219 protein-coding genes, 3 tRNA genes and 1 riboswitch (1 of these 223 only partly in view) are annotated in these 223,362 nt (G+C 68.6%); of the genes, 149 read left to right on the top strand and 73 right to left on the bottom strand.

All coding sequences use genetic code 11. From position 1 onward, the window contains the following. A protein-coding gene (locus tag ASF80_RS14690; protein ID WP_056312515.1) for an AAA family ATPase crosses the window boundary here: on the top strand, positions 1–1,109 show its 3' portion. Its footprint begins 2,611 nt before the window's first position; 1,109 of the gene's 3,720 nt are visible here — the last part of the coding sequence; its start codon lies off the left edge, out of view; the stop codon is at positions 1,107–1,109. 269 nt (positions 1,110–1,378) lie between these two features. Here ASF80_RS14690 and mscL read toward each other — a convergent pair whose 3' ends face one another. Genes mscL through ASF80_RS14670 form a run of 3 tightly spaced genes read right to left on the bottom strand, consistent with a single transcriptional unit; the run spans position 1,379 to position 2,714 of the window. Then, positions 1,379–1,801 carry a large conductance mechanosensitive channel protein MscL gene (gene mscL / locus ASF80_RS14680; protein ID WP_056312512.1) on the bottom strand — a complete coding sequence of 141 codons (423 nt, stop codon included), beginning with the start codon at positions 1,799–1,801 and terminating at the stop codon, positions 1,379–1,381. Positions 1,802–1,827: 26 nt separating this feature from the next. Continuing rightward, positions 1,828–2,100 (bottom strand): FmdB family zinc ribbon protein, encoded by a 273-nt coding sequence (locus tag ASF80_RS14675; RefSeq protein ID WP_056312510.1) that lies wholly within the window; start codon positions 2,098–2,100, stop codon positions 1,828–1,830. A gap of 17 nt (positions 2,101–2,117) precedes the next feature. Continuing rightward, a complete protein-coding gene (locus ASF80_RS14670) occupies positions 2,118–2,714 on the bottom strand; it encodes a 5-formyltetrahydrofolate cyclo-ligase (protein ID WP_056312508.1) in 597 nt (198 codons plus the stop codon). 40 nt (positions 2,715–2,754) lie between these two features. On the opposite strand from ASF80_RS14670, the gene galU reads away from it, so the two are divergent. The 4 genes from galU to ASF80_RS14650 all read left to right on the top strand — a co-directional run bounded on the left by galU (position 2,755) and on the right by ASF80_RS14650 (position 5,344). Beyond that, on the top strand, positions 2,755–3,642 hold the full coding sequence (gene galU, locus ASF80_RS14665) for a UTP--glucose-1-phosphate uridylyltransferase GalU (RefSeq protein WP_056312507.1): 888 nt from the start codon (positions 2,755–2,757) through the stop codon (positions 3,640–3,642). 42 nt (positions 3,643–3,684) lie between these two features. After that, the gene (locus tag ASF80_RS14660; protein WP_056312505.1) at positions 3,685–4,296 is read left to right on the top strand and encodes a GNAT family N-acetyltransferase; all 612 of its coding nucleotides are present in this window, start codon (positions 3,685–3,687) and stop codon (positions 4,294–4,296) included. A gap of 80 nt (positions 4,297–4,376) precedes the next feature. After that, complete coding sequence (locus tag ASF80_RS14655) at positions 4,377–5,222, top strand: hypothetical protein (RefSeq protein ID WP_056312502.1); 846 nt, start codon at positions 4,377–4,379, stop codon at positions 5,220–5,222. A 49-nt stretch (positions 5,223–5,271) separates the two neighbouring features. Continuing rightward, positions 5,272–5,344: transfer RNA gene (locus ASF80_RS14650), tRNA-Ala, on the top strand. A gap of 174 nt (positions 5,345–5,518) precedes the next feature. Here ASF80_RS14650 and pgi read toward each other — a convergent pair. Then, a complete protein-coding gene (gene pgi / locus ASF80_RS14645) occupies positions 5,519–7,198 on the bottom strand; it encodes a glucose-6-phosphate isomerase (RefSeq protein WP_056312501.1) in 1,680 nt (559 codons plus the stop codon). 72 nt (positions 7,199–7,270) lie between these two features. Between pgi and ASF80_RS14640 the strand changes: the two genes are divergently transcribed. Together ASF80_RS14640 and ASF80_RS14635 are read left to right on the top strand one after the other, a co-directional pair. Next, positions 7,271–8,296 carry a hypothetical protein gene (locus ASF80_RS14640; RefSeq protein ID WP_056312499.1) on the top strand — a complete coding sequence of 342 codons (1,026 nt, stop codon included), beginning with the start codon at positions 7,271–7,273 and terminating at the stop codon, positions 8,294–8,296. Positions 8,297–8,345: 49 nt separating this feature from the next. Beyond that, positions 8,346–8,678 (top strand): hypothetical protein, encoded by a 333-nt coding sequence (locus ASF80_RS14635; RefSeq protein WP_056312498.1) that lies wholly within the window; start codon positions 8,346–8,348, stop codon positions 8,676–8,678. Between the two features lies 1 nt (position 8,679). Here the strand turns inward: ASF80_RS14635 and ASF80_RS14630 are convergent, their stop codons facing one another. Further along, entirely contained in the window at positions 8,680–9,291 is a 612-nt protein-coding gene (locus tag ASF80_RS14630) for a flavodoxin family protein (RefSeq protein WP_056312496.1), read from the bottom strand. A gap of 78 nt (positions 9,292–9,369) precedes the next feature. Here ASF80_RS14630 and ASF80_RS14625 point away from each other — a divergent pair, with 78 nt between their 5' ends. Next, on the top strand, positions 9,370–9,600 hold the full coding sequence (locus tag ASF80_RS14625) for a hypothetical protein (RefSeq protein WP_235560012.1): 231 nt from the start codon (positions 9,370–9,372) through the stop codon (positions 9,598–9,600). 22 nt (positions 9,601–9,622) lie between these two features. On the opposite strand, the gene ASF80_RS14620 is transcribed toward ASF80_RS14625, so the two are convergent. Genes ASF80_RS14620 through ASF80_RS14610 form a run of 3 tightly spaced genes read right to left on the bottom strand, consistent with a single transcriptional unit; the run spans position 9,623 to position 11,102 of the window. Beyond that, positions 9,623–10,225, bottom strand: coding sequence for a GNAT family N-acetyltransferase (locus ASF80_RS14620; protein WP_056312492.1), 603 nt, complete (start codon positions 10,223–10,225; stop codon positions 9,623–9,625). A 35-nt stretch (positions 10,226–10,260) separates the two neighbouring features. Beyond that, entirely contained in the window at positions 10,261–10,701 is a 441-nt protein-coding gene (locus ASF80_RS14615) for an ImmA/IrrE family metallo-endopeptidase (RefSeq protein WP_056312491.1), read from the bottom strand. Positions 10,702–10,724: 23 nt separating this feature from the next. Next, on the bottom strand, positions 10,725–11,102 hold the full coding sequence (locus ASF80_RS14610) for a helix-turn-helix domain-containing protein (RefSeq protein ID WP_235560011.1): 378 nt from the start codon (positions 11,100–11,102) through the stop codon (positions 10,725–10,727). 94 nt (positions 11,103–11,196) lie between these two features. Here ASF80_RS14610 and ASF80_RS14605 point away from each other — a divergent pair, with 94 nt between their 5' ends. The 3 genes from ASF80_RS14605 to ASF80_RS14595 are packed head-to-tail and all read left to right on the top strand — an operon-like array spanning position 11,197 to position 12,838. Continuing rightward, positions 11,197–11,421, top strand: a complete 225-nt coding sequence (locus ASF80_RS14605; protein WP_145985674.1) for an XRE family transcriptional regulator — start codon at positions 11,197–11,199, stop codon at positions 11,419–11,421. A gap of 50 nt (positions 11,422–11,471) precedes the next feature. Further along, a complete protein-coding gene (locus ASF80_RS14600; protein WP_056312485.1) occupies positions 11,472–12,401 on the top strand; it encodes an aldo/keto reductase in 930 nt (309 codons plus the stop codon). A gap of 38 nt (positions 12,402–12,439) precedes the next feature. Next, entirely contained in the window at positions 12,440–12,838 is a 399-nt protein-coding gene (locus ASF80_RS14595; RefSeq protein WP_056312483.1) for a PLDc N-terminal domain-containing protein, read from the top strand. Here ASF80_RS14595 and ASF80_RS14590 read toward each other — a convergent pair. The 3 genes from ASF80_RS14590 to ASF80_RS14580 are packed head-to-tail and all read right to left on the bottom strand — an operon-like array spanning position 12,835 to position 15,098. Then, the gene (locus ASF80_RS14590) at positions 12,835–13,821 is read right to left on the bottom strand and encodes an epimerase (RefSeq protein WP_056312481.1); all 987 of its coding nucleotides are present in this window, start codon (positions 13,819–13,821) and stop codon (positions 12,835–12,837) included. The genes ASF80_RS14595 and ASF80_RS14590 overlap by 4 nt on opposite strands. After that, positions 13,818–14,447: a DUF4166 domain-containing protein gene (locus ASF80_RS14585; protein ID WP_056312479.1), complete on the bottom strand. Its 630-nt coding sequence runs from the start codon at positions 14,445–14,447 to the stop codon at positions 13,818–13,820. The genes ASF80_RS14590 and ASF80_RS14585 overlap by 4 nt, the downstream gene beginning before the upstream one ends. A 9-nt stretch (positions 14,448–14,456) precedes the next feature. Beyond that, entirely contained in the window at positions 14,457–15,098 is a 642-nt protein-coding gene (locus ASF80_RS14580; RefSeq protein ID WP_056312477.1) for a TetR/AcrR family transcriptional regulator, read from the bottom strand. 110 nt (positions 15,099–15,208) lie between these two features. Between ASF80_RS14580 and ASF80_RS14575 the strand changes: the two genes are divergently transcribed. Both ASF80_RS14575 and ASF80_RS14570 read left to right on the top strand, forming a co-directional pair. Beyond that, a complete protein-coding gene (locus tag ASF80_RS14575) occupies positions 15,209–16,015 on the top strand; it encodes a sugar phosphate isomerase/epimerase family protein (RefSeq protein WP_056312475.1) in 807 nt (268 codons plus the stop codon). Next, a complete protein-coding gene (locus tag ASF80_RS14570) occupies positions 16,015–17,154 on the top strand; it encodes a Gfo/Idh/MocA family protein (RefSeq protein ID WP_056312473.1) in 1,140 nt (379 codons plus the stop codon). Before ASF80_RS14575 ends, ASF80_RS14570 begins: the two co-directional genes overlap by 1 nt. A gap of 28 nt (positions 17,155–17,182) precedes the next feature. Here the strand turns inward: ASF80_RS14570 and ASF80_RS14565 are convergent, their stop codons facing one another. Then, positions 17,183–18,379: an ROK family transcriptional regulator gene (locus ASF80_RS14565; protein ID WP_056312471.1), complete on the bottom strand. Its 1,197-nt coding sequence runs from the start codon at positions 18,377–18,379 to the stop codon at positions 17,183–17,185. A gap of 114 nt (positions 18,380–18,493) precedes the next feature. Here ASF80_RS14565 and ASF80_RS14560 point away from each other — a divergent pair, with 114 nt between their 5' ends. From ASF80_RS14560 to ASF80_RS14525, 8 genes are all read left to right on the top strand, one after another. Then, the gene (locus tag ASF80_RS14560; protein ID WP_056312468.1) at positions 18,494–19,603 is read left to right on the top strand and encodes a Gfo/Idh/MocA family protein; all 1,110 of its coding nucleotides are present in this window, start codon (positions 18,494–18,496) and stop codon (positions 19,601–19,603) included. Next, positions 19,600–21,129, top strand: a complete 1,530-nt coding sequence (locus tag ASF80_RS14555; protein ID WP_056312466.1) for a sugar ABC transporter ATP-binding protein — start codon at positions 19,600–19,602, stop codon at positions 21,127–21,129. The genes ASF80_RS14560 and ASF80_RS14555 overlap by 4 nt, the downstream gene beginning before the upstream one ends. Further along, entirely contained in the window at positions 21,126–22,208 is a 1,083-nt protein-coding gene (locus tag ASF80_RS14550; protein WP_056312464.1) for an ABC transporter permease, read from the top strand. Before ASF80_RS14555 ends, ASF80_RS14550 begins: the two co-directional genes overlap by 4 nt. After that, positions 22,205–23,272 (top strand): ABC transporter permease, encoded by a 1,068-nt coding sequence (locus ASF80_RS14545; protein ID WP_056312462.1) that lies wholly within the window; start codon positions 22,205–22,207, stop codon positions 23,270–23,272. Before ASF80_RS14550 ends, ASF80_RS14545 begins: the two co-directional genes overlap by 4 nt. Before the next feature lie 2 nt (positions 23,273–23,274). Further along, a complete protein-coding gene (locus ASF80_RS14540) occupies positions 23,275–24,483 on the top strand; it encodes a substrate-binding domain-containing protein (protein WP_056312460.1) in 1,209 nt (402 codons plus the stop codon). 83 nt (positions 24,484–24,566) lie between these two features. Then, complete coding sequence (locus tag ASF80_RS14535; protein ID WP_056312458.1) at positions 24,567–25,418, top strand: sugar phosphate isomerase/epimerase family protein; 852 nt, start codon at positions 24,567–24,569, stop codon at positions 25,416–25,418. 28 nt (positions 25,419–25,446) lie between these two features. Beyond that, entirely contained in the window at positions 25,447–26,472 is a 1,026-nt protein-coding gene (locus tag ASF80_RS14530; protein ID WP_056312456.1) for a sugar phosphate isomerase/epimerase family protein, read from the top strand. Continuing rightward, a complete protein-coding gene (locus ASF80_RS14525; RefSeq protein WP_056312454.1) occupies positions 26,469–26,762 on the top strand; it encodes a Dabb family protein in 294 nt (97 codons plus the stop codon). Before ASF80_RS14530 ends, ASF80_RS14525 begins: the two co-directional genes overlap by 4 nt. Positions 26,763–26,784: 22 nt before the next feature. Here ASF80_RS14525 and ASF80_RS14520 read toward each other — a convergent pair whose 3' ends face one another. From ASF80_RS14520 to ASF80_RS14500, 5 genes are read right to left on the bottom strand one after another with little or no spacing between them, the layout of a single operon-like run. Next, on the bottom strand, positions 26,785–27,762 hold the full coding sequence (locus ASF80_RS14520) for an NYN domain-containing protein (protein WP_056312452.1): 978 nt from the start codon (positions 27,760–27,762) through the stop codon (positions 26,785–26,787). Continuing rightward, the gene (locus ASF80_RS14515; RefSeq protein ID WP_056312449.1) at positions 27,755–28,750 is read right to left on the bottom strand and encodes a Gfo/Idh/MocA family protein; all 996 of its coding nucleotides are present in this window, start codon (positions 28,748–28,750) and stop codon (positions 27,755–27,757) included. The genes ASF80_RS14520 and ASF80_RS14515 overlap by 8 nt, the downstream gene beginning before the upstream one ends. Positions 28,751–28,788: 38 nt before the next feature. After that, complete coding sequence (locus ASF80_RS14510) at positions 28,789–29,844, bottom strand: LLM class flavin-dependent oxidoreductase (RefSeq protein WP_056312447.1); 1,056 nt, start codon at positions 29,842–29,844, stop codon at positions 28,789–28,791. Positions 29,845–29,858: 14 nt separating this feature from the next. Further along, entirely contained in the window at positions 29,859–31,151 is a 1,293-nt protein-coding gene (locus ASF80_RS14505; protein WP_056312444.1) for an O-acetylhomoserine aminocarboxypropyltransferase/cysteine synthase family protein, read from the bottom strand. Further along, complete coding sequence (locus tag ASF80_RS14500; RefSeq protein WP_056312442.1) at positions 31,148–31,840, bottom strand: alpha/beta hydrolase; 693 nt, start codon at positions 31,838–31,840, stop codon at positions 31,148–31,150. The genes ASF80_RS14505 and ASF80_RS14500 overlap by 4 nt, the downstream gene beginning before the upstream one ends. Positions 31,841–31,959: 119 nt before the next feature. On the opposite strand from ASF80_RS14500, the gene ASF80_RS14495 reads away from it, so the two are divergent. The 13 genes from ASF80_RS14495 (at position 31,960) to ASF80_RS14435 (ending at position 43,851) form a co-directional block, all read left to right on the top strand. Next, the gene (locus ASF80_RS14495; RefSeq protein WP_056312440.1) at positions 31,960–33,372 is read left to right on the top strand and encodes an NtaA/DmoA family FMN-dependent monooxygenase; all 1,413 of its coding nucleotides are present in this window, start codon (positions 31,960–31,962) and stop codon (positions 33,370–33,372) included. Between the two features lie 166 nt (positions 33,373–33,538). Further along, the gene (locus ASF80_RS14490) at positions 33,539–35,173 is read left to right on the top strand and encodes a TIGR04028 family ABC transporter substrate-binding protein (RefSeq protein WP_056312438.1); all 1,635 of its coding nucleotides are present in this window, start codon (positions 33,539–33,541) and stop codon (positions 35,171–35,173) included. A 22-nt stretch (positions 35,174–35,195) separates the two neighbouring features. Further along, positions 35,196–36,143 (top strand): ABC transporter permease, encoded by a 948-nt coding sequence (locus ASF80_RS14485; RefSeq protein ID WP_056312436.1) that lies wholly within the window; start codon positions 35,196–35,198, stop codon positions 36,141–36,143. Further along, a complete protein-coding gene (locus ASF80_RS14480; protein WP_082488400.1) occupies positions 36,140–37,033 on the top strand; it encodes an ABC transporter permease in 894 nt (297 codons plus the stop codon). The genes ASF80_RS14485 and ASF80_RS14480 overlap by 4 nt, the downstream gene beginning before the upstream one ends. Then, positions 37,030–38,658: a dipeptide ABC transporter ATP-binding protein gene (locus ASF80_RS14475; RefSeq protein WP_056312434.1), complete on the top strand. Its 1,629-nt coding sequence runs from the start codon at positions 37,030–37,032 to the stop codon at positions 38,656–38,658. The genes ASF80_RS14480 and ASF80_RS14475 overlap by 4 nt, the downstream gene beginning before the upstream one ends. After that, positions 38,655–39,674, top strand: a complete 1,020-nt coding sequence (locus ASF80_RS14470) for a putative FMN-dependent luciferase-like monooxygenase (RefSeq protein WP_056312432.1) — start codon at positions 38,655–38,657, stop codon at positions 39,672–39,674. Before ASF80_RS14475 ends, ASF80_RS14470 begins: the two co-directional genes overlap by 4 nt. Then, positions 39,671–40,291, top strand: coding sequence for a CMD domain protein (locus ASF80_RS14465; RefSeq protein ID WP_056312431.1), 621 nt, complete (start codon positions 39,671–39,673; stop codon positions 40,289–40,291). The genes ASF80_RS14470 and ASF80_RS14465 overlap by 4 nt, the downstream gene beginning before the upstream one ends. Next, a complete protein-coding gene (locus ASF80_RS14460) occupies positions 40,288–40,884 on the top strand; it encodes an alkylhydroperoxidase domain protein (protein WP_056312429.1) in 597 nt (198 codons plus the stop codon). The genes ASF80_RS14465 and ASF80_RS14460 overlap by 4 nt, the downstream gene beginning before the upstream one ends. A gap of 130 nt (positions 40,885–41,014) precedes the next feature. Further along, the gene (locus ASF80_RS14455) at positions 41,015–41,317 is read left to right on the top strand and encodes a hypothetical protein (protein WP_145985673.1); all 303 of its coding nucleotides are present in this window, start codon (positions 41,015–41,017) and stop codon (positions 41,315–41,317) included. Continuing rightward, positions 41,317–42,606: a putative T7SS-secreted protein gene (locus ASF80_RS14450; protein WP_056312425.1), complete on the top strand. Its 1,290-nt coding sequence runs from the start codon at positions 41,317–41,319 to the stop codon at positions 42,604–42,606. Before ASF80_RS14455 ends, ASF80_RS14450 begins: the two co-directional genes overlap by 1 nt. Then, on the top strand, positions 42,603–43,088 hold the full coding sequence (locus ASF80_RS14445) for a hypothetical protein (RefSeq protein ID WP_056312423.1): 486 nt from the start codon (positions 42,603–42,605) through the stop codon (positions 43,086–43,088). Before ASF80_RS14450 ends, ASF80_RS14445 begins: the two co-directional genes overlap by 4 nt. Further along, the gene (locus ASF80_RS14440) at positions 43,085–43,570 is read left to right on the top strand and encodes a hypothetical protein (protein ID WP_056312421.1); all 486 of its coding nucleotides are present in this window, start codon (positions 43,085–43,087) and stop codon (positions 43,568–43,570) included. Before ASF80_RS14445 ends, ASF80_RS14440 begins: the two co-directional genes overlap by 4 nt. Next, complete coding sequence (locus tag ASF80_RS14435; protein ID WP_056312419.1) at positions 43,567–43,851, top strand: WXG100 family type VII secretion target; 285 nt, start codon at positions 43,567–43,569, stop codon at positions 43,849–43,851. Before ASF80_RS14440 ends, ASF80_RS14435 begins: the two co-directional genes overlap by 4 nt. A gap of 4 nt (positions 43,852–43,855) precedes the next feature. Here the strand turns inward: ASF80_RS14435 and ASF80_RS14430 are convergent, their stop codons facing one another. Continuing rightward, positions 43,856–44,800, bottom strand: coding sequence for an NADP-dependent oxidoreductase (locus ASF80_RS14430; RefSeq protein WP_056312417.1), 945 nt, complete (start codon positions 44,798–44,800; stop codon positions 43,856–43,858). Between the two features lie 9 nt (positions 44,801–44,809). Further along, the gene (gene hrpA, locus ASF80_RS14425) at positions 44,810–48,712 is read right to left on the bottom strand and encodes an ATP-dependent RNA helicase HrpA (protein WP_056312415.1); all 3,903 of its coding nucleotides are present in this window, start codon (positions 48,710–48,712) and stop codon (positions 44,810–44,812) included. Between the two features lie 25 nt (positions 48,713–48,737). Between hrpA and ASF80_RS14420 the strand changes: the two genes are divergently transcribed. The 4 genes from ASF80_RS14420 to ASF80_RS14405 all read left to right on the top strand — a co-directional run bounded on the left by ASF80_RS14420 (position 48,738) and on the right by ASF80_RS14405 (position 53,238). After that, positions 48,738–49,925 carry a heparan-alpha-glucosaminide N-acetyltransferase domain-containing protein gene (locus ASF80_RS14420; protein ID WP_235560010.1) on the top strand — a complete coding sequence of 396 codons (1,188 nt, stop codon included), beginning with the start codon at positions 48,738–48,740 and terminating at the stop codon, positions 49,923–49,925. 9 nt (positions 49,926–49,934) lie between these two features. Continuing rightward, entirely contained in the window at positions 49,935–50,771 is an 837-nt protein-coding gene (locus tag ASF80_RS14415; RefSeq protein WP_056312413.1) for an aldo/keto reductase, read from the top strand. Between the two features lie 76 nt (positions 50,772–50,847). Next, positions 50,848–51,420, top strand: coding sequence for an FMN reductase (gene msuE, locus ASF80_RS14410; protein ID WP_056313590.1), 573 nt, complete (start codon positions 50,848–50,850; stop codon positions 51,418–51,420). 18 nt (positions 51,421–51,438) lie between these two features. After that, on the top strand, positions 51,439–53,238 hold the full coding sequence (locus tag ASF80_RS14405) for a thioredoxin domain-containing protein (RefSeq protein ID WP_056312411.1): 1,800 nt from the start codon (positions 51,439–51,441) through the stop codon (positions 53,236–53,238). Between the two features lie 4 nt (positions 53,239–53,242). On the opposite strand, the gene ASF80_RS14400 is transcribed toward ASF80_RS14405, so the two are convergent. Then, a complete protein-coding gene (locus ASF80_RS14400) occupies positions 53,243–53,461 on the bottom strand; it encodes a hypothetical protein (RefSeq protein ID WP_056312410.1) in 219 nt (72 codons plus the stop codon). A gap of 200 nt (positions 53,462–53,661) precedes the next feature. On the opposite strand from ASF80_RS14400, the gene ASF80_RS14395 reads away from it, so the two are divergent. Genes ASF80_RS14395 through ASF80_RS14385 form a run of 3 tightly spaced genes read left to right on the top strand, consistent with a single transcriptional unit; the run spans position 53,662 to position 56,623 of the window. Continuing rightward, positions 53,662–54,735 carry a histidinol-phosphate transaminase gene (locus ASF80_RS14395; RefSeq protein ID WP_056312408.1) on the top strand — a complete coding sequence of 358 codons (1,074 nt, stop codon included), beginning with the start codon at positions 53,662–53,664 and terminating at the stop codon, positions 54,733–54,735. Further along, positions 54,732–56,141: an amino acid permease gene (locus tag ASF80_RS14390; RefSeq protein WP_056312407.1), complete on the top strand. Its 1,410-nt coding sequence runs from the start codon at positions 54,732–54,734 to the stop codon at positions 56,139–56,141. Before ASF80_RS14395 ends, ASF80_RS14390 begins: the two co-directional genes overlap by 4 nt. A gap of 2 nt (positions 56,142–56,143) precedes the next feature. Further along, entirely contained in the window at positions 56,144–56,623 is a 480-nt protein-coding gene (locus tag ASF80_RS14385) for an Lrp/AsnC family transcriptional regulator (RefSeq protein ID WP_056312405.1), read from the top strand. A gap of 14 nt (positions 56,624–56,637) precedes the next feature. On the opposite strand, the gene ASF80_RS14380 is transcribed toward ASF80_RS14385, so the two are convergent. Then, positions 56,638–58,191: a dolichyl-phosphate-mannose--protein mannosyltransferase gene (locus tag ASF80_RS14380; protein WP_056312403.1), complete on the bottom strand. Its 1,554-nt coding sequence runs from the start codon at positions 58,189–58,191 to the stop codon at positions 56,638–56,640. A 48-nt stretch (positions 58,192–58,239) separates the two neighbouring features. On the opposite strand from ASF80_RS14380, the gene rsmI reads away from it, so the two are divergent. From rsmI to ASF80_RS14365, 3 genes are read left to right on the top strand one after another with little or no spacing between them, the layout of a single operon-like run. Continuing rightward, a complete protein-coding gene (gene rsmI, locus ASF80_RS14375) occupies positions 58,240–59,058 on the top strand; it encodes a 16S rRNA (cytidine(1402)-2'-O)-methyltransferase (RefSeq protein ID WP_056312400.1) in 819 nt (272 codons plus the stop codon). After that, a complete protein-coding gene (locus ASF80_RS14370) occupies positions 59,058–59,720 on the top strand; it encodes a class I SAM-dependent methyltransferase (protein ID WP_056312399.1) in 663 nt (220 codons plus the stop codon). Before rsmI ends, ASF80_RS14370 begins: the two co-directional genes overlap by 1 nt. Continuing rightward, the gene (locus ASF80_RS14365) at positions 59,717–60,820 is read left to right on the top strand and encodes a LacI family DNA-binding transcriptional regulator (RefSeq protein WP_056312398.1); all 1,104 of its coding nucleotides are present in this window, start codon (positions 59,717–59,719) and stop codon (positions 60,818–60,820) included. Before ASF80_RS14370 ends, ASF80_RS14365 begins: the two co-directional genes overlap by 4 nt. Before the next feature lie 34 nt (positions 60,821–60,854). Here ASF80_RS14365 and ASF80_RS14360 read toward each other — a convergent pair whose 3' ends face one another. Further along, positions 60,855–61,223 carry a VOC family protein gene (locus ASF80_RS14360; RefSeq protein WP_056312396.1) on the bottom strand — a complete coding sequence of 123 codons (369 nt, stop codon included), beginning with the start codon at positions 61,221–61,223 and terminating at the stop codon, positions 60,855–60,857. A gap of 64 nt (positions 61,224–61,287) precedes the next feature. On the opposite strand from ASF80_RS14360, the gene ASF80_RS14355 reads away from it, so the two are divergent. From ASF80_RS14355 to ASF80_RS14315, 9 genes are all read left to right on the top strand, one after another. After that, complete coding sequence (locus tag ASF80_RS14355; protein WP_056312394.1) at positions 61,288–61,740, top strand: MarR family winged helix-turn-helix transcriptional regulator; 453 nt, start codon at positions 61,288–61,290, stop codon at positions 61,738–61,740. Positions 61,741–61,918: 178 nt separating this feature from the next. Beyond that, the gene (locus ASF80_RS14350; protein ID WP_235560009.1) at positions 61,919–63,583 is read left to right on the top strand and encodes an ABC transporter substrate-binding protein; all 1,665 of its coding nucleotides are present in this window, start codon (positions 61,919–61,921) and stop codon (positions 63,581–63,583) included. After that, positions 63,580–64,560, top strand: a complete 981-nt coding sequence (locus tag ASF80_RS14345) for an ABC transporter permease (protein WP_056312392.1) — start codon at positions 63,580–63,582, stop codon at positions 64,558–64,560. The genes ASF80_RS14350 and ASF80_RS14345 overlap by 4 nt, the downstream gene beginning before the upstream one ends. Continuing rightward, entirely contained in the window at positions 64,557–65,471 is a 915-nt protein-coding gene (locus ASF80_RS14340) for an ABC transporter permease (protein WP_056312391.1), read from the top strand. The genes ASF80_RS14345 and ASF80_RS14340 overlap by 4 nt, the downstream gene beginning before the upstream one ends. After that, positions 65,468–67,192: an ABC transporter ATP-binding protein gene (locus tag ASF80_RS14335; RefSeq protein WP_056312389.1), complete on the top strand. Its 1,725-nt coding sequence runs from the start codon at positions 65,468–65,470 to the stop codon at positions 67,190–67,192. Before ASF80_RS14340 ends, ASF80_RS14335 begins: the two co-directional genes overlap by 4 nt. A gap of 32 nt (positions 67,193–67,224) precedes the next feature. Then, the gene (locus ASF80_RS14330; protein ID WP_056312387.1) at positions 67,225–68,394 is read left to right on the top strand and encodes a glycoside hydrolase family 1 protein; all 1,170 of its coding nucleotides are present in this window, start codon (positions 67,225–67,227) and stop codon (positions 68,392–68,394) included. Between the two features lie 43 nt (positions 68,395–68,437). Beyond that, the gene (locus tag ASF80_RS14325) at positions 68,438–69,979 is read left to right on the top strand and encodes a molybdopterin-dependent oxidoreductase (RefSeq protein ID WP_056312384.1); all 1,542 of its coding nucleotides are present in this window, start codon (positions 68,438–68,440) and stop codon (positions 69,977–69,979) included. 37 nt (positions 69,980–70,016) lie between these two features. After that, entirely contained in the window at positions 70,017–71,594 is a 1,578-nt protein-coding gene (metG, locus tag ASF80_RS14320; RefSeq protein WP_056312382.1) for a methionine--tRNA ligase, read from the top strand. A 2-nt stretch (positions 71,595–71,596) separates the two neighbouring features. Next, entirely contained in the window at positions 71,597–72,481 is an 885-nt protein-coding gene (locus ASF80_RS14315; protein ID WP_056312381.1) for a TatD family hydrolase, read from the top strand. On the opposite strand, the gene ASF80_RS14310 is transcribed toward ASF80_RS14315, so the two are convergent. Further along, the gene (locus tag ASF80_RS14310; protein WP_056312379.1) at positions 72,463–73,740 is read right to left on the bottom strand and encodes an MFS transporter; all 1,278 of its coding nucleotides are present in this window, start codon (positions 73,738–73,740) and stop codon (positions 72,463–72,465) included. The two genes, ASF80_RS14315 and ASF80_RS14310, sit on opposite strands and share 19 nt — an antisense overlap. Positions 73,741–73,795: 55 nt before the next feature. Between ASF80_RS14310 and rsmA the strand changes: the two genes are divergently transcribed. The 7 genes from rsmA (at position 73,796) to ASF80_RS14275 (ending at position 82,042) form a co-directional block, all read left to right on the top strand. Continuing rightward, entirely contained in the window at positions 73,796–74,665 is an 870-nt protein-coding gene (gene rsmA / locus ASF80_RS14305; RefSeq protein WP_056312378.1) for a 16S rRNA (adenine(1518)-N(6)/adenine(1519)-N(6))-dimethyltransferase RsmA, read from the top strand. Positions 74,666–74,674: 9 nt separating this feature from the next. Then, entirely contained in the window at positions 74,675–75,742 is a 1,068-nt protein-coding gene (mgrA, locus tag ASF80_RS14300; protein WP_056312376.1) for an L-glyceraldehyde 3-phosphate reductase, read from the top strand. 13 nt (positions 75,743–75,755) lie between these two features. Continuing rightward, the gene (locus ASF80_RS14295; RefSeq protein ID WP_056312374.1) at positions 75,756–76,688 is read left to right on the top strand and encodes a 4-(cytidine 5'-diphospho)-2-C-methyl-D-erythritol kinase; all 933 of its coding nucleotides are present in this window, start codon (positions 75,756–75,758) and stop codon (positions 76,686–76,688) included. 151 nt (positions 76,689–76,839) lie between these two features. Continuing rightward, on the top strand, positions 76,840–77,826 hold the full coding sequence (locus ASF80_RS14290) for a LacI family DNA-binding transcriptional regulator (RefSeq protein WP_235560008.1): 987 nt from the start codon (positions 76,840–76,842) through the stop codon (positions 77,824–77,826). Positions 77,827–77,981: 155 nt separating this feature from the next. Beyond that, entirely contained in the window at positions 77,982–79,502 is a 1,521-nt protein-coding gene (gene mmsA / locus ASF80_RS14285; RefSeq protein ID WP_056313585.1) for a multiple monosaccharide ABC transporter ATP-binding protein, read from the top strand. Further along, a complete protein-coding gene (mmsB, locus tag ASF80_RS14280; protein ID WP_056312370.1) occupies positions 79,499–80,857 on the top strand; it encodes a multiple monosaccharide ABC transporter permease in 1,359 nt (452 codons plus the stop codon). The genes mmsA and mmsB overlap by 4 nt, the downstream gene beginning before the upstream one ends. Before the next feature lie 63 nt (positions 80,858–80,920). Next, complete coding sequence (locus tag ASF80_RS14275) at positions 80,921–82,042, top strand: sugar-binding protein (protein ID WP_056312368.1); 1,122 nt, start codon at positions 80,921–80,923, stop codon at positions 82,040–82,042. 88 nt (positions 82,043–82,130) lie between these two features. Here ASF80_RS14275 and ASF80_RS14270 read toward each other — a convergent pair whose 3' ends face one another. From ASF80_RS14270 to ASF80_RS14255, 4 genes are all read right to left on the bottom strand, one after another. Further along, positions 82,131–82,961 carry a hypothetical protein gene (locus ASF80_RS14270; RefSeq protein ID WP_157521100.1) on the bottom strand — a complete coding sequence of 277 codons (831 nt, stop codon included), beginning with the start codon at positions 82,959–82,961 and terminating at the stop codon, positions 82,131–82,133. A gap of 253 nt (positions 82,962–83,214) precedes the next feature. Then, positions 83,215–83,976, bottom strand: coding sequence for a hypothetical protein (locus tag ASF80_RS14265; RefSeq protein WP_157521099.1), 762 nt, complete (start codon positions 83,974–83,976; stop codon positions 83,215–83,217). A gap of 68 nt (positions 83,977–84,044) precedes the next feature. Then, the gene (locus ASF80_RS14260; protein ID WP_157521098.1) at positions 84,045–84,611 is read right to left on the bottom strand and encodes a hypothetical protein; all 567 of its coding nucleotides are present in this window, start codon (positions 84,609–84,611) and stop codon (positions 84,045–84,047) included. Positions 84,612–84,896: 285 nt separating this feature from the next. Then, positions 84,897–86,252 (bottom strand): HNH endonuclease signature motif containing protein, encoded by a 1,356-nt coding sequence (locus tag ASF80_RS14255; RefSeq protein ID WP_056312362.1) that lies wholly within the window; start codon positions 86,250–86,252, stop codon positions 84,897–84,899. 132 nt (positions 86,253–86,384) lie between these two features. Here ASF80_RS14255 and ASF80_RS14250 point away from each other — a divergent pair, with 132 nt between their 5' ends. The 6 genes from ASF80_RS14250 (at position 86,385) to ASF80_RS14225 (ending at position 93,791) form a co-directional block, all read left to right on the top strand. After that, positions 86,385–87,182: a phosphotransferase gene (locus ASF80_RS14250; RefSeq protein ID WP_056312360.1), complete on the top strand. Its 798-nt coding sequence runs from the start codon at positions 86,385–86,387 to the stop codon at positions 87,180–87,182. A gap of 39 nt (positions 87,183–87,221) precedes the next feature. Next, positions 87,222–89,033, top strand: coding sequence for an ABC-F family ATP-binding cassette domain-containing protein (locus tag ASF80_RS14245; protein WP_056312357.1), 1,812 nt, complete (start codon positions 87,222–87,224; stop codon positions 89,031–89,033). Positions 89,034–89,156: 123 nt separating this feature from the next. Further along, a complete protein-coding gene (locus ASF80_RS14240; protein WP_056312355.1) occupies positions 89,157–90,977 on the top strand; it encodes a Na+/H+ antiporter in 1,821 nt (606 codons plus the stop codon). A gap of 91 nt (positions 90,978–91,068) precedes the next feature. Further along, complete coding sequence (locus ASF80_RS14235; protein ID WP_056312353.1) at positions 91,069–91,989, top strand: MetQ/NlpA family ABC transporter substrate-binding protein; 921 nt, start codon at positions 91,069–91,071, stop codon at positions 91,987–91,989. Positions 91,990–92,088: 99 nt separating this feature from the next. Then, positions 92,089–93,132 carry a methionine ABC transporter ATP-binding protein gene (locus ASF80_RS14230; RefSeq protein WP_056312352.1) on the top strand — a complete coding sequence of 348 codons (1,044 nt, stop codon included), beginning with the start codon at positions 92,089–92,091 and terminating at the stop codon, positions 93,130–93,132. Beyond that, positions 93,132–93,791 carry a methionine ABC transporter permease gene (locus ASF80_RS14225; protein WP_056312350.1) on the top strand — a complete coding sequence of 220 codons (660 nt, stop codon included), beginning with the start codon at positions 93,132–93,134 and terminating at the stop codon, positions 93,789–93,791. The genes ASF80_RS14230 and ASF80_RS14225 overlap by 1 nt, the downstream gene beginning before the upstream one ends. On the opposite strand, the gene ASF80_RS14220 is transcribed toward ASF80_RS14225, so the two are convergent. Further along, the gene (locus ASF80_RS14220; RefSeq protein ID WP_200934829.1) at positions 93,778–94,701 is read right to left on the bottom strand and encodes a pseudouridine synthase; all 924 of its coding nucleotides are present in this window, start codon (positions 94,699–94,701) and stop codon (positions 93,778–93,780) included. The two genes, ASF80_RS14225 and ASF80_RS14220, sit on opposite strands and share 14 nt — an antisense overlap. 18 nt (positions 94,702–94,719) lie before the next feature. After that, on the bottom strand, positions 94,720–95,214 hold the full coding sequence (locus ASF80_RS14215) for a MarR family winged helix-turn-helix transcriptional regulator (protein WP_042537429.1): 495 nt from the start codon (positions 95,212–95,214) through the stop codon (positions 94,720–94,722). Between the two features lie 71 nt (positions 95,215–95,285). Here ASF80_RS14215 and ASF80_RS14210 point away from each other — a divergent pair. The 6 genes from ASF80_RS14210 (at position 95,286) to ASF80_RS14185 (ending at position 100,862) form a co-directional block, all read left to right on the top strand. Next, positions 95,286–95,357 (top strand) — tRNA-Gln (locus ASF80_RS14210). 1 nt (position 95,358) lies between these two features. Beyond that, positions 95,359–96,789 carry a bifunctional UDP-N-acetylglucosamine diphosphorylase/glucosamine-1-phosphate N-acetyltransferase GlmU gene (gene glmU / locus ASF80_RS14205; protein ID WP_056312345.1) on the top strand — a complete coding sequence of 477 codons (1,431 nt, stop codon included), beginning with the start codon at positions 95,359–95,361 and terminating at the stop codon, positions 96,787–96,789. A gap of 9 nt (positions 96,790–96,798) precedes the next feature. After that, the gene (locus tag ASF80_RS14200) at positions 96,799–97,833 is read left to right on the top strand and encodes a ribose-phosphate diphosphokinase (protein WP_056312343.1); all 1,035 of its coding nucleotides are present in this window, start codon (positions 96,799–96,801) and stop codon (positions 97,831–97,833) included. Between the two features lie 85 nt (positions 97,834–97,918). Further along, on the top strand, positions 97,919–98,386 hold the full coding sequence (locus tag ASF80_RS14195; protein ID WP_056312341.1) for an FMN-binding protein: 468 nt from the start codon (positions 97,919–97,921) through the stop codon (positions 98,384–98,386). 16 nt (positions 98,387–98,402) lie between these two features. After that, on the top strand, positions 98,403–99,260 hold the full coding sequence (locus tag ASF80_RS14190) for an FAD:protein FMN transferase (protein ID WP_056312339.1): 858 nt from the start codon (positions 98,403–98,405) through the stop codon (positions 99,258–99,260). A gap of 27 nt (positions 99,261–99,287) precedes the next feature. Beyond that, on the top strand, positions 99,288–100,862 hold the full coding sequence (locus ASF80_RS14185; RefSeq protein ID WP_056312338.1) for a flavodoxin reductase: 1,575 nt from the start codon (positions 99,288–99,290) through the stop codon (positions 100,860–100,862). A gap of 363 nt (positions 100,863–101,225) precedes the next feature. On the opposite strand, the gene ASF80_RS14180 is transcribed toward ASF80_RS14185, so the two are convergent. Beyond that, positions 101,226–102,698: a sensor histidine kinase gene (locus ASF80_RS14180; protein WP_056312336.1), complete on the bottom strand. Its 1,473-nt coding sequence runs from the start codon at positions 102,696–102,698 to the stop codon at positions 101,226–101,228. Positions 102,699–102,724: 26 nt separating this feature from the next. Continuing rightward, positions 102,725–103,453, bottom strand: coding sequence for a response regulator transcription factor (locus ASF80_RS14175; protein WP_056312334.1), 729 nt, complete (start codon positions 103,451–103,453; stop codon positions 102,725–102,727). Positions 103,454–103,617: 164 nt separating this feature from the next. Between ASF80_RS14175 and ASF80_RS14170 the strand changes: the two genes are divergently transcribed. Together ASF80_RS14170 and ASF80_RS14165 are read left to right on the top strand one after the other, a co-directional pair. After that, entirely contained in the window at positions 103,618–105,090 is a 1,473-nt protein-coding gene (locus tag ASF80_RS14170; RefSeq protein WP_056312332.1) for an ABC transporter permease, read from the top strand. A 40-nt stretch (positions 105,091–105,130) separates the two neighbouring features. After that, positions 105,131–105,856: an ABC transporter ATP-binding protein gene (locus ASF80_RS14165; protein ID WP_200934818.1), complete on the top strand. Its 726-nt coding sequence runs from the start codon at positions 105,131–105,133 to the stop codon at positions 105,854–105,856. Positions 105,857–105,912: 56 nt separating this feature from the next. Here ASF80_RS14165 and gndA read toward each other — a convergent pair whose 3' ends face one another. Then, positions 105,913–107,361, bottom strand: a complete 1,449-nt coding sequence (gene gndA / locus ASF80_RS14160) for an NADP-dependent phosphogluconate dehydrogenase (RefSeq protein ID WP_056312331.1) — start codon at positions 107,359–107,361, stop codon at positions 105,913–105,915. A gap of 124 nt (positions 107,362–107,485) precedes the next feature. Then, positions 107,486–107,611, bottom strand: coding sequence for a hypothetical protein (locus ASF80_RS19525; protein ID WP_256381367.1), 126 nt, complete (start codon positions 107,609–107,611; stop codon positions 107,486–107,488). Between the two features lie 222 nt (positions 107,612–107,833). Between ASF80_RS19525 and ASF80_RS14155 the strand changes: the two genes are divergently transcribed. Both ASF80_RS14155 and pth read left to right on the top strand, forming a co-directional pair. Beyond that, the gene (locus tag ASF80_RS14155; protein WP_056312328.1) at positions 107,834–108,442 is read left to right on the top strand and encodes a 50S ribosomal protein L25/general stress protein Ctc; all 609 of its coding nucleotides are present in this window, start codon (positions 107,834–107,836) and stop codon (positions 108,440–108,442) included. A gap of 120 nt (positions 108,443–108,562) precedes the next feature. Next, complete coding sequence (pth, locus tag ASF80_RS14150; RefSeq protein ID WP_056312327.1) at positions 108,563–109,144, top strand: aminoacyl-tRNA hydrolase; 582 nt, start codon at positions 108,563–108,565, stop codon at positions 109,142–109,144. A 42-nt stretch (positions 109,145–109,186) separates the two neighbouring features. Here the strand turns inward: pth and ASF80_RS19445 are convergent, their stop codons facing one another. Together ASF80_RS19445 and trpS are read right to left on the bottom strand one after the other, a co-directional pair. Next, entirely contained in the window at positions 109,187–109,951 is a 765-nt protein-coding gene (locus ASF80_RS19445) for a hypothetical protein (RefSeq protein ID WP_235560007.1), read from the bottom strand. Between the two features lie 24 nt (positions 109,952–109,975). After that, a complete protein-coding gene (gene trpS, locus ASF80_RS14140) occupies positions 109,976–110,980 on the bottom strand; it encodes a tryptophan--tRNA ligase (RefSeq protein WP_082488396.1) in 1,005 nt (334 codons plus the stop codon). A 57-nt stretch (positions 110,981–111,037) separates the two neighbouring features. On the opposite strand from trpS, the gene ASF80_RS14135 reads away from it, so the two are divergent. After that, a complete protein-coding gene (locus ASF80_RS14135; RefSeq protein ID WP_157521097.1) occupies positions 111,038–111,370 on the top strand; it encodes a hypothetical protein in 333 nt (110 codons plus the stop codon). A 46-nt stretch (positions 111,371–111,416) separates the two neighbouring features. Here the strand turns inward: ASF80_RS14135 and ASF80_RS14130 are convergent, their stop codons facing one another. The 6 genes from ASF80_RS14130 to sdhC all read right to left on the bottom strand — a co-directional run bounded on the left by ASF80_RS14130 (position 111,417) and on the right by sdhC (position 117,047). Further along, positions 111,417–112,259 (bottom strand): exodeoxyribonuclease III, encoded by an 843-nt coding sequence (locus tag ASF80_RS14130; protein WP_200934817.1) that lies wholly within the window; start codon positions 112,257–112,259, stop codon positions 111,417–111,419. Between the two features lie 10 nt (positions 112,260–112,269). Continuing rightward, positions 112,270–113,475 carry a YihY/virulence factor BrkB family protein gene (locus ASF80_RS14125; protein ID WP_056312316.1) on the bottom strand — a complete coding sequence of 402 codons (1,206 nt, stop codon included), beginning with the start codon at positions 113,473–113,475 and terminating at the stop codon, positions 112,270–112,272. A gap of 78 nt (positions 113,476–113,553) precedes the next feature. Continuing rightward, positions 113,554–114,321 (bottom strand): succinate dehydrogenase iron-sulfur subunit, encoded by a 768-nt coding sequence (locus ASF80_RS14120; protein ID WP_056312315.1) that lies wholly within the window; start codon positions 114,319–114,321, stop codon positions 113,554–113,556. A gap of 2 nt (positions 114,322–114,323) precedes the next feature. Further along, on the bottom strand, positions 114,324–116,150 hold the full coding sequence (sdhA, locus tag ASF80_RS14115; RefSeq protein WP_056312313.1) for a succinate dehydrogenase flavoprotein subunit: 1,827 nt from the start codon (positions 116,148–116,150) through the stop codon (positions 114,324–114,326). A 19-nt stretch (positions 116,151–116,169) separates the two neighbouring features. Continuing rightward, positions 116,170–116,613: a succinate dehydrogenase hydrophobic membrane anchor subunit gene (locus ASF80_RS14110; RefSeq protein ID WP_056312310.1), complete on the bottom strand. Its 444-nt coding sequence runs from the start codon at positions 116,611–116,613 to the stop codon at positions 116,170–116,172. Next, on the bottom strand, positions 116,613–117,047 hold the full coding sequence (gene sdhC, locus ASF80_RS14105; RefSeq protein ID WP_082478061.1) for a succinate dehydrogenase, cytochrome b556 subunit: 435 nt from the start codon (positions 117,045–117,047) through the stop codon (positions 116,613–116,615). Before sdhC ends, ASF80_RS14110 begins: the two co-directional genes overlap by 1 nt. 176 nt (positions 117,048–117,223) lie before the next feature. Between sdhC and ASF80_RS14100 the strand changes: the two genes are divergently transcribed. From ASF80_RS14100 to ASF80_RS14055, 10 genes are all read left to right on the top strand, one after another. After that, positions 117,224–118,339: a mannose-1-phosphate guanylyltransferase gene (locus tag ASF80_RS14100; RefSeq protein ID WP_056312307.1), complete on the top strand. Its 1,116-nt coding sequence runs from the start codon at positions 117,224–117,226 to the stop codon at positions 118,337–118,339. Positions 118,340–118,487: 148 nt separating this feature from the next. Further along, positions 118,488–119,600 (top strand): BMP family lipoprotein, encoded by a 1,113-nt coding sequence (locus ASF80_RS14095; RefSeq protein ID WP_056312305.1) that lies wholly within the window; start codon positions 118,488–118,490, stop codon positions 119,598–119,600. Between the two features lie 161 nt (positions 119,601–119,761). After that, on the top strand, positions 119,762–121,276 hold the full coding sequence (locus tag ASF80_RS14090) for an ABC transporter ATP-binding protein (RefSeq protein WP_056312303.1): 1,515 nt from the start codon (positions 119,762–119,764) through the stop codon (positions 121,274–121,276). After that, a complete protein-coding gene (locus ASF80_RS14085) occupies positions 121,273–122,592 on the top strand; it encodes an ABC transporter permease (RefSeq protein ID WP_056312301.1) in 1,320 nt (439 codons plus the stop codon). The genes ASF80_RS14090 and ASF80_RS14085 overlap by 4 nt, the downstream gene beginning before the upstream one ends. Beyond that, complete coding sequence (locus ASF80_RS14080; RefSeq protein WP_056312299.1) at positions 122,589–123,875, top strand: ABC transporter permease; 1,287 nt, start codon at positions 122,589–122,591, stop codon at positions 123,873–123,875. The genes ASF80_RS14085 and ASF80_RS14080 overlap by 4 nt, the downstream gene beginning before the upstream one ends. A gap of 7 nt (positions 123,876–123,882) precedes the next feature. Then, on the top strand, positions 123,883–124,281 hold the full coding sequence (locus ASF80_RS14075; protein ID WP_042536471.1) for a cytidine deaminase: 399 nt from the start codon (positions 123,883–123,885) through the stop codon (positions 124,279–124,281). Beyond that, positions 124,278–125,570 carry a thymidine phosphorylase gene (locus tag ASF80_RS14070; RefSeq protein WP_056312297.1) on the top strand — a complete coding sequence of 431 codons (1,293 nt, stop codon included), beginning with the start codon at positions 124,278–124,280 and terminating at the stop codon, positions 125,568–125,570. Before ASF80_RS14075 ends, ASF80_RS14070 begins: the two co-directional genes overlap by 4 nt. A 51-nt stretch (positions 125,571–125,621) precedes the next feature. Beyond that, positions 125,622–126,737 (top strand): adenosine deaminase, encoded by a 1,116-nt coding sequence (locus ASF80_RS14065; RefSeq protein WP_056312295.1) that lies wholly within the window; start codon positions 125,622–125,624, stop codon positions 126,735–126,737. Between the two features lie 18 nt (positions 126,738–126,755). Beyond that, on the top strand, positions 126,756–127,859 hold the full coding sequence (locus ASF80_RS14060) for a polysaccharide deacetylase family protein (protein ID WP_056312293.1): 1,104 nt from the start codon (positions 126,756–126,758) through the stop codon (positions 127,857–127,859). Positions 127,860–127,890: 31 nt separating this feature from the next. Next, complete coding sequence (locus ASF80_RS14055; RefSeq protein WP_056312291.1) at positions 127,891–128,742, top strand: carbohydrate kinase family protein; 852 nt, start codon at positions 127,891–127,893, stop codon at positions 128,740–128,742. Positions 128,743–128,767: 25 nt separating this feature from the next. Here the strand turns inward: ASF80_RS14055 and ASF80_RS14050 are convergent, their stop codons facing one another. The 8 genes from ASF80_RS14050 to ASF80_RS14015 form a co-directional block, all read right to left on the bottom strand. Next, the gene (locus ASF80_RS14050; protein WP_056312289.1) at positions 128,768–129,517 is read right to left on the bottom strand and encodes an alpha/beta hydrolase; all 750 of its coding nucleotides are present in this window, start codon (positions 129,515–129,517) and stop codon (positions 128,768–128,770) included. 48 nt (positions 129,518–129,565) lie between these two features. Beyond that, on the bottom strand, positions 129,566–130,873 hold the full coding sequence (locus ASF80_RS14045; RefSeq protein WP_056312288.1) for a flavin-containing monooxygenase: 1,308 nt from the start codon (positions 130,871–130,873) through the stop codon (positions 129,566–129,568). A gap of 105 nt (positions 130,874–130,978) precedes the next feature. Continuing rightward, positions 130,979–132,136 (bottom strand): mannitol-1-phosphate 5-dehydrogenase, encoded by a 1,158-nt coding sequence (locus ASF80_RS14040; RefSeq protein WP_056312286.1) that lies wholly within the window; start codon positions 132,134–132,136, stop codon positions 130,979–130,981. After that, complete coding sequence (locus ASF80_RS14035) at positions 132,136–132,567, bottom strand: PTS sugar transporter subunit IIA (protein ID WP_056312285.1); 432 nt, start codon at positions 132,565–132,567, stop codon at positions 132,136–132,138. Before ASF80_RS14035 ends, ASF80_RS14040 begins: the two co-directional genes overlap by 1 nt. A 67-nt stretch (positions 132,568–132,634) precedes the next feature. Beyond that, entirely contained in the window at positions 132,635–134,266 is a 1,632-nt protein-coding gene (locus tag ASF80_RS14030; protein ID WP_056312283.1) for a PTS mannitol transporter subunit IICB, read from the bottom strand. Continuing rightward, complete coding sequence (ptsP, locus tag ASF80_RS14025) at positions 134,263–135,888, bottom strand: phosphoenolpyruvate--protein phosphotransferase (protein ID WP_056313579.1); 1,626 nt, start codon at positions 135,886–135,888, stop codon at positions 134,263–134,265. The genes ASF80_RS14030 and ptsP overlap by 4 nt, the downstream gene beginning before the upstream one ends. Positions 135,889–135,944: 56 nt before the next feature. After that, positions 135,945–136,226, bottom strand: coding sequence for an HPr family phosphocarrier protein (locus ASF80_RS14020; RefSeq protein WP_056312281.1), 282 nt, complete (start codon positions 136,224–136,226; stop codon positions 135,945–135,947). Then, positions 136,223–136,540 carry a PTS sugar transporter subunit IIB gene (locus ASF80_RS14015; RefSeq protein ID WP_056312279.1) on the bottom strand — a complete coding sequence of 106 codons (318 nt, stop codon included), beginning with the start codon at positions 136,538–136,540 and terminating at the stop codon, positions 136,223–136,225. Before ASF80_RS14015 ends, ASF80_RS14020 begins: the two co-directional genes overlap by 4 nt. Positions 136,541–136,709: 169 nt before the next feature. Between ASF80_RS14015 and ASF80_RS14010 the strand changes: the two genes are divergently transcribed. Continuing rightward, positions 136,710–138,632, top strand: coding sequence for a BglG family transcription antiterminator (locus tag ASF80_RS14010; RefSeq protein WP_056312275.1), 1,923 nt, complete (start codon positions 136,710–136,712; stop codon positions 138,630–138,632). 27 nt (positions 138,633–138,659) lie between these two features. On the opposite strand, the gene ASF80_RS14005 is transcribed toward ASF80_RS14010, so the two are convergent. Genes ASF80_RS14005 through ASF80_RS13995 form a run of 3 tightly spaced genes read right to left on the bottom strand, consistent with a single transcriptional unit; the run spans position 138,660 to position 141,429 of the window. Continuing rightward, positions 138,660–138,923 carry an HPr family phosphocarrier protein gene (locus tag ASF80_RS14005; protein ID WP_056312273.1) on the bottom strand — a complete coding sequence of 88 codons (264 nt, stop codon included), beginning with the start codon at positions 138,921–138,923 and terminating at the stop codon, positions 138,660–138,662. Positions 138,924–138,928: 5 nt separating this feature from the next. Further along, positions 138,929–140,599 (bottom strand): phospho-sugar mutase, encoded by a 1,671-nt coding sequence (locus ASF80_RS14000; RefSeq protein WP_056312271.1) that lies wholly within the window; start codon positions 140,597–140,599, stop codon positions 138,929–138,931. Continuing rightward, on the bottom strand, positions 140,596–141,429 hold the full coding sequence (locus tag ASF80_RS13995; protein ID WP_056312269.1) for a purine-nucleoside phosphorylase: 834 nt from the start codon (positions 141,427–141,429) through the stop codon (positions 140,596–140,598). The genes ASF80_RS14000 and ASF80_RS13995 overlap by 4 nt, the downstream gene beginning before the upstream one ends. 48 nt (positions 141,430–141,477) lie before the next feature. On the opposite strand from ASF80_RS13995, the gene ASF80_RS13990 reads away from it, so the two are divergent. Together ASF80_RS13990 and ASF80_RS13985 are read left to right on the top strand one after the other, a co-directional pair. Then, entirely contained in the window at positions 141,478–142,932 is a 1,455-nt protein-coding gene (locus tag ASF80_RS13990) for an NAD(P)H-quinone dehydrogenase (RefSeq protein WP_200934011.1), read from the top strand. A 68-nt stretch (positions 142,933–143,000) separates the two neighbouring features. Beyond that, a complete protein-coding gene (locus ASF80_RS13985; RefSeq protein ID WP_157521096.1) occupies positions 143,001–143,882 on the top strand; it encodes a hypothetical protein in 882 nt (293 codons plus the stop codon). A 56-nt stretch (positions 143,883–143,938) separates the two neighbouring features. Here ASF80_RS13985 and ASF80_RS13980 read toward each other — a convergent pair whose 3' ends face one another. Further along, on the bottom strand, positions 143,939–145,705 hold the full coding sequence (locus tag ASF80_RS13980) for a biotin carboxylase N-terminal domain-containing protein (RefSeq protein WP_056312264.1): 1,767 nt from the start codon (positions 145,703–145,705) through the stop codon (positions 143,939–143,941). A 78-nt stretch (positions 145,706–145,783) separates the two neighbouring features. Beyond that, a complete protein-coding gene (locus ASF80_RS13975) occupies positions 145,784–146,422 on the bottom strand; it encodes a Maf family protein (RefSeq protein WP_056312262.1) in 639 nt (212 codons plus the stop codon). 23 nt (positions 146,423–146,445) lie between these two features. Here ASF80_RS13975 and ASF80_RS13970 point away from each other — a divergent pair, with 23 nt between their 5' ends. From ASF80_RS13970 to ASF80_RS13950, 5 genes are all read left to right on the top strand, one after another. Further along, positions 146,446–147,675, top strand: coding sequence for a class I SAM-dependent RNA methyltransferase (locus tag ASF80_RS13970; protein WP_056312260.1), 1,230 nt, complete (start codon positions 146,446–146,448; stop codon positions 147,673–147,675). Positions 147,676–147,713: 38 nt separating this feature from the next. Beyond that, positions 147,714–148,376 carry a response regulator transcription factor gene (locus tag ASF80_RS13965; RefSeq protein WP_056312258.1) on the top strand — a complete coding sequence of 221 codons (663 nt, stop codon included), beginning with the start codon at positions 147,714–147,716 and terminating at the stop codon, positions 148,374–148,376. Next, positions 148,366–149,598, top strand: coding sequence for an ATP-binding protein (locus ASF80_RS13960; protein ID WP_056312256.1), 1,233 nt, complete (start codon positions 148,366–148,368; stop codon positions 149,596–149,598). The genes ASF80_RS13965 and ASF80_RS13960 overlap by 11 nt, the downstream gene beginning before the upstream one ends. Then, the gene (locus ASF80_RS13955) at positions 149,595–150,605 is read left to right on the top strand and encodes a hypothetical protein (protein WP_056312254.1); all 1,011 of its coding nucleotides are present in this window, start codon (positions 149,595–149,597) and stop codon (positions 150,603–150,605) included. The genes ASF80_RS13960 and ASF80_RS13955 overlap by 4 nt, the downstream gene beginning before the upstream one ends. A 302-nt stretch (positions 150,606–150,907) precedes the next feature. Further along, on the top strand, positions 150,908–152,107 hold the full coding sequence (locus ASF80_RS13950; protein ID WP_056312252.1) for an ROK family transcriptional regulator: 1,200 nt from the start codon (positions 150,908–150,910) through the stop codon (positions 152,105–152,107). 211 nt (positions 152,108–152,318) lie between these two features. Here ASF80_RS13950 and ASF80_RS13945 read toward each other — a convergent pair whose 3' ends face one another. From ASF80_RS13945 to ASF80_RS13925, 5 genes are all read right to left on the bottom strand, one after another. After that, positions 152,319–152,564: an acyl-CoA carboxylase subunit epsilon gene (locus ASF80_RS13945; RefSeq protein WP_056312250.1), complete on the bottom strand. Its 246-nt coding sequence runs from the start codon at positions 152,562–152,564 to the stop codon at positions 152,319–152,321. Beyond that, positions 152,561–154,150 (bottom strand): acyl-CoA carboxylase subunit beta, encoded by a 1,590-nt coding sequence (locus ASF80_RS13940; RefSeq protein ID WP_396653427.1) that lies wholly within the window; start codon positions 154,148–154,150, stop codon positions 152,561–152,563. Before ASF80_RS13940 ends, ASF80_RS13945 begins: the two co-directional genes overlap by 4 nt. 103 nt (positions 154,151–154,253) lie before the next feature. Next, positions 154,254–155,255 carry a hypothetical protein gene (locus ASF80_RS13935; protein ID WP_235560006.1) on the bottom strand — a complete coding sequence of 334 codons (1,002 nt, stop codon included), beginning with the start codon at positions 155,253–155,255 and terminating at the stop codon, positions 154,254–154,256. A gap of 80 nt (positions 155,256–155,335) precedes the next feature. Beyond that, the gene (locus tag ASF80_RS13930; protein WP_056312247.1) at positions 155,336–156,028 is read right to left on the bottom strand and encodes an NTP transferase domain-containing protein; all 693 of its coding nucleotides are present in this window, start codon (positions 156,026–156,028) and stop codon (positions 155,336–155,338) included. 280 nt (positions 156,029–156,308) lie between these two features. Next, positions 156,309–156,788, bottom strand: a complete 480-nt coding sequence (locus tag ASF80_RS13925; RefSeq protein ID WP_056312245.1) for a hypothetical protein — start codon at positions 156,786–156,788, stop codon at positions 156,309–156,311. 40 nt (positions 156,789–156,828) lie between these two features. Here ASF80_RS13925 and ASF80_RS13920 point away from each other — a divergent pair, with 40 nt between their 5' ends. Genes ASF80_RS13920 through ASF80_RS13910 form a run of 3 tightly spaced genes read left to right on the top strand, consistent with a single transcriptional unit; the run spans position 156,829 to position 159,948 of the window. Beyond that, positions 156,829–158,100: an ABC transporter ATP-binding protein gene (locus tag ASF80_RS13920; RefSeq protein WP_082488393.1), complete on the top strand. Its 1,272-nt coding sequence runs from the start codon at positions 156,829–156,831 to the stop codon at positions 158,098–158,100. Continuing rightward, the gene (locus ASF80_RS13915) at positions 158,076–159,641 is read left to right on the top strand and encodes a hypothetical protein (protein ID WP_056312243.1); all 1,566 of its coding nucleotides are present in this window, start codon (positions 158,076–158,078) and stop codon (positions 159,639–159,641) included. Before ASF80_RS13920 ends, ASF80_RS13915 begins: the two co-directional genes overlap by 25 nt. Positions 159,642–159,681: 40 nt before the next feature. After that, positions 159,682–159,948 (top strand): DUF3039 domain-containing protein, encoded by a 267-nt coding sequence (locus tag ASF80_RS13910; protein WP_046013003.1) that lies wholly within the window; start codon positions 159,682–159,684, stop codon positions 159,946–159,948. A gap of 22 nt (positions 159,949–159,970) precedes the next feature. Here the strand turns inward: ASF80_RS13910 and ASF80_RS13905 are convergent, their stop codons facing one another. Next, positions 159,971–161,296, bottom strand: coding sequence for a nicotinate phosphoribosyltransferase (locus tag ASF80_RS13905; RefSeq protein WP_056312241.1), 1,326 nt, complete (start codon positions 161,294–161,296; stop codon positions 159,971–159,973). Positions 161,297–161,371: 75 nt separating this feature from the next. Between ASF80_RS13905 and murI the strand changes: the two genes are divergently transcribed. The 5 genes from murI (at position 161,372) to ASF80_RS13880 (ending at position 165,223) form a co-directional block, all read left to right on the top strand. Further along, positions 161,372–162,205, top strand: coding sequence for a glutamate racemase (gene murI / locus ASF80_RS13900; RefSeq protein ID WP_056312239.1), 834 nt, complete (start codon positions 161,372–161,374; stop codon positions 162,203–162,205). A 49-nt stretch (positions 162,206–162,254) separates the two neighbouring features. Continuing rightward, entirely contained in the window at positions 162,255–162,989 is a 735-nt protein-coding gene (rph, locus tag ASF80_RS13895) for a ribonuclease PH (protein ID WP_056312237.1), read from the top strand. Further along, positions 162,989–163,582 (top strand): RdgB/HAM1 family non-canonical purine NTP pyrophosphatase, encoded by a 594-nt coding sequence (rdgB, locus tag ASF80_RS13890; protein WP_056312235.1) that lies wholly within the window; start codon positions 162,989–162,991, stop codon positions 163,580–163,582. Before rph ends, rdgB begins: the two co-directional genes overlap by 1 nt. Before the next feature lie 61 nt (positions 163,583–163,643). Next, positions 163,644–164,219: a dihydrofolate reductase family protein gene (locus tag ASF80_RS13885; RefSeq protein WP_056313573.1), complete on the top strand. Its 576-nt coding sequence runs from the start codon at positions 163,644–163,646 to the stop codon at positions 164,217–164,219. An 83-nt stretch (positions 164,220–164,302) separates the two neighbouring features. Continuing rightward, a complete protein-coding gene (locus tag ASF80_RS13880) occupies positions 164,303–165,223 on the top strand; it encodes a cation diffusion facilitator family transporter (protein WP_056312233.1) in 921 nt (306 codons plus the stop codon). A gap of 4 nt (positions 165,224–165,227) precedes the next feature. On the opposite strand, the gene ligD is transcribed toward ASF80_RS13880, so the two are convergent. Then, positions 165,228–167,210, bottom strand: a complete 1,983-nt coding sequence (gene ligD, locus ASF80_RS13875) for a non-homologous end-joining DNA ligase (RefSeq protein WP_056312231.1) — start codon at positions 167,208–167,210, stop codon at positions 165,228–165,230. A gap of 58 nt (positions 167,211–167,268) precedes the next feature. On the opposite strand from ligD, the gene ASF80_RS13870 reads away from it, so the two are divergent. After that, positions 167,269–168,123, top strand: coding sequence for a Ku protein (locus ASF80_RS13870; protein WP_056312229.1), 855 nt, complete (start codon positions 167,269–167,271; stop codon positions 168,121–168,123). 33 nt (positions 168,124–168,156) lie between these two features. On the opposite strand, the gene ASF80_RS13865 is transcribed toward ASF80_RS13870, so the two are convergent. Then, positions 168,157–168,927, bottom strand: a complete 771-nt coding sequence (locus ASF80_RS13865) for a DedA family protein (RefSeq protein ID WP_056312227.1) — start codon at positions 168,925–168,927, stop codon at positions 168,157–168,159. Between the two features lie 66 nt (positions 168,928–168,993). Then, positions 168,994–169,075, bottom strand: a tRNA-Leu gene (locus ASF80_RS13860). A 120-nt stretch (positions 169,076–169,195) separates the two neighbouring features. Here ASF80_RS13860 and ASF80_RS13855 point away from each other — a divergent pair. The 7 genes from ASF80_RS13855 to ASF80_RS13825 are packed head-to-tail and all read left to right on the top strand — an operon-like array spanning position 169,196 to position 173,641. Then, the gene (locus tag ASF80_RS13855; RefSeq protein WP_056312225.1) at positions 169,196–170,383 is read left to right on the top strand and encodes a CpaF family protein; all 1,188 of its coding nucleotides are present in this window, start codon (positions 169,196–169,198) and stop codon (positions 170,381–170,383) included. Next, positions 170,380–171,237, top strand: a complete 858-nt coding sequence (locus ASF80_RS13850) for a type II secretion system F family protein (protein WP_056312224.1) — start codon at positions 170,380–170,382, stop codon at positions 171,235–171,237. The genes ASF80_RS13855 and ASF80_RS13850 overlap by 4 nt, the downstream gene beginning before the upstream one ends. Next, positions 171,234–172,172, top strand: coding sequence for a type II secretion system F family protein (locus tag ASF80_RS13845; RefSeq protein ID WP_056312222.1), 939 nt, complete (start codon positions 171,234–171,236; stop codon positions 172,170–172,172). Before ASF80_RS13850 ends, ASF80_RS13845 begins: the two co-directional genes overlap by 4 nt. Positions 172,173–172,192: 20 nt before the next feature. Continuing rightward, positions 172,193–172,390, top strand: a complete 198-nt coding sequence (locus ASF80_RS13840) for a hypothetical protein (RefSeq protein WP_056312220.1) — start codon at positions 172,193–172,195, stop codon at positions 172,388–172,390. A 15-nt stretch (positions 172,391–172,405) separates the two neighbouring features. After that, positions 172,406–172,816, top strand: a complete 411-nt coding sequence (locus ASF80_RS13835; protein ID WP_056312219.1) for a TadE/TadG family type IV pilus assembly protein — start codon at positions 172,406–172,408, stop codon at positions 172,814–172,816. Then, positions 172,809–173,240 (top strand): TadE family protein, encoded by a 432-nt coding sequence (locus tag ASF80_RS13830; RefSeq protein ID WP_235560005.1) that lies wholly within the window; start codon positions 172,809–172,811, stop codon positions 173,238–173,240. The genes ASF80_RS13835 and ASF80_RS13830 overlap by 8 nt, the downstream gene beginning before the upstream one ends. Continuing rightward, positions 173,237–173,641 (top strand): hypothetical protein, encoded by a 405-nt coding sequence (locus tag ASF80_RS13825; protein ID WP_056313572.1) that lies wholly within the window; start codon positions 173,237–173,239, stop codon positions 173,639–173,641. Before ASF80_RS13830 ends, ASF80_RS13825 begins: the two co-directional genes overlap by 4 nt. Before the next feature lie 28 nt (positions 173,642–173,669). Here the strand turns inward: ASF80_RS13825 and ASF80_RS13820 are convergent, their stop codons facing one another. Next, positions 173,670–174,224 carry an NUDIX hydrolase gene (locus tag ASF80_RS13820; protein ID WP_162239138.1) on the bottom strand — a complete coding sequence of 185 codons (555 nt, stop codon included), beginning with the start codon at positions 174,222–174,224 and terminating at the stop codon, positions 173,670–173,672. Continuing rightward, positions 174,221–175,453, bottom strand: a complete 1,233-nt coding sequence (locus ASF80_RS13815) for an MFS transporter (protein ID WP_056312215.1) — start codon at positions 175,451–175,453, stop codon at positions 174,221–174,223. Before ASF80_RS13815 ends, ASF80_RS13820 begins: the two co-directional genes overlap by 4 nt. Before the next feature lie 107 nt (positions 175,454–175,560). Here ASF80_RS13815 and prfB point away from each other — a divergent pair, with 107 nt between their 5' ends. Further along, positions 175,561–176,670, top strand: a complete 1,110-nt coding sequence (gene prfB, locus ASF80_RS13810; RefSeq protein ID WP_056312213.1) for a peptide chain release factor 2 — start codon at positions 175,561–175,563, stop codon at positions 176,668–176,670. A 7-nt stretch (positions 176,671–176,677) separates the two neighbouring features. On the opposite strand, the gene ASF80_RS13805 is transcribed toward prfB, so the two are convergent. Then, positions 176,678–177,886, bottom strand: coding sequence for a DUF2510 domain-containing protein (locus ASF80_RS13805; RefSeq protein WP_056312211.1), 1,209 nt, complete (start codon positions 177,884–177,886; stop codon positions 176,678–176,680). Between the two features lie 23 nt (positions 177,887–177,909). Continuing rightward, the gene (locus ASF80_RS19195) at positions 177,910–179,376 is read right to left on the bottom strand and encodes a DUF2510 domain-containing protein (RefSeq protein WP_056312208.1); all 1,467 of its coding nucleotides are present in this window, start codon (positions 179,374–179,376) and stop codon (positions 177,910–177,912) included. A gap of 137 nt (positions 179,377–179,513) precedes the next feature. Between ASF80_RS19195 and ftsE the strand changes: the two genes are divergently transcribed. From ftsE to smpB, 3 genes are all read left to right on the top strand, one after another. Then, a complete protein-coding gene (gene ftsE / locus ASF80_RS13795) occupies positions 179,514–180,575 on the top strand; it encodes a cell division ATP-binding protein FtsE (RefSeq protein ID WP_056312206.1) in 1,062 nt (353 codons plus the stop codon). Beyond that, positions 180,572–181,486: a permease-like cell division protein FtsX gene (gene ftsX, locus ASF80_RS13790; protein WP_056312204.1), complete on the top strand. Its 915-nt coding sequence runs from the start codon at positions 180,572–180,574 to the stop codon at positions 181,484–181,486. The genes ftsE and ftsX overlap by 4 nt, the downstream gene beginning before the upstream one ends. 101 nt (positions 181,487–181,587) lie before the next feature. Beyond that, positions 181,588–182,064, top strand: a complete 477-nt coding sequence (smpB, locus tag ASF80_RS13785; protein ID WP_056312202.1) for an SsrA-binding protein SmpB — start codon at positions 181,588–181,590, stop codon at positions 182,062–182,064. Here the strand turns inward: smpB and ASF80_RS13780 are convergent, their stop codons facing one another. Continuing rightward, the gene (locus tag ASF80_RS13780) at positions 182,065–183,924 is read right to left on the bottom strand and encodes a prolyl oligopeptidase family serine peptidase (RefSeq protein WP_056312199.1); all 1,860 of its coding nucleotides are present in this window, start codon (positions 183,922–183,924) and stop codon (positions 182,065–182,067) included. A gap of 45 nt (positions 183,925–183,969) precedes the next feature. Further along, positions 183,970–184,656 (bottom strand): transcriptional repressor LexA, encoded by a 687-nt coding sequence (lexA, locus tag ASF80_RS13775; RefSeq protein WP_056312197.1) that lies wholly within the window; start codon positions 184,654–184,656, stop codon positions 183,970–183,972. A 282-nt stretch (positions 184,657–184,938) separates the two neighbouring features. Here lexA and ASF80_RS13770 point away from each other — a divergent pair, with 282 nt between their 5' ends. From ASF80_RS13770 to hisH, 4 genes are all read left to right on the top strand, one after another. Continuing rightward, a complete protein-coding gene (locus tag ASF80_RS13770) occupies positions 184,939–185,301 on the top strand; it encodes a LysM peptidoglycan-binding domain-containing protein (RefSeq protein ID WP_056312195.1) in 363 nt (120 codons plus the stop codon). Positions 185,302–185,374: 73 nt separating this feature from the next. Next, a complete protein-coding gene (locus ASF80_RS13765; protein WP_200934816.1) occupies positions 185,375–186,469 on the top strand; it encodes a histidinol-phosphate transaminase in 1,095 nt (364 codons plus the stop codon). Beyond that, positions 186,466–187,083, top strand: a complete 618-nt coding sequence (hisB, locus tag ASF80_RS13760; protein WP_056312192.1) for an imidazoleglycerol-phosphate dehydratase HisB — start codon at positions 186,466–186,468, stop codon at positions 187,081–187,083. The genes ASF80_RS13765 and hisB overlap by 4 nt, the downstream gene beginning before the upstream one ends. Beyond that, entirely contained in the window at positions 187,080–187,721 is a 642-nt protein-coding gene (gene hisH / locus ASF80_RS13755) for an imidazole glycerol phosphate synthase subunit HisH (protein ID WP_056312190.1), read from the top strand. The genes hisB and hisH overlap by 4 nt, the downstream gene beginning before the upstream one ends. A 24-nt stretch (positions 187,722–187,745) precedes the next feature. On the opposite strand, the gene ASF80_RS18960 is transcribed toward hisH, so the two are convergent. Next, positions 187,746–188,714 (bottom strand): MinD/ParA family protein, encoded by a 969-nt coding sequence (locus ASF80_RS18960; RefSeq protein ID WP_162239137.1) that lies wholly within the window; start codon positions 188,712–188,714, stop codon positions 187,746–187,748. Between the two features lie 1,106 nt (positions 188,715–189,820). Between ASF80_RS18960 and priA the strand changes: the two genes are divergently transcribed. From priA to ASF80_RS13735, 3 genes are read left to right on the top strand one after another with little or no spacing between them, the layout of a single operon-like run. Beyond that, positions 189,821–190,567: a bifunctional 1-(5-phosphoribosyl)-5-((5-phosphoribosylamino)methylideneamino)imidazole-4-carboxamide isomerase/phosphoribosylanthranilate isomerase PriA gene (gene priA / locus ASF80_RS13745; protein ID WP_056312186.1), complete on the top strand. Its 747-nt coding sequence runs from the start codon at positions 189,821–189,823 to the stop codon at positions 190,565–190,567. Continuing rightward, a complete protein-coding gene (locus tag ASF80_RS13740; protein ID WP_056312184.1) occupies positions 190,551–191,375 on the top strand; it encodes an SseB family protein in 825 nt (274 codons plus the stop codon). The genes priA and ASF80_RS13740 overlap by 17 nt, the downstream gene beginning before the upstream one ends. 39 nt (positions 191,376–191,414) lie before the next feature. Next, the gene (locus tag ASF80_RS13735) at positions 191,415–191,807 is read left to right on the top strand and encodes a hypothetical protein (RefSeq protein ID WP_056312182.1); all 393 of its coding nucleotides are present in this window, start codon (positions 191,415–191,417) and stop codon (positions 191,805–191,807) included. Positions 191,808–191,978: 171 nt separating this feature from the next. Here ASF80_RS13735 and ASF80_RS13730 read toward each other — a convergent pair whose 3' ends face one another. Further along, the gene (locus ASF80_RS13730; protein ID WP_056312181.1) at positions 191,979–192,377 is read right to left on the bottom strand and encodes a DUF1844 domain-containing protein; all 399 of its coding nucleotides are present in this window, start codon (positions 192,375–192,377) and stop codon (positions 191,979–191,981) included. A 232-nt stretch (positions 192,378–192,609) separates the two neighbouring features. Between ASF80_RS13730 and infC the strand changes: the two genes are divergently transcribed. The 23 genes from infC to argH all read left to right on the top strand — a co-directional run bounded on the left by infC (position 192,610) and on the right by argH (position 217,199). Then, positions 192,610–193,260: a translation initiation factor IF-3 gene (gene infC / locus ASF80_RS13725; RefSeq protein WP_082488390.1), complete on the top strand. Its 651-nt coding sequence runs from the start codon at positions 192,610–192,612 to the stop codon at positions 193,258–193,260. 72 nt (positions 193,261–193,332) lie between these two features. Further along, positions 193,333–193,527 (top strand): 50S ribosomal protein L35, encoded by a 195-nt coding sequence (rpmI, locus tag ASF80_RS13720; RefSeq protein WP_017828564.1) that lies wholly within the window; start codon positions 193,333–193,335, stop codon positions 193,525–193,527. A 32-nt stretch (positions 193,528–193,559) separates the two neighbouring features. Then, positions 193,560–193,946 (top strand): 50S ribosomal protein L20, encoded by a 387-nt coding sequence (gene rplT / locus ASF80_RS13715; protein ID WP_045252681.1) that lies wholly within the window; start codon positions 193,560–193,562, stop codon positions 193,944–193,946. Between the two features lie 102 nt (positions 193,947–194,048). Beyond that, positions 194,049–194,861: a TrmH family RNA methyltransferase gene (locus ASF80_RS13710; RefSeq protein WP_056313568.1), complete on the top strand. Its 813-nt coding sequence runs from the start codon at positions 194,049–194,051 to the stop codon at positions 194,859–194,861. Positions 194,862–194,935: 74 nt separating this feature from the next. After that, a complete protein-coding gene (locus ASF80_RS13705) occupies positions 194,936–195,604 on the top strand; it encodes a response regulator transcription factor (RefSeq protein ID WP_056312177.1) in 669 nt (222 codons plus the stop codon). Positions 195,605–195,610: 6 nt separating this feature from the next. Continuing rightward, a complete protein-coding gene (locus ASF80_RS13700) occupies positions 195,611–196,987 on the top strand; it encodes a sensor histidine kinase (protein WP_056312175.1) in 1,377 nt (458 codons plus the stop codon). Then, on the top strand, positions 196,984–197,964 hold the full coding sequence (locus tag ASF80_RS13695; protein ID WP_056312173.1) for a TAXI family TRAP transporter solute-binding subunit: 981 nt from the start codon (positions 196,984–196,986) through the stop codon (positions 197,962–197,964). The genes ASF80_RS13700 and ASF80_RS13695 overlap by 4 nt, the downstream gene beginning before the upstream one ends. A gap of 353 nt (positions 197,965–198,317) precedes the next feature. Continuing rightward, a complete protein-coding gene (locus ASF80_RS13690) occupies positions 198,318–199,067 on the top strand; it encodes an amino acid ABC transporter ATP-binding protein (protein WP_414845721.1) in 750 nt (249 codons plus the stop codon). Positions 199,068–199,127: 60 nt separating this feature from the next. Beyond that, positions 199,128–200,036, top strand: a complete 909-nt coding sequence (locus tag ASF80_RS13685) for a glutamate ABC transporter substrate-binding protein (protein ID WP_056312171.1) — start codon at positions 199,128–199,130, stop codon at positions 200,034–200,036. A gap of 60 nt (positions 200,037–200,096) precedes the next feature. Further along, positions 200,097–200,753: an amino acid ABC transporter permease gene (locus tag ASF80_RS13680; protein WP_056312169.1), complete on the top strand. Its 657-nt coding sequence runs from the start codon at positions 200,097–200,099 to the stop codon at positions 200,751–200,753. Beyond that, a complete protein-coding gene (locus ASF80_RS13675) occupies positions 200,750–201,691 on the top strand; it encodes an amino acid ABC transporter permease (RefSeq protein WP_056313564.1) in 942 nt (313 codons plus the stop codon). Before ASF80_RS13680 ends, ASF80_RS13675 begins: the two co-directional genes overlap by 4 nt. A gap of 48 nt (positions 201,692–201,739) precedes the next feature. Beyond that, on the top strand, positions 201,740–202,780 hold the full coding sequence (gene pheS, locus ASF80_RS13670; protein WP_056312167.1) for a phenylalanine--tRNA ligase subunit alpha: 1,041 nt from the start codon (positions 201,740–201,742) through the stop codon (positions 202,778–202,780). Then, on the top strand, positions 202,780–205,284 hold the full coding sequence (gene pheT / locus ASF80_RS13665) for a phenylalanine--tRNA ligase subunit beta (RefSeq protein ID WP_056312165.1): 2,505 nt from the start codon (positions 202,780–202,782) through the stop codon (positions 205,282–205,284). The genes pheS and pheT overlap by 1 nt, the downstream gene beginning before the upstream one ends. A gap of 136 nt (positions 205,285–205,420) precedes the next feature. After that, positions 205,421–206,137, top strand: a complete 717-nt coding sequence (locus ASF80_RS13660; RefSeq protein ID WP_056312163.1) for a DUF402 domain-containing protein — start codon at positions 205,421–205,423, stop codon at positions 206,135–206,137. 64 nt (positions 206,138–206,201) lie between these two features. After that, the gene (locus ASF80_RS13655; protein ID WP_056312160.1) at positions 206,202–207,167 is read left to right on the top strand and encodes an NAD-dependent epimerase/dehydratase family protein; all 966 of its coding nucleotides are present in this window, start codon (positions 206,202–206,204) and stop codon (positions 207,165–207,167) included. A 23-nt stretch (positions 207,168–207,190) separates the two neighbouring features. Beyond that, a riboswitch (TPP riboswitch) is annotated at positions 207,191–207,284 on the top strand. Beyond that, positions 207,275–208,123, top strand: coding sequence for a hydroxyethylthiazole kinase (gene thiM / locus ASF80_RS13650; protein WP_056312159.1), 849 nt, complete (start codon positions 207,275–207,277; stop codon positions 208,121–208,123). It overlaps the preceding riboswitch by 10 nt. Further along, complete coding sequence (gene thiD / locus ASF80_RS13645; protein WP_056312157.1) at positions 208,120–210,270, top strand: bifunctional hydroxymethylpyrimidine kinase/phosphomethylpyrimidine kinase; 2,151 nt, start codon at positions 208,120–208,122, stop codon at positions 210,268–210,270. Before thiM ends, thiD begins: the two co-directional genes overlap by 4 nt. A 244-nt stretch (positions 210,271–210,514) precedes the next feature. Continuing rightward, positions 210,515–211,567 carry an N-acetyl-gamma-glutamyl-phosphate reductase gene (argC, locus tag ASF80_RS13640; RefSeq protein WP_056312155.1) on the top strand — a complete coding sequence of 351 codons (1,053 nt, stop codon included), beginning with the start codon at positions 210,515–210,517 and terminating at the stop codon, positions 211,565–211,567. Next, positions 211,564–212,721, top strand: a complete 1,158-nt coding sequence (gene argJ, locus ASF80_RS13635) for a bifunctional glutamate N-acetyltransferase/amino-acid acetyltransferase ArgJ (RefSeq protein ID WP_056312153.1) — start codon at positions 211,564–211,566, stop codon at positions 212,719–212,721. The genes argC and argJ overlap by 4 nt, the downstream gene beginning before the upstream one ends. Continuing rightward, the gene (gene argB, locus ASF80_RS13630; protein ID WP_056312151.1) at positions 212,718–213,635 is read left to right on the top strand and encodes an acetylglutamate kinase; all 918 of its coding nucleotides are present in this window, start codon (positions 212,718–212,720) and stop codon (positions 213,633–213,635) included. The genes argJ and argB overlap by 4 nt, the downstream gene beginning before the upstream one ends. Beyond that, the gene (locus ASF80_RS13625) at positions 213,632–214,843 is read left to right on the top strand and encodes an acetylornithine transaminase (RefSeq protein WP_056312149.1); all 1,212 of its coding nucleotides are present in this window, start codon (positions 213,632–213,634) and stop codon (positions 214,841–214,843) included. The genes argB and ASF80_RS13625 overlap by 4 nt, the downstream gene beginning before the upstream one ends. Next, positions 214,840–215,769 (top strand): ornithine carbamoyltransferase, encoded by a 930-nt coding sequence (gene argF, locus ASF80_RS13620; RefSeq protein ID WP_056312147.1) that lies wholly within the window; start codon positions 214,840–214,842, stop codon positions 215,767–215,769. The genes ASF80_RS13625 and argF overlap by 4 nt, the downstream gene beginning before the upstream one ends. Further along, positions 215,769–217,199 carry an argininosuccinate lyase gene (gene argH / locus ASF80_RS13615; protein WP_056312145.1) on the top strand — a complete coding sequence of 477 codons (1,431 nt, stop codon included), beginning with the start codon at positions 215,769–215,771 and terminating at the stop codon, positions 217,197–217,199. Before argF ends, argH begins: the two co-directional genes overlap by 1 nt. 109 nt (positions 217,200–217,308) lie before the next feature. Here argH and ASF80_RS13610 read toward each other — a convergent pair whose 3' ends face one another. Beyond that, on the bottom strand, positions 217,309–217,758 hold the full coding sequence (locus ASF80_RS13610) for a DUF1349 domain-containing protein (RefSeq protein ID WP_414845957.1): 450 nt from the start codon (positions 217,756–217,758) through the stop codon (positions 217,309–217,311). A gap of 145 nt (positions 217,759–217,903) precedes the next feature. On the opposite strand from ASF80_RS13610, the gene ASF80_RS13605 reads away from it, so the two are divergent. The 4 genes from ASF80_RS13605 (at position 217,904) to ASF80_RS13590 (ending at position 221,653) form a co-directional block, all read left to right on the top strand. Beyond that, complete coding sequence (locus tag ASF80_RS13605; RefSeq protein WP_056312141.1) at positions 217,904–218,548, top strand: SatD family protein; 645 nt, start codon at positions 217,904–217,906, stop codon at positions 218,546–218,548. After that, a complete protein-coding gene (locus ASF80_RS13600; RefSeq protein ID WP_056312138.1) occupies positions 218,545–219,396 on the top strand; it encodes a hypothetical protein in 852 nt (283 codons plus the stop codon). The genes ASF80_RS13605 and ASF80_RS13600 overlap by 4 nt, the downstream gene beginning before the upstream one ends. A gap of 62 nt (positions 219,397–219,458) precedes the next feature. Beyond that, on the top strand, positions 219,459–220,760 hold the full coding sequence (gene tyrS / locus ASF80_RS13595; RefSeq protein ID WP_200934815.1) for a tyrosine--tRNA ligase: 1,302 nt from the start codon (positions 219,459–219,461) through the stop codon (positions 220,758–220,760). 95 nt (positions 220,761–220,855) lie between these two features. Continuing rightward, on the top strand, positions 220,856–221,653 hold the full coding sequence (locus ASF80_RS13590) for a DUF4184 family protein (protein WP_056312137.1): 798 nt from the start codon (positions 220,856–220,858) through the stop codon (positions 221,651–221,653). Here the strand turns inward: ASF80_RS13590 and ASF80_RS13585 are convergent. Beyond that, positions 221,638–222,963: a CoA transferase gene (locus ASF80_RS13585; RefSeq protein ID WP_235560004.1), complete on the bottom strand. Its 1,326-nt coding sequence runs from the start codon at positions 222,961–222,963 to the stop codon at positions 221,638–221,640. The two genes, ASF80_RS13590 and ASF80_RS13585, sit on opposite strands and share 16 nt — an antisense overlap. Positions 222,964–223,362: the final 399 nt, after the last annotated feature.

The following is a 223,362-nucleotide window of genomic DNA, read 5'->3' as shown; positions in this document are numbered from 1 at the left end:
TCGACCCCGGCGCCGAGTGGGAGCACGAGGTTCCTTTCGACACGGTCTCGGTGTTCGAGCGGCTGTCGGAGCTGCTCCCGGTGATGACGCTCACGCGCAGCTACAGGGCCGGCGGCGAGGATCTCGCCGAGCTCATCAACGACGCGTTCTACGGCGGCGAGATCGTCTCCCTGCCGTGGGCAGGATCGTATCTGGGCCGCGGCAGCCTCACCGTCGACTACGTCGAAGGCGGTACCGGAGCCCCGGACCCCGTCTCAGGAGCGGTGGAGAGTCCGGATGCGGAGGTCGCCCGTGTCGTCACCCTGGTCGTCGAGCACGCCGTGCACCGCCCGGACGAGTCGCTCATGGTCGTCACCGCCAGCAGGCGCCACGCCGAGCGTGTGCGCGCCGCCGTCACATCGGCGTTCGCCGGACGTTCCGACGTCGCAGACTTCGTCGGACGCGACACCGCCGAGCCCTTCGCGGTGCTGACGCTCGAAGAGTCCGTCGCCGAGAGTCGTGACCGCGTGATCTTCTCTCTCGGATTCGGTCTCACCAAGCACGGCCGCGTCCTCAGCGACTTCGGCGATCTGTCGACGCCTGACGGCGAGCGGCTGCTCACGGTCGGCATGACCAGGGCGCGCCGCTCGATGGTCATCGTCTCGTCGATCAGGCCGTCCTCGTTCGACGACGGCCGCCTCGAGTTCGGTGCAGCCACGCTGATGTCGATCCTCGGCGGCCTGGCCTCCCGGGGGCGCGAGGCACGCCTCGAGGATCTCGCCGATCCGCTCACCCTCGCGCTCGCGCGCGAGCTGCGCCGCCTGGGCGCGGCCGTGGACGTCGACTACCGCGGTCTCCTGCCGCTCGTCGCCCAGCACAAGGGCAAGGCCGTCGTGATCGAGTCCGACCCCGAGTCGCGAGGTGAGTCTCTGCGCGAGACGCTGCGCCTGCGCCCGCACGTGCTGCGCCGACTCGGCTGGCACTACGTCCGCGTGCACGCCTTCGACCTCTACAGCGATCCCGTGACTGCGGCTGCCCGCATCGCCGAGGTCCTCGGCATCTCGGCGTCCGCCGTCCGCGCCGAGAACGACACGCAGCCGATCGATCTCATCGATCCGCAGAATGACTGATCAGCCCGACCCGAGTGGCCCGCGGCAGAAGGTCGTGCGGGTTCCGGGATCTCGCCGCGCGCGGCTGACCCCCGTCCCCGGCACGGACACCGACCCGGAGACGGCAGCGACTCAGAAGCCGATCACTGCGCCCCCTCGCGCGCCGAAGGGACCGAAGGGGCCCAACGACGACCGGCTGATGCAGGACGTCCCGCCCCACTACTGAGGCGGATACGACGAAGCGCACGGCCCCGACGGGACCGTGCGCTTCGTGTGGAGTGCGAGGAGCGTCAGCTGCGGGCGTTTTGTGCGAGCAGGTCGCGGATCTCGACGAGCAGCTCGGCCTCGGTCGCGGCGGCCGGCTCTTCGGCGGGCTCTTCTGCGGCGGTGCCCTTGCGAGCCTCGACATGGGCCTTGAACGTGTTCATCGGCAGGACGAAGACGAAGTACACGACCAGAGCGACCGAGAGGAAGCTGATGATCGCCGAGATCAGGTCGCCGATCGGGAACGTGACCTGATCCCCGTAGAGGCTCGTCAGCTGCGGTCCGAAGTTGCCGGCCGCGTCGGCCTTGAAGAACAGGGAGACGAGCGGGGTGATGATGCTGTTGACCACGGCGGTGACGATGGCCGTGAACGCGGTGCCGATGACGACCGCGACAGCCAGGTCGATGACATTGCCGCGGAGGATGAAGTCCTTGAAACCTTTGAGCATGGGAACCTCCGGAGGTCCGTAGTGTGTCAGGAAGTGGTGGTGCTCGACGCGGGTGCCGGGGTGGCGCTCTTCGTCGGCTCCGACTTCGATGATGCCGGGGTGGATGCCGAAGAGCCAGCACCCGACCGCGAGTCGGTGCGATAGAAGCCGGATCCGTTGAACGTCACGCCGATGGATCCGTACTGCTTACGCAGCTCGCCGCCGCACTCGGGGCAGACGGTCAGGGCGTCGTCGGAGAAGCTCTGCACGGCGTCGAAGGAGTGGCCGCAGGAACGGCAGGCATAGGCATAGGTGGGCATTGCGGTCCTCGCGGGGGTCAGCGTCGCGACTGCGACAGGAGAAGGGTCTGCGTGGGGGTCACGACGCCGGTGACCGGCTGGTCGTGGACCTCCCGCGGAAGGAAGTCGAGTACCTCGGAATCATAGATGACCGCGTAGACGGGCGGGCACTTCTCCATCGATCCGATGGTCTTGTCGAAATAGCCGCGGCCCCAGCCCATGCGCATCCCGGTGCGGTCGACGGCCGCGGCGGGGATCACCATCAGGTCGACGTCGTTGACGGCGATCGGACCCAGCACCTCGCCGGTCGGCTCGGGCAGTCCGAACAGACCCTCGGCGACGTCGTCACCGTCGGTCGCGACGGCCCAGTCGAGCAGGCCGTCAGCGCGCGTGACGGGGAGCAGGACACGGATGCCGCGGCGCACCGCGGCGGTCACGAACTCGCGGGTGCCCGGTTCTGTCGTCGTGGAGAGGAAGCACGAGATCGACTGTGCTCCGAGCGACTCGACGAGGTCGTCCAGACGCTGCGTGATGGCGGCTGCGGCGTTCTCGCGCTGCGAGTCGCTGAGCAGCTGGCGGCGTTCGCGGAGCTCTGCGCGCAGCGCGCGCTTCTCGTGCTCGATGTCGTGGGACATGCCTCCGAGTCTACGGCGGCATCCCGGCTAGGCTGTGAGGATGGGTTCCAAGAAGATGAAGGCCGTCATTCCCGCCGCAGGACTGGGGACGCGATTCCTGCCCGCGACGAAGGCGATGCCGAAGGAGATGCTGCCGGTCGTCGACAAGCCGGCCATCCAGTATGTGGTCGAAGAGGCCGCGAGCGCCGGGATCGAGGACATCCTCGTCATCATCGGCCGCAACAAGAACGCGATCTCGAACCACTTCGATTCGGTGCCCGAGCTCGAGGTCAAGCTCATGGAGAAGGGTGACACCGGCCGTCTCGAGCGCGTCATCCATTCGAGCGATCTCGCCGACATCCACTTCGTCCGCCAGGGCGAGCCCAAGGGTCTCGGCCACGCCGTACTGCGGGCACGCACTCACGTCGGCGACAGCTCGTTCGCCGTGCTCCTCGGCGACGACCTCATCGACGAGCGCGACCCGCTGCTCACCGAGATGATCGCAGAGCACGAGCGCAGCGGCGCCGCGGTGATCGCCCTCATGGAGGTCGACCCGGCGAACATCCACATGTACGGCGCCGCCGCCGTCGAGGAGATCGACGGTTCCGACTCCGTGCGCGTGACGGGCCTCGTCGAGAAGCCCGCGCAGGAGGACGCACCCTCGAACCTCGCGATCATCGGGCGCTATGTCCTGCCCGCGTCGATCTTCGATGTGCTCGAGCACACCCAGCCCGGCAAGGGCGGCGAGATCCAGCTCACGGATGCCCTGCAGGAGCTGGCGACCCGACCCGAGGGTCCTGGCGTCGTCGGCGTGATCTTCCGCGGTCGACGGTACGACACCGGCGACCGCGTCGACTACATCAAGGCGATCGTCCAGCTCGCCTCCGACCGTGACGACCTCGGCCCCGAGCTGCGGCCGTGGCTCAAGGAGTTCGCGGAACGCCTCTAGGCGTCTTCGCGTGGGAGCGCTCGGATGGATCAGGCGACGGGGATGAGGCATGGTCCGATCGAGCTGCGTCTCGTGCGGTCTCGTGATGCCAGGCCGCTGCAGCACGAGCTGCTGAGCAACCGCTCATGGCTGCAGCCGTGGGAGGCCACCGTCCCGTACGGATCGGTCTCGTTCGACATGCGGCTCAGCATCCGCCGTCTGCTCCAGCAATACCGCGACGGCCAGGGCTATCCGTTCGTCATGGAGTACGACGGAGAGGTCGCCGGCCAACTCAACGTGTGGGGAGTGGCCAGAGGATCGCTCTGCTCGGCGACGATCGGCTACTGGGTGAGCGAGCGATTCGCCGGCAAGGGCATCACGCCGACGGCGGTCGCACTCGCGACGGACGCGTGCTTCACCGAGTACGCGCTGCATCGGATGGAGATCTGTATCCGCCCGGAGAATGCGGCGAGTCTGCGCGTGGTGCAGAAGCTCGGCTTCCGGTACGAGGGCCTTCGTCGGCGCTACATCCACATCGACGGGGACTGGCGCGACCACTATGCGTTCGCGCTCACGCGGGAGGACGTTCCCCAGGGCGTGCTTGCGCGATGGCTCAACGGTCAGGTCCCCCCGGATGCCGCGACGATCCCTCCGTCGGACCGACTCGCGATCTGAGGGCGCGACACGCCGAACTCGTCGCGACACACGCCCGGACTGAGCCGCGTGAACAGCGATGTTCCCGTACCGTTGTCGACATGGACGGGCCGGTGCTGAGCGGAGGAGTGATAGTCCTCGTCGCCGTGCTCCTGTGGATGCTCTATCTGCTGCCCTCGTGGCGCGGTCGTTTTCAGTACGACGCCGCCGAGCGCAACGCCGTCCGTCTGAACCAGGCTCTGCGTGTGCTGGCTGAGACCAGCGAGACGCCCGGCGAGGTGCGCCTCGAACTGAACGCTCGAACGGCTCTGGCCCAGCAGAAGCTCGCGAAGCGGGTGCAGTCCGAGAAAGAGGCCGCCGAGCTCACGCTTCTCCGCGAAGAACTCGCGGCCGCCAGGGCCGATCCGGTCGTCCGCCAGGCGCGTGCGCGCCGTCGGGTGCGCATCGTCGCGACCTCTGCGCTTCTCCTCGGGCTCGCTCTCACGGGACTCGGCGTGTGGCAGGTCATCGCGACCCAGGCCCAGCTTCTGCTCTGGATCGGTGGCGCAACTGTGGTGGCTGCCGGATTCGCTCTTCAGCGCATGGCTTCGGTCGCTGCGCGTGCCGCTCGCAGACTGGTCGCTCCCATCGAGCAGCCGGTCGCGCGCGTCGAACCGAAGCTGCACGATCAGGGCCGTGCCACCTGGACGCCGCGTCCGCTTCCTGAGCCGTTGGTCTCGGTCGCGGGTTCGCGCGCGCAGGTCGCTCGGGCCGAGATGGATGCGCAGGAGGAGCGTCGTACCGCCGCTCGCCTCGCGGCGTTGCGCGAACGCGCCGAGCGGATGGCACCGGCGACGCCCGTGCAGATCCCGGCAGCCGCATCGCCCTTCTCGAAGATGGGTTATGTCGACGACGCCGAGATCGAGGCGCACGTCCGCGACCTGCTCGCGAAGCGCGCGGCCGGCTGATCTCCGCGGCACGGGCACCTCTTCCGGCGTGATAGCGTAGAAGACGTCAGGGCCTATGGCGCAGTTGGTAGCGCGCCTCGTTCGCATCGAGGAGGTCAGGGGTTCGAATCCCCTTAGGTCCACAGACGAAGAAGCCCCTCCGAGCGCAAGCACGGAGGGGCTTTCTTCGTCTGAACGGCTGAGTGATTCGGGGAGCCACCGCAGCGAAGCGAGGATGGCGGAGTCCCCTGAGGTCCACAGACGAAGGAGCCCCTCCGAGCGCAAGCACGGAGGGGCTTTCTCTGTCTGCGGCTCGCCTACTTGCGGTTCGCCCGGTAGTACGCGAGGAGGGCCTTGGTCGAGGCGTCCTGCGCGTCGACGGCCGACTCGTCGCCGCCGATCGCGGGGGCGATCTGCATCGCGAGCTGCTTGCCGAGCTCGACACCCCACTGGTCGAACGAGTTGATGCCCCAGATCGTGCCCTGGGTGAACGTGATGTGCTCGTAGAGGGCGATGAGCTGACCGAGCACCTGCGGCGTCAGGGCGGGCGCGAAGATCGAGGTCGTCGGGCGGTTGCCGGCGAACGTGCGGGCCGCGACGAGAGCACCCGTGGTGCCCTCGGCCTCGACCTCCTCGGCGGTCTTGCCGAACGCGAGCGCCTTCGTCTGGGCGAGGAAGTTCGCGAGGAAGAGCTCGTGCACGTCCTGGCCGCCGTCGCTGAGCGGATACGCCGGGTTCACGAAGGCGATGAAGTCAGCGGGGATGAGCCGGGTGCCCTGGTGGATGAGCTGGTAGAAAGCGTGCTGGCCGTTGGTGCCGGGCTCGCCCCAGAAGACCTCGCCCGTGTCTGTCGTGACGGGCGTGCCGTCCCAGCGGACGGACTTGCCGTTCGACTCCATCGTGAGCTGCTGCAGGTACGCGGGGAACCGGCTCAGCTGCTGCGCGTAGGGCAGCACGGCGTGCGACTGTGCACCGTGGAAGTTCACGTACCAGACGTTGAGCAGGCCCATCAGCACGGGCACGTTGCGCTCGAGCGGCGTGGTGCGCACATGCTCGTCTACGGCGTGGAACCCGGCCAGGAGGTCGCGGAAGGTGTCGGGGCCGAGAGCGATCGCGAGCGACAGTCCGATCGCGGAGTCGACCGAATATCGACCGCCCACCCAGTCCCAGAACCCGAACGCATTGGCGGGGTCGATGCCGAACGCGGCGACCTTGTCGAGCGCGGTCGACACGGCCACGAAGTGGTGCGCGACGGCGTCCGTGCGGGCGTCGTCATCGTCGGAGATGGCACCGGATGCTGCGAGGCCAGCCCACAGCCAGTCGCGCGCCAGACGGGCGTTGGTGAGCGTCTCGAGAGTGGTGAAGGTCTTCGACGCGACGATGAAGAGTGTGGTCTCGGGGTCGAGGTCCGCGGTCTTCTGGGCGAGGTCGGTGGGGTCGATGTTCGACACGAACCGTGCCTCGATGCCGGCGTCCGCATAGGGCTTCAGCGCCTCGTAGACCATCACAGGACCGAGGTCGGAGCCGCCGATCCCGATGTTGACGACGTGCGTGACCTTCTTGCCGGTGATCCCGAGCCACTCGCCCGCGCGGACCCTCGTCGCGAACGCGCTCAGTGCGTCGAGCACCGACTGCACGTCGGCATCCACGTTCTGGCCGTCGACGACCAGCGCGGGGGAGGCCCCTGCCGGGCGACGGAGCGCCGTGTGCAGCACGGCGCGGTCCTCGGACGTGTTGAGGTGGGCGCCCTCGACCATCGCCGTGTAGCGCTCGGCCACGCCGGTCTGCTCCGCGAGGTGCAGCAGTGCTGCGAGCACGTCGTCGGTGACGAGGTTCTTCGACAGGTCGACATGGAGATCGGCGAGCGGGAACGAGAATCGCTCTGCGCGGTCGGCGTCGGCGGCGAACCACCCGCGCAGGTCGGCGCCGATCGACTCGCGCAGCGCGGCGAGCTCAGACCAGGCGGGAGTGTGTGTCGGATCAACAGGAGCGGTCATGGATCCACGGTACTGCGGTGGGCGACCCGATGAGCCCGCGATGACGCGCGGGGCCGCTCTAGGATTGCTGCGATGACCGACACGGCCCCCGAGACCACCGCAGACCGGCGGATCAGGGCGTCCGTCACCCGCCGATTCGTGCGGGATCCGCTGATCGTCGGGCTCGTCCTGCTGGCCGCCGCGATCGTCTGGACGCTTGCGGGCGATGACCTGGGCTTCTTCTCGTTCCTCCTGATGCTGATCGGGGGGTGGAGCCTCGCCTTCTCCTTCGTGAACGCCACGATGGAGATGCGCCCCGTGCGCAACGGCGTCGTGCTGGAACTCGGCGTGGCGGTGGTGCTGACCGCGCTCATGCTCTTCATGATCGAGTTCGGCGGCGAGGACCTGCTCGACGGCCTTCCCGAGGGCGCGCGAGCGGTGATCGTGGTGCTGCAGATCGCGGCGGCTCCGGCCACCGGATGGATATGGCTCGGGCTGCTCTCACGGATCACCGATCTGTTCCGTCGTCGGGAGAGGGCGATGCGGCCGACGCCCGCACCACCCGAATGGCAGCGGGAGGACGGCGGCGACGGATCACGGGTCGAGTTCCCGGCCCTCGACCTGCGGATGCGCTCGCTCACCGTCGGGATCATCGGAATCGTCCTGGTCGTCGGCCTTGCGGGAACCGCGCTGCTCATCGCATTCGACGATGCGGTGATGAATATGGGCCCCCGAGTCGTGATCCTCGTGATGGGCGTGGTCGTCGGGCTTCCGGTGTACCTCCTGCTCAGGGCGGGCCTGCGTCGCCGGACGCTCCGGTGCTCGCTCGCGTTCGGTGACGACGAGCTGCGGATCCGCGCCGGCTCGTCGAGTCATCGCATCCCGTTCTCGGAACTGCAGACCCTCGTCTGGCGGATGCGCAGCGACTACGCCCGGGTGGAGGTGCGAGGTGCCGGTGTCGACCTCTCGCTCATCGTCGGCCTCGCGAAGCCTCCGGCAGGCCGTATGGCAGAGCTCCCCCCGCTGCCCCGACGCGTGTTCCGCCGCCTCGAGCTCGCGGGACTCACCGTGGAGCGCTCTCGTCGTGACGAGGTCGTGACGTTCCGCCGCGCCGTGTGATCGCAGGCGCGTGCACGCGGGAGCGCGCGCACGAGGTACGGTTTCCTTCATGGGAAGACTGCGGTATGACGGCACATCGGAGCCGATACTGATCGACGACGGGACGCTCGCACACCTCAAGGTCATCGTGGGAACGAAGCTGCGCCGCCAGGAGAGCTTCATGATGACCTGGCACCCGCGGGAGGGCGGCGACACCGGTCGGCTGACCGTGTGGATCCACCCGGCGATCCCGCTGCAGTTCCTCTTCACGTCGGCGGAGTCGCTGCCCGTCGAGAAGCAGCGCATCGAGGACATGATGCGCTCCCTCAACGCGACCGGTGAGCTCGTGATCGACGACTACGTCGAACCGACCGCTGCAGACGGAGACAAGCCGCGCGCCTGACCTACTCGGCCGGATACCCCTCGGCCTTGAGCAGACGGGCGAGCTGCGCCGCGTTGCGGGCGGCCGTGGCCGTGGCCTGTGCGACCTTCTCGGGTGTCTCGTCGAGATCCTTGTAGTCCACGGTCTGCATCGCCTCGCCGTTCCAGTACACCGACCCCTGCGCGGGCACCGAGTAGCCGATGTCGTTCAGCGACTGGAACAGGATCGCGGCGATGTGGTGCGCGCCGTCCTCGTTGCCGACGATCCCGGCGATCGCGACCTTGTCGAACAGGATCGGCCTGCCCGCGTCATCGGTCTCGCTCAGCTCGGCGTCGAGCCGTTCGAGCACGCGCTGAGCGACGCTCGAGTGCTGCCCCATCCAGGTCGGGGTGAGGAACACGAGGATGTCGGCGGCATGCACCTTCTCGCGCAGCGTCGGCCACTGGTCGTCGCCGCCCATGTCGGCCTCGACGCCGGGGCTGATCACGTGATCGACGGCTCGTACGGTCTCTCCCGAGATTCCGTGCTCGCCGAGGGCTGCGAGGATCTGCGACCCGAGCAGGTCGGTGCTCGAGTCCGAGGGGGAGGGCTTCAGGGTGCAGGAGATGGCAAGGGCGGTCAGCTGTGCGGTCATGTCTGCACGAAACCACCATCGACGCGGATACCCCAGGGGGTTCCGTCACCGGGGCGACTGCGCTAGACGGTATCCTGGATGACGGCCGTTACGACAGGAGACACCGTGATCCTCAGCTTCATCTTCTTCATGATCCTCTTCCTCGGAGGCATCTGGCTCATGGGGTTCGCTCAGTCGCTGGAGGACTTCCAGGCGATCGTCTTCGTCGCAGGGCTCCTCATCACCAGCCTGTCGCTGGCTTTCATGATGCGTCAGCGCGGATCGGCCACCCGCCGCAAGGACAACTGGTCGGGCAACCCCACCGAGTAGTCGGCATCGCCCGCCAGGGCATTCAGACCCGTTTGGCGAGTCTCATCTCGAGATTCGCCTTCACCGCGGGCCATTCGGGCTCGATGATCGAGAACTCGACGCTGTCGCGCAGCGCGCCGTTGCGGTAGCGGCTCATCGCGCGCATGACGCCGTCCTGCTTCGCGCCCAGTCGTTCGATCGCGGCGCGCGACTGGAAGTTCACCCACTGCGTGGTCAGCCCCACTCGGAACACCCCGAGGTCCTCGAACGCGTGGCGGAGCAGCAGCAGCTTCGACTCCGCATTCGTCCCGGTGCCGTGCGCGGAGGGGCGATTCCAGGTGTACCCGATGTGCAGCCGCGGAGAGTCCTCGTCGATGTCGTAGTACGAGGTCAGGCCGAGGATGCGGCCGGACGAGTCGAACGCGGTGAAGGGGATCATCCCTCCGCTGTCGACGAGGCCGATCCGGCGATCGATCTCGGCGGCGAGTCCCTCGGGCGAGGGGACGGACGTGTACCAGGCGTTCCTCCACAGGTCGCCTTCGAGAAGGGCGTCGAGGAGCCCGTCGTGGTGGGAGACCTCGAGCGGGCGGAGCTCGACGAGGCGTCCGGTGAGGGTGATCGGGGCCGGAGCGGTGCGGAACGTCATGCTGCCATTCAACCAGCGGCGAGACCGGGGGAGTGTCAGGGGCTCGGCAGACGATGCTCCCACTGGCCTGCGCCCATCCTCGCCCCGACGTAGGTGGTCTCTCCCACCCGTCGGAGCAGCCGCTGATAGGCGAGCACGATCTCGATCGTCACGCCCAGGTCGAAGGCGAGGCTCGCGGGGTGCGGCCCTCTGGCCTGCTCTGCCGCGGCATAGGCTGCGGGGGTGATCAGCAGCCGCGCGGCCCATTCGTCGGCGCGGCGCTCCTGGCGTTCGCGTGCGGCGGCATCCGCCGTCGGGGTATGTCCGAGCATCGCGTGCGCGATCTCATGCGCCAGCACGCTGCAGGTCGTCCGCGCGCTCAGTCCGGGAGCCACTCGGATCGTGGCGGTGCGAGGCTCGTAGCCGCCGAACGTGCGTCCGGAGCGCTCGACGAGGTGCAGACCGTTGTCTTCGAGCAGGCGGAGGAGGCGCTCCATGGGGCCTCCTCGTCGCGTGGGCGTCAGTCGTAGAGATCGTCGGTGTCGTCGTCGTGCGCGAGGGGCGACTCGAACGCCACCTCGGCTTCATCTTCGCGTCGGCCGCGGACATCGGTGCGGGGGCGCAGAGGAGTGACCGTCGCGGTGTGCAGACCGCCCTCGGCGCGCAGTCGTTCCTCGGCGCGGCCGAGAACGAGGTGCGGCTCGAGATCGAGCGACGCGCTGACGGCGTAGAGGACCGGGATCGGGATGGCGCGTTTGCCGGTGACGTAGTTGTCGAGGGCGCTGCGCGCGACGCCGATCTCGCGCGCCATCGCCGCGATGCTGCTGCCTGCGGCGCCGATCTCGCCGCGGAGCTGGCGCCCGACGGCCGCGTTGAACTGCTCGCCAGGTGTCTTCACGTGAGTCACGATAGCACCGGGATGAAGCCAGGATGCCGTCATATTGGAGCGTGAGCACCTTGCCGCACATCATGTGTGGCGATACTGTCTACGGGTGACGACAGATCTGCGACGAGCGGTGGCACTGACGGTGAGATCCGAACTCGTGGGTGCGGGCCGAACCGTCTCGTGGCTCGCCGAACAGACGGGGATCGCCCCGCACGTGCTGCAGAAGCAGCTGGCGATGCAGCTCGACTTCACGGTCACGGACCTGGCCGAGATCGCGGGTGCCCTGTCGATCGACGTCGCGCGGCTCGTGCCTCGCTCTGCGGATCGGTGACCGGCCGCGCGCACCTCGCACCTCGAGGGCGGTCGCACTAGCGTGGGGGTATGAAGACCGTCCCGTTCGGATCCGCCACCGCCCCCGCCGTCGTCGCCGGAATGATGCGCATCGACGACAAGGATGCCGCGCAGATCCGCGAGCTCTACGACACAGCCCGCACCGCGGGCATCGACTTCTTCGACCACGCCGACATCTACGGCGGGAGCATGCACTTCTGCGAGGCGCGCTTCGCCGACGCGCTCGAGCTGAGTGCGGCCGAGCGCGACGAGATCGTGCTGCAGACCAAGTGCGGCATCAACCCCGCGGAGGGCTCGTTCGATTTCTCGTACGAGCACATCGTCCGCCAGGTCGAGGGCTCCCTGAAGGCGCTGCGCACCGATCACATCGACGTCCTGCTGCTGCACCGTCCTGATGCCCTCGTCGAGCCGGAGGAGGTCGCGAGGGCCTTCGACGAGCTCGAAGCCGCGGGCAAGGTGCGCGCGTTCGGCGTCTCGAACCACACCCCTCGCCAGATCGATCTGCTCCGCACGGCCGTGACGCAGCCGCTGATCGCCAATCAGCTGCAGCTGTCGATCACCCACGCGCCGATCATCGCCCAGCCCGTCGCCGCGAACATGGTGGGTGAGGATCAGAGCATCGTCCGCGACGGCGGCGGCATCGTCGAGTACTGCCGCATCAACGGCATCACGATCCAGGCCTGGTCGCCGTTCCAGGGCGGATTCTTCACCGGCGTCTTCCTCGGCAACCCCGAGTATGCCGAGCTCAACGCGGTGCTCGACCGTCTCGCCGCGTCGTACGGGGTCACGCCGATCGCGATCGCGACGGCCTGGATCACGCGGCACCCCGCCAAGATGCAGGTCGTGCTCGGAACGACGACGCCCGAGCGGGTGCGGGATGCCGCGGCGGGAGCCGAGATCGAACTCACGCGGGCCGAGTGGTACGAGCTGTTCCGGGCGGCAGGGCACCTGCTCCCGTAGTCCGGGCGCGATGAGCGCTCGTCGTCTACCCTGAACTCATGCCGTTCCTGTTCTCGATCCTCGTCATCGCGCTGATGGTCGGCGCGCTCGTGGACATCATCAAGCGCGACGACGCGCAGGTGAGGTTCCTGCCGAAGATGGTGTGGATCATCATCGTCATCCTGCTGCCGCTGATCGGCAGCCTGCTGTGGTTCGCGATCGGCCGGGAGTACTCCGAGGCGGGCCTGCGCATCCCGCGCATGCGTCCTGCCGCCCGACCCGCGAGGCGTCAGCCTGACCCGCGGCCCGCTGCGGCGCCGGTCGACACTCGGAGCACCGAGCAGCAGATCGCCGACCTCGACCGCGAGATCGAGGAATGGCGTCTGCGGCAGGAGATCGAGAAGCGCCGTCGCGAGGGCGGAGAGTCGCCCGCGGGGTCGGAGCCTGCTGCGGGCTAGGCGGCCGCCGCGACGTCGAAGGACTCCCGGATGGCATCCTCGAGCTTCGGGTAGGCGAACTCGAAGCCGGCGAGTGTGAGCTTCTCGGGGATCACCCACCGGCTCTTCAGAATCAGCTCGGTCTCGGTGCGGATGCCGATGGCGCCGAGTTCGAGCATCCAGCGGGGCATCGGCGGTCCGAAGCCGACGCCGAGCACTCGGCGCACGGTGGCCATGAACTCCGCGTTGTCGGACGGGTTCGGAGAGGCGGCATTGACCGGCCCCTCGAGGGACGGGGTCGCCTCGAGGAAGTCGATGATTCGAGCCACGTCCTCGACGTGCACCCAGCTGAACCGCTGCGCTCCCCGCCGTGCTCCGGGGAGGTGCCCCGTGCCGGCGGCCCGACGCGCACGACTCACAGGCCACGGGCCGTCGTGCTGGGCGCCGCCGAGGCCGAGGCGGGCCAGGTTCTTCAGGGGGCCGAGCACGCCTCCGTGTCCGAGCACGATGGCGCTGCGCAGTGCGACCCGTCGGGTTCGAGGCAGGTCGTCGGCGAACAGCGCGCGTTCCCAGGCCTTCGCCACCTCGACGGAGAAACCGGTGCCGAGGTCGCCCGACGACTCGGTCATCGGACGGTCCTCTGCATGGCGGTAGATCGTCGCGGTCGACGAGTTCACCCACAGGGGCGGCGGGGTGTGCGCCTTCGCGATCGCGGAGCTCAGCGACGACGTGGTGTCGAGTCGCGAGCGGAAGATGGCCGCGCGATTGTCGGGCGTGTACCGGCAGTTCACGCTCTTGCCGGCGAGGCCGATCACGAGTGAAGAGCCGTCCACGGCGCGGTCGATCGCATGCTGGTCGCCCCACGCGATGTCAGCGCCCGATCGCGAGATCGTGATCACCTCGCGCCCTGCCGCGCGTAGGCGAGGGATGAGGTACTGGCCCATGAACCCGGTGGATCCGCCGATCACGACGGGGCCGTCGGGGGAGGGGGTGGCATCCGTCACGGGGTCTCGCTCTCGATCGCGTACTCGAAGAATCCGGTGTACTCGTACACGCGACCGAGCAGGGGAGCATCGATCGTCATGTTCACGTGGTGCCGCTCGCGGCCTTCGTCCCAGCGCTCGACGAGCCCGATGCGAGGACGCAGGAACCCCGGGGCGGCGATGCGCAGACGTCCGAACCGCATCCCGACCCGACGGATGGCGAGCACGACCGCTCCGTCGCGGACGTCGATGTCGAAGGTCGTCACGACCGTGCGGTGGGGGCCTATCTCGTTGCGCAGGATCCGGTTCGCACCGAGGGAGACGATGTCGGGCATCACCCACGTGCGTCCGGGGAGCTCGAAGTGCCGGACGGCCACGGCCGTCCCGTCGATCGTGCGGTTCTCGATGCGGAACGGGACGTCCTGCTCCCACCCGGCGAACGCCACGCCGAGCGCCTCCGCGATGCGGAACACGGGCCACAGCCATCGATGCCGCGAACCCGCAGTCGTGAACACGCCGGTGCCGACCCCGACGTGGCCGTCGGGGATGGTGCGGAAGTACCAGGCCGTCTTCGGATGGAGTTCGGAGATGCGCTCGCCGAGAGCCCGCTCGTAGGGCGACCCCTGTGCGGTGTCCGCTGCTGTCACCCCTTCACCCTACCGAGCGGCGGGGCGCAGCAGCCGGTCGAGCAGCGCCAGCGCCTCCTGCTGGGGCGCCGAATCGTCGAGCAGCCACTGCGTCTGCAGGCCGTCGGACGCCGCGACGATGAGTGCGGCGACGGCATCGGCATCCATGTCGTCACGCATGAGCCCGCCCTCCTGCTGACGGCGGATGACGTCGGCCATGTCCGTGCGCAGACGGGCGAAGCGGGTCGTGGCGAATTCTCGCGCGGCGGGGTGCCCCTCTTCGAGTGCGGCGGCGACCAGCGTCGAGTAGAGCTGCACGAGGCCCGGGATCTCGCGGTTGGTACGAGCGGACTCGAGCATGCGCGAGGTGGGGGTGGCGTCATCGGGGAGCGTGTCCGGCTGCTGTCGCTCGGGGGCCGTGCTCTCTTGGTAGACCGCCACCAGCAGCTCCTCGAGGGAGCCGAAGTAGTGGGTGAGGGCGGAGTGCGTGACGCCGACGGCGCTCGCGATCGCGCGCAGGCTCGTGCGGTCGGCACCGCGTGCGGCGAAGACCTCGATCGCCCGGTCCAGGATCTCCTGACGGCGCGCGATCCCCTTCGCGTACGCGCCGCGCGGACGGGGGCGGTCCTCGTCGGCGGCGGCGTCGGCTGCGGCGGGGAGGTCGTCGGTCATGGGACGAGTGTAGCGAAATGAAAACTTCCGCGCGGAGGTATTTGGTGATAACGTGCTCGGACAGACGGGCCGTCGAGCCCGCGCGTCGCCGAAGACTGAAGGAGAGACCAGTGACGATCCAGACTTCCATCCAGCTGTTCACGATCAAGGACCAGCTGGAGGCCGACCTCGAAGGCTCCCTGAAAGAGGTCGCCGCCCGCGGATTCACCGCCGTCGAGCCCTATGACTTCGTGCGCCGGGCGAAGCCGATGGCCGATGCGCTCACGGCAGCCGGTCTCACCGCGCCCTCGGGCCACGCATTTCTCGCCTCGCAGTCGTTCGTGAACCCCGACGGCAGTGGCACCACACTTCCGGTCCCGTCTCCGGCCGAGGTGTTCGCCGCGGCGAAGGTGCTCGGCATGGGCACGGTCATCGATCCGTACACCGAGCCCGCCCGCTGGGAGTCGATCGAGCAGATCGAAGAGACGGCCCGCCTGCTCAACGAGGCTGCCGCCGTCGGCGCCAGCGTCGGCGTGCGCGTCGGCTACCACAACCACGCGCACGAGCTCGAGGCCGTGTTCGACGGCGTGACCGGACTCGAAGTGCTCGCCGGCCTGCTCGACGAGCGCGTCGTGCTCGAGGTCGACCTGTACTGGGTCGCCCGCGGAGGCGTCGACCCTGTCGCACTGCTGCAGCGTCTCGGCGACCGCGTGATCGCGGTGCACGCCAAGGACGGAACACTCGACCCGGCTCTTCTCGCCGCCTACCCGCCGGCCGACCAGGTGCCTGCGGGGGAGGGCACTGTCCCGCTCGTCGAGGCCATCGCCGCGGCTCCGGCCCTCGAGCTCGCGATCGTCGAGTTCGACCACTTCGAGGGCGACCTGTGGGCCGCCGTCGAGCGCAGCCGCGTCTACCTCGACGAGAAGGTGGCCGGCTGATGTCCATCGGCAACGGACCCGTCGGCGTCGGCATCATCGGCGCGGGCAACATCAGCGACCAGTACCTGTCGAACCTCACGACGTTCCCCGATGTGCGGGTGCTCGCCATCGGCGACCTGCTCGTGGATCGTGCGAAGGCGCAGGCCGAGAAGTACGGCGTCCCGCGTGCGGGTGGCGTCGATGCGGTGCTGAACGACCCCGAGATCGACATCGTCGTGAACCTGACGATCCCGGCCGTCCACGTCGAGGTGTCCGAGGCGATCATCGCCGCGGGCAAGAACGTCTGGACTGAGAAGCCGATCGGTGTGAGCCGTGACGAGTCGCTGCGTCTGCTGCAGACGGCGGATGCCGCGGGGCTCCGCGTCGGCGTCGCGCCCGACACGGTCCTCGGACCCGGCGTGCAGACCGCGAAGCGTGCGATCGCGCGCGGCGACATCGGTCGGCCGCTCTTCGCCCAGACCACCTTCCAGTGGCAGGGGCCGGAGATCTTCCACCCGAACCCCGCGTTCCTCTACGCCAAGGGCGCAGGGCCGCTGCTCGATATGGGGCCGTACTACGTGTCGGCGCTCGTGCACGTGTTCGGTCCCGTCGCGGCCGTCGCCGCCCTCGGGCTGCAGGGCACGCCGACGCGTACGGTGCAGGTCGGCGAGCTCGCAGGTCAGGAGTTCCCCGTCGAGATCCCGTCGACGCTGAGCGTGCTCATGGACTTCGAGCAGGGCGGACAGGCGCAGAGCCTGTACAGCACCGATTCGCCCCTGCTGCGCCAGGGCATCGTCGAGATCACCGGCACCGAGGGCACGATCGTGATCCCCGACCCGAACACGTTCGGCGGGCCCATCACGATCACGCGTCCGCTGTCGCGGGTCTTCGTGCCGCCGGAGCCGACCGTGCAGGACGTCGTCGACGTCGAGCAGGAGGGTGTGCTCTCGGGTCGCGGCGTCGGACTGCTCGACATGGCGCGTTCGATCGCTGCGGGCCGCCCGCACGTCGCCACCGGGGAGTTCGGGTACCACGTGCTCGACACCCTGCTGTCGATCGAGGAGGCGGCGGAGTCCCGCAGCTTCGTGAAGGTCGAGAGCACTCTCGACGAGGTCGGTGCGATCGACGCCGGCTTCGACCCGTTCGAGTCGACTCTCTGAGATACGTCGGTGGCGGTGAGGAGCGCGGTCAGCGCGTCCTCGCCGCCACATGACGGTCGACATTCGCGGGCGAGAGAACCTCGCGGGCGACCATGATCGCTGCACCGAGAACGGCTGCGCGATCACCGGCCTGCGACTGCACGATCGCGAGATGCTGCGTGGCGAGGGGGATCGAGCGTCGGTAGACGACCTCTCGCACCCCGGCGAGAAGGTGCTCACCGGCCCGGGCGATGCTGCCGCCCAGCACGATGATCGACGGGTTGAGCAGGTTGACGACCGTGGCGAGGACCTCGCCCACATCGCGACCCGCCTGTCGCGTCGCCTCGATGGCCGCGGCATTGCCGGCGCGGACGAGGTCGACGACGTCGGCAGGACTGCTCGCCTCGTGCCCACCCGTACGCAGAGCCGTCGCCAGCGCGGCGCCGCTGGCGAGGGCCTCGAGGTCACGCTCGTCGCCGGGTTCCCTGGCCGAGCCGGATCCGCTCGGAACCTGTACGTGCCCCATGTCTCCCGCCGAGCCCTGGGCGCCGCGCTGCAACTGGCCGCCCGCGATGATCCCCGCGCCGATGCCGGTCGACACCTTGACGAAGATCAGGTCGTCGACGTGCGGCCAGGTCGTGGCGTGCTCGCCGAGCGCGAGGATGTTGACGTCGTTGTCGACGAGGACCGGTACGTCGAAGGTGCGCTGTACGTAGCCGGGGACGTCGAAGCGGTCCCACCCGGGCATGATCGGCGGATTGGTCGGCCGCCCCGTCGAGTGCTCGACCGGGCCCGGAACCCCGATCCCGATGCCGAGCAGCGAGATCCCGGCGGAAGCGGGGGTGTCGAGAAGGGCCGCGCCGTCGGCGAGGATCACATCGAGGAGGCTCTCGGGTCCGTCGCCGATGTCGATCGTGCGTGTGCGCGAATCGAGGATCACCCCGGCGAGATCGGCGACCGCGATCGTCGCGTGCGTGGCGCCGAGGTCGACGGCCAGCACCACGCCGGCGCGGGAGTTGAAGGCCAGGCGGGCGGGCGGGCGTCCGCCGGTCGAGACCGCCTCTCCTGCCGGACGCAGCAGGCCGGCGGCCAGCAGTGCGTCCACTCGCAGCGCCACCGTCGAGCGTGCGAGGCCGGTGAGGGCTGCGAGCTCGGCCTTGGTGCGGGCGGTGCCGTCGCGGAGGATCTGGAAGATCTCTCCGGCCCCGGGATTCGCCGCCGCGGCGGGGCGAAGTGCGTCAACCATTGCGTCAGTAAACCACAGCACTTACGTGCGCCCTCGATTGACTTCCGATTCGTTACGAAGAACTTTTGACAGAGGTCTAGCAAAAGTCCTCGACGCTGTGTCAGACTCACCGGCATGACAACGGATGTCACAGACACCGGTCTCGGAACGATCCGAGCCGGCATCCTCGGCGGAGGATTCATGGCACGCGTGCATCGCACCGCGGCTCGCGACGCGGGAGGCGAGCTCCGCGCCGTCGCCACACGCTCCGCATCGGGAAGCAGACAGGCGGCCGACGAGCTCGGAGCCGGTCGCGCCGAGACCGATGTGGCCGCGCTTCTGGATGCCGATGACATCGATGTCGTGCACATCTGCACCCCCAACGCCACCCACGCCGACCTCGCCCTCCGTGCGCTCGACGCCGGCAAGCACGTCATCTGCGAGAAGCCGCTGGCGACGAGCGCCGACGACGCGAAGCGGCTCGTCGACCTCGCGGCGGAGCGCGGTCGGGTCGCCGCCGTGCCGTTCGTCTACCGGTATCACCCGATGGTGCGCGAGGCGCGGGCCCGCGTCGCCCGGGGCGACATCGGAGAACTCCTCACGCTGGACTGCTCGTACCTGCAGGACTGGATGCTGCTCCCGACCGACGACGACTGGCGGGTGCGCTCGGCGACGGGCGGTGCCTCCAGGGCGTTCGCCGACATCGGTTCGCACCTGTGCGACCTGATCGAGTTCGTGATCGGCGAGCGCATCCGCTCACTGAGCGCCCGGACCCGCCGCGTGTTCGACGAGCGCGCAGGGCGGACGGTCGACACCGAGGACATCGTCGCGATCCTCGTCGAGACGGAATCGGGTGCGCTCGGCACGCTGCTGATCTCGCAGATGGCCGCAGGGCGCAAGAACGCGTTGACGCTCGAGCTGCACGGATCGCTGCAGAGCCTGCGTTTCGAGCAGGAGCGCCCGGAAGAACTGTGGATCGGCATGCGACAGGAATCGCGCGTGCTGCTGCGCGATCCCGCCACGGCGGCGCCCGATTCGGCCCGTCTGCAACGGGTCCCCTCCGGGCACGCGATGGGCTATCAGGACGCGTTCAACGGATTCATCGCCGACGTGTACGCGGCGATCGGCGGCGTGCACCCGACGGGTCTGCCGACGTTCGAAGACGGATATCGGTCCGCCGTGCTGACCGAGGCCGTCCTCGCCTCCGCAGCCACGGACGGTCGCTGGACGGAGGTGGCGGCATGACCGCAGCAGTCGACACACAGGCGGTGCTCGAGGTCTCGGGCATCCGCAAGTCGTTCTTCGGAGTGGAGGTGCTGAAGGGCATCGACTTCGATGTGCGTCCCGGTGAGGTGCATGGTCTGGTCGGTGAGAACGGAGCGGGGAAGTCCACGCTCATGAAGATCATCGCGGGAGTGCAGCCCGCTGACGAGGGCGCCGTGCGGTATCGCGGCGACGAGGTGCATCACACGCACCCTCGGCAGGCGATGGACGACGGGATCGTGACCGTCTTCCAGGAGTTCACGCTGCTTCCCGAGCGCACGGTCGCGCAGAACGTGTACCTCGGACGCGAGCCCCGCCGTGGCGGTTTCGTCGACCGCAGGGCCATGGTCACCCGGACGGCGGAGCTCCTCGCGGACCTCGGCGTCTCCTTCATCGATCCGCAGGCGCGCGTCGGCTCGCTGACGGTCGCCGAGCAGCAGATCGTCGAGATCGTGAAGGCGCTGTCGTTCGATGCGCAGGTCATCTCGATGGACGAGCCGACAGCGGCGCTCAGCGACCGCGAGGTCGAGCTGCTGTACGCGATCATCCGTCGGCTCACCTCTCGCGGTGTCGCGGTGATCTACGTCTCGCACCGGTTGAAGGAGATCTTCGACCTGTGCGACCGCATCACGATCCTCAAGGACGGTGCACTCGTGTCGACCGATGCGACGGCGGACCTCACCACCGACGAGCTCGTGCGCCGCATGGTGGGGCGCTCGATCCAGTCGTACTTCCCGGATGCCGTCGACGGCACGGTCGTCGGCGAGCCGCGGCTCGAACTCGAGGGCTGCGGCAATGCCTTCGTCGACGAGGTCTCGCTCTCGCTCCGCGCGGGGGAGATCGTCGGGATCGCCGGTCTGCAGGGATCCGGACGCACCGAGCTCGTCGAGGGCATCTTCGGGATCGACCCGTTCGTCCGGGGGAGCATGCGCGTCGACGGCGCATCCACGCGCATCACGAGTGCGCGAGCAGCGGTGCGGGCAGGACTCGCACTCGTCTCGGAAGACCGCAAGGCACAGGGTCTGGCGCTGGGCCAGTCGGTGCTCGACAACTCGCTGCTCGTCATCCGGAGCGTGTTCTCCGCCCGCACCTCGTCATCCCGCCGAGAGGTGCCGGGAGTGCTCAGCTCGCTCGAGATCAGCTCGCGCGGGCTCGACCAGGAGGTGCGCTTCCTCTCGGGCGGCAACCAGCAGAAGGTCGTGCTCGCGAAGTGGCTGCTCACTCAGCCGCAGATCGTGCTCTTCGACGAACCGACCCGCGGCATCGACGTCGGCGCGAAGTACGCCGTCTACCAGCTCATGCGAGATCTCGCGGCGCAGGGCAAGGCGGTGCTGATGGTCTCGAGCGAACTCCCCGAGGTGATCGGCATGAGCGACCGGATCCTGGTCATGCACGACGGCGAGCTCGTCGCAGAGCTGCCGGCGGGCTCCGCCGAGCACGAGATACTCGGGGCCGCGACCGGAGCGATCCACCCGCACGATGAGGCCACAGACGGAGGTGCACGATGAAGCGGATACGGATCGACTCGACGGTCATCGTCCTCGGCATCCTCATCCTCGCCCTGATCATCGGCGCGATCCTCGTCGCGACCGTCGGGCGCAACTTCTTCAGCGCGGGCAACGTCCGCGACATCCTCACCGGGATGAGCGTGCTCGGACTCGTCGCGATCGGTCAGACGCTCGTGGTGCTCGGCGCCTCGCTCGATCTCTCGGTCACGTACGTGATCAGCCTCTCGAGCCTGTTGGCCGCCACGATCATGAACGGGAGCCCTGGCAACATCCCCGCCGCTGTCGCGGTCACCCTGCTCGTCTGCGCCGGGATCGGCCTCGTCAACGGACTGATCGTCACGGTGTTGAAGGTGAACGGCTTCATCGCCACCCTCGGCGTCGGGCTGATCCTGCAGGGCATCCTCAACACCAACTTCGAGGGCTCGTCAGGCAACGTGCCGTGGGAGTTCCAGTTGATCGGCGCCACGGGCGTCGGTCCGATCCCCGTCTCGACCATCATCATGATCGCGCTCGCCGCTGTCGTGTGGTTCCTGCTGAACCGCACCCGCACCGGCGCCCACCTGTACGCGGTGGGCGGGGATCCCGAGATCGCCCGACTGTCGGGGGTGCGCACCCGCCCGCCGCTGATCGCGGCTCATGTGCTGTGCTCCGTCTTCGCGGGACTCGCAGGATTGCTGCTCGCCAGCAGGCTCGGTGTCGGCAGCCCGACCGTCGGCCAGCAGGGCGGCTACGCGCTCCTGTCGATCGCGGCCGTCGTGCTCGGCGGCACACTGCTGCTGGGCGGCAGAGGGTCGATCTGGGGTGCGATCGGCGGCGTCGCGATCCTCGCGGTGGTCGACAGCGTGATGAGCGTCATGCAGGTGAACCCGTTCCTGAAGGACGTGGTGCGCGGCGTCGTGATCGTCGCAGCCGTGGCGGTCTACAGCCGGCGAGCGATCGTCCGTCGCCGCCCGCGCTTCGGCCCAGGGGGCACGCGGACCGGGGGAGATGATGCCGCCAAGGCGGCCGAGCCCGAGATGGCGGCCGCCGCCTCAGAACTCGCCGATACGAGCTCCGCTGCGGAAGGAGGACGCTCATGAACGCGCTGCGCACACTCGTGAGCCCCCGGGGCGCGGTGTTCCTGCTGCTCGTGATCCTGCTCGTCGCCGTGACGATCCTCAACCCGAGCTTCGCGGAGCCCGGGCAGTTCATGCGGTTCATCCAGCGGGTGGCTCCGATCGCGATCGTCGCGATCGGTCAGTACTTCGTCATCATCGCCGGAGAGTTCGACCTCTCGCAGGGATCGCTGATCACCGCGCAGGTGATCATCGCGGGCAACCTCGTCGGGCAGGACGACTCGCGCACCATCCCCGTGCTGCTGCTCATGGTCGTCTTCGGTGCGATCGTCGGACTCGTCAACGGCGTGATCACGACGGTGCTCAAGGTGCCGTCCTTCATCGTCACGCTCGGCATGATGCTCGCCCTCCTCGGCGGCGTCATGTGGTGGACGGGGGGAGCTGCCACCGGCAACCCCGCCGACAGCTTCCGCGAGATCGGCCGCGGCGGCATCCGCGACGTGCCCCTGCTCGAGTTCATCCCCTGGGCGGTGTTCATCCTGATCGGCTGGCTCGCCCTCGGCATCTGGATCACGAAGCGGCCGCTCGGCAAGCTGCTCATCGCGGTCGGTGACAACGCCACGGCGGTCGACTTCGCCGGCGCCCGCAGCGCCTGGGTCACGACCCGCGCGTTCATGATCTCGTCGCTGTCCGCCACGCTCTCGGCGGTGCTGCTGGTCGGCTATGCCGGGGTGCACCCGTCGGTCGGTCGCGGCTACGAGTTCGTCGCCATCACGGCCGTCGTCCTCGGAGGCGTCGTGCTCGGCGGTGGCCGGGGCTGGATCGTCGCCGCCGCTGCGGGAGCCTTCGCGCTCGAAGCCCTGTTCATGCTGCTGAACATCGCCGGGGTCCCCTCGACGCTGCGCGACGCCGTGCAGGGAGTCATCATCATCGCCGCCGTCGCCTACTCCGCCGTCGCGTTCCGCGCCCGGCGCAGGCGAGGGCCGCAGACCTCTCCCGACCTCAGCGCCTCGGAGACCGCAGGACCCGCAGAACCCGTATCCACCGCAACAACCCGCACCATCCACACAGAAACCAGAGGAGATTAGCAATGCGACGATCAATGAGGATCGCCACCGCAGGGGTGGCTCTCTTCGGCCTCATCGCGCTCGCCGGGTGTACGACAGACCCGTCCGTGGCGCCGGCCGAATCCGACAGTCCCGACGAATCCGCCGAGACCACCGAGTGGTTCGACCAGGAGCTCTTCGACAAGCAGATGGAAGAACGTGGCGTCGAGCCGCAGGGCCCGGCAGACGAGCCGTACCTCCAGCACATCAACGCCGAGATGGTCGACACGTCCGCGTTCACGAGCGAGGGAGCCAAGAAGGCCTGCTTCGCGAACGCGTCGATCTCGAACCCGTGGCGCCAGACCGGCTGGATCACGATGAACGAGCAGCTCAAGTCGCTGCAGGAGGCCGGAGCGATCAGCGAGATGGAGACGCGTGACGCGCAGGACTCCGATGACACGCAGATCGCCGACATCGACTACTTCATCGCCGAGGGCGGCTGCGACGTCTTCCTCATCTCGCCGAACAGCACGGCGGCGATGACTCCGGCGGTCGAGCGCGCGTGCGAGACCGGCAAGCCGGTCATCGTGTTCGACCGCGGCGTGAACACCGACTGCCCCGTCACGTTCATCCACCCCATCGGCGGATTCGCGTGGGGCATCGACACCGCCGAGTTCCTCATCGACAACCTCGAAGAGGGTGACAAGGTCGTGGCCCTGCGCATCCTTCCGGGTGTCGACGTGCTCGAGCACCGGTGGGCCGCCGCCGAGAAGCTCTTCGACGAGGCGGGCATCGAGGCCGTGGACTACTTCACGGGTGCCGACCCCGCCGAGATCAAGAGCATCATCAGCGACGAGCTCGCCAAGGGCGACGTGCAGGGCATCTGGATGGATGCCGGTGACGGCGCGGTCGCGGCGATCGAGGCATTCGAGGATGCCGGTGCCGACTACCCGGTCATGACCGGCGAGGACGAGATGAGCTTCCTGCGCAAGTGGAAGGAGACGGGTCTCACGGGTCTCGCGCCGGTGTACTCGAACTTCCAGTGGCGCACGCCGCTGCTCGCCGCGCAGATGGTCTTCGCAGGTGAAGAGGTGCCGAAGGAGTGGGTGCTGCCGCAGAAGCCGATCACCGAGGCGGAGCTCGACGACTACCTCGAGGCGAATGACGGAATGCCCGACGGGCACTACGCCAAGTTCGGCGGGGAGAACCTTCCCGGCTACCCGACGGTGTGGCAGGAACGTCAGATCCCGTAACCCGCAGTGACGCTCCCGCCCTTCCCTCCGCACGTCCGCGGATGGGAGGGTGGGAGCACACGCGTCATCCCCGAAGGAGCAGGATGCCTCGCACGATCGCCGTCAACACGTGGGTGTGGACCTCTCCACTCACCGATGCGACGCTCGAGCCCCTCGCGCGGAAGGCCGCCGGGATGGGCTACCAGGCGCTGGAGCTGCCGCTCGAGAACGTCGGCGACTGGAATCCTGGGCGCACCCGCGAGGTGCTGGACGGACTCGGCCTCGGAGCGATCGTCGTCGGGGCCATGGGCCCCGGCAGGTCTCTGCTCGCGAGAGCGGGAGACGTGGCCGGGACGCAGGACTACCTGCGATCGTGCATCGACGCGGCTGTCACGCTCGGGTCGGATGTCGTCGCCGGCCCCTTCTACGCACCGACCGGAGTGACCTGGCGGATGACGCCCGACGAGCGCACGGAGGTCGTGCGCGAGTTGCGCGAGAATCTCCACCCCGTGGCCGAGGAGGCCGCATCCAGGGGCATCGCGCTGGCGATCGAGCCGCTCAATCGGTACGAGACCAGCGTGCTGAACACGGTCGAGCAGAGCCTGGATGCGCTCGAACCGCTGCTCGGCGCCGGCGTCGGGCTCGCGCTCGACACCTACCACCTCAACATCGAGGAGAAGAGGCCCGCCGACGCCGTCCGGGCCGCGGGCTCGTCGATCGCTCACGTGCAGGTGTGCGGCAGCGATCGGGGAGCGGTCGGCGATGACCACACCGACTGGCCGGAGATGCTGAGGGCTCTCGACCATGCCGGCTACCGCGGACCGCTCGGCCTCGAGAGCTTCACCGGCGAGAACGCGACGATCGCGGTCGCCGCATCCGTCTGGCGTCCTCTCGCACCGAGTCAGGACGAGCTCGCCCGCCGCAGCATCCATGCGCTCAGGACGCTCGGCGCCTGACACCGTCACGCGATACGAAGGAGTGTCCATGACCACCCATCCCGTCACGCTGTTCACCGGGCAGTGGGCCGACCTGCCGTTCGAGGAGGTGGCTCGGCTCGCGGCCGACTGGGGGTACGACGGCCTCGAGGTGGCGGCCTCGGGCGATCACCTCGATCTGCGGCGGGCCGACGAGGACGACGCCTACGTCGCGTCACGACTCGAGATCCTCGATCGACACGGGCTGAAGATCTTCGCGATCTCGAACCACCTCGCCGGTCAAGCCGTCTGCGATGCGCCGATCGACTTCCGTCATCAGGCGATCCTGCGCGAGTACGTGTGGGGAGACGGCGATGCCGAGGGTGTGCGCACGCGTGCAGCGGACGACATGAAACGGGCGGCGCGGGTGGCGCGCAAGCTCGGCGTCGACACGGTCGTCGGGTTCACCGGTTCGTCGATCTGGCCGTATCTGGCGATGTTCCCGCCGGTGCCCGCATCGGTGATCGAGGGCGGATTCGAGGACTTCGCCGCGCGCTGGAACCCGATCCTCGACGTGTTCGACGGCGAGGGCGTGCGCTTCGCCCACGAGGTGCACCCTGGCGAGATCGCCTACGACTACTGGTCGTCGGTGCGCGCGCTCGAGGCGATCGAACACCGTGGGGCGTTCGGCTTCAACTGGGACCCGTCGCACATGATGTGGCAGAACATCGATCCGGTCGGGTTCATCGTCGACTTCGCCGACCGCATCTACCACGTGGACTGCAAGGACACCCGGATGCGCCCGCACAACGGTCGCGCCGGGGTGCTCGGCTCGCATCTGCCGTGGGGCGACCCGCGCCGCGGCTGGGACTTCGTCTCGACGGGTCACGGCGATGTGCCGTGGGAGGACGCGTTCCGCGCGCTCGAGGCGATCGGCTACGCCGGACCCATCTCGATCGAGTGGGAGGATGCCGGTATGGATCGGCTGCACGGCGCACCCGAAGCCCTCCACTACGTGCGGTCGCTGCTGTGGCCCGCGCCCACGGCATCCTTCGATGCCGCCTTCAGCAACCAGGAGACCGGAGCCACCCCATGACCATCCAGCACACCGTCGTCTTCCGCCTGGTCCACGAGGCCGGTTCGGCAGAGGAACGCGAGTTCCTGGCCACCGGCCGCGCGGTGCTCACCTCGATCCCCGGGGTCGAGGACTTCGCGATCCGCAGGCAGGTGAGTCCGAAGAGCGACCTGGAGCACCAGTTCTCGATGGTGTTCCAGGACGTCGGTGCCTACCGGGCGTACAACGAGCACCCCGCGCACTCCGCGTTCGTGTCGGAGCGGTGGGTGCCGGAAGTCGCGGCATTCCAGGAGTACGACTTCGAGGAGTGAGCGGTGCGAGCCGTGACCTCGGTCAGGAGGCCGAGTCGCGCAGCTTCACCAGGCGTTCGTGCCCGGTCTCCTCGAGCTCGGCGATGTTCTCACGCGACTTCAGGAAGTCCGAGAACGAACGGTAGCCGAGGGCCTTCTCGCTGAACGACGGATCCATACGTCGCATGTGGGTCTTCACGGCCGAGCTGTGCAGCCACTCGTCGGCGTCGGTCTTGTCGTGGCCCAGTCGCAGGGCGCGCTGCAGCAGTTCGGTCGCCTCGCCCTGCTCGGTGCCGTCGCCCTGCTCGTCGACCTTCGACGGCGCCGCGGCAGCGGCCTTCGCCTTGGCGGTCTTGGCCGGCTGCCTGGACTTGGCCTTCACGGCGGGCTCGGGCTCGGCGACCGGCTCGGGGACCTCCACGGCCGCGGGGGCGGGGGCTGTGGCCTTGGTCGGTCGCACGACGCCCGGAAGCGAGTCGTAGGCCTCGAACTCGTCGCACGCGGCGGCCAGCGACTTGGCGGTGGAACCGGCGACGCCGACGCCGATGACGTAGCGACCCAGACGCTTGCAGCGCTGCGCGAGCGGCACGTAGTCGCTGTCTCCGGCGACGATCACGACGTGCGTGAGGTCGGGCAGACGGAACATGTCCTCGACGGCATCGACGGCCAGACGGATGTCTGCGCCGTTCTTCGCATAGGCCGCAGCGGGGAACAGCTGCACGAGGTCGACCGCACGCGCGACGAGCTGCGAGCGGTACACCGCGTTCACCGGTGACGACCAGTCGGCGTAGGCGCGGGTGAGCACGAGCGTGCCGAACGAGGCGGCATAGTCGATGATCGCGCCGACCTCGATCATCGCGCGGGAGAGCCGCTCGGTGACCTCGGGGTCGGACGGATTCTCGGTGATGCGCTGGCGGTCCTTGCCGTAGGCGTTGCGCCCGTGCACCCGGTCGTACCAGGAGATGACGATGTTGTCGAAGTCGAGATAGACGGCGACGCGCGCGTCGTGTGCCTCAGCCATTGTGTGCTCCTTCGCCCGGGTACCGCACACCGATCTGGGCGCGGATCTCGTCGAGGGTGCCCATGATGGCGACGCTCTCGGCGATCGGCAGGATGTCGCCCTCGAGCAGCCCCTCGCTCACGAGTCGCTCGGCGGCATGCGCCTGGTACTCCATGCCTCGGCCCGCGACGTCGGAGGAGTACTCCTCGGCGACGGTTCCGTCGGGAAGGACCACGCGGAACGTCGTCGGGGCGTACCAGACCTGATCGATGTCGATGCGCGCCTTCGTGCCGATGATGCTCGCGGCGTTCGGTCCGGCCGCCCGCGACGACGACAGAGTGGTCGAGATGGCGCCTCCCTCGTGAGTCATGATCGTCGCGACCTCGGCATCAGCGCCGGTCTCGATCAGGCGGGCGACCGACTGGATGCCGGTCGGGGCGCCGAGGATGTCCCATACGAACGAGATCGGGTAGATCCCCAGGTCGAGCAGCGCGCCGCCGCCGAGCTCGAGCGCGTTCAGCCGATGCGCGGGGTCGGTGGGCAGGAGCTGCGTGTGGTCGGCGCTCACGGCACGGATCTCGCCGAGCGTGCCGGCGGCGATGATCTCGCGGATGCGGACCATGTGCGGCAGATACCGCGTCCACATCGCCTCCATCGCGAGGAGTCCTCGCTCGGCGGCCAGACGCTGCAGGTCTTCCGCCTCGCCCCTGTTGAGGGTGAAGGCCTTCTCGACGAGCACGTGCTTGCCGGCCTCGAGCGCCAGGCGCGCACCCTCGTGGTGCATCGGGTGCGGCGTGGAGACGTAGATGATGTCGACGTCGGGGTCGGCGACGAGAGCGTCGTACGAGGGGTGCGCGTGCGCGATGTCGAAGCGGGCCGCGAAGGCGTCGGCCGAGTCCTGCGAGCGAGAGCCGACGGCGACGAGATCGAGCCCGGCGGTGCGCAGATCGGATGCGAACGCGCCGGCGATGCCGCCGGTCGCGAGGATTCCCCAACGAAGACCAGTCATGGTCTCAGCGTAGAGGGTGCGGCCGACAGCCGGGACGATCAGGCGAGAGCCGCGAGCGTGCGCTGCGGCACGAGAGGGAAGACCTGCTCGGCGATCCGCTCGAGCTCCTCATCGAGCGGCGACGCCTGGATCAGCAGCAGCGTGATCCCGGCATCCGCGTACTCCTGGATGCGCTCCGCGACCTGCTCGGCCGTGCCGACGAGGTTCGGGCGGAGACCCCTGGTGCCGACCGAGTACTCACGACGGGTGAGCTCGAGAGACAGTTTCGAGTTGCGCTGGAACTCCTCGAACGACGCGTAGCCGGGGGAGTCGGGGTCGACGGTCGTGATGCGGTCGAGCTCGCGCCGCGCCTCGGCCTCGGTGTCTCGGACGATCACGTACGCCGGCATGCCGAACTCGGCGATCGGGCGGCCGTGCAGCCGCTCGGAGCGCGCGTTCATGTCGGTCACGTTGGCGCGGACCTCGTCGAGGGTGCCGCCGTGCATGACGTAGGCATCGGCGAATCCGGCGATCGACTCGCGTCCCGCCTCGCTCTCGCCGCCGGCGAAGATCACGGGGTGACTCGACGGCTTCGGTTCGACGATCGTCCCGTCGAGGGCGTAGTGAGAGCCCTGGAACGAGTACGGCGTCTGCTCCCACAGGCCGTTCAGCACCGTCACGAACTCCTCGGCCTGCACGTAGCGTTCGTCATGGGTCGTGAACTGCCCGCCGAACTGTCGGGCCTCCTCGGCCCACCACGCGGCGACGACATTGAGGGAGACGCGACCAGGGGCGATCTGATCCAGCGTCCCTACGGTCTTCGCGAGCACGGCTGGGAGGTGGAAGCCGGGGCGCACGGCGGTCATGACACGCAGGCGCTCGGTGACGGCGAGGATGGCGGCCGACAGCGACCAGGCCTCGAGGCTCGGTGCGTCGGTGCCCTTGCGGTCGTTGAGGTACAGCTCCGGCACGAGCGTGGTGTGGAAGCCGAGCCGGTCGGCCTTCACCGACACCTCGCGGATGTACTCCCAGGTGGCTGCCATGCGGCCTTCGTCGGTGACGTTGCGGAGGAATCCGCCGTAGACGGGGGTCCAGTAGCCGAGATCGATTGCCATGATGGCCCCTTCTGTCAGACCAGCGCGAGCGCGTGGTCGAGGTCGGCGATGAGATCGGCCGGATCTTCGAGCCCCGCAGACAGCCGGATCGTCGTGAACGAGATGCCGGCGGCGGCCCGCTGCTCGGCGGTGAGGTGCGAATGGGTCATGGACGCCGGGTGGTTCACGAGGCTGCGCGCGTCGCCGATGTTCGCCACCAGACGGATGACCCGCAGGGAGTCGATCACACGCGCGACGCTGCCCTGGGTCTCGGCATCCAGGGGGACGGCGAGGTCGAACGAGAAGACCGAGGGGCCCCCTCGCGGCAGGTAGCGCTGGGCGAGCGGATGCCAGCGGTTGCCCTCGAGCCCGGGATGGTGCACGGTCGCGACCGCCGGATGCCGCTGCAGGTGCTCAGCGAGCGCGAGCGCCGTGGCGGTCTGCCGCGCCACCCGCAGATCGAGGGTCTCGACGCCCTGCAGGATCTGCCAGGCGTTGAACGGCGAGAGCGAGGGGCCGAGGTCGTGCACGTACTTCGACTTCACGAGCGCCGCGAACGCCTGACCGCTGCCGAAGCGCTCCCACAGGGTGAAGTCCCCGACGCGTGCGTAGGGCTCGGTGAAGTGCGGCCAGCGTGCGGGCTCGCGGCCGAAGTCGAAGGTGCCCTGGTCGACGACCACACCGCCGAGGGACGTGCCGTGACCGCTGAGGAACTTGGTCGCGGAGTGCACCACGAAGTCCGCCCCGTGCTCACCCGGTCGCACCAGATACGGGGTGCCGACCGTGTTGTCGATCACGAGGGGAACACCGGCCTCGTGCGCGATGTCTGCGACGGCGCGGATGTCGAGGACCTGGGCGATCGGGTTCGCGATGGACTCGGCGAACAGCACGCGCGTCTCGGGCCGGATCGCCGCGCGCCAGGAATCGGGGTCGTCCTGATCGACGAAGGTCACCGGGATGCCGAAGTCGTCGAAGGTCTCCTGCAGCAGATCGACCGTGCCGCCGTACAGCTGGGTGGCGGCGACGATGTGACCACCGCGGCCCACGAGCGCGAGCAGGGTCACGGCGACCGCCGCCTGCCCTGACGCCACGGCCACCGCCGACACCCCGCCCTCGAGTGCGGCGATGCGCTCTTCGAGGATCTGCTGGGTCGGACTCGCGTTGCGGCTGTACAGGTTGCCGGCGGTGCGCAGCGCGAACAGGTCTGCGGCGTCGGCGAGCGAGGCGAATTCGTATGCGGCCGTCTGATAGATCGGCGGGACGGCGCTGTTCTGCGGAGTACCCGGGATGTAGCCCGCCTGGATCTGACGCGTGGAGAACTCGGTCATGCGGTCGCCACCGCCGCCGTCTCGTGGGTGCGGACGATCGCCGCGTGCACGTCACCGCCGCGCAGACGTTCGAGCCACTGCACGAGCGCCGCCGCGACGCTGCGGTGCGACTGGTCGTTGAGCGCGTCGTGCAGTCCAGCGACGGTCTCGACGATCTCGAGGTCGGGAACGGCGCGCAGCGCGTCGATCACCTGGGGCAGCGGCGACACGGTGTCGGCTCCGCCGTGCACGGCGAGCACGGGGACTTCGATCGCCGCGAGGTCTGCGGGAGCCGGGAGCGGCTCGGCCGGAGTGACGTCGACCGAGGTGGCCTCGGTGGCCAGCACACCCAGGTGCAGCGGGCACGCCGTGCGCTCCTCGGCGGACGGCAGATCGAGCTCGGCATCCACCAGGGTGCCGGCGACGACCGCCGCCTCGACGGAGACGCCCTGCGCGACGAGACGGAGCACGGCGGATGCTCCGGCATCGGACCCGACGAGCACTCGCGGGGTGTCGGTGGCCTCGGAGAGCCAGGCGCTCGCGGCATCGGCATCCTCTTCGAAGACGGCGACGAGGTAGCCGTCCGAGCTCAGACGGCGGCCGAAGCGCTCGTACACGCCTGCGCGCTCGCCGCGTCCGGTGACGAGGGCGATCGTGCCGCGGACGCGGGCGGGAGGCGTCCAGAATGCGGGGGAGGAGGTCGTGGTCATGACCCCATCCTCCGATCGGCCACCGACACGCACCGAGGATGTGTCGCCGTGTTGCGCTCCGTTTCGCTGCGCTTCTCCGGCGGTTGGCGGTCGGATCCGGGCGCTCATACTTTCGGGGCATGACCGAACCCCTCATCATCGGCGCCATGGTGCGCACGCTCGGCGCCTACCCGTCCGGTTGGCGCCAGCCGGGCGCGCACCGCGACCCCTCTGCGGATGCCGACATCCTCCGCCACATCGCGCGCGAGGGCGAGGATGCGGGGCTCGACTACCTGTTCTTCGGCGACTGGCTGGCGACGGGACCGGATCTCGAGTACCGCGACCCGTATCTGCTGGCGCGCATCGACCCGGTGAGCGCGGTGCTGTTCCTCGCGGGGGTCACCTCGCGGATCGGACTGATCGCCACCGTGAACACGACCTACGCCGACCCGTATGCGACCGCGCGCTCGCTCGCCTCGCTCGACGTGCTCACCCGGGGCCGCGCCGGCGTGAACCTCGTCACGGGCGCGGAGCCGCGTGCGGCGGGCAACCACGGCCGCGACGCACACGCCGACAACGAGACCCGGTACGACCGCGCCGAGGAGTTCGTCACGGCGCTGCGTCGCCTGTGGGACTCGTGGAGCGACGACGCCTGGATCGCGGATGCCGAGCGCGGCGTGCTGATCGACCCCGACGGCCTCCGCGGCGCCGACCTGCAGGGCGCGCACGTGCGGGTCTCCGGTCCGTTGAATGTGGCGCGCCCGCCTCAGGGCCAGATCCCCATCGTGCATGCGGGCACTTCGCCGCGCTCTCGTGCGCTCGCGGCCACCGAGGCCGACCTGGCGCTGATCGCCGCCCCGAACATCGCGGATGCGATCGCCACCCGTCGCGATCTGCGCGAGATCGCGGCAGCCGCCGGGCGCTCGCCCGACACACTGAAGGTGATCGCCCCCGTGCTGCCGGTCGTCGCCGACTCCGACGCCGAGGCCCGCCGCATCGTCGAGCGCCTGCTCGCTCTCGTGCCTCTCGCAGAGGGGCATCAGTCCGCGCGCACCGCGTTCCCGCCGAACCGGTCCGTCGCGGCGCTCGCCGACGCACTCGGGGTGGCGGCGGACGATCCGCTGCGCGCGGCCGACTTCGATCAGGCCGTGTCCGCGGACGACGCGTCCCGGCTGGGCGACGACGGTGCAGCACTGCTCGACAGGCTCGGCCGAATCGTCGGCATGCGTGTCGAGGGGCGGGGAGCCGGCGGTGCGCTGACCTGGCGTCATCTGGTCGCGGCGCACGCAGTGCCCGCCGCATTCGTCGTGGGCGACGCCTCGACGATCGCCGACCACTTCGAGACCTGGCGTGACGAGGGGGCGGCCGACGGATTCAACGTGCTGTCGGCGTTCCAGCCGGCGCAGTTCGAGGCCTTCACCCGACTGGCCGCTCCCGAGCTGCGTCGCCGAGGACTCCTCGGCCGCGCCGATGACGGTGCCCGACCGACGCTCCGAGGCCGACTCGGGGTCGGTGTCCGCGACGGCGCCGCATCATCCCTCGCCGCACGCTGAACCGCCGCATCCGTTACGCCGCATTGCGCCGGGTGACCGGTCATGACGCCTCGTGACAGGTCAGGTCCGCGCATGACGACTCCATTCGCGACCGGGGTCGCAGAGTCCCTAGCGTGACGTTCACCCGCACACCACGAACCACAGCATCCCTTCTCAGGAGGACCGCATGACCCGCCGTCTCATCCGCGCAGCAGCCGTCGCGCTCCCGCTCGTCCTCGCAGCGGGCCTCGCCGCCTGCGCATCGTCGCCCGCGCCGTCCGACACCTCGGCCGCAACCGGCGACCCCATCACCGGGGGCACGCTGACGTACCTGGAGCACCAGACGTTCACGAACCTGTACCCGCCGCAGGCGGGCTTCTATCCGAACGGCGGCGTGGTCAACAACATCACCGCGCGCCTCACCTGGCAGAACCCCGACTCGCTCGAGATCGAGCCGTGGATCGCATCCGACTGGACCGTGAACGACGACGCCACCGAGTACACCTTCACCCTGAAGCCGGATGTCACGTTCTCCGACGGCACGCCGCTGGATGCCGCAGCGGTCGCGAAGAACTTCGACACCTACGGTCTCGGCGACGCCGAGCGCGGCCTGACCGTCTCGGAGGCGATCAACAACTACGCCTCCAGCGAGGTCGTCGACGACGACACAGTCACCTTCCGCTTCTCCGCCCCCGCCCCCGGCTTCCTGCAGGCGACGTCGACGATCAACTCCGGACTCCTCTCACCCGAGACCCTCGACGGCACGATCGAGGACTTCGGTGCGGGCAACGCCGAGGCGATCATCGGTGCGGGGCCCTTCACCGTCACCGACGAGAAGCTCGGCACCGAGTTCACCCTGACCGCCCGCGAGGACTACGCCTGGGCTCCGGAGAGCGCAGAGAACCAGGGCCGCCCGTACCTCGACGCCGTGCACGTGCTCGTGACACCCGAGGACTCCGTGCGCATCGGTTCGCTGCTCGCCGGTCAAGCCGACTATGTGCGCTATGTGCAGGCCTTCGACGAGGACCGCGTCGAGAGCTCCGGCTTCACGCTCTACGCCCCGCAGACCCGCGGAGTGAACAACTCCATCTCGCTGCGTCCCGAGAATCCGCTGCTCACCGACATCCGGGTCCGCCAGGCGCTGGTCGCCGCCGTGGATGCGCAGGAGGTCGTCGACACCCTGTTCACCGAGAACTACCCGGTCGCGACATCGGTGCTCTCGCAGGAGGCCCTCGGCTACAAGGACGAGTCGGAGCACTACGCCTACGACCCCGACAAGGCCGAGAAGCTGCTCGACGAGGCAGGCTGGGAGCCCGGTTCCGACGGCATCCGCGAGAAGGACGGCGAGCGCCTGTCGATCACCGTCTACGAGGCCGCCCCGCAGCCGCTCTCGAAGCAGACCCTGGAGCTCGTCGCCCAGCAGCTCGCCAAGGTGGGCGTCGAGCTCACGGTGAAGCCCGCCGATGCCGGCTCCTATGCGGCGGACACCCGCGACCCGCTCAAGACCGGTTTCTACCACTCGATGGTCGGACGCGCGGACTTCGATGTGATCAAGAGCCAGTACTACACGAAGAACCGTGACGCGCTGATCTCGAACGACCCCGAGCTCGACGCGCTGCTCGAGGCCGTGGCCTCCGAGCCCGACACCGACAAGCGGGTCGAGGCCTCGCAGGCCGTGCAGGACTACATCGCCGAGCAGGCGTACGTCATCCCGCTGTTCGAGGAGCCGCAGGTCTACGGCGCCGCCACCTACGTGCAGGGTGTGGACTTCGAGTCGGTCGGTCGCCCCACCTTCTCGGGCGTCTGGCTCGCCGAGCACTGAGCCTGACTGACACGGTGCATCGATGAGCTTCGTCCTCCGACGAGCCGGGCAGGCCGCGATCGTTCTGATCGCGGCCTTCACGGCCACCTTCTTCCTGCTGCAGCTGCTGCCGGGCGATGCGATCCTGATCAAGTTCTCCGACCCCAGCCTCGGGCTGTCGCCGGAGCAGCTCGACGGGATCCGCGCCACCTACGGCACCGACCTGCCCTGGTGGCAGCAGTACGTGCACGCGGGGCTGGGCTTCGCGGCGGGCGACTTCGGCTACTCGACGCAGTTCGGCACCCCGGTGCTGACCATGCTCGCCGAGGCGCTGCCGTCGACCCTGCTGCTGGCGTCGCTCGGACTCGTGGTGGCGCTGCTGATCGCGGTGCTCGTCGCAGGGCTCTCCTCTCTCGCACCGTTCGCGTGGCTGCGCAACGGCATCCGCCAGGTGCCGGGACTCTTCGTCGCCGTGCCCGTGTTCTGGCTCGGCATCCTGCTGATCCAGGTCTTCTCCTTCGGTCTCGGGTGGGTGCCGATCGTCGGCGCCGACCCGGTCGCGGGGCTCGTCCTGCCCGTGCTCACTCTGGCCGTGCCGATCTCGGCCCCGCTCGCGCAGGTGCTGGTGCGGGCGATCGATCAGGTGCAGGCGCAGCCCTTCATCACAGTGGTCCGCGCCAAGGGTGCGCCGCCGTCGTGGGTACTCACCCGCTCGGTCGCGCGCAACGCGGCGCTCCCCACGCTCACGATCGCGGGTGTCCTGTTCGGAGAGCTGGTCGGCGGCGCGGTCGTCACCGAGACCGTGTTCGGCCGCACCGGCATCGGCCGGCTCACCGAGCAGGCGGTGTCGAACCAGGACATCCCCGTGCTGCAGGGCGTCGTGCTGCTCTCCGCCCTCGGCTTCGTGCTCATCAGCTTCGCGGTCGACCTCGTCACCCCGCTGATCGATCCCCGCCAGCGCGCCCTCTCGAAGGCAGGAGTCTCGGCATGACCGTCGCCGCCATCGCCGCATCGACCGACCCCGCCGTCGAGTCTCCGGAGCAGGATGCCACGGCATCCGCCCCGAGCAGGCGGGCCCGCGGGCTGCGTTCCCGGCCCTGGGGGCTCTACCTCGCGATCCTCGTCGTGACGCTCGCGGTGCTGTGGGCGCTGATCCCCGGGGTGTTCGCGCCCGGCGACCCGCTCACCGGCACCCCCGCCGACAAGCTGCTGCCGCCGAGCGCTGCGCACTGGTTCGGCACCGACACCCTCGGCCGCGATCTGTTCGGTCGCGTCGTCCACGGTGCGGTGCACTCGCTCTCCGGCGCTCTCATCGCCGTCACGGTCGGCCTCGCGCTCGGCACCCTCCTCGGAGCGGTCGCCGGAGCCCTCGGCGGCGTCGTCGACGACATCCTGATGCGCGTGGTCGACGTGCTGCTCGCCATCCCCGGTCTGCTGCTGTCGCTGTCCGTCATCATCCTGCTCGGGTTCGGAACCGTGAATGCGGCGATCGCGGTGGGCCTCGGCAGCGTGGCCGCCTTCGCGCGTCTGATGAGGTCGGAGGTCGCACGCGTGCGGCGCAGCGAGTACGTCGAGGCGGCGTACGGCAGCGGCGGGACGTTCCTCAGCGTCCTGCGTCGTCATGTGCTCCCGAACTCGCTCACGCCGATCGTCGCGCTCGCAGCGCTGCAGTTCGGCACCGCGATCCTGGCGATCTCGACGCTGGGCTTCCTCGGCTACGGCGCACCGCCGCCCACCCCGGAGTGGGGCCTGCTCATCGCGGAGGGTCGCAACTACACCGCCACCGCCTGGTGGCTGACGGCTCTGCCCGGCCTCGTCGTGGTCGCGGTCGTGCTCAGTGCCAACCGCATCTCGCACCGCATCGGAAGGAACTCGCGATGACCGTTCTCGCCGTCGACGACCTCAGGGTCTCGTACGCCACACGCACCGGTCAGCGCGAGGTCGTGCACGGCGTCTCATTCGAGATCGCCGAGGGCGAGGCGCTGGCGCTCGTGGGGGAGTCCGGGTCGGGCAAGTCCACGACCGCGCATGCGCTGCTGGGCCTGCTGCCCGCCGGCGGTCGGGTCGAGGGCGGCACCGTGCGCCTCGGCGACCTCGACATCTCGGGCTGGACGGATCGCTCCCTGCGGAGCATCCGCGGGCCCGAGATCGGTCTCGTCCCGCAGGACCCGGTGACGTCGCTCGACCCCGTGCGCCCGATCGGCGCTCAGGTCGAAGAGGTGCTGAAGCTGCACGGGCACCGCGACCGTCGTGCTCGTCGGGCACGGGTGATCGAGCTGCTCGATCGCGTCGGCATCGACGATCCCGATCTGCGCGTGCGCCAGTATCCGCACGAGCTCTCCGGTGGCATGCGGCAGCGGGTGCTCATCGCGTCGGCGATCGCGCTGCGACCACGACTGCTGATCGCCGACGAGCCGACCAGCGCGCTGGATGCCACGGTGCAGCGCAAGGTGCTCGACCTGCTCGACGAACTGCGCCGCGACGAGGGGACGAGCATCCTGCTGGTCACCCACGACCTCGGTGTCGCCGCGGACCGCGCCCAGCGCCTGGTCGTGCTCAAGGACGGACGCATCGTCGAGCAGGGCGCGAGCGAGACCGTGCTCGCGGCGCCGTCGGACGCGTACACGAAGCAGCTGCTCGCCGACGCGCCGGCGTTCATCACGGGGTTCCGCAGGCCCGAGGCTCCGCCCTTCCTGCGGGATGCGGCGGCGGTGGCCGCCGAGAACCCGTTCGCGATCACCGCCACAGGGCTCGTCAAGGAGTTCAGGGTCGCCGGGCGCGAGCGCTTCCGTGCGGTCGACGACGTCTCGTTCCGCGTCCGCCGGGGAACGACGCATGCGCTGGTGGGGGAGTCCGGATCCGGCAAGACCACCACCGCGCGTCTGATCACGCGGTTCCACCAGCCCGATGCCGGGGCCATCGAGATCGACGGCGAAGACGTGACAGGGCTGTCCGGTCAGAGGCTGCGGGCGCTGCGCCGCCGCATCCAGCTCGTCTACCAGAACCCGTTCGCGTCTCTGGACCCGCGGCAGCAGATCGTCGACATCATCTCCGAGCCGCTGCAGAACTTCGGTGTCGGCTCGCGTGCCGAGCGCAAAGACCGGGCGCTCGCGCTGATCGACCGGGTGTCGTTGCCGAGCGACGTCGCCACGCGCACTCCCCGCGAGCTCTCGGGCGGTCAGCGCCAGCGTGTGGCGATCGCGAGGGCGCTGGCGATCGACCCCGAGATCGTCGTGCTCGACGAGGCGGTCTCGGCCCTCGATGTGACGGTGCAGGCCCGTATCCTCGAGCTGCTCACCTCGCTGCAGTCAGAGCTCGGTCTGACCTACCTGTTCATCTCGCACGATCTCGCTGTCGTGCGCAGGATCAGCCACACGGTCTCGGTCATGCGCCGGGGCCGCATCGTCGAGGAGGGCAACACCGAGGAGCTCTTCCACGCCCCGCAGCATGAATACACCAGGGAGCTGCTCGCAGCCGTCCCCGGACGAACGGAGCAGCCCGCATGACCGCCCCCACGATCGCCTTCTTCACGCGCCTGCTCGACGACGCGGCTCCTGCCGAGCGGTACGCGCTGGCCGCAGAGCAGATCCGGCACGCCGAGCGGTACGGCGTCGGACGCGCCTGGGTCGCCCAGCATCACTTCCGTGCGGCCGAGGGCGGGCTCCCGTCGCCGCTCGTGTTCCTCGCCCATGTCGCCGCGCAGACGTCGCGCATCCGCCTCGGCTCCGGCGTGATCACCCTGCCGCTGGAGGATGCCGTGCGCGTCGCCGAGGATGCGGTCGTCGCAGACCTTCTCGCAGACGGGCGCCTCGACCTGGGCCTGGGCAGCGGCGGCACTCCCTCGTCGTTCGTCCCGTTCGGCGAGGACGTGCGTGAGAAGGCGCCGACCTACGACCGCAAGCTCCGCCTGCTGCTCGACGCGCTGTCGGGGCATGACATCGGCGCCGAGAACACCCTCTATCCGGATGCCGGCACGCTCGCCGACCGCATCTGGCAGGCGACGTTCTCGGCACCGGGCGGCCATCGGGCCGGCATCCACGGGCACGGCCTGCTGCTCTCCCGCACCCAGCCGCGGTCGACGGATGCTCTGCACGCACCGCTCTCGGCGCTGCAGGATCCCATCATCGACGCGTACCTCGAGGCGCTGCCCGACGGCGTCGCTCCTCGCGTGACCGCCTCGCGCACCGTGTTCGTCGCGGACGATCGGGCCGAGGCCCTGCGCTTCGCGGAGGTCGGACTGCGCCGTGCCGCCGAGGGATTCCGGCGCCAGGGGCAGACGATCCCCGGCGACGACCTCGACGAGCTGATCGTCGCGCTCGACACCCATCTCGGCACCCCCGAGGAGGTCGCCGAGTCGCTCGCCGCCGACGCGACCCTGGCGAGGGCGACCGAGGTGGCGTTCCAGGTGCACTCCGTCGACGCGCCGCACGAGCACGTACTGCGCTCGATAGAGCTCTTCGCCGAGCAGGTCGCCCCCGCTCTCGGCTACACCCTCACCGACACCATCAAGGAGAAGGCATGACCACCGACATCGTCGATCAGATCGTAGGGGTGACGCCCGAGCTGGATGCTCTGCGGCGTCGTCGCCCCGTCACCAGGGAGCAGCTGCAGGCGAGCTTCGGCGCGCTCTTCGCGCCGGTGTCGACGGAGGAGGTGTCGCAGGCCGAGCGCGAGCTGATCGCCGCGTTCGCCACGCGCCTCGCCGGCGACACGGATGCGACGGGCACGTTCTACGCAGATCGGGCCCTGGCGGTGGACCCGCGGCGCGCGACCGTCGTGATCGCCGAGGCCGCGGACGCCGCCGTCAGCGGACCCTTCGGCTCGTACACCGAAGCGGGACTGCAGGACGAGAACTCCGACGGTGAGCGCTACGCGGCATCGCCCGAGGTCGCAGAGGTGCTCGGCGAGCGGGTCACCGCCGCCCTCGCGCACTCGCACCTGCTCGTGTTCCGTCCGCGCGAATCCGCGGCCACGGACATCCAGCGCCTGCTGGATGCGGGGTGGTCGGCCGACGGCATCGTCACCCTCTCGCAGCTCGTCTCGTTCCTCGCGTTCCAGCAGCGCGTCATCACCGGCCTGAAGGTTCTCGCCGCCGCCGGCATCGCCGCGGCATCCGACTCCGAGGAGGAGGCAGCATGACCGAGCTTCTGCACGACGATTCACCGCACCCCGAGGCCTTCACCCGGGCAGAGGTCGGCTGGACGCCTCATCTTCCCCCTCTTGCCGAGGAAGAGCTGACCGAGCGCCACTACGACGGACTCGTCGACGCCTCCCGCGCGAAGAACGACTACTTCCGGCTGCTGGCGCGCGACCCCGAGGTGCTCAAGGCGCGCACGCTCGTCGACAAGGACATCTTCTACAACGCCTCGGAGGGTCTTCCGCGTGCGGAGCGCGAGCTCTCGGCGACGGCGGCCTCGCGTCGCAACGGCTGCGTGTTCTGCGCCTCGGTGCACTCGCGCTTCGCGGCGCACCACAGCAAGCGGGTCGACGACGTCGATCTCCTGCTCGACGAGGGTGTGGATGCCGACCTCGGCGAGCGGTGGAACGCGGTGGTCGCCGCCTCCGTCGCCCTGACCGACACCCCGAGCGCATTCGGTCCCGACGAGATCGCCCGCCTGCGCGCGGCGGGGCTCGACGACCTCGAAGTGGCCGACGTGATCCACGGTGCGGCGTTCTTCAACTGGGCGAATCGTCTGATGCTCTCCATCGGCCGCCCGGTCGCTCCCGCCTAGACCAGCGCGAATTCTGCGCCAGCCCCCTCCTGCCGTCTCCCGGCCGGAGGGGGCTGGTCGTTTTTATGAGAGTATCGGCATTCTGCAAAGTGTCTTCATCTGACTACGCATAGCTTGCTAGCGTCGACGCATGGCACCTGGGGGCGGAACTTCGTACGACGTCGACACCGACGTGTTGAGGGCGATGTCGTCGAAGGCCCGTCGTGTCGTCGCAGAGCTGGCCTCGCGTGAGGTGACGAAGCTCGGTGACGCCGGACACGAGTGGGTGGTCGCGGCGGCCGCAGGATTCAGCACCGCATGGTCCGATGGCCTCTCGTCCCGCGTGACCGACACCGACGACTTCGCCGACAGGTTGGGCACGACCGCACGGGTCTTCGACGAGGGCACCGATGCGGCGAAGGCCGAAGTCGACGCGATGATCTGGGACGACTGATGGAGCTGGGGCAGACCCGATCAGCGACCGATCTCGTGCCGGGTTCGGTGTCCGACGTACGGGCAGCCGCGGAAGCATGGAAGGCGCGCAGCACCGAAGCGACCCGTGTGCGCGATGATCTCGCCACCTTGGACGACGAGGGCACGTGGAAAGGCGCCGCCTACGACGCCTATCTCGACCGGTTCGAGCGCCAGCTGCTGCACTGGAAGAACGCCGGCACGAGTCTGCGGGCAGGTGCGAGCGCTCTGTTCACGTGGGCCGACGCGTTGCAGTGGGCGCAAGATGAAGCCGACCGTGCGATCACGCTGTGGAACGAGGCAGAGCAGCAGGCTGCTGCGGCGCTGACCGCCCACCGTGCGCACGTGCGGGAGTTGCGTGTCGGCCAAGGGCTGCGGCATCCCGATGCCGACGTACCTTTCGTCGATCCTTCGGGTCCCGCGCACGACGAGGCGCGCGAGGTCCTGTCCAACGCGCGGATGACTCTCGAGGTCTACGCGCGGGACTGCGCGATCCGTCTGGACGAGGCCGCGGATGCGGCTCGGATGCCACTGACCGACGCGGAAGCGGCGACGCAGAACCAGCACGCGATGACCGAGGTGATCTTCACCCTCGCTGTCGTCCGGCCGTTCCAGGCGACGATGGACATGCTCGCGATCTCCGCACAGACGCTGTGGGAGCACCCCGACATCATCCTCGAGCTCCTCGGCGGCGCTGCCACGTTCCTCGGCGGGGCTGCTCTGGCGGCCGGAGGCGGGGCTCTCACCGTCACCGGCGTCGGTGCCCTGGCAGGCTCTCCCGCACTCGTTGTTGCCGGAGTGGGAGTCGCCGGAGCAGGCGCGACGATGATGGGAGATGCCGCAGGGCGCTGGCTCAACGAGAGCCACGGCGTCAGCGATCGGATCAAGGGTTTCGATCTCGGGGAGGGCCGCGACTACCTCGGTCATTTCGCGAAGGGCCAGTACGACCCGCTATGGGTTGACAAAGAGAAGATCGGCCTCGAGAAGTATGCGGATCGAAACGACGTCGAGGTCATACGCACGAAGGCGAAGGTTGATTATGAAGGATCTCCTCAGAATGGTCGCACCTACGACGGGCTTGTGAAGAACAGTGACGGCGAGAATACGTACACCGGTATCGAAGTGAAGTCGGGGACGGCGATAGATCGATATGGCCCAGGGAACAAACAGTGGGAGTTCGACGAGGCTGTCAACGCTGGAACGCCCGCGCGCGGCAAGCTCGACGGCGAAGATATCGTTGTCACTCGGGTACGAACGGAGGAAGTGCGATGACGTTCTATGGTCCATTCGCTCAGGTGGCGTCTGATGGCCAGAAAGGGTGGCTCACAGACGACTATCGGCCGATTTCCGATCAACTGCGACGCATGCTCGGCCTTCTTGACTCCAAGCAGGAGTACACGTATTCGATCTGGCGTGGGGCTGACGCGACAAACATTGTTGGGTTCCGTGAACCTGCGAACGACTACTTCATCCAGGCGGCAGGATCGGCTGATGCGATGACCGTGGAAGTGCGGCTCCCTGGCCCCGATGGCGAAGGCCACCTGTACACGGTCGGGAGGCCGGAATCAGCGGATGGCACCACTACTCTCATTCCGATCAGCGATAGGCGTGCGGTGCGGGTCTCCTCCAACGAGGTCTTCACCGCCGATGAAGCCGCGGTGATCTTCTATACTTACTACCTCACTGATGCCGTGTCGCAGCCGTACGTGCTTCGCGAGCTGGATCTCTCGAACGAACTTTCGGAGGAACGGTGACGCTCTATGGACCCTTCGTCCAGGCAGCGAACGACGGCCGAATCGGGTGGCTGGCGGACGAGTATCTAACGATCTCCGAGCGGCTCCGACGCACGCTGGAGTGGCTGGACGCCCACAAGGACTACACGTACTCGATCTGGCGCGGCGCTGACCCCACAAGGACCGACGGCTACCTCGAACCCGCGAACGGTTCATTCATGCAGGCCGCGGGCTCGGCTGAAGCGATGACGGTGGAAGTGCGGCTTCCCGGTCCCGACGGGGAGCACCACCTCTACACGGTCGGCAGGCCCGAGTCGGCAGATGGCGCGACCACTCTCATCCCGATGAGCGATGACCGCGCGGTCCGAGTCTTCTCGAACGAGGTCTTCACCGCCGACGAGGCCGCGGTGATCTTCTACACGTTCTACCTCACCGAAGGCGTCTCGCAGCCCTATGTCCTGCGCGAGCTCGACCTCGCACAGGACCTCTCGGAGGAACGATGAAGGTCTCGGTCAGCCACGACGCCGTCGCGGATACGGTCGCGCGGCTCGCGCTCACCGTGAAGGCCTTCGAGCACGAACTCGACGCCCTCGATTCCGAAGTCGACCGTCTGAAGTCCTCATGGGACGGGCAGGCACAACAGGCGTACGGCCGCGCCCAACGGGAGTGGTCCACCGCGATCGGGAGCATGAAAGCCCTGCTCGCCGAAGCCACGCGCCGACTGATCGCCGCGAACTCCATCTCCATGAGCACTGCCGACACCGCCGCCCGGGTCTGGTCCTGAGGCTCTACGGGATCAGGACGATCTTTCCCGAGGCGGCGCCGGACTCCACGAGCTCGTGGGCCTGTGCCGCTTCGGCGAGGGGAAGCTCGGGACCGAGCTCGATCGTGAAGTCGCCGGCAGCGAGCAGGTCGACGGTCGCTGCGAGGGCCTCGGCCCGCCAGTCGAGCTCCTGCTCGGTCAGCGGCACGGGGGAGCCGCCGGAGAAGGCGCGGATGCCGAAGGATGCGGCGTCGGGGCCGCGCACGATCGTCGCGATGCGGTCGCGGTCGGTGACCAGCCCGAGCGACACCTCGATGGCCTCGTCGGTGCCTGCGCAGTCGAGAGCGACGGTCACGCCGCCCGGAGCCGCCTCGCGCACGCGCTCGAGCAGCCCCTCGCCGTAGGCGACGGGGATCGCCCCGAGTTCACGCAGCTGATCGTGGCGGGCGGGGCTCGCGGTGGCGATCACGGTCGCGCCCCAGGCGACGGCGAACTGCACGGCCGCCTGCCCGACCGATCCGGAGCCACCGTGCACGAGCAGCACGTCGCCTTCCGTGACGCCGAGCGAGCGGAGTGCCTGGTATGCCGTCCCCGCGGGGATGCCGATGCCGGCGCCCTCCGCAGCGGTCACCGAATCGGGGAGCGCGACGAGCTTGTCGACCGCCACGGCGAGCAGGCTCGAATAGGTGCCGACCGTGTCGCGGATCGCCACACGGTCGCCCACCGCGAAGGCGTCGACGTCGTCGCCGAGAGACTCGATCACGCCGGCGCCGTCGAAGCCCACGCCGCGCGGTTCGGTGATGGGCGGTGACGGGCGCTTGGCGCCGCGGAGCTTGGCATCGATCGGGTTGACGCCTGCGGCTTCGATGCGCACCACCGCCTCGCCGCTCAGGGCGATCGGATCGGGGGTCTCGATCAGATGCAGCACGTCAGGGGAACCGAACTCTGTGTAGACGATCGCGCGAGCCATGCCTTCAGGCTACCCCCGTGCGGACAGCACCTTCATGATGCGCTGCGGCGAGACCGGCTGTGCGGTGCCGAGACGCTGCGCGAACACGCTCACGCGATACTCCTCGAGCAGCCAGCGCGTCTCGACGAGCGCGGGCGACGCATCCGGAGCGAGCGGGATCGTGCCTCCGGCATCCTCGAACACCTTCGCCATGCGCTCGAACTCGCTCATGCGGGTGCGGTCCTTGCCGGGTTCGCTCGCCAGCGTCTTCAGTCGATCGAGCATCCCGTCGAGGTAGCGCGGGAAGTGCGCGAGACGGTCGACGCCCGCGGCCGAGACGAACCCCGGGTGCAGCAGGCCCGAGAGCTGCGTGCGAATGTCGTTCAGGGGCCCGAGCAGCGCGAGCGAGTTCTGCGACTTGATGCCGCGTTCGACGTCACGTGTCTTGGTGAGGATGCGGGCGACGAGTGACACGCACGAGAACAGCTCGTCGACGAGCGAAGCCGACACGGCGTCGCGTACGCGCACGAACTCGGCCTCGGTGCGGATGATGCCGCCGGGGTGCGCCCGGTCGATCAGATTCTGCACGACGGCTGCTCGGCAGTCCTCGATGAGTGCCGCGGCCGACTGGTACGGCGACGCGGCGAGTGCGAGCTTCTCCTGGCTCGTGAGGTGCTGCTGCACGTAGGACGACGGCGAGGGCACGCCGAGCAGCACCAGGCGCAGCGCGCCGGCGCGGGTGGCCGCGACCGCCGCATCCGCCGTGGACTCCACACGCACAGAGACGGTCTTGCCCTGATCGACGATCGCCGGGTAGCCGCGGACGACGCCGCCGGCCACGCGTGTGTCGAGTACGTCGGGCAGGTCGCCGAAGGTCCAGGTGGTCAGGCCGTCCCTCTCTATCGAGGCGGCGACAGCAGCGGGCTGCGGTCCCTTCGAGGGGCCGGGGCGGCGGGGCGGCGCCGCGATCGAGCGGGCCACACTGCTGCGTGCCCGGTCGGCGAGCTCGGCCTGCAGCGCGCTGAGGTCACGGTTCGATCCCGCGACGCGCCCGCGTTCGTCGACGGCACGGAAGTTCATGCGCAGATGCGCAGGCACCCGGTCGTCCTCGAAGTCGGCCGCAGAGACGAGCTGGTTCGCGAGCGGCTGGATCAGGCGAGCGAGTGCCTCTTTGAGCGTGCGGCCGGGCAGCCCCCCGTGCGACTCCGGACCTTCTCCCGTGAGCTCGGCGCCGAACTTGTCGGCCCAGTCGGCCGCGGGAACCACGTGACGGCGGATCGCCTTCGGCAGCGCGCGCAGCAGACCGGTGACGAGTTCCGCTCGGAGCCCCGGCACCTGCCAGTCGAAACCGCGGTCCTCGATCTGCGCGAGCAGGGGGAGCGGGATCACGACGCTCACGCCGTCGTCTGCGGCGCCCGGTTCGAAGCGGTAGGCGAGTCCGAGAACCTGATCGCCCTGGGTCCATCTGGTGGGGAACTCGTTCTGGTCGGCGCGGCTGTCGTCGTCGAGAAGGTCGGCCTCGCGCATCACGAGCAGCTTCGGGGTCGTGGCGAGCTGCTCGCGCCACCACTTCTCGAACGAGCGCACGTCGAAGACGTCGGACGGGATGCGCTCGTCGTAGAAGCGGAACACCGCCTCGTCGCCCGCGAGGATGTCGCGGCGGCGCTCCCTCTCCTCGAGCTTCTCGAGGCGCTTGCGCAGTTCGGCGTTGCTGCGCCAGAACGCGCTCACGCGCTTGTCGATGCGCGTCGGATCCCATTCGCCTTCGACCAGCGCGTGCCGGAGGAACAGCTCGCGTGAGGCCGGGCGGTCGATCCGGGCGAACTGCACGCGGCGGCGCGGGATGATCTCGACGCCGAACAGCGTCACCTTCTCGTAGGCGACGGCAGCCCCTGCATCCTTCGACCAGTGCGGCTCGGTGACCTGGCGCTTCGCGAGGTCGCCCGCGAGAGCCTCGGCCCAGGCCGGATCGATCGCGGCGACAGTGCGTGCATAGGTACGCGAGGTCTCGACGATCTCAGCGGCCATGACCGCCGGCGGGCTCTTCTTGCGCAGAGCAGAACCGGGGAAGATCGAGAAGCGGATGCCGCGGGCGCCGCGATACTCGGCCTGACGGCGCTTCGCATCCTTCGGCGGGGTCTTGCTCTGGCCGCGGCTGGGCGTGTTCCGCTCATCGAGGATGCCGATCTGCGACAGCAATCCGGCGAGCAGAGCGCGGTGGATCGCGTCAGGGTCCGCGGTGCCGGAGCCTCCGGCATCCTTCTCCCTGACGAGCGATCGCAGCTGGCGATGCACGTCGACCCACTCGCGCACTCGGACGTAGTTGAGGTGCTCGGAGCGGCAGAGGCGTCGGAAGGCGCTCGAGCCCAGCTCGCGCTGCTGTTCCCTCAGGTGGTTCCAGAGGTTGAGGATCGAGAGGAAGTCGCTCGTCGGGTCGGCGAAGCGCGCGTGCATCCGGTCGGCCTCGTCGCGCACGCTCTGCGGGGCATCCTGCGACGGACGCTCGCGCACGTCCTGGATCGACATCCCCGCCACGATCGCGAGCACGTCGCGGGTGACGTTCGACGAACCCGATGCGGTGCGCCCCGCCTCGATGAGCATGCGGGCGAAGCGGGGGTCGATCGGGATGCGCGAGATGTCGCGGCCGATGCGGGTGAGGCGCGGAGAGTCGCCGCCGCCGGTCACCGCGCCGAGCTCGGTGAGCAGGTCGACGGCCGCCTTCACGCCGCGGGAATCGGGCGGGGTGAGGAACGGGAACGCCGTGATGTCGCCGAAGCCGAGCGACAGCATCTGCAGGATGACCGACGCGAGAGAGGTGCGCAGGATCTCGGGTTCGGTGAACTCCGCCCGCTTGTCGAAGTCCTCTTCGCTGTACAGGCGGATCGCGATGCCGTCGCTCGTGCGGCCGGCGCGGCCGGAGCGCTGGTTCGCCGAGGCCTGCGAGATCGCCTCGATCGGCAGACGCTGCACCTTCGAGCGACTGCTGTAGCGCGAGATGCGCGCGGAGCCGGTGTCGATCACGTAGCGGATGCCCGGCACCGTGAGGCTGGTCTCGGCGACGTTCGTGGCGAGCACCACGCGGCGACGCACACCGGCGACCCGGCTCTTCTCGAACACCCGATGCTGCTCGGCGGCCGAGAGACGCCCGTAGAGCGGCAGCACCTCGGTGGGGGAGCGGTCCTTCGAGTACGCGCCGCGCACGGCATCCGCCGCGTCCCGGATCTCGGCTTCGCCCGGGAGGAACACGAGCACGTCGCCCGGTTCTTCCCTGTCGAGCTCGCGCAGCGCCGCGACGATCGCGGTGACCTCGTCGGACTCCTCGGTCTCCTCCGTCTGCGCGCGGTAGCGGATCTCGACCGGATACGTGCGTCCGGACACCTCGATGACGGGTGCGGGCTCGCCCTGCGGTGTGGCGAAGTGCCTCGCGAAGCTCTCGGGGTCGATCGTCGCCGAGGTGATGATGACCTTGAGGTCGGGGCGCTCCGGCAGGATGCGCACGAGATACCCGAGCAGGAAGTCGACGTTGAGCGAGCGCTCGTGCGCCTCGTCGATGATGATCGTGTCGTACCGGCGGAGCAGTCGGTCACGGTGGATCTCGTTCAGCAGGATGCCGTCGGTCATCAGCGCGACGCGCGTCTCGTCGGACACCTTGTCGGTGAAGCGCACCTTGTAGCCGACGAGGGTGCCGAGCTCGACCTGCAGCTCCTCGGCCACGCGCTCTGCGATCGTGCGGGCGGCGAGCCGGCGGGGCTGGGTGTGCGCGATGCGCTCCCGGCCGAGGTCGAGGCAGATCTTCGGCAGCTGGGTCGTCTTGCCCGACCCCGTGGCACCGGCCACGATGACGACCTGGTTGTCGCGGATGGCGTCGGCGATCTCGTCCTTGGCGGCGCTGACGGGCAGCTCGGGAGGATAGATGATCACGGGGGACGACATAGCACTCCCATCGTACGATTCATCCGTGAGCACTGTGTCGACGCCCCTTCCCGCAACGCGGTGGTTCCACGAGTTCGGGCGGGCTCCCCGCATCCTCGGTCTCGACGTCGCGAGAGGGCTGGCGATCCTCGGGATGGCCGGAGCGCACATCGGCGAGACCGAGGCGTTCGACCCGCTCGACCTGTCCACCTGGACGGACCTCGTGCACGGGCGCTCGTCGATCCTGTTCGCGGTGCTTGCGGGCATCTCGATCGCGCTGATGACGGGGCGCAGCACGCTGCCCGCCCCCGAGCGCGTGCCGACGATCCGTCTGCAGCTCGTCGGACGCGGTGCGGTGATCTTCGTGATCGGACTGGCGCTCGAGATGCTGAACACCCCGATCGCGGTGATCCTCACCCTGTACGGGCTGCTCTACGTCGCCGTCATCCCGTTCCTGCGGTGGCAGCCGTGGAAGCTGCTGATCACCGCTGGCATCCTCGCGCTCGCGGCGCCGACGCTGCTGGCGCTGTTCGCCGCCCTGACCCTCAACCCCTACGGCGCCGGCATCAGCCTCGTGCTCTACGGCTCGTACCCGATCACCGCGTGGCTCGCCTTCGTGCTCGCAGGCATGGCCCTCGGGCGGCTGCACGTCGAGAAGCTCGAGACCGCCGCCATCACCTTCGGCGCGGGCGTCGGCCTCATGATCACCGGCTACGGACTCGGCCTCGTCGGAGCGGTCGCGGGGATCACCGGCTCGTCCTCGAAGGGCGGGTGGGCGTCGGGGTCGGGAGCGGCATCGGGATGGAGCACCTACCCGGATGCGCTCGCCGCAGCGGATCCGCTGGGCGCGGTGCTCCGAGCGATCTTCGGAGTCGATCCGCACTCCGGTGGCACGGCCGAGATCCTCGGCTCCGGCGGTTTCGCGCTCTGCGTCATCGCGCTGTGCGTGCTGCTCAGTCGTCCGCTGCGCTGGGTGCTGCTCCCGCTGGGTGCACTCGGATCCATGCCGTTGACGGCATACAGCGTGCACGTGCTCTCGGTCGCCCTGATCGGGGGCCCTGGAGGGTTCTTCTCGAGCAACGCCTTCTGGGCGGCGACGGCGATCTGCCTGCTCCTCGCCACCACCCTGTGGTCGATCCTGTTCGGTCGGGGGCCCCTCGAACGGCTGGTGGGCAGGGCTGCGCAGAGGATGGCTTCGGTACCGGGGCGGCCGCCTGTCATCACAGGGTCGTAGGGTGGGATCATGACGATTCCTGCACTCGAACTGAACGACGGCCACTCCATCCCGCAGCTCGGCTACGGGGTGTTCAAGGTTCCGGCCGACGAGACCGAGCGGGCCGTGAGCGAGGCTCTCGAGATCGGCTACCGCCACATCGACACCGCGGCCATCTACGGCAACGAAGAGGGTGTCGGCGCGGCCATCGCCGCATCCGGCATCGCCCGCGACGAGCTGTTCATCACCACCAAGCTCTGGAACGACCGTCACCACGACGACGAGCCGAACGCGGCGATCGCCGAGAGTCTCGAGAAGCTCGGCCTCGACGCCGTCGACCTGTACCTCGTGCACTGGCCGACGCCCGCGAAGGACGACTTCGTGCACGCCTTCGCCAAGCTCATCGAGCTGCGAGAGGCCGGTCTCACGCGCAGCATCGGCGTCTCGAACTTCCTCGTGCCGCACCTCGAGCGGGTGGTCTCCGAGACGGGCGTGACCCCTGCGGTCAACCAGATCGAGCTGCACCCGGCCTATCAGCAGCGCGACGTCGTCTCATGGGCGACCGAGCACGGCATCCGCATCGAGTCGTGGGGCCCGCTCGGACAGGGCAAGTACGACCTGTTCGGCACTCCCGCGATCGCCGAGGCCGCTGCCGCCCACGGCGTGACCCCCGCGCAGGCGGTGCTGCGCTGGCACCTGCAGAAGGGCTTCATCGTGTTCCCGAAGTCGGTGCGCGCCGAGCGCCTGCGCGAGAACCTCGACGTGTTCGGCTTCGAGCTGACGGATGCCGAGATCGCATCGATCGACGCCCTCGACCCGCTCGACGGATCGGGCCGGGTCGGCTCGCACCCGAACGACGTCAACTGAGACGCACTGCTTCGGCAGATGACGCCCCGTGTCGCTTCTCGCGACATGGGGCGTCGTCGTGAGTAGCGTCAACGGCATGACAGCTCCCTATCGCGTCGTCGCCGTGTCCGGCTCTCTGCACGAGCCCAGCAAGACCACGGCGCTCGTCCGTGCGATCGCCGCGGCCGTCGCCGAGCGTGCCGAGGTCGAGATCGAGGTCATCGAGCTCACCGACATCGGTCCTTCGCTCGCGGGGGCACTGCGCCGCGACCATCTTCCGGCGAACGTCGAGGAGAAGCTCCTGGCCATCGAGGCGGCAGACCTGCTGATCGTCGGCAGCCCCGTCTATCGGGCCTCGTTCACGGGCCTGTTCAAGCACCTGTTCGACTTCGTCGGTCAGTACGAGCTCGTCGGCAAGCCGGTGCTGCTCGCGGCGACCGGCGGCGGCGAGCGTCACGCGCTGATCATCGAGCACCAGCTGCGGCCGCTGTTCGCCTTCTTCCAGGCGCTGACCCTGCCGCTCGGCGTCTACGCCAGCGACACGGACTTCGACGGCTACGTGATCGCGTCGGACGTGCTGCATTCGCGCATCGCCCTCGCGGCCGAACGGGCATTGCCTCTTGTCGGCTACGCGGCGTCACGGCCCGCGGAGCAGCTCCTCGTCTCCTGATCGGCGTAGCGTGAGCCCATGACCAACAGGCTCGCCGACACGCTCAGCCCGTACCTGCGGGCACACGCCGACAACCCCGTCGACTGGTATCCGTGGGGGCCCGAAGCCTTCGCCGAGGCGCAGCGCCGCGACGTGCCGCTGCTGATCTCGATCGGCTACTCGACCTGTCACTGGTGCCATGTGATGGCTCGGGAATCGTTCGCCGACCCGGCGACGGCCGCGCTGATCAACCGTGACTTCGTGGCGATCAAGGTCGACCGCGAAGAGCACCCGGACGTCGACGGCGCCTACATGGCCGCGGCGTCCGCGTTCACGCAGAACCTCGGCTGGCCGCTGACGGTCTTCACGACGCCCCGCGGACGCACCTTCTACGCCGGCACGTACTGGCCGCCTGAGGCACGGCAGCCGATGCCCGCGTTCCGCGATGTGCTCGCCGCGGTGCACGAGGCATGGACTCTGCGCCGCGCGCAGGCCGAGGAGTCGGCCGATGCGGTGACCGAGGCGCTCGCCAGGGCGGCATCATCGACGCCCTCCGATCTGCCGGATGCTGCGGCCGTCGCCGAGGCCGCCGACACCATCGCCCAGCGCGAGGACAGGCTGTTCGGCGGGTTCGGCGGTGCGCCGAAGTTCCCGGTGGCGACGACCCTGGGGCTGCTGCAGACGCCGCTCGTGCGGCGGGAGGCTCCGGATGCCGCGGCCGCGGCCGACCGGGCACTCGCCGCGATGTCGGCATCCGATCTGCACGATGCCGACGGCGGCTTCTTCCGCTACGCGACGCAGCGCGACTGGACCGTGCCGCACTACGAGCGGATGCTGACCGACAACGCCCAGCTGCTGCTCGTGGCCCTGGATGCGGGGGACGAACCGACCGCCCGAGGCATCGCGGGCTTCCTCGTGGGCACTCTGCGCCGTGAAGGCGGCGGATTCGGCGCCGCTCAGGATTCGGAGTCGTGGATCGACGGTCAGCGCAGCGAGGGCGGGTACTACCTGCGGCCGGTGTCGGAACGGGCGGGACTCGAGCCGCCGGCCGTCGACGGCAAGGTCATCACGGGGTGGAACGGGCTGGCCATCACAGCTCTCGCCCGGGCGGGTGCCGCGCTCGGGGAGAGCTCGTGGGTGCAGGCCGCGGCCGATGCCGCCGAGTGCGTGCTGCGGGTCAATCGGGATTCGACGGGAACCCTCGTCCGCGCGTCTCTCGACGGTGTCGCGTCGGGTGCGGTCGCGACCACAGCTGATGTCGCGCTGCTGGCCGAGGGACTGTTCGCGCTCGCCGCGGCCACCGGTGAGGCCGCTTGGGCCGTCGAGGCGCGCGAGTTGCTCGACACGGCGATCGAGGGGCTCGACGGCGATCCGCTGCTCGCGGCTCACGGCATCTCGGCGTCGCCCGATCAGACAGACGGAGACCTGCCGTCGGATGCGGCGGCCGTTGCTGCCGCATCCCTCTCGGCGTGGCGACTCGGCGCGGGGGATCGGTACCGGGAGGCGGCCGCCGAGCGGGTGCGCGCTCATTCCGCTCAGGCCGTGTCGCAGCCGTTCGCGCACGGCAGCCTGCTGCGTGTGGCGGCGAGTCTCGTCGATCCGCCGAGGCAGCTCGTGGTCGTCACCGAGGCGCCGGAGGGGGCACTCGCGTCTGCAGCGCGCACGGCGGACGCCGACGTGATCACGATCGTGGCACCTGCGCAGGCGAGGGCATTCGAGGACGCCGGCTTCGAACTGTTCGAAGGCAAGGGGAGCGGTGACGAGCAGGCGTTCGACTGCCGCTCGTTCGTGTGCCGGCTCCCGGTGAGCGACCCCGCCGAGCTTGCCCTCTCGCGCTGACTCGTCAGCGGGCGTTGCGCGGGTGCTGTCGTGCGGTGCGCTCGTTGCCGCGGCGGTAGTTCCCGGTCAGTCGAGCCATCAGCAGCTGCGCATCGCCCTGCGCCACCTGAGTGAGGAAATCAGTCGCCCTCGCTCCGCGCAGCACGGTCGCGGTGACCCCGAGATGACGGATGACCACGTCGTCACCGCGCACCGCGAACTCGAAACCGGAGGGGCTGCCCATGCTGCGATCGTAGACCGCCCGTCGCACCGCGTAGGCTGTGCAGTCTGCTCAGCAGTTCGGGGATCGCACCCCGCCGGTTGCGCGCGTTGCGCACCGGATGCTGCACCGATTGCCCACCCTCCGATTTCCGGTCTAGTGTTGCGCCACAGCAGGCGCCGCCACCAGGGGCGCCGCTGGATCACAGCAAGGATGCTCTGAGAATGCCCCTCCCCACCCGTGCCGGCCTCGACGCCGTGCCCGCCTACCGCCAGGGGCGCTCCGCCCCCGCCGGCTCCTCGAAGCTCTCGTCCAACGAGTCGCCGCACCCGCCCCTCCCGTCCGTCGTCGAGGCGGTGCAGAAGCGTCTGTCGTCGATGCACCGTTACCCCGACATGAGCGCCGCGGCTCTCCGCGAACGCCTGGCCGCACGCTATGACGTCGATCCGGCCGTCGTCACTGTGGGTGCGGGCTCGGTCGAGCTCGCATCCCAGCTCATCCATGCGGTCGCCGGCGACGGCGACGAGGTGATGTTCGCCTGGCGGTCGTTCGAGGCTTACCCGTCGCTCGTGCGCATCGCCGGGGCGACCCCGATCGCCGTGCCGCTGGGCGACGATCACGCGCACGACCTCGATGCGATGCTCGCGGCGATCACCCCTCGTACGCGGCTGATCTTCGTCTGCAACCCGAACAACCCGACCGGGACGGTCGTCGGTGCGGCTGCGCTCGAGGCCTTCGTCGCCGCGGTGCCGCGAGACGTGCTGGTCGTGATCGACGAGGCGTACGTGCACTTCGACCGCACCGAGTCGTACGGCGCGGGCATCGAGCTGTTCCGCCGGCATCCCCACGTCGCTGTGCTGCACACCTTCTCGAAGGCCTACGGGCTCGCAGGTCTGCGCATCGGCTACGCGCTCGCGCCCGTCGAGGTCGCCGAGAACCAGCGCAAGGTCGCCGTGCCGTTCGGCGTGACCGACCTCGCGCAGACGGCAGCGCTCGCGTCTCTCGACGCCGAGGACGAGCTCGGGCTGCGCATCGACGAGGTCGTCGTGCAGCGCGATCGGCTGCACGCGCTGCTCGTCGCGGCGGGATGGCCCGCGGTCGCATCGCAGGCGAACTTCGTGTGGGTGCCCGCCGGTGACCGCACCGACGAACTCGAGCTCCTTCTGCGCGAGGGCGGCGTCATCACGCGGGCATTCCCCGGCGAGGGCGTGCGCATCTCCTCAGGCTCGAGCCAAGACATCGACCGCGTGCAGACCGCGCTCTCCATCCAGACCGCTCCGCAGGAGGCACGCGCATGACCGAGGTCCCCACCACCACGACGACGACCAAGGGTCTGCACCCGGGCCTGACCCGTCGCCAGATCTCGATGATGGGGCTCGGCGGTGCGATCGGCGCCGGTCTCTTCGTGGGGTCGGGGCAGGCGATCAGCATCGCCGGTCCCGCTGTGCTCATCTCGTACCTCGTCGCCGGCGGCATCGTGGTGCTGGTCATGGCGATGCTCGCCGAGATGGTCGCCGCCCGTCCGAGCTCCGGGGCGTTCAGCTCCTATGCACAGAAGGCGATGGGACGCAGCGCCGGCAGCGCGGTCGGCTGGCTCTACTGGATCCAGCTGGTCGTCGTGATCGCGGCGGAGGCCACGGGGGCCGGAGGCATCATCTCGGCCTGGATCCCGGGCATCCCCGCGTGGGTGTGGGTGCTCGTCTTCGTGGTGGCGCTGACGGCCGTGAACCTCTTCGGGGTGCGCAACTACGGCACGTTCGAGTTCTGGTTCGCGGCGATCAAGGTCGCCGCGATCATCGTGTTCCTCGTCGTCGGCGTGTGCGCCATCGTCGGCTTCATCCCCGGAGTGCCGGCGACCGGCATCGGCAACCTCGTCGACAACGGCGGCTTCGCCCCGAACGGCATGACCGGCATCGCGGCCGCTCTGCTGATCGTGGTCTTCGCGTTCGGCGGCACCGAGGTGGTCGCGATCGCGGCTGCGGAGTCCGACGACCCCGCGCGCAACATCCGCCGCATCGTGCGCGAGGTGCTCGTGCGCATCCTGATCTTCTACGTCGGCTCGATCTTCGTGATCGTGTCTGTGCTGCCGTGGAACGACCCGGCTGTCAAGGACGGTCCCTTCTCGGCCGTGCTCGACACGCTGCAGCTGCCGGGCGTCGGACTCGTGATGGACCTCATCGTCGTGATCGCGCTGCTGTCGGCCATGAACGCGAACATCTACGGGGCGTCGCGCATGGTGTACTCGCTCGGCGAGCGGGGCCTCGCACCTCTCGCGGCGACGCGCACCACAGGCAACGGCGTGCCCGTGGTGGCCGTCCTCGCCTCCGTCGCGTTCGGCTTCATCACGGTGGGCCTCAACTGGGCGTTCCCCGACGTGGTGCTCCCGGCGCTCCTCAACGTCGTCGGGTCGACGCTGCTGGTCATCTGGACCGCGACCGCCGTGTCGCAGATCATCCTCCGCCGGCGCGCCGATCGCACCGCCGAGCCGATGCCGATGCGCATGTGGGGCTTCCCCTGGCTGTCGTGGCTGTGCCTGGCGCTGCTCGCCGGCGTCATCGCGCTCACGATGGTCGACGAGGCGGCACGCGTGCAGCTGCTGCTGACCATCGGCCTCACCGCGGTCCTGCTGGTCGTCGCCCGACTGACGCGCGACGTCTCGCGCCCGGGCGTCGCCAGGGAGCGCGGGGGAGCGGTCGAGGACTGACCGTGCGCATCGATCGCCTCGACGCCGAGCTCATCCGGATGCTCACGGAGTCGCCGCAACTGCCGATCCTGGAGTGCGCGCGCAGGCTCGGCGTCGCCCGCGGCACGGCGACCAGCCGTCTCGCCCGGCTGCACGAGGGCGGTGTGATCGAGGCGATCGTGCCGCGGGTCGACCCCGCCGGCTTCGGCTACGGCGTGGTGGCGTTCTGCCTCGTCGAGATCGACCAGAAGGTCGGCCATGACGAGGTTGCCTCAGCGCTCGCCGATGCGGTGCCCGAGATCGTCGACATGCACACCGTGACCGGGGCCAGCGACATGCAGCTGAGGCTGGTCGCGCGCGACGCGACGCAGCTCCAGGAGGTGCTCGACCGCGTCGCACTCGTGCCGGGCGTCTCGCGTACGGCGTCGTCGATCGCGATGCGCACGCATCTGTCCGGCCGGGTGCTGCCGCTGGTCGAGCACGTAGCGGGCGAGGTCGACTGAGGTCGACGGGGACGTCAGATCCAGCCCGGCATCCAGTTGTGCAGGAGCCAGAAGTCGTAGGGCACGCTCATGCCGGTCCACACGGGATAGAAGAAGGCGGAGACGAGCACCACGACGGCGAGGAAGATCATCACCGTGCGCTCACCCGACTGCCGTCGGTGCAGGGGATCCTCCCGCCGCCCGGCGATCTGCCGCAGCACGACGGCGAGTCCGATCACGAGGAACGGCGCCATCGCGACGGTGTAGAACTGGAAGATCGTGCGCTCGGGGAATAGCAGCCACGGCACGTAGGTCGCGGCCAGCCCGACCAGAGGGAACGTGAGCGTCGCGCCGACCGGCCGGCGTTCGACCCACCCGCGCACGAGCCGGTAGATCAGGTAGACGGCCGCCGCGACTCCGGCATACCAGATGATCGGATTCGGGATCGTCGAGATCACGGCGATGCAGTGATCGACGCCGCAGGGACCGGGATCGGAGCCGACCCACACGGCGGTCGGTCGCAGCAGCAACGGCCACTCCCAGGCGGGGCTCGCATACGGGTGGCCCTTGCTGAGGCCGACATGGAAGTTCAGGATCGCCTCGTGGTAATTCCACAACGCGATCAGCGGGTTGGGGTCGCTCTGACGGGCATAGCCGCCGGAGGTCACCAACCAGCCGGTCCAGCTGGCCAGGTACACCCCGAGTGCGGGGAAGACGAGCAGCACGAACGACACCGGTCCCTGGCGGAACGCCGCGGCGGTCGGCCACAGCACCACGCCCGCGCGGCGCCTCGCGAGAGCATCCGTCACCACCACGTAGAGCCCGAAGGCGGCGAGGGCGTACAGGCCCGACCACTTCACGGCGCAGGCTGCGCCGAGGGCGAGACCCGCAGTGATGAGCCACGGGCGACGCCACAGCACCGGTCCCCACATCGGGTCGGGGGAGTCGGGGTCAGGGCGTTCGAGCAGCGGGATCGCGCGGTCGCGGTCGTACAGGATGAACAGCGCGCCGAGCAGCAGGAAGAAGGTCAGCGGGCCGTCGAGCAGGGCGGTGCGGCTCATCACGATGCTGAGGCCGTCGATCGCCAGCAGCGTTCCGGCGACCGTCGCCGCGACGATGGATCCGGTCAGACGTCGGGCGACCAGATAGACGAGCAGCACGGTGGCGGTGCCGAGCAGTGCTGTCGCGATCCGCCATCCGACGGTGTTGTCGGGGCCGCCGACGGCCATGCCGAGTGCGATCAGCCATTTGCCCAGCGGCGGGTGCACGATGAACGCGCCGACATCCGACAGCGGCAGCTGCTGCAGGGTGATGAAGGCCTCGTTGGCGTCCTTGCCCCAGGTGCCCTCGTAGCCCAGGGTCCACAGCGACCACGCGTCCTTGACGTAGTACGTCTCGTCGAACGCGAGCTGGTGCGGATGACCGAGGTTGACCAGGCGCAGCACTGCCGCCAGCGCGGTGACGACGAGCGGAGCGAACCAGCGCATCATCCGCCCCCAGTCGGGGTCTCGCAGGATGCGGTCACGCACCTGGCCGTAGCGCGTCAGCCGCTCCTCGGGGGGAGGCAGCAGAGGCACGGGCGCGGTCACCGCTCCAGCCTAGACAACCCGCCTGTGGTGGCCGCCTAAGCTGGGCGGGTGATCATCCTCGCCGCAACACCGATCGGAAACCTCGGGGATGTCTCGTGTCGCCTCCTCGAGGTGCTGGAGAACGCCGAGGTGGTCGTCGCGGAGGACACGCGCACCACCGGACGGCTGCTGCAGGCGCTGCAGATCGCCAATCGGCCGCGACTGATCGCGCTGCACGATCACAACGAGAAGCAGAAGGCCGCCGAGCTCGCCGCGCTCGCGGTCGAGACCGACGTCGTCGTCGTCAGCGATGCCGGGATGCCGGCGATCAGCGACCCCGGCTACGGACTCGTCGCAGAGGCCGTCGCGCTGGGCGTGACAGTGACGGCGATCCCCGGGCCGAGCGCGGTGCTGATGGCGCTCTCGATCTCGGGGCTGCCGACCGACCGCTTCACGTTCGAGGGGTTCCTGCCCCGAAAGCCGGGGGAGCGGCGGTCGACGTTGCGGGCGCTCGCCGCAGAGCCCCGCACCATGATCTTCTTCGAATCACCCGCGCGCCTCGCCTCGTCGCTCGCCGACATGGGTGCGGCCTTCGGCGACGACCGCCGCATCGCCGTCTGTCGCGAGCTCACCAAGTTCTACGAGGAGGTGCGCCGCGGCACGTCGTCGGAGCTCGTCGAGTGGGCGACGGCCGGGGTCAAGGGCGAGATCGTCGTCGTGGTCGAGGGCGCGCCCCGTCGCGAAGCCTCGGCGGACGACGCGCTGGCGCAGGTGCAGAAGCTCGTGGCATCCGGCGTGCGCCTCAAGGACGCCTGTGCCGAGGTCGCCGCGGCCACCGGGCTGTCGTCCCGTGACCTCTACCAGGCAGCGCTCGCGGCCCGCAGCTGATGGGTCGCGCCTCTGACCCCGACATCGCGGCGGCGTACGACGCGCGGGCGGCGGACTACGTCGCGCTGGCCGGCTCGATCGAGCAGATGGATGCTCGGGACGCTGCGGTCATAGCGGGCTGGCGCGACGGCACCCGGGGACTGCTGCTGGACGCAGGATGCGGACCGGGCCAGTGGACGGAGTTCCTGTCGCGCGGAGGTCGTGAGGCGCGCGGCATCGACCTGTCGGCAGAGTTCATCGAGATGGCGCGGCGGCGGCACTCCAGCATCCCGTTCGAGATCGGCTCGTTCCGCGACCTGCCGTTCGAGGCGGAGTCGGTCGGCGGCATCCTCGCCTGGTACTCGCTGATCCACACCCCGCCCGCGGACGTACCCGAGATCCTCGACGAGTTCGCCCGCGTGCTGGCCCCTGGCGGCAGCATCCTGATCGGGTACTTCGACGGCGAGCCGCGCGAGCCGTTCGCGCACGCCGTCGCGCCTGCGTACTTCTGGTCTGCCGACGCGCTCGCCGAGATGCTCGCCGCTGCCGGCTTCGAGGTCGTGGCGAGCGACAGTCGCGGCCGGGAGCCCGGCGAGATCAGCACCCGCCCTCATGGCTCGCTCGTCGCCCGTGCGGCGGCGGGTACCCTGGTGCACACGCAACCGGAGGAGGACCGAGCGTGAGCAAGAAGGCGACCGTCTACGACGTCGCAGAGCGCGCAGGGGTCTCGATCGCCACGGTCTCACGTGTGCTGCGTCAGCCGGATGCCGTGCGCCCGGCCACCCGCGAGCGCGTGCTCGACACGGTCTCCGAGCTCGGCTACGTGCCCAGCGGCAGTGCGCGTGGGTTGGCCGAACGCCGCACCGGCGTGCTGGGGCTGTACTTCCCGGGTTTCGACGCCTCGGAGGACGCGCCGGTGCTCGATGTGCTCGCCGACGAGCAGGCCGACGCGCCGCCGTTCACGGTCGAGCAGGCGTCGGCGGACGCCGACGCGCCGCATCCGACCATGCTGTTCCTCGACGAGGTGCTGCGCGGCGCCGAGCTCGAGGCGTGGAAGCAGGGCTTCGTGCTCATGATCGGCGTCGGCCGTGACGACCCCACCCGTGAGACCGTGCGCGACATCGCCGGCCGGGTCGACGGGCTGATGGTGCTGGCGCAGAGCGTGCCGGACGACGTGCTCGCCCGACTCGCGCAGCGGATTCCGGTGGTCGTGCTCTCGGGCCCCGCGCGGGGCGACACCTACGACCATGTGACGGTCAGCAACGCCGAGGCCATGACCGAGCTCACCCGTCTCGTGCTCGCACAGGCCGACCCCGGGGGGATCGCCTTCCTCGGCGGCCCTGAGGACTCACCGGACGGTGCGCAGCGCTGGGACGGCTTCGCCACCGCCGTCGCCGAGGCGGGGCTCGCGATCGACGACGTGACCGTGTTGCGTGGCGACTTCACCCGCGCATCGGGTCATGTCGCCGCCGAGCAGCTCATCGCCCAGGGGGCGCCGTCGGTGCTGGTCGCGGCCAACGACCAGATGGCTCTCGGGGCGATCGACGCGTTCGGCTCGGCGGGCATCCGCGTGCCGGACGATGTGAGGGTCACCGGCTTCGACGGGCTCGAGGCGGCCGCGCTCTCGCGCCCCACGCTCACGACCGTCCGCCAGCCGATGATCGACCTCGGTCGCGCCGCCGTGCAGCTGCTCGCGCGGCGCCTCGAGCAGCCGGACGCCGATCCGATGACCGTGCGCCTGCCCCTGCAGATCCTCGTCCGTGAGAGCTCGCAGCGCCCCTGACCGGATCCTGCCACGGTCGCTCGGGCGCGGTCGCTCAGGAGCGGTCGTGCAGCGTGATGCGGTAGCCGTCGGGGTCGGCGAACGTGAAGGTGCGGCCGAACGGACCGTCGATCGGAACCGCGACGATCGTGTGTCCGTCGGCGGCGAGAGCGTCGTGGATCTCCTGCACGTCGGTGGCATGCAGCCAGACCGCGGCGCCGATCCCGGGCTGGTCGATCCCGTCGAGGTCGGTGCCGGGGGCGATGTCGCGCAGCGCGAAGGCGATCGGTGTCGTCTCGAAGACCACGGCGTGCGGGGGGCCGGCCTGCGAGCGGACCAGGCCGAGGTACTTCTCGTAGAAAGCCTGGGAAGCCGCGAGGTCGCGGGTCTGGAGGGAGATGAAGTCGGGGCCGGTGACGGGCATGGTGACACTCTTTCCTTTGTGTGTCAGTTATCTGACATGGGTCAATCTATGTCAGACTACTGACATGAGTCAAGACGGTGCGGGCATCGACCTGGACACATCGCTCGGGTACCTGCTCAAGGAGGCCGCGAGTGCGCTCCGCGCGGCGATGGAAGAGGTGCTGCGCCCGCTCGGGATGACCATCACGCACTACTCCTGCCTCGAGCTGCTCGCGCAACGCCCCGGCCTGTCGAACTCCGAACTGGCCCGCGGCGCATTCGTCACGAGGCAGTCGATGAACGTCCTGCTGCAGGGGCTCGAGCGCGACGGCATCGTGACGAGACCCGCAGAAGCGGTCGTCGGGAAGACCCTCCCGACGACGCTGACTCCGCGGGGGCGGCAGAGCCTGGCGGTGGCGACGGCCGCGGTGCGATCGGTCGAGGTCAGGATGCTGGCGGGCATGACCGATGCCGAGCAGTCGGCGGCATTCCGAGCGCTCCGGAGCATGACGCGCTCGCTGCGCGACAGCCCCGAGTAGTCGGCAGTTTGGCACCGCTCCCATCCCTGTCGCTGAGAGGGCTGGCGCTGCCCGACACGGTTGTCAAGGGGTTGCAGTCACAAAATGTATGCGCTTACAATCGCTCATGCGGCTCCGGCCGCGGGGCTCCCCGACTCGCGGGACCCCCTTCATGACACAGACGACATGAGGTGGCAGTGTGGCGAAGACGCACATGCTCCGACGCTGGCGGAGAGCCGCGATCGTGGGACTGGCGGCAGCAGCCGTCGTGCTCAGCGGTTGCAGCATCCAGATCAGTTCGCAGCCCGATCCATCGATCGGCGACGACACGATGCTCATCAATGCGGACAAGGGGAACCCGTTCTTCACGCGGAACTTCAACCCGTATCTGACCAACACGCGCACCGCGTCGCGGTGGATCTACGAGCCGCTGATCCTGGTGAACCCGCTCGACGGAACCGAGAACCCCTGGCTGGCGAGCGAATGGTCGCAGCCCGACGCCCGCACGATCGTGATGACGATCCGCGACGACGTCGAGTGGAGCGACGGCGAGCAGCTGACGCCCGATGACGTGGCGTTCACGTTCCAGCTGCTCAAGGACAACCCCTCGCTCGACATCAAGGGCGCCTGGCAGCACCTCGAGACCGTCGAGGTCGACGGCGATGACGTCATCATGCACCTGCAGACCGATGACGCGCCGTCGCTGCCGATTCTCGGTCAGACCATGATCGTGCCCGAGCACCTCTGGTCCGACGTGAAGGATCCGGGCACCTATCGCAACGAGAACCCGGTCGGCACCGGCCCGTTCGTGCTCGGCAACTACAACGACCAGCAGTACTCGGTGGACAAGAACCCCGACTACTGGCAGGCCGACAAGATCGAGATCGAGCACATCATCCTGCCGTCGACGAATTCGCAGCTCGACACCGTCACGCGCGGCTACGACTGGGCCTACTCGTTCATCTCCGATGTCGAGGGCACGTGGGGTGCGGCAAGCGACGACAACGCCTGGTGGTTCCCGCCGGGAGGCGTGATCGCCCTCATGCCGAACCTCGAGGTCGCACCGTTCGACGACGTCAACGTGCGCCGCGGCATCGCCCTCTCGCTCGACCGCGAGGAGATCGCCGAGACCGCCTCCGAGGGGTACATGGAGCCCGCGGGGCAGACCGGACTCATCCTCCCCAACCAGGAGGAGTACCTCGATCCGAGCATCCCCGACGCGGGCATGATCACGCAGGACACGGATGCCGCACTCGCGGCCTTCGCCGAAGCGGGATACACGCTCGACGGCGACCGCCTCGTCGGCGCCGACGGAAAGCAGCTCGAGTTCGCGCTGACGACCGCCAACGGTTACTCCGACTGGACCCGCGCCGCGCAGACGGTGCAGAGTCAGCTGGCTGAGGTCGGCGTCAAGGTGACGCTCAAGCTCCCGCAGCCCGCCGGCTACCAGAGCGCCATCAGCAACGGCGACTTCGAGATGGCCATCGGCGGCATGGGCAACGGCGACATCTACCAGGCGTACAACAACCTGCTCTCGAGCGAGTTCTACGTGCCCTCGGGCGAAGCGACCGCGAACAACTTCGAGCGCTACCGCTCGGACGAAGCCGACGCGCTGCTCAAGGAGTACCGCGAGACCGTCGACCCCGCGCGTCAGACCGAGATCGTGCAGGAGCTGCAGGCCATCGTCTACGAGGAGATGCCGGTCATCGGCCTCTACTACGGCGGCATCTGGGGCCTGTTCAACGATTCCAAGTTCACCGGATGGCCCTCAGAGGACGACCCGTACATGATCCCGCAGAACTACGACTCGGCACCTCTGGGCATCTTCACCCGGCTCGAGCGTGTGAAGGAGGATGACCGATGAAGTACGTCCTCCAGAAGGTCGGCCTGTTCGTGCTCACGCTGTGGGCCGCCATCACGCTGAACTTCTTCCTTCCGCGACTCATGCCCGGCTCTCCGGCCGACGCCGCGATCGCGAAGCTCTCGCAGAACGGCCCGGTGTCCGATGCGACGCGGGCAGCGATCGAGGCCCAGCTCGGCGTGCCGACCGGATCGATCTGGGACCAGTACGTGGCGTACCTCGGTCAGGTCGCCCGCCTCGACTTCGGTGTCTCGTACACGTTCTATCCGCAGACCGTGTCGAGCATGGTCTCGACCGCGTTGCCGTACACGATCGGCCTCGTCGGCATCGTCACGATCCTCGCGTTCGTGATCGGCACGCTGATCGGCACCGCCGCGGCCTGGCGCCGTGGCACGTGGTTGGATTCGCTGCCGACGCTGACCGGATCGTTCCTCAGCACCTTCCCTTACTTCTGGACGGCGCTGCTGCTGCTGTTCTTCTTCGGGTACGTGCTGCACTGGTTCCCGACGACCGGGGCCTACTCGGCGACCACCACGCCGGGCTTCACCTGGGACTTCTTCATCGATCTCGTGCAGCATGCGATCCTCCCGGCGGTGACGATCCTGTTGACGTCGCTCGGCGGATGGATCATCGGCATGCGCAACGCGATGATCAACACCCTGGGTGACGACTACGTGACCTTCGCCGAGGCGAACGGTCTGCACGGTCGCACGATCGCCCTCCGCTACGCCGCACGAAACGCGATCCTGCCGAACCTCACCGGCTTCGGGCTCACGCTCGGCGGCGTGGTCGGCGGATCGATCCTCGTGGAGCAGGTGTTCGGCTATCCCGGTATCGGATATCTGCTCTTCAACGCCGTGATCGGGCAGGACTACCCGCTCATGCAGGCGCTCTTCCTGATGATCACCGTGAGCGTGCTCATCGCCAACTTCCTCGTCGACATCCTGTACGGCGTGCTGGATCCAAGGACCCGCCGATGACCTCCACTATGAATGTCAAGGTTCCCTCCGACCGGATTGCGGCTCCCAGCCCGTGGCGTTCGTTCGCCCGGATGGTGGGCACCCTCTGGTCCAACGGCAAGGCTCGCCTCGGCCTCATCATCCTCGGGCTGTTCGTGCTCGTCGCCGTGTTCGCACCGCTGCTCGCGCCCTACGGCCCGAAGGACAACACGTTCGAGCGCAACGCCGACGCGTCGGCCGCGCACTGGCTCGGCACGACGGCCGCGGGTGAAGACGTGCTCAGCCAGCTGATCTACGGCTCGCAGATCAGCCTGCTGGTCGGCATGGCCGCCGGCATCCTCTCGACGATCGTCGCGGTGCTGATCGGTCTCAGCTGGGGCTACATGCGCGGCTTCGCCGGAGAGGTGGTCGGCTTCATCGTCAACCTGTTCCTGGTGATCCCCGGCCTGCCGCTCATGATCGTCATCGCCGCCTACCTGCAGAACGGCGGCATCCTGATGATCATCGCGGTCATCGTCGTCACCGGCTGGGCATGGGGCGCGCGTGTGCTGCGCAGCCAGACCCAGTCGCTCCGGGGCAACGACTTCGTCACCTCGGCGCAGTTCTCGGGCGACAGCCGAGCACGCATCGTGTTCCGCGAGATCCTGCCGAACATGACCTCGATCATCGCGGGCACGCTCTTCGGGGCGGCGACCGCGGCGATCCTCGCCGAGGCGGGCCTCGAGTTCCTCGGGCTCGGCGACTCGAGCATCGTCAGCTGGGGCACCATGCTCTACTGGGCGCAGAACTCCAACTCGCTGCTCACCGGGCAGTGGCTGCTGCTGTTCGCTCCCGGTCTGTGCATCGCCCTGCTCGCTCTGAGCCTGACACTGATCAACTTCGGCGTGGACGGCATCTCCAATCCGCGCCTGCGAGAGGGGAAGGGCCGATGAGCGCCATGGAAGCGAACACCCCTACGGACGACGTGCTGCTGGATGTCCAGGGCCTGTCCGTCGAGTACGCGTCTCCGGGCACGACGCCGGTTACCGCGGTCGAGAACGTCTCGTTCACGCTGCGCCGCGGCGAGTTCGTCGGTCTCGTCGGCGAGTCGGGTTCGGGCAAGTCGACTCTCGGCTTCGCGCTGACACGGCTGCAGAAGCCGCCGGCGCGGATCAGCGAGGGGCGGATCCTCTTCGACGGCCGCGACATCCGCGAGCTGAACGCCGAGGAGCTGCGTCGTCAGCGCCAGGGCGGGTTCGCGATGGTGCTGCAGTCAGGCATGAACGCGCTGAACCCGGTCCGTACGATCGGCAACCATTTCCGGGACATCTTCGCGGCTCACGGGCACGTCTCCAAGGAGAGCCGGGATGCCAGGGCGCGCGAGCTGGTCGGCAAGGTCGGTCTCGACCCCGTGGTGCTCTCGCGCTACCCGGGGGAGCTCTCCGGCGGCATGCGCCAGCGCGCCTCGATCGCGCTCGCTCTGTCGCTCGAGCCGCAGCTGATGGTGTTCGACGAGCCGACGACGGCTCTCGACGTGCTCGTGCAGCACGCCGTGATGGACACGATCAAGGATCTGCAGCGCTCCGAGCACTTCACCGCGATCCTCATCAGCCACGACCTGGGCATCGTTCTCGAGGCGACCGATCGGGTGATGGTGATGCACGAGGGGCGGATCGTCGAAGACGCGCCGAGCCTCGACATCCTGCACCGTCCGCAGGACGAGTACACGCGGATGCTGCTGAGCCATTACGCCGACCCTCGGGCCGAGTCGATCTCGATCCCCGGGTTCGTGGACCTCGGCACCCGGCGCCGTGCGGGACACTCGCGCACCGACCTCACCGAGACCCTCCCCACGGTGTCGCAGCGCGACACCCGGCGGGCCGATGCCGCGATCGTGGTCGAGGGCGTGTCGAAGCGCTACCCGGCTCCTCGTCGCGGGGAGAAGCCGGTCGTCGCCGTCGACGACGTGTCGTTCCGGCTGGAGCCGGGCGAGGCGCTCGCTCTCGTCGGCGCCTCCGGGTCGGGCAAGTCGACGATCGCGAAGCTCATCACCGGAGTCGAGAAGCCGACCGAGGGCACCGTGCGCTTCGGAGACGTCGACGTCGCGACCCTGCGGCGCACGGGGCTGCGCGACCTGCGCAAGGACGTGCAGATGGTGTTCCAGGATCCGTATGCGGCGCTGAACCCGCTGCACACCGTGGAATACGCGCTGAGTCGGCCGATCCGCAACTACACCCCGCTCCGAGGAGAGGAAGCGAGGGCCCGCGTGCTCGAGCTCCTCGAGACAGTGGGGCTGACGCCCGTCGAGCAGTTCGCGGCCAAGCTGCCGCATCAGCTGTCGGGCGGACAGCGCCAGCGCGTGGTCATCGCCCGGGCGCTCGCGAGCGACCCGCAGGTCCTGATCGCCGACGAGCCCGTGTCGATGCTCGACGTGTCGCTGCGTGCCGGTGTGCTCGCCCTGCTCGAGGACCTGCGTGAGAGATGGGGCATCAGCATGCTCTACATCACGCACGATCTGCTCAGCGCGCGTCTCGTCACCGAGAACATCCTCGTGCTCAACAGCGGTCGCGTCGTCGAACGCGGCGAGACCTCGCAGGTGCTTCAGCATCCGGAGGACGAATACACCGTGCAGCTGCTCGACGCCGTGCCGAACCCGGCACGCGCCGAACGCTGACCGAAGACCATCGCAAGACGAAAGGAGCACTCGTGCTCACATTCCCTGACGGCTTTCTCTGGGGCGCTGCGACCGCAGCCCATCAGGTGGAGGGGAACAACACGACCAGCGACTGGTGGGCCATGGAGCATGCTCCGGGTTCGCCCATGGTCGAGCCCTCGGGCGACGCCGCCGACCACTTCCACCGGTACCCGGAGGACATGCGTCTGCTGGCCGATGCCGGTCTGAACTCGTACCGCTTCTCGATGGAATGGGCCCGCATCGAGCCGGAGCGCGGCTTCGTGTCTCGCGCGATGCTGGACCACTACCGCCGCATGATCGACACGGCGCGCGAGAACGGGCTCGACCCGACGGTGACCCTGATGCACTTCACCGTGCCGCAGTGGTTCCAGAAGGACGGCTTCTGGCGTGCGGACGACGCGGTCGACCTGTTCTCGCGGTACGTCGAGACGGTGCTCCCGATCCTCGAGGGCGTGACCTACGTCTGCACGATCAACGAGCCGAACATCGCGGCGATGCTCGCCGGGGGAGAGGATGCGGCCAACCTCGTCGCGTTCGGCCTGCCGAACCCCGACCTCGCGGTCGCCGACACGCTGCTCGACGCGCACCACCGCGCCTCCGAGATCCTGCACTCCGTCTCGGGCGTGCAGGCCGGATGGACGATCGCGACGCAGGCCTTCCACTCCACGGGTGAGCCGGGGGCCGACGAGATGCTCGCCGAGTACGGCGACCCCCGCGACCACTGGTACCTCGATCAGTCGGCCGGCGACGACTTCGTCGGCGTGCAGGCGTACACGCGCACCTTCATCGGACCGGAGGGCCCTCGGCCCGTCGCGGACGATGTCGAGACGACGCTCACCGGGTGGGAGTTCTTCCCCGAGGCGCTCGAGATGGGCGTGCGCAGTGCGTGGGAGCGCAGCGGCGGCGTGCCGGTGCTCGTGACCGAGAACGGCATCGCGACCGGCGACGACACCAGGCGCATCGCCTACACGCAGGGCGCCCTCGAGGGGCTGCACCGGGCGATCTCCGACGGCATCGAGGTCAAGGCGTACCAGCACTGGAGCGCGCTCGACAACTACGAGTGGGCCAGCGGATTCCGCCCGACCTTCGGTCTGATCGGCTTCGACCACCAGACGTTCGAGCGCTCCCCGAAGCCCTCGCTCGCCTGGCTCGGCGAGGTCGCACGTCGCAACGGGCTCTGAGCCGGACGACCCCGGGGCACTGCCCCGGGGTTACCCTCGGATCATGAGCCATGCAACCCGTACGACGCGCGGTGACAGGCTCCGATCGGCGGCCGCCGGGCTGAGCGCGGCGGTCGCCGCGGTCGGTTTGGCAGAGCTCGTCGCGGCCGTGGTCGAGCCGAGTGCGAGCCCGTTCGCGGTGATCGGCAGCGGTCTGATCGATCTCGCCCCCAGCTGGGCGAAGGATGCGGCCATCGCGCTGTTCGGCACGGGTGACAAGGTGGCGCTCATCACGGGCATCGCGGTGGTGCTCGTGGGCATCGCGGCACTCGCCGGCATCCTGGAGTCCCGCCGGGCGGGTGTGGGGTCGGCGATCCTCGGCGGCCTCGGTGTGCTCGCTCTGGTGGCGGCGATGATCCGCCCGGGCGCCGGCCCCTTCGCCTGGCTCCCCGGACTCGTCGCGGGAGTCACCGCGGTGGTCGCTCTCAGACTGCTCATGCGCACCGTGCATCCGGTTCCGTATCTGCGCGCCGAGCATGAGGAGCGCAGGCGGTTCCTGCTCTGGACTGCGGGTGTGGCTGCCGCAGGAGTCGCGGCGCTCGTCATCGGCACCGCCGCACGCGGCGCCACCCGCTCGATAGAGGCGGTGCGCACGATGCTCCGGCTGCCTGCGCCGACGACGGCGGCTCCCGCCGTGCCTGCCGCCGCTGAGCTGGGCATCCCCGGTCTCGCCTCGGTCGTCACCTCGAACACCGACTTCTACCGCATCGACACCGCGCTCATCGTCCCGCGGATCGACCCGGCCGACTGGTCCCTGCGCATCCACGGGATGGTCGAGCGCGAGGTCGTGATCTCGTGGGACGAGCTGCTGACCCTGCCGATGACCGAGTCGCACGTGACGCTCGCGTGCGTGTCGAATCAGGTCGGCGGCGATCTGATCGGCAACGCCCGCTGGCTCGGCCACCCGATCCGTGAACTGCTCGCCCGTGCGGGAGTCGACTCGGATGCCGACATGGTGCTGTCCCGGTCGTCCGACGGGTTCACGGCGTCGACGCCGATCGAGGCGCTCACCGACGACCGCGACGCCCTGCTCGCCGTCGGGATGAACGGCGATCCGCTGCCGATCGAGCACGGCTTCCCGGTGCGCATGGTGGTGCCGGGGCTCTACGGCTATGTGTCGGCCACCAAGTGGGTGACTGAGCTGGAGGTCACTCGCTTCGATCGGGCATCCGCGTACTGGACCGACCGCGGGTGGTCCGAGCGCGGGCCCGTCAAGCTGCAGTCGCGCATCGACGTGCCGAGTCGGGGCCAGCGCGTCGACGCGGGCGATGCCGTGATCGCCGGGATGGCCTGGCAGCAGCACGTGGGCATCGACGGCGTCGAGGTGCGGGTCGACGAGGGCCCGTGGCGCCGTGCCGAGCTCGCGACCGCGATCTCGGCAGACACCTGGGTGCAGTGGCGGCTGGACTGGGCGGCCACGAGCGGCGCGCACACGATCGAGTGCCGCGCGCTCAGCGCCGAGGGCGAGACCCAGACCTCGGATCCGGCCGATGTCGTGCCCGACGGCGCCCAGGGGTGGCACCGCATCGAGGTGTCGGTCGCCTGAGCGTAACGACCCCGTCTTCCCACCTAGAATTGACCCCATGCCCGCAGGCGAATCGTTCTACATCACCACGCCCATCTACTACCCCTCCGATGTGCCTCACATCGGCCACGGGTACACCTCGGTGGCGGTCGACGCGCTCGCGCGCTGGCACCGTCAGGGCGGCGATGACACATGGATGCTCACGGGCACTGACGAGCACGGCCAGAAGATGCTCCGGGCGGCGGCGGCGAACAACGTCACCCCGCAGGAGTGGGTCGACAAGCTCGTCACCGAGGCGTGGTTCCCGCTGCTGAAGACCCTCGACGTGGCGAACGACGACTTCATCCGCACCACGCAGGAGCGCCACGAGACCAACGTGCAGACGTTCTTCCAGCGTCTCTACGACCGCGGCTACATCTACGCGGGCGAGTACGAGGCGCTGTACTGCGTCGGCTGTGAGGAGTTCAAGCCCGAGTCCGAGATCGTCGACGGCACCGGTCCCTTCGAGGGCCTGAAGGTCTGCGCGATCCACTCGAAGCCGCTCGAGCTGCTGCAGGAGAAGAACTACTTCTTCAAGCTCAGCGAGTTCCAGGACCGCCTGCTCGAGCTCTACAAGACCCAGCCCGATTTCGTGCGCCCGGATTCGGCGCGCAACGAGGTCGTCTCATTCGTGAGCCAGGGTCTGAAAGACCTCTCGATCTCGCGCTCGACGTTCGACTGGGGCATCCCGCTCCCATGGGACGAGTCGCACGTCATCTACGTGTGGGTCGATGCGCTGCTCAACTACGCCACGGCCGTCGGCTACGGCTCCGACCAGGAGACGTTCGACCGCCGCTGGCCCGCGTACCATGTGGTCGGAAAAGACATCCTGCGCTTCCACGCCGTCATCTGGCCCGCGCTGCTGATGGCCGCGGGCCTCGACGTGCCCAAGGGCGTGTTCGCGCACGGCTGGCTGCTGGTCGGCGGCGAGAAGATGTCGAAGTCGAAGCTCACCGGCATCGCGCCGACCGAGATCACCGACGTCTTCGGTTCCGACGCGTACCGGTACTACTTCCTGTCGGCGATCGCGTTCGGTCAGGACGGCTCGTTCTCCTGGGAGGACCTCTCGGCCCGCTACCAGGCCGAGCTCGCGAACGGCTTCGGCAACCTGGCCTCGCGCACGACGGCGATGATCGAGAAGTACTTCGAGGGCATCGTGCCGCCGCCCGCCGAGTACGCCGAGAAGGACCTCGCGATCCAGAAGATCGTGGCGGATGCCGCATCGAACGCGGATGCTGCGATCGAGCAGTTCCGCATCGACGAGGCGATCTCGTCGATCTGGACGATCGTCGACGCCCTCAACGGGTACATCACCGAGAACGAGCCGTGGGCGCTGGCGCGCGACGAGGCTCAGCGCGGTCGCCTCGGCACCGTGCTGTACACGTGCGCCGAGGGCCTGCGCGCTCTTGCGGTGCTGCTCTCGCCGGTCATGCCGCAGTCGACCGAGAAGCTGTGGGTCGCCCTCGGCGCCGCCGAGAGCCTCGGACGTCTGCAGGACCAGTCGATCCGCGAGGCGGGCTCGTGGGGCGTGCTGCGCCCCGGCACGAGCGTCAACGGTCTCGCGCCGCTGTTCCCGCGCGTGGAGTCCACCGCCTGAGCATGACGTACGTGCAGCAGCGAGACGGCGAGGGACGCAAAGACATCCGGTACCCGGCGGCACCCGAGCCGCTCGCCGTGCCCGTCTACGACAACCACGCGCACCTCGAGATCCTCGACGGCGATGAGCCGCTGTCGTTGACCGAGCAGCTCGACCGCGCGGCGGCCGTGGGCATCGCGGGCGTCGTGCAGGCCTCGGGCGACATCGAGTCGTCACGCTGGGCCGTCGAGGCCGCGGCCTCCGACCCCCGTGTGCTCGCGGCTGTCGCGATCCACCCGAACGATGCGCCCGCATACGCCGAGCAGGGGCGTCTCGGCGGTGTAGGTCTCAGCGACGCGATCGCGGTGATCGACGAGCTCGCCGCGCACCCGCGCACCCGGGCGATCGGCGAGACCGGTCTCGACTTCTTCCGCACCGAGCCCGAGCGCCGCGCACCGCAGTTCGAATCGTTCGAGGCGCACATCGCACTCGCCAAGAAGCACGGCATCGCGATGCAGATCCACGACCGCGACGCGCATGACGCGGTGCTCGAGACGCTGACCCGCGTGGGCGCTCCGGAGAAGACCGTGTTCCACTGCTTCTCGGGCGACGACGCGATGGCGAGGATCTGCGCCGACGCCGGGTACCACCTGTCCTTCGCCGGCAACGTCACGTTCAAGAACGCGCAGAACCTGCGGGATGCCCTGAAGGTGACGCCGCTCGACCGCATCCTCGTCGAGACCGATGCCCCGTTCCTCACTCCGACGCCGCTGCGCGGTCGGCCCAACGCCCCCTACCTCGTGCCGATCACGGTGCGGTTCATGGCGGCGGAGCTCGGCATCGAGGTCGACGAGCTGTCGGCGCAGATCGCCGCCAACACGCTGAGGGTCTACGGCTCGTTCGACTGAATCTCGATCGCCTGGGTGTCGGAGACCGGCTTCGCAGAGACGATCTGCGAGATCGGCTTCCAGACCAGCAGCAGTGTGAGTGCTGCGCCGACGAACGCGAACCACCAGGGAGCCGTGAGACCCCACACCTCCGCGATCACTCCGCCGAGGGCCTGGCCGATCACCATGCCGCCGAACACCCCGACCATGTTGACTGATGCGACCCTGCCCTGCAGCTCGGCCGGCACCAGGCGCTGACGCACGGTGGTCGAGATCGTGCCCCAGACGAAGGCATAGGCGCCGAACACGAACATGATCACGAGCGCCACCCACCCGGCGGTCGTGAGGGCGAAGGCCAGGTGCATCAGCACCTCGAGCGACAGCACCACGCGCATCAGGGTGGCGAACGACACGTGGCGTTCGAGCCACCCGAAGCACACCGTGGCCAGGATGCCGCCCGCAGCGGATGCCGTCGTCAGCGCTCCGTAACCCACGGCGCCCATGTTCAGGTGCTCGGTGGCATAGAGCACGAGCACGCCCCAGGGGGCCGCCCACGTCACGTTGAACACGAGGATGATCAGCACGAGCATCCGCACCGGCGGGTTCTGCCACAGCCAGCGGAGCCCCTCGCCGATGTCGGTGTGGACGTGCGATCTCACGCCGTCGCCCGAGGCCCGGGGAGGCACGGGCGTCCGCGCCATGCGCGAGATCAGCACGACCGCGAGGAGGACGCAGAGGATCTCGAGCAGGAACGGCCAGGCGGTGCCCGCGGCGAAGAGGAACGCGCCGAGCGGAGGGCCGGCGAACTGATTCGCGACCAGATATCCCGCCTGCAGTCGTGCGTTGCCGATGCCCAGATCCGCCGGCTTCACGAGCATCGGCAGCAGTGTGCTGCCGGCCGTGTCGACGAACACCTCGGCGGTTCCGTAGAGGAAGGCGACCGCGAGCACGATCCAGATGTTGGCGGTGCCCGTCAGCAGGAAGACGCAGAGGCCCGCGAGCACGACGGCCCGCGCGGCGTTGGCGAACATCACCAGCCGACGTCGGTCGAACCGGTCGGCGATCGCACCCGCATGCAGACCGAACAGCAGCCACGGCAGGAACTGCAGGATGGCGCCCGCGGCGACCAGAATCGGCGACGACGTCATCGACGCGATGAGCAGGGGAGCGGCAGCGAGAGCGACACCGTCTCCGACGTTGCTCGTCCACGATGACGCGAGCAGCCAGCGGAAATCCCTGCCCATGCGCCGTGGTGCGATCAGTTCACCGAGGGAGGGCATCACAGAAGACTACTGGCCGGTTCGGACACTGATGGAGGTGGGGGACAATGGAGCAATGACAGTCACCCTGCTCGGCGCCACCGAGATCCGCCGGCTCGCCGCCGAGCTCGATGTCACCCCGACCAAGAAGCTCGGACAGAACTTCGTCGTCGATGCGAACACTGTGCGCAAGATCGTGCATGCCGCCCGCGTGCAGCCGGGGGAGCGGGTCGTCGAGGTCGGGCCGGGGCTCGGTTCTCTCACCCTCGCGATCCTCGAGACCGGGGCCTCCGTCACCGCCGTCGAGATCGACCACCGGCTCGCAGCCCGACTCGCTCAGACGGCGGTCGAGCATGGCGTGCCGGCCGAGATGCTCACGGTCGTCGATGCGGATGCGCTGCGCATCACCGAGCTGCCCGGCGAACCGACCGTGCTCGTGGCCAATCTGCCCTACAACGTCTCGGTCCCTGTGCTGCTGCACTTCCTCGAGAACTTCTCGTACCTGAAGCGCGGTGTCGTGATGGTGCAGGCCGAGGTCGCCGAGCGCATCGCGGCCAAGCCCGGCTCCAAGATCTACGGCACCCCGAGCGTCAAGGCAGCCTGGTACGGCGAGTGGAAGCTGTCGGGCACCGTGTCTCGTCAGGTCTTCTGGCCGGTCCCCAACGTCGACAGCCTCCTTGTCGGCTTCGACCGGTCGGAGGGCGAGCGCGGCACGGAGGACGAACGCCGACTCACCTTCAAGATCGTGGATGCCGCCTTCAACCAGCGCCGCAAGATGCTGCGACAGGCGCTGTCCGAACTCTTCGGAAGCTCAGCCGCGGCATCCGAGATCCTGATCGCGGCAGGAGTCGCGCCGACCGCTCGTGGCGAGGACCTCACGGTCGATGACTATCACCGTATTGCGCGGCACGTCGCTCAGATCGAAGACGCCGTCGTCACCGACTAATCTGGCACCGTGACCGACTCTCCCCGCTTCCGTCCGAACATCCCCGAGCTGCACCGGCCGTACGCCGCCGACGAGAGCCGCTACCAGCAGTTCGAGTACCGCCAGGTGGGCACCTCCGGCCTGTTCCTGCCGCCGATCTCGCTCGGGCTGTGGTGGAACTTCGGCGACAACATCCCGCTCGACAACCAGCGGGCGCTGCTTCGTCACGCGTTCGACCGCGGCATCACGCACTTCGACCTCGCCAACAACTACGGCCCGCCGTACGGCTCGGCCGAGAAGAACTTCGGGCGGATCTTCGCCGAGGACTTCCGCCCCTACCGCGATGAGCTGATCATCTCGTCGAAGGCCGGCTGGGACATGTGGCCCGGACCCTATGGCGACTTCGCGAGCCGCAAGTACATCCTCGCGAGCGCCGAGCAGTCGCTGACCCGCATGGGCCTCGACTACGTCGACATCTTCTATTCGCACCGTGCCGACCCCGTGACGCCTGTCGCCGAGACGGTCGCGGCGCTCGACACGCTCGTGCGCCAGGGCAAGGCCCTCTACGTCGGCATCTCGTCGTACAGCGCCGAGCGCACGGCCGAAGCCGTCGCCGTCGCCACCGAGCTCGGCACGCCGCTCGTGATCCACCAGCCCGCGTACTCGATCCTCAACCGCTGGGTGGAGGACGGTCTCACCGAGACCCTCGAGCAGGCGGGAGTGGGCGCGATCGCGTTCACGCCGCTCGCCCAGGGCCTGCTCACCGACAAGTACCTCGGTGACGGCACCGCTGCGCGCGCGCAGAAGCGCGGGTCGCTTCCCGAGGCTCCGCTGTCGGATGCCGCGGTCGAGACGCTCCGCTCGCTCAACGAGATCGCGAAGGAGCGCGGGCAGTCGCTCGCGCAGCTGGCGATCCAGTGGACGCTGCGCAACCCCGTGGTCGCCTCCGCGCTGGTCGGTGCGTCGCGCCCCGAGCAGCTCGACGAGAACATCGCCGCGGTGAACGGTCCCGCCTTCACCGACGAGCAGCTCACCCGCATCGACGAGGCCGCAGGCTCCATCGACGTCGACCTGTGGGCGTCGTCCACGGAGCTGTGACGGGAACACCCAGATGAGCTTCGCCGCCCCCGTCGACTCGGTCCACGTCCGCGCTCCGGGAAAGATCAACGTCTATCTCGGTGTGGGTGGTCGTCACGACGACGGCTACCACGCGCTCGCGACGGTGTTCCAAGCGGTGTCGCTCTACGAGGACGTGATCGCCAGGCACGCCGACGACTTCTCGATCACGGTGTCGGGTGTCGACGACCCCGACTCCGTGCCGTTGGATGATCGGAACCTCGCCATGCGGGCCGCGAAGCTCCTCGCCACGGCGGCGGAGTACGACGGCGGCGTCGCGCTCGAGATCCGCAAGAGCGTGCCGGTCGCCGGCGGCATGGGCGGCGGATCGGCGGATGCGGCCGCGGCCCTCGTCGCATGCGATGCCCTGTGGGGCACCGGCTTCTCGACGGCTCGTCTGCACGAGCTCGGCGCTCGTCTCGGAGCCGATGTGCCGTTCGCGCTGCACGGCGGCACCGCTGTCGGCACCGGTCGCGGTGACCAGCTGAACCCGGCGCTCGCCCGCGGCCGCTTCGACTGGGTGCTCGTCCAGAGCGATGAGGGGCTCTCGACGCCGGTGGTCTATGCCCGGCTCGACACCCTGCGCGATGACGAGGGCGCTCTCGCCGACGATCCGCCCCTCTCCCTGGAGGTTCCGGCGCCCGTGCTCCAGGCGCTGCGCTCGGGAGATCCGGATCTGTTGGCCGAGAGCATCTACAACGATCTGCAGGAGGCCGCTCTGTACGAGCGCCCGGAGCTGGAGACGACGATCCTGCGCGGCATCCACGCCGGAGCCCTGCAGGGGATCGTGTCGGGCTCAGGCCCCACGGTCGCTCTGCTGTGCGCGAGCCCCGAGGGCGCGCAGACGGTGCAGTCGCTGCTGCGCGAGCACGGCCTCGAGTCGCTGCACGTGCACGGCCCCGTGCAGGGCGCCCGCATCATCTCCTGAGCGGTCTCGGCACCCGCTCGGCACCCACTCGACGTGCGCTCGGTGCCGGCTCGACGTGCGCTCGGTGCGCCTGGCATACATAATGTAGAGACGATGTGACCGTGCACATACAAGGAGGTCTGTGATGTCGACGGCCTCCGAGCGTGCCCGCATGCCCAGTATCCGCGACGTCGCGCGCCTCGCAGGAGTGTCGCATCAGACCGTCTCCCGGGTGCTGAACGACCACCCGAGCATCCGCCCGGAGACCAAGGCCAAGGTCCTCGACGCCATCGCGGTGCTCGACTACCGCCCGAACCTCGCGGCCAGGGCGTTGGTGACGAGCAAGTCCAACATGCTCGGCATCCTGGCGGCGACGGTCGGCGAGTTCGGACCCACCTCCTCGATCGTCGGCATCGAGGATGCAGCGCGCGAGGAGGGGTACTCCGTCTCGACGCTGAACCTCTCGGCCACGACTCCCGAAGCCATCGGGAGCGCCCTGAGACAGTTGGCCCGGGAGCAGGTCGACGGCATCGTGGTGCTGGCACCGCAGGTGCGGGCATTCCATGTCCTGCGCGGAATGGCGGTGGAGATCCCGTTCGTGTCGTTGCAGACGGCGTCGGGTTCCGACGGCGTGAGCCTGTCGGCCGACCAGGTCGCCGGTGCGCGCACGGCCACCGAGCATCTGATCGGTCTCGGGCACAGCGACATCATCCACATCGCAGGTCCCCAGGACTGGATTGAAGCGGAGTCGCGCATGCGCGGGTACCTGGATGCCCTGCGCGAGGCCGACCTGCCGACCTTTCCGCCGATCCGCGGAGACTGGACGGCGGACTTCGGTTACTTCGCGGGGCAGGAGCTCTCGCGTCGTCGTGACTTCACGGCCGTGTTCGTCGCGAACGACCAGATGGCGATCGGGCTGCTGCACGGCTTCCGCGACGCCGGCATCCGCGTGCCGGAGGATGTGAGCGTCGTCGGGTTCGACGACATCCCGGTCGCGGCTCATGTCGCGCCGACGTTGAGCACCGTCCACCAGGACTTCCCCGAGCTCGGTCGCCGAGCCGTGCGTCTCCTGCTCGCCCAGATCCGCGGCGAGCAGACGCCGCAGTTCGGGCCGCTGCAGACGACTCTGCGCATCAGGGAATCCTCGGCCGCTCGATAAGGCCACAATTTCGCTCGTGGTCTTGACACCGCCTGAGCGAGCGTAGACTATGTAATCCAATGTGAACGGTCACATCGAGTGTGGCCGCCCGTCGCGAGGAAGATCTTGTGAGCACCACAGCAACGTTGCCGGTCGTGTCAGGCCCCATCCTGGAGATGCGCAGCATCACCAAGGAGTTCCCGGGTGTCAAGGCGCTGTCCGATGTGTCCATCACCGTCCGCGCAGGAGAGATCCATGCGATCTGCGGGGAGAACGGAGCCGGGAAGTCGACCTTGATGAAGGTCCTCTCCGGCGTCTACCCCTACGGCACCTATGAGGGCGAGATCCTGCTCTACGGCGAGGAGCAGCGCTACCGTGACATCGCGTCCAGCGAGCAGGCCGGTATCGCGATCATCCACCAGGAGCTCGCACTCATCCCCGAGCTCTCGATCACCGAGAACATCTTCCTCGGCAACGAGATCCGCCGCTTCGGCCGGATCGACTGGCAGGCGCAGCGTCAGCGCACGATCGAGCTGCTCGCTCGCGTCGGGCTGCGCGAAGACCCCGACGTGCCCGTCAAGACCCTCGGTGTCGGCAAGCAGCAGCTGATCGAGATCGCGAAGGCGCTCAACAAGGACGTCAAGCTCCTCATCCTCGACGAGCCCACCGCCGCGCTGAACGAGAACGACTCGCAGCACCTGCTCGACCTGATCCTGGGGCTGAAGGCCAAGGGCATCGCGTCGATCATGATCAGCCACAAGCTCAACGAGATCGAGCAGATCGCCGATGAGATCACGATCATCCGCGACGGCCGCACGGTCGAGACCCTCGACATCTCGCGCGGCGAGATCAACGAAGACCGCATCATCCGCGGCATGGTCGGTCGCTCGCTCGAGAGCCGCTACCCCGACCGCACCCCCGAGATCGGCGAGGTGTTCTTCGAGGTCAAGGACTGGTGGGTGCAGCACCCCACGGTGTCGGAGCGCATGGTCGTCAAGGGGTCGAGCATCAACGTGCGTCGTGGTGAGGTCGTCGGTATCGCCGGGCTCATGGGCGCGGGCCGCACCGAGTTCATGATGAGCCTGTTCGGGCGCTCCTACGGCACGTTCCTGGGTGGCCAGGTCGTCAAGGACGGCCAGGAGATCTCGATGCCCGACGTCTCCTCCGCCATCAAGCACGGGCTCGCCTACGTGAGCGAAGACCGCAAGGTGCTCGGGCTCAACCTGCTCGACACCATCAAGCGCTCGGTCGTGGCGGCGAAGCTGTCGAAGATCTCCCGCCGCGGCGTCGTCGACGAGCGCCAGGAGTTCTCGATCGCCGAGCAGTACCGCAAGGCGCTGCGCATCAAGGCGCCGAGCGTCGAAGAGGGTGTCGGAAAGCTGTCCGGCGGCAACCAGCAGAAGGTCGTGCTGGCGCGGTGGATGTTCACCGACCCCGACCTGCTGATCCTCGACGAGCCGACCCGCGGCATCGACGTCGGTGCCAAGTACGAGATCTACGCGATCATCAACGAGCTCGCCTCCCAGGGCAAGGGCGTCATCGTCATCTCGAGCGAGCTTCCCGAACTCCTCGGAATCTCCGACCGCATCTACACCGTTTTCGAAGGTCGGGTCACCGACTGCATCCCGGCCGACCAGGCGACACCCGAGGCCCTCATGCGCAGCATGACCTCCGCGAACCAGAAAGCATCCGCATGACCACCGACCTCACGACAACGAAGCGTGGCTTCCACCTCGGCGACATCCGAAAGATGTTCGGAAGCAACGGCACCTCGTCGCTGCGCCAGTTCGGCATCCTGGGCAGCCTCATCGTCATCATCGTCCTCTTCGAGATCCTGACGCTGCTGCGCAACGGTCCGAACGGCGCGACGCTGACGTCGGGCAACCTGATCAACGTCATCAACCAGTACTCGTTCATCCTGATCCTCGCGATCGGCATGGTGATGGTGATCATCATGGGCCACATCGACCTGTCGGTCGGATCCGTGGCCGCGTTCACCGGCATCATCGTCGCGAAGTCGATGGCCGACTGGAACCTCCCTTGGCCGCTCGCGATCGTGCTCGGACTCGGTGTCGGGGCGCTCGTCGGTGCCTGGCAGGGATTCTGGGTCGCGTACGTCGGGGTTCCCGCGTTCATCGTGACGCTCGCCGGCATGCTCCTCTTCCGCGGCGCGCAGCAGTGGATCGGTGACGCGCAGACCATCCCGGTGCCCAAGGGCTTCCAGATCATCGGAACCGGGTATCTGCCTGAGGTGGGTCTTCCTGTTCCGTTCAACGTGCCGACCATGATCCTTGCGCTGGTCGCGGTGGCATGGCTGGTCTTCTGGGAGATCCGCACCCGTCGCCAGCAGCACAAGATGGGTTCCGACAGTGCGCCGCTGTGGGTCAGTGTCGTCAAGGTCGTGCTGCTCTCGATCGTCGTGCTCGTCGCCGCCTGGATGTTCGCGACCGGTCGCCCGGGCACGAGCTTCCCGGTGCCTGGTCTCATCCTGCTGGCCCTGGTCATCATCTACTCGTTCATCACCCGCAACACCGTGTTCGGCCGCCACATCTACGCCGTGGGTGGCAACCGTCAGGCTGCGCGCCTCTCGGGCGTGAAGGACCGCTGGGTCGACTTCTTCGTCATGATGAACATGTCGATGATGGCGGCGCTGGCCGGCATGATCTTCGTCGCCCGTTCGCAGGCCTCCGGCCCGAACGACGGCACCGGCTGGGAGCTGGATGCCATCGCATCCGTGTTCATCGGTGGCGCTGCCGTCGCCGGTGGTATCGGAACGGTGATCGGCTCGATCATCGGTGGTCTCGTGATGGCGTTCCTCAACAACGGCCTCGCACTGCTCGGTCAGGGCGCCGACGTCGTCTCGATGATCAAGGGCATCGTGCTCCTGTTCGCGGTCGGCATCGACGTCTGGAACAAGCAGCAGGGTCGCCCCTCGCTCATCGGTCTGCTCACGCGCCGGTCCGCTCTCAGGAGCGACCCGGAGGCCAACGCGATCTTCGAGCCCAACAAGACTTACCAGGCTCCGCCCGTCGACAAGACGCGGAGCGAGTAAGCGGATTCGTCGCGCAGTGCTCGCGCGCAGGATCCGTCACACCACCACACAGAAAGAGATCACATGAAGAAGATCATCGTCACAGCGACAGCGCTCGTCGCGACGGCTGCCTTCGCACTCACGGGTTGCTCCGGTGAGCGCGGCGGCGGAACCGACACGGGATCTGGCGAAGAGGCCGCAGCGGGCTTCGAGGCCGGCTCCTCGATCGGTGTCGCGCTTCCCGACAAGACCAGTGAGAACTGGGTTCTCGCCGGCAAGCTGTTCACCGATGGCCTGGAATCGGCCGGTTTCAAGGCTGACGTCCAGTACGCTCCGGCGAGCAACACCGTCGCCGAGCAGCAGAACCAGATCCAGGCCATGGTCACCAACGGCGCCAAGGTCATCATCATCGGCGCGAAGGACGGCAAGCAGCTCGCCACGCAGGTGCAGGCCGCCAAGGACGCCGGCGCCTACGTGATCGCGTACGACCGTCTCATCGAGAACACCGAGGCTGTCGACTACTACGTCGCATTCGACAACTTCAAGGTCGGCCAGCTGCAGGGTCAGGCTCTGCTCGACGGTCTCGCCGAGCGTGCCGGTCATGAGGCTCCGTACAACATCGAGCTCTTCTCCGGTTCGCCTGATGACGCCAACTCGAAGGTCTTCTTCGACGGCGCCATGGACGTGCTGAAGCCGGAGATCGACAACGGAAACCTGGTCGTCGTGTCGGGTCAGACCGAGATCGCGCAGACCGCGACCGAGGGCTGGCTTCCGGAGAACGCTCAGAACCGCATGGACACCCTGCTGACCTCGTCGTACAGCGGTGACACCGTCGTCGACGGTGTGCTGTCCCCGAACGACACCCTTGCTCGCGCCATCATCACCTCGGTGCAGCAGGCCGGCAAGCCGGTTCCGGTCGTCACGGGTCAGGACTCCGAGGTCGAGTCGGTGAAGTCGATCATGGAGGGCATCCAGTACTCCACGATCAACAAGGACACCGCGCTGCTCGTCGAGCAGTCGATCAAGATGGTCGGCCAGCTGCAGAAGGGCGATGAGGTCGACGTCAACGACACCGAGTCGTACGACAACGGCGCCAAGGTCGTTCCGGCGTACCTGCTCGACCCGATCATCGTCACCAAGGAGAACGCTGCCGAGGCTTACGCCAACGTGCCGAGCCTCCTCGAGATCGTGAAGTCGTACCAGTAAGCGATTCCGCTCGAACAACGACGAGCCGCCCGGACCTTCGGGTCCGGGCGGCTCTTTGCCATGTCGGGTCGACTTTTCACACGGTGCGCTAGCCCCAGACGGGGTCGTCGGGATCGGGAGAGTCTGTGCCGTCGGCATCTGTCATGATGCGCGCTTCAGCGATCCACGACGTCAGAGGGCCATCGCGGAGGAGATGAGGTCGCGGTGTGTCGAGCAGAGCGGAGGCGGTCACCTTGTCCAGCGGCTCATCGCTCGCGAAAATGACGACGTTGCCGAGCGGCCCTTCCGCATCTTCCGGCTCTGCATCGAGCACGACAGCGACGTGATCGAACACGGTGCTCAGGGTCGCGGCCTGTCGTCGTGAGTATTCGAACGGATGCCCGTCGAGCAGGTTCACGGCGACCACGCCCGCTGCTGCGGAGCGCGCGGCGACCCGGCGATAGAACTCCTGGCTGGCCACACGATGCCGGATGACGGCGGCATCCCAGAGATCGACGACGGTGAAGCACGCCTCCACCCAATCGGTGTCGATTGCGGTGCGATAACTCGCTGCGTCGTCAGGTCCGGGGGACGGAGATGGCTGCACCGGCGATGTCTTCTCATTCGGAAGAGCGGCGTCCGCGACCGTCCGAGCGTCACCGAGGATGACTCGTATGTCAGACCCGGGAGGCAATGGCAGCGCGTCGATGACGGCGGCGTAGAGCGCGGGTTCGAACTCCACCACCAGCTGAGGTGATCCGGCGCGCGTCGCCTGGACGTAGCGTGCCAACGTGAGTGCTCCGGCCCCCAGATGCACGGTGAACAGCGGCGCATCAGGCTCGGCGGCGGCATCCATCGCGCGGGCGATGTGTTGGGTGTAGCTGTACTCGAGGGCGGTGGGTTCGGTGATCGAGACGACGGACTGCGCAATTCCATCCACGCTGAGCTCGAAGCGACCGGGTCGTCTTCTCGACTGCACCAGCTTTGCCTTGCGGTTGGCTAGTGAGAGCGTGAACACCCGGCGACTCCATGGCACCTGTCTAGTTTAAGCCGGAGGGGATCGGTCGGCGGCTGCCTCTCGAGGAGCATCGTCGAGTCGCACGAGAAAGCGATCAGCGATCTGACAGAACAGGGCCGCTCGGACCTTCGGGGCCGGGGCTCTTTCTTGTTGGCGTGCTGCTGTGGTGCGTTCTTCAGCAGCCGACGCCGGCCGGGTTCTCGTCGCAGGTGTGGGCGACGAGCGCGGTGCGGGCCTCGAGGATGCGGATCTCCTGGACGGCACCGGGCGTCGTGAGCTGCCCGGGAACGTCGATCCATCCGCCGCCGAGGTCCACCTGCGCTGTGTATCGGATGTCAACTCGGGCCGGGTACACGCCGGGGCCGCGATACACGTGGCTCGTCGCGGTGGGCGTGAACTGCGCCTGACCCAGCGCCGCCCAGGTCTGCCCCGGGCTCGTCACGGTCGACGTGCTGCCGTCGCCGTAGGTGTAGTCGTATCCCGCCGGGGTGAAGCGGACGCGGAGGGGGAGGCCGAACAGCTCACCGTTCTGGATCTGCGATGTCGCTGCGCCGATGAAGTTCGTCGGCATGCCGGCGATTCCGACGTTTCCCGGCTCGGAAGCCGCGAGGACGGATGCCGGTGCGAACCGCACCAGGTCCGAGATCCTGATCGTGGGTGTGCCCGGCGCGGGAGGGATGCTCGCCGGAGCTGCGGCCTGGTTCGCGCGCGGCGCACAGCGGGTCGTTCCGGAGTCGTTCATGCACGCGGCGAGGTCGATCGCCTCGTCACTCGGCCCCGATGGTCCGCGCTGCGCGTCGGGCCCTCCGCCACCGCGGGGCGAGCCCGAGTTCGAGTCGGCGCCGGGCTGCTCCTGCGTGCCGGAGATATCGAGTGACGTGCCGTCGGTCGAGCCGCACAGGCCGACGCGCGACGCCGCTATCGTGCAAGTGCTCATCGCTGCTGCGTCTGTTGCAGCCCAGCCGAGTGCCAGCAATAGTCCTATGCAGGCAGACGCCACGCGGGTCAACATGTCGGTCCATCAACGGCTGATTCGTTCGAGATGCGCAGTGAGTCCTCTGCGCCGAGGAATACCACCCGCTGAGCGATCTTGTCCTCCCTGCCGAGCGGCGTCACGTCCGCTCCCGACCTATCAATCAATGAGACATCCGAGACATCGATGCATACAATCCCAGTCATCGTGGGAGTGTCTCCGTCGAGATCGGCCGTCTCTCCTGCGAACTTCAAAATGGCTGCGTCGCCAGAGACGTGCAGATCACCTGATGCGAGAAGGTTCTGGGTGTCGATGTCGCCTTCGAGTGCCAGGCCGGTTAAGTACTGTTGCGGATCGGCATCGGCGCCACCAGTCCCGTTTGACCGGGCGTTCACCGCATCGTTGTAAGCCCGGTACACCTCTTCCGCCGCCGCGTAGGCCTCCTCCTCGCTGGCGAACGCAGCCGTCGGTGTCGCGGTGGGTACTGGCGTCGGCGCGCATGCCGTGAGACAACCGAGCGCCGCGGTCAGCACGACAGCACCCAGCGCGACAGCACTGACGCACAGGGGCATCCGCTGCATCCGCATCGCATCACGCATGGTTCACCGACCACTGCAGACCGATGTAGAACCGGTATACCTGCTCGGCGCCCGCCGATGCTCTTTCAGCAGCAAAGTCGGTGTCCCGACCGGGCGTCATGATGGTCGCTGAGGCGCAGCCCGCGAAAGCGCAGGTCATAAGCAAGATGCTGACAACCGAGCCGAAGCGTGTGCGCGCGGAGATAACTGGAGTTTGAGGAGGAGTCACCGCGCCACCGTAGTGAAATCACGCTCCGTGGCGTCGAGGTTGTCCACAGCCCCAGGATTCAGCGCGCGTCGCAACTGTCAGAAAGGGGCGCGCACGTCGTCCGACATGGTGAAGGTGACCGTGTTCGGTGCAGGGGGAGTGTCGATGTAGGTGCGGCCGGTCGGGCTCGTCCATTCGACGAGTCCGCCCGGCTTCTGTTCGACGTGCCAGGGGGAGTGGTGTTTGAGCACGTGATGTCGTCGACAGAACGAGGCGAGGTTCGTCTCGCAGGTCGCGCCGCCCGCCGACGCTGCGTGATTGTGGTCGAGGTCGCACTTCCGTGCCGCGATCCCGCACCCGGGGAAGCGACAGCGTTGGTCTCTCGCGCGAAGATGTCGTCGGAGGTGTTTACCGGGCCTGTATCGGTCGACCGCGAGCACCCGCCCGGTGACCGGATGCGTCATCACCCGGTCCCACCCCGTGGCGGTGCCCGCGAGCTTTCGAGCGGTATCGGCGTCGATGGGGATCACGCCGTCGAGTTCTGCCGGCGGCGTCACGCAGCCTTCACCGGTCGGCATCCGGCCACTCGACGCCGGACTCGCGTCATCTGCCATCAGGGTCGTCACCGGAACCGTGACCTCGATGCGTGCCGTGATCTCTGCGAGCAGCCCGTCTTCGGTGTCATGCCCGGCAGGTGCGCCGCTGAGCACCAGGTCGGCGAGAAGGTCGGCACGGATCTCATCGACAGTTCGGTCGTCGGCCTCGAAGTCCCGTCCTTCTCGCTTCGCCTCCCGCCTCGCGCGGAGGTTCTCGTCGCGCAGTGCGTGCGCCATCTGCGAGAGACGGTCGAACATGCCGTGGATCAGCGCCGCGGGCGCGTGCACATGCAACCCGGCCATCCCGTCTTCGCCGTCGGTCACCCAGACGCGCCGCTGAACGCGCGCCTTGCGGTGTCGCTCCGTCACTGTCGTCGGAGCGAATCGCTCGGACACTCGACGCGCCAGCGCGCGCAGCCTGTTGGGGGACTCGACCTCGGCGAGAGGAAGCATGATCGTCGCGTACGCCTGGCGGGCGCTCGGCGACTCGATGTGCGACCCGGCGTCGACGATGACCCGGGAATGTGCGGCGCTGATGCGCCCCTGGCCTTGCGCCTCCCACACGGTCGGGAAGAGGTCGATCAACATTCCCGCAGCTGCCATCCGCCGCTCGATGGTGCGATCGCTGACGTGCTGCACCGTCGCGATCTCGGCGGCGATGGTGCGGATCGAGTGGTCGCCGCGATCAGGATGGTCACCCTGTTTCGCGATGTCGATCGCCAGTCGCCCGGCGATCGCGAGAAGGCCGTCGCGAGCCGCCATCATGCTGCTCACCGTCGCCTCCGCGATCTGCAGCGAGGTCACCAGATCGGCGAGTGTCGCCATCTGGGAGTCCGTCGCGTCGAGCAGTGCTGTCATGCAATAAGTAGATCAGCAACCACCGACATTCGAACGTAGTTTCGAGATATACCCGATATGCAATGGATGAAAAGGCCGGCCGTGCCCAAAAGAACGACTCCCTCGCAGAACCGTCTGCCATAGCCTCGATCCATGGCCACGGCACTCCCACCCTCACGCGCCACGCTCGCCGAGTTCGGAATCGGGAGCGCGCATCAGGACGAGATCCTGAACCTTCCCGGCGGTCGAGGGCTGACGTGGCGGGCAGGCGACACGGTGCTGCGTCCGTCCGCAGGCGACGGCGAGACGGTGTGGAAGGCGATCGTCCTCGCCGGGCTGCCCCACTCCGCGGGGTTCCGCACCCCGCGTCCGATCGCGGCGCGATCCGGAGCGTGGACGGTCGACGGATGGGAGGCCTGGCAGTGGCTCCCTGGCGCTGCGGATGAGACGCGCGTGACCGACGTGCTCGACGCGGGGGAGGCGTTCCACCAGGCGGTCCGGGGAATCGAGCGCCCCGACTTCCTCGATCAGGCCGACGATCCGTGGGCGAGATCCGACAGGATCGCCTGGCAAGAGGAGTCACCGCCCGCGAACGCGACCCTCCGCCGTCTGATCGCCGCCTTCCGCCCGGTCTCGGCGACAGCCCAGATCATCCACGGAGATCTCCTCGGCAACGTGATGTTCGAGCCGGGACAGCCTCCGGTCGTCATCGACTGGGCGCCCTACTGGCGTCCGGTCGGTTTCGGCGATGCGATCGTCCTCGCCGACGCCGCGTGCTGGCACGACCTCGAGCCCGCCGAGATGATCCGGCTCGCAGATGCCAGGAACGTGGGCCGGCAGCTCCTGGTCCGCGCTCTCGCCTTCCGGATCGCGACGTTCGAACTCCTCGGCCACTGGGACGACCGGATGCAGGCGCGCCATGCTCCTGCGATCGAGGCCGCCCTAGTCTGACCTGCGTGCACAGCGCGCCCGGCTACCCTGGGAAGCAACATGGCACATCTTCTCGGGGCAGAAGCCCTTCACCTCGAATATCCGACCAGGGTCGTCTTCGACTCCGTGACCCTCGGCATCGAAGAAGGTGACCGCATCGGCATCGTCGGCCGCAACGGCGACGGCAAGTCGAGCCTCCTCGGCATGCTGGCCGGCATCAAGGAACCGAACTCGGGCCGCGTCACGGTGCGCGGCGGCACGACCATCGGAGTCCTCGACCAGGCCGACACCCTCAGCGACGACCTGACCATCAGCGCTGCAGTGGTCGGTGACACCCCGGAGTACGAGTGGGCCGGCGATCCCCGCATCCGCGATGTGATCGAGGGACTGCTCAAGGACCTGCCCTGGGATGCAGAGATCGGCTCCCTCAGCGGTGGCCAGCGTCGTCGTGTCTCGCTCGCCAAGCTGCTCACGGGCGACTGGGACGTCATCGCCCTCGACGAGCCCACCAACCATCTCGACGTCGAAGCCATCACCTGGCTCGCCGGGCACCTCAAGAAGCGCTGGAGCCCGAACTCTGGCGCACTCATGGTCGTGACCCACGACCGGTGGTTCCTCGACGAGATCTGCACCGAGACCTGGGAGGTGCACGACCGTATCGTCGAGCCCTTCGAGGGAGGCTATGCCGCCTACATCCTGCAGCGCGTCGAGCGCGACCGGATGGCGGCCGCCTCCGAGGCCAAGCGCCAGAACCTCGCCAAGAAGGAGCTCGCGTGGCTCCGCCGAGGAGCTCCGGCCCGAACCGCGAAGCCGAAGTTCCGCATCGACGCGGCCAACGAGCTGATCGCCGACGTGCCCGAGATCCGCGACAAGGTGTCGCTGCAGTCGCTCGCCGTCTCTCGCCTCGGCAAGGACGTCGTCGACCTGCTCGACGTCGGAGTGACCTACCCGACGGCAGACGGCGGCACGCGCGAAGTGCTGCGTGACGTCGAATGGCGCATCGCGCCGGGGGAGCGCACCGGCATCCTGGGTGTCAACGGCGCCGGCAAGTCGACGCTCCTCGGACTCATCTCGGGCACTGTCGAGCCCACCGTCGGCCGCGTGAAGCGCGGCACGACCGTGAAGGTCAAGACTCTCACCCAGCGCCTCGACGAACTTGAGGACGTGCGGCGCGAGCCGGTGCGCGTCGTGATCTCGCGTCTGCGCACGTCGTACACGATGGGCTCGGGATCCAAGGCACAGGAGCTCACCCCCGGGCAGCTGCTCGAGCGCCTGGGCTTCGACTCCGCACAGCTCTCGACTCCGGTGAAGGACCTCTCGGGTGGTCAGCAGCGTCGCCTCCAGCTGCTGCTCGTGCTCCTCGACCAGCCGAACGTGCTGATCCTCGACGAGCCGACCAACGATCTCGACACCGACATGCTCGCGGCGATCGAGGACCTGCTCGACTCGTGGTCGGGAACCCTGCTGGTCGTCAGCCACGACCGGTACTTCCTCGAGCGCGTGACGGATCAGCAGTTCGCGATCCTCGACGGGCATCTGCGACACCTTCCGGGAGGGGTCGACGAGTACCTGCGCCTGCGTCAGCTGCAGACCTCGGCGCCGGGCAAGTCGCAGACCGCCGTCAACACAGAGAAGAAGGCCCCCAGCCTGGACGGTGCCGCCCTGCGCGCAGCGCAGAAGGAGGTCGCGTCGCTGGAGCGTCGCATCCAGAAGCTCACGCAGCAGGTCGACAAGGCGAAGACCGCTCTCGCGGATCACGACCAGTCGGACTTCGCCGGCCTCGGCGACAAGATGAAGTCGATCAGCGATCAGCAGGCCGAGATCGAGGAGCTCGAACTCCGCTGGTTCGAGCTGACGGAGGAGCTCGACTGAACTGACCCCTCGCGATCCTGCCTCCGTGGGAATACGGTGGCAGTGCGATGCGCTGTGCTCTGGGCGGGGTTCGATGCCATCCGGGATCGCACAGCTTGATCCTGCGGTACCCGGGAGGTTCAGATGGAAGGACTCGAGGTCACCGTCCTGATCGGACTCACGATCCTCGTGGGCACGCTGCTCGCGCCGCGAGTGCGGCTGGCGCTGCCATTGGTGCTCGTCATCATCGGCTTGCTGCTCGGCTTCGTGCCGCAGCTGCGTGAGATCCAGCTTCCACCCGAGACCGTGCTGCTGCTGTTCCTCCCGGTGATGCTGTTCTGGGAGAGCCTGACGACGTCGCTGCGCTCGATCCGCCGTGACTTCCGTTACATCCTGCCGATGAGCACGGTGCTGGTCGTCGCATCCGCCTTCGCCGTCGCGGGTGTCGGACTGCTGTTCGGGATGCCGTGGGAGACCGCCCTGATCCTCGGTGCCGCTGTGGCGCCGCCGGATGCCACAGCCGTCGCCGCACTCGGCCGGCTGCTGCCGCGCCGGATGTTCATGAAGCTCAAGGCCGAGAGCCTGACCAACGACGGCACCGCGCTCGTGCTCTACGCGATCGCCGTGTCGCTGGCGCTCGGCGGCAACATCACGCCACTGTCGGTGACGATGTCGGTGCTCACCTCGTATGTCGGAGGAATCGCGGCCGGTGTCGTGATCGCGGCCCTCGGATACCTGCTGCTGCGCCGCACGTCTTCGACGATCGTCATCAACGTCGCACTCCTGCTGATTCCCTTCTCGGCCTTCCTCCTCGCCGAGATCGTGCATGCGTCCGGAGTGCTGGCAGTCGTCGTCGCCGGTCTCATCGTCGCGTACGTCTCGCCGAGGGTGACCACGGCCTCGTCACGCAGACAGGCCGACGCGGCCTGGCCGTTCGGGGTCTTCCTCCTCAACGGAGCCCTGTTCGTGCTGATCGGGCTCGAGGTGCAGTTCGTCGCGCACGAGATCTCCGCCGCGGCGATCGGACGCCTCGTGCTCATCACCCTCGGGGTGTGGGTGACGCTGCTGGTCGTGCGCTACCTCTTCCAGGTCATGAACATCCTCTTCCAGCGCAGGATCACCCCCCGCCCGTCCACCGGCGCGCGGGCGCGCTCGATGGCGGTGTCGACCGTCGCGGGAATGCGTGGAGCCGTATCGCTCGCGATCGCGCTGTCTGTCCCTGCGGCGAGTGCGACCGAAGGCGAGATCGCCGGCCGCGATGAGATCGTCTTCGTCACCGCGGGCGTCATCATGCTCAGCCTGCTCGTGCAGGGCCCGCTGCTGCCCGCGATCGTCCGGTGGGCTCGGTTCCCCGTCGACCACAGAGAGGACGAGGAGTACGAGCTCGCGGAGCGTGCCATCTCGGGAGCAGCACTCGCGGCCCTCGACGACCTCGCGGCAGAGCACGGCGTCGGGCAGGAGATCCGCGACAAGGTGCGCGCCGAGGGCTACCAGATGCTCGAGTTCTCGAACGCGCGCGCACTGGCCCGTGAACAGGCCATCGTCGATGCCGAGGCGCAGGCGCTCGACGTGCTGCTCGACGAACCGGATCCGCTGGGCAGCGGGAACACGATGTCCGAGGCGGCCGGTGACCGCGAGGCGAGCGACGGCGGATCGGATGCGGCGCAGACGGTGCTGCGTCTGCCGGATGCCACTCGCATCGACGCCGACGGGGAGAGCCCCGAAGGCGAGGTCAGGACCCTGCAGATGCTCGCCACATCGGTCGACGTCGACGTCATGCAGCGCTCTCCGCTGCTGCGGCACGAAGAGCACACGCGTCTCAAGCTCGCTCTCATCGACCGCAAGCGCGAGGTGCTCCTGGGGCTCCGCAGAGAGGGCACGGTCGACGATCTCGTCGTGCGTCGCATCGCGGCGCGGCTCGACCTCGAACAGGTCCGGCTGCAGGGCATCGAGGAGTACGACTGAGAGCTGTGACGCTCTGTGACACTCGATTGTCGCGCGCGGCGTCGCGCTGCCTAACGTATTCGAGTCCCCCAAGAGAGGAACCCGAACACTCATGTCCATCACAGCATCCCGTCGGACCACGTCCGTCATCGCCGCGCTCGCCGCGGTCCCGCTCTTCGTCGCGCTCGCAGGCTGCGCGACGGCATCCTCCGACGCCGGCTCCGGCGGCGGTGACTCCGAGAACGAGACCGTCAAGATCGGCGTCGTCGGCAAGGGAGACGCACAGTGGGCTCCTTTCGTCGAGGCAGCCGCTGACGAGGGCATCACGGTCGAGCTCGTCGACTTCGGCTCGTACGAGCAGCCGAACCCCGCACTGACCGAGGGGGAGATCGACCTCAACCAGTTCCAGCACATCGTGTACCTGGCCGAGTACAACAGCGCTTCGGGTTCCGACCTGACGCCGATCGGCTCGACCGCGATCTACCCGCTGGGCCTGTACTCGAAGAAGTACGACGATGTCGACAGCATCCCCGAGGGCGAGACCGTCGCCGTTCCGGACGACGCGTCGAACCAGGCACGCGCACTCCTCGTGCTGCAGTCGGCCGGTCTCATCGAGCTCAAGAGCGGCGGAACGATCTTCTCCGACCTGGCCGATGTCGACACCGACAAGTCCAAGGTGAAGGTCACGGCCCTCGAGGCCGCCCTGATCCCCACGTCGCTGCCCGATGTCGCCGCGGCGATCATCAACAACGACTTCGTCGAGGACTCCGGTCTGACCTTCGATGACGCGATCGCGCAGGACGACCCGGAGGACCCGAACGCGCTGCCCTACGTGAACATCTTCGCGTCGCGCGCCGAGGACGCCGACAACGAGACGTACCTCAAGCTCGTCGAGATCTTCCAGACGAACGAGGACGTGCAGGCCGGTCTGATCGAGTCGTCGGGTGACACCGCGGTGCCGCTGCAGACTCCGGTCAAGGACCTCGTCGCCTCGCTGAAGAAGGTCCAGGAGGACACCGAGGCCAAGAAGTAGGACGACCGGGTGCAAGACACCCCCGTCCGATGAGGGAGAATCGGGTGGCGCTTCGTGCGTCACCCGATTCTTCGTTCCCGAAGCAGACCGGAGCACCGCATGCCGATCGTCACCCTGACGAACGTCTCGAAGACCTACCCCTCCCGCACCCGTGAAGACGCCGAGGTCGTGGCCGTCGACGACGTCACCCTCTCGATCGAGAAGGGTGATGTCTTCGGCATCATCGGATACTCCGGCGCCGGCAAGTCGACCCTCGTGCGGCTGATCAACGCGCTCGAACCCGCGACCGGCGGCACCATCACGGTCGACGACGTCGACATCACCTCCCTCCGGGAGAGCGAGCTGCGCAAGGTCCGCGGGGGGATCGGCATGATCTTCCAGCAGTTCAACCTGTTCGCCTCGCGCAGCGTCAAGGCGAACATCGCGTACCCGCTCAAGCTCGCCGGCTGGTCGAAGGCCGACATCGAGACGCGGGTCGCCGAGCTCCTCACCTTCGTCGGCCTCGCCGACAAGGCCAAGGCCTTCCCCGAGCAGCTCTCCGGCGGTCAGAAGCAGCGCGTCGGCATCGCCCGCGCCTTGGCCACGGGCCCTGCCATCCTGCTCGCCGACGAGGCCACCAGCGCCCTCGACCCGCAGACCACGCACGACGTGCTGGATCTGCTCAAGCGGGTCAACCGGGAGCAGGGCGTCACGATCGTCGTGATCACCCATGAGATGGACGTCATCCAGACGATCGCCACCAAGGTCGCGGTCATGGAGAACGGTCGCGTGATCGAGCAGGGCGATGTCTTCGATGTCTTCTCCGCCCCGCAGAACCCCGCGTCGCAGCGCTTCGTCGGCACGGTCGTGAAGGGCATCCCCTCGCCGTCCGAGCTCGGCGTGCTGCGCGAGCGGCACCGAGGCCGCCTCGTCACCTTCTCGTTCCGCGACGGAGACTCCTCGCAGGCACAGGTGTTCCTCGACCTCGCGGGCGCAGGGCTCGACTTCGAGCTCGTGTACGGCGGGATCAACGACATCCGCGGGAGGGCGTTCGGCCACCTCACGCTCGCGATCCGCGGTGAGAGCGCCGTGATCGACCGCACGCTGGGGGAGATCTCGCAGCGGGTCGAAGTCACCGAGATCGCCGGAGAGGAGGCGCGCTGATGGATCGTCTGAACGAACTGTGGCCCGAATTCTGGAAGGCCGCGCTCGAAACCCTCTACATGACGTCGTTCGCACTCGTGCTCGGCGGCATCCTCGGTCTCGCGATCGGTGTCATCCTCTACGTCAGCCGCCCCGGCGGGCTCGCGCAGAACCGACCCGTCTCCGTCGTCGCGAACCTCGCGGTGAACTTCTTCCGTCCTATCCCGTTCGTGATCTTCATGGCCGTGGCACAGCCCTTCGCCCGCGTGGTGGTCGGCACCGGCATCGGCACCACCGCCGGCGCGTTCATCATCGGTCTCGCCGCAGCCTTCGCGATCGGCCGCATCGTCGAGCAGCACCTCGTCTCGGTCTCGCCCGGAGTCATCGAGGCCGCCCGCGCGATGGGCGCCGGCCCCTGGCGCATCCTCTTCACCGTGGCGATCCCCGAATCCCTCGGGCCGCTCATCCTGGGCTACACCTTCATCGTCGTCGCGCTCATCGACATGACCGCGATGGCCGGTCTCATCGGCGGCGGCGGCCTCGGTGCGTTCGCCCAGATCTACGGCTTCCGTCAGTTCGAACCGCTCGTGATGTGGGCGGCGATCGTGCTGATCGTGGTGTTCGTGCACCTCGTGCAGATGCTCGGCACGCGGCTCGCGCGCAAGATCATGCGCCGCTGAGAGGCGCTTCCTGCAGCGTGCGCGTCGTGGAGAACACCCTCGGCGCGCCGCTCAGCGGATCCACGAAGTGCAGCTCGCGGGCGAGCAGCTGCATGGGGTGATCGAAGTCGTCGGGGCGCTCACCGCGCAGTTCGGGGTAGAACGGGTCGTTCAGGATGCCGAGGCCGAGAGCTGCGAGGTGCACCCGCAGCTGATGCATCTTGCCGCTGTGCGGGTGCAGCAGTGTGTGCACGACGCGCTCGTCGGCTTCGAGGACCTCGATCAGCGTCTCGGCGTTCGGTTCCCGTTCGTCGTCGACCTGCACCTTCAGCTCGTTGCGCAGCTTCACGATGTGGTTGCGGTAGACGAGCGGGAACTGCGACGCATCCCAGTCGGCCGGGAGGGCGGAGACCGCCTCGTAGACCTTCTGCACCTGTCGGGTCTCGAACAGCAGCTGGTACGGCCCTCTGGTCGCCGGGCGCGCCGAGAACATGAGCACCCCGGCGGTCGCCCGATCGAGTCGGTGGATCGGTGCGAGCTCATCGTTGCCGAGCAGGTTGCGGAGGCGGATGAGCGCCGAGTTCTGCAGGAACTTGCCGCCGGGAATCGTCGGCAGGAAGTGCGGCTTGTCGATGACCACCAGGTCGTCGTCCTGATGGATGACCTCGATCTCCACGGGTAGCCGCGTCTCGACGGGGGGATCCCGGTAATACCAGATGAACTCCTCGACGCCCAGGGGCGTGTCCCGCGCCAGGGGAGTGCCGTCGCGGGCCACGATCTCGCCGCGGTCGAAGCGGCTGAGCAGGCCTTCGGGATCGAGGTGGAAGAAGCGGTCGATCATGTAGGCGCCCACGGTCGGCCATTCGCCGCTCATCGGGACGTGCAGACGCGTGGCGCCGACGCCGTCGCGCACCGGAAGAGGGGAGAGCATCGCCATGTCGTCAGGTCCTCACGCGTCGAAACTGAGGCTCAGCTTGCGCAGCAGCGCGGCGAGGCGGTCACGGTCGCCGCGGGACAGCGCCCGCAGCAGGTCGTCCTCCACGTCGACGAGACGCGTGATCGCGGCATCCACCCTGATCCGCCCGTCGTCCGTGAGCGTGACGAGCACGCTGCGACCGTCGGCCGGGTCGCCCTCGCGTCGTACGAAACGACGCCCGACCAGCCGGTCGATGCGGTTCGTCATGGTGCCGCTCGACACCAGCGTCTGCTGCAGCAGCTGCTTGGGGGAGAGCTGGAACGGTGCTCCTGCGCGGCGCAGAGCCGAGAGCACATCCCACTCCCAGGCCTCCAGGTCGCTGCGGCGGAACACGTCGCGACGAGCACGGTCGAGCAGGCGGGTCAGCCGATCCATCCGCGACAGGACCTCGAGGGGTGAGAAGTCGAGGTCGGGGCGCTGGGTGTTCCAGGCGCCGACGATCCGATCAACCTCATCAGCCTCTGTCATCCGTCCATTATCGCCGGTAGCACGCAGGCGGACGTGGCAGACTTGACCCGCAGCTCCCTCGGGGGCCGCGGTCCGCCGTGGTGTAATGGCAGCACGACAGCCTTTGGAGCTGTTAGGTCTAGGTTCGAGTCCTGGCGGCGGAGCATGACTGGGAACAATCTCGCGATCATCATCCTCGCCGCAGGCCAGGGAACCCGCATGCGCTCGCGCCTGCCCAAGGTGCTGCACCCGATCGGTGGACGACCACTCGTCGGACACGTGCTCACGACCGCCGGTCGGCTCGAGGCCTCCCACGTCGAGGTCGTCGTGCGCCACGAGCGCGACCAGGTGATCGCTGCTCTCGAAGCCGACTACCCGGATGCGGTCTTCATCGATCAGGACGAGGTGCCCGGCACCGGACGCGCCGTGCAGGTCGCGGTCGACGCTCTTCCCGCATCCTTCGACGGCGACGTCCTCGTGCTCTCCGGCGATTGCCCGCTGGCGGATGCCGACACGCTGCGCTCGTTCCTCGACGCGCACCGCGAGGCGGACGCCGAGGCGACCCTGATGACCGCGGTCGTCGACGACCCGAACGGCTACGGCCGTGTCATCCGCGATGCCGAGGGCGGCGTCGACCGCATCGTCGAGCAGAAGGATGCGAGCGCCGATGAAGCGGCGGTTCGCGAGATCAACGCCGGCATGTACGTGTTCCGCGTCGGCACGCTGCGCAAGTACCTCCCATCCGTGGGAGTCGACAACGCGCAGGGCGAGATGTACCTGACGGATGTCCCCGGACTCCTCCGCCGCGACGGCAGCCGCGTCGCGGCATCCGTCGTCTCCGACGTCACCGTGACCTACGGCGTGAACGACCGCGCGCAGCTCGCCGAGGTCGGTCGCCTCCTCAACCGCCGCATCGTCCGCCGCTGGCAGCTCGAGGGCGTCACCGTCATCGATCCGGCGACGACCTGGATCGATGACGACGCGACGCTCGCGCCCGACGTCACGATCCTCCCGAACACGCACATCCTGCGCGCCACGACGATCGCCGAGGGGGCCATCATCGGGCCTGACACGACGCTCGTCGACTGCGAGGTGGGCGAGGATGCGATCGTCCGCCGTACCGACGCCACGCTCGCCGTGATCGGGGCAGAGGCCACGGTCGGACCCTTCTCGTTCCTCCGCCCCGGCACCGTGCTCGGCGCCAGAGGCAAGATCGGCGCCTATGTCGAGACGAAGAACGCAGAGATCGGCGAGGGCAGCAAGGTCCCGCACCTGTCGTACGTCGGCGACGCGACCATCGGACGCGGCGTCAACCTCGGCGCGAGCACCATCACCGCGAACTACGACGATGTGAACAAGCACCGCACCGTGGTCGAGGACGAGGTGCACACCGGGTCGCACACGACCCTCGTCGCGCCCGTTAGGCTGGGAGCCGGCGCCAAGACAGGTGCCGGCGCCACGGTCCGCAAGGACGTCCCCGCCGGTTCCCTTGCCATGAGCGTCGCCCCTCAGCGCAACATCGAGGGTTGGGTCGAGAAGAACAGGGCAGGCACGGGCGCGGCAGACGCCGCAGTCCGATCCCGAGTGGCGGAATAGGCGAAAACGATGGCGCGCAAGAAGAAGACTGTCGATCTGGACCGGGACAACGGCATCGCCCCCGGACTCGTCGCCAAGACCAAGAAGCGACTCGTGGTCGCCGGTGGTCGTTCGCACCCGGCACTGACCGCCGCGGTCGCCGCGTCGCTGGGCACCGAGGTCGTGCCCACCGAGCACCGCACGTTCGCGTCGGGGGAGATCTACGCCCGGTTCGATGTCTCGATCCGGGGTTGCGATCTCTTCCTGATCCAGACCTTCGGCGAGCCGGTGAACGAGTGGCTCATGGAAGCGCTCATCATGATCGACGCCGCGAAGCGCGCATCGGCCAAGCGCATCACCGTCGTCGCCCCGTACTATCCGTATTCGCGTCAGGACAAGAAGGGCCGCGGTCGCGAGCCGATCAGCGCCCGCCTCGTCGCCGACCTGCTGAAGACGGCCGGCGCCGACCGCGTGATGAGCGTCGACCTGCACGCAGCTCAGATCCAGGGCTTCTTCGACGGTCCCGTCGACCACCTGTTCGCCAAGCCGGTGCTGCTGGACTACTTCGAGCGCACGCTGAGCGCGGAAGATCGCAAGATCCTCACCGTCGTCTCTCCCGACATGGGGCGCGTCCGCGTCGCCGACACATGGTCAGACAGCCTCGGTGCGCCTCTGGCCATCATCCACAAGCGCCGTGACCCGAAGGTCGCCAACCAGGTCTCGGTGCACGAGATCGTCGGAGCCGTCGAGGGACGCACCTGCCTCCTCGTCGACGACATGATCGACACCGGTGGCACCATCGTCAAGGCCGCCCAGGCGCTCAAGGCGAACGGCGCGCATCGTGTGATCGTCGCAGCGACCCACGCGATCTTCAGCGACCCGGCATCCGAGCGCCTTCAGGACGCATCGATCGACGAGGTCGTGATCACCGACACGATCCCTCTGACCGAGTCCCGCCGCTGGGACAAGCTGACGATCCTGCCGATCGCCCCGCTTCTGGGTCGCGCGATCCGTGAGGTCTTCGAAGACGGATCCGTCACGAGCATGTTCGGCGGAGACGCGTAAGCGACTCATATATCGGGCACAGCCCGCGCATAGATGCTGTCCCTACGGTCGAATCAACACATCGATCAAGGCCGGGAGGACCATCATGATCCGCACGACTGTACCGACTTCTGTTCGCAAGGGCGCAGCTCTCGCCGGCGTCGCAGGGCTCCTCGTCCTCGCAGGATGCTCCGGCACCGCTGACGCCGAAGACCAGTCCACCGACACCGGAACCGACACGAGCACCGAATCGACCGATTCGGGAGCGTCGACCGGCGACTACTCCGACGGCACCTACACGGCCGACGGGTCGTACCAGACGCCCGAGACGGTCGAGTCGATCAGCGTGACCCTCACGATCGACGACGGCGTCGTGACCGAGGTCGAGGTGACGGGCGACCCCAAGGCCCGCGAGACCGAGCAGTACCAGGGACAGTTCATCGACGGCATCTCGGACGAGGTCGTGGGCAAGTCGCTCGACGAGCTGAACGTCAGCCGCGTTGCCGGCTCGTCGCTCACCAGCGGCGGGTTCAACGAAGCCGTCGACTCGATCAAGGAGCAGGCCGCCGCCTGAGGCGCCTGACACGGCCATGGCGATCTGGCGCTTCGACGCGATCGGCACGACCTGGGAGATCGAGACCTCGAACGAGCTCGGCGCCGACGAACGACGGCTCGTCGGCGCCGAGATCGACCGGTTCGACCGGGAGTGGTCCCGGTTCCGGGGCGACTCCGCGGTCACCCGCGTGGGGCGTGACGGAGGATCGATCTCGTCGCCGGATGCCGGGGCGATGCTCGACGCCTACCTCGACCTCTCACAGGCGACGACCGGAGCGGTCAACCCGCTCGTCGCAGACAGCCTCGCAGCACTCGGATACGACGCGTCGTACTCCCTCGTCGCGAGTGATCCGATCGCCGCTCCTCGCGACTGGACCGATCGCGTCCGATGGACCGAAGGCGAGGCGACGGCATCCGCCCCCGCACTCCTCGACGTGGGTGCACTCGGCAAGGGGCGTCTCGTCGATATCGTGACTGACGTGCTCGCCGACGTGCCGGGCGATCTCGTCGTCGACGCGGGCGGTGACATGAGGGTGCGCGGCAGCGCCGTGCGCATCGGCCTCGAGCATCCGTACGATGCGAGCAAGGCGATCGGTGTCATCGAGTTGCAGGATGCAGCGCTGTGCGCCTCGGCGATCAACCGTCGCGCGTGGGGCGATGGCCTGCACCACGTGCTCGATGCCCGCACGGGAGTCCCGGTGCGCACCTGGGCTGCGACCTGGGCGATAGCGCCTGCGGCCATGAGGGCGGACGCCATCGCCACCGCGCTCTTCTTCGACGGCGGCCCGGAGCTCGCAGCGACGTGGGGCGTCGAATGGGTGCGGATGTCGACGGACGGCCGCGCCGAACGCTCGCCAGGATGCCCGGCGCAGCTCTTCACCACCCGCCCCTGAGCCTCCGAAGTAGGGAAGAGTAGACCCGTGATCACCTCCATCACCGCCCTGCGCCAGCGCGTCCTCGCGCTGCTCGGCGCCATCTCGATGTACCGGCTGGTGCTGTTCTCGCTGCTGACGCTCGCGCTCATCGCGCTCGTGCTGTCGGCGCTCGGCGTGATCGTCTCACCCGCACCGCTCGAGATCATCGCCTCGTTCGTCGTGCTCGCGGTCGTGATCTCGCTTGTGGACGCCGCGGCACAGCGCATCCTGCGCCTGCCCTGGCGCATCGAGTCCTCGCTCGTCACCGCGCTGATCCTGCTCTTCGTCCTGCGACCGGGGATCGAGCCGACGGCGCTGCTGGGACTCGCGATCGCCGGTGCCGTGGCGAGCCTGTCGAAGTATCTGATCGCGTGGCGCGGGCGGCACATCCTCAACCCGGCGGCGTTCGGCGCCGCCGTGGTGTCGATCCTCGGTTCCTTCGGAGCCTTCGAGTGGCTCGGCACGTCGTCGTCATGGTGGGTCGGCACGCCGTCGCTCTTCATCCCCGTGGCGATACTGGGGCTCGCCGTGCTGTGGCGCACCGAGAAGGTGCGGATCGTCGTGATCTTCCTCCTCGTTGCGGTCGCCGTGTCGGTCCTGCGGCAGGCGGTGCAGGCGCAGGAGTTCGAGATCGCCTTCGACCTCGGCTCCGCTCTCTCGTTCGCCGTGCTGCAGTCGCCCTTCCTGTTCCTCGGGGCGTTCATGCTGTCGGAGCCGCTGACCCTGCCGCCGCGTCGCTGGCAGCAGTTCTCCGTGGCCGCGCTCGTCGGCGTGCTCGCCGGGTGGCCGATCGAGGTCGCCGGGCTCTTCACGCTCGGCCAGGAGCGTGCGCTGCTCATCGGCAACCTCCTCGCCTTCGCGTTCGCGCTGCGGGGGTCGGTGCGCCTCGTGCTCGAGAAGCGCCAGTTCATCACCCCCACCGCGCAGGAGCTCACGTTCCGCGCGAAGGGCAAGGTCCGCTTCCTTCCCGGTCAGTACCTCGAGCTGGACGTGCCGCACCACCGACCGGATGCGCGAGGCACCCGCCGCGAGTTCAGCATCGTCTCGGCACCCGCCGATCTCCCGACGCTGCGCATCGCGTACAAGGACGGCGATCAGAAGCATCCGTCGAGCTACAAGCGCGCGCTGGCCGCCGCGGAGCCCGGATCCGCACTCGCGGTGACGGGGACCTGGGGAGACTTCCTTCTGCCGCGCGCCGAGACCCCGGTGCTGATGGTGGCGGCCGGCATCGGTGTGACGCCGTTCGTGTCCCAGCTGCGTCAGCTGCAGCTGACCGGGCAGCAGCGTGACGTCGTGCTGGTCTACGTCGCATCCGACAGCTCGGAGCTCGCGTTCCGCGACGAACTCGCCGCGACCGGTGCTCGTGTCGTCGTCTTCACCCGTGACGAGCCGGCCGATCTCCCCGCGCACTGGACGTGGGCGCAGGGTGCCCGGCTCGATGCCGCGGGGCTGGAGCGGTACGTTCCCGACCTCGGTGCGCGGCACTCGTTCATCTCCGGCCCGCCGCGCCTGATCGCCGACCTCGCCCCGGCACTGCAGAAGGCCCGCTCTCTCACGACCGACGCGTTCGCCGGCTACTGAGTCGGGCCGAGTCCGGGGGCCTTCGGGCCGGGGGCGGTCGCTCCCGTACCGGACCCGAACTCCCGTGTGGGAACTCCCGTGTGGGAACTCCCGTGTGGGAACTCCCGTGTGGGGCGGTGCGGGGTCACTTCCGCACGGAACCTCCCGTGCGGGGTCACTTTCGCACGGCAATCGTCCGTTTAGGATGCTTTTCTGGCCCCGCCTGCGGGTGGGGCGGTCGGGGCGGTGCGGGGTCACTTCCGCACGGAACCTCCCGTGCGGGGTCACTTTCGCACCGGAATTCCTATGCGGGGTCACTTCCGCACGGGAACCGCCTGGTCCCGGTGCGAAAGTGGCCCCGCATAGGCAGGGAGAGCCGCGCGATCAGTCGGTTGAGGTCTGGGCCGGGCTGATCGGGATGCGCACGGTGAACGTCGTGTCGCCAGGCTCGCTCGACACGGTGATGTGTCCGCCGTGTCCTTCGACGATCGCCTTCGCGATCGCGAGTCCGAGGCCTGTGCCACCGGTCTGCCGGGCGCGGGAGCTGTCGCCGCGTGCGAAGCGGGCGAAGAGCTCGTCGCGCACCCCGGGGTCGATGCCGGGGCCGTCGTCGTGCACGCGAAGCACGGCCTCGTCGCCCTCGCGGCTCACGCTGAGCGTGATCGAGGTGCCTGCCGGGGTGTGGGTCCGCGCATTGGCGAGGAGGTTCGCCACGACCTGGTGCATCCGTCCGGCGTCGCCGATGATGACGATCGGCTCTTCGGGGGCCTCGATGTTCCAGTGATGATCCGCCGCGGTCGGGCGCGCATCCGACAACCCCTCCAGGGCGAGCTGCGTGAGGTCGACGGTCCCGTGCACCAGCTCTCGGCCCTCGTCGAGGCGGGCGAGGAGCAGCAGATCCTCGACCAGGCTCGTCATCCGCAGCGACTGGGCCTGGATGCGCTCGAGTGAGGTCGTCGTTCCCTCGATGGCGGCGGGGCCGCCCTGCTGCTTCAGCGCGCGCAGCGAGAGCTCCGAGTATCCGCGGATGGATGAGAGCGGAGTCCGCAGCTCATGGCTCGCGTCGGCGACGAAGCGTCGCATCCGCTCCTCGTTCTTCTGCCGGGAGGCGAGGGAGTCGTTGACGTGGTCGAGCAGGGTGTTCAGGGAGGCGCCGACGAGCCCGGTCTCGGTGCGCGGATCCGCCTCGGAGGCGGGCACACGCTCGGTGATCTCGACCTCTCCGCGATCCAGAGGTTGGTTCGCGACACGCGTGGCCGTCGCCGCGACCGCGCGCAGCGGCCTCAGCCCCACGCGGATCGTGATGGCCGTCGTCAGCGCGAGGAGGATCAGGCCGCCGATCGTCGCGAGGGCGATCACGGTGAGCAGCGTCGTCAGCTGATTCTGGATCTCGGTGCGGGGAAGACCCGTGACGACGTTGACGCCGTTGGCTGCCTTCTGTGCGATCACCATGTAGGAGCCGAAATCGTCGAGGTTGACGGTGGCGCTCCGTTGCCCGCCGAGCGCAGCGTCGATCCGTTCGAGATCGGCGCTGGTCAGCTTCTGCGACACCCCGCCCCACTCGTCCTTGGTGTCAGGGAACAGGACGCCGCTCGTGCCACCCTCTGTGCTGGACACGGCGAGCAGGAGTCCGGGAACACGGGCATCGTTGATCTCCAGGATGGTGTCCATGTTCGCGTACTGCGCCGGTACCTGGCTGACCCACCGCGTCACCTCATTCGAGTAGCTGTGCAGGCGATCCTCGAGCTGACTCTCGAGCGTGCTTCCCAGCAATGCACTGGTGATGACGGCGACGATCACGAGGATGAGCGAGACGAAGCCGATCACGGCTGTCATCAGCCGGGTCTGCAGGCTCATCGGCCGCCGAGCCATCCTCGTCGAGCTCACTGGGGCGCCTTGATCATGTAGCCGACACCTCGCACGGTGTGGAGCAGCGGGGTGCGTCCGGCGTCGATCTTCTTGCGGAGATACGAGATGTACAGTTCGACGACCGAAGACTTGCCGCCGAAGTCGTAGCTCCAGACACGGTCGAGGATCTGCGCCTTCGACAGCACTCGACGCTCGTTGCGCATCAGGTAGCGGAGCAGCTCGAACTCGGTCGCGGTCAGCTCGATCTCGGTGCCGTCGCGCACGACCTCATGGCTGTCCTCGTTGAGGGTGAGGTCGGCCACGCGCAGGATCGACTGACCGTCGTCGGCGGTCGCGTGGCCGGTGCGGCGGATGATGGCGCGCAGGCGCGCGATGACCTCTTCGAGGCTGAAGGGCTTCGTGACGTAGTCGTCTCCTCCGGCGGTGAGCCCGGCGACGCGGTCGCCGACGGCATCCTTCGCGGTGAGGAAGAGCACCGGAACGAGGCTGCCGGATTCGCGCAGGCGGCGGAGCACCGCCATGCCGTCGAGGTCGGGCATCATGATGTCGAGCACCAGGGCATCCGGTTCGAACTCGCGCGCGACCTGAAGGGCTTCGAGACCGGAGGATGCGGTGCGCACCTCCCAGCCCTCCATGCGCAGCGCCATCGCCAGCAGGTCGGTGAGCATCTGCTCGTCGTCGACGGCGAGGATGCGCAGGGGCGAGCCGTCGGGGCGGCGCAGTTCGGGGAGATCGGTGCTCATGAGTACATTCTGCGGAATCACCTATGGGGTTTCTATGGAGAGCGCTATGCGTCTCCTGTGAGATGCGCGCTCCATAGGTTTCTCATCACTCCCCCCTCGATCCCGCAAAACTGCGCTCTCTAGCGTCGTGATCGGCCCGCGAACGGCGCGGCGTAAGGAGACACATGTACGGGACATATCTGCGGCGAGAGTTGGCGGGCCGCAAGAAGCAGACGTGGATCGTCGCGATCGGGCTCGCGATCGCGATCGCTCTGGTGATCATCGTCAACGCCCTCACGGCGGGAGTGCGCGATGCGCAGGCACAGGCCCTGGAGTCGGTGTACGGAGTCGGCACCGACCTCACGGTGACCGGTGCCGCCGCGGAACCGGGGGAGGGCGGCGGGCAGCGCTTCGACTTCGGATCCGAAGACGGAGCCACGGACGGAGACACGACCACTCTCAGTCAGTCCACGCTGATGACGGACTTCATGCGCGGGACTCTCGAGTCGTCCGTGCTCGACACGGTCACCTCGACCGAGGGCGTGACCGCAGCGTCCGCTGCACTGAGCCTCACCAACTCGACCTTCTCGGGCGAGCTTCCGAGCGGTGGCTTCGGCGCGCAGGACGGCGCGACCGAGGGAACCGCACCGACCGAGGGGCAGACTCCGCCGCAGGGCGGCGCGGACGGCGCCGGCGGCGGATCGTTCGGCGTCGACTCGTTCACCGTTCTCGGGATCGACCCCGCCGTGACCTCCGTGGGGCCGCTCGCCTCCGTCGCGATCAGTGACGGTCGCGCTCTCGACACCGATGATGCCGGGGCGCTCGTCGCTCTGGTCGACGCGACCTATGCGACCACGAACGAGATCGCGGTCGGCGACACCATCGATGTCGCCGGTTCCGATGTCGAGGTCGTCGGGGTCGTGGCATCCACCTCCGACTCGGCCGACACTGCGGCGAACGTCTACCTGCCCCTCGACACGGCCCAGGAGCTCTCGGGCGCGGGTGACGTCATCTCGACCGTGTACGTCCAGGCGGAGTCCGCATCGTCGATCGACGCGGTGCAGGCCGCCCTCGCCGACGAGCTCCCGGATGCCACGATCACGTCGCAGTCCGAGCTCGCGTCCACCGTCTCGGGTTCGCTCTCCAGCGCGACGTCGCTGATCACGAACCTCGGCACCTGGCTGTCGATCATCGTGCTCGCGGTGGCCGTGCTGCTCTCGGTGCTGCTGACCCTGTCCGGTGTCTCCCGCCGCACCCGCGAGTTCGGCACGCTCAAGGCGATCGGCTGGTCGAACGGACGCGTCGTGCGTCAGGTCGCCGGTGAGTCCATGGTCCAGGGGCTGATCGGAGGCGCCGTGGGACTCGCGCTCGGGATCGCCGGGATCGTCGTCATCAACCTCGTGAAGCCCACGGTCGCCGCCGCAGCCGCGGGCAACGCGGAAGGCGGCCCCGGGGGCATGGGCGGCGGCCCGACAGGTGGTGGCGGCATGTTCCAGACCCAGCAGGCGGCCGACATCGTGCTGCAGGCTCCGTTCACCCCGTGGGTGCTGGTCGCCGCGGTCGGTCTCGCGGTGCTCGGCGGCCTTGTGGCCGGAGCATTCGGGGGCTGGCGCGCTGCGCGTCTCAGCCCGGCAGAGGCCCTGCGATCCGTCGCCTGACGGACTCGCGAACACACGTCACAGACAAGGAGAAACGGACATGACCATCGCAGATATCGCTCCGGCCGCGAACGGCACGGATGCCACCGCGCCGCTGTACCGCGCACAGGATGTCACGCGCACCTACACGCAGAAGGGCCGCACGGTGAAGGCCCTCACGGGCGTCGACCTCACCATCCACCCCGGTGAGTTCGTCACGATCCAGGGGCCGACGGGCGGGGGCAAGTCGACTCTGCTGCAGATGCTCGGTGCGCTCGACAAGCCGTCGTCCGGGTCACTGAAGCTCGGTGACATCGAGCTGGCCTCGGCATCCGCGCGTGAGCTCAGTCGCATCCGCGCCGAGGAGATCGGCTTCGTCTTCCAGGGGTTCAACCTGATCCCCACGCTGACGGCGGCCGAGAACGTGAACATGGCTCTCGAGCCGACCGAGCTGAGCCGCACCGAGCGCGCGACTCGGGTCGCCGAAGCTCTCGCTCATGTGGGGCTCGCCGACCGCGGCGATCACCTGCCCACCGAGCTGTCGGGCGGTCAGCAGCAGCGTGTGGCGATCGCGCGGGCGATCGTGAAGCGGCCACGTGTGCTGCTCGCGGACGAACCCACGGGCAATCTCGACGAGAGCATGCGCGATGAGATCCTCGCGCTGCTCGAGGGGCTGTGCGCGGAGGGGATCACCATGATCGTCGTCACGCACGACTCGGCGGTCGCCCGCCGGGCCACCAGGCGCCTGCGGCTCGCGAAGGGGACGGTGCAGGACATCACCCGATGAGACGTGACGAAGGCCCCGGCGGAATCGCCGGGGCCTTCGTCATGTGCGGGACGCGCTCAGTGCGTGTCTTCGGCTTCGATCTCGGTGCGGTCGCCCGACCACTGCGTGTGGAACGTGCCCGGCTTGTCGATGCGCTTGTAGGTGTGCGCACCGAAGAAGTCGCGCTGTCCCTGGACGAGGGCGGCGGGCAGGCGGTCGGCACGGATGCCGTCGTAGTACGACAGCGACGACGAGAACGCCGGAGCAGGGATGCCGGCCTGTGCCGCCGCGACCACGACGCGACGCCACGGCGCCTGAGCGCGCGTGATCGCCTCGGTGAAGTACGGAGCGGTCAGCAGCACGGGCAGACCGGGCTCTGCCGCGTAGGCGTCGGCGATGCGGTTGAGGAACTGGGCGCGGATGATGCAGCCGCCGCGCCAGATCTTGCTGATCGCGCCGAGGTCGATGTTCCAGCCGTACTCGGCTGCGCCTGCGCGGATCTCGTCGAAGCCCTGCGAGTACGCGACGATCTTCGAGGCGTACAGCGCGAGACGGACGTCTTCGATGAAGGCGGCCTCGTCGGTGACGACGAACTCCTCATCGGGGCCGGGGAGCGAACCTGCGACCTCGCGCTGCTCGGGGTGCGATGACAGCGAGCGGGCGAAGGTGGCCTCGGCGATGCCCGAGACGGGGACACCGAGCGACAGCGCGGTCTGCACGGTCCACGCGCCGGTGCCCTTGGCGCCGGCCTGGTCGAGGATGACGTCGACGAGGGGCTTGCCGGTCTCGGCATCCACCTGGCGGAGCACCTCTGCGGTGATCTCGATCAGGTAGGACTCGAGCTCGCCCTTGTTCCACTCGGCGAAGATCTCGGCGATCTCGGCGGGCGACTTGCCCGTGCCGCGGCGGATGAGGTCGTAGGCCTCGGCGATCAGCTGCATGTCGGCGTACTCGATGCCGTTGTGCACCATCTTGACGAAGTGTCCTGCACCGTCGTGGCCGACGTGCGTGACGCACGGCTCGCCCTCGGCGACGGCGGCGATCGACTTGAGGATCGGGCCGAGAGTGATCCAGGACTCGTCCGAGCCGCCAGGCATGATCGACGGGCCGGTGAGCGCGCCCTCTTCGCCGCCGGAGATGCCGGCGCCGACGAAGTTGATGCCGGTCTCGCGAACGGCCTTCTCGCGGCGGATGGTGTCGGGGAAGTAGGCGTTGCCACCGTCGACGATGATGTCGCCCGGCTCGAAGACCGAGGCCAGCGAGTCGATCACGGCGTCGGTCGGGCCGCCGGCCTTGACCATGATGATCGCGGTGCGCGGCTTCTGCAGCGAGTCTGCGAACTCCTGGTACGTCTTGGCGGCGACGAAGCCGGCCTCAGGGTGCTCGGAGACGAGGGTCTCGGTCTTCTCGTAGCTGCGGTTGAAGATCGCCACCGTGTTGCCCTCGCGGCTGGCGAGGTTGCGGGCGAGGTTCGACCCCATGACGGCGAGTCCGACGACTCCGATGTTCGCTGATGCTTCGGGCACAGATGGCTCCTAGATCGAGAAGAAAGGGATGCATCCAGATTATCGCGACGACAGGGGTGCTTCTCCCGTGTGTCGCCGGAATGCGCTTCTCGCGAGCGCGCGGTGACCGCGCGAGCGGGAGAGGTCAGTCCTTGCGGTAGCCCGAGCGGCCGAGGGAGAAGAGTGCAGCGAACGTGAAGCCGGCAGCGCACACGGTCATGGCGCCGATGAGCCAGGCGATCGCGTGGGAGAAGAAGACGCCGTCGAGCATGAGAAGAACTCCGTGTTCTGCAGAGAGGGATCGGTGTCCTCAGCCTACCGGCTCATCCGGTACCATGAGAGGAGTACCTCGGCGAGGGATGCTTCTGCGCGTGCGCTGGCATCCGTTATCGACGCGGCGAAGCAAGCCGGTGGCTTTCCTCACGTGTCTGCGTTCGAGAACAATTCCAAGACCACCGCGTAGCTCTCGCTGCGTGCCCCGAAGGAGAACCCCATGTCTGAAGACACCAAGGTCAAGGCCGAGCTCCGCGAGAGCTTCGGCAAGGGCTTCGCCCGTCGTCTGCGCGCCGCAGGCAAGATCCCCGCCGTCATCTACGGTCACGGCACCGAGCCCGTGCACGTCGCACTGCCGGGCCACCAGGTCTCGCTCATCATCCGCCGCGCCAACGCGCTGCTCGAGCTCGACATCGAGGGCAAGTCTCAGCTCGCCCTGGTCAAGGACGTCCAGAAGGACCCCGTGCACCAGATCATCGAGCACATCGACCTGATCGTCGTGAAGAAGGGCGAGAAGGTCGCGATCGACCTTCCCGTCATCGTCACCGGCGAGCCGGCTCCCGGCACGATCGTCAACCAGGACGCGAACACCCTGTCGATCGAGGCCGAGGCCACGCACCTCCCGCAGAACGTCGAGGTTTCTGTCGACGGTCTCGAAGACGGCACGCACATCACCGCCGCCGACGTCAAGCTCCCCAAGGGCTCGACGCTGCTGACCGACCCCGAGGTCCTGGTCGTCGCGATCTCGATCCCGGCGGAGGAGTCGCTCGAAGAGGACGAGGCCGGAGCCGACGAGGCTGCCGCCGAGGAGGCGCCCGCCGCGGAGTGATCTCCGCAGGCGCAGCTTCACAGCTGACTGCATCACAGAGGGGGCGCGAGCAGATCGCGCCCCCTCTGTCGTATTCTGACCCGGGAACCGCACGGCGCCCGCATCCGAGAGGACGAGGACATGGCATCCACCTGGCTCGTGGTGGGGCTCGGCAACCCCGGCCCGCGATATGAGGCGACGAGGCACAACATCGGCCAGATGGTGGTCGACGAGCTGGCGGCGCGACGCGGCGAGAGCTTCCGTGAGCACAAGGGCGGCGCGCGCGTCGTCGAGACCTGGCTGCGGCCGGGGGGAGACAAGCTGGTCCTCGCCAAGCCCAACACCTTCATGAACGTCTCGGGCACGCCGGTCGCCGCTCTGGCGCGCTTCTACTCCGTGCCGGCCGAGCAGATCATCGTCGTCCACGACGAGCTCGACATCCCCTTCGACACGGTCAAGCTCAAGACCGGAGGCGGACACGGCGGACACAACGGGGTGCGCGACATCGCCCGAGCGATCACCACGCCCGACTTCCCGCGCGTGCGCGTCGGCATCGGGCGACCGGTCGGTCGCCAGGACCCTGCCGACTGGGTGCTCTCGCCGTTCGGCAAGGACGAGCGCGCGAACCTGCCGATCCTCGTGTCGGATGCCGCGGACGCCGTCGAGCTTCTCGTCGCCGAGGGATTGCTGGCGGCGCAGCAGAAGCATCACGCTCCACGCTGACCCGCCGCGTGATCCTGCAGTCGGCGGGTCGAGACCGACCGACTAGGGCAGGAAGCCTGTCGCGGTGCCGGTCGAGACGGCGACGAACAGCACGACCCAGAAGATGATGGGGCCGAGCACGGCGACGACCAGAGCGCCGATGCCCGCGCCGCGGGCCTGCTTCTTGCGGATGGCGAGGATGCCGATCACGATCGCGGCGATGCCGAGTACCGTGCCGGTCCAGAACGAGAGCTCGGCCCACAGCACCTGATCGCGTGCGGGGGAGAGGATCGACAGGAAATCGGGATCCGTCGTGTCGAGACCCCCGGGGATCCGACGTCCGATCTCGAATCCGGCGATTCCGGCCACGATCGGGGTGACGACAGCGGCGACGATCGCGAAGATCAGAGCGAGGATGCCGAGGAGCCCGGACTTCTTCTGCTCCATCGCCGGTGCCTGGTACGCGCCGGCGGGAGCCGCGTAACCGCCGACCGGCACCTGGTACGCACCGGGAGGGGCGGCCTGGTAGGCCGGGGCACCGGGCTGGCCCGCGGGAGGAGAGGCGGGGTACACAGGGCTGCCCGCCGGAGCGGGGTATGCCGGTGCCGCCGGGGCAGTCGCGGGTGCAGGCTGGTACGCGGGCGGAACCGGCTGCTGGTACGCCGGAGGAGCGGGCTGCTGGTACGCCGGCTGTTGGTACGCGGGCGGAGCCGGGGGAGCCGGGGCGTACGCAGGCGGCTGCTGGTCAGCGGGCTGGGGCGCAGCGGGCTCGGGTGCCGGTGGCACGGGAGGAACGGCACCGGACGGGGGCAGCTGCGGATCAGTCACGCCCCCATCCTATGGCCGGTCGTGTCAGATGCGACGAAGCAGACCGACCCGGTCGTACACGGCGGCGAGAGTCGCGTCGGCGACGGCGTCGGCCTTGGCGGCGTTCGTCGCGAGGATCCGATCGAGCTCGGCAGGGTCGTCCAGGAGCTCGAGTGCGCGGGCGCGGACCGGCTCGAACTCGTTCACGACGACCTCGGCGAGCCCCTTCTTGAAGTCTCCGTACCCGCGACCTGCATACTCGTCTTCGATCGCCGGCACCTGGCGACCCGACAGGGCCGCGTAGATCGTGAGCAGGTTCGAGACACCGGGCTTGTTCTCCCGGTCGAAGCGCACGGAGCCCTCGTTGTCGGTGACGGCTCGCATGATCTTCTTCGCCGACTTCGCCGGGTCGTCGAGCATCCACAACACGCCCGCGTCGCTCTCGGCGGACTTCGACATCTTCGACGTCGGATTCTGCAGATCGTAGATGCGCGCCGTGTCCTTCTGGATCACCGGTCGGGGCACGACGAACGTCTCGCCGAAGCGCGAGTTGAACCGCTCGGCGAGATCACGAGTGAGCTCGACGTGCTGCTTCTGGTCGTCGCCGACCGGCACCACGTCGGTCTGGTAGAGCAGGATGTCGGCAGCCATCAGGACGGGGTAGGTGAACAGGCCGACGCTCGTGGCGTCAGCGCCGTAGCGCGACGACTTGTCTTTGAACTGCGTCATCCGTCCGGCCTCGCCGAATCCGGTGATCGTCGAGAGGATCCATGCGAGCTCCGCGTGAGCACGCACGTGCGATTGCACATAGAGCGTCGATAGAGACGGCTCGATGCCTGCAGCGATGTACTGCGCGGCAGTGCGGCGGGTCTTCTCGCGAAGCTCCGCCGGGTCCTGCGCGACGGTGAGCGCGTGCAGGTCGACGACTGAGAAGTAGGCATCGTAAGAGCTCTGCAGGTCCCGCCACTGCAGGAGCGCTCCGATGTAGTTGCCGATCTGCAGAGAGTCGGCGGAGGGCTGCATTCCTGAGTAGAGGCGAGGTTTCGTCACGGTATCAATCCTATGGGGGTGGTGGTGGTGCGCGAGCCGGCGGGGGAGACTCGCCTCATGACGACTGCCCCTGACTCCGCCGGCGCCCCCGCGGAACGTCGGGATGTCCTCTCCCGCATCATCGGCGTCGTGCTCACGGTGCTGTTCGGCGCACCTTTCGTGCTGCTCGCGTGGATGGCGCTGAGCAGCCGGTTCGGGTGGACGAACGGCGACCCGCATGGGTACGGGATGATCTTCGGCACGTTCCTCGCGCTCGTCACGGGCATCCTCGTCGCGATCGCGGTTCCGCTCGTCTTCCCTCGCGCACGCCGGGGCGCGGCATACCTATGGAGCATGCTCGGCTACCTCGCCGTCGCAGCGGGACTGATCGTCGCTCTCGTCACAGCCTGATCAGCGCAGCCCTGGAGGGAGACGAACGGGGTGCCGCTGCGGACCGTCAGTAGGTGTAGTCGACCACGACCGGTGCGTGGTCGCTCCACCGCTGGTCGTAGGCCGCTGCGCGAGCGACGTGGTAGGCGGTCGCGCGCTCCGCGAGCGCGGGGGTGGCCAGGTGGTAGTCGATCCGCCATCCGGAGTCGTTGTCGAATGCCTGGCCCCGCATCGACCACCAGGTGTACGGGCCCTCGACCTCGCCGTGGAAGGCGCGTCCGACGTCGATCCAGCCGAGTCCGGTGCCGCGGGTGCCGTCGACGCCCTCGACGGCCTCGCCTGCTGCACCGAGGAATCGGTCGAAGTAGGCACGTTCACGGGGCAGGAATCCGGCCTTCTTGCGATTGCCGCGCCAGTTCTTGATGTCGAGTTCGCGGTGTCCGACGTTCAGATCGCCGGTGACGAGCGCGAGTGCTCCATCGGCGTCGCCGAGCTCAGCGAGCCGGACGCCGAACGCATCGAGGAACTTCCACTTCTCCTCCTGCTTCGGAGTGTCGGCCTCGCCGCTGTGCACGTAGGCGCTGACCACGGTGAGCGGGCGATCACCGATCTGGAAGTCGGCCTCGATCCACCGGCCCTTCGAGTCGAAGTCGGCGTCGCCGAAGTCTGTGCGCGAGGCGATCGCCGGCACCCGGCTCGCGATCGCCACACCGGCGCGGCCCTTGGCCGTCGCCTCGTCGTGCACGAACGTCCAGCCGGGGAGCGCAGCCTCGAGGTGCTCGTCCTGCCCGCGGACCTCTTGCAGGGTCAGGATGTCGACGTCGGCCGCATCGAGCCAAGCGCTCATTCCGTTGCGAGCCGCCGCTCGGATTCCGTTGACATTGACCGAGGCGATACGCAGATGAGGCATGCCCACCAGCCTAACGAGGGCCGCCGACATCCTTCGACGGGCGCTGCAGCTCCGCGAGGAGACGCTGCGTGAGAGGAGTGCTCTCATCGATGGGCGGGGGAGTGGACGCCTCGAGGGACTCGAGCTCCTTCTCGGCCGCACGCAGGGCGCGTTCGGTCTGCCAGCTGCGGTACCAGGGCGCGTCGTCACGAGCGGCGTGGGCTTCGCGCACTCGGATACGCGCCGCTTCCAGCAGCGTCCGGTACTCCGCCTGACGTCGCTCCGCCTCGGTCTGGGACAGCAGCGGGAGATCCCGGTCCTGGGCACTGACCGCGATCCACGAGGACGCCACCAGCATGACCACCCCGTTGACGCGGAACCACAGCAGAAGGCCGATGAAGATCGCGAATGTGGCGAGCAGGGGATTCGACGGGGTGTAGCTCAGGAGGAACCCCGCGCCGAACTGCAGGATCGTCATCGCCCCGCCGCCGAGGAGAGCACCGGGCCAGATCGTGCCCCAGTGCAGAGAGGTTCCCGTGAGGAAGCGGACCATCGCCGCGAGTGCGGCCGACAATACGGCGAAGGACACCAGCACCGTGCCGATGCGGATGCTGGTCAGGCCGTCGAGGGATGCCCCCCAACCCAGCAGGCTGAGGATCCAGGCCAGCGCGACGGCGCTTGCGGAACTGAGGAGCGAGCCGACGATCAGCGAGACGCCGAAGATCAGCGCGGCCAGAAGGTCGCGCGCCTTCAGGATGACGTAGCTGCGGCGATCGGGCGGCAGACCGAAGATGTCCCTCGTCGCGCGCCGAGAGAACGTCACCCATCCGATGGCGGTCCAGATCACGGTTCCGAGGGCGATCAGACCTGTGATGCTCAGGATCCCTGTCGTGCTGGCCGCGATCTCCTGCACCTGATCCGGGGTGAACACTCCGCCCTCATCTTGGATCAGATTGGGGATATAGCTGTTGATGATGTCGATCATGCCGTCGACCGCCTCGCTGCTGCCGCCGAGCCACAGACCGGCGATGGCGAAGGCGAGGTAGATCGCCGCGAAGATCGCGAACAGCGCCTGATAGCTCACGCCCGCGGCGAGGAGGAATCCGTTGTGCTGCAGGAAGTGACGCCACACGCGCACCGGGAACAGACCCAGTGTGCGCCTCGTCAGCGCTGTCGCTCTTTCGACAGCCGCATCGAGGCGGCCGCCCTCTGACTCCTCGCGATCGGGATCTGACACGTCTTCACCTTATCCACACGACGAAAACGGGCGGGATGCCCGTGAGGAGCCCGCCCGTTCGCGTCGATGATCCGTGCGTCAGGCGCGACCGCGCAGCACGGCCTGCTTGACCTCGGCGATGGCCTTAGTGACCTCGATGCCGCGGGGGCACGCCTCGGAGCAGTTGAAGGTCGTGCGGCAGCGCCACACACCTTCTTTGTCGTTGAGGATGTCGAGGCGCACTGCGGCGTTGTCGTCACGCGAGTCGAAGATGAAGCGGTGCGCGTTCACGATCGCGGCGGGGCCGAAGTACTGGCCGTCGGTCCAGAAGACGGGGCACGACGAGGTGCACGCGGCACAGAGGATGCACTTGGTCGTGTCGTCGAAGATCTCCCGATCCGCGATCGTCTGGACGCGCTCCTTGCCCTTCTCCGGAACCGAGTTCGCGACCAGGAAGGGCTGAACCTCGCGGTAGGAGGCGAAGAACGGCTCCATGTCGACGACGAGGTCCTTCTCGAGCGGCAGACCCTTGATCGCCTCGACGTAGATCGGCTTCGAGATGTCGAGGTCCTTGATCAGCGTCTTGCAGGCGAGGCGGTTGCGGCCGTTGATGCGCATGGCGTCGGAGCCGCAGATGCCGTGGGCGCAGGAGCGGCGGAACGTGAGGGAGCCGTCGACCTCCCACTTGATCTTGTGCAGCGCGTCGAGCACGCGGTCGGTCGAGTACAGCTCCACGTCGTAGTCGACCCAGTGCGGCTCGGCGTCGACCTCGGGGTCGAACCGGCGGATGTTGAACGTGACGATGAAGGACTGGATGCCGGTCTCTTCGGTCGTGTCAGCGGGAGCTTCAGCGATGGCGTTGGACATGCTCAGTACTTCCTCTCCATCGGCGGGTAGTTCAATTCGCCCTGGTCGTTCTTGGTGAACACGACGGGCTTCCAGTCGAGCTTGATGTGGTCGCTCGGGGTGGAGGAATGCGGATCGCCCGTCAGGTAGGCCATCGTGTGCTTCATGTACTTCTCATCGTCACGCGTCGGGAAGTCGTCGCGCATGTGGCCGCCACGGCTCTCCTCGCGGTTCTGCGCGGCGTAGACGACGACCTCGGCGATGTCGAGGAGGAAGCCCAGCTCGACGGCCTCGAGCAGGTCGGTGTTGAACCGCTTGCCCTTGTCGTCGACGTGCACGTTCTTGTAGCGCTCGCGCAGCTCGGCGATGACGCCGAGCACGTGCTGGAGGGAGTCGTGCGTGCGGAACACCTGCGCGCCCTTGTCCATCTCGTCCTGCAGAGCCTTGCGGAGCACGGCGATGCGCTCGGTGCCCTGGTTGTCGCGCAGGCCCTCGAGCATGTCGGAGACGAAGGCGGCCGGGTTCTCGGGAAGCGGCACGAACTCGGCGGTCTTGACGTACTCGACCGCGTTGCGACCCGAGCGCTTGCCGAACACGTTGATGTCGAGCAGCGAGTTGGTGCCGAGGCGGTTGGCGCCGTGCACCGAGACGCAGGCGCACTCGCCGGCGGCGTAGAGACCGGGGACGACCGTGTCGTTGTCGGCGAGGACCTCGCCGTTGTTGTTGGTCGGGATGCCGCCCATCGCGTAGTGCGCGGTGGGCATCACCGGCACGGGCTCGACGACCGGGTCGACGCCCAGGTATGTGCGGGCGAACTCGGTGATGTCAGGGAGCTTGGTCTCGAGGACCTCGGCGCCCAGGTGGGTGCAGTCCAGCAGCACGTAGTCCTTGTGGGGCCCGGCGCCGCGACCCTCCGCGACCTCCTGGACCATGCAGCGTGCGACGATGTCGCGGGGAGCGAGGTCCTTGATGGTCGGGGCGTAGCGCTCCATGAAGCGCTCACCCGAGGCGTTTCGCAGGATCGCACCCTCGCCACGTGCGCCCTCGGTGAGGAGGATGCCGAGACCGGCGAGGCCGGTGGGGTGGAACTGGAAGAACTCGAGGTCCTCGAGGGGGAGGCCCTTGCGCCAGACGATGCCGACGCCGTCACCGGTGAGGGTGTGGGCGTTCGAGGTCGTCTTGAAGATCTTGCCGAATCCGCCGGTCGCGAAGATGACGGCCTTGGCCTGGAAGACGTGCAGCTCGCCGGTCGAGAGGTCGTACGCGACCACGCCCGAGACCTGGGTCTTGCCGTCGGCGTCCTTGACCGTGAGCAGGTCGAGCACGTAGAACTCGTTGAAGAAGTTGATGCCGAGCTTGACGCAGTTCTGGAACAGCGTCTGCAGGATCATGTGACCGGTGCGGTCGGCGGCGTAGCAGGCGCGGCGGACCGGGGTCTTGCCGTGCTCGGCGGTGTGGCCGCCGAAGCGCCGCTGGTCGATCTTGCCCTCGGGGGTGCGGTTGAAGGGCAGACCCATGTTCTCGAGGTCGATGACCGCTTCGATCGCCTCCTTCGCGAGGATCTCCGCTGCATCCTGGTCGACCAGGTAGTCGCCACCCTTGACGGTGTCGAAGGTGTGCCACTCCCAGCTGTCCTCCTCGACGTTGGCGAGCGCAGCCGCCATGCCGCCCTGCGCCGCACCGGTGTGCGAACGCGTCGGGTACAGCTTGGAGATCACCGCGGTCTTCGCGCCGGGGCCGGCCTCGATCGCCGCACGCATGCCGGCGCCGCCGGCGCCCACGATGACGATGTCGAACTGGTGGTAGTGCACACCGTCGCGAACGACGGAATCCTGGGTCTCGGTAGTCACTTCTCGTATGCCTTCTCTTCTACTTGCCCAGCGTCTGGCACTGTTCCCACAGCGTGCTCGTCTCGGTCACGCCGAGGCACGGGTCGAACGTGAAGACGACCAGCGTGCCGAGGATGATGAGAAGGGCGGCTGCCAGGCCCAGGGCCCAGGTCAGCGCCTTGCGAGCGGTGTTGTTCGTGACGTAGTCGTTGACGATCGTCCGCATGCCGTTGGCGCCGTGGATCAGGGCCAGCCAGAGCATGATGACGTCCCACCACTGCCAGAACGGCGTGGCGAACTTGCCCGCGATGAACGCGAAGTCGAGGGCGTGAATGCCCTCCCCGACCATCAGGTTGATGAACAGGTGGCCGAAGATCAGCACGACCAGCACCACGCCGGAGCCGCGCATGAAGAGCCAGCCCCACTTCTCGAGGTTGAATCCGCGCTGACGGCGGACGGGGGCGGCGACAGTCTGAGCGGTCATCAGTGTCCTCCTCCGAAGCCGGCGAACGCGAGTGCGAGGTGACGCGGCACGAAGCCGGCCATGATCACGACCCACACCGCGAGCACGCCCCAGAACAGCTGGCGCTGGTACTTGGCGCCCTTCGACCAGAAGTCGACCGCGATGATGCGGAGGCCGTTCATCGCGTGGAACACGATTCCGGCGACGAGCACGACCTCGCCGAGCGCCATGATCGGGTTCTTATAGGTGCCGATGACGGCGTTGTACGCCTCGGGGGACACCCTGATGAGTGCAGTGTCGAGCACATGCACCAACAGGAAGAAGAAGATGGCGACTCCGGTGATGCGGTGAAGCACCCACGACCACATGCCTTCGCGACCCCGGTAGAGGGTGCCGCGAGGTGTCTTGGAAGTGGTTTCCGAAATCGACGGTGTCAAGCGAGCGCTTGTGGACACGGTCGTCCTCCCTGGATCGATGTGACTCGGTCGCGTGCGATGCGTGGTCCAAGCATGAGCCTGCTGCCAGGCACGGCCGATCGGACACCATCCTATTCCCGTGCGGCGCCTGTGGGCGACGAAGGGGAGCCTAACTATCTCGATGTCGAGATGTTCTGTCGGGATACCCTGGCAGGGTGAGCCAACCCATCAAGGACTTCTACGCAGTGATCCCCGCCGGCGGCATCGGCAGTCGACTGTGGCCTCTGTCCCGCGCCGACGCGCCGAAGTTCCTGCACGACCTCACGGGGTCCGGGCATTCGCTCCTCCGCGACACGTGGGACAGGCTGGAGCCCCTCGCCGGCCCCGACCGTATCGCCGTCGTCACGGGCCGGGCGCACCGTGCCGCGGTGGAGGCCGAGCTGCCCGGCATCGCGGATCTGAACGTCTTCCTCGAGTCTGAGCCCCGAGAGTCCGCAGCGGCGATCGGACTCGCGGCGGCGATCCTGCACCGCCGCGACCCCGATGTGATCATCGGCTCCTTCAGCGCAGACCACGTCATCCGCAGCACCCGCGTGTTCGAGTTCGCCGTGCGCGACGCGGTCGAGGTGGCCCGCGAGGGATACATCTGCACGATCGGCATCTCTCCCACCGAGCCCGCAACGGGATTCGGCTACATCAAGAAGGGACCGGAGCTCGTCGTCGACGGGGCCCGAGAGGCCGCGCTGGTGGAGAGCTTCGTCGAGAAGCCCGACCTTGAGACCGCCCAGGCGTACCTCGCCGATCGGGGCTACCTCTGGAACGCCGGCATGTTCATCGCCAAGGCGAGCGTGCTCCTCGATGAGCTCGCCGAGAACGAGCCGGCCCTGCACGCGGGGCTCCTCGAGCTCGCCGAGGCATGGGACGACCGCGAGCGTCGCGGCCCCGCCGTGGACCGGATCTGGCCCGGGCTCAAGAAGATCGCGATCGACTACGCGGTGGCCGAGCCCGCGGCGCGGCGCGGACGCCTCGCCGTCGTACCCGGCCACTTCGACTGGGACGACGTGGGGGATTTCGCGTCGCTCACGAAGCTCATCAACAACGGCCGTAAGAACGACCTCGCGGTGCTGGGGCCGAACGCCCGCGTGCTCTCGGATGCCGCGAGCGGCATCCTCGTCAGTCAGACGTCCCGGGTGATCAGCCTCATCGGCGTGCAGGACATCGTCGTCGTCGACACCCCGGACGCGCTGCTGGTCACCACGGTGCAGCACGCGCAGCGTGTGAAGGGCGTCGTGGAGTCGCTCAAGCTCACCGGACGGGGCGACGTGCTCTGATGAGCACCGACCGCCGCTCATCGGCGGTCTTGGTTTCAGCTTTGTAACCATTCGATTGCCGCTCGGGTGCGGGCATGCACAAAAGTCGAAACAGTAGGTAACTTTGAGCGATCCGCGAGGGCCGCGGGATCGTTGAGGGAGGCATGAGTTGACCATCTCCACCACCAAGAAGCTGCTCGGCGCGACAATCGCCGCGGGCGTCGTCTTCGCACTCGCCGGCTGTGGCCAGGCTCCGACCGAATCGGGCGGCAACGGGGGCGGGGATGCAGCATCCGACTTCCTCCCGTGCCTCGTCTCCGACGCCGGCGGTTGGAACGACAAGTCGTTCAACCAGTCCGCCAAGGAAGGCATGGACGCCGCCGCTGACGAGCTCGGCGTGAAGCCGCTCGAGTTCGAGTCGGCCAATGACAACGACTACGCGCCGAACCTCGAGACCGCGGTCTCGGAGGGGTGCTCGCTGATCGTCTCGGTCGGGTTCAAGCTCTCGGCAGCGACCGTCGAGTCGGCACTCGCCAACCCGAAGATCAACTACGCGATCATCGACGACTACGCGGACAACGACTTCGACGGCACCACCGATGCCCCGAACATCAAGCCGCTCGTCTTCGACACCGCTCAGGCCGCCTACCTCGGTGGCTACGCCGCCGCAGGCTGGTCGTCGGCCGCGGGCGTCAACAAGGTCGGCACCTTCGGCGGAATGCAGATCCCGTCTGTCGCCGTCTTCATGGACGGCTTCCAGCTCGGTGTCGAGAAGTACAACGAGGACAAGTCGGGTGCGGTCGAGGTCTTCGGCTGGGACACCGCCACGCAGAAGGGCTCCTTCACCGGCGGCTTCGACGCGAACGACACGGCCAAGCAGACCGCTCAGGGTGTGCTCGACCAGGGCGTCGACGTCATCCTCCCGGTCGGCGGTCCCGTCTACCAGAGCGCGGCTGCGGCGATCGCCGACAGCGGCAAGGACACGCTGCTCATCGGCGTCGACAGCGACCTCGCGGTCGCTGACGAGTCCGTGGCCGACGTCACGCTCTTCTCGATCATGAAGGCGATCGACGTCGCGGTCCAGGATGCGACGATCGCAGCCTCGAAGGGCGACTTCGACCCGGCTCCGTACGTCGGCACCCTCGAGAACGAGGGTGTGAAGCTCTCGGGCTTCGGCTCGTTCGAGGGCGACCTGCCCGACGGACTGCTCGACGAGATCGCCGCTCTGCAGAAGCAGATCATCGACGGCGACATCACGGTGGAGTCCCCGAACTCCCCGTAAGTCATCGAGTTCCAGCGCGGGGCGAGTGGTGCAAGCGGCCACTCGCCCCGCGCCGTGGACGGACGACGATGACTGTTCACGGCGCACCCGGGCGATCCCCGGGCGATGCGCCGCAGATTCTTCAGACTCTTCTGGATGACACTTCTGGATAAGGTGCAGATATGAAGCTCGAACTCCGCGGCATCACCAAGCGGTTCGGAACCCTGGTGGCCAACGATCACATCGACCTGGTCGTCGAACCGGGGCAGATCCATGCGCTGCTCGGCGAGAACGGCGCAGGCAAATCGACCCTGATGAACGTCCTCTACGGGCTGTACCAGGCCGACGAGGGCGAGATCCTCCTGGACGACGTCGTCCAGCGGTTCCGCGGCCCCGGCGACGCGATGAACGCCGGCATCGGCATGGTGCACCAGCACTTCATGCTCGTCCCCGTGTTCACGGTGGCCGAGAACGTCATGCTCGGTCACGAGCAGACGAAGGGCGTCGGCACCCTCGACATCGCGAAGGCGCGTGAGCACGTGCGCTCCGTCGCCGCGCGCTTCGGCTTCGACATCGACCCTGACGCGATCGTCGGCGATCTGCCCGTCGGAGTGCAGCAGCGCGTCGAGATCATCAAGGCACTCTCGCGCGACGCCAAGGTGCTCGTGTTCGACGAGCCCACCGCCGTGCTCACCCCTCAGGAGACCGACGAGCTGATGGGCATCATGCGCCAGCTCCGCGACGAGGGCACAGCGATCGTCTTCATCACCCACAAGCTGCGTGAGGTCCGCGAGGTCGCGGACACCATCACCATCGTGCGCCTCGGACGCATCGTCGGCGAGGCATCGCCCACGGCGACGAACGGCGAGCTGGCCTCGCTCATGGTCGGACGCGCGGTCGAGCTCACCGTGCACAAGGACGCGCCGCGCCTGGGCGACGGCGGCCTCGAGGTGAAGGGCCTGCGGGTTCTCACCTCCGCCGGCGCGATCGTCGTCGACAACGTCGACTTCACCGTGCGACCCGGCGAGGTCCTCGCCGTCGCCGGTGTGCAGGGCAACGGACAGACCGAGCTCGTCGAGGCCATCGTCGGTCTCGCGGCCCGTGTCGAAGGCTCCATCTCCCTCGACGGCACCCAGCTCGTCGGCAAGAGCGTGCGAGCGATCCTCGACGCCGGTGTCGGCTTCGTCCCCGAGGACCGCACCGAAGACGGCCTCGTCGCCGCCTTCTCGGTCGCCGAGAACCTCATCCTCGACCGCTCCGGCGATCCCGAGTTCAGCCGCGGCGGCACTCTGCGCCGCGCAGCGCTCGAGGAATTCGCCCACGCGCGCATCAAGGAGTACGACATCCGCGCCCAGGGCCCGCACACTGCGGCGGGGACTCTGTCCGGCGGAAACCAGCAGAAGGTCGTGATCGCTCGCGAGATGAGCCGCGAACTCCGACTGCTCGTGGCGGCGCAGCCGACCCGTGGAGTCGATGTGGGCTCGATCGAGTTCATCCACAAGCGCATCATCGAGACGCGTGACGCCGGCATCCCCGTCGTCGTGGTCTCGACGGAGCTCGACGAAGTCGCGGCTCTCGCCGACCGCATCGCGGTCATGTACCGAGGCACGATCGTCGGGATCGTTCCCGGCGACACCCCGCGCGAGACGCTGGGTCTGATGATGGCGGGCGCCGCCGAGGGAGAGGTGGCCGCATGAGCGGTTCGACGCCACAGTCCGGGGGAGCGGGCACCGAGGATTCCGGTGACCAGCTCTCGGTGAACACCACCACGACCCTCCGCGATCCCGTGGATGTGCCGCCGCCCCCTCGGGGCAACGTGATCCTCAAGGAGATGCTCCGCGGCAGCGCGGTGACCACGATCCTGGCGATCTTCCTCGCGCTCGTGGTCGGCGGCATCCTGATCGCCTTCACCAACGAAGACGTGATCGAGGCCTCCGGATACTTCTTCTCGCGTCCGACCGACACGATCGCCGCCGCGTGGAACGCCGTCTACAACGGGTATGAAGCGCTGTTCCGCGGAGCGATCTTCAATGCGCGAGGTGCCGACTTCGCCGCGCAGATCCGCCCGCTGACGAACACCCTCGGATTCGCGGCCCCGCTGATCGCCGCCGGACTCGGCGTGGCACTCGCCTTCCGCGTCGGCCTGTTCAACATCGGTGCACGCGGACAGATGCTCATCGGTGTCGCGGTCGCCGGACTGCTGACGTTCCAGCTCGACCTGCCGTTCTGGCTGCACATCCCCGTCACGCTGATCGCCGGCATCGCCGGCGGTGCTCTGTGGGGAGCGATCGCCGGTCTGCTCAAGGCGAAGACGGGCGCCCACGAGGTGATCCTCACGATCATGCTCAACTACGTGGCCTACTACCTGCTCCTGTGGATGATCCGCACCCCTGGCCTCCTGCAGAAGCCCGGCACGAACCAGGCGCTCGGATACGCGACCCCCGAGAGCGCGCAGTTCCCCTCGCTCCTCGGCCCGCAGTTCCCCCTGCTCGACCTCGGCTTCGTCATCGTCATCATCGCGACCCTGTTCGTCTGGTGGCTCATCGAGCGGTCGTCGCTCGGCATGCGCATGCGCGCCGTGGGCGAGAACCCGCATGCGGCTCGCGCCGCGGGCATCAGCGTGCAGCGCGTGTACGTCTACGCCATGCTGCTCGCGGGTGCTCTCGCCGGTCTCGCCGGGATGAACCAGGTCCAGGGTGCGGTCACGACCGGAATCACCGAGACCATCGATGCCGGCATCGGCTTCGATGCGATCACCGTCGCCCTGCTCGGACGCAGCCGCGCCTGGGGCACGTTCGCAGCCGGCATCCTGTTCGGCGCGCTCAAGGCAGGATCGTTCTCGATGCAGGCACAGGACATCCCGGTCGACATCGTGCTCGTCGTGCAGTCGCTCGTCGTGCTGTTCATCGCCGCGCCGCCGCTGCTGCGCACGGTGTTCTTCCTTCCCAAGACCGACGCGGAGAAGGCGGCCAAAGCGAGAGCCAAGGCCGCGAAGAAGGCGGTGACCGCATGACCTCCCTCGTTCAGAGTGAAGCCGCCGACGGAACCGTGCAGCTCGCCACCGTGCGCGAGCGGCACCTGAAGGCGCCGATCGTCCTCGCCGCAGCCACCGTGCTGCTGGCGCTGCTGTTCCTGCTGGTGCCGCGCACCGGCACCAGCAGCTTCCGACTCAACGACCCGTCGTCGCCGTTCGCGCTGGCGGATGTGGCGCTGCCGACCGGTCCGACCAGCTGGGTCGTCATCGTGATCCTGGCGCTGCTCTCGGGTCTCGCGTTCCTGCGGGCCTGGTCATATCGCAAGGCGTCGATGTGGCTGGTGATCGCCTTCAGCGTGCTCGCCGTCTTCGGGTTCCTCGTGTGGGCCGGCGCCGGCGGGCTCGTGCCCGTCAGCAGCCTGCTCTTCGGAGCCGTCTCGCTCTCCGTCCCGCTCGTGTTCGGTGCGCTCGGCGGCGTCATCGGCGAGCGTGCCGGCGTCGTCAACGTCGCGATCGAGGGTCAGCTGCTCCTCGGAGCGTTCTCGGCCGCACTGCTCTCGAGCGTCACCGGGAGCCCGTTCATCGGACTCCTCGGCGCGATGCTCGGCGGCGTGCTCGTGGCCGCCGTGCTCGCCGCTTTCGCCATCAAGTACCTCGTCGAGCAGGTGATCGTCGGTGTGGTGCTCAACGTGCTCGTCAGCGGTCTCACCGGGTTCCTCTACGGGGCGCTGCTCGCGCCGAACGAGGCCTCCCTCAACACGCCGGTGCGCTTCAGCCGCATCGAGATCCCGCTGCTCAGCGACATCCCGATCATCGGCCCCGTGCTGTTCAACCAGACGTTCATCGTCTACCTCATGTTCATCACCGTCGCGATCGTCGCCTGGGGTCTCTACCGCACCAAGTGGGGTCTCCGTGTGCGTGCAGTGGGCGAGCACCCGCAGGCCGCAGACACCGTCGGCATCAAGGTGAACGCGACGCGATTCTGGAACGTGCTGCTCGCGGGTGCGATCGCCGGCATCGGCGGCGCGTACTTCACGCTCGTCTCGGTGCCGCAGTTCGGCAAGGACATGACGGCAGGGCTCGGCTTCATCGCCCTCGCCGCGGTGATCTTCGGACGCTGGGACCCGATCCGCGCGACGCTCGCCGCTCTGCTGTTCGGCTTCGCGACGAACCTGCAGAACCTGCTGTCGATCCTGAAGACGCCGATCCCCGGTGAGTTCATGCTGATGCTGCCGTACGTCGTCACGCTGCTCGCGGTCGCCGGATTCGCCGGTCAGATCCGCGGACCCGCAGCCAGCGGCAAGCCGTACATCAAGTCCTAGGAGCGACATGACAGACATCGACTGGGATGAACTCCGCCAGGTCGCGACCGACGCCATGACGAAGGCGTACGCGCCGTACTCCCGTTACCGGGTGGGCGCGGCCGCTCTCGTCGGAGACGGACGCATCGTCGCCGGCTGCAACGTCGAGAACGCCTCCTACGGCGTGACGCTGTGCGCCGAGTGCGCGCTGGTCGGAGACCTGCACATGTCGGGCGGCGGCCAGCTCGTCGCCTTCGTGTGCGTCAACAACGACGGGCAGACGATCATGCCGTGCGGCCGCTGCCGTCAGCTGCTCTACGAACACGCGATGCCCGGGATGCTGCTGGAGACCGTCTCCGGCATCCGGACCATCGATGAAGTACTGCCGGATGCGTTCGGCCCCCGAGACCTGGAGGACGCCCGATGAGCGTTGAGCCCTTCGACGCCGTCGATGTGATCCGTGCCAAGCGCGACGGAGGCGTGGTGCCCGAGAAGGCGCTGCGCTGGATGGTCGACGCGTACACGCGCGGCTACGTGTCGGACGCGCAGATGGCGTCGTTCGCGATGGCCGTGTTCCAGCGCGGCATGGAGCGCGATGAGATCCGCGTGCTCACCGATGCGATGATCGCGTCGGGGGAGCGGATGAGCTTCGCGACGCTCGGCAAGAAGACCGTCGACAAGCACTCCACCGGTGGGGTCGGCGACAAGATCACCCTGCCGCTCGCGCCGCTCGTCGCCGTCTTCGGCGTCGCGGTGCCGCAGCTCTCGGGCCGCGGCCTCGGCCACACGGGAGGCACGCTCGACAAGCTCGAGTCGATCCCCGGCTGGCGCGCCGCCCTCAGCAATGAAGAGATGTTCGCCCAGATGCAGGGCGACGTCGGTGCCGTCATCTGCGCCGCAGGCTCCGGTCTCGCGCCCGCCGACAAGAAGCTCTACGCGCTGCGCGACGTCACCGGCACGGTCGAGGCGATCCCGCTCATCGCCTCGAGCATCATGTCGAAGAAGATCGCCGAGGGCACCGACGCCCTGGTGCTCGACGTGAAGTTCGGCTCCGGCGCGTTCATGCAGGACATCGACCGCGCCCGCGAACTCGCCCGCACGATGGTCGCTCTCGGCACCGATTCGGGTGTCGCCACGACCGCGCTGCTCACCGACATGAACGTGCCTCTCGGCCTCGCCATCGGCAACGCCAACGAGGTTCGCGAATCCGTAGAGGTGCTCGCCGGTGGCGGCCCCGCGGACGTTCGCGAGCTGACGATCGCCCTGGCTCGCGAGATGCTCGCCCTGGCCGGACAGCCGGATGCCGATGTCGAAGCCGCTCTCGACGACGGCCGTGCGATGGACGGCTGGAAGGCCATGATCCGCGCGCAGGACGGCGACCCTGACGCTCCGCTGCCGACCGCCCGCGAGACCCACGTGGTCACGGCTCCGTCCGACGGCGTCGTCTCGCAGATGGACGCGCTGCCGTTCGGCATCGCCGCCTGGCGTCTCGGTGCTGGGCGCGCGCGGGCGGAGGATCCTGTGGTCTTCGAGGCCGGCATCGATCTGCACGCGAAGCCCGGCGACCGCGTCGTGGCGGGTCAGCCTCTGTTCACTCTCTCGGCGGCCGACGAGGCACGCTTCCCGCGGGCACTCGAGGCGCTCGAAGGTTCGTGGGCGATCGGCGACGAGGCTCCGGCCGCAGGTCCGATCGTGCGCGAGCGCATCACGGCCTGATCCGCTGACCGCTAGCCTGAACTGAGCGAATCAGCGACCGAGAGGATTTTCATGTCGATCGACGCGAACGGTGACGTCACCATCCAGGGAGCATCCCTGCGCAGCCTGCCCAAGGTGTCGCTGCACGACCACCTGGACGGCGCCGTGCGCCCGTCGACGATCATCGAGCTGGCGGATGCGATCGGCCTCGAGGTCCCCGAGTCGAAGCCCGCAGCTCTCGGCAAGTGGTTCGCGAAGAAGAGCGACTCCGGTTCGCTCGTCGAGTACCTGAAGACCTTCGATCTGACGACCGCCGTCATGCAGACGACGGAGGGGCTGACACGCGTTGCACGCGAGTTCGTGCAGGACCTCGCGTCCGACGGCGTGATCTACGGCGAGGTGCGCTGGGCTCCCGAACAGCACCTCACGCGAGGCCTCACTCTCGAGCAGACCGTCGAGGCGGTGCAGCAGGGCATCGAAGAGGGTGAGGATGCCGCTGATCGCGCCGGCCACAGCATCCGCGTCGGCCAGCTGATCACCGCGATGCGCCACACCGACCGCTCGCTCGAGATCGCAGAGCTCGCAGTGAGCTTCCGCGGTCGCGGAGCGGTGGGCTTCGACATCGCGGGCCCGGAGGACGGCTTCCCCGCCTCGAACCACCGCAAGGCCTTCGACTATCTCGCCGAGAACTTCTTCCCCGTCACGGTGCACGCCGGCGAGGCCGCGGGCCCCGCGTCGATTCGCTCGGCTCTGCTCGACGGACGCGCACTGCGCCTCGGTCACGGAGTGCGGATCGCGGAGGATCTGCAGGTCATCACGCAGGAGGGCGACGAGGTGCAGGTGCAGTTCGGCGACCTCGCGCGGTGGGTGCGCGACCGTGAGATCCCGCTCGAGCTGTCGCCGTCGTCGAACCTCCAGACCGGAGCGATCGCGGCCTGGGGCAACACCCTCGCCGACCACCCGTTCGATCTGCTCTACCAGCTCGGCTTCGCCGTCACGGTCAACGTCGACAACCGCACGATGAGTGCGACGTCGCTCACCCGCGAGCTCGCGAACCTGGTCGAGACGTTCGAGTACGATCTCGACGATCTCGAGACCTTCCAGTTCAACGCCGCGGCCGGGGCTTTCCTGCCCGTCGAGGAGCGCGAGGAGCTCGTCGAGATGATCGCAGAAGGATTCGACGTCTGAGACATGGACGACTGAGTCATGGCTTCCGGGGGGAAGCGACGCCGACTGGGCGTTGCAATCATCATCAGCACGGTGATCGTGCTCGCAGGCGGCGCGGCCGCGGCATACGCGTGGGTCACCCGCGAGCCTGAGGAGATCGTCCCGAGGACGACAGCGGCGGTCATCGAGCGTCCGCTGACGGCGGCCCAGCAGATCGTCGCCGACGCCGACGATCCGCTGGCGTGCGCCGTGAGCTTCATCGGTGACGGTGCACCGCTGGACCCGATGCTGCAGTGGCAGAACGCGCTCTATGCGGGTCTCCCGATCCCGGCGCAGGACGGACGCGTGTTCGCGGGCTGGTACGCGAGCGAGGCGGATGCAGCGGCGTTCACCGTGACGGCACGGATCAACGGTGCCGACGCCGTCGTCTGCGTCGATCAGCAGGTCGACCTGTTCGCCGGGTGGACGACGCCCGAGGCGAACGCCGCGGCCGCCGTGCAGGTGCCGATCCTGATGTATCACCAGTTCACGGCGAACCCCGAGGGCGAGACGGGGTGGCTGCGCGGCAATTACGCGTACATCGGTGACTTCGACGCGCAGATGAACCACATCGCGACGACCGGGTTCTACCTCCCGACCTGGGACGAGCTCAGCGCGTTCATCGACGGTCGGCTCTCGCTGCCCGCGCGTTCGGTCATCATCACCGACGACGACGCGGATCAGACCTGGTTCGACCTGGCCGTGCCCGTGATCGACAGGTACAAGCTGCTCTCGACGTCGTTCATGATCACCGCCTACCGTCAGGATCCGCCTCCGTCGATCTACGTGCTGCGCCGATCGCATACGAACGACATGCATCAGGCCGGCGAGAACGGCAAGGGCCGGATGGTGAACTGGACGGCCGACGAGATCGCCGCAGACCTCAACGCCTCGGCCGATGTGCTCGGCGTGCGCGAGGTGATCGCCTATCCGTTCGGTCACTACAACGACACCGCGAAGCAGGGCGTCGCCCAGGCCGGGTTCGAGATGGCCAGGACGATCGAGCCCGGCTACGTCGAGATCGGGACGGACAAGCTCGCCCTGCCCGTCGTCCGCATCGACTACGGCATGGGTCTGGACTCGCTGATCAAGCGAATCGGCTGACCTGCCGCGCGCACGCGGCAGGATGGAGCGCATGACCGCATCCGTCTTCATCGCGGGCCCCGCCTCGTGGAACTCGATCGTCGTGCTCGACAGGCTTCCCGAGCCCGTACCTCACATGCAGTTCGCGGAGGAGAGCTGGGAGACCCTCGGCGGCACCAGTGCGGGCAAGGCGCTCAGCCTCACGGCTCTCGGACGCCCGACGCTGCTGTATGCGCTGACGGCTGCGGATGAGCCGGGGGAGCGCGTGCGCGGCGCGCTCGACGGAGCAGGCGTACGCACGGTGTGGGGCGACGGGGACGCCACAGAGCGGCACCTCAACCTCATGACACGGCAGGGTGGCAGGGTGTCGCTCTACCTCGCGTCGCCGTCGGCAACGGATGGCGCCGCAGACAGCGCGATCAGGGCCGCGATGGTCGCATCCGACGTGATCGTGCTCGACCTCGCTGCGGAGCCGCTGAGGCTTCTCCCCGCGGCGAAGTCCACCGGTCGCCCGATCTGGGTCGACGTGCACGACTACGACGGCGAGGCCGACTTCCACCGTCCGTTCCTCGCCGCGGCCGACGCGGTGTTCTGCAACGCCGACCGCCTCGACGACCCGGTCGCGTTCCTCCACTCCCGCATCGAGGCCGGTGCGTCGCTCGCGGTGTGCACTCTCGGCGCGGAGGGCGCGGTGGCGATCGATGCCGACGGCACGGAGCATCGGGTGCCGGCGGTGCACGCCGACGTGGTCGACACGAACGGCGCCGGTGACGCGTTCCTCGCGGGTATGCTCGATGCCCGACTCGAAGGTCTCGACCTGCCGACCGCGCTCGCGGCGGGAGCACGGACGGCATCCCTCGTGCTCGGCACCAGACACCTGCATCCGCTGCTCGAGCGCGACTGACGTCCTGCCCCGTCCGCCGGTCCGATCAGCGCTGCGGCAGCTCGGCCATGAAGTAGTTCAGGATCTCGGCGACCTGCGCGTGCATCTCGTCGTCCGTGATCGTCGGCTCTCCGTCGCCCGACTGGGGGCCGTAGTCGCCGAACGACGCGTGGGATGCGCCCTCGACCTCGACCATCTCGGCGTCTGCCGGGAGCAGGTCGCGGGCCGCATCGATCTTCTCGGGCGTCGACAGTCCGTCTTCGCTGCCCGAGATGCTCAGCACGGCGAGGTCGCTGTCGGAGAGGTCGTTCGAGCAGTACGAGCCGAACAGCACGAGCGCCTCGGCGTCTGCCGCCAGCTGGCAGGCGCGCACGCCGCCCAGCGAGTGCCCGCCGATGGCCCAGTCGTCGATGTCGGGGGCCGCAGAGGTGAAGGAGTCGAGTCCACGCAGGTCGAAGAACGCGAGGTTCAGCCACGGGCGTGTGATCACCACGGTGACACCCTCTTCGGTGAGGCTCTGCAGGATCGGGGCATACGCCCACGGGTCCACCTTCGCACCGGGGACGAAGACGAGGCCGAGGTCGGATTCTCCGTCGGCCGGAGTCATCACGATGCCCTGCTCGGCATCCTCGACGTGGATGGCGGGATTCTCGCGGACGCTCGCCAGTGGGGCCTTCTCGGCGGGCATCACTCCGATCTGGCTCCAGGCGACGATGCCGCCGATTCCGAGCACGAGGACGGCGACGAGTCCCCAGACGATCACCTTCAGGACACGACGGCCACGCTTCTTCTGCACAGGATCAACGTTAGGGCCTGTGCATGTGAACAGCCTCGGGGGCGATGATCACCCGCGACCGTGAGCCGCGGGGCTCTCGAGCGCTTCCCGCTCGCGGCGGACCGCAGCGCGGTACGCGTCCTTGTTGACGTAGTACGCCATGCGCGCGAGCCCGAGGTAGCGGTAGCCGCCGGTGAGGTCGGGCCACGGCTGCGAGGTCACCCGCTCGCGGAACCGCGCCGCGTTCGCGGCATCGTGCTCCACGGCATCGAGATAGCCGGCGAGCAGGTCGGCCTGCTCGTAGCGGCCCTGCCAGCCGATGCCGGAGGCCTCGATCATGCCCATCACGTACAGGCCGTTGAACGACGAGGGGAAGACGTTGAGGAACAGCCGGGGAGCGGCGCCCTGCCACTGCAGATGCCGTCGATCCACGAACGGGTAGTCGAGGGTGTACCCGGTCGCGAGCAGCACGAGGTCGTAGTCGTCGGCTGTGCCGTCGCGGAACCGCACGGTCGGCCCGTCGAAGCGGTCGATGTCCGGACGGATGCGCAGATCGCCCTGCCCCAGGTGGTTGAGGACCATGGTGTTGACGATCGGGTGCGATTCGTAGATGCGGTAGTCCGGCTTCGGGAACCCGAAGCGCACGGGGTCGCCCGTGAACGCCTTGAGCACACGGCTGTCGACGGCCTGCTTGATGCGGGCGGGAAGCGGTCTGCCCTGATTCAAGGTGTCGCTGGGCCTTCCGAACAGGTAGCGCGGCACGAAGTAGTAGCCGCGGCGCACGCTCATGTCGACCGAGGCTGCGTGGTGCACGGCATCGACCGCGATGTCGCATCCGGAGTTGCCCGCACCGATCAGGAGCACCCTCTTGCCGGTGAGCTGCGCGGGCGACCTGTAAGAGCTCGTGTGCATCAGCTCGCCGCTGAAGGCACCGCGGAACCGCGGGATGTTCGGCTCGGCCAGGGTGCCGTTCGCGAGCACGACGCCCGCATACCGATGCGTCTCCTCACCCGACGGCCCTGTGCACGTGAGATCCCAGCCGCCGTCACGCGGCTCGAGTCGGGTGACCGCGGTCTCGAACCGGAACAGCTCGGCGAGTCCGAAGTGGTCGGCGTAGTCCTCGAAGTACTCGCGCAGCGCGCGGTGGCCCGGGTAGTCGACCGTCGAGCGCATCGGGAACTCGGTGAACTCGGTCGTGGTGCGCGACGAGATCAGGTGAGCGGACTCGTACATGGTGCTGCGGGGGTTGTCGATGTCCCACAGCCCGCCGACGCCCGATGAGGCCTCGTAGCCGTCGACGCCGATCCCGCGTCTGGTGAGAGCCCGCGCGGCGGCGAGTCCGGACGGCCCTGCGCCGATGATCGCGTATCTGTTCATGCTGCTCCCCGCACTTCTTCGTGCTCGCACCTCTGCGCCCCCTGACCGATCGTATCGGCAGGGGGCGCAGAGGAGAGCGGGCGGTGGTCGGCCGCCGGCGGAGGGTCAGGAGGCGTGCAGTGCCGTCTGGCGCGAGACGACCGCATCGCGGATCGCGGGGAACAGCGGATGCTCGGGGTCGAGGCCCGTCGTGCGTGAGGTGAACGCGAGAGCGTCCTCCGTGCGCAGTAGCTCCTGCAGCTCGACCGCCTGCTCGTCGTCGGGCTCCTCGAACTCGAGCGCGGCGGTGATGGCGCCGACCAGCGCGACCGTGGGAAGGCCGCGCTCGGCTGCCATGGCGGCCGGGCCGATGAACCGCTCGTGTCGCGAGATCTTGCGCAGCGGCTGACGGCCGACGCGCTGGACGGTGTCGACGAGGGCAGGGTTGCGGAACCGCTCGAGGATCGTCGCACGGTACTCGGCGAGGTCGACGGGGTCGAGCCCGTGCTCCGCCACCAGCACCGCCGAGGTCTCCTCGAGGGCCGCCGACACGCGAGCCGCGATGTCGGGGTCGGCGAGAGCATCCGAGATGCGGTCGATTCCCGCGCGGGCGCCGAAGTACGCCGTGGCCGCATGGCCCGTGTTCACCGTGAACAGCTTGCGCTCGATGTACGGAGCCAGGTCGTCGACGAAGTGCGCACCGGGGATGTTCGGCAGCGTGCCGCCGAAGGCTCCGGATTCGATCGCCCACTCGAAGTAGGGCTCGACCGTGACGTCGACGCCGCCGTCCGCGGGCTGGCCAGGGACGATGCGGTCGACGGCGGTGTTCGCGAACACCGCGCGTGAGAGCAGCTCGGCGGCATCCGCCCCGGCAGCCTTCTCGACCTCGGCGCGCAGGGTGTCCGTCGCACCGATCGCGTTCTCGCAGGCCATGACCTGCAGAGGTGCGGCATCGGGGGAGCGGCGTCGGAGGCCTTCGACGATCGTGGGGGCCACGAACCGCAGCACGGTCGGCCCGACGGCGGTGGTGGCGACGTCTGCGGTCGCGACCTCGTCGGCCACGGCATCCGGATCCGACTTGCTGTTCACCGCGCGGAAGCCGGTCACGACGTGATCGGTGCCGCCAGGGCCGGCCTCGTGCACGGTGTATGAATCGACCGCGTTGATCGCATCGACCAGCGCGTCGGCGACGTCGGAGAAGACGACCTCGTAACCGCCCTCGTGCAGCAGCAGTCCGACGAACCCCCGGCCGATGTTGCCCGCTCCGAAATGGACGGCCTTCATCAGTCGTTCACCGCCGAGAGCAGTGCGTAGAGCTCATCCGGGGTCTGCGCGGCGTTGAGCTTCGCGACGTCGTCCTCGTCGGAGAAGAGGATCGCGATCTGCGACAGGATCTCGAGGTGCTCGTCGCCGCGGCCGGCGATGCCCACCACGAACGTCGCGGGCTCACCCGCCCAGTCCACGCCGCCGTCGTAGCGGACGACGGACAGGGCAGACCCGAGGATCGCGTCCTTCGTGTCGTTGGTGCCGTGTGGAATCGCCAGGCCGTTGCCCATGTATGTCGACACGGTCGCCTCGCGCTGACGCATCGCGTCGACGTAGGCGGGGGTGACGGCGCCGGCCGACACGAGGATGTCGGTGGCCTCCTGGAGGGCCGCCTCCTGGGTGCTGGATCCTGCGTGGATGCGGACCTGGCCGAGGGTGAGAACGCTCATGGTGATTCCTTCTTTCTGAGAATGTGGGGGCGGGGCGGATGCCGTGGCACCCGCCCCGCCCGGTCTGTCATGCGTCGGAGTCGCGCTGCTCGCGCACCATCTCGACGACCTCTTCGTACTTCGGAGAGTTCATGAAGTTGTCGACCGACACGTGGATCGAGTTCGGCGACTGCGCCTTCGCGCGGTCGGTGAGCTGCTGCTGCGTGATCACGAGGTCAGCGCTGCCGTCGAGGTTCGCGATCGCCTGGTTGGTGACCGTGACCCCGTCGATCTCGGCCTTCTTGAACTTGTTGCGCAGGACGCTGGCGCCCATCGCGGAGGAGCCCATACCGGCGTCGCAGGCGAACACGATGTTCGCGATACGACGGTCGGTGGCGACGCCTGCACCCGCGGCCGCCGCGCCGGCGGCACCCGCACCGGATGAGGCGCGGAGTGCGTCCATCGCGGCGGAGGACTTGCCCTTGTTGGCCTCGGTCTGAGCGATCGCGTCGCCGAAGCTGTCGCCTTCAGCGGCGAGGTCGCGCTTGCGCGAAGCCCGCAGGATGACGCCGGTGATGAGGAAGGTGACGACTGCGGCGATGACCACCGAGAGGTACACGACCAGCAGGTTGCCGACTCCGGGGCCGACAGCAGCGGCGGTGACGGCGATGATGCTGCCGGGCGCTGCCGGGAACGCCAGCCCGCCGCCGAGGACCATGTTCGTCGTGACACCGGCCGCGCCACCCGCGATCAGCGCGAGGATGGTGGTCGGCTTGCTCAGTGCATACGGGAAGTAGATCTCGTGGATGCCACCGAAGAACTGGATGATGGCAGCTCCCGGAGCCGAGGCCTTCGCCGCACCGACGCCGAAGAAGGTGAAGGCGAGCAGCAGGCCGAGACCGGGGCCGGGGTTCGCCTCGATGAGGAACAGGATCGACTTGCCGGTCTCCGCAGCCTGCTCGATGCCGAGCGGGGTGAACACGCCGTGGTTGATGGCGTTGTTGAGGAACAGCACCTTGGCGGGCTCGACGATGATCGAGACGAGCGGGAGCAGGTTCAGGGAGACGAGCCAGTCGACAGCGCCGCCGAGGACGGCGCTGATGCCGAGCATGACCGGACCGAAGGCGAAGAAGCCGAAGATCGCGAGGACCATGCCCAGGATTCCGGCCGAGAAGTTGTTCACCAGCATCTCGAAGCCGGGGCGGATCCTGCCGTCCCACAGCTTGTCCATCTGCTTGGTGATCCAGGCCGCGAGCGGGCCCATGATCATCGCGCCGAGGAACATCGGGATGTTCGTGCCGACGATGACGCCCATGGTGGCGATCGTCGCCACGACGCCGCCGCGCTCGCCGTAGACCATGCGGCCTGCGGTGTTGGCGATCAGGAGGGGCAGGAGGTACGTGACCATCGGGCCGACGAGGCCGACGTAGGCGAGGATGTTGCCGTCGGCGCCCTCGGCCACAGCCGTCATGGCACCCTGCCAGCCGACGACGGCCGAGTCGCCGCCGCCGCCGATGATCTCGGCCACCCCGGCCCAGTGCCAGCCGAAGGGGCTGTCGGAGCCGAAGAAACCGGCGGGGATGAACAGCATGGTGATGAATCCCCACGCGATGAACGCGGCGATGTTGGGCATGATCATGCCCGAGAGGAACGTGCCGAAGCGCTGCACGCCCGTTCGGAGGCCGCCTGCCTTCGTGGCGGCCGGTGACGTCGTCGTCATGATGTCGTCTCTTTCTGGTGAGGGGGAAGGGTTGCTGTGGCATCGGCCACGGCGAGGCGGGCTCCGGCGGCGTCGTCGGCCGCCAGAGCCAGTTCGGCGAGGTTGCGGGCCTCGTCGAGGGTTCGGGTGGACAGCATCTGACGCACGTCCGCGAGCGCCGAGGGAGCCATCGAGAGGCTCGTCGCGCCGAGTCCCACGAGCACCACGGCGAGCATCGGGTCTGCCGCGGCCTCGCCGCAGATGCCTACCGGCTTTCCGAGGCGGGCACCGGCGGCACCGACCTCGCGTACGAGCCGGAGCACTGCGGGGTGCCAGGGGTCCTGGAATCCGGCGACGGATCCCAGCATGCGATCGGCGGCCATCGTGTACTGGGTGAGGTCGTTCGTGCCGATCGACGCGAAGTCCGCGTGCGCGAGGATGCGGTCGGCGAGCAGCGCGCTGGACGGAATCTCGACCATCACGCCGGCGGTCTTGAGGCCGTATTCGCGAGCGAGCGAGGTGAAGTACTGCGTCTCCTCGACGGTCGCCACCATGGGCGCCATGACCCAGAGGTCGGCCGATGTCGCGGCATCGGCCTCGGCGAGAGCGGTCAGCTGCTCGCGCAGGATGTCCTCGCTCGCGCGCAGGGCTCGCAGGCCGCGGAGCCCCAGTGCCGGGTTCTCCTCGTGCGCGTCGTTGAGGAACGCCAGGGGCTTGTCGGCGCCGGCGTCCAGCATCCGCACGACGACCTTCTTGCCGGGGAAGGCCGCGAGCAGCTCCCGGTACGACTCGCGCTGCTGCTCGACCGTCGGCGCCTGGGCCGACGAGAGGAACAGGAACTCGGTGCGGAACAGCCCGACGCCCTCGGCCCCGCGCTCGACGGCATCGGATGCGTCTGCAGGTTTTCCCAGATTCGCCAGCAGCGGGATCAGCGTGCCGTCGGCGAGGGCGCCGGGAGTCAATGGTGCGTCGTCCGCGGAACGACGGGCGGCGGCGCGCTGCTCGGCGCGCTCCTTCTCATCGTCGGTCGGATCCAGGGTCACGAGTCCGGCGGCCGCATCGACGATCACGGACTGACCCGTGGCGAGTGCGGATGCCGAGGCCGCGCCGACGATCGCGACGATGCCCTTCTCGCGGGCGAGGATCGCCGTGTGCGACGTGGGTCCGCCGTCGAACGTGATGAGGGCGAGCACCTGGTCGAGGTTCAGCAGCGCCGTGTCGGCCGGAGCGAGGTCGCGGGCGACGAGGACGAACGGATGCCCGGGGTCGGGCACTCCGGGCGCATCCACGCCGCGAAGCCGCGCGAGCACCCGCTGGGCGATGTCGTCGAGGTCGGCCGCGCGCTCGCCGAGGTAGCCGCCGACGGCCTCGAGGGTGGCGCGGAAGCCGGCGAAGGCGTCGTGCACGGCCCACTCGGCGGTGGCGCCGCCATCGATCCTGGCGTCGACCTCGTCCTGCAGGGTGGGGTCCTCGGCGATCATCGCCTGGGCCTCGAGCACCTCCTGGGCCGAGCCTCCGGCCGTCTCGCCCCGGGCGGTCAGCTCCTGAGCCACCGCGGCGACGGCTTCGCGCACCCTGGTGCGCTCGGCATCGATGCCCTGAGTGCTCGGAGTGTTCTCCGGAGCCGGCAGCGCCTCGGTCATCCGCACGACGACGCCCTGGGCGACGCTGAGACCGATCCCGACTCCTCGCAGTTCGCTCACGCGCCGGCATCCTGATCGTGGTCGGTCGTCAGCAGCTCGGTGAGCGTGTCGAGCACTCCTTCGGCGCTGTCGCCGTCGGCGGTGAGCGTGACGTAGTCGCCGTATTCGATCGCGAGCGCGATGACGCCGAGGATGCTGGCCGCGTTGACCGCCTTGCCGGAGTCCTTCGCGATGGTCACGGGGATGCCGGAGTCCTTGGCCGCCTGTGCGAAGAGCTTCGCGGGGCGAGCGTGGAGTCCGTGGGATGAGCCGATGCGTACGGTGCGGGAGACGGTCATGATGTTCCTTTCGGGGTGTTCCTGGCGTCGGCGAGGATCGAGCGGGCGAGCGCGAGGGTGCGGGTGCCGTCGCGGTCGGCGAAGATGTCCTCCGGGAGGACGACCACGGGCACGGCGGCCGCATCGCGGATGGCGTCGAGGCGGTCGGCGAGGTGCGGGCCGATGAGGACGAGGTCGTGATCGCCGCCGGTGACGGAGTGCTCCATGCCTGCTGCCGCGTCCCAGTGGAGACCGGCGTCGGAGGCCGCTCTGCGGAGTCGCTGTGCGACGAATGTGCTCGACGCACCGGCGCCACACACCACGAGGATCTTCATCGATGCCCACTACCTTTCCTGAGAACAGTCTGGGAACTGCTGCGCGCGCTCGCCAACAGGTTCCTTTCCGCCCCTGCGGAACATCGGTTTCGGAGCGGGGCCACGCGCTTACTGACATCATGGGAGTCACGTCAGGACAGTGCAGTCGGCACGGAGGAGGGGGAGGATCATGTCGCGTCAGCGCCAGGACCAGCTCCTCTCGACCCTGCTCCGCCAGGGCGACTGGGCGACGGCAGCGAGCCTCGCCGATCAGCTCGGGGTCACCCCGCGCAGCATCCGCTCGTATGTGGCGGCGCTGAACGCCCGGACGGGCGGTGCGGATGCGGTGGAGTCCGGGCCCGCGGGCTATCGGGCGGGCTCAGCGGCGCGCGATGCGCTGAGAACACGGCAGGGTGGCGAATCCGCCCCCAGAGACCGGCTGCACGGCATCGTCCGCACCCTCCTCGACCTGCCGGGCGGCGTCGACGTGTTCGCGATGGCCGACGAGCTGCATGTGAGCGAGGCGACCCTCGAATCCGACCTCGCCCGGGTCCGTGGCCTGCTGGACGGCACCGAGCTGACCCTGGAGCGCGACCGCGAGATCGTGCGCCTGCGCGGCAACGAAGCGGCACAGCGCCGGCTTCTCAGCCGGCTCGCGCACGACGAGATGGACGCGGCGTCCTTCCACCCCGAGACCTTCCGTCGGGCACTCGCAGGCACTGCCGTCGTCGCAGGCTCCGTGGCCCCCTTCAAGTCCGAGCTCGTGCGCGAACTCGGCGAGCTGGGCTACTACGTCAATGAGCTCGCGATCTCGGACGTCCTCCTGCACATCGCGATCGCCGCCGAGCGGGTCGCTGCCGGTCACGCGCTCGAGGCAGGTCCCGCCGGCGCGCGCGAGGAGATCCCGAGAGTCGGCGCGATCATCGCCCGCCTCGCCCAGGAGCACTTCTCCGTCGCGCTGGGCGACGGCGACAGCGGTCACCTGGCGTCCCTCGTCCTCACCCGAATCGTGGCTCCGGGGGAGGACGCCGCCGGCGACGTTGCTCGCAGCGGTGTCGCCCCCGCGGTCGAAGCCGCGGTCCGCGCCGAGATCACCAGGGCGGCCGACGACTTCCAGGTCGATCTGGTCGACGAGACCTTCGTGCTCCGCCTCGCCCTGCACGTGCAGAACCTGCTGCGCCGTGCTGAAGAGAGCGCCCTCACCCGCAATCCGCTCACGAGATCGCTCAAGACCTCCTATCCGATGATCTTCGAGGTGGCGGTGTCGATCGCGAGCGGGCTGCACGACCGGCTGGGGACGCCCATCCACGACGACGAGATCGCCTACATCGCGATGCACGTCGGCGGACGGCTCGAGCGCAGCCGGAAGGCCGAGTCGATCCTCACGGCGACCATCGTCTGCCCCGGGTACTACGAGCTGCATGAGCTGCTGCGCTCCAGCGTCGACCGCTCGCTGGGATCCGCCATCGAGGTCACCAGCGTCGTCACGAACGTCGACCCGGAATGGGCCTCCATCGACACCGATCTGGTGCTCAGCACGATCGAGCCGGGTGCGACCGGCGACCGGTTCGTGCGCATCCAGCCGTTCCTCACCGATGCCGACGTCGATCGCATCCAGCAGGCCGCGGCACGGGTCAGAAGAGGGCGGCGCCTGACGCGCCTGCGTGCGGAACTCGCGCGGTACTTCGATGCGGATGCCTTCGTCTATCCGCTCCCCGACGAGGGCGAGGAGGCGATCATCCGGCGCCTGGGCGGACTGCTCGTGACCGCGGGCCTCATCGGCGAGGACTACGTCGAGAACACGATCCTGCGCGAGCGGATGTCGTCGACGGCGTTCACGGATGCGCTCGCCGTGCCCCACGCGCTGCAGATGACGGCGTCGAGGACCGCGATCGCGATCGGCGTCGCCGACGGGTCGGCGGCGTGGGGCGAGGGCCGGGTTCAGGTGGTCGCCCTCGCCGCGTTCAGCGAGAGCGACCGTGCCGCATTCCAGACCGTCTTCGAGCAGCTCGTCGAGGTGTTCAGCGAGCGAGACAGCGTGCAGCGCATCCTTCGCCGTGGCACCACGTTCGAGGCGTTCCTCGACGAGCTCGTCGCCGTGATCGACGGCTGACCGCTCAGGCTCAGGCTGGGGTCGGGCTCAGTGCCCGGGGTCGAGCACGCCGGCCAGGGTGTCGAGCACGGCGTCGGCATCTGCCGACTCCGCCGTCTCGAGCACCACGGCGTCGCCGGGCGCGAGTGCGAGGTCCATCAGCGCGAGAACGCTGCTGAGGTCCACGACCGCGCCCGACGACGTGCGCAGGGTCACCGCGTGCGGGTGCGCCTGCACGACGCGCACCAGCTCGGCGACGGGGCGCGCGTGCACCCCGTTGTGAGCGCTGATGACGACATGTCTTCTCGGCATGCGACCTACGAGCGTTCTTCCAGGAGTGCCCGCACGGCGGCCTCGAGCTCGCGCACGATCTCGGCGGCGCGAGCGGCCGACTCGGCCTTCGCGTCGATGTAGACCTTGAGCTTGGGCTCGGTGCCGCTGGGCCGGACGATGATCCGGGATCCGTCGGTGAGGCGGTAGCGCAGCACGTCGCCTGACGGCTGTCCGGGGCCCGCCTGCAGCAGATCCTCGGCCGAGGCGATGGTGTGCCCGCCGAACTGCGACGGCGGCAGCGTGCGCAGCGACAGCATCACGGTGCCGATCACCGAGAGGTCGTCGACGCGCACCGACACCTGGCCGCTGGCGAAGTGGCCGTAGGTGTCACCGAGCTCCGTCAGGAGATCGGCCAGCGACTTGCCTCGCTCGTGCGCCTCGGCCGCGAGACCGAGGATCGCCACGGCGGCCGAGATGCCGTCCTTGTCGCGGACGGTCTCGGGATTCACGAGGTAGCCGAGGGCCTCTTCGAATCCGAACACGATCCCTGGCGCGCGCGAGATCCATTTGAAGCCCGTGAGCGTCTCGTGGAAGTCGAGTCCGTGGTGTGCCGCGACCGCGCCGAGACCGGGGGAGGAGACGAGCGAGCAGGCCAGGGATGCCCCGGGTGTCCCCGAGGCTGCCTTCGCGGCACGTGCGCCGAGCAGGAGGCCCACCTCGTTGCCGGTGAGGCGACGCCAGCCGTTCTCGGACGAGGCATCCGGGATCGCGACGGCCAGCCGGTCGGCATCCGGGTCGTTCGCCAGGATGAAGTCCGCCTGCACTCGGCGGGCGCGGGCGAACGCCAGATCCATCGCCCCCGGTTCCTCCGGGTTCGGGAACGACACGGTGCGGAACGTGGCATCGGGTTTCAGCTGCTCCCCGACGACCATCGGCTGCGGGTAGCCGGCGGCGGCGACGATCTTCGACAGGGTCTCCCATCCGACGCCGTGCATCGCGGTGTACACCCACCGGATGTCCGATGCGGATGCGGGAGCGGGCGCCACAGCGGCGGTCGCGGCGACATAGGCGTCGACGACGTCTTCACCCGCCGTCTCGTAGACGGTCGACCGGGGGAGAGCGCTGACGTCATCCGCATCGGCGATCCGCTGGATGTGCGCGGCGATCTCAGCATCCGCCGGTGCGACGATCTGCGAGCCCTGATCCGCGCCGCCCAGGTACACCTTGTAGCCGTTGTCGTTCGGGGGATTGTGCGATGCCGTCACCATGACCCCGGCATCCGCCCCGAGATGCCGTACCGCGAAGGCGAGCACCGGGGTGGGCAGAAGGCGCGGGAGGAGGATGGCGCGGAGTCCGGCGCCGGCGAACAGCTCGGCGGAGTCGGTGGCGAACACCCGCGAGTTGCGGCGCCCGTCGAAGCCGATGATCACGGTCGGGGTGCCGCCGTGCGCCCGCTCGCGCAGGTACGAGGCGAACCCGGCAGCCGCCTGGGCGACGAGCACGCGATTCATGCGGTTGCTTCCGGCCCCGAGAGCGCCGCGGAGCCCTGCGGTGCCGAACGCGAGGCGCGTGCTGAAGCGATCGTCGAGATCGGCGATCGCTGTGTCGTCGCCGTCCGCCGCGCGGGTGATCACCGCGGCGAGCTCGTCGCGGGTCTCGTGGTCGGGGTCCTGCCTCATCCAGGCGCGAGCCTGTGCGAGGCGTTCGTCGCTCACAGCGCCTCGACCACTCGGGCCAGCAGCGCCGAGATCACGGGCTCCGCCTCGCGACCGGCCTCGATGACCTCGGCATGGCTGAGCGGCGTCTTCTGGATGCCCGCGGCGAGGTTCGTGATGAGCGAGAAGCCGAGGATCTCCATGCCGGCCTCGCGTGCGGCGATCGCCTCGAGGGCGGTCGACATGCCGACGATGTCGCCTCCGATGTGCTTCGCCATCTGCACCTCGGCCGGCGTCTCGTAGTGCGGACCGCGGAACTGCGTGTAGATGCCCTCGTCGAGTGTGGGGTCGACGCTGCGAGCGATGTCACGCAGGCGCTTCGCGTAGAGATCGGTCAGGTCGATGAAGGTCGCGCCCTCGAGCGGGGAGTCTGCCGTGAGGTTGATGTGGTCGCTGATCAGCACGGGCTGTCCGGGCGTCCAGGTCTCGCGGACGCCACCGGCGCCGTTGGTGAGGACCATGATCGAAGCGCCCGTGGCCGCGGCGGTGCGGACCGAGTGCACGACACGGCGAACGCCGTGGGACTCGTAGTAGTGGGTGCGGGCGCCGATGACGAGGACGTTCTTGCCGTCGGGGGTGCGGATGCTGCGGAGAGTGCCGACATGGCCCTCGAGAGCGGGCTTCGAGAAGCCGGTGACCTCGGTGGCGGGGATGGTCGCGGTGGTCTCGCCGATGATGTCGGCGGCCTTGCCCCAGCCGCTGCCGAGGGTGAGGGCGATGTCGTGCTTCTCGACTCCGGTCAGGCGCGCGATGTCGGCGGCTGCGTCGGCTGCGACCTCGAACGGGTTCGCATTCGGGTCGTCGAGGGGGTTGCTGTGTGTTTCAGACATGGATCCACTCTAGGAAGGTGCAGGCTCCGGGGCCAGGATTGCGGAAGAATGGAGATCATGTCTTCCACCCCTTTTGAGCGCACTCAGCGCGTCGCCGTCCTCGGTGGCGGTCCCGGCGGTTACGAAGCGGCACTCGCAGCCGCTCAGCTCGGAGCCGAGGTGACCCTGGTCGAGCGCGTCGGCGTGGGTGGTGCGGCAGTGCTCACCGACGTCGTCCCCTCGAAGAGCCTGATCGCCACGGCTGATGCAGCGGTCGCGATCTCGGAGGCCTCGGACCTCGGTGTGCAGTTCTATGCCAAGGGCGAGCACGGAAAGCCGCTCAAGCCCGAGATCGCGATCAACCTCGCCGCCGTGAACAAGCGTCTCATCGCCCTCGCCGGGCAGCAGTCCGAGGACATGCGCACCACTCTGCTCGAAGCAGGTGTGCGCATCCTCTCCGGCCACGGTCGGCTCGAGGGACCGAACGCGATCATCGTGTCGACGGGGCAGAAGGGCACCGACTTCGACCGTATCGAGGCCGACACGATCATCGTCGCCGTCGGCGCCTCACCGCGTGAGTTGGATTCGGCGAAGCCCGACGGCAAGCGCATCCTCACCTGGACGCAGCTCTACGACATGAAGGCGCTCCCCGAGCACCTCATCGTCGTCGGCTCCGGTGTGACCGGCGCCGAGTTCGCCTCCGCCTACATGAATCTCGGCGCCAAGGTGACGCTCGTCTCCAGCCGCGACCAGGTGCTGCCGGGCGAGGACCAGGATGCCGCGCGCGTGCTCGAGAAGGTCTTCAAGCGCGGCGGCATGACGGTGCTCTCCAAGGCGCGAGCCGAGAAGGTCGAGGTCACGAAGGACGGTGTGACGGCGACGCTGTCCGACGGACGCACTGTCGACGGCAGCCACTGCCTGATGGCGGTCGGCTCGATCCCCAACACCGCGGGCATCGGCCTCGAGGATGCGGGAGTCGAGCTCGACGAGACCGGACACGTCCGCGTCAACCGCGTGGCTCGCACGTCGGTGCCTAACGTCTACGCCGTCGGCGACTGCACGAACTTCTTCCCGCTGGCATCCGTCGCGTCGATGCAGGGCCGCACGGCCGTGTTCCACGCATTGGGCGACATCGTGATCCCGCTCGAACTGATCAAGATCACGTCGAACATCTTCACGGCACCCGAGATCGCGACGGTCGGCTACTCCGAGAAGGACGTCGAAGACGGCGTCGCGGACGGACTGGTCTTCAAGCTGCCGCTCGCCGCCAACCCGCGCGCGAAGATGATGGGCATCAAGGACGGCTTCGTGAAGCTGATCGCACGCAAGGGCTCCGGCACGGTCATCGGCGGCGTGATCGTCGCGCCGAAGGCCTCCGAGCTGATCTACCCGATCGCCGTCGCCGTCGAGCGGCGTCTGACGGTCGACCAGGTCTCGCGTGTGTTCGCGGCGTACCCCTCGCTGTCGAGCAGCATCACCGATGCGAGCCGCGCGATGCACCTCGTCAACGCGAACATCTCGTAGGTGTCGCTGTCGGTGTCGCTGCCGTCCGCCGATCCGGTCCCGCTGTGCGTCGTCGCGAAAGGCAAGCGGTGACGGAATCGTTCGCATCGCCACGGTTGCAGGGATGGCCGGCGAAGTGGGGTGAACGTCGACCCCGACGCAACACCGGCATGCTCTGGCTCGGCGTCGTCCTCTTCGCGGCCGCGGCCGCCATGATCGGATTCTCGGGCGGTGCCGCCGGCCCGCTGTGGTCGGGTGCGTTCGTCTCGCTGTTCGGTCTCACGGCCCTCGCCGTCGCTGCCCGCAGGCCGTTCGCCGAAGGGCGCGCGCGTCTGGTCGACGCGGCGACGCTGGCGCGCGGGCAGATACGAAGCCCTGATGCACGCGTGCATTTCGTGCCGGAGCGGCGGCCGGGCATCGTCACCCTGACGGTGTGCGTCGTGTGGGCCATCGTGCTCACGGCCGCGACGATCGTGGCGGTCGGGATCGGGCTGACCGGCCGGCCCGAGGCCTTCCTCGGAGTCGCGGTGCTCGCGGCGACCGCCGCGCTGTTCGTCTACACAGCTGTGCGCGCGGCCATGACTCAATACCGCTCCGATTCCTTCGGCCGTCGACCGATGGGGCTGGGCATCGGCCACGACGGGGTGCTCCTGATGCGTGTCGCCGAGACCCTGTACGTGCCGTGGAGCGCGATCCGCCGCGTGGAGCCGGACACGACCGAGCCCCGACGCGGCATCGACGAGCTCCCGCTCATCAGACTCCGCGTGGATCCGAGTCGCGTGACCGCCTCCGACGGGATGCGTGTTCCCGCCACGGTCACCGTGGCCCCGGCGATGCTGAAGACGCACCCGCAGGTCGTCTGGTCCGCGCTGCGCGAGTTCCACGACTCGCCGGAGGCACGCGCCGCCCTCGGCACATCGACAGGGCAGCGGATGCTCGACGAGTGGTGCGCATCTGCCCCGGCGGACTGAGGGAATGACGAAGGCCCCCGCCTCGAGGCGGGGGCCTTCGTCATGACTCTCTGCGGTCAGCTGATCGTGAGCAGCTGGTGGCCGGCGGCGACGGTGGCACCGGCGGTGGCGGCGATGTTGCCGACCGTGCCGTCCTTGTGCGCCTGCAGCGGCTGCTCCATCTTCATCGCCTCGAGTACGACGACGAGGTCGCCCTTGACGACCTGCTGCCCCTCTTCGACGGCGACCTTGACGACGGTGGCCTGCATCGGCGACTTCACACCATCACCGGATGCGCCGGCGCTGACCGAGGTGGCGTGGCTGCGACGCGACGGCGGCACGGCTGCCGGTCGTCCCGCGGTCCCTGCGGCCACCGCGACGCGGTCGGGCAGGCTCACCTCGAGCCGCTTGCCGGCGACCTCGACGACCACGGTGTGGCGGTTCTCGGCGGCGGCAGGAGACTCGAGCTCGCCGTCCCACGCGGGGATGTCGTTCTCGAACTCCGTCTCGATCCAACGGGTGAAGATGCCGAACTCGCCGTTCTCCGCGGTGAAGGCGGGGTCGCGCACGACCTTGCGGTGGAACGGGAGAACGGTCGGGAGGCCGGCGACCTCGAACTCGTCGAGTGCACGGCGCGAGCGCTCGAGCGCCTCGGCGCGGTCCTTGCCGGTGACGATGATCTTCGCGAGCAGCGAGTCGAACGCTCCCGAGACCGAGTCGCCGGCGGTGACGCCGGAGTCGAGGCGGATGCCGGGGCCGCCGAAGGTCTTGAAGACGTGGATCGGGCCCGGCTGGGGGAGGAAACCGCGACCCGGGTCCTCGCCGTTGATGCGGAACTCGATCGAGTGTCCGGTCGGCTTCGGGTCGTCGTAGTCGATGGTGCCGCCGGCGGCGATGCGGAACTGCTCGCGCACCAGGTCGATGCCGGTGACCTCTTCGGAGACGGGGTGCTCGACCTGCAGGCGGGTGTTGACCTCGAGGAACGAGACGGTGCCGTCGGCGCCGATCAGGAACTCGCAGGTGCCTGCGCCGACGTAGCCGACCTCCTTGAGGATGGCCTTCGACGCCGAGTACAGCAGGTCGTTCTGCTCGTCCGTGAGGAACGGCGCAGGCGCCTCTTCGACGAGCTTCTGGTGACGGCGCTGCAGTGAGCAGTCGCGGGTCGAGATGACGACGACGTTGCCCTCGGCATCCGCCAGGCACTGCGTCTCGACGTGGCGGGGCTTGTCGAGGTACTTCTCGACGAAGCACTCGCCGCGGCCGAAGGCTGTGACGGCCTCGCGGGTCGCGGATTCGAACAGTTCGGCGACCTCGTCGAGTTCGCGGGCGACCTTGAGGCCGCGTCCGCCGCCGCCGTAGGCGGCCTTGATCGCGATCGGCAGGCCGAACTCCTTCGCGAAGGCGACGACCTCGTCGGCGCCGGCCACGGGGCCGGGGGTCCCGGGGGCGAGCGGGGCGCCCACCTTCTCGGCGACGTGACGGGCAGTCACCTTGTCTCCGAGCGCCTCGATGGCCTCGGGAGAGGGGCCGATCCAGGTCATTCCCGCACCGATGACGGCACGGGCGAACTCGGCGTTCTCGGCGAGGAAGCCGTACCCCGGGTGCACGGCATCTGCGCCGGCACGGCGGGCGATCGAGAGGATCTTCTCGATCTGCAGGTAGGTCTCGGCGCTCGTCGCTCCGCCGAGGGCGTAGGCCTCGTCGGCGAGGCGTGTGTGCAGAGCGTCGCGATCCTGGTCGGCGTACACGGCGACTGAGGCGATCCCCGAGTCACGAGCGGCACGGATGATGCGGACGGCGATCTCGCCGCGGTTGGCGATGAGCACCTTGGCGATATCAGGCATGGTTGCCAGCCTAGCGAGAAGGCACCCGATCTCTTTGACGACTCTCCACAAGAAAGAGGGAGAAACGTCGACGAGACCCTACGACCAGAGGTCGGGCCACGCGACGCCCAGCTCTGTGGACAGGCGTCGCACGGTCGACAGCGACATCCCCACGACGGTCGATGGATCGCCGTCGACGCGGGTGATGAAGGCTCCGCCGAGGCTGTCGACCGTGAACGCCCCCGCGACGTGCAGGGGCTCGCCGGACGCGACGTAGGCGGCGATCTCGGCATCCGTGATGTCGTCGGCGAACGTCACCGCCGCTTCGGCGGTCGCGGTGGCCTCGACGGGGGTGACGCCGGGGGAGACCCGGAACACCGAATGGCCGGAGTGCAGGATGCCGGTGGCGCCGCGCATCTCGTGCCAGCGCCGGGTCGCCTCCTCCGGCGTGTAGGGCTTGCCGTACACGCGGCCCCCGAGCGCGAACATCGAGTCGCCGCCGATCACGATGCCGTCGAAGAGGCCTTCCGCGGCGAGCTTGTGCGCGACATCGGCGGCCTTCGCTCGAGCGAGGAGCAGCACGAGTTCTGCCGGGGGCAGTTCGGTGCCGCGCGCTGCCGCGGCGACGGCTGCCACGGCGTCCTCATCCACGGCCGGCGACTGCGTGAGCGGCTCGATTCCTGCCTGCCGCAGCAGCATCAGACGGGCGGGCGAAGTGGAGGCGAGGCAGACGCGCATGTGCACCACCGTATCCTCGAAGGATGACTTCTTCCGCAGCCCTGCTCGATCTGGACATCACCGGCATCGCGCACGGCGGTACGTTCATCGCCCGCCACGAGGGACGCGTCGTCTTCGTCTCCGATGCGATCCCCGGAGAGCGGGTGCGTGCGCGGCTGACCGAGGACTCGACCGATGAGTCGAAGAGCTTCTGGCGCGCGGAGACGGTCGAGGTCCTCGAGGCCTCCCCGCACCGTCGCCCGCACATCTGGTCGGAGGCCGACGTCTCCCGTGCACCGGAAGAGCGCCCGGGCGGCGCGGACCTCGGGCACATCGACCTCGTGCATCAGCGGATCCTCAAGCGCCAGGTGCTGACCGAGGCACTCGACCGGTTCGCCGGTGCGGGTCTCGAGGCTCCCGAGATCGAGGCGGTCGACTCCTCCGACGGCACCGGATGGCGAACCAGGGTCACGCTGCACGTCGACGATGACGGTCAGGTCGGACCCTACGCCGCTCGCAGCCACCGCGTGATCCCCGTCGGCTCGCACCCGCTGGCGCGTCCGTCGATCGCCAGGGCCGCGCTCGCGCTCGCCGGCGGCGAAGCAGGCAGCGTCGACCTGGTCGAACCCGGCGACGGCAAGGTGCGGATCATCCATCGCGAACGCCTCGATGCGCGCCCCGCGCGAGGGCAGGGTCGACGCCCCGCGCCCGAGGTCGTCTACGAGCAGGTGGGCGATCGGCGCTTCCAGGTCGATGCCGGCGGCTTCTGGCAGGTGCATCCGCGCGCCGCATCGGTGCTCGACGGTGCCGTGTACGGCATCCTCGACGGTCATGTCGACCCCGAGAAGAAGCACTTCGACCTGTACGGAGGGGTGGGGCTCTTCGCCGCATCGCTCGCGGACCTCGGCGGCACAGACATCGTCACGGTCGAATCCAGCAGGCGAGCGACGGTCCATGCCCAGCAGAACCTCGCTCCGCTCGACGTCAGTGCGGTCACCGCACGCGTCGACCGCTACCTGGCAGGAATCCCGACGGGCACGAAGGCGGGCGCAGTCGTTCTGGATCCGCCCAGAGCCGGCGCCGGACGTGCTGTGGTCGATGCACTCGACGCTCTCGCACCCGAGGCGATCGCCTACGTGGCCTGCGATCCTGTCGCCCTGGCGCGCGACCTCGGCACCTTCCGCGAGCGCGGGTGGAACGTGGGGACTCTCCGCGGTTTCGATCTGTTCCCGCACTCGCATCATTTCGAGGTCGTCGCTCTGCTCACGCGGTGACGGGGATCGACACCCGCGAGAATCACTAGGCTGGGTGGATGAGCAGGGTCGCACTCATCGACGATCACGAATCCGTCCGCCTCGGTCTGGAGGCCGCGTGCGCCCGGGACGGCGCGCAGACGGTCGTCTTCTCCGGCAGCACAGTCGTGTCATACCTCGAGTGGCGATCCGCGTCTTCGGTCCCGCCCGCGGACGTGGTCGTGCTGGACCTCACGCTGGGCGACGGCACGACGGTCACCGAGAACGTCAGGTCCCTCGTCACCGACGGGGCGAGCGTCGTGATCCACAGCGTCGCCGACCGCCCGGCAGCCGTCCGTGAGGCGCTCGCCGCCGGTGCCGCCGGCGTCGTCAGCAAGTCCTCGGCACTCGACGATGTGCTCGATGCGATCCGCACGGTCGCCGACGGCGAGGCTCTCAACAACGTCGAATGGGCGAGTGCCGTCGACGGTGACCGTGACTTCGCGGACGCGCAGCTCTCCTCCCGCGAGCGCGACGTGCTGCGCCTGTACGCGGCAGGCCTGCCGTTGAAGGCTGTGGCCGAGCGTCTCGGCGTCGCATACTCGACCGCCAAGGAGAACATCACCCGGATCAGGGTGAAGTACGTCGAGGTCGGGCGCCCGGCGCCGACCAAGGTCGATCTTCTCCGCCGCGCGATGGAGGACGGGATCGTCGCCGCAGACGGGGCGCCGAGTGCCCACTGATCCGCTCAGCATCCGTGATGCCTGGAGCAAGATCCCTTCTCCGGGCAGCGTCGAGACCGAGTTCGAGCGATTCACGGGCAAGCGCATGGAGCGCATCCTCGCGACGGTCGTCGCGATCGGATCGGCGATTCTCGGGGCCCAGGCGCTGATCGCCGGAATCACGACCATGTCGTGGTCGGACGGCGCGCGGATCGCGATGCTGCTGGTGGTCTTCATCCCCCTCGTGGTGATGCTGATCGCCTGCGTCGTCGGGCGGGGGGTGCGCATCACATCGGGTGCGTTCGCGATCATCTACACCCTGGCGCTCGGAGCCTGGCCGAGTTTCGTCGACCCGGTGGGAAAAGCCGCCGATCAGCCGTGGATCTTCTTCCTCGTCAACGTCGGCGTCGTCGCCGCGATGCTCGCGTTCCCGCTGTGGCTGCAGTTCGCCTGGGCAGTCGGTCTTCCGTTCGTCTACGGGTACGTGCGGCTCGTCGAGGGAGAGTTCTCGCGAGACTTCTGGGTGACCACGGCGTTCGACGTGTCGTTCACACTGATCCTCGGCATCGTGATCATCTCGCTGGGGTGGATGTTCCGATCCGTCGCCGCCGGTGTCGACGAAGCGCGCGCACACGCCGTGGCCTCCTACGCCTCTGCCGCAGCGGCTGCCGCGGCAGAGGAGGAGCGGGCGACCATGTCGGCGCTCATGCACGACAGCGTCCTCGCTGCCCTCATCGCCGCGGAGCGGGCCGAAGGCGAACGCGCCCAGGATCTCGCCGTCGGCATGGCGCGCGAGGCGCTCACCCGGCTCGCGAACACCGAAGCAGCGGTGGCGCAGGAGGGGAGTGACGAGCCGGTCGGAGCCGCGCAGATCGTCGTGGAGCTGCGGCGGGCGCTCTCCGAGCTCGGAGCGGATGCCATCGTCGAGGAGCGCGGAGGGATCGGGCTGATCCCCGGCCGTGCCGCGCGGGCCCTCGTGCTCGCCGCCCGGCAGGCGCTCGGCAACGCCGTGGCGCACGCGAACGGACGGGGTCTGCACATCCTCGCCGAGGGGAAGGGCGACGAGGGGATCAGTGTGACGATCACCGACACCGGTCCCGGGTTCGATATGAAGGCCATCGGTGCCGACCGCCTGGGCATCAGCGCCTCGATCCTCGCGCGTATGGCCGGCGTCGCCGGTACGGCGGAGATCGACTCGAGCGAGTGCGGAACCACCGTGACGCTCGGTTGGGAGCAGCCATGAATCGGACTGTTCGCAGCGTCGCGACCTCGCTCGCGGTCGGCTTCGCGATGTACTTCGCCGCCAGGGGGGTCTGGTGGATCGAGCAGCCCACAGGACCCCTGCTGATGGTGGCGGCGATCGGTCTGTACCTCGTGGTCGTGAACGCGGCCATCCTGTGGGATTCGGCCACCTCGGTCCGGATGCCTCTGTGGGTCGCCCTGGTCACGCTCGTATCCAGCGTGCTGATCCCCATCCTCGTCACGTTCTCCCTCGATCCGCTGACTCTCACCGCGCCGTTCGCCACCTGGTACATCGGTGCTCTCGGCCTGATGGGAATCGTGTGCATCGTGCGTCGCCGATTCGTGATCGGGTGGCTCGTCGTCCTGATCCTGGTGGTCGCCTCATCGGTGTTCCTGGGGTTCTTCGTGGCGTTGTCGCTCGGCCTCGTCGGATCCTTCATGTGGGTCGCTGTGGCCCACCTGCTCGTGATGTTCTGGGATCGGGCGGTGCGCGACACCGAGCGACTCGCCGGCATCCAGCAGGCGGTGTCCGCCTGGCATGCCACCCAGCAGGTGCGACAGAAGGAGCGACGCCTGCGTACGCAGTTCGCGCTCGCCGTCGCCGGCCCCGTGCTCAGTCGCGCCGTCGCGTCGCGTGGCGCGCTCGATGCGGAGGAACGACTCCAGGCTCGGCTTGCCGAGGGGCGGCTGCGTGACGAGCTGCGCGGCGCCGATCTGCTCAACGACGCTGTGCGGGATGCGATCGAGGACGCCAGGCGGCGCGGCGCGGTCGTGACCGTGTTCGACGAGGGCGGTCTGGCCGACGTCGACGAGATGCGGCGAGCCGTGATCCGTGACGAGCTCGCGCGGGTGCTTCGCGAGGCCGACGCCGAGCGCTGGATCATCCGCGCCGCGCGGGACCCTGTGACGGCGGTGACGGTGGTCGGACGGGCTGGTGCCGGCGGTCAGAGCGACGACGACGCCGTGGACGTCTTCCACGAGATACCTCGCGAGGTTCCCGAGCACTGAGCTGCGGCCCCTGCCCTCGGCTCTGGCCGGGGGAGGGGGTCAGAGTCGAGGTCAGACGGAGTGGGCGAGGGGCGGCGAATCCGCCAGCCCCTCGCCATGCGGACAGTTACCCGAAAACCATCCGCTGGTGACCGGTCTGCGTCTATCTACCCTGGGACAGAGAGACCAGCCGAACGCGAAGCGTCTTACTCAGTCTCATGGTTATTCAAGTCGTTGTCTGTAGGTATTTTGGGGGACACGAGGACGCCCTCCATGCGAGAAGATGGGGCATGGGAATGCGCCGAGGAACCAACCTCCCCCGAATGGGTGACTTCAACCAGTCGGTGATCCTCGAGGCCATCCGTCGCTCGGTCGAGGGGCTCAGCCGTATCGAGCTCGTCGAGGCGACGGGGCTCTCGGCGCAGACGATCACGAACATCACCCGCCGCCTGCTCGATGAGGGGTTCATCGCCGAAGCGGGGCGGACCATCAACGGACCGGGCAAGCCCCGTGTCACACTCCGCCTGGTGGCGGAGAGCCGCTTCTCGGTGGGGGTGCATCTCGACCCGGCCGTGATCACGTTCGTGCTGCTGGACATGTCGGGCGCCGTGGTCCACCGGCATGTCATCCGGACTCCCGACAAGGATCCGCGACGCATCGTCGAGGCCATCGCCCAGACGATCGATGCGCTCGTCGACGAGGCCGGTGTCGACCGCGCTCTCGTCGCAGGCGTCGGGGTCGCAGCTCCGGGCCCACTCGATGCGCGGAAGGGAACGGTGATCGATCCGCCGAAGCTGCACGGATGGCATCGTGTGCCGCTGCGCTCCGTGCTCGCAGAGGCGACCGGGTTCGATGTCACTCTCGAGAAGGACACGACTGCCGCCGCGGTGGGCGAGCTCTGGACGGGCAGCGATGACACCGAGGGCTCGTTCCTGTTCATCTACCTCGGCACCGGGCTCGGCGCGTCCGTGGTGCGCGAGGGCGGAGTCATCACGGGCAGTTCCCACAACTTCGGCGAGATCGGCCACATCATGGTCGATGCGGAGGGCCCGGCGTGCTCGTGCGGCTCCCGCGGATGCGTCGAAGTGGTGTGCACGCCTCAGGCGATCGTCGAACAGGCTGAGGCTGCGGGGCTGTTCGAGGATGATCGACAGGCAAGCGACGAGCGTGCTGTCGAAGAGCGATTCACGCTGCTGTGCGAACGGGCCGCTGCCGGCGACATGGCTGCGCTCGGCGTGCTGCGCCGTTCGGCAGCCCACCTCGCGGTCCTGATCTCGGCGCTGACGAACGTGCTCGACGTAGACCGTGTCGTGTTGGGCGGACCGTTCTGGGGGCGTCTCGCCGAGGTGTATCTGCGGGAGATCCCCGAACCGCTGAACCGGCGCAGCGCGACGCGGGCGGTCCACGTGCTCCCTGTCGACGGCACGGTGGTGGGTGATGACGTGGCTGCCGTCGGAGCGGCCTGCGTGGTCCTCGACGCCGTCCTCACTCCCCGGGCATCGGACCTCTATCTCGAGGACTGAACGCGCCCTCAACTGCCATACCGGTATATCGGTTTGGGAGCCGCGTCGATAATTCCAATCGATGTACTATCGAATGGATGCGCCGACTGGGGTCATCCGATTGCGGGGACGACGGTCCCGCGTCGACCGGGGGAGACTGTCTGCGTGGCCCGGGAGCTGGGGGGCTCCGGGCCTCGCAGACCTCGTCGCTCACCCGATCTGCGGCAGGCGCTCAGCGCGAGAAGCGGCCCCACGGGATGTCCCGCCGAAGCGGTGTGCGCAGCGGGCGCTGCGTGCGAGTCCACGCCGAGACGCGCGGCTCGTCGGCGACAGCATCAGCCGATTCCTGCGCGTACGCGTCGCTGACCACCGCGATGAGTGCGGCGAGCTCCTCTTCCGTGGCGGAGCCGCGCGTGATCTCGATCGTCGGCGGACGCTCTGCCTCCGCGGACGATCCCGGTGCGTCCGGCGCGCTCACAGCGGAATGTTCCCGTGCTTCTTGGGCGGCAGCTCGGCCCGCTTGCCACGCAGGGCGCGGAGAGCCTTGGCGATGGAGACGCGGGTGTTCGCCGGTTCGATGATGCCGTCGATCTCGCCGCGCTCCGCCGCCAGGAACGGTGACGTCACGCTGTACGTGTACTCGTTCGCGAGGCGGGTGCGCACGGCGGCGACGTCTTCGCCCGCCTCTTCGGCGCGCTTGATCTCGCCGCGGTAGAGGATGTTGACCGCACCCTGGCCGCCCATGACGGCGATCTCGGCTGTGGGCCAGGCGAGGTTCACATCGGCGCCGAGCTGCTTCGAGCCCATGACGATGTAGGCGCCGCCGTAGGCCTTGCGGAGGATCACGGTGACCAGTGGCACCGTCGCCTCGGCATACGCGTAGATGAGCTTCGCGCCGCGGCGGATGACACCGGTCCACTCCTGGTCGGTGCCCGGCAGGTAACCGGGCACGTCGACGAGCGTGACGATCGGGATCGAGAACGCATCGCAGAAGCGCACGAACCGGCTGGCCTTCTCGCCGGCCTCGATGTTGAGCGTTCCTGCCATCTGCGACGGCTGGTTCGCGATGATGCCGACCGAGCGGCCTTCGACGCGGCCGAAGCCGATCACGATGTTCGGGGCGAAGAGCGGCTGGACCTCGATGAAGTCTCCGGCGTCGACGACGTGCTCGATGACCGTGTGGATGTCGTACGGCTGATTGGGGGAGTCCGGGATGATCGTGTTCAGCGTGCGATCGGCATCCGTGGTCTCCCACTCGAAGCCGCTCTCGTAGCCCGGGATCTCGGCCATGTTGTTGTCGGGCAGGAACCCCAGAAGCGTGCGCGCATAGTCGATCGCGTCGTCCTCGTCTTCAGCGAGGTAGTGCGCGACGCCGGAGCGGGTGTTGTGTGTGAGGGCTCCTCCGAGCTCCTCCATGCCGACGTCCTCGCCGGTGACCGTCTTGATGACGTCCGGGCCGGTGACGAACATCTGGCTGGTCTTGTCGACCATGATGACGAAGTCCGTGAGGGCGGGGCCGTAGACGGCGCCACCGGCGGCCGGGCCCATGATGATGGAGATCTGCGGGATGACACCGGACGAGCGGGTGTTCAGGCGGAAGATCTCGCCGTACTTGCTGAGCGCGAGAACACCTTCCTGGATCCGTGCGCCGCCAGAGTCGAGGATGCCGATGATCGGCATGCCGCCCGAGAGGGCGAACTCCATGATCTTGATGATCTTGTCGCCGGATACTTCGCCGAGCGAGCCGCCGAACGTGGTGAAGTCCTGCGAGTAGACCGCGACCGTTCGTCCGTGGATCGTGCCGACACCCGTGACGACCGAGTCTCCGTACGGGCGGTTCTTGTCCATCCCGAACGCCGTGGTGCGGTGGCGCACGTATTCGTCGAACTCGACGAAGCTTCCTGGGTCGACGAGCAGCTCGATGCGCTCGCGGGCGGTCATCTTGCCCTTGGCGTGCTGCTTGTCGTGCGCGACCTTCTCAGCGTCGACAACGGCTTCGTTGTAGCGAGCGCGGAGGTCTGCGATCCTGCCGGCGGTGGTCGAGAGTTCGGGCTTGTCCGTCACGGATTCCACCCTATCGTCGGCTCGGCCCCGTCCGTTGGATGCTCGCCACAACGGGTCGCCGGATCCTTTGGCGGCTCTCTCGGGTCCGGCGGTCCGCGCGGAGTCAGTCGCTCCGAGCGGGATTCGCGTCCGCGCCGAGCTCGCCCGACAGGTCGTGGGTTCCCGACCGCTCGTCCACGCCGCCTTCGATCTCGGCCGAGCTGCTCCGGCGGCCCCGTCCCACCGACGCGATCCTCCGACCCGCCCAGCCGACACCGCGCACCGCGGAACCGGCCGCTCCCGCGACCGCCCCGCCGACGAACTGCGCGCCGTGCAGCATCCGCAGCTCGAGCTTCTCGGCACCGTCGACGGGTTCGAGGTCGAGCGGCAGATCCATCGGCGCGGCACCGAATGCTCGGTGCGAGGTCGTGAGCACGCGGCGTCCGAGGACGTGGTTGCCGGCCCCACCCACCGCGGCGCCGACACCGAACGGCAGCGCCTTTCCGATGAAGGAGGCGCCCCCCTTGGCGGCGAACTGCTTCACGAACATGCTCTTGAGCTGGTCGACCAGCGGCCCGACCGCCGCGCGGGGCAGCGACTTCGTCACCATCTCGCCCCAGTACGTCGATCTGCTGCCACCCTTGCCCGTGGCTTCCCCGGCGAGCTGGCCGACGAGGGCGACGCCCTCCTTGCCGAGCATCAGGGTCATCACGAGAGCTCTGGCCCTGTCGGGGTTCGAGACGGCGATGCCGTGCACCTCGGCGACGGATTGCGCGAACAGAGCGGTCGACTCGACGAATCCGACGGTCTCGACGCCGGAGAGCGCGAGGGTGATGCCCGTGCCGATCCCGGGGACGACGGCCGTCGCGCCGACGGCGGCGCCGCCCGTGGTCACTGCGGCCAGATAGCGGCGTTCGAGGATGCGGATGATCTGCTCGGGCGACGCGTGGGGGTTGCGCAGACGGATGCTGCGGATGTGCGCGAGCACGAGCGGGCGTTGGATCGCGAGGACGCGATCCAGGCCCCGCACCATGAACGGATGCTCGGTCGAGCCCACCGGCGGCACGCCCCTGTCCCACGGGGAGTCGTCGGGGAGGGAGTGGATCTTGTGCACCTTGGGGGCCATGGATCGATCCTAGGAACACAGCCCGCGAAAACGCCGAAAGCCCGGCACCCTTGACGGGGCCGGGCTTTCGTGAAACGAGATCAGACGAACAGGTTCGCCCGCTCGAGGTCTTCGGCGAAGTCGACCTCGACCGCGTACAGGTCGGAGACGTCCATCGGTTCGAGCAGGAGACCGTCCTCGGCGATCGCGAGCTCGAGCCCGCGCTCGAAGTAGTCCTGGTCCTCGACGCGCTGCAGCTGGCGCATGAACGCCTTCTTGTTCGCGGACGAGATGTAGTTGATGCCCACGGCCTCGCCGAGTCCGCCCTTGACGGTCTTGGAGAGCTCGTTGATGAAGCCCTCGGCCGTGACCGTGTACTTCACCTCTTCGTCGCTGACCTTCGAGGTGTTGACCGTGACGAACGACTGGTCGCGCTCGATGTAGGCCGCGGCGCGCCCCAGGATCATCGGGTCGAAGACGACGTCGCCGTTCATCCAGAGCACGCCGGACTTGCCGGTCGCGCCCAGCGCGCGCAGCAGGCTCTTCGACGTGTTCGTCTCGTCGTAGCGCTCGTTGTGCACGTAGTTGACGTTCGGGAAGGCCTCGATGATGGTCTCGGCGCGGTAGCCGACGACGGAGGTGATGCGGGCATCGGTGCCGAAGGCCGCGCGGATGTTGTCGTGCTGCTGACGCATGATCGTGCGTCCGTCGCTGAGCTCGGTGAGCGGCTTCGGCAGCGCGCGGCCCAGGCGTGAGCCCATTCCTGCTGCGAGGATGACGGTCTGAAGAGTCACGAGTGCTCCTAAAGGAAGTATGTGTTCACGGTCGGTTCACCGACCAGACACTTCGTCGTGCCGAGAGTCATGCTAGCGATCAAGCCTGGGAACCCCCGGGGGTTGTCGCCCCTGTTGCCAATTCGTGATCCAGTACACACCCAACACTCAGATTCGTCCAGATCGGGGCCATACGCGGTCCGATCTGTGATTCCGGGGCCAATTGTTGCGGCGACCCTAAGAAAGTGGGCGCCCGTTGATACCGTAGGACGGTGACTGCTTCCCCCGACGACCGCACCGATCAGGTGGCCGATGCCGCGCCCTCGACCGCCAAGAAGACGCCGGCTCGGAAGACGCCCGTCAAGAAGGCGACCAGCACGCGCACGCCCGCGAAGTCAGCCGCAGACAAGGCTGCCGCGACGATCGAGGTGGTGGCGGAGCCCGCGCTGAAGATCGACCGGAGCGTCGATGCTGCGGCGTCGCGTTCCGCCGCGCCGAAGAAGACCACGTCCGCCGCGGCACGTGCGGCCGCCGCGAAGAACTCGGCACGCCAGACGAGCGCTCGAGGTACGACCGCGAAGACCACCGCAGCGCGATCGACGGCGGCGAAGTCGAGTGCGGCGAAGAGCACGACGGCGAAGGCGGCACCCTCGACGGCTGCCGCCGCGAAGAGCACGGCCGCGAAGACGACGGCCGCCAAGACGACGGCAGCCAAGACGACGGCTTCGAAGACGACGGCCGCCAAGGCCGCGGCCGAGAAGAGCGCTGCGGCGAAGTCCACCGCTCGTACGTCTGCCGCGAGGACGGCTTCGGCCAGGACGGTGGCCGCGAAGACCGCCGCCGCGAAGACGGCAGCGGCGAAGGCCGCGGCGGCGAAGGCCGCAGAGGCAGAAGCTGAGGCGGCGAAGGCTGCCGAAGCTCAGGCGGCGGCGGCGGAGGCGGCGGCACACGCGAAGGCCGCAGAGGCTGAGGCCGCCGGGCAGGCGAAGGCTGAGGCGAAGGCTGAGGCTGAGGCGAAGGCTGCGGCTGAGGCGAAGGCCGCACAGGCGATCGTGGCTTTCCCTGATGCCGCGGTGCCTGTGACGGAAGCCGCGGACGACGCGTCTCCCGTGACCGAGGAGCCCCGCATCGACGACGTCGACACGCCGTCGATCGAGTCCCCGACGGTTGACGCCGCTCCGGTCGACGGCGCGACATCCGACGTCGTCGAGGTCGACGAAGACGCCGCAGCCGGCGAGCCCGCAGACGAGAGTTCCGTGATCGAGGTCGACGACGCCGTCTCCGACGCGGATGCGACGGAAGAGGCCGTCAGCGGCGTCGAGGCGGCATCCGCCTCCGAAGCGATCCGGATCCGCGGCCTGGTGAAGACCTTCGGCGACCACACGGCGGTCAACGGCATCGATCTGACCGTGCCCGCCGGGTCGTTCTACGGAATCGTCGGGCCCAACGGAGCAGGCAAGACGACGACGCTCTCGATCGTCGCGGGGCTTCTGCGCGCCGACGAGGGGAACGTCGTGATCTGCGGCATCGACCAGGCGGCCAAGCCGCTCGCGGCGAAGCGGATGATGGGTGTGCTGCCCGATCGGCTGCGCACGTTCGATCGCCTCACCGGTCGGCAGCTCCTCTACTACTACGGTCTGCTGCGAGGCCTCGCCTCGAACGTCATCGAGAAGCGCGTCGGCGACCTCGCTCGCGCTTTCGACCTCGGCGAGGCGCTGAACCGCGTCGTCTCCGACTACTCGGCCGGTATGACGAAGAAGATCATGCTCGCGGGAGCGATGATCCACTCGCCGCGCGTCCTGGTGCTCGATGAGCCCTTCGAAGCGGTCGATCCCGTGTCATCCGCGGTCATCCTCGACATCCTGCGCGCATATGTCGACCATGGGGGAACCGTCATCCTCTCCAGTCACGGCATGGATCTCGTCGCGCGGGTCTGCTCGCGGGTCGCGATCATCGTCGGGGGAGAGGTCCTCGCCGAGGGCACGATCGACGACGTCCGCGCAGGACAGACGCTCGAGGCGCGATTCGTCGAGCTCTCCGGTGGTATCAGCGAGGTGGAGGGTCTCGAGTGGCTGCACACGTTCTCCGACTGAGGGCGGCGCTCCTGATCGGGTCGCTCCGCGGCGAACGTCGGGTGCGCACGCTTGTCATGCTCGCCGTGATCGTCGTGCTCACGGTCGTGGTCTGCGCCGCGGTCCTGAGCCTCGACGACGCGCCGGTCGCCGTCGCACGCACGGTCATCGTGCTCGGCAGCGCCGCACTGCTGCTGGGATTCCTGGTCGGCCCGATCCTCGTGGGCGCCGTCGATCAGCTCGATCCCCGGCGGTTCGCCGTGTTCGGAGTCGACGAGCGGCAGATGCCGTGGATCCTCGCCCTCGCCTCGTTCATCAGCGTCCCGAGTCTGGCACTGCTCGCAGTGAACATCAGCGTCTGCATCGTCGCGATCAGGCTGGGCGCTCCGTGGCTCCTCGCTGTGCTGATGAGCTTCGTCAGCCTCGTGTCGACGATCCTGGCGGCGCGGATCGGAATGGCGATCAACGCGCTCGTCCTGCCCGAACGCCGATCGCGGGAGCTCACCGCGCTCTTCGCGCTCGCTCTGATCGTCATCGCTTTCCCCGTGGCCGTCTTCCTGGCGTCCCTGAAGTGGGACGGCGAGGTGCCCGCTGCGGTCGGCACTCTCGCGGCAGCGGTCGGAGTCACCCCCTTCGCGGCATCCTCGCGCTTCCTCTTCTCCTTCGCGACGGACGACAACACCGGCGCATGGATCAGCGGTGTCGTAGCGTTCGCGACCGCTGCGGTCCTCTGGGCGCTGTGGACGTGGCTCGTGCGTCGACTGTTGACCACCACGGAGCGGCCCGTCACGTCGCGCGAGAGATCCGGGCTCGGCTGGTTCGGTCTGCTCCCGTCGAACGCCTTCGGCGCGATCGCGTCGCGGAGCCTCGTCTACTGGCTGCGCGATCGTCGGTACATCATGAACCTGATCGTGGTCCCCGTCGCGGGCGTGCTCACTGTGCTCCCGCTGCTCGTCGCAGGGGTGCCGCTCGAGATCGCGGCACTCGTCCCGGTCCCGGTGATGGCGCTGTTCTTCGGCTGGCTCCCGCACAACGACGTCGCCTACGATTCGACGGCGCTGTGGACCCACGTCGCGAGCGGCGTGCGCGGCATCCCCGATCGCCTGGGACGACTGGTTCCCGTCGTGCTCGTCTCCGTGCCCGTGCTGGCGATCTCTGTGCCGCTGACGCTGCTGTGGATCGATGACTGGCGTCTGCTGCTCCCGCTCACGGGACTCGGGGCCAGTCTGCTGCTCTCGGCGCTCGGGTTCTCGAGCATCGTGTCGGTGATCGCGCCCTACGCGGTGTCCCGTCCGGGAGACAGCCCGTTCCAGCAGCCCCAGCGTCCGACCTCGCGCGGCGCCTATGGCCCGGCCGCCGCGTTCCTCGGTGCCATCGTGGTGAGCATCCCGACCATCTGGCTGCTGGTGCTCACGATGCTCGAGGGCTCGCAGTTCGCCCCGGCGACGTTCTGGGCCGGGATCGCCACGGGGCTGGTCATGCTCGCCGTCGGCGTGAGCGTCGGTGGTCGGATCTTCGAGCGCGGGGGCGAGCGTCTGATGGAGTTCGTCGAGACCGCGTGACAGCCGCCCACCGTGGGCTGTGCACGGCTAGACTCTCGGCATGAGTACTCCGCTGGACAGCCCCGATCAGGGCGGCGTGGCAACGCTTGATCGCGAACTGGAAGAGCTCCTCCGGGAGGAGAATCTCGAACCGGGCGACCACGAGCGCTTCTCGCATTACGTGAAGAAGGACAAGATCCTCGAGTCCGCAATCACCGGCAAGCCGGTGCGTGCACTGTGCGGCAAGAAGTGGACACCGGGTCGCGACCCGGAGAAGTTCCCGATCTGCCCCACGTGCAAGGAGATCTACGAGTCGATGATCAGCTGAACCGCGCAGGTTCAGCGGCGCATCAGCTCGCGTCGACGAACACCGTCGGGATGGCAGGGTCCGACTTGCTCAGGGCGAGGGCTCTGACCGGAAGCTCTTCGCGCACGCGCAGGTGATGCGCCCGAGCGGATGCCGTGCCCTCCGGCCCTTCGAAAGCGGTGTCGATCTCTCCGGCCTCGACGAACGTGGTCTGCAGCGCGCGACCCTCCGGGTGCTCCGCGGGGGTGTCCAACTGCTCGAAGCCGTCCGAGACCACGACGGTCTCGGATGCGGCCACGCCGTCGACGAGCGTGCGGAACGCCGCCTTGCGGCCGCCGTGCGACGCCTTGTCGGTCGAGGCCTTCGCCACGCCGATCCACGCTCCCGTCGGGTCCTGCCGTGCGACGAGCTTGTAGACCATGCTCGCGGTGGGGTATCCGGAGCCGGTGACGACCGAGGTGCCGACGCCGTATGCGTCGACCGGCGACGCCGCGAGCGCCGCGATGGCGTACTCGTCGAGGTCGCTCGTGACCGTGATCCGCGTGCCCGTCGCGCCGAGCTCGTCGAGCTGGGCCCGCACCTCTGCCGCGACGATCGGCAGGTCACCGGAGTCGATGCGCACTCCACCGAGGCCGGTGCCGGCCACGCGGACGGCCGTCTCGACACCCGTGCGGATGTCATAGGTGTCGACCAGCAGTGTGGTGCCGGTTCCGAGGCTGTCGATCTGCGAGCGGAAGGCCTCCTCCTCGGTCTCGTGAAGAAGCGTCCACGAGTGCGCGGCCGTTCCCATGGTCGGGATGCCCCATCGACGGCCGGCCTCGAGGTTGCTCGTCGCACGGAAACCGGCGATGTACGCGGCGCGGGCTGCAGCGACGGCGGACTGCTCGGCTGCTCGGCGCGATCCCATCTCGGCGAGCGGCCGCTCGCCCGCGGCGATGCTCATGCGTGAAGCGGCAGTGGCGACGGCCGAGTCGTGGTTCAGGACGCTGAGCGCGAGGGTCTCGAGCACGACCGCATCGGCGAAGGATCCCTCGACGGTCAGGATGGGGGAGCCGGGGAAGTACAGCTCGCCCTCGCGGTAGCCGCGGATGGAGCCCGTGAAGCGGTAGTTCTCGAGATAGGTCAGCGAGTCGGCATCCACCACGTCGTTGTCGCGCAGGAAGCGCAGCTCGTCGTCACCGAAGCGGAACTCGCGCAGCAGGGAGAGCAGACGGCCCGTGCCGGCGACGACGCCGAAGCGGCGTCCGCCGGACAGCCGCCGCGAGAAGAGCTCGAACACGCTCGGCCGTGAGGCCGTTCCGTCTCGCAGCGCTGCGGCGAGCATGGTCAGTTCGTAACGATCGGTCAGAAGCGCCGTGGACGTCGTCATGCGCTCAGCTTAGTGACGACATCCGCCCGGGTTGCTGAGCATGACGCGGCGTGCGCGCGGGTAGGCTGGTGAGTCATGAACGACGCCCCGATCGGAATCTTCGACTCCGGTGTCGGCGGACTCACGGTGGCCAGAGCCATCAGAGCCCAGCTGCCCCGGGAATCGTTCGTCTACATCGGCGACACCGCGCACTCGCCGTATGGCCCTAAGCCGATCGCCGATGTGCGTCGCTACAGCCTCGAGGTGCTCGACACGCTGGTCGATCAGGGCGTCAAGATGCTCGTGATCGCCTGCAACACGGCATCCGCTGCGATGCTGCGCGATGCGCGCGAGCGCTATGACGTCCCGGTCGTCGAGGTCATCGGCCCCGCCGTGCGCCGCGCAGTGTCGACCACGCGCAACGGGCGCGTGGGCGTCATCGGCACCGTCGGGACGATCGGCTCGCGCGCCTACCAGGACATGCTCGAGGTCAACGAGCGTCTCGAGGTCTTCACCGCCGCGTGCCCGCGGTTCGTCGAGTTCGTCGAGGGAGGGATCACCGGCACGCCCGAGGTCCTCGCGACCGCCGAGGAGTACCTCGCGCCGCTGCGTGACGCAGAGGTCGACACCCTGGTGCTCGGATGCACGCACTACCCGTTCCTCCGTGGCGCGATCAGCTATGTGATGGGGGAGGGCGTCACGCTCGTCTCCAGCGACGACGAGACCGCGGGCGACGTCTACCGCCAGCTGGTGCGCGGCGACCTTCTCGCATCGCCCGATGCCACTGCGTCGTATGTCTACGAGGCGACGGGCGATTCGACCACCGAGTTCACCGCGCTCGCCAACCGTCTGATGGGCCGGGAGGTGCGCGACGTGCAGCTCGTGCAGACCGGCGTCATCACGCTTCCGGAGTCGGCCGCAGGGCTCTGACTCCTCCGCAGCATCCATCCGCTTCTTCCACCCCCACCGAAGGAATCCCATGACCAGCATCGTCCGCGCAGACGGCCGCTCCACCGACCAGCTCCGTGAGATCACGATCGAGCGAGGCTGGAGCAGCCACGCCGAGGGATCGGCTCTGATCAGCTTCGGCGGCACCAAGGTGCTGTGCACCGCATCGTTCACGAACGGCGTGCCCCGGTGGCTCACCGGCAAGGGCAAGGGATGGGTGACCGCCGAGTACTCGATGCTTCCCCGTGCGACCAACAGCCGCAACGACCGCGAGAGCGTGAAGGGGCGCATCGGCGGCCGCACGCACGAGATCTCGCGCCTGATCGGCCGCGCGCTGCGCGCTGTCGTCGACACCAAGGCCCTCGGCGAGAACACGATCGTGATCGACTGCGACGTGCTGCAGGCCGACGGAGGCACGCGCACCGCCGCGATCACCGGTGCCTACGTGGCTCTGGCCGATGCGATCGAATGGGGCCGCGAGAAGAAGTTCATCGGTAAGAACTCGACCCCGCTGCTCGACTCCGTCGCCGCCGTCTCGGTCGGGATCATCGACGGCGAGCCCATGCTCGATCTCGCATATGTCGAGGATGTCCGCGCCGAGACCGACATGAACATCGTCGTGACCGGTCGTGGTCTGTTCGTCGAGGTGCAGGGCACCGCCGAGGGCGCGCCTTTCGACAAGCGAGAGCTCGATGCGCTTCTCGAACTCGGCGTCGCAGGCTGCGCCGACCTGAAGGACCAGCAGCTGAAGGCGCTCGCGGGCTGATGAAGGTCGTCCTCGCCACGCACAACCCGCACAAGGTCGCGGAGTTCCAGCAGATCGTCGCGTCCACGCGTCCCGATCTCGAGGTCGTCGGATACGACGGCCCGGAGCCGGTCGAGGACGGCGTGACCTTCGCCGAGAATGCGCTCATCAAGGCGCGTGCTGCATCGCTGCATACGGGGCTCGCAGCCCTCGCCGACGACTCCGGGATCTGCGTCGACGTGCTCGGCGGGTCGCCCGGGGTGTTCTCCGCCTACTGGGCGGGGCAGAAGAAGGATGCTGCGGCCAACCTCGAGCTGCTGCTCGACCAGCTCCGTGACATCGCGGATCCACACCGCGCCGCCCACTTCAACTCGACGATCGCGCTGGTGACGCCCGGCGGTGCCGAGCATGTGGTCGTCGGGAACTGGCCGGGCCGCCTGGCCCCCGAGGCATCCGGCGGGGGCGGGTTCGGCTACGACCCGATCTTCATCCCGGACGGCCAGCCGGAGGGTGCCGAGCGTACCGTGGGGGACTTCACCGCCGACGAGAAGCAGGCGCAGTCGCACCGTGCCCGTGCGTTCGCTGAACTGGTGCCGTTGCTCGCCGATCTCTGACCGACCGAGATGTAACCACTACGCTTGACGTACTTCATGCGTAGTGGTTACTGTGGTCGACATGCGAGAACTCACCTACTACATCGGCGTGACCCTCGACGGGTTCATCGCGGGACCCGCGGACGAGGTCGACTTCTATCCAGTGACCCCGGCGTTCGCCGAGATGATGGGAACCGAGCTCGCCGACATCCAACCAGCGTTCGTGCGCGCCGACCGCGGAGGCGTCGACGAGCCGCTCACCCGATTCGACACCGTGCTGATGGGCCGTCGCACCTACGAACCAGCACTGCAGGCCGGCATCACCGATCCCTACTCGCAGCTGCGTACGATCGTCTTCAGCATCACGCAGGCCGATCCGGACGATCCGAACGTCGAGATCGTCCGCACGGATCCCGTCGCGCGGGTGCGCGAGCTCAAGGCGGAGCCCGGTCTCGGCATCTACCTGGCCGGCGGTGCCGTGCTCGCGGGCGTGCTCCTCGATGAGATCGACAGGCTGATCGTCAAGAAGTATCCCGTGATCGCCGGATCCGGCATCCCGATGACAAGCCATCCCTTCGCACCGGTCCAGTTCGGCCTCGATCAGGTGCGCTCGTTCGACAACGGCTGCGTCGTGCTCGAGTACACCCGACGGCGCTGAAGGCGCGGTTACTGAGAATCATCACCATTCCCGACTGCGCGCAGACCCGCCGAACGGCACGATCGCCGGTCTAGCCTGGAGGCATGCACGATCACGCGCCCGCCGCCGGCGGCATCCGCTCTGCGAGTCATCGCCGTCTCCTGGCGATCTCGCTGAGCCTGACCGCGACCATCATGGTCGTGCAGGTCGTGGGCGCGATCCTCACCGGTTCGCTCGCGCTGCTGGCGGATGCAGCTCATATGTTCACCGACGCATCGGCGCTCGTGATCGCGCTGATCGCCGCAGCCGTCGCCGCGCGACCGGCCGATGACCGCCGCACTTTCGGGTATCAGCGCGCCGAGGTGTTCGGGGCGCTGATCAACGCGATCATCCTGATCCTGCTCGCCGGGTGGGTCGGGATCGAGGCCGTCGGTCGGCTGATCGACCCGGGCGAGACCGAGGTCGCCGGAGGCCTGATGCTCATCGTCGCGATCGTGGGCCTCGTCGCCAATGCGATCTCGATGTGGCTGCTGAGTCGTGCGCAGCGCACCAGCATCAACGTCCGCGGCGCATACCTCGAGGTGATGGGCGACCTGATCGGCTCGGCGATGGTGATCATCGCCGCGATCGTGATCGTGACGACGGGGTGGATGCCGGCAGACGCACTCGCGTCGATCATGATCGCCGTGCTGATCATCCCGCGCGCGATCGCGCTGTTGCGCGAAGTGTTCTCGGTGCTCTCCGAGTCGGCTCCTGAGGGCACGGCGGTCAGCGACATCCGCCAGCACCTGCTCGACTACGACGGGGTCGTCGGAGTGCACGATGTGCACGTGTGGCAGCTGACCCGCGGTGCTCCGGTCTTCAGCGCGCACGTCAGCGTCGAACCGGCGCTCCTCGCCGACGGGCGATCCGCGAAGCTGCTGAGCGACCTGCAGTCGTGTCTCGCGCATCACTTCGACGTGGAGCATTCGACCTTCCAGATCGAACCGGCCGAGCAGTCGGACTGCGAACCGCATCACGCGTGACGGGTCAGCTCTCGACGACGACCTCATCGGGAGATTTGTCGGGTCGTAGGCCCCGCCAGCGGGAGTGGCGGAGGACGCCGTCGGGGGTCCAGTTCGCGAACTCCACCTCGCCGACCAGCTCCGGCTCCACCCACAGTGCGTCAGAGGCGTCGAGAGCGGGCACCCCGCCCAGAGGCGCCGATTCGACGCGCAGCGGCGCGAGGCGTGCGAGCAGATCGCGGAGCATCCGGTCGGTGAAGCCGGTGCCGACGCGTCCCACGTATCGCAGCCGTCCGGAGTCCGGTACCGCGAGCAGCAGTGAACCGAACGTGCCCTCGCGGTCGCCCTTGCCCGGACGGATGCCGACGATCACGACCTCCTGCATCCGGGTGAGCTTGAGTTTGAGCCAGGCGGGGGAGCGCTGCCCCGCGCGATAGCGGGATGCGGGGTCCTTCACGACCACGCCCTCGAGACCGAACTCGTCGCTCGCGGCCAGCGCGGCGTCCACGTCGTCGAACACGGGCGGCACCTGGACCGGGGCCTCCAGGTCCGAGACCACCTCTTCGAGCAGAGTGCGTCGCTGCGACAGCGGCATCGAGCTGAGGTCGTGCCCGTCGAGGCGCAGCAGGTCGAAGACCATGTAGACGATCGGGGTGCGCACGACCTCGCGTTCGATCTCGCGGGGCCGTGTGAGGTGCATGCGATTCTGCAGCAGCGAGAAGCTCGGCCTGCTGTGCGAGTCGAACGCGACGATCTCCCCGTCGACGATCGCGTCGGCGACCGGCAGGAAGGGGGCGCCGTCCGCGGTGAGCTCGGGGTAGCGGGCGGTGATGTCCGTGCCGCTGCGGGCATGCAGCAGCATCCGCCCGTCCGCCCAGGTGCCGATCGCACGGATGCCGTCCCACTTCACCTCGACCCAGGAGGGCGAGCTGAGCCCGCGGGCGATCGCCGGGGTGCCGTTCTCGGCGAGCATCGGAGACACGGATGCCGGGGCCGAGGATGCCGGGGCACTCGCCGCGCCGGAGATCCGCGGGCGGTGTCGCGCTGGTGCGGCGGGCTGTGCGGAGGCGGCGTCCTCATCGGATGCTGCGGGGCTCGTCGTCTGCACGTGCGGTGCGTGTTCGGTGCGCAGTGGTGCGATCGGATCGATCCCTGATTCCGCGCGCTCCAGCACCGTCGCGAAGTCGAGTTGCGCCAGGTCGGGGTCGTCGAGTTCATCCCAGGTGCGGGGCGCGGCCACCCAGGGCTGTGCCCGGCCGCGCATCGAGTACGGCGAGATGGTCGTCTTCTTGCCGTTGTTCTGGCTCCAGTCGAGAAAGACCTTGCCGCCGCGGGCGGCCTTCGCCATCGTGCTGGTGGCGAGATCGGGGTGCTCGGTCTCGATGAGGCGAGCGATCTCCTTCACGACCGCCGAGATCTCGTCGCTGGTCTGCTGACCGGGAAGAGCGGCATACAGGTGGATGCCCTTGCTGCCGCTGGTGACGGGAACGGGGTCGAGGCCGATGTCGGTGAGCAGACCGCGGGCGATCCGCGCGACCTCGGCGCACTGGGCGAGACCGACGCCGGGGCCGGGATCGAGGTCGAGCACGAGGCGGTCGGGGTTGCCCGGCAGGCCGTCCGATGCGAAGCGCCACTGTGGCACGTGCAGCTCGATCGCGGCGACCTGGGCGAGCCAGACGAGGGTCGGCACATCGTCGACGAGCGGATACTCCTTCGGGCCGTCGGAGTGACGGATCTCGTGCCGCGGGATCCAGCTGGGCGCTCCGGGCTCGAGCTGTTTCGTGAAGAAGGAATCGGCCGGATGCTCAGCCGTTCCGACCCCCTCGACCCAGCGCTTGCGGGTGACCGGGCGACCCTCGAGGAGGGGGAGGATGTGGGGCGCGATCGCCGTGTAATAGGCGATGATCTCGCCCTTGGTCGTGCCGGTCTCGGGGTAGACGACCTTGTCGAGGTTGGTGATGCGCAGGCGGCGGCCGTCGATCTGCACGTTCTGCGCCTCCGGAGCCATAGCGCCAGCGTAGTCAAGGTACTGGCCGCGACCGGGGCGCCTGGTGTTCACTGGGGGCATGAGAACGATCTGGAAGGGCGCGCTGACCTTCGGCCTCGTGAATGTGCCTGTCAAGGTGTACTCCGCGACGGAGGACCACGACGTGCCGCTGCATCAGGTGCACGAGAAAGACGGCGGTCGCATCCGCTATCAGCGCACCTGCGAGGTGTGCGGCGAGACGGTGGCGTATGCCGACATCGATCGCGCGTACGTCGACGAGGGCCAGACGGTCGTGCTCACGAAGGACGACCTGGCAGCGCTGCCCGCCGAGAAGAGCCGCGAGATCGACGTGGTCGAGTTCGTGCCGTCGGATCAGGTCGATCTGCTCACTCTCGACAAGCCGTACTACCTCGAGCCCGACTCGAAGTCGCCCAAGGCCTACGTTCTGCTGCGCAAGACGCTCGAGCAGACCGACCGCACGGCGATCGTGCGGTTCACTCTGCGGCAGAAGACCCGCCTCGCGGCACTCCGCGTGCGCGGCAAGGTGCTGGTGCTGCAGACGCTGCTGTGGGCGGATGAGGTGCGAGAGGCGGAGTTCCCGGCGTTGGATGAGGATGTCCGGATCTCGAAGAAGGAGCTCGAGCTCTCGGCATCCCTTGTCGACAGCTATTCGGCCGACTTCGACCCCGAGTCGTTCGTCGACGAGTACCAGAAGGAGCTGCGCACCCTGATCGACGCCAAGATCGAGGCGGGTGACACGTTCGACGTGTCGGAGACCTTCGGCGAGGCCGAGGGCGATGCCAAGAGCGGTGAGGTCATCGACCTGATGGAGGCGCTGCGCGCCAGTGTCGCGCGCACCAAGGCCGCGCGTTCGGAGTCAGCCGACACCAAGGCGAGCACCAAGAAGACCCCGAGCAAGAAGAAGGCGGGCTGAGAACTCAGCCCGCCCTGTTTCGCTCGTTCGAGGTCAGTGCTTGCCGTCTCCGTCGAGGTCGGGAGCACGGTCGAAGACCTCGGGGTCGAGTGCGAGCTCTTCCGCCTCGGTCGCGTCGGTCTCGCCCTCGCCTGCCGCGGCTTCCTTCTTGGCCTTGTGGCGCTCGGACAGGTAGTGCCAGAGCGTGATCAGCGCGGTGCCGCCGACGGCCGCGAGCAGGATCAGATCGATGTAGCTCTCGACGAACTGGGCGATCGGCGGGATGAAGCCGATCGCGTAGCCGAACATCGTGAGGCCGAAGCCCCAGAGGATGGCGCCGATGAGGTTGTAGAGCGTGTAGCGGCGCCACGGCATGTGGCCGACGCCGGCAGCGACCGGCGCGAATGTGCGGACGATCGGCACGAAGCGGGCGAGGATGACGGTGATGCCCCCGAAGCGCTCGAAGAACGCGTTGGTGCGCTCGACGTTCTTCTTGCTGAAGAGGCCCGATTCCTTGCGTTCGAAGACCGCAGGCCCACCCTTGTGGCCGATCAGATATCCGACTTCACCACCGACGAAGGCGGACAATCCGATCAGCAGAGCGACGATCCAGACGTTCAGGCCGAAGACGCCGTGCTCGGAGCCGGCGATCGGGTGCGACAGCAGACCCGAGATCACGAGCAGCGTGTCGCCCGGCAGCAGGAAGCCGACCAGCAGGCCGGTCTCGGCGAAGACGATGAAGCACACCACGAGCAGCGCCCAGGGGCCGGCCGAACCGATGATGGTGGCGGGGTCGAGCCAGGGGATGAGAGCGGCGTGATGCATGGATTTCCCGTCGTAGTGCGCTGTGCGGCGGTCAAGTCGTCGGCCGCACGGCATGCGACTGATCGGTGCGGAAGGTGGGACTTGAACCCACACGCCCTAGAGCACAGGAACCTAAATCCTGCGTGTCTGCCAATTCCACCACTCCCGCGCGGTGAAATCAGTCTACTGATCGGGGGATCGTGCGTAGCTGAGGATCCGCCCGCAGGCGAGAGGACCGTGCTGTGGATAACTCCGGCGGCGGGAGCGGGATCCTTGCGAGGATGCTCGGGTGATCCACCCCTCCGTCCTGGTCGTCGAGCGTGTCCGTCAGCGCCTCCGCGCCGAGGGTACGGACCCGTCGCTCGATGCGGAGATCGCGCGCGTCGTCGCTCTCGCCGAGGTGCGGCGGTTCAACGATGTCGCGCTCGCCCGGGGTGAGACTCCGATCGATGACGAGGCCGCATGCGTGCGCGATGTCCTTGCCGCCGTGAGCGGATTCGGCGTGCTGCAGCCGCTGCTCGACGATGCCGAGATCGAGGAGATCTGGCTCAACGGCCCCGAGAGCATCCATGTGGCGCGCGGAGGAGTCTCACAGCGGCTCGCTCTGCGGCTGAGCGACGCGCAGCTGCGGGACCTCGTCGAGCGGATGCTGCAGTCGACCGGTCGCCGGGTCGACATCAGCCAACCCTTCGTCGACGCGTCATTGCCGGATGGCTCGCGACTGCACGTGGCGATCGCGGATGTGGTGCGGGGGTCCTGGTCGGTGAACATCCGCAAGTTCCTGCCGCGCTACCGATCGCTCGATGCCCTCGTCGCACACGGGGCGCTCCCCGCCGACCTAGCGGTCATCCTGCGTCAGGCGATGAGAGAGGGCAAGAGCATCGTCGTGTCGGGTGCAACCCATGCGGGCAAGACCACGTTCCTCGGCGCTCTCCTCGCATCCTGCGCGGATCAGCAGCGCATCATCACGGTCGAGGAGACGTTCGAGCTCGCCGTCGACGGCCCCGACGTCGTCTCGTTGCAGGGACGCCAGGCGAGTCTCGAGGGAACAGGCGAGATCACCCTGCGCCGGCTGGTGAAGGAGGCGCTGAGAATGCGTCCCGATCGCCTCGTGGTGGGCGAGGTCAGGGATGCAGAGGCACTCGACCTCGTCCTCGCACTCAACACCGGTGTGCCGGGTGCAGCCACGGTGCACGCCAACTCCGCGTCCGAGGCTCTCGACAGGCTGACGCTCCTGCCGCTGCTGGCAGGCAGGAACATCGACCGCTCCTTCATCGCACCGGCGCTCGCCGCCGCGGTCGATCTGGTGGTGCACTGCGTGCGTGGCAGCGACGGTGTCAGACGAGTGAGCGAGGTCATAGCGCCGACGGGCGAGGTCCGTGACGGCCGACTCATCACCCGATCGGTGTACCCGCACGGTACGGATATGAACGCGGGGCGGCGCGGCGATCTCCGACGCGTCGGGGGCGAAGGATGACGGCTCTGCTCGGTGCCGTGCTCGCGGCGGGACTGCTGCTGTGCGCGGCGCCGTGGCTCTGGCCTCCGCACCCTCCGCAGGAGAAGGCCGGGCGGCGCGGAGTCGCGGTCCGCATGCTCGAAGAAGCGGGGTTCGGCAGCATCCGCCCCCGCGCACTTCTGGCCATAGTGGTGCTGGTCGCGCTCGCCGCCGCATCCGTCGTCTGGCTCGTCACCGCGATTCCCACCCTCGCGACGCTGGCCGGTGCGACCGCGGCGACGGCGCCGGTCGTGTTCCTGCGGTCTCGTCGCCTGCGACTGCGCAAGCAACGTCGCCAACTCTGGCCCGACGTCTGCGACCTTCTCATCGCATCCATCCGCGTGGGGCTGTCGCTGCCGGATGCGGTGGCGAGTCTGGCCGAGTCCTCGCCCACGATGATGAGGCCGGCTTTCATCGTGTTCGCTCGCGATCTGAGGGCCACGGGGCGATTCGAGACCAGCCTCGATCGACTGAAGCTTTCGCTCGCCGATCCGATCGCCGATCGCATCATCGAGACCCTCCGTATGGCGAGGCAGGTCGGTGGCACCGAGCTCGTCGGCGTCCTGCGGGCGCTGTCGTCGTCGGTACGCGCGGATGCCGCCCTCCGAGGTGAGGTCGAGGCGCGCCAGTCGTGGATCCGCGGTGCGGCCGTCCTCGGTTCCGTCGCGCCGTGGGTCATCCTCGGCCTCCTGGTGCTGAGGCCCGAAGGCGCTGCGGCCTATGGCACGCCCGAGGGGGTACTGGTGATCTGTCTGGGCGCAGCGGTGTCCGTCATTGCCTACCGCATCATGATCCGGATCGGGCGTCTTCCGGAGCCGGGGCGGTGGTTCGGGTGAGCGTCCTGTCCGCGCTCGCCGTCGCAGTGCTCGGCGGTGGGGCGCTGTCTGCGGGCCTGCTGTGCATCCTCGCGACGCTCCCGCGCTGGTCGGCGGCGTCGCTGACGCTGCGCATAGCCCCCTACGTGCGAGACGCCGTCGCCGACGAGCGGCTACCGGAGATCGTCCTGCCGCAGGCAGGGGTACTTCCTGCCGGGGGCCGAACCCTCTGGACCCGGTCGTCGGCGGTCTTCGAAAGGCTGGTCGGAGGGGGTGGGGCGCTGCGGGGGAGGATCGCGCAGGCGGGTCTCTCCATCGATCAGGCGACGTTCCGTGGACGACAGCTCGGCTGGGTCATCGGCGGGATCATGGCCGGCGCTCTGGCTCTCATCGTGCTCGCGATCTCGGGACGTATGAGCCCTCCGATCGCTCTTATCCCCGTACTGCTCGGCAGCGGTGCCGGGGTCGGCTACGACATGCACCTCACCGCGCGTGTGCGATCACGCCGCGCGCGGCTCACCGATGAGCTGCCGACGACACTCGAGTTCCTCGCCCTCTGCCTGTCCGCGGGGGAGGGCTTCCTCGATTCCCTGCGCCGCGTCGCGGCGGTCGGATCGGGAGAGCTCACCGCGGAGTTCCGCAGGGTGGTGCTGGCCGTCGGAACGGGGTCATCTCTCGCCGACGCGCTCGGTGAGATGGCGGGCCGTCTGCAGCTGCCAGGGCTGGCGCGCGCGATCGATCAGGTCGTCGCCGCTCTCGAACACGGCGCGCCGCTGTCGGCCGTCCTCCACGCACAGGCCGGAGACGCGCGTGAGGACGCCAAGCGCGTGCTGATCGAACAGGCCGGCCGCAAGGAGATCCTGATGCTCCTTCCGCTCGTGTTCCTGATACTCCCGCTCTCCGTGCTCTTCGCCATCTATCCGGGCCTCTTCATCCTGCGACTCGGCATCGGCTGAGCTCTCCACGAAAGGACGATATGAACACTCTTCGACACAGCCAGGGAGGCAGGGCGGCCTTCGCGCGCGAGTTCCTCGACGACGAGCGCGGAGACGTGCCCGGATGGGTGCTCGTCACACTCATGACCGCCGGACTCGTCGTGCTGATCTGGGCGGTCGCGGGCCCGGCGCTGAGCACCCTGTTCGAGCAGGCGATCCAGCGCGTGTCGGGCATCTGACGGGCGAGTGCCTCCATGTTCGACCTGACGACCCGTGATCGACTCCTAGACGAACGCGGTTCGAGCCCTGTCGAGTTCGTGATGGTGGGGACCCTGCTCACCCTGCTGACCCTCGCCGTGATGCAGCTCGCGCTCGCCGTGTACGTCCGCAACGTCGTGCACGATTCCGCCGTCGAGGGGGCGTATTACGCCGCACTCGCCGACACCAGCCTCGAAGACGGCGCAGAGCGTGCGCGTGCGCAGATCGTCCGAGCTGTCGGAGAGGCCTATGCCGAGGATGTGACAGTCGGGCGCTCGACGTCGCTCGGGCAGTCGACGATCGACGTGCGCGTGCGGACCACGCTGCCCGTGATCGGGTTGCTCGGGATCCCCTTCGCGATGGAGGTGGAGGCCCATGCTCCGGAGGAGTCGTTCGGCGATGGATGACGACGGCTCGGCGGCTCTCGAGTTCATCGCCGTCGGAGTGGTGCTGCTCGTGCCGCTCGTCTACCTGATCATCGCGCTCGGCGCGATCCAGGAGCAGACGCTCGGGGCGGAGGCTGCGGCCCGACACACGGCTCGGGCCGTCGCCCTCGCACCGGACGCGGAGAACGCAGAGCTGAGTGGAGAACGCGTGCTCGCCAGCGTCTCCGAGCAGTACGGCATCGACCCCGACGCCGCCGAGGTGTCCGTGACCTGCACTCCCGAGGTCGCGGTATGCCCGTCCGCGGGAGCGACCATCACGGTTGTGGTCGCAGCGAAGGTCTCGTTGCCGTTGATACCGGCGATCTTCGGGCTGGATGAGGCGGCATCCGTCTCCGTCGAGGGGACCGCGGTGCAGAAGGTGTCCCGGCTGTGGGGCACGGGGTGAGAGACGACGACGGGAGCGTGCTGCTCCTCACCCTGGGATACGCACTGCTCGCTCTCGCGCTCATCTTCGTGAGCGTGTGCGCGACAGACCTGTACATCTCCCAGAAACGGCTCGATGCACTCGCCGACGCGGCAGCGCTCGCCGGGGCTGACGGGTTCACGCTGGTCGTCGACGGGACGACGGTGCGCGCCGACCTCACCGATCAGGGCGTCAGAGAGCAGGCGATCGCGCTGGTCGCCGAGTGGCCGGGCGACGCGAATCTGCTGTCAGCCACCGCGTCCGACGGACGCTCGGCGCGGGTGACGGTCGCCACCGAGTGGAATCCGCCGCTGCTGTCGCTGTTCGTCCCCGACGGCGTGCGGCTCGAGGCGACGGGCACGAGTCGCACGGCGCTGAGATGATGCCCGGCCCCGCGGATCCCGACACCCGTCAGACGAGAAGCCGGTCGCGCAATCTCCGTACGCGTCCGTCGAAGCCCGGCGGAACCTGATCGGGGAGAGCATCGATCGGCCACCACCGCACGTCCTCCGACTCGTCGCTCACGATCAGCGCCGCGCCTTCCGGGACGACGACGGCGACCCCGATGTCGAGATGCGAGGAACACCGGCCGAACGCAGACGAGAGCCCGTGATGATCGAGGTCGTACACGAGAGACTCGGGGAGACCCGACACGACGACACCCGTTTCCTCCCGCAGCTCGCGCAGCGCGGCATCCGCGATCGACGCATCGCCTGACTCGAGATGCCCGCCGGGCTGGACCCAGAACTGCCCCTTGGCATGGAACACGAGAAGCGTGCGGGTGAGCGTCGGATCGAACACGAGTGCTGACGCCGTGGCGTGGTCGGGGCCGTCGTCGCGAGACACGGGGCCATGCTCGTCGGGGAAGAACGTCGCGAAGTCGGCCTGCGCCGCCCGCTCCAGGTCGGAAGTCGCCGCGGCCCCGAGGACCAGACGACGCACATCTGCGGCGAGATCGGCGCTCACGAGGGTTCCTCCTTCGTGCGTGGTACGAACCGGGGGATCCAGCGGATGAAGCCTCCGGCGCCGACCAGGCCGATCACGCCCATGGCCGCGGCCGCTATCGGCAGCGAGGCGATCGCGATGATCCCCGACACCATCAGGGGAGCGATGGCCCCACCGGCATCCGTCAACGTGCGCCATGAGCCGAGGAACGCGGCGGGTTCGGTCTTCGGAGCGACGTCGGCACCCAGAGTCAGCAGGATGCCGCTCGACAGGCCGTTGCCCACGCCGAGCACCGCGGCGAACATGCCGAACCACAGCACCGCGGCATCGAGGTCGTGGGTGAACGACATCGCGAGGAAACCGGCGCCCATGAGGACCATCGCCGGCATCGCCGCCCAGAGCCGGCCGAAGCGGTCCATCACCTGACCGCTCGCGTAGAACAGGGCGAAGTCGATCGCCCCCGAGATTCCGACGACGAGGGCGATGGTCGACGCGTCGAGGCCGAGCGAGAGGCCCCACAGCGGGAGCACGACCTGACGCGCCGAACGCACTGCCGAGAGTGACGCGGCGGCGAGGCCGAGACGACCGAGCACGGTGCGCTGCTGCCACATCGTGCGGAAGATGCCCGTGCGACCGACGGTCGGGATCGAACCGGTGACCGGCTCGCCCGAGTCCTCAGACAGGGGAGCGGTGCGCACCGGGGTGGTGGGCGGGATCGTCTTCTCGGGATCCGGACCGAACAGCACCAGCAGCACCATGACGACGAGGCAGCCGAGGAAGAACCAGATCGCCGCGGTCTCGGAACCGAACAGTTGCAGGAGGCCCGCGGCGACGAACGGGCCGATGAAGATCCCGAGACGGAAGCTGCCGCCCAGCAGCGAGAGCGCGCGGGCGCGGAACGCGATCGGCACCCTCGTCGTCATGAAGGCGTGACGGGCGAGACCGAAGGCAGCGGCGCAGAAGCCGAGGAGGAAGACGGATGCCGCGAGCACGCCCAGCGACGGAGCGAAGACCATTCCGACACCCGCGCCGATCGCGATCACTCCCGCAATGACCATGGTGAACCGCTCGCCGATGCGCGACACGGCCCAGCCTGCAGGCAGGTTTCCACAGAGCTGACCCACGACCAGCGCGGAGGCGACGAGTGCGGCGAACGCCACATCGGCCCCCATGCGCGCCGCGATCACGGGGATCAGAGGGATGACCGCTCCCTCACCGAGCGAGAACAGGACGGTGGGGAGGTACACCATCGGCCCGAATCGTCTCAGGACCGTGGATGCGCTGCTCACTCGTTTCACGCTACTCCCGTTCGAACCCGTCCCCGCCCGCACAGGCGGCACGTTAGGCTGGACGCGACATGCTCGAACTCGATCTCTCCGCCGACATCCAGGCCCTGCGACTCACCTACGGTGACATTCGCGAGGTCATCGACGTCGATACGCTCCGTTCCGACATTGCACGTCTCAGCGAGGAAGCCGGCGTGCCGGACCTCTGGGACGACCCCGAACGCGCCCAGAAGGTGACCAGCGCGTTGAGCCACCGCCAGTCGGCGCTCGCGAGGGTCGAGGGCATCGGCTCGCGACTCGACGACCTCGAGGTCCTGGTCGGGCTCGCGAACGAGATGGGCGATGAGGAATCGGCCGTCGAGGCGCGCGCCGAGCTCAGCGCTCTCACCGAGATCATCAATCAGCTCGAGGTCCAGACGCTGATGGACGGCGAGTACGACGAGCGCTCGGCCATCATCACGATCCGCTCGGGTGCCGGTGGCGACGACGCCACCGACTTCGCCGAGATGCTCATGCGCATGTACCTGCGGTGGGCCGAGCGTCACAAGTACCCCGTCAAGGTTCTCGACACCTCGTACGCCGAGGGTGCCGGAATCAAGTCGGCGACGTTCGAGATCGACGCGCCCTACGCGTTCGGCACCGTCTCGGTCGAAGCCGGCACGCATCGCCTGGCCCGCATCAGCCCGTTCGGCTCTGCCGACAAACGTCAGACGTCGTTCGCCGCGGTCGAGGTCATCCCGCTCATGGAGGAGGCGACCGAGGTCGACATCCCCGAGAACGACATCCGCGTCGACGTGTTCCGCTCGTCAGGCCCGGGTGGTCAATCGGTCAACACCACCGACTCCGCCGTGCGCCTCACGCACCTCCCGACCGGCATCGTCGTCTCGATGCAGAACGAGAAGTCGCAGATCCAGAACCGTGCCGCCGCCATGCGCGTGCTGCAGACCCGCCTCCTGCTGCTCCAGAAGGAGGAGGAGGCCGCGAAGAAGAAGGAACTCGCCGGCAACATCACCGCGAGCTGGGGCGACCAGATGCGCTCGTACTTCCTCTACGGCCAGCAGCTCGTCAAGGATCTGCGCACCGGGCACGAGTCGGGAAACCCCGCAGCCGTGTTCGACGGCGATCTCGACGGGTTCATCTCGGCCGGCATCCGCTGGCGCAAGCGCAAAGACGAGGACTGAGCTCGTCTCAGCGGGCGGCGCCTTCGAGCGTCCCCGTGAGGTCTTCGTAGCTGAACACGATGCATTGGATGGCGCGGTCGTTCGCCCGCTTCCATGACGTCTCGGTGGGCACGAACCAGTAGTTGTCGAGCTCGGAGTCCGCATACGGGATGCCGATGAACTCCTCGAAGGCGGCATCGCAGCGCTCGGTCGCGAGGGTCTGCAGCTCGGCGTCGCCGGGGAAGTCGCCGTCCGGCGCATCGAAGATGAAATACACCTCATCGGTGTGCGGCTGATCGCACGGGACGACAGGAAGATCGTAGACCTCGTCCTCCCACTCGACCAGGGGGAGGCAGTGCCCGACCTCGAGGTCGTTGATGTAGACCCTCTCGGCACCCTCTGCCGCCGACTCGTCGGGTTCCCCGCCGTCGGACGACGAGGAGCCGGGCGATGACGTCGGTACTGTCGCGCCGGGCGCGGCCACGCTGAGCGACAGGAGCATCACCGCGATCGCGACGATGCTTCCGAGAACGCTCACGGCGATGCCGACGATTCCCGGCCACTTCGTTCCACGGAGGAACACCGACACCAGCGAGACGACGAAACCGACTCCCAACAGCACCCAGCCTGCGAGCGCGATCGACGGGAAGCAGGAGAGGACGAGTCCGATCACCGCGACGCCGAGACCGATGATGCCGAGAACGGAGAGCTTCGGCTTCGCCTGCGGGGGAGTGGGCGCTCCGAAGGGAGCACCCAGACCCTGCGCGGGGTAGGCCGTGCCCTGCGCGGGGTAGGCCGTGCCCTGCTGGCCGTACATAGGCGCCTGGTCCCAGACGGGCGGACCTGCAGCTGGCCCGGGATGCATATCGCCCGCCGAAGTCGCAGTCTGCAGAACGTACGGTGGCTCGAACGTCGCGGACTCGATTGCGGGGGCCGTGGGGCTGCCGGCGACCGGAACCACGCCCGCCGTCGACTGCCCGGAGGCGTCGATGGCGGGCGCAGCGATGCCTTCAGTGGCAGCGTCCTGCGGTGTCACGTGTTGCTGCTGTGGCGAAGCCGTCTGTGGCACGGAACCGTGCTGTGCGGAACCCTGCTGTGCGGAACCCTGCTGTGCGGAATCCGGCTGCTCCGCGGTGGCCGGAGCCGGCGCCGCGACGGTGTGCTCCGTCCACGCGACTCCGTCCCACCAGCGCTGCCGGCCTGAACCGTCGTCGTACCACCCCGCCGGGGTCGTCATGCCTGCTGCTCCGTACTAGGGGCTCAGCCGGCGGACGGGGTGAACGGGACGCGTGCGACGTCCTGCAGGAGTTCATCCGTGAAGGTGATCACGTACGACGAACTCTGCGCGATGTCGAAGGTGATCTTGCCGCTGACGGTGTCTCCCGCGGCGAGCTCCTCCGCCACGATTCCGTCGACGTAGTAGTCGTAGGTGCCTTCGGCGCCTTCGGCGGTCTCGAGTGCGAAGTAGAACGGGTTGATGTAGCTCGTGCCCGAGATGCCGGTGAACGTGACATCGAGGATCACGTAGCCGCCGTTGGTGGAGGGGATGCTCGATCCGTCCGACGTCGCCCACGTGGCCGAATTGATCGTGACCTCGCTGGTGCCCGACATCTGCTCGATCGTGACGGGGGAGCCGAGCTCGCCCTCGACGACATCCGTGGGGCCGGTGTCTCCGTCCTCGGTGCCGTCGTCGGTGCCGGGGTCGGTGCCGTTGTCGGTATCGGAGTCGCTGGACGGGGGTGCGGTCGGCAGATCGCGCACTGCTTCGGCCACGGTCGCGAAGATGAAGACGAACGCCATCACGACGGCGACGATGGCACCGACCACAGAGAGGATGAGGCCCGAGATGCCCGGCCACTTCTTGCCCTTCAGGAAGAGCGAGATCAGCGAGACGATGAAGCCGGCGGCGAGCAGCAGCCACCCGAATCCGAGGATCACGGGGACGCACGACAGGATCGTGCCGAGGGCTGCGAGGCCGAGACCGACGATGCCGAGGATGGACGGCTTGGTCGGCGCTGCGGGTGCGGCACCTGCGTATGCGGGCGGGTAGCCGCCCGCAGCGCCGTATGCCTGACCTGCGGGCGCGTACGCGTTCGCGCCGGGGTAGCCGGGTGCCGCTCCCGGATAGCCGGGGGCGGGATAGGCCTGCGTCTGTCCTGCATCCGCGGCGCCGGGGTAGGCGGGCGCGCTGCCGGGGTAGGCGGGTGCGGCGTTCGCGTACGGCGGGACGTTGCCGTCGAGCGGCGTGGTGGCATCGGGTGCGCTGGCACCGGGCGCGGTGTACTCCGTCGACGACGCGTCGGAAGGAGTCTCGGGGGCCGACCACGATGCTGCGGAGTCGGGAGCTGCGACCTCATCGACGGGCGCTGCGGAGTCGGAGCCGGAGTCGGCTGCGACGGGTTCGGAGGCGGGAGCGTTCCACGAGGGACTCTCGACGGCCGCCACGGAGTCGAGCGCTGCTGCGGTCTCGGCGGCTGCTGCGGACTCGGGGGTCGTATCGACTGCGGCGGCACCGTCATCGGTCGTCACCGTGTCGTAGCCTGCCGCAGCGGAGTCGGAGAACGATGTGTCGGCTTCGGTCGTCACGGCCTCAGTCTCGGAAGCCGCAGACTCCGTCTCGGCCGCTGCCGGCTCCGCGGCCGGAGCGAAATGCTCGGTCCACTGCGTGCCGTCCCACCAGCGCTGGCGCCCGGATCCGTCGTCATACCAGCCTGCAGGCGTCGTCATGGTTCCCCCTCGAGTCGTGGTCCACGCTGACGGCATGGATCGGCACCTCCATGTATAGCAGTGCGGGGCGACACTCCGGGGGTGCGCGGGGTGTCGCTCGCGAGCAGGGCACACGGCGCGCTTAGGCTCGAACAGCCATGATTCGGTTCGAGAACGTCACGAAGCGCTACCGCGGGACCTCACGGCCCGCTCTGTCCGCTGTCGACTTCGAAGTGCAGCGCGGGGAGTTCGTCTTCCTCGTGGGTGCGTCGGGGTCCGGCAAGTCCTCCTGTCTGCGACTCATCCTCCGAGAGGACGTGCCGACGACCGGCCGCGTCGCCGTGCTCGGACGCGACCTGCGATCGCTCGCGAACCGCAAGGTTCCGTACTTCCGTCGCCACATCGGGTCCGTGTTCCAGGACTTCCGCCTCCTGCCGTCGAAGACCGTCTACCAGAACGTCGCGTTCACGCTGCAGGTGACAGGATCCTCGCGCGGATTCATCCAGCAGGCCGTGCCCGAGGCGCTTGCACTGGTCGGGCTCGACGGCAAGCAGAAGCGGATGCCGCACGAGCTGTCCGGTGGAGAGCAGCAGCGCGTCGCGATCGCCAGGGCGCTCGTGAACAGGCCTCAGGTGCTGCTCGCGGACGAGCCGACCGGAAACCTCGACCCGGCGACCTCGGTCGACATCATGCAGCTGCTCGCGCGGATCAACGCCGGCGGCACCACCGTTCTCATGGCCACGCACGAGGCCGCGTTCGTCGATCAGATGCAGCGTCGAGTCATCGAGCTCCGTGACGGCGAGATGGTGCGAGACGAGGTGCACGGCGGATACGGCGACACCTCGAACATTCCCCGTCTCGTCCCCGAAGAGGTTCGGGGAGCCGCCGCGGCCGCGGCTCTCACCGCGGTGCAGGAGGTGCAGCGCCAGACCGCCGACCTGTCGGTCGTGCGCGCTGCGCTCGCGGAGGAGCTGAGCGCCCAGCGCAAGGCCGCCGCCGCATCCTCCGACGCCGTGCCCACGGCATCCGAGACTCCTGAGGCGCAGGCCGCTCCCATCGAGCCGCCGATCGCCGACGAGAGGCCCGCCGACGCGCAGGCAGCCGTCGGTCCGCTCACGCATCCGATCCTGCTTCCGCAGGTCGACGTCGCCGAACTCGGCGTCGCCGATCGTCTCGGCCTCTCCGATGACGGTGCCGAGGAAGTGGGGCCGACCTCATGAGAATCGGACTCATCCTCACCGAGGCCCTCGGAGGCCTGCGGCGCAACATCTCGATGGTCATCTCCGTCGTTCTCGTCACCTTCGTGTCACTGACGTTCGTCGGCGCCGCGATCCTGATGCAGGCGCAGATCGGCACGATGCGCGGCTACTGGACCGAGCGGGCGCAGGTCGCGGTCTACATGTGCTCCGACATCTCGGAGCAGAACACGTGCGTCGACGGCGGGGCCTCGGAAGAGCAGGTGAACGCCGTGCGCGCCCAGCTCGAGGGCGAGGCGCTCGCGCCGCTGATCAGCGAGGTGAGCTACGACTCCAAGGAGGACACGTACGCCAAGCTCGTGGAGCAGCTGGGCGAGGAACAGGCGAGCGTCATCACCCCCGAGCAGGCCTTCGAGGTCTTCTTCGTGACCATGAAGGACCCCGGCCAGTCCCAGGTGATAGCCGAGGCGTTCAACGGCGTGGCGGGCGTGGAGCAGGTCACGGACCAGCTCCAGTACCTCGAACCGCTGTTCTCCGCGCTGACGGTGGCCACGTACATAGCCGTCGGCATCGCCGTGCTCATGCTGATCGCAGCCATCCTTCTGATCGGCACGACCATCAGGCTCTCCGCGTATGCCAGACGCAAGGAGATCGGCATCATGCGCCTGGTGGGCGCCTCGAACCGCTTCATCCAGACGCCGTTCGTGCTCGAGGGCGTGTTCGCCGCCTTCCTGGGCTCCGTGCTCGCGAGCGCCGCCGTGGTCGCGGGCGTGCACTTCGGCGTCAACGGCTATCTGCGGGGGCGAGTCCCGTTCATCACCACCTGGGTGTCGATGCAGGATGCCGCGGTCGTCGTGCCCGTGCTGATCGGTATCGGCGTGATCCTGGCGGCATTGTCGGCCGGCTTCGCCATCCGTCGCTGGCTGCGTACCTGACCGCGTCGACTGCGGGAGCGTCGTCGGTATAGACTGACAGGCTGTCGTGCGCCCGGGATCGGGCTCTGGAACCACTGCGCGACGCGGATCAGGAGAGAATCATGCCCAGGGAACGCGGGGAGAAGGTCATCGCGACCAATCGTCGCGCACGTCACGACTACAACATCGAGAAGTCGTACGAGGCGGGGATGGTGCTCACCGGCACCGAGGTGAAGTCGCTGCGCCAGGGGCGCGCGAACCTGAGCGACGGATATGCGTTCGTGAAGGGGAACGAGGTCTTCCTCGACTCCGTGCACATCCCGGAGTACTCGCAGGGCCACTGGACGAACCACTCCGCCAAGCGCATCCGCAAGCTCCTGCTGCATCGTGAGGAGATCGCGAAGCTGCAGCATGCGGTGTCGGCGGGCGGCTACACCCTGATCCCGCTCAAGCTCTACTTCTCCGACGGGCGTGCCAAGGTCGAGATCGCGCTGGCGAAGGGAAAGCGCGAGTTCGACAAGCGTCAGACGCTGCGCGAACGTCAGGACACGCGCGAGGCGGAGCGGGCGATGCGGCTGCGCAACCGCACCGGAGACTGATCAGCTCGACGGGGTGAATCCGAACGCACGCCCGAGGAACGCGAGCTCTCGCTCGAGGGCGTCGACGATCGTCTCGGTCGAGCGGAATCCGTGTCCCTCGCCCGGGTACAGGACGTACTCGTGAGCGATGCCTCGGGCGTCCAGGGCGTCGCGCACGGCCTCCGACTGCGCAGGTGGCACGACACGGTCATCCGCGCCCTGCATGAGCAGCACGGGCACGTCGATCCGATCGACGTGCGTCAACGGTGAGCGGTCGACGTACAGGCCCTCCGCCTCGGGCAGCGGTCCGACCAGACCCTCGATGTAGTGCGCTTCGAAGTCGTGGGAGTGCTCGGCCAGCATCCGGAGGTCCGTGACCCCGTATCGGCTGATCCCGGCGGCGAAGGTCCCGCCGCGCACGAGCGCGGAGAGCACGGTCCAGCCGCCGGCGGAGCCGCCACGGATCGCGATCCGCAGAGGATCCGCGACACCCGTCTCGGCGAGGCCCCTCGCGGCCGCGATCACGTCGTCGACGTCGACCACGCCCCACTCTCCGTCGAGGCGTTCGCGATATGCGCGCCCGTATCCGGTGGAACCGCCGTAGTTCACGTCGAGCACACCGATGCCGCGGCTCGTGTAGAAGGGGATCACGGCCGACATGGCACCAGTCACATGGGCCGTGGGGCCGCCGTGCACGAGCACGACGTAGGGAGCGAGTTCTCCGGCCGGAGCCGAGGCTGTGGGGTGGGCCGGTGGATAGGCGAACGCGTGCACGGGACCGTGCGCGCCGTCGACGAGGATCGGCGATGCCGGGGGCATCCATGCCGGATCGGTCGGCTCCGCGCCGGCGACCGCGATCACCTCGTCGGAGTCGAGGTCGACGCACCAGACGCCGGGCGACGTGGTCGAGCTGTTCCCCGAGAGCAGGACCCGGGATCCCGAGACGTCGTCGACGCTGACATGGCCGTCGGCGGGGAGATCGAGCAGACGGGCACCGCCGTCCGCGTCGAGCATGACCACCTCGTCACGTCCGTTCGTGCGCACGGCGACGATCCGGCCGTCGCCGATCGGCCGATACCAGCGATTGCCCAGCACCCACAGTCCGTATCCGGTGTCCGCGTCGACGTCGTCGACACGGACAGCCGGGAGTGCGGTGCCGCTGCTGTCCAGCTGCACGCGATGCAGCGCCCAGCGACCGGTCGGGTCGTCCGCGTACAGCAGCTCGTCGTCCCCGGTCCACTCAGGCTGCAGGGCTGCGCGCGTGGACAGCTCGACGGTGGCGACCCCGTCGGAGACTGCGAGTGTGGCATGCTGCCACGGCATCTCCGCGCCCGTCCACTGCACCCAGGCGACCCGAGACCCGTCCGGCGACAGCGCCGGATGCGCGTAGAAGCCTTCGCCTTCGACGACGATCGTCACCAGCGACGGATCCTCGGCCGCGGAGCCGTCGAGGGGGATCTCGACGATGCCGCGACGATGAGGGTCCCTGGTGAGGTCCTCACGGACGGCGAGGAGCCGCCCGTGCTGCAGTCTCAGACCGCCATGGGCGGGGCCCGCGGGCGTCAGCGGTTCGGGCTCGTCACCGCGGCGCATCCGGTGCACGCGCTGATCCTTCGCGTCGACGAAGTAGAGGGTGCCCTCGGCATCCGCGGTCCAGGCTCCACCGCCGTACTCGTGGACGCGGGAGCGGGCGCTCCACGGAGCAGGGAGGATCTCGGCGCCGGTCGAGCTGCGCACGGTGAGTCGACCGCCCTCGGAAGGGACCGACTCACCCCACCAGATCTCGTGCCCGACGAATGCGGAGCCGTCGATCCTCGGAGAGGACGCGGCGATCCGGGCCGCAGAGAAGGGCGAGGGCCAGGTACCGAACGGCGATGACATGCTTCGAGCCTAGGCGTGGCTCCTGCGACGCGCGGTCGGAGGTCGTCAGACGGCGCGCAGTACCGCGACGATCTTTCCGAGGATGACGGACTCGTCACCGAGGATGGGCTCGAATGCCGAGTTGCGGGGCAGCAGCCACGTGTGGCCGTCACGGCGGCGGAGCACCTTGACGGTGGCCTCGCCGTCGAGCATCGCCGCCACGATCTCGCCGTTCTCCGCGCTGCCCTGCGAGCGGACGACGACCCAGTCGCCGTCGCAGATGGCAGCGTCGATCATCGACTCTCCCGAGACCTTGAGCATGAAGAGATCGCCCTTGCCGACGAGCTGGCGGGGGAGCGGGAAGATCTCCTCGACCTGCTGATCGGCGGTGATCGGCACGCCGGCGGCGATCCGCCCGACCAGGGGAACCAGTGCGGCATCGCCCACGGGCGTCGAGACGTCTGCCGGGTTCTCGCCGCTGGTGCCGGGAAGATCGATCAGGACCTCCATGGCACGGGTCTTGCCGGGGTCTCGGCGCAGGTAGCCGCTGAGCTCGAGCTGCCCGAGCTGATGCGTCACGCTCGACAGCGACTTGAGTCCCACCGCGTCGCCGATCTCGCGCATGCTCGGCGGGTAGCCGTACCGGCTGATCGAGGTCTGGATGACCTCGAGGATCGCCATCTGCTTGGGGCTCAGGCTCTTCCGGCGACGGGTGCGCGGGACATCGGCGTCGGTGGCGGAGTTGTCGCTCATGGTGCTCCTCAGGTGTGCGATTCCGGCGTCTCAGTTCGAATGTCGGAGGCCCGTGGTGGGGTGTTCGTATCGAAACCGTATCCGAGAATCGGCCAGATGTGGAAGATCTGTTCGAGCGTGTCTCCTGATTCAGCGGTCAGTTTTTCGAAGAACGCTTGACAGATGTTCGAATTCGAAGATAACTTCGGAACGTAGCTTCGCATTCACGGCTCCCGGCCGAGGCGCGGATGCGAACGCTACGCCAACTTCACCGCCCACGCGGTAGATGCAGAGGAGCACGACATGAGCACCATCACCTTCAGCAACGCAGCAGTCCTCCCGGCGCGTCCGGCGACGAAGCTCCGCCTGACGGTGCGCGGTCGTCGCGTCGTGCTCGCACTGGCCGCAGTGCCGCTCGCAGTGGGCATCGCCTTCGCCGCGCTGAGCGGCGGCAGCGCGATGGCCTCGGGTGAGCAGGTCGCGACGGCCTCCTTCGCAACGGTGACCGTGATGCCGGGCGACACGCTCTGGTCGATCGCCGAGGGCATCGCACCCGGTGCAGACCCGCGCGAGGTCATCGGAGACATCACGCGCCTGAACCTGCTCAGGGGTGGCGCTCTCCAGATCGGCCAGGAACTGGCGATCCCCGCGCAGTACTCGGAGTGAGCGGTCGGCGGCGGCGTCAAGCGGGATTCATTCTCCGTCACCGCGCGCATGTGTGAGGTTCACGCCGCCTACCATGGGAAGGGTGACTGCATCACTCGCTGACCTCCCGCTTCGCGACGACCTCCGTGGGCTCACGCCGTACGGAGCTCCGCAGGCGCCGCTCCCTATCGCCCTCAACGTCAACGAGAACACTCATCCGGTTCCGGATGCCGTAGCAAGCGACATCCTCGATGACATCGCGGTCGCGCTTCGCGACGTCAACCGCTACCCCGACCGTGAGTTCACCACACTGCGTGAGGGCTTCGCCGAGTACCTCGGCCACGGCCTCGATGCCAGCCAGATCTGGGCGGGCAACGGGTCGAACGAGGTGCTGCAGCACATCCTGCAGGCATTCGGCGGCCCCGGTCGCACGGCCTTCAGCTTCGCTCCGACCTACTCGATGTATCCGCTGATCTCGCAGGGCACGGGAGCGCGATGGATCGCGGGCACCCGGGAACCCGACTACACGATCACCCCGGACGAGGCGGCCGCGCAGGTCGCGGAAGTCGACCCCGACGTCATCCTGCTGTGCTCGCCGAACAACCCGACGGGCACGCCGCTCGGCCTCGACGTCGTCGAGGCCGTATACGAGGCGTCCAGAGGAATCGTCGTGGTCGACGAGGCGTACCAGGAGTTCGCGTCCCGCGACGCAGCCTCTGCGCTGACCCTGCTCGAGGGACGCCCGCGCCTCGCGGTCTCGCGCACGATGAGCAAGGCATTCGCGTTCGCGGGCGCCCGCGTGGGCTATCTCGCCGCCGATCCCGCCTTCATCGATGCCCTGCGGCTCGTGCGGCTGCCGTACCACCTCAGTGCTCTGACGCAGGCTGCGGCTGTCGCAGCGTTGCGCAACTCCGATGTGATGCTGGGGATGGTCGAGGAGATCGTCGAGCAGCGCGATCGCATCTCCGCGACCCTCGAGGCGCTCGGCTACGCCCCGCACGAGTCATGGTCGAACTTCGTCCTGTTCGGAGGAGTGGCAGAGCCCCAGAAGGTCTGGCAGCAGCTGTACGACCGTGGAGTGCTGATCCGCGACGTCGGGATCCCCGGACACCTCCGCGTCACCGCCGGCACCGAGGCGGAGACCACCGCGTTCCTCGATGCCCTCGCCTCGATAGGATCGGCTTCATGAGCACCCCCGCCCAGACCCCGCGCACCGCCACGCGTGTGCGCAGCACGTCGGAGTCCACCGTCGAGCTCGAGCTGAACCTCGACGGAACCGGTGCGAGCCGCATCGACACGTCGGTGCCGTTCTTCGACCACATGCTGACCGCGTTCGCGAAGCACTCGCTCACCGACCTCACCGTGCGCGCATCGGGCGACACGCAGATCGACGCGCATCACACCGTCGAAGACATCTCGATCGTGCTCGGCCAGGCGATCCGAGAGGCGCTGGGCGACAAGTCGGGGATCTCGCGTTACGGCGACGCGCTCGTCCCGCTCGATGAGGCGCTGGCGCAGGCCGTCGTCGACATCTCGGGCCGCCCCTACCTCGTGCACACCGGAGAGCCTGCGGGCTTCGAGCACCACCTCATCGGCGGTCACTTCACGGGTTCGCTCGTGCGGCACTCCTTCGAGGCCATCACGTTCAACGCCGGTCTCACGGTGCACGTGCGCGTGCTCGGCGGGCGCGACCCGCACCACATCGCCGAGGCCGAGTACAAGGCCTTCGCGCGTGCGTTCCGCCAGGCCAAGTCGCTCGATCCGCTGGTGGACGGCATCCCGTCGACCAAGGGTGCGCTGTGAGCGCAGCTCCTCGGGTCGCCGTCTTCGATTACGAGTCCGGCAACGTCCACTCTGCAGTGAAGGCTCTGGTCGCGGCAGGGGCGGATGCGGTGCTCACGCGCGACCGCAAGGAGGCGCTCGAGGCCGACGGCCTCGTCGTGCCCGGCGTGGGTGCCTTCCAAGCCGTTCGTGATGCGCTGCACGCGCACGGTGGCGACGAGATCATCGATCGGCGGCTCGCCGGTGGACGACCTGTTCTCGGCATCTGCGTCGGCATGCAGGTGCTCTTCACCCATGGCGTCGAGCGCGGGCACGACTCGCAGGGTCTCGGCGAATGGCCGGGAGCCGTCACCGAGCTGAACGCTCCGGTGCTGCCGCACATGGGCTGGAACACCGTCGAACCCGGCGCCGACTCGGTGCTCTTCAAGGGGATCGAGAACGAGCGCTTCTACTTCGTCCACTCGTACGCCGCGCAGTCATGGGAGCTCGACGTCATCCCGCCGTTCCCGCAGCCCGTGCTGACGTGGACCACGTACGGTGATCCGTTCCTCGCAGCCGTCGAGAACGGTCCGCTCTCGGCCACGCAGTTCCACCCCGAGAAGTCCGGCGAGGCCGGCATCCAGCTGCTCCGCAACTGGGTCGACAGCCTGCGGTCCTGAGACGAGACGCGTGGTCGCGGCGGTTCAGAAGCCGCGAGCGACCGCGGCTGCGGCCGAGAGCCAGGCCTGCTGCGCGGGGGCCGAGAGTGCACGGAGACGCAGGTGCCCGTCGACCATCTCCCGATCGAACGGGATGTCGACGACTTCGCGCGCGAGCGGGCGGTATCCGGCGACCACCTCTGCGACCTCGGCCGACGAGGCCTTCGGGTCGGCCTGGCTGACCACGACGACGGATTCGCGCGCGAGGCGGGCTGAGCGCTCGTCGCGGTCCTCAAGCGCCTCGAGAAGGAGCGCTCCCGCCTCGGCGTGGTCGTCACGCGTCGTCGTCGCGACGACGATCTGGTCCGCGAGGTCGATCATCCGCAACCACATCGGATCGGATTCGTCGTTGCCCGAATCGATGATGATCAGGCGGTAGAACTTCGCGGCGACCGCGTGGATCGAATCGACATCCGCCGGGCTGAGGCGATTCTCGTGAGCGAGCCGGATGGGCTTGGACCGCAGCACGTCGTACTTCTCCTGCGGCTGGTGGTGCACGAAGTGCGCCAGGTCGGCCGATTGACCCTGGGCGCCGAGCAGACGCTGCGTCTGCGGCAGGAGCTCGAGCAGGGTGCGGTCGTGAGCGCCGGTCTCGGTGCGCCACCCGAGCGTGCCCCGAGTCTGATTGTTGTCCCAGGCGAGCACACCGGCGCCGCCGTACTGCGCGAACACGGCCGACAGCAGCACCGTGGCGGGAGTCTTACCGGCCCCGCCCTTGCCGTTGACGACGGCGACCGTGCGCGGGCCCGGCCAATGGCGGCTGACCTCATGCTCGTCGTCGCGCACCGCGCGCTCACGGGCATTGGGGCCGAGGGAGAACCCGACGCGATTGAGGAATCCGCGACCGCCTCGGCGGGCGGGCTCCTCCCGACGTTCCTCCTGGAGGAAGGACCGGCGTTCGATTCCCTGTTCCCGCTGGCGGCGACGCGACGAGGCCGCTGCTTCCGCCTGCATCGGTGCGGCGGTGCCGGGTGCGAGCGTGGCGGGCGGAATCGGCGTCGCTGCCGCCGCGGCGAGAGCCGGTGCCTGGACCGGTGACTGTGCCTGGACCGGCGATTGTGCCTGGATCGGTGACTGTGCCTGGACCGGCGATTGTGCCTGGACCGGCGGCTGTGCCTGGACCGGCGGCTGTCCCTGGACCGGCGACTGTCCCTGGATCAGTGACGGTGACGGCTGAATCGCGGTGGGCCGCGTGTCCGAGGCGCCCGTGGCCGGTGCAGACGGGATGGTCGCGGGCGGAGAGGAGAAGCTGGGTGCCGCCGCCGCTCCGGCTGGCATTGCGGTCGAGGGGCGGAGAGGTGCCGTTGCCGGCTGTCCAGGCGGCGCCGGGATCGTCGGCGTGACGGGTGCGGCTGCGTCGGGCGTCTGCGGAGCTGCGGCGGGCCGGGTGGGCGGAGCGGACGCGGGTGGAGTCGCCGGAGCCGCTGTTGCCGGTGCAGCGGAAGGTCCTCCCGTGGGGATCGTCCGCACCGGTGCGGGCGGAACAACGGGAAGCTGCGGCTCGGTGCGCGGGGTCTGCTGAGTGGGGGGCGGCGTCAGAGGAACGGGTCCGGCGTCCGCGGATGCGGGAGTCACCGGTGCCGGCGCATCGCGCTGAGGGAGGACGGGGGCTGCAGCTGCGGCAGCCGCGGCCGCAGCGCGCGTTCCCGGCGCAGGGGTGTTCGACGGCGCACTCGCTGCCGGGGACCGTGGTGGCGGCGGAGCAGACCAGTCGACAGCATCATCGTTCGCGGTGCTGGTGTTCGCGGTGCCTGCTGCGGGGGCAGACGGCTGCGGAACGTTCGGGCGCTGCGCGGCATCCTCATCCGTGCCCTGCGTGGGCTCGACGCCCTCCGGAACCTCGGGAGGCATCGGATTGCCCCGACGAAGGGGTCCGCTTCCCCGCGCTTCCGCATCGCGCACCATGGAACATCTCCTCACCGACCGAACAGGGGCGTCTTCGAGGCTACCGCGTGGTGTCCGTCGTTCTCTGCCGTCATCATTTTGGAGCGGGCGGATGCGCGGGCTAGTGTCGACTCTCGTGCCGACGAATCGGCCCTCCCATCTCACCTGAGGACGTCATGAACGACTTCGCGCAGTCCCCTTCGCTCACTCTGCTCCCCGCTGTCGATGTCGCGGGTGGCAAGGCCGTCCGCCTCACGCAGGGCGAGGCAGGCACCGAGACCAGCTACGGCGACCCGCTGGACGCGGCAGGGGAGTGGGTCGCGCAGGGCGCGAAGTGGATCCACCTCGTCGACCTCGACGCGGCATTCGGTCGCGGCAGCAATGCTCCGATCCTCCGCAAGGTCATCAAGCAGTTCAAGAACGTCAACGTCGAGCTGTCCGGCGGAATCCGCGACGACGCCACGCTCGAGGCCGCTCTCGAGAGCGGTGCGACGCGCATCAACCTCGGCACCGCTGCGCTCGAGAACCCCGAGTGGGCGGCCGACGTGATCGGTCGCTTCGGCGAGGCGATCGCCGTGGGTCTCGACGTCCGCGGCACCACCCTCGCCGCACGCGGCTGGACGAAGGAGGGCGGCGACCTCTGGGAGGTCCTCGAGCGACTCGAGGATGCCGGCTGCAGCCGTTACGTCGTCACCGACGTCACCAAGGACGGCACGCTCAAGGGCCCGAACCTCGAACTCCTCCGCGAGATGACCTCGCGCACCCCGAAGCCCGTCGTCGCGTCGGGTGGCATCGCGAACCTCGACGACATCGCCGCGCTGCGCGAGCTGGTTCCGCTGGGCGTCGAGGGCGCGATCGTCGGCAAGGCACTCTACGCCGGCGCGTTCACGCTGGCTGAGGCTCTGGATGTCGCAGGGGACTGACGACGCCTGCGGCCACGGCCCCGACGGCCATGGCGCGAACGATCATGCCGCGGGGAACCGGGGCGACTCCGCAGGTGTGCCCTGGGAGGGGCGCAGCTTCGAGTCGAACCCGCACGCGGGCGACGACGGCTCCGCCGACCCCGCACTCCTCGACGCCCTCCTGCGCTTCCGGGCAGGATCAGGTGCCCAGACCGAGGTTGTGGACGCGTTCCGCACCGCGCGCGTTCTGATACCGCTGATCGCCGAGAAGGGCGAAGAGGGGGTGGCGCCCAGCGGGCTGGCGGTCGACAAGACTCAGGAGCTCTCGATCGTCACGGTGGCCGCGCCTGACGGCCGCCGCGTGCAGCCCGTGTTCTCTTCCGTCCAGGCGATGCAGCGATGGGATGCGACCGCGCGACCGATTCCGGTCGAGGCCACGCGCGTGGCGCTGGCGGCATCCGCCGAAGACACCGACCTGATCGTGCTCGATCCGACCTCCGACACCGAGTTCGTCTTCCGCCGCCCCGCTGTGTGGGCGATAGCGCAGGGGCACAGGTGGGAGCCGAGCTTCCTGTCTCCCGAGGTCTTCGGCGCACTGCAGGAGAGCGTCGCTCACGAACTCGCGGTCATCGACGTGGCCGTGGCCGCCGGGGATCCGGATGCGCGCCTGCGGGGACCCGAGCTGATCGTCGTCCTCGAGCTCGTCGACGGGCTGGAGCGTGAGGTTCTCGATGCGGTGCTCGCTCGGCTGGCTCAGCGCTGGGCGGCGGACGACCGTGTCGCGGTGCTCGCGGATTCACTCACCGTGAAGTTGCGACGCTCCGCCTGAGCCTCGCGGCCGCGGTATCCGCGTCGATAGGGTGGCGGCATGCGCAGGGCAGCCGGGGCCGTCATCGGACTCGTCGTCGCGCTGCTGTTGCCGGGCTGCGCGACCGCGTGCCCTGCGATCGGGTGGTCGAACGGCGTCGAGATCGACGCGTCGGCCTACGGCCCCGACGTCTTCCTGCAGGTCTGCTCGGATGCGGGATGTTCGGCGGACCCCGGGGCGGCACCGACTCTGGAGACGGATCTGTCCGTGCCCGCACAGGGTGACGCCGGGACCTTCCACTTCGGCTTCGCCGCCCCGGACGACGTCACGGTGCGCGTCTACGACGGCTCCGGCATCCTGATCGCGGAGACGCAGGAGGCCATCGCATGGACGCATTCGTCGGATCCCTGCGGCGGCCCGTCCACGGCTCCGCCCATCGTCCTGCATCCCTGACCCCAGCACCGCGAAAGGTCAACGGGCGGGCGACGCCCCGACGCGAGGCGAGGGCGCAGGGATGCTCTGTCGAGGAGAATCGGGAGGGGCCCACGAAGTGGGAGGGTCCCCGCTCTTCTCCTCGACAGAGCAGCCCGGAGCCCGGACCACGAGATCCGAACGGATGGAGGCCTAGTTGACCGGCCCCGTCCACTTCTCGCCAGGTCCCTTGCCGATCGGGTCGGGGATCGTGGAGGCCTCGCGGAACGCGAGCTGCAGGGAGCGCAGACCGTCGCGGAGCGAGCGAGCGTGCATGTCGCTGATCTCGGGCGCTCCGGCGGTGATGAGACCTGCCAGGGCGTTGATGAGCTTGCGCGCCTCGTCGAGGTCGAGCTGCGCCGCGGCCTCCGGGTCGTCGGCGAGGCCGAGCTTCACGGCCGCGGCGCTCATGAGGTGCACGGCGGCGGTCGTGATGACCTCCACGGCTGGCACATCGGCGATGTCTCGGGTGGCGGAAGACGCCGCCTCCTCCTGTCGGGCCCAGCGCTCTTCGCGCTCGCGTGCAGCCTCGTCCGATGCCTGGTTCGTCACTTCGCCTTGCCTTCTGTTAGACTTTGTCGGGCTCCGGAGCGTAATGCTCCGGCACGAAAGAGGATTCACTTCCCACCCGCGCTTGCCGTTCCAGGCTACCGGGTCTTGTACTCCACCGGATCGCGTCGTCAGATGCATCCGGCAGGCAGGGTGCAGAGCCGGCGTCTGAATGCCGGTGGGTGGGGGACGATTCTGATTTCGCCCGGGATGCTGACTGCATCCTGGTGGCCGAATCCACTCGTCTAAGGAGTTACGCATCAGCGATCCCCGCACCAATGAGCGCATCCGCGTCCCCGAGGTCCGCCTCGTCGGCCCCGCGGGTGAGCAGATCGGCGTCGTCCGCATCGAGGCGGCGCTGCGCCTTGCGCAGGAAGCCGACCTCGACCTCGTCGAGGTCGCACCCAACTCGAAGCCGCCCGTGGTCAAGATCATGGACTACGGCAAGTTCAAGTACGAAGCTGCCCAGAAGGAGAAGGAAGCTCGCCGCAACCAGGCGAACACCATTCTCAAGGAGGTCCGCTTCCGCCTGAAGATCGAGGCGCACGACTACACGACCAAGCTCAAGCGCGCCGAGGGCTTCCTCAAGGCGGGCGACAAGGTGAAGGCCATGATCCTCTTCCGCGGTCGCGAGCAGTCGCGTCCCGAGCAGGGTGTCCGTCTTCTCCGCAAGTTCGCAGAGGATGTCGCCGAGCTCGGAACCGTCGAGTCGAACCCGACCATCGACGGTCGCAACATGGTCATGATCGTGGCTCCGCTGAAGAGCAAGTCCGAGGCCAAGCAGGAGCAGAACGCGGTTCGCGACGCACAGCGCGCGGCGAACAAGCAGGCTGCTCGCGAGGCCAAGAACGACGCAGACGCACCGGCCGAGGCCGCAGCGGAGTAACTCCCGCCCCCAGACTCCCGCACCGCGGGTTGACACCGTCGCCTGAGAGGGCGCCATACGAAGGAAGAGAAGATGCCGAAGCAGAAGACCCACTCGGGTGCTAAGAAGCGCTTCAAGATCACCGGCAGCGGCAAGCTGAAGAAGCAGCAGGCCGGAATGCGCCACAACCTCGAGCACAAGTCGAGCCGTCGCACCCGCCGCCTCAACCAGGACCAGGTGCTGTCGAAGGCTGACACCAAGGTCGCGAAGAAGCTTCTCGGTCGCTGACGCGCCCGAACGCACGATAGGAACACAGGAAAATGGCAAGAGTCAAGCGGGCGGTAAACGCCCACAAGAAGCGTCGCGTCATCCTCGAGCGCGCGTCCGGCTACCGCGGTCAGCGTTCGCGCCTCTACCGCAAGGCCAAAGAGCAGGTCATCCACTCGCTCGTCTACTCGTACCGTGACCGTCGCAAGCGCAAGGGCGACTTCCGCCGTCTCTGGATCCAGCGCATCAACGCCGCTGCACGCCAGAACGGCATCACGTACAACCGTTTCATCCAGGGCCTCGGCCTCGCGGGTGTCACCGTCGACCGTCGTATGCTCGCTGACCTCGCGGTCAACGACGCCGCGACCTTCACGACGCTGGTCGAGACGGCCAAGAAGGCTCTGCCCTCTGACGTCAACGCCCCGAAGTCGGCCGCGTAAGCAGCTCTTCACCACAGAGGACGCTCTCCTTCGGGAGGGCGTCCTCTGTCGTTTCCCCGGTGTTTGCGCAGCAAGGTGCCTGCGGTTCTCTAGACTGTGAACGTGCTGGAGAACCCCCGTTCGCCCCGAGTCCGAGCCGTCGCGAAGCTGACCAAGCGCAGCGCGCGCAGCGAGACGGGTCTGTACCTTCTCGAAGGTCCTCAGGCCGTCCGCGAGGCGCTGACTTACAGCCCCGAGGCCATCGTCGAGCTCTTCTCGACCCCGACCGGGTGGGAGAAGCATCCCGACATCCGCTCGAAGGCGGCGGATGCCGACGTCGAGGTCGAGTACGTCACCGAGTACGTGCTGAACGCGATGGCCGACACCGTCACACCGCAGGGACTCGTCGCAGTCGTCCGGCAGACCCCGACCTCGGTGCGCGACGTCTTCGCGTCATCGCCCCGCCTCGTCGCGATCTGCGAGGAGATCCGTGACCCGGGCAATCTCGGCACCATCATCAGGGCGGCCGACGCGGCGGGCGCGGATGCGGTGATCCTCACCGGCCGGACTGTCGACCCGTACAACCCCAAGGTGGTCAGGGCCACCACCGGATCGCTGTTCCACCTTCCCGTCTCTGTGGGTGCCGAGCTCGACGACGTCGTGAAGAAGGCGCATGCGGCGGGACTGCGTGTGCTGGCCGCGGATGTGAAGGGCGACGATCTGCTGCGGGCGCGTGCAGACGGAATCCTGGCGGAGCCGACGGCGTGGCTGTTCGGCAACGAGGCGCGAGGTCTCGAGGATGAAGCGCTGGCGCAGGCTGATCAGGTGCTCAAGCTTCCGATCTTCGGTCGAGCCGAGTCGCTGAACCTCGCGACAGCGGCGAGTGTGTGCCTGTACGAGAGCGCGTTCGCCCAGCGGGCGGAATCCCTCTCCTGATCGCCTCACCCGAGGTGAGCCTGCACGACTGATAGGTTTATCCCTGCTCGAGCGGAGAAGGGGACCCGGAGTCGATGCGGATTCTGATCGTGGAGGACGACGAGCGCGTCGCCGCTGCGCTCGAGGCTTTTCTCGCGCGATCGGGGTACGCCACGGTGAGGGCTGCCGACGGCGCATCCGCATTGGAGATGCTGGGCGCTGACACCGAGGTCGTGCTTCTCGATCTGGGGCTGCCCGACGTCGACGGCATCGACCTGTGCCGCCGTATCCGTGGCCGCTCGGAGGTGCCGATCGTCATCGTCACCGCACGGAACCAGGTCACGGAGCGCATCCGAGGGCTGCGTGCGGGTGCAGACGACTTCGTGGTCAAGCCCTACGACGTGCATGAGCTCCTCGCCCGGATCGAAGCGGTCACGCGCCGCTCACGCCCGGTGCGCCCCGAGTCGGAGGCGCGGGTGCGGCTCCAGGACGGGGACGTCGAGATCGACCTCATCACCCGCCAGGTGATCATCGATCGGGAACCCATCGAGCTCACCCGGAAGGAGTTCGACATCGTCGCCGTCCTCGCCCGGTACCCGGGGGTCGCCGTACCGAAGGAGCGCCTCATCCGCGAGGTGTGGAACACCGACTGGCGGGGCTTCGGGCACTCGCTGGAGGTGCATGTCGGTGCGATCCGACGCAAGGCCGGCCAGCGAAGCCTCATCGAGACCGTGCGCGGCGTCGGCTACCGGTTGGCGGGGTAGCGTCCGATGCGCAGGCGTCTGATCGTCGTGTTCCTCGTTCCTCTGGTCGCGATCCTGCTGTCGCTCGGCGGCGCCGCGGCCTGGAGCGCCACCCGGAGCATCCAGCAGGCGTTCTACACCGAGCAGCTCGGTGACGTCGGGTACTTCGTGACCAGTGCACGTCAGGCGCTGCGCTCGGGGAGCGCCACGGTGATCGACGCCGAGGTCAGGCGTTTCGAGCAGGTCTACGGCATCGATGTCGTGGTGTTCGATCTGACGGGGAGCATCTGGGCCGCCGGCAACAGCGACGCCGCGGTGATCGCCGAGGACGAAGCGGCTCGCGTCCGGCTCGCCCTCTCCGGCCGCCGGGCAGAGGCCCCTGAGCCGGTCTTCCCCTGGGGCACCGCCGAATCCTCGATCGTCGAGCCCGTCTTCGACGACGGCGACGTCATCGGCGCGGTGATGGTGTCGGCGGATGTCGAGGCGCCGCGCACCGAGATCGTGCAACAGGTGCTCGTGCTGGCCGTCGTGTCGACAGTGTCGATCGGGCTCGGCGTGCTTCTCGTCTTCCAGCTCGCGCGGTGGGTGCTGTCTCCCGTCCGTCGCCTCGACGAGGCCATGATCGCGATCGAACGCGGAGAGATGGATGCCAGGGTCGCCGAGGACACGGGACCGCCGGAGCTGCGCCGGATGACACGGGTGTTCAACGGCATGGCGGATGAGATCGAGAGGGTCATGACGCGACAGCAGGAGTTCGCGCTCAACGCCTCCCACGAGTTGCGCAACCCCCTCAACGCACTCCTGCTGCGCGTCGAGCACCTCTCGACGGGGCTCGACCGCGAGTGGGACGGCGACGTCGAGGAGACGAGGGAGGAGGGGAGGCGGATGGCTCGGATCCTGGAGACCCTGCTCGGACTCGCTCGAGGAGGACGCGCGGACACCACGATCTCCGCCGTCGACCTGTCGACACTCGCGACGAGGCGAGCCGATGCATGGAGCGAGGTGGCATCCCAGCGCGGGATCCGCACGCTCGCCGGCGGAGGCGATCCGGTGATGAGCGTCACCGACCGCACGATCGTCGAGAGCGCACTCGATGCGGTGATCGACAATGCGGTGAAGTTCTCGCCGTCGGGCGCGGCGGTCGAGATCGGTGCGCGCCGTGACGGCGACCTGTGCCGGCTGAGCGTCCGCGATCACGGGCCGGGGCTCAGCCGCGAGCAGGCGGCGAACGCGGCTGACCGGTTCTGGCGCAGCGACGACAGTGGCGAGACGCCGGGCTCGGGACTGGGGCTCGCGATCGCCACAGACCTGCTCGGTTCGATAGGTGGAGAGCTGCGGGTCGAGTCGCCCGAGGGCGGCGGACTGCTGGTCACGCTGCTGCTTCCGGACGGAGCCTCGGAATGAGCAGGCGGGGCAGCGCTCGTCGGAGCTGGACGCGCATCTCGGCGACGATCGTCGTGCTGGCGGTCATCGGTGCGACGAGCGCCTGCAGCACTCGAGCGAGCCAATGGGACGACTCTCGCTACGAGATCGCGAGCGGCGGATCCGACGGGGTCTATTTCGCCTACGGCTCCGAACTCGCCGACGAGCTGTCGGCGTCGCTCGACGTCGATATCGTCGCGGAGGAGTCTGCGGGCTCTGTCGACAACCTCCTGCGGGTGAGCTCGGGGGAGGCGCTTCTCGGCTTCGCCCAGGGCGATGCTGCGGCGGATGCGGTCGCGGGTGCCGGAGCATTCGACCAACCCCTGCCGGTGCGGGCTGTCGCGCGCCTCTACGACGAGTACCTGCACGTGGTCGTCCGCGCGGATTCGGACATCGACGACCTCGGTGACCTCTCCGGGATGACGGTGTCGCTCGGCGCGGAGAACTCCGGTGTGCACGTCATCGCCGCTCGGGCGCTGGATGCGGCGGCCGTCGACATCACGTCGATCAGTGACCCGCAGCTCGATCTTCGCGAGTCGATCGGCGCGCTCGAGCGATCGGAGATCGACGGTTTCTTCTGGGTCGGGGGCATCCCCACACCGGGCATCGCGGAGCTCGCCATGACGACTCCAGTTCGGCTGGTCCCGATCGAGCAGAACTGGGTCAACTCGATCAACACGCGGTACTCCGACGCCTATCGTCCGTCGGACTTCCCGGTGGGGCTCTACGGGCTCGACGAGTCGCAGCCCACGATGGCGGTCCCGAACTATCTCGTCACAGCATCGGACACACCGGACGCCGTCGTTCGCGATGTCCTCACGGGCCTGTTCGGCGCCAGAACCCGGATCGCCCAGGACGTCCCGGCGGCCGCTCTGCTCGACCGCAGGCAGGCCATCTTCACGGGGCCGGTCGAGCTGCACCCCGGGGCGATCGAGTACTACCGGGACCAGCGGGACTGAGCCCTCAAGAAATCCTCAAGAAGTCCGCTCGCGAAGGCGGGGCTCTGCCAATCTGGGGGTCGATCGCGATCGATTCGACGGAGAATTCAGATGCCACAGAGCCCACGCCATTCATGCAGGCGCGGGCTCCGTCCATCCCCCGGGTCGTCTCGCGATCGGATCCGATCGGAGGCTTGCCGCTTCGTCCCGCCTGGGGGAGGAACGGGGCGGCAGGGACGCCCCCACGGTCCGCGGGGGCGGACCGTGGGGCACTCCGATGCGCCCGTGCGATCGGGCACCTCCCGTGGTTACGAACGTGTAAATGTCGACGCACCTGTATGGAGCCACGTGACCGACCTGGCTAGTTTGGAGAAATGATGACCTCTGGTAAGCCTCTCGTCGTGGTCGACAACGTCCAGAAGCACTATGGCGACTTCCAGGCGCTCACGGATATCGATCTCACGGTCAACGCCGGCGAGGTCGTCGTCGTGATCGGCCCCTCCGGCTCGGGCAAGTCGACGCTGTGTCGCACGATCAACCGACTCGAGACGATCACGAGCGGCACGATCAGCATCGACGGCAAGGCGCTGCCCGCCGAGGGCAAGGGCCTCGCGACGCTGCGCGCCGACGTCGGCATGGTGTTCCAGTCGTTCAACCTCTTCGCGCACCTGACGATCCTCGAGAACGTCACCCTCGGCCCCATCAAGGTCCGTGGGATGAAGAAGGCGGACGCCGACAAGGAGGCGATGACGCTCCTCGAGCGCGTCGGGGTCGCCCAGCAGGCATCGAAGCTCCCGGCCCAGCTCTCAGGCGGACAGCAGCAGCGCGTGGCGATCGCCCGTGCTCTCGCCATGCAGCCCAAGGTCATGCTCTTCGACGAGCCGACCAGCGCGCTCGACCCCGAGATGATCAACGAGGTGCTCGACGTGATGGTCGAACTCGCCCACGACGGCATGACCATGATCGTCGTGACCCACGAGATGGGCTTCGCACGCAAGGCAGCCAATCGCGTGGTCTTCATGGCGGACGGGCGCATCGTGGAGGAGGCGACTCCCGAGGAGTTCTTCACGAACCCGAAGAGCGATCGCGCCAAGGACTTCCTCTCCAAGCTCCTCACGCACTGACGAGCTAGACAGCCCGAGCTTCACAGACCTTTGCACACACAGCACACGAAGGAGACGCACATGCGACGCACACGCACACTGGCAGGAATCGGGATCGCGACGGTGGCACTGTTCGCGCTGACCGCCTGCAACAGCGGCAGCCCGTCCAGCCCCGGCGCCGGCACCGGCGGCGACGAGGGCGAGGACTCGACCTGGTTCGAGGTCGCCGAAGACGTGCAGCTCGAGGGCAGCCCGACGTTCGATGCCATCCAGGAGCGCGACAAGGTGATCGTCGGCGTCAAGGAGGACCAGCCCGGTCTCGGCTACCTCGATGTCACGACGGGGGAGCGCACCGGCTTCGACGTCGACATCGCCCGCTGGATCGCCGCCTCGCTCGGCTACGACGAGGACAAGATCGAGTTCAAGCCGATCGCCTCGGCGAACCGCGAGCAGGCGATCACCAACGGTGACATCGACTACTACGTCGGCACCTACTCGATCAATGACAAGCGCAAGGAGCTCATCGACTTCGCCGGCCCGTACTTCATCACGGGCCAGGGACTCCTCGTCGCCGCTGATGCGGACGACGCCGAGGCGCTCGAGGACTTCAACGGCAAGACCGTCTGCTCTGCGACCGGCTCGACGCCGATCCAGAACATCAAGGCGAACTTCCCCGACATCAAGACGCAGGAGTACGACCTGTACTCCGCCTGCGTCCAGGATCTGATCGACGGCAAGGTCGATGCGGTCACCACCGACCAGGCGATCCTGATCGGCTACGCCGCCCAGTACCCGGATGACGTGAAGGTCACCGGCGGCCTGTTCACCGAGGAGCGCTACGGCGTCGGCCTCACCAAGGGGGACGACGCACTGCGCGCGCACATCAACGAGCTCTTCACCGACGGTGGCGACATCTGGCAGGCGATCTTCGACAAGAACCTCGGCTCCAGCGGCATCGAGGTCGAGCAGCCCGAAGTCGACGCGTACTGACCTGACCTGGGCGGCCTCCTCGCGGAGGCCGCCCACTCATTCTGAAGAAGGGAGGGTGGCGTGGACGTCATCTTCGGCAACCTCGACCTGTGGGGGCAGGCGATCAGCAACACGCTGATCGTGTTCTTCGCCGGTGGGGTCATCGCACTGATCCTCGGTCTCATCGTCGGAGCGATGCGCGTATCGCCGGTGCCGATCGCCCGCGGCGTCGGCACCGTGTATGTCAACACCGTGCGCAACACACCGCTCACCCTCGTGTTCTTCTTCTTCATCTTCGGATATCCCCAGTTGGGCCTTCCCGAGCTGTCGAACCTGGTGCTCGGCATCCTCGCCATCGGCATCTACACCGCCACCTACGTGGCAGAGGTGCTGAGGGCGGGAATCAACACCGTTCCGGTCGGTCAGGCCGAGGCCGCACGAGCGATCGGCCTGCCTTTCGGGCAGGTGATGGGTCTCGTCATCCTCCCGCAGGCATTCCGCTCCGTGGTTCCACCGATGATGAGCGTCTTCATCGCTCTGCTGAAGAACACGACCGTCGCCGCCGGTTTCTCGGTCGCCGAGCTCGCTGCACTGCGCTCGACCGTCAACGACTCCGCCGACCGCCCAGGCAACCCCATGGAGGTCCTGCTCTGGGTCGCTGTGGTGTTCGTCGCCCTGGTGCTGCTGTTGAGCTGGCTGCAGCGATATCTCGAGAACCGATGGAGGATCGCGCGATGAGTTCCGTACTGTACGACGTCCCGGGGCCCCGGGCGATCGCCCGCAACCGCATCATCGCCGTCGCCACGATCGTCCTCGTCCTGGCAGCCATCGGCTTCATCGTCTTCCGGATGGTGGAGACCGGTCAGTTCTCTGCGGAGAAGTGGTTCGTCTTCACGTTCTCGAACGTCTGGATGGGCATCCTCAAGGCGCTCGGCAACACCCTCGCCGCTTTCGCGCTGGCCGCGATCCTCAGCGTCATCCTCGGATTCGTCCTGGCGATCGGGCGTCTCTCCGAGCACGCATGGGTGCGGATCCCGGTGACCGCGATCACCGAGCTCTTCCGTGCCGTTCCGGTGCTGGTCTTCATGATGCTGCTCTACTACGGGCTTCCCGTGATCGGCATCAAGATGGACCCGTACTGGGCAGTCGTCATCGCGCTGATGGCCTACAACGGCTCCGTCCTCGCCGAGGTGCTGAGGGCCGGCATCGAGTCCCTGCCCCGCGGGCAGAAGGAGGCGGGCTACGCGATCGGTCTCCGCAAGAGCGGCGTGATGCGCCTCATCCTGCTGCCGCAGGCCATCCGAGCGATGCTCCCGGTGATCGTGGCGCAGCTGGTCGTGACGATGAAGGACACCGCACTGGGCTTCATCATCACCTACCCCGAGCTGCTGTACTACGCCAAGCAGCTCACGTCGCAGCAGGGCAGGCCGATCCTGCAGTCGGCGTTCGTGATCGGCGGCATCTACATCGTGATGTGTCTGATCCTCTCCGGCATCGCCAAGTGGGTCGAGATCCAGACTCGGCGTTCGCCCAAGGTCAAGGCCATCCACGCCGCGGAGGATCCCCGCCAGCATGGCGACGGAACGGACACCGAGCTGATCACTCTGCAGCGCGGAGGCAGCGGATTCGGCGGCACCGGCGGTGTAGGCGGGCTGGACAGCTCCGATCCGAAGTGACCTCTACCGGCGCGGGGCGACCGCCCCGCGCCGGTAGACTCCTGTCTCGTGTCTGAGTCTCCCGAAATCACCCCGGAAGCAGTCGAGGCCGCTGTCGCAGCGGCGCTCGAAGCGATCGCCGCAGCCGCCGATACGGCCGAGCTGAAGGCCGCCCGTGCCGCTCACGTCGCAGAAGGATCGCCTCTGGCGGTGCTGAACGCGTCGATGCGCCAGGTGGCTCCCGAGAACAAGGCCGCGTTCGGCAAGCTCGTCGGCCAGGGCCGCGGCCAGGTCACCCAGGCGCTCGCCGCCAAAGAGGCCGAGCTCGCGACCGCGGAGGTTGCCGCCCGCCTCGAGTCCGAGCGCGTCGACATCACCGCGGTGCCCTCGCGCACGCGCGTCGGCGCACGGCATCCGCTGACGCTGCTGAGCGAGCAGATCTCCGACATCTTCGTCGGCATGGGGTGGGAGATCGCGGAGGGACCCGAACTCGAGCACGAGTGGTTCAACTTCGACGCCCTGAACTTCGACGTCGATCACCCCGCCCGCCAGGAGCAGGACACCTTCTACGTCGACCCGCCGTCGCGCCACCTCGTGATGCGCACGCACACGAGCCCCGTGCAGGTGCGCTCGATGCTCGACCGCGACGTGCCCATCTACGTGCTGTGCCCCGGTCGCGTGTACCGCACCGACGAGTTCGACGCGACGCACCTCCCCGTCTTCACGCAGTTCGAGGGGCTCGTCGTCGACAAGGGCATCTCGATGGCGCACCTCAAGGGCACGCTCGACCATGTCGCGCGCCAGCTCTTCGGTCCCGAAGCCAAGACGCGCTTCCGCACGAACTTCTTCCCCTTCACAGAGCCGTCCGCCGAGCTCGACCTGTGGCACCCGACCTTCAAGGGCGGCGCTCGATGGATCGAGTGGGGCGGCTGCGGAATGATCAACCCGAACGTCCTGCGGGCGGCCGGGATCGATCCCGATGTCTACAGCGGCTTCGCATTCGGGATGGGCGTCGAACGCGGACTGATGTTCCGCAGCGATGTGCAGGACATGAGGGACATGGCAGAGGGCGATGTCCGATTCAGCGAGCAGTACGGGATGGTGGTGTGATGCGCGTCCCGCTTTCGTGGCTGCGTGAGTACGTCGATCTGGCAGCGGATGCGACGCCCGAAGACGTTCTGGCGGCGATGGTCACCGTCGGCTTCGAAGAGGAGGACGTGCACCGGTTCGAGATCTCGGGTCCCGTCGTCGTCGGACAGGTCGTCTCCCTCGAGGGGAAGCCCCAGTCGAACGGCAAGACGATCAACTGGTGCCAGGTCGATGTCGGAGAGGCGAACGGCGGCATCCGCGGAATCGTCTGCGGTGCGCACAACTTCGTCGCCGGCGACAAGGTCGTCGTGACCCTGCCGGGCGCCGTGCTGCCCGGTCCGTTCCCGATCGCCGCGCGCAAGACCTACGGTCATGTGTCCGACGGCATGATCGCGTCGGCGCGCGAGCTGGGTCTCGGCGACGAGCACAACGGCATCCTCGTGCTCGCCGACCTCGGCATCGACGCACCGGTCGGCACCGATGCCATCGCCCTGCTCGGGCTCGATGATGTCGCGGTCGAGATCAACGTCACCCCTGACCGCGGATACGCGTTCTCGCTCCGAGGTGTCGCCCGCGAGTACTCGCACGCCACCGGAGCGGCCTTCCGCGACCCGGCCGAGCGCGACTTCGCCGAGCTCCAGCCCGGTACCGGCCACACGGCGATCGTCGACGACGCCGCTCCCATCCGCGGACGCGCCGGTGCGAGCGAGTTCGTCACTCGGGTGGTCCGCGACGTCGACCCGTCGCGGCCGACCCCGCCGTGGATGATCGCCCGGCTCTCGCTCGCGGGCATGCGCTCACTCGGCATCCTGATCGACATCACCAACTACGTGATGCTCGAGCTCGGCCAGCCGCTGCACGGTTACGACCTCGACAAGCTCGCGGGGGGGATCACGGTGCGCCGTGCGACCGCAGGCGAGAAGATGACGACCCTCGACGGCCAGGAGCGCACGCTCCACGCCGAGGATCTGCTCATCACGGATGAGTCGGGCCCGATCGGCCTCGCCGGAGTCATGGGCGGCGGCACCACCGAGATGAGCGACACCACCCACAACGTGCTCATCGAGGCGGCGACGTTCGACCCGATCACGATCGCGCGCACCGCGCGTCGACACAAGCTGCCGAGTGAGGCCTCCAAGCGCTTCGAGCGCGGCGTCGATCCGCTCGTGCCGTTCGTCGCTGCTCGTCGCGCTGCCGACCTGATGGTCGAGTTCGCCGGCGGCACGCTCACCGAAGAGGGTGGCGCGCTGTTCGCCGAGGTCTTCGTCGCCGACATCGCCCTGCCGAAGGGATTCGTGCAGGGACTCATCGGCGTCGACTACACCGACGCCGAGATCGAGGGGGCGCTGACGACGATCGGAGGCGACGTCACCGAGACGGATGCCGGCTGGACCGTCATCCCGCCGACCTGGCGTCCCGACCTCACCGACAAGTGGTCGCTCGCCGAAGAGGTCGCCCGCATCCACGGGCTCGACCGGATTCCCTCTGTGCTGCCCACGCCGCCCTCGGGCCGCGGGCTGACCGCCCACCAGCACGGCCGTCGTCGGGTCGCAGACGCACTGGCCGCCGCCGGCTTCGTCGAGACTCCGTCGTTCCCGTTCACGACCGAGGCCGAGAACGACCTGCACGGTTCGGCGTCTGGCGCGCACCTGCCCAGCATCCGGCTCGCGAACGCGCTCGACGGATCCGCTCCGTTCCTGCGTCGCTCGCTCATCCCCGGGCTCCTGCAGACCGCGCATCGCAACATCTCCCGCGGCCTCACCGATCTCGCGCTGTTCGAGACCGGTGTCGTCTTCCTCCCGGAGCCGGGCGTCGAGTACGGCACCGACGAGGTGCCTCCGCTCGGGGCGCGTCCGTCCGATGAGACGCTCGCCGCCCTGAACGCGTCGATCCCGCCGCAGCACCGCCACGTGGCGGTGCTGCTGACCGGCAACGTCGTCGCGCGCCAGCCCGGCCGCGCCGCAGAGCCTGCCGGCCTGTCCGAGGCGCTCGATGCTGCTCGCGTCATCGCCGCGGCAGCGGGCGTCGACCTCGATGTCGTCCAGGGGCAGCGTGCCGCGCTGCACCCCGGACGCACCGGCGTCCTGTCGGTGGGCGACGTCGAGGTCGGGTACGTCGGCGAGCTCCACCCCGACGTCGCCGCCGGCGCCGACCTTCCCGGTCGCGCCACGGTGCTCGAGCTCGACCTCGACGGCATCCTGGCGCTGGCCGAGGCCCGTGCCGTGGCAGCCTCCCTGTCGACGTTCCCCGCAGCCACGCAGGACGTCTCTCTCGTGCTCGGCGTCGACGTGCCGGCGGGCGCTGTCCGTGCTGCGCTGGCGGAAGGTGCCGGTGCGCTGCTCGAGGCGATCCGTCTCGTCGACGACTACCGCGGAGAGGGCCTCTCCGAGGGGGAGAAGAGCCTCACGTTCGCGCTGCGGTTCCGCGCCGACGACCGCACGCTCACGGCTGCCGAGGCCACCGAGGCGAAGCTCGCCGGTGTCGCCGTCGCCTCCGAGCGCTTCGGCGCGACGCTGCGCGACTGACACCGACTGGGCCTGAAACGACCCGCACGCGGACTGCACCCGAGTGGTGCGGTCCGCGTGCGTGCGTTCCCATCGGATGCGATGTTCGCCGCCGAGCCGACCTGAGCCCGGTTGACCACCGGGGTACCGTGTCGTGATGAGCATCCTTCCTCACAGCACCCCCGCGGCGGTGCCGGACGGGGTCCGGGCGATGGGCGAGGGGCCCTTCCTGCAGCCGGGCGATCAGATCGACTGGCACTACCGCAAGCCGGGCTGGCAGCCGGGTGACCCGTCGACCATCACGCCCATGCGCGTCGTGCGCGACGACGAGCGTGGTCTCGTGGCCTGGCTCGCGCCGGGAACTCTCCAGGAGGGGCAGGGGACGCCCGAGGGCGAGCGGATACGAGCGGTCCCGCTGGAGCGTCGCTGGCTCGATCCACGTACCCGGATCGTCGAGGAGTGGTGGGGAAACGGCATCCTGCGCATCGCTCCGGCTGGCGCCGCATGGTCGGTGTGGTTGTTCTGGAGCGACGTGAGCGGTCCGGACTGGCAGTTCGCCGGATGGTACGTGAACCTCGAGAACGCTCATCTGCGCACCGACCGCGACACCTACTCGTCGGATCACATCCTCGACGTCGAGATCGAACAGGACGGCCGCGTGCACCTCAAGGATGAGGACGAGCTGGTCGCCGCGATCGCACAGGGGCGCCTCACGCGCGAGCAGGCCGCGCAGATCGAGCGACACGCCGACGCCGCGATCGAGTCATTCCACGCGGGCGAGTGGCCGTTCGATCCGGAGTGGCGCGAGTGGCGCCCCGACTCCTCGTGGACGATTCCTGAGCTGACCGGGCTGGGTGAGCTGCGCGGCTCGTGAGCACGGCATCCGCCCTGAGCGGAAGACCCTTCCCCTCAGAGACGGATGCTGATGGCATGGGTGCATGACAGACGTACTGATCCTCGGCGGAACGGGCTGGCTGTCGGGCCGGATCGTCCGACGGATGCTGGTGAACGGGGCGACCGTGATGTGCCTCGCACGGGGAGGACGCCCGTCTCCCGAGGGGGCGAGCCTCGTGCTGGCCGACCGGGATGATCCCGCGGCCTACGACGCCGTGGCGGGGCGTGACTGGGACCACGTGATCGATGTCTCATCGAATGCGGCCCACGTCGAGGCTGCGGTGACCGCGCTCGGGGAACGAGCAGCCCGCTGGACGTATGTCTCGTCGATGTCGGTGTACTCCGACGACGCCACGGTGGGAGCCGACGAGACGGCTCCCGTGCATGCAGCGGCGAAGCCGGGTGACGAATACGAGTACGGCGCGCAGAAGGTCGCGGCCGAGAACGCCGTGCGTGCGCTCGGTGAGCGAGCGCTGGTCGTACGCCCCGGGCTGATCGTCGGCGAGGGCGACCCGAGCGATCGCTTCGGATACTGGGCTGCGGCGTTCCTGCGCGCGGTCGACGGTCCCGTTCTGCTGCCGAATGCCGAGGGGCGCAGCGCGCAGGTGATCGACGTCGACGACCTGTCGGAGTTCGTCGCAACGACGCATGCCACCGGCGTGGTCAACGCGATCGGCGACCGGCATCCGCTGGCCGAGGTGCTCGCGACCGTGCGACGGGGTGCCGCACACGGGGGCGACACGGTGACGGCCGATGACGAGTGGCTGGTCGCGAACGGCGTCGGGTACTGGGCGGGGGAGCGCTCGCTGCCTCTCTGGCTGCCCGCCGAGATGACCGGCTTCATGACCCGCACCAACGCCCGGTACCACGCCGCGGGCGGCACCCTCCGACCGCTCGACGAGACCGTCGCGGCCGTCATCGCAGACGAGCAGGAGCGAGGGATCGACCGTGACCGGCGCGCCGGCCTCATGCGGGACGACGAGCTGGAGCTGCTGCAGCGGCGAGGGTGATCTCCGGTCGTCGCTAGACTTCGAGCAGTGACACGGGGTGCCGCATCCGCGGCTGAGAACAGACCCGTCGAACCTGATCTAGTTCGTACTAGCGAAGGGATGTCGCATTGAGCGATCGTCTGCGTCCAGAATCCGAATCGACCCTGGCGGCCTCGGCCGCCGAGCTGCTGACCGCGCTCCGTGAGTCACCACCGCTGACCCACTGCATCACCAACACCGTCGTCACGGGCTTCACGGCCAACGTGCTGCTGGCTCTCGGGGCAGCACCCGCGATGGTCGACATCGTCGACGAGGCGGGTCTCTTCGCGGGCGTCGCGTCCGGAGTGCTCATCAACCTCGGGACTCCGACCCCCGAGCAGCGGGCCGCGAGTCTCGAAGCCGTCGCCGGTGCCGCCGCCGCGGGCACTCCCTGGGTGCTCGATCCGGTCGCGATAGGTTCGCTGCCGGTGCGCACGGCGCTCGCGCACGAACTCGTCGCCTCGCGCCCCACGGCGATCCGCGGGAACGCCTCCGAGATCCTCGCACTCGCAGGGCTCACCGCCGGAGGGCGCGGGGTCGATGCCACCGACACCACGGATGCCGCGTCCGATGCCGCCCTCGCACTCGCCTCCCGTCACGGCTCGGTCGTCGCCGTCTCGGGCCCAGTCGATCTGATCACCGACGGCCGGCGCGTCGTGCGGATCGCGAACGGCGACGAGCTGCTCACCAGAGTCACCGGTGGCGGGTGCGCACTGGGCGCCGTGATGGCAGCCTTCCTCGGGACCGCCCGCAGGGCCGGGACCGATCCGTTGACCGCCGTCTCGTCGGCGAGCCTGGTGTACACGATCGCCGCAGAGCGCGCCGCCGCACGGGCATCCGGTCCCGGCAGCTTCGCGGTCGAGCTCCTCGACGCGCTCGCCGCGGTGGGGCCGCAGGACATCGCCGCTGCGGCACGCGTCGAGGAGCGTGCGCTGTGATCGCGGACCTCTCGCTGTACCTGGTCACCGACCCGGATCTCTGCGGGGAACGCGGTGTCGTCGAGACCGTCCGCCGTGCCGTCGACGGAGGAGTGCGGATCGTGCAGCTGCGCGACAAGACGGCGACGGATGCCGAGACCACGGCGCAGCTCGTCGAGCTCTCCCGCGTGATCGAGGGGCGAGCACTGCTGGTCGTGAACGACCGCCTGGACGCTGCCCTCGCCGCGCGTGAGCAGGGCGCGCGGGTCGACGGCGTGCATCTCGGGCAGGGGGATGCGTCGGTGCTGCGTGCGCGAGAAGCTCTGGGCGCCGAGGCGCTCATCGGCCTCACGGCGAACAGCCGGGAGCACTTCGAGGCGGTGCGCGCGCTGCCGCCCGGCACGGTCGACTACCTGGGCGTCGGCGTCATCCGCCCCACCAGCACCAAGCCCGACCATCCGCCGGCCCTCGGCGTCGCGGGATTCCGAGCTCTCGTCGAGACGACCGTGCTCCCGTGCGTGGCGATCGGAGGCGTGGCGATCGACGACATCGAGCGGCTGCGGACCGCGGGGGCGGCCGGCCTCGCCGTGGTCTCGGCGCTGTGCGCGGCTGCCGATCCGGCCGAGACCGCAGCGACGTTCGTGCGTCGTTGGCGCGCGGCCGGCACGCCGCGTGTGCTCAGCATCGCCGGGAGCGACCCGTCCGGTGGAGCGGGGATCCAGGCCGATCTCAAGTCGATCGCCGCGAACGGCGGCTACGGCATGGCGGCGCTCACCGCGCTGACCGCCCAGAACACCACGGGCGTGCGGGGTGTTCACGTGCCACCCGCGACCTTCCTGCGGGAGCAGCTCGACGCGATCTCCGACGACATCGTCATCGACGCCGTCAAGATCGGGATGCTCGCCAACGCCGACGTCATCCGCACGGTCGCCGACTGGCTCGATGCCGTTCGGCCGCCCATCGTCGTGCTCGATCCGGTCATGGTCGCCACCAGCGGCGACAGGCTGCTCGATCAGGATGCCGAGGCGGCACTTCGAGAGCTGCTCCGGCGTGCGCACGTCGTGACCCCCAACCTCGGCGAGCTCGCCGTGCTGGCCGGGCGGGCGACCTCGGGATGGGACGACGCGCTCGCCGCAGCAGAGGATCTGTCGACGGCGATCGGGGCGGCGGTGCTCGTCAAGGGCGGGCACCTCGATGGGGACGATGTCCCCGATGCGCTCGTGGACGTCGGAGAGGGAGTGCGGCGCGAGTACCAGGGCACTCGGATCCGCACCGCGAACACCCACGGCACGGGGTGCTCGCTCTCCTCTGCGCTGGCCACTCGCCTGGCTCGCGGCGAGACGGCCGTCGATGCCGTCGCCTCGACCCGGGCGTGGCTGCGCGAGGCGCTGCGCGAGAGCGAGACGCTGCGCGTCGGGCGCGGTCACGGCCCGGTCAGCCATTTCGCGGGGCTGTGGGAGCGCGGCGGGCTCGAGACGCGACCGACGCCGGAGCAGATCCGGGCCGCGTGGTGGGCGCGCACAGCCGACGTGAGGGCGGGGATCGACGAACTCCCCTTCATCCGCGGACTGGCCGACGGCACTCTCGCTCGGGAGCCGTTCCTGTTCTACCTCGCGCAGGACGCGCTGTACCTCCGCGAGTACGCCCGCGTGCTCGCCGAAGCCTCACGCCTCGCTCCCACTCCGCACGAGCAGGCGTTCTGGGCGCGCTCCGCCGAGGGCGCGATCATCGGCGAGCTCGAGCTGCACGCATCGTGGCTGACTCCGGGTGAGGGAGTGGAGGCGGCGATGTTCTCGGTCGCTCCCGCTCCGGCGACCGTCGCGTACCTCGACCACCTGCGCTCCGTGGCGTTCGGCGGCGACTACGCCGAGCTCGTCGCCGCGGTGCTGCCGTGCTTCTGGCTCTACACCGACCTCGGCCAGCGTCTGCACGCGGGGGAGTTCGGCGAATATGCGCGGGATCCCCGGCATCCGTACGTCTCCTGGCTCGCGACCTACGCGGACCCGGCGTTCGAGGACGCCACGGACCAGGCGATCGCCTTGGTCTCGGCCGCAGCGGCGACCGCCGCCCCGGCCACGCGGGATCGGATGCTTCGCGCCTTCGAGGTGTCGAGCGCCCACGAGCTCGCCTTCTTCGCCGCACCGTTCGCCTCTGCCGCCTCTGCGTGACGGAGCGGATTTGCGCATGCCGCGACGAGCGCGCTATCGTCGCGGCATGCCTTCGGCCGCCACCGCAACCCTGACGCTCGCTCCGAGCGTCATCGCCGTGCGCCGACGCCGCAGCGGCCGCCGACTCTAGGCGACCCTGCGCTTCTGCCTGCTCACGCACGGCGGTCGAGTGCCGGTGTCGCCGCCCCGGTTCCCGACACTGCGCCCCGAGTTCGACGCGGGGCATGACCGTTAAGGTAGAAGCATGACGTACTCCGTCGCCGTCTCCGGCGCATCCGGCTATGCGGGCGGCGAGATCCTGCGCCTCCTCGCGTCGCATCCCGACATCGAGATCCGCACCGTCACGGCGCACTCGAATGCAGGCCAACCGCTGGTGCAGCATCAGCCGCATCTGCGTTCTCTCGCCCACCTCACGCTGCAGGACACGACCCCCGAGATCCTCTCAGGGCACGACATCGTCTTCCTCGCCCTCCCGCACGGTCAGTCCGGCCAGTACACCGATGCGCTCGGGGACACGCCCCTCGTGATCGACGCGGGAGCCGACCATCGACTCACCTCGCAGGATTCGTGGGACGCGTTCTACGGGGGCGACTTCCACGAGCCCTGGGCGTACGGCGTGCCCGAGCTGCCGGTCGGCGGCGTCAAGCAGCGGGAGACACTGCGCGGCGCGACGCGGATCGCTGCCCCCGGCTGCAACGCCTCGACCGTGAGCCTCAGCCTGGCACCGGGAGTCGCGGCCGGTGTGATCGATGCCAGTGACATCGTCTCGGTGCTCGCGGTCGGTCCTTCGGGGGCGGGCAAGAGCCTCAAGACGAACCTGCTCGCCGGCGAGATCCTGGGCAGCGCCAACCCCTATGCGGTCGGCGGCACCCATCGGCACATCCCCGAGATCCGCCAGGCGCTCGCCGCGGCGTCCGGGACCGCACCCGACCGCATCCGCATCTCCTTCACGCCGGTGCTCGTGCCGATGTCACGGGGGATCCTCGCCACATCGACGGCTCCCATCGTCGGCGGCGTCAGCGATGCCGAGATCCGGGCCGCGTGGGAGGACGCATACGGTGACGAGACCTTCGTGCAGCTCCTGCCGGCCGGTCAGTTCCCGCGCACGGCCGATGTCCTCGGTGCGAACACCGCCCTGATCGGTCTCGCGATCGATCGCGCGGCGAACAGGGTGACCGTGGTGACCGCGGTCGACAACCTCGTCAAGGGCACCGCAGGCGCTGCCATCCAGTCCATGAACCTCGCGCTGGGGCTTCCCGAGTCCCGCGCCCTCTCAGTGAACGGAGTCGCGCCGTGAGCGTCACCGCCCCCGCAGGATTCGAAGCGGCAGGAGTCACCGCCGGCCTCAAGTCGACCGGCAAGCCCGACGTCGCCGTGGTCGTCAACCGCGGCCCCCGCAAGGTCGGTGCCGCCGTCTTCACGAGCAATCGCGCCAAAGCCAACCCGATCATCTGGTCGCAGCAGGCAGTCGCCGATCGCGTGGTCGAGGCGGTCGTGCTGAACTCGGGGGGAGCGAACTGCTTCACCGGCAGCTTCGGCTTCCAGACCACGCACCAGACCGCCGAGAAGGCCGCCGAGCTCCTCGGCGTCAGCGCCGGCGACGTGCTCGTCTGCTCGACCGGTCTCATCGGCGTCGGCGACGAGGTCTTCCGTGCCAAGGTGCTCTCCGGCACAGAGCAGGCGATCGCCACGCTGTCGACCGACGGCGGAGATATCGCGGCTGAGGCGATCATGACCACCGACAGCGTCGCGAAGACCGCAGTGGTCACTCGCGACGGCTGGACGATCGGAGGCATGGCGAAGGGCGCGGGCATGCTCGCGCCGGGGCTCGCGACGATGCTCGTCGTCATCACGACGGATGCCGTGCTCGAGCCGCTCCAGGCCGATGCCGCGCTGCGTGCCGCGACCGGAACCACGTTCGACCGCCTCGACTCCGACGGCTGCATGTCGACGAACGACCAGGTCACGCTGCTCGCGAACGGCGCATCCGGCGTCACTCCCGACCTCGACGACTTCTCGGCGGCGCTCTCCGAGCTCTGCCAGCAGCTCGCGGTCAAGCTTCAGGGAGATGCCGAGGGCGCGAGCCACGACATCACCATCGAGGTGCAGCACGCTGTCTCCGAGGGTGAGGCGGTCGAGGTCGGACGCTCGGTCGCGCGGAACAACCTCTTCAAGGCGGCGATCTTCGGCAACGACCCCAACTGGGGCCGGGTGCTCGCCGCGATCGGCACCACGAGCGCGCAGTTCGACCCGTATGACGTCGACGTCTGGATGAACGGCGTGCGCGTGTGCAGCGAGGGCGGCCCTGATCGCCCGCGTGAAGAGGTCGACCTGACCCCGCGAGCCACGCACCTCGTGATCGACCTCAAGGTGGGCGACGCGACCGCGACGATCCTCACCAACGACCTCACCCACGACTACGTGCACGAGAACAGCGCCTACGCCTCATGACCGACATCCAGGACACCACGCCAGACGTCGCCGCGGTCAAGGCCGCGACACTCATCGAGTCGCTTCCGTGGCTGAAGAAGTTCCGCGACCAGATCGTCGTGGTCAAGTACGGCGGCAACGCCATGGTCTCGGACGAGCTGCAGGAGGCCTTCGCACAGGACATCGCCTACCTGCGCTACGTGGGTGTGCTGCCGGTCGTCGTGCACGGCGGTGGGCCGCAGATCTCCGACATGCTCCAACGCCTCGAGATCCCGAGCGAGTTCAAGGGCGGCTACCGCGTCACCAACACCGAGGCCATCAGCGTCGTGCGCATGGTGCTCACCGGTCAGGTCAACCCGCAGCTGGTCTCCAAGATCAACTCGCACGGTCCGATCGCGACCGGGCTCAGCGGTGAGGACGCAGGGCTCTTCGGCGGACGCCGCCGAGGCGTGGTCATCGACGGCGAGGAGATCGACCTCGGACGCGTCGGCGACGTCGTCGAGGTGGACCCGACGCCCGTGCTCGACCATCTGGCGGCCGGCCGCGTGCCGGTGGTGTCCAGCATCGCGCCCGACCTCGATCACCCGGGTCAGTCCCTCAACGTGAACGCGGATGCCGCGGCAGCGGCCCTCGCCGTGGCGCTCAACGCGCGCAAGCTCGTCATCCTCACGGATGTGCCGGGGCTCTACGCCGATTGGCCCAACCGCGACTCGCTCGTCTCGCACCTCACCTCGGAGGCGCTCATCGAGATGCTGCCGACACTCGAATCCGGCATGATCCCGAAGATGAAGGCCTGCCTGGATGCGATCCAAGGGGGCGTCGACGCCGCCGCCATCATCGACGGACGCGTGCCGCATTCGGTGCTCGTCGAACTCTTCACCAGCAAGGGAATCGGAACAGAAGTGGTCATGGGAAGCGCAGGGAAGAACGCATGAGCAATTGGCAGGATGACGCAGCGAGCGATCTGGTCCTCAACGCCGGGCCCCGCCTGGCGATGCTCACCCGCGGTGAGGGCTCCTACCTCTGGGACTCCGAGGGCAAGCGACACCTCGACTTCCTCGCCGGCATCGCGGTGACGTCGCTCGGGCACGCGCATCCGGTGTTCGTCGAGGCCGTGTCACGGCAGGCGGCGACTCTCGCGCACGTGTCGAACTACTTCGCGACGCCTTCGCAGCTCGCGCTCGCCGCACGGCTCAAGCGCCTCGCGGGTGCCGGCATCGACGGCCGCGTGTTCTTCTCGAACTCGGGCGCCGAGGCCAACGAGGCGGCCTTCAAGCTCGCCCGTCTGCACGGAGGCACGGAGAAGCCGCGCATCATCGCTCTCGAGAACGGCTTCCACGGACGCACGATGGGCTCGCTCGCGCTGACGGCCAAGGCCGCCATGCGGGCGCCGTTCGAGCCGATGCCCGGCGGCGTCGAGCACATCCCGGCGACGATCGAGGCTCTCGAGGCAGCGATCGACGATCGGGTCGCTGCCGTGATCGTGGAGCCGATCCAGGGTGAAGCCGGTGTCGTCGAGCTGCCGGAGGGCTACCTGCAGGCGGCGCGGTCGCTGACTCTCACGCACGGAGCACTGCTCATCGTCGACGAGATCCAGACGGGGGCTGGGCGCACCGGAGCCTGGTTCGGATTCAGTCACGAGGGCATCACTCCCGACGCCATCACACTCGCGAAGGGCATCGGCGGCGGCTTCCCGATCGGCGCGCTCGTGACCTACGGTGCGGCGAGCTCGCTCTTCACCCCCGGTTCGCACGGCTCGACGTTCGGCGGCAACCCGCTGGCGACGGCCGTGGCCGATGCCGTGCTCACCGAGATCGAGAGCGCGGGTCTCGTCGACAACGCGGCGCGTCGAGGCGAGGAGCTCCGTGAGATCATCACCGGGCTCGACTCGCCCCTCGTCACCGGCATCCGCGGCCGCGGACTCCTCATCGGCGTGGCGCTCAGCGCCCCCGTCGCGAATGACGTGGTCGCCGCCGCTCAGGAGCGCGGGCTCATCGTGAACGCCGCGAACCCCGAGACCGTGCGCATCGCACCGGCGCTCACCATCGGAGACGCCGAGCTCGCCGAGTTCCGCGAGCTCTTCGCCGCATCGCTCGCCGATGTCCAGGCATCCCTCACCGAATCCGGAAAGGCCCTCGCATGACCCGCCACCTTCTGCGTGACGACGATCTGACCCCCGCAGAGCAGGCGGAGATCCTCGATCTCGCCATCGAGCTGAAGAAGGACCGCTGGGCGAACAAGGCGCTCGCGGGTCCCCAGACGGTCGCGGTGATCTTCGACAAGTCCTCGACCCGCACCCGCGTCTCGTTCGCGGTGGGCATCGCCGATCTCGGCGGTTCGCCGCTGATCATCTCGACCGCCAGCAGCCAGCTGGGCGGCAAGGAGACGCCGTCCGACACGGCTCGGGTGCTCGAGCGTCAGGTGGCGGCCATCGTCTGGCGCACCTACGCGCAGGCGGGTCTCGAGGAGATGGCCGCGGGCACCACGGTTCCTGTCGTCAACGCACTCTCCGACGACTTTCACCCGTGCCAGCTGCTCGCCGACCTGCTCACGATCCGTGAGCACAAGGGAGACCTCAAGGGGCTCACCCTGACGTTCTTCGGCGATGGTCAGAGCAACATGGCGCACTCGTACGCGCTGGCTGGCGTCACCGCCGGCATGCATGTGCGCATCGCATCGCCCGCCGACTACGCCCCCCGCGCCGACGTCGTCGAGGCTGCCGATCGCCGTGCGGCCGAGACCGGTGGGTCCATCACTCTCTACACCGACGCGGTGGAGGCGGCGGCCGGTGCGGACGTCGTGGTCACCGACACCTGGGTGTCGATGGGCAAGGAGGAGGAGAAGCTCGCGCGCATCCGCGATCTCGGCGGCTACAAGGTGACGCCCGAGACGATGCAGATCGCCGATTCCGAGGCGATCTTCATCCACTGCCTGCCCGCCGACCGTGGCTACGAGGTCGACTCCGAGGTGATCGACGGCCCGCAGAGCGTCGTCTGGGACGAGGCCGAGAACCGTCTGCACGCGCAGAAGGCGCTGCTCGTCTGGCTGCTCGGCAAGAAGGACGCGTGATGGTCGATTCGAAGAACGAGGGCACCAACGAGGGCGCGCTGTGGGGTGCTCGTTTCGCGAGCGGACCCTCACCCGAGCTCGTCGAGCTCAGCCGCTCGACGCACTTCGACTGGGTGCTCGCACCGTACGACATCGCCGGCTCCCATGCCCACGCGACCGCGCTCGCGGCGGCCGGGTATCTCGAACCCGACGAGGCGGCGCGGATGCACGAGGGACTCGATGCTGTGGCGCGCAAGGTCGCAGACGGCAGCCTGCAGCCTGTTCCCTCCGATGAGGACGTGCACGGTGCTCTCGAGCAGGCGCTCATCGCCGAGCTCGGACCGGAGCTGGGCGGCCGCCTGCGCGCCGGTCGCAGCCGCAACGACCAGATCGCCACGCTCGTGCGGATGTATCTGATCGATCACGCCCGCGTGATCGCCCGCGACCTGCTCCGCGTCATCGACGCGCTCGTCGCCCAGGCTGAGGCGCACCCCGACGCGATCCTCCCCGGACGCACGCACCTGCAGCACGCGCAGCCGGTGCTGCTCGCCCATCACCTGCAGGCGCACGGATGGCCGCTCGTGCGCGAGCTCGAGCGTCTCGTCGACTGGCGTCGTCGTGCCGGTGTCTCGCCGTACGGCGGGGGAGCCCTCGCGGGTTCGACGCTCGGCCTCGACCCGGCTCTCGTCGCGACCGAGCTCGGCCTCGATCGTCCGGCCGAGAACTCGCTCGACGGCACGGCCGCGCGTGACGTGGTGGCCGAGTTCGCCTTCATCACCGCGATGACCGGCGTCGACATCTCGCGTCTGAGCGAGGAGATCATCCTCTGGAACACGCGTGAGTTCGGATTCGTCACTCTGCACGACAGCTACTCGACAGGGTCGAGCATCATGCCGCAGAAGAAGAACCCCGACATCGCAGAGCTGGCTCGCGGCAAGTCCGGGCGCCTGATCGGAAACCTGTCGGGTCTCATGGCCACGCTCAAAGGCCTCCCGCTCGCGTACAACCGTGACCTGCAGGAGGACAAGGAGCCGGTCTTCGACTCCGTGCAGACCCTCGAGGTCGTGCTCCCCGCGTTCGCCGGAATGATCGCGACGCTGCGCTTCGACACCGAGCGGATGGCGGCGCTCGCACCCCAGGGGTTCTCACTGGCGACAGACGTCGCGGAGTGGCTGGTGAAGCGGCGTGTCCCGTTCCGCGATGCGCACGAGATCTCCGGTGCCCTCGTCCGCGCCTGCGAGGAGCAGGGGATCGGCCTCGAGGACGCCTCAGACGAGCTGCTGCTGTCGGTCTCGCCGCACCTGGTCCCGGAGGTCCGTGAGGTACTCACGATCGAGGGGTCGGTGGCATCGCGCACCGGAGCCGGAGGAACGGCACCCGTGCGGGTGGCGGAGCAGCGCGCAGAGCTCGTGGCCCGCGCTCAGGCGGCCGCGCACGCGCTCGGCCTCTAGCCGGCATTCCTCCGGCGAACGACTCGCACCACGGAGAAACGGCCCGCGGGGGCTCTCGATGAGAGCCTCCGCGGGCCGTTCGGTTCTCCGCAGTGTCCGTCGGTGAGACTCAGTGCAGTGCGGCGTCGGCGGCCGAGCGCGTCCAGCGGGTGAAACGCACGACGAGACCGGAACGCGTGGGCCCGGCGAGGAAAGGGCCGGCGGATGCGGCGGCATCGCCGTCGAACGGGGCAACCCGGACGAGGCGCCAGTCGCCGTCATCCGCACGCGCGCGCACGATCACGGCATCCGGCCACCGGCTCACGCGGACGGTGATCTCGCGGCCGTGCCAGTCGTCGACGTACCCGACCGACCAGTCGGAGCGGATGTCGGTGACGACGGCTCCGAGGCCGAGGTGCTCGTCGGCGTATTCGATGCCCGCCTTGATCCAGTGCTCGTCGTCGATACGCACGAAGACGCCGGCCTGGTCGAACTGGCCGTCCCACGGTGCGCGGAAGGTGACGTCCATGGCCTCTCCCACCGCCAGGGGAGCGAGAAGCGCATGCTCGGTGTCGTGCACGAAGCCGTAGGCGGTGTGTCGCCAGGCATCGCNNNNGCGTGGGTCCAGGAGCCTTCGGCCCAGGAGATGATGTCTGATTCAGGCATGTTCCGAGACTATAGCCAAATAGGGCATAAAGGAAAGTTATTCGTGATACGGTTATGACATGGTCATCGCCGTACTCGCCGACATCGTGGGCTCTCGCAAGCTCAACGATCGGTCGGCGGCGCAGCGCATCCTCGACGACACCATCAGGCGGGTGGAGGCTGATCGGCCTCTCGCACACCAGCCTCTGACCCCCACGGTGGGGGACGAGCAGCAGGGCGTCTACCTCGCGCTCGACGATGCGATGGTGTCGCTCCTGATGATCCAGCTCGCCCTTCCCGACGGCATCGCCTTCCGCTTCGGGATCGGCGTCGGCGACGTGCGCGCGGTCGACTCCGTGCACGGCGAGCTCGCCGACGGCCCCGGCTGGTACGCCGCGCGTGCCGCGATCGAGACCGTGCATGCGAGGGAAGGGCGCACCGTGCCGCGCACGCGCACATGGATTGTCGGTGCTCCCGGGCAGGATGAGGTCATGGACAGCGTGATCGCCGCATCGAACGCCTACCTCCTCGTCCGTGACGAGCTGGTCGGCGCGATGAACGAGCGCGAGCGCCGTCTCACCTACGGGCGCCTGATCGGCAGATCTCAGCATGAGCTGGCGGCCGAGGAGGGCATCTCGCAGCCGAGCGTCTCGAAGTCGCTGAGGAGTGCGGGGAGCGCCGCACTGATCGAGGGCGTGGCCGCCTTGAGAGGATCGAACGCATGATCGTCGCAGGATTCCTGCTGCTGGCGGTGGGTGCCGCCGATCTCGTGCGGCAGTTCGCGCCGCGTCGGTGGATCGGCTACCTCGCGGTGGCCGTCATCCTGTTACTCCTCGGCAGCGTGAGCGATGCGCTGCTGCCGATGCTCGCAGGTCTGCTCGTCGGTGTGCTGTGGGTCTGGTGCATGCCGTCGGAGCGACCGGCGCCGCTGGGGTTGTGGCCCGCCGTGCTGCTCGGCGTGCTGAGCATCGGTGCCGTGGTGTGGCTCGGTGCTCGAACGGATGCCGGTCTGATCGGTTCGGTGTGGACCCTGCGTTCGCCCTTCGGCGACGTCCCGTTCGATCTCGCGATACTCACCCTGGGCGCGGCTGTCTTCCTGCTCGAGTCCTCGAACCTCGTGGTGCGCGCCGCGCTCGACGGCGAGCACACCTGGCGGCCCGCCGAGCTGCGGCTCGTCGCGTCCGACACCGGGGTCTCGATCCCTGCTGCCTCCGACGGCGTCGTCGCCGCCGCCGAACAGGGCCATGACTCCTCGGCCGCAGGATCTCCGGTCGAGGACGCGGACGTCGAGAGCGTGATCGCCGGTAGCCCGGTATCGGATCCTCGGGCCGGATTCAAGGGTGGGCGCCTGATCGGACCGCTCGAGCGCATCCTCGTGATGATCCTCACGCTGGCCGCCGCCTACCCGATCCTCGCGGCGATGCTCGCGGCCAAGGGCATCGTGCGATTCCCCGAGATCTCGCGCGACGGAGAGACCGGGGCGCGGGCCGAGTACTTCCTGGTGGGCAGTCTCGTGAGTTGGGTGATCGGGCTGGGCGCGGCGTTCCTGGTGTGGTGGGCCGCCCACAGCTGACAGCAGCGATCCGTCCGTGCGGCGGCGAATGGCGGGCATCCACCGCTGATAGCCTGGAGCGCGTGTCGAATACCGATCTGACGACCGCCCCGCCGGCGATCGACCCCACGTTCGAGAACGTGTGGGACGAACTCCTGTGGCGCGGCCTCGTCCATGTGTCCACTGACCAGGAGGCGCTGCGCGCCCTTCTCGCCGGGGATCCGATCACGTATTACTGCGGTTTCGACCCGACTGCTGCCAGCCTGCACCTCGGCAACCTGGTGCAGCTGCTGACGCTGCGTCGCATCCAGCTCGCCGGGCACAAGCCGCTCGGCCTGGTCGGCGGCTCGACCGGCCTCATCGGCGATCCGCGGCCCACCGCCGAGCGCACGCTCAACACGCGTGAGACCGTCGAGGAGTGGGTCGGGCGCCTGCGGACGCAGGTCGAGCGCTACCTCAGCTTCGAGGGCGACAACGCCGCGCGCATCGTGAACAACCTCGACTGGACGGCGCCTCTGTCGGCGATCGACTTCCTGCGCGAGATCGGCAAGCACTACCGCGTCGGCACGATGCTCAAGAAGGATGCGGTCGCCGCGCGGCTGAATTCGGATGAGGGCATCAGCTACACCGAGTTCAGTTACCAGATCCTGCAGGGCATGGACTTCCTCGAGCTCTACCGCCAGTACGACTGCGTCCTGCAGACCGGCGGTTCGGACCAGTGGGGCAACCTCACCAGCGGCACCGACCTCATCCGTCGGTCCGAGGGGGTCGCCGCGCATGCGATCGGCACGCCGCTGATCACGAACAGCGACGGCACCAAGTTCGGCAAGAGCGAGGGCAATGCGATCTGGCTGGATCCGGAGATGTGCAGCCCGTACCGGATGTACCAGTTCTGGCTCAGCACGGCGGATGCCGACGTCATCGAGCGGCTGAAGGTCTTCACATTCCTGACCCGAGCCGAGATCGAGGACTACGAGGCGCTGGTCGAGTCCGAGCCGTTCCGGCGAGCCGCGCAGAAGCGTCTGGCGCTCGAGGTCGTCGCCACCGTGCACGGCATCGATGCGACGGGCGCGGTGATCGCGGCATCCGAGGCGCTGTTCGGCCAGGGCGACCTGACCGCACTGGATGCCTCGACGCTGCGCACCGCGCTGGAAGAGCTCCCGAACGCCACGGTCGATGCGGGCTCGTCGGTCGTCGACGCGCTCGTCGCGACGGGGCTGGTCTCGAGCCTGTCCGAGGCTCGTCGTGCGATCGGCCAGGGTGGCGTGTCCCTCGACGGCGAACGCGTCGACGACGAGTCGGCCACCGTGCAGGGAGCCCTTCCCGGAGGTGTCTCGGTGCTCCGCCGCGGCAAGAAGACCCTTGCGGGAGTCTTCCTCGCCTGACGATCGACCACTGATCGCGAGACGGCGGTCGCCTGGGCAGTTCTCAGGTGGCCGCCGTCACGCTTCTCGCCAGCCGGATCGACAGGAGACATCGGATGCCGTTCACCCCGAGCCACGCGCTGGTCGCGCTGCCTTTCATCCGCACTCCGCTGGTGCCGGCCGCGATCGCGATCGGCGCGATGACGCCCGATCTTCCGCTCTTCCTGCGCGGTGTCGGCCTCGACTACTCGTTCACGCACACGTTCGGCAACGTGGTGTGGACGGCACTGGTCGCTTTCGTGCTGTTCATGATCTGGCGGGTCGTGCTCCGTCCTGCGGCGGGCGAGCTCGTCCCGCTCCGGCTGGCCGAGCGGATTCCGGCCGAGTGGTCTCAGTCGGGAGTGGAAGCGGCGGGAGCCGCGGTGGGGGTGGGGTCGAAGCGCCCGCTGTACGCGGTGCTGCTCGCCGTCTCACTGATCCTCGGTGTGCTGTCGCACATCCTCTGGGATCTCTTCACGCATGAGGGGCGCTGGGGCGTCGATGCCTTCCCCGCGCTCGATGAGATGTGGGGTCCTCTGACCGGCTACAAGTGGCTCCAGCACGGGTCGAGCGTGATCGGGCTTCTGGTGATCGGGATCTGGGCGGTGCTCCGACTGCGTCGAACCGAACCGCGGGGTGACGTGGTGCGGACGCTGCCGGCGGGAGTCCGGATCTCGTGGTGGCTGTCGCTTCCGGTGGTACTGGTGACGGCCACGGTCATCGGATACCTGGCATACGGTCCGTTCACCGAGGACTTCACGTACCAGCACCTCGCATATCGGATGCTGCCTCCGGCGTGCGCACTGTGGGGTGCGCTGACCCTGGCGCTGTGCCTCGCCCTGCCGCTCTTCCGTCGGCATCACCAGCGCGGCTGATCCGACCCCCACCGATGCGGAGCCGTGAAAGCGAGCCCGGGAAGTGCGGCACGCGCAGTGGTGACCTTCCCTCCGGCGACGTCGAACGTCGTGGAGTGAGCACTGGTGTCGAACTCGCGCACCGGTTCCGGTTCATCGGCGCGTGGCATTCCGAGCAGCTCAGCGGCCACCCGACGCAGTGATGTGCGCACCGTCCAGCTGCCCCCTTCGCGCTGACGCCGCTTCAGCAGCGCGATGACAGCGGCCGCGAGCAGGTAGCCGGCGCTGTGGTCGAGTGCCTGGGCAGGGAGCGCTCCTGGCCGATCGCCGTCGGGCGACTCGATCAGAGAGATACCGGATGCGGCCTGCACCAGGCTGTCGAAGCCGGCGCGATCTGGCTCGTCCATGCCCCAGGCGCTGAGCTGGGCGATCATCAGCCCCGGATGCCGCTCGGTCAGTGCGGATGCGGACAGGCCGAGGCGGTCGAGCGATGACGGCCGGTACCCGAGAACGACGACATCCGCGGCGGCGAGGAGTTCGTGGAAGCGCTCGCTTCTCGCCTCGAGCAGCGTCGTTCGCTTGCCATGGCCGGTGTCGAGGTGCTGCCACTCGGGCTCCGGAAGGTCGGGCGGATCCACTCGGAGCACGTCGGCGCCGAGCAGCGCGAGAGTCCGGGTGCACACGGGGCCTGCGATCACGCGCGTGAGGTCGAGGACGCGGATGCCGCTGAGCGGTGCGCTGTCGCGCTCGAGCGGGATGCGCCGCGAGCGGGATCCGTCCGTATCCCGATGGGTGACATCGAGCAGGGGAGTGGCGCGCCACCGTGCATCGAGGTGAGGATCCTCGGGGAGCACGGGGACGGCGAGGCCACGCTCGGCCGTGATGAGTCCGACCGCCTCGGCATTCGTGCACCTCAGGATGACCGCACGCACCTCGTCGCCGCTCGCGCCGAGATCGAGTCCGAGCCCGGTGAGGAGGCGGTGTGCGTGATGCGGATAGTTGCCATGGGTACGCACCCACCCATCTGTCGAACGCCAGAACCCCGAGTATGCAGACCACACGTCGGGCGCGATCCCGTCGACCGCGAGAACGCGATCGCTTCGGTAGGCGATGGAGATCCTGTCGGGATCCGGGAGCTCGTGAATTCCGGCGGCCAGGCTGATCGCACGCACGCTCGCCCACGCGAGATCCGCGGTGGCCAGACGAGAGGCGAGCGGGACCGGGTGGGGTGGGAGGTAGCCGATGTCAGCCGCAACGTCGGTCATGCCGAGATCGGAGAACACCCGCTCCAGCAGGGTCGCTGAGGGGGAGGGAATCGGGGGCTGGGTCACGCTGCGATCGTACTCGTGACGCCGATCCGCGGCGATAACTGCGCCTGGACTGGGGAAATCCTGAACTGCAGCGCCTGCGACACGCCCGGGGGTGGTGCCCCGATTTGCCAGAACCCCGGAACCCACGTAACTTATTACTTGTTCGCCCCACAGGGAAGCGGAGGAGCCAAGAGCTTCACCCCCCTCAAGCGGAGAATCACCTCCCACTCCACTCACTTGTGAGAACAGACGCCTGCGTCTAGGATGGGAGATCCACCCCTTCTGCGGCTGTCACAGGCTGCGCAGCGGATCCAAGATCTGCACGGCGCGCTGATTTGACAAGCGAGTCAGGGTGGCTAAGATAGAGAAGTTGCCCTTCGGGCCTGGTTGTGATGACTGGGTCGTGGGAGCATCCGATCC

Source organism: Microbacterium sp. Leaf159 (genome assembly GCF_001423615.1).
Classification (GTDB): domain Bacteria; phylum Actinomycetota; class Actinomycetes; order Actinomycetales; family Microbacteriaceae; genus Microbacterium.
The sequence above is the reverse complement of the archived record's forward strand: the minus strand, read 5'-3'. Positions and strand labels throughout refer to the sequence as shown.

Excerpts from the sequence above, each read along its gene's own strand:
- ASF80_RS14390 (WP_056312407.1), top strand. The coding sequence starts at position 54,732 with ATGACCGAGGTCCCCACCACCACGACGACGACCAAGGGTCTGCACCCG.
- ptsP (WP_056313579.1), bottom strand. The coding sequence starts at position 135,888 with ATGACCGAGGCGCTGCCGGCTCCGGAGAACACTCCGAGCACTCAGGGC.
- ASF80_RS14020 (WP_056312281.1), bottom strand. The coding sequence starts at position 136,226 with ATGACCGTCTCCCGCACCGTACGCATCGGCTCATCCCACGGACTCCAC.
- ASF80_RS13600 (WP_056312138.1), top strand. The coding sequence starts at position 218,545 with ATGATCGTCGCAGGATTCCTGCTGCTGGCGGTGGGTGCCGCCGATCTC.
- ASF80_RS14475 (WP_056312434.1), top strand. The coding sequence starts at position 37,030 with ATGACCGTTCTCGCCGTCGACGACCTCAGGGTCTCGTACGCCACACGC.
- ASF80_RS14005 (WP_056312273.1), bottom strand. The coding sequence starts at position 138,923 with ATGCCGAGAAGACATGTCGTCATCAGCGCTCACAACGGGGTGCACGCG.
- ASF80_RS13910 (WP_046013003.1), top strand. The coding sequence starts at position 159,682 with ATGAGTACTCCGCTGGACAGCCCCGATCAGGGCGGCGTGGCAACGCTT.
- ASF80_RS14600 (WP_056312485.1), top strand. The coding sequence starts at position 11,472 with ATGAAGACCGTCCCGTTCGGATCCGCCACCGCCCCCGCCGTCGTCGCC.
- ASF80_RS14290 (WP_235560008.1), top strand. The coding sequence starts at position 76,840 with ATGCCCAGTATCCGCGACGTCGCGCGCCTCGCAGGAGTGTCGCATCAG.
- ASF80_RS14325 (WP_056312384.1), top strand. The coding sequence starts at position 68,438 with ATGAGCCATGCAACCCGTACGACGCGCGGTGACAGGCTCCGATCGGCG.
- ASF80_RS14565 (WP_056312471.1), bottom strand. The coding sequence starts at position 18,379 with ATGGTTGACGCACTTCGCCCCGCCGCGGCGGCGAATCCCGGGGCCGGA.
- ASF80_RS14640 (WP_056312499.1), top strand. The coding sequence starts at position 7,271 with ATGACCGACACGGCCCCCGAGACCACCGCAGACCGGCGGATCAGGGCG.
- ASF80_RS14370 (WP_056312399.1), top strand. The coding sequence starts at position 59,058 with ATGGGTCGCGCCTCTGACCCCGACATCGCGGCGGCGTACGACGCGCGG.
- ASF80_RS14445 (WP_056312423.1), top strand. The coding sequence starts at position 42,603 with ATGACGTTCTATGGTCCATTCGCTCAGGTGGCGTCTGATGGCCAGAAA.
- ASF80_RS14490 (WP_056312438.1), top strand. The coding sequence starts at position 33,539 with ATGACCCGCCGTCTCATCCGCGCAGCAGCCGTCGCGCTCCCGCTCGTC.
- ASF80_RS14030 (WP_056312283.1), bottom strand. The coding sequence starts at position 134,266 with ATGACGACGACGTCACCGGCCGCCACGAAGGCAGGCGGCCTCCGAACG.
- ASF80_RS14510 (WP_056312447.1), bottom strand. The coding sequence starts at position 29,844 with ATGGCAATCGATCTCGGCTACTGGACCCCCGTCTACGGCGGATTCCTC.
- ASF80_RS13955 (WP_056312254.1), top strand. The coding sequence starts at position 149,595 with ATGAATCGGACTGTTCGCAGCGTCGCGACCTCGCTCGCGGTCGGCTTC.
- ASF80_RS13840 (WP_056312220.1), top strand. The coding sequence starts at position 172,193 with ATGAACACTCTTCGACACAGCCAGGGAGGCAGGGCGGCCTTCGCGCGC.
- ASF80_RS13770 (WP_056312195.1), top strand. The coding sequence starts at position 184,939 with ATGAGCACCATCACCTTCAGCAACGCAGCAGTCCTCCCGGCGCGTCCG.
- ASF80_RS13830 (WP_235560005.1), top strand. The coding sequence starts at position 172,809 with ATGGATGACGACGGCTCGGCGGCTCTCGAGTTCATCGCCGTCGGAGTG.
- argB (WP_056312151.1), top strand. The coding sequence starts at position 212,718 with ATGACCGACATCCAGGACACCACGCCAGACGTCGCCGCGGTCAAGGCC.
- ASF80_RS13625 (WP_056312149.1), top strand. The coding sequence starts at position 213,632 with ATGAGCAATTGGCAGGATGACGCAGCGAGCGATCTGGTCCTCAACGCC.
- ASF80_RS14085 (WP_056312301.1), top strand. The coding sequence starts at position 121,273 with ATGAGCGGTTCGACGCCACAGTCCGGGGGAGCGGGCACCGAGGATTCC.
- rplT (WP_045252681.1), top strand. The coding sequence starts at position 193,560 with ATGGCAAGAGTCAAGCGGGCGGTAAACGCCCACAAGAAGCGTCGCGTC.
- ASF80_RS14455 (WP_145985673.1), top strand. The coding sequence starts at position 41,015 with ATGGCACCTGGGGGCGGAACTTCGTACGACGTCGACACCGACGTGTTG.
- ASF80_RS14430 (WP_056312417.1), bottom strand. The coding sequence starts at position 44,800 with ATGGCTCGCGCGATCGTCTACACAGAGTTCGGTTCCCCTGACGTGCTG.
- ASF80_RS14230 (WP_056312352.1), top strand. The coding sequence starts at position 92,089 with ATGCCGATCGTCACCCTGACGAACGTCTCGAAGACCTACCCCTCCCGC.
- ASF80_RS14195 (WP_056312341.1), top strand. The coding sequence starts at position 97,919 with ATGATCCGCACGACTGTACCGACTTCTGTTCGCAAGGGCGCAGCTCTC.
- ASF80_RS14135 (WP_157521097.1), top strand. The coding sequence starts at position 111,038 with ATGACGACTGCCCCTGACTCCGCCGGCGCCCCCGCGGAACGTCGGGAT.
- ASF80_RS14260 (WP_157521098.1), bottom strand. The coding sequence starts at position 84,611 with ATGCGTGATGCGATGCGGATGCAGCGGATGCCCCTGTGCGTCAGTGCT.
- ASF80_RS14120 (WP_056312315.1), bottom strand. The coding sequence starts at position 114,321 with ATGTCCAACGCCATCGCTGAAGCTCCCGCTGACACGACCGAAGAGACC.
- ASF80_RS14355 (WP_056312394.1), top strand. The coding sequence starts at position 61,288 with ATGAGTCAAGACGGTGCGGGCATCGACCTGGACACATCGCTCGGGTAC.
- ASF80_RS14240 (WP_056312355.1), top strand. The coding sequence starts at position 89,157 with ATGGAAGGACTCGAGGTCACCGTCCTGATCGGACTCACGATCCTCGTG.
- ASF80_RS14070 (WP_056312297.1), top strand. The coding sequence starts at position 124,278 with ATGAGCGTTGAGCCCTTCGACGCCGTCGATGTGATCCGTGCCAAGCGC.
- ASF80_RS14630 (WP_056312496.1), bottom strand. The coding sequence starts at position 9,291 with ATGACCGCACAGCTGACCGCCCTTGCCATCTCCTGCACCCTGAAGCCC.
- rph (WP_056312237.1), top strand. The coding sequence starts at position 162,255 with ATGACCAGCATCGTCCGCGCAGACGGCCGCTCCACCGACCAGCTCCGT.
- priA (WP_056312186.1), top strand. The coding sequence starts at position 189,821 with ATGAACGACTTCGCGCAGTCCCCTTCGCTCACTCTGCTCCCCGCTGTC.
- ASF80_RS13935 (WP_235560006.1), bottom strand. The coding sequence starts at position 155,255 with ATGGCCCCCAAGGTGCACAAGATCCACTCCCTCCCCGACGACTCCCCG.
- ASF80_RS14670 (WP_056312508.1), bottom strand. The coding sequence starts at position 2,714 with ATGTCCCACGACATCGAGCACGAGAAGCGCGCGCTGCGCGCAGAGCTC.
- ASF80_RS14545 (WP_056312462.1), top strand. The coding sequence starts at position 22,205 with ATGAACGCGCTGCGCACACTCGTGAGCCCCCGGGGCGCGGTGTTCCTG.
- ASF80_RS13675 (WP_056313564.1), top strand. The coding sequence starts at position 200,750 with ATGAGTTCCGTACTGTACGACGTCCCGGGGCCCCGGGCGATCGCCCGC.
- ASF80_RS14250 (WP_056312360.1), top strand. The coding sequence starts at position 86,385 with ATGGCCACGGCACTCCCACCCTCACGCGCCACGCTCGCCGAGTTCGGA.
- hrpA (WP_056312415.1), bottom strand. The coding sequence starts at position 48,712 with ATGTCGTCCCCCGTGATCATCTATCCTCCCGAGCTGCCCGTCAGCGCC.
- ASF80_RS14035 (WP_056312285.1), bottom strand. The coding sequence starts at position 132,567 with ATGAGCGTTCTCACCCTCGGCCAGGTCCGCATCCACGCAGGATCCAGC.
- ASF80_RS13850 (WP_056312224.1), top strand. The coding sequence starts at position 170,380 with ATGACGGCTCTGCTCGGTGCCGTGCTCGCGGCGGGACTGCTGCTGTGC.
- ASF80_RS14675 (WP_056312510.1), bottom strand. The coding sequence starts at position 2,100 with ATGCCCACCTATGCCTATGCCTGCCGTTCCTGCGGCCACTCCTTCGAC.
- ASF80_RS13870 (WP_056312229.1), top strand. The coding sequence starts at position 167,269 with ATGAGAACGATCTGGAAGGGCGCGCTGACCTTCGGCCTCGTGAATGTG.
- prfB (WP_056312213.1), top strand. The coding sequence starts at position 175,561 with ATGCTCGAACTCGATCTCTCCGCCGACATCCAGGCCCTGCGACTCACC.
- ASF80_RS14310 (WP_056312379.1), bottom strand. The coding sequence starts at position 73,740 with ATGCCCTCCCTCGGTGAACTGATCGCACCACGGCGCATGGGCAGGGAT.
- ASF80_RS14130 (WP_200934817.1), bottom strand. The coding sequence starts at position 112,259 with ATGCCTCATCTGCGTATCGCCTCGGTCAATGTCAACGGAATCCGAGCG.
- ASF80_RS13660 (WP_056312163.1), top strand. The coding sequence starts at position 205,421 with ATGAGCATCCTTCCTCACAGCACCCCCGCGGCGGTGCCGGACGGGGTC.
- ftsE (WP_056312206.1), top strand. The coding sequence starts at position 179,514 with ATGATTCGGTTCGAGAACGTCACGAAGCGCTACCGCGGGACCTCACGG.
- ASF80_RS14655 (WP_056312502.1), top strand. The coding sequence starts at position 4,377 with ATGGACGGGCCGGTGCTGAGCGGAGGAGTGATAGTCCTCGTCGCCGTG.
- ASF80_RS14460 (WP_056312429.1), top strand. The coding sequence starts at position 40,288 with ATGACCGAGCTTCTGCACGACGATTCACCGCACCCCGAGGCCTTCACC.
- ASF80_RS14165 (WP_200934818.1), top strand. The coding sequence starts at position 105,131 with ATGACCATCGCAGATATCGCTCCGGCCGCGAACGGCACGGATGCCACC.
- mmsA (WP_056313585.1), top strand. The coding sequence starts at position 77,982 with ATGCGCAGCATCACCAAGGAGTTCCCGGGTGTCAAGGCGCTGTCCGAT.
- ASF80_RS14540 (WP_056312460.1), top strand. The coding sequence starts at position 23,275 with ATGCGACGATCAATGAGGATCGCCACCGCAGGGGTGGCTCTCTTCGGC.
- ASF80_RS13690 (WP_414845721.1), top strand. The coding sequence starts at position 198,318 with ATGATGACCTCTGGTAAGCCTCTCGTCGTGGTCGACAACGTCCAGAAG.
- ASF80_RS14495 (WP_056312440.1), top strand. The coding sequence starts at position 31,960 with ATGACCGAACCCCTCATCATCGGCGCCATGGTGCGCACGCTCGGCGCC.
- ASF80_RS14060 (WP_056312293.1), top strand. The coding sequence starts at position 126,756 with ATGGCTTCCGGGGGGAAGCGACGCCGACTGGGCGTTGCAATCATCATC.
- ASF80_RS14055 (WP_056312291.1), top strand. The coding sequence starts at position 127,891 with ATGACCGCATCCGTCTTCATCGCGGGCCCCGCCTCGTGGAACTCGATC.
- smpB (WP_056312202.1), top strand. The coding sequence starts at position 181,588 with ATGCCCAGGGAACGCGGGGAGAAGGTCATCGCGACCAATCGTCGCGCA.
- ASF80_RS13780 (WP_056312199.1), bottom strand. The coding sequence starts at position 183,924 with ATGTCATCGCCGTTCGGTACCTGGCCCTCGCCCTTCTCTGCGGCCCGG.
- ASF80_RS14515 (WP_056312449.1), bottom strand. The coding sequence starts at position 28,750 with ATGACTGGTCTTCGTTGGGGAATCCTCGCGACCGGCGGCATCGCCGGC.
- ASF80_RS14465 (WP_056312431.1), top strand. The coding sequence starts at position 39,671 with ATGACCACCGACATCGTCGATCAGATCGTAGGGGTGACGCCCGAGCTG.
- hisB (WP_056312192.1), top strand. The coding sequence starts at position 186,466 with ATGAGCACCCCCGCCCAGACCCCGCGCACCGCCACGCGTGTGCGCAGC.
- ASF80_RS14530 (WP_056312456.1), top strand. The coding sequence starts at position 25,447 with ATGACCACCCATCCCGTCACGCTGTTCACCGGGCAGTGGGCCGACCTG.
- ASF80_RS14170 (WP_056312332.1), top strand. The coding sequence starts at position 103,618 with ATGTACGGGACATATCTGCGGCGAGAGTTGGCGGGCCGCAAGAAGCAG.
- pheT (WP_056312165.1), top strand. The coding sequence starts at position 202,780 with ATGCGCGTCCCGCTTTCGTGGCTGCGTGAGTACGTCGATCTGGCAGCG.
- msuE (WP_056313590.1), top strand. The coding sequence starts at position 50,848 with ATGACAGCTCCCTATCGCGTCGTCGCCGTGTCCGGCTCTCTGCACGAG.
- ASF80_RS14660 (WP_056312505.1), top strand. The coding sequence starts at position 3,685 with ATGAGGCATGGTCCGATCGAGCTGCGTCTCGTGCGGTCTCGTGATGCC.
- ASF80_RS14215 (WP_042537429.1), bottom strand. The coding sequence starts at position 95,214 with ATGACAGAGGCTGATGAGGTTGATCGGATCGTCGGCGCCTGGAACACC.
- ASF80_RS13735 (WP_056312182.1), top strand. The coding sequence starts at position 191,415 with ATGCGCAGGGCAGCCGGGGCCGTCATCGGACTCGTCGTCGCGCTGCTG.
- ASF80_RS14155 (WP_056312328.1), top strand. The coding sequence starts at position 107,834 with ATGTCTGAAGACACCAAGGTCAAGGCCGAGCTCCGCGAGAGCTTCGGC.
- ASF80_RS14015 (WP_056312279.1), bottom strand. The coding sequence starts at position 136,540 with ATGAAGATCCTCGTGGTGTGTGGCGCCGGTGCGTCGAGCACATTCGTC.
- ASF80_RS14360 (WP_056312396.1), bottom strand. The coding sequence starts at position 61,223 with ATGCCCGTCACCGGCCCCGACTTCATCTCCCTCCAGACCCGCGACCTC.
- ASF80_RS13705 (WP_056312177.1), top strand. The coding sequence starts at position 194,936 with ATGCGGATTCTGATCGTGGAGGACGACGAGCGCGTCGCCGCTGCGCTC.
- ASF80_RS14560 (WP_056312468.1), top strand. The coding sequence starts at position 18,494 with ATGACAACGGATGTCACAGACACCGGTCTCGGAACGATCCGAGCCGGC.
- pgi (WP_056312501.1), bottom strand. The coding sequence starts at position 7,198 with ATGACCGCTCCTGTTGATCCGACACACACTCCCGCCTGGTCTGAGCTC.
- ASF80_RS13965 (WP_056312258.1), top strand. The coding sequence starts at position 147,714 with ATGAGCAGGGTCGCACTCATCGACGATCACGAATCCGTCCGCCTCGGT.
- ASF80_RS14400 (WP_056312410.1), bottom strand. The coding sequence starts at position 53,461 with ATGGGCAGCCCCTCCGGTTTCGAGTTCGCGGTGCGCGGTGACGACGTG.
- ASF80_RS14190 (WP_056312339.1), top strand. The coding sequence starts at position 98,403 with ATGGCGATCTGGCGCTTCGACGCGATCGGCACGACCTGGGAGATCGAG.
- ASF80_RS14315 (WP_056312381.1), top strand. The coding sequence starts at position 71,597 with ATGACGTACGTGCAGCAGCGAGACGGCGAGGGACGCAAAGACATCCGG.
- ASF80_RS14555 (WP_056312466.1), top strand. The coding sequence starts at position 19,600 with ATGACCGCAGCAGTCGACACACAGGCGGTGCTCGAGGTCTCGGGCATC.
- ASF80_RS14235 (WP_056312353.1), top strand. The coding sequence starts at position 91,069 with ATGTCCATCACAGCATCCCGTCGGACCACGTCCGTCATCGCCGCGCTC.
- ASF80_RS14625 (WP_235560012.1), top strand. The coding sequence starts at position 9,370 with ATGACGGCCGTTACGACAGGAGACACCGTGATCCTCAGCTTCATCTTC.
- ASF80_RS14225 (WP_056312350.1), top strand. The coding sequence starts at position 93,132 with ATGGATCGTCTGAACGAACTGTGGCCCGAATTCTGGAAGGCCGCGCTC.
- ASF80_RS14275 (WP_056312368.1), top strand. The coding sequence starts at position 80,921 with ATGAAGAAGATCATCGTCACAGCGACAGCGCTCGTCGCGACGGCTGCC.
- ASF80_RS19195 (WP_056312208.1), bottom strand. The coding sequence starts at position 179,376 with ATGACGACGCCTGCAGGCTGGTATGACGACGGATCCGGGCGCCAGCGC.
- ASF80_RS13740 (WP_056312184.1), top strand. The coding sequence starts at position 190,551 with ATGTCGCAGGGGACTGACGACGCCTGCGGCCACGGCCCCGACGGCCAT.
- lexA (WP_056312197.1), bottom strand. The coding sequence starts at position 184,656 with ATGAGCGACAACTCCGCCACCGACGCCGATGTCCCGCGCACCCGTCGC.
- ASF80_RS13990 (WP_200934011.1), top strand. The coding sequence starts at position 141,478 with ATGGAGATCATGTCTTCCACCCCTTTTGAGCGCACTCAGCGCGTCGCC.
- ASF80_RS14615 (WP_056312491.1), bottom strand. The coding sequence starts at position 10,701 with ATGGAGCGCCTCCTCCGCCTGCTCGAAGACAACGGTCTGCACCTCGTC.
- ASF80_RS14010 (WP_056312275.1), top strand. The coding sequence starts at position 136,710 with ATGTCGCGTCAGCGCCAGGACCAGCTCCTCTCGACCCTGCTCCGCCAG.
- ASF80_RS14520 (WP_056312452.1), bottom strand. The coding sequence starts at position 27,762 with ATGGCTGAGGCACACGACGCGCGCGTCGCCGTCTATCTCGACTTCGAC.
- ASF80_RS14500 (WP_056312442.1), bottom strand. The coding sequence starts at position 31,840 with ATGACCACGACCTCCTCCCCCGCATTCTGGACGCCTCCCGCCCGCGTC.
- mmsB (WP_056312370.1), top strand. The coding sequence starts at position 79,499 with ATGACCACCGACCTCACGACAACGAAGCGTGGCTTCCACCTCGGCGAC.
- ASF80_RS14485 (WP_056312436.1), top strand. The coding sequence starts at position 35,196 with ATGAGCTTCGTCCTCCGACGAGCCGGGCAGGCCGCGATCGTTCTGATC.
- mscL (WP_056312512.1), bottom strand. The coding sequence starts at position 1,801 with ATGCTCAAAGGTTTCAAGGACTTCATCCTCCGCGGCAATGTCATCGAC.
- ASF80_RS14480 (WP_082488400.1), top strand. The coding sequence starts at position 36,140 with ATGACCGTCGCCGCCATCGCCGCATCGACCGACCCCGCCGTCGAGTCT.
- ASF80_RS14580 (WP_056312477.1), bottom strand. The coding sequence starts at position 15,098 with ATGACCGACGACCTCCCCGCCGCAGCCGACGCCGCCGCCGACGAGGAC.
- ASF80_RS14255 (WP_056312362.1), bottom strand. The coding sequence starts at position 86,252 with ATGACAGCACTGCTCGACGCGACGGACTCCCAGATGGCGACACTCGCC.
- ASF80_RS14245 (WP_056312357.1), top strand. The coding sequence starts at position 87,222 with ATGGCACATCTTCTCGGGGCAGAAGCCCTTCACCTCGAATATCCGACC.
- ASF80_RS13995 (WP_056312269.1), bottom strand. The coding sequence starts at position 141,429 with ATGTCTGAAACACACAGCAACCCCCTCGACGACCCGAATGCGAACCCG.
- ligD (WP_056312231.1), bottom strand. The coding sequence starts at position 167,210 with ATGGCTCCGGAGGCGCAGAACGTGCAGATCGACGGCCGCCGCCTGCGC.
- ASF80_RS19525 (WP_256381367.1), bottom strand. The coding sequence starts at position 107,611 with ATGCTCGACGGCGTCTTCTTCTCCCACGCGATCGCCTGGCTCATCGGC.
- ASF80_RS13590 (WP_056312137.1), top strand. The coding sequence starts at position 220,856 with ATGCCGTTCACCCCGAGCCACGCGCTGGTCGCGCTGCCTTTCATCCGC.
- ASF80_RS14345 (WP_056312392.1), top strand. The coding sequence starts at position 63,580 with ATGAAGTACGTCCTCCAGAAGGTCGGCCTGTTCGTGCTCACGCTGTGG.
- ASF80_RS14180 (WP_056312336.1), bottom strand. The coding sequence starts at position 102,698 with ATGAGCCTGCAGACCCGGCTGATGACAGCCGTGATCGGCTTCGTCTCG.
- ASF80_RS14435 (WP_056312419.1), top strand. The coding sequence starts at position 43,567 with ATGAAGGTCTCGGTCAGCCACGACGCCGTCGCGGATACGGTCGCGCGG.
- ASF80_RS13865 (WP_056312227.1), bottom strand. The coding sequence starts at position 168,927 with ATGCATCACGCCGCTCTCATCCCCTGGCTCGACCCCGCCACCATCATC.
- ASF80_RS14405 (WP_056312411.1), top strand. The coding sequence starts at position 51,439 with ATGACCAACAGGCTCGCCGACACGCTCAGCCCGTACCTGCGGGCACAC.
- pth (WP_056312327.1), top strand. The coding sequence starts at position 108,563 with ATGGCATCCACCTGGCTCGTGGTGGGGCTCGGCAACCCCGGCCCGCGA.
- rdgB (WP_056312235.1), top strand. The coding sequence starts at position 162,989 with ATGAAGGTCGTCCTCGCCACGCACAACCCGCACAAGGTCGCGGAGTTC.
- ASF80_RS14340 (WP_056312391.1), top strand. The coding sequence starts at position 64,557 with ATGACCTCCACTATGAATGTCAAGGTTCCCTCCGACCGGATTGCGGCT.
- argH (WP_056312145.1), top strand. The coding sequence starts at position 215,769 with ATGGTCGATTCGAAGAACGAGGGCACCAACGAGGGCGCGCTGTGGGGT.
- argC (WP_056312155.1), top strand. The coding sequence starts at position 210,515 with ATGACGTACTCCGTCGCCGTCTCCGGCGCATCCGGCTATGCGGGCGGC.
- galU (WP_056312507.1), top strand. The coding sequence starts at position 2,755 with ATGGGTTCCAAGAAGATGAAGGCCGTCATTCCCGCCGCAGGACTGGGG.
- ASF80_RS13805 (WP_056312211.1), bottom strand. The coding sequence starts at position 177,886 with ATGACGACCCCGGCGGGGTGGTACGACGACGGTTCAGGCCGGCAGCGC.
- ASF80_RS13980 (WP_056312264.1), bottom strand. The coding sequence starts at position 145,705 with ATGCCTGATATCGCCAAGGTGCTCATCGCCAACCGCGGCGAGATCGCC.
- rsmA (WP_056312378.1), top strand. The coding sequence starts at position 73,796 with ATGACAGTCACCCTGCTCGGCGCCACCGAGATCCGCCGGCTCGCCGCC.
- ASF80_RS14470 (WP_056312432.1), top strand. The coding sequence starts at position 38,655 with ATGACCGCCCCCACGATCGCCTTCTTCACGCGCCTGCTCGACGACGCG.
- ASF80_RS14570 (WP_056312473.1), top strand. The coding sequence starts at position 16,015 with ATGTCCATCGGCAACGGACCCGTCGGCGTCGGCATCATCGGCGCGGGC.
- ASF80_RS13880 (WP_056312233.1), top strand. The coding sequence starts at position 164,303 with ATGCACGATCACGCGCCCGCCGCCGGCGGCATCCGCTCTGCGAGTCAT.
- ASF80_RS13885 (WP_056313573.1), top strand. The coding sequence starts at position 163,644 with ATGCGAGAACTCACCTACTACATCGGCGTGACCCTCGACGGGTTCATC.
- ASF80_RS14075 (WP_042536471.1), top strand. The coding sequence starts at position 123,883 with ATGACAGACATCGACTGGGATGAACTCCGCCAGGTCGCGACCGACGCC.
- ASF80_RS14065 (WP_056312295.1), top strand. The coding sequence starts at position 125,622 with ATGTCGATCGACGCGAACGGTGACGTCACCATCCAGGGAGCATCCCTG.
- ASF80_RS14635 (WP_056312498.1), top strand. The coding sequence starts at position 8,346 with ATGGGAAGACTGCGGTATGACGGCACATCGGAGCCGATACTGATCGAC.
- ASF80_RS13765 (WP_200934816.1), top strand. The coding sequence starts at position 185,375 with ATGGGAAGGGTGACTGCATCACTCGCTGACCTCCCGCTTCGCGACGAC.
- metG (WP_056312382.1), top strand. The coding sequence starts at position 70,017 with ATGCCCGCAGGCGAATCGTTCTACATCACCACGCCCATCTACTACCCC.
- ASF80_RS14040 (WP_056312286.1), bottom strand. The coding sequence starts at position 132,136 with ATGAAGGCCGTCCATTTCGGAGCGGGCAACATCGGCCGGGGGTTCGTC.
- ASF80_RS14395 (WP_056312408.1), top strand. The coding sequence starts at position 53,662 with ATGCCCCTCCCCACCCGTGCCGGCCTCGACGCCGTGCCCGCCTACCGC.
- ASF80_RS14045 (WP_056312288.1), bottom strand. The coding sequence starts at position 130,873 with ATGAACAGATACGCGATCATCGGCGCAGGGCCGTCCGGACTCGCCGCC.
- ASF80_RS13905 (WP_056312241.1), bottom strand. The coding sequence starts at position 161,296 with ATGACGACGTCCACGGCGCTTCTGACCGATCGTTACGAACTGACCATG.
- argF (WP_056312147.1), top strand. The coding sequence starts at position 214,840 with ATGACCCGCCACCTTCTGCGTGACGACGATCTGACCCCCGCAGAGCAG.
- glmU (WP_056312345.1), top strand. The coding sequence starts at position 95,359 with ATGACTGGGAACAATCTCGCGATCATCATCCTCGCCGCAGGCCAGGGA.
- ASF80_RS14220 (WP_200934829.1), bottom strand. The coding sequence starts at position 94,701 with ATGCTCTCCCCTCTTCCGGTGCGCGACGGCGTCGGCGCCACGCGTCTG.
- ASF80_RS14265 (WP_157521099.1), bottom strand. The coding sequence starts at position 83,976 with ATGAGCACTTGCACGATAGCGGCGTCGCGCGTCGGCCTGTGCGGCTCG.
- murI (WP_056312239.1), top strand. The coding sequence starts at position 161,372 with ATGAACGACGCCCCGATCGGAATCTTCGACTCCGGTGTCGGCGGACTC.
- ASF80_RS13950 (WP_056312252.1), top strand. The coding sequence starts at position 150,908 with ATGGGTGACTTCAACCAGTCGGTGATCCTCGAGGCCATCCGTCGCTCG.
- ASF80_RS14200 (WP_056312343.1), top strand. The coding sequence starts at position 96,799 with ATGGCGCGCAAGAAGAAGACTGTCGATCTGGACCGGGACAACGGCATC.
- rpmI (WP_017828564.1), top strand. The coding sequence starts at position 193,333 with ATGCCGAAGCAGAAGACCCACTCGGGTGCTAAGAAGCGCTTCAAGATC.
- ASF80_RS14535 (WP_056312458.1), top strand. The coding sequence starts at position 24,567 with ATGCCTCGCACGATCGCCGTCAACACGTGGGTGTGGACCTCTCCACTC.
- ASF80_RS13700 (WP_056312175.1), top strand. The coding sequence starts at position 195,611 with ATGCGCAGGCGTCTGATCGTCGTGTTCCTCGTTCCTCTGGTCGCGATC.
- ASF80_RS14110 (WP_056312310.1), bottom strand. The coding sequence starts at position 116,613 with ATGACCGCTCAGACTGTCGCCGCCCCCGTCCGCCGTCAGCGCGGATTC.
- ASF80_RS18960 (WP_162239137.1), bottom strand. The coding sequence starts at position 188,714 with ATGCAGGCGGAAGCAGCGGCCTCGTCGCGTCGCCGCCAGCGGGAACAG.
- ASF80_RS13695 (WP_056312173.1), top strand. The coding sequence starts at position 196,984 with ATGAGCAGGCGGGGCAGCGCTCGTCGGAGCTGGACGCGCATCTCGGCG.
- ASF80_RS13835 (WP_056312219.1), top strand. The coding sequence starts at position 172,406 with ATGTTCGACCTGACGACCCGTGATCGACTCCTAGACGAACGCGGTTCG.
- ASF80_RS14335 (WP_056312389.1), top strand. The coding sequence starts at position 65,468 with ATGAGCGCCATGGAAGCGAACACCCCTACGGACGACGTGCTGCTGGAT.
- ASF80_RS14175 (WP_056312334.1), bottom strand. The coding sequence starts at position 103,453 with ATGAGCACCGATCTCCCCGAACTGCGCCGCCCCGACGGCTCGCCCCTG.
- ASF80_RS14450 (WP_056312425.1), top strand. The coding sequence starts at position 41,317 with ATGGAGCTGGGGCAGACCCGATCAGCGACCGATCTCGTGCCGGGTTCG.
- ftsX (WP_056312204.1), top strand. The coding sequence starts at position 180,572 with ATGAGAATCGGACTCATCCTCACCGAGGCCCTCGGAGGCCTGCGGCGC.
- ASF80_RS14295 (WP_056312374.1), top strand. The coding sequence starts at position 75,756 with ATGAGCTTCGCCGCCCCCGTCGACTCGGTCCACGTCCGCGCTCCGGGA.
- ASF80_RS13970 (WP_056312260.1), top strand. The coding sequence starts at position 146,446 with ATGACTTCTTCCGCAGCCCTGCTCGATCTGGACATCACCGGCATCGCG.
- ASF80_RS14595 (WP_056312483.1), top strand. The coding sequence starts at position 12,440 with ATGCCGTTCCTGTTCTCGATCCTCGTCATCGCGCTGATGGTCGGCGCG.
- ASF80_RS13655 (WP_056312160.1), top strand. The coding sequence starts at position 206,202 with ATGACAGACGTACTGATCCTCGGCGGAACGGGCTGGCTGTCGGGCCGG.
- ASF80_RS13605 (WP_056312141.1), top strand. The coding sequence starts at position 217,904 with ATGGTCATCGCCGTACTCGCCGACATCGTGGGCTCTCGCAAGCTCAAC.
- ASF80_RS14620 (WP_056312492.1), bottom strand. The coding sequence starts at position 10,225 with ATGACGTTCCGCACCGCTCCGGCCCCGATCACCCTCACCGGACGCCTC.
- ASF80_RS14525 (WP_056312454.1), top strand. The coding sequence starts at position 26,469 with ATGACCATCCAGCACACCGTCGTCTTCCGCCTGGTCCACGAGGCCGGT.
- ASF80_RS14415 (WP_056312413.1), top strand. The coding sequence starts at position 49,935 with ATGACGATTCCTGCACTCGAACTGAACGACGGCCACTCCATCCCGCAG.
- ASF80_RS13685 (WP_056312171.1), top strand. The coding sequence starts at position 199,128 with ATGCGACGCACACGCACACTGGCAGGAATCGGGATCGCGACGGTGGCA.
- ASF80_RS14505 (WP_056312444.1), bottom strand. The coding sequence starts at position 31,151 with ATGACCGAGTTCTCCACGCGTCAGATCCAGGCGGGCTACATCCCGGGT.
- ASF80_RS13815 (WP_056312215.1), bottom strand. The coding sequence starts at position 175,453 with ATGGTGTACCTCCCCACCGTCCTGTTCTCGCTCGGTGAGGGAGCGGTC.
- ASF80_RS14090 (WP_056312303.1), top strand. The coding sequence starts at position 119,762 with ATGAAGCTCGAACTCCGCGGCATCACCAAGCGGTTCGGAACCCTGGTG.
- ASF80_RS14550 (WP_056312464.1), top strand. The coding sequence starts at position 21,126 with ATGAAGCGGATACGGATCGACTCGACGGTCATCGTCCTCGGCATCCTC.
- ASF80_RS13975 (WP_056312262.1), bottom strand. The coding sequence starts at position 146,422 with ATGCGCGTCTGCCTCGCCTCCACTTCGCCCGCCCGTCTGATGCTGCTG.
- ASF80_RS14080 (WP_056312299.1), top strand. The coding sequence starts at position 122,589 with ATGACCTCCCTCGTTCAGAGTGAAGCCGCCGACGGAACCGTGCAGCTC.